The sequence below is a fragment of the Stutzerimonas kunmingensis genome (assembly GCF_900114065.1).
GTDB lineage: Bacteria > Pseudomonadota > Gammaproteobacteria > Pseudomonadales > Pseudomonadaceae > Stutzerimonas > Stutzerimonas kunmingensis.
In genome coordinates this window covers 222,839-453,524 of record NZ_FORS01000003.1, presented here as the reverse complement: position 1 = coordinate 453,524, position 230,686 = coordinate 222,839, and the positions used below count along the sequence as shown (strand labels likewise).

The window sequence follows — 230,686 nt, the reverse complement described above, 5'->3', positions numbered from 1 at the left end:
GGATGCAGGCGGTCAATCCGAAGTACATCCTGCGCAACTACCTGGCACAGCAGGCCATCGAGGCGGCGGAAAAAGGCGATTACGCGCCGGTGCGCGAACTGCACGCCGTGCTCAGTCGACCGTTCGACGAGCAGCCCGGCATGCAGCGTTACGCCGAGCGCCCACCGGAATGGGGCAAGCATCTGGAAATTAGTTGTTCGTCCTGAGTGTGGTCCGCTGACCGGGCCAGCCGACAAGCTTCGGCTATTCGCCCAGAGGCAGCAGGACGCGGAACTGCGAGCCCTGCCCTTCCTCGCTCTGCACCTGGATGCGGCCGTTGTGGGCGCGGACGATCTGGTCGGCGATGAACAGGCCCAGACCCAGGCCAGCGCTGCCCTCGCTGCCCTCGGCGCGCTCGAACTGGCAGAAGATCCGCTCCAGGCTCTTTGGGCTGATGCCGATGCCGTGGTCGCGCACCTCGATGCAGGCGCCTTCTGTGCATGAGGTGACGCTGACCTGCACCGGCTTGCCGGCGCCGTAGCGCATGGCGTTGGTCAGCAGGTTGGCCAGCACCTGTTCGATGCGGAAGGCATCCCAGACGCCGGCGATCGGCTCGTTGCGCTCCAGCCGCAGCTCGCAACCGCAGGCTTCCATCTGCGCCGAGAAGTTCTCCACCACATTGCCGACCAGCTGGCTGAGGTCGGTGCGGCTCGGGCGAATCGATAGCTTGCCGGTACGAATGCGCGAAACGTCGAGCATGTCGTCGATCAGGCGGATCAGGCTCTGGATCTGCCGCTCGTCTTTGTCGACCATGTTGCGCAGCCGCTCTTCGCTAAAAGCAGTGAAGTTGTTGCGGCTGAGCTGCAGCTTGCGCAGCTGCACCTCTAGAATCAGGGTGTTTAACGGTGTTTTCAGCTCGTGCGAGACGATCGACATGAAATCGTCACGCATGCGCACCGCATCTTCCAGCTCGGCCTGGGTGCTGCGCAGCTCATCGAGCAACACTTCCTGCTCGCGACGGCTGCGCTCCAGCGCTTCCAGTTGTCGCGCCAGGCGCTTGCGACCTCGGTACAAATCGACGAATACGCTGACCTTGCTGCGCACCGCATGAGCATCGAGCGGCTTTTGCATGAAATCCACCGCGCCGCTCTCGTAGCCCTTGAAGGCATAGTTGAGCTCGCGACCGGCCGCGCTGACGAAGACGATGGGGATCTGCTTGGTGCGCTCGGTGCCGCGCATCAGCTCGGCCAGCTGGAAGCCGTCCATGCCCGGCATCTGCACATCGAGAATGGCCAGTGCGAACTCGTGACGCAGCAGCAGCTCCAGTGCCTGCTCGGCCGATTCGGCCTGATGAACCCGTATACCGGGCGCCTGCAACAGCGCGTCCAGAGCCAGCAGGTTCTCCGGCAGGTCATCGACGATCAGTAGATTTACCTCGTCGGTACGGTCGGGCATGGTCACTCCAGTTCTCGCAACAATCGGTGAATGTCGCGTAGGGGCAAGATGTAATCCGGCGCGAAGCGCCGCAGGGCGGCGCGAGGCATGGTTGGTACGGCCGCTTCGACGGGGTCCTGAATCACGGTCAACCCGCCGCCGCGGTGGATCGCCTCAAGGCCGGCGGCGCCATCCTCGTTGGCGCCGGTCAGCAGAACACCAGCGACCTGCGCGCCCCATGTATCGGCTGCCGACTCGAATAGCACGTCGATCGATGGACGGGAAAAATGCACCGCATCGTCCTGGCTCAGCGACAGGCTGCCGTCATTCTCGACCAACAAGTGATAACCGGGTGCGGCAAAGTACAGCATTCCGGAGTGCAGCTGGTCCTTGTCGTCCGCTTCCTTGGCCCTCAGCCGGGTTCTGCGCCCGAATATCTCGGCCAGATGGGTGGGCCCGCTGGCCGGTATGTGCTGGACCACTAGAATCGGTGGACGGTAACCGCTCGGCAGGCCTTCGAGCACCGTGCCGAGGGCCTCCAGCCCACCGGCGGACGCACCGATCACCACCGCCTCGATGGGCGGCTGGCGTCTCGCCTGAAGAAGCGCCTGCTCGGAGCTGCTCATAGCTTGCGGAAGATCCTTTCCGATTTATCGAACGGCTCGTAGTAATTGGCGTAGCCGGAAAACTCGACGGTTTCCTTGCTGCCGAGGCCGAGAAAGCCCCGATGGCAAAGCGATTCATGAAACAACCCGAAGGCACGATCCTGCAGCGGCTTGTTGAAATAGATCAGCACGTTGCGGCAGGAGATCAAATGCGTTTCGGAAAATACGCTATCGGTTGCCAGGCTATGGTCGGCAAACGTAACCGTTTCTTTCAACGATTTGTCCATGATCGCCGAGTCGTACGCGGCAGTGTAATAGTCGGAAAAACTGCGCGTGCCGCCGGCCTGCTGGTAGTTCGCCGTGTACTGGCGCAGGTGGTCGATGGCGAAGATGCCCTGGCGCGCCTGCTCCAGCGAACGCGGGTTGATGTCGGTGGCGTAGATGATCGAGCGCTCGAGCAGCCCCTCTTCCTTGAGCAGGATGGCCATCGAGTAGACCTCTTCGCCGGTGCTGCAGCCGGCGATCCAGATCTTCAGCGACGGATAGGTGCGCAGCACCGGCACCACCTGTTCCCGCAGCGCGCGGAAATAGCCGGGATCGCGGAACATCTCGCTGACCGGGATGGTGAGGTACTGCAGCAGGTCCATGAAGGCCTGCGGGTCATAGAGGATCTTGCGCTGCAAGGCCGAGATGCTCTCGCACTGCAACTGCTTCAACGCCAGCAATACCCGGCGCTTGAGCGAAGCGCCGGAGTAGTCACGGAAGTCATAGCTGTACTTGAGGTAGATCGCCTCGATCAGCAGCTTGAGTTCGATCTCGACGTTACGGTCGCCCATTTCACAGCAGCTCCACTTTCGGCAGCCAGACGCGGATCAGCGAAAACAGCCGGTCGAGGTCGATGGGTTTGGCCAGGTAATCATTGGCGCCCGAACGCAGGCAGCGGTCCTGATCATCCTTCATCGCCTTGGCGGTCACCGCGATGATCGGCAGCTTGGCGAAGCGGGCATCCTTGCGGATTTCCTGCATGGCGGTGAAGCCATCCATCTCCGGCATCATGATGTCCATCAGCACCAGGTCGATGCCGGCATCGTGCTGCAGCTTGTCGATGGCCTCCAGGCCGTTGCGGGCGATCTCCACCAGCGCGCCCTTCTGCTCCAGCGCGCTGGTCAGGGCGAAGACGTTGCGCACGTCGTCGTCCACCACCAGGATCTTGCGGCCCTCGAAGGCCTTCTCGCGGCTGCGCGCGCTTTTCAGCATCTTCTGCCGCTCCGGCGGCATGTCCGACTCGACCTTGTGCAGGAACAGCGTTACCTCGTCGAGCAGACGCTCCGGCGAGCGCGCTCCCTTGATGATGATCGAACGCGAGTACTTGAGCAGCGCCGCCTCCTCGTCGCGGGTCAGGTTGCGCCCGGTGTAGACGATCACCGGCGGGAAGGAGCAGATGTCCTCCTTGGCCATGCGTTCGAGCAGTTCACTGCCGTCCATGTCCGGCAGCTTGAGGTCGATGATCATGCAGTCGAACACCGTGTCGCGCAGCAGCTCCAGGGCCTGAGCACCGAACTCAACGGCGGTGATCTCGATGTCCACGTCCTCGATCAGCCGCGACATGCTCTCGCGTTGCAGGGCGTCGTCCTCGACCAGCAGGATGCGTTTGACCTTCTGCGCCAGCTTGGCCTCCAGCCGGCTGAAGACGTCCTTGAGTTCTTCGCGGGTGGTCGGCTTCATCGCGTAGCCCACCGCGCCCATCTGCAGGGCCGCTTCCTTGCGATCCTCCACCGATACCACATGCACCGGGATATGCCGGGTCGCGGGGTTTTCCTTGAGCCGTTCGAGCACCGTCAGGCCGGAGTGATCCGGCAGGCGCATGTCGAGCAGGATCGCGTCCGGCTTGTACTGCAGCGCGGTATCGAAACCATCGTCGGCGTTCTGCGCCAGCAGGCAGCTGTACTGCAGCTCATGCGCGAGATCGTGGAGGATGCGCGCGAACTGCGGCTCGTCCTCGATCACCAGCACGCAGCGCTCCTTGAACGGGAATCTGTCGCGGTCATCGGCCAGGCGCGCCTGCGGTACCGCGGCGGCACGATTGAGCAGCTCACGCTCGTCGGGACGCGCCGGTGCTGTGCTCGGTGCTGGCGCGAGTTTGCTGCTCGGCTCCGGCTGGCGGCTCGGTTGCGCCACTTCCGGCTCGGTGACGAGCGCTTCGCTGTAGTTCTGCGGCACGACCAGGGTAAAGGTGCTGCCGGCGCCCGGCTGGCTCTGCACTTCGATTTCTCCGCCGAGCAGATTGGCCAGCTCGCGGGAGATCGACAGGCCCAGGCCGGTGCCACCGTAACGGCGGTTGGTGGTGCCGTCGGCCTGGCGGAATGCCTCGAAGATCGCCGCCTGCTGCTCCTGGGCGATGCCGATGCCGGTGTCGCGCACGGCGAAGGCCAGCAGGTCGTCGTCGCGCGGTTCGACGCGCAGCGTCACCGAGCCTTTCTCGGTGAACTTGAAGGCATTGGCCAGCAGGTTCTTGATGATCTGCTCCAGGCGCTGGCGATCGCTGAACAGGCTGGCCGGCAGGTCATCGGCAAGCTCCACGCTGAACTGCAGGGATTTCTCCATGGCCAGCGGCAGGAACAGATTCTTCATGCCGTCGACCAGGCGGGTGAGGATGGTCAACTCGGGATGCACCTCGAGCTTGCCGGCTTCCACCTTGGAGATGTCGAGGATGTCGTTGATCAGGGTGAGCAGATCGTTGCCAGCCGAATAGATGGAGCGGGCGAACTGCACCTGATCGTCGCTGAGGTTGCCCTCGGGGTTGTCGGCCAGCAGCTTGGCCAGGATCAGCGAGCTGTTCAGTGGCGTGCGCAGCTCGTGGGACATGTTGGCAAGGAATTCGGACTTGTAGCGACTGGCGCGCTGCAACTCGTCAGCGCGCTGTTCGAGCATCAGCTGTACCTCGTTCAGGCGCTGATTCTTCTCGTCCATCTGGTCGCGCTGGCGGGCCAGCTCTTCGGTCTGCTCGGCCAGCTGTTCATTGGTTTGTTCCAGTTCGGCCTGTTGTTCTTCCATGTGCGCCTGGGATTCACGCAGGGCGTTGGATTGTTCTTCCAGTTCCTCGTTGGCGGCACGTAGCTCTTCCTGCTGCACCTGCAGCTCCTCGTTGAGCTGCTGGGTTTCGGCGAGCACCTTCTGCAGGCGCTGACGATAGCGCGCTGCCTCGATGGCCGAACCGATGCTGGGAACGATGCGCCGCAGCAGCTCGCTGTCCTGCTCGCGCAGCGGCCGCAGGAAGCCCAGCTCGATCACGCCGTTGAGCATGCCGCTGTCTTCCACCGGCACGATAAGCACCGAGCGCGGCGCCGTGTTGCCCAGTCCGGAGGTCACCTTGAGGTAGTCCGCGGGCAGGTCTTCGAGCGCCATTACCCGCCGCTCCAGCGCGGCCTGGCCGACCAGACCGTTGCCGATGTCCAGCGTGCGCGCACTCTGCAGATGATCGGGGTCGTAGGCATATTCGGCGACGCGCTGCAGCTTGCCATCCTGCACCACGTAGAGCGCGCCGACCGCCGCATCGATGTAGCGCGAAAGAAAATTCAGCACACCCTGGCCGAGCGCCGGCAGGGCCAGCTCGCCGATGATGGAGTCGCTGAGCTGGGTCTGCCCGGTGCGGTACCAGGCCTGCTGCTCAAGCGCCTCGGCATGCGCCTGCTGGCGCTGCAGCGACTGCGAGTAGCTCTCCGACAGCGAGGTCAGGTCACGACGACCGAGATAAACGAGCATGCCGCTAAAGATCAGGCTGAACAGCAGGAAGCCGCCGATCAGCGCGGTGGTGATCACTTCCGAAACGTCGGTGCGCTCGCTGCGCAGCTGACGCTCGCGGGCAATGAAGTCGTTGAGCAGGCGGCGCTGATCCTCCTTCAGCTCGAGCCCACGCTTGCTCTGCACCTCCTCAATAATCGACAGCCCCTGGCCGCGCTGGCCGATCAGATCCTCGGCAAAGACCAGCCATTGGCTGTGCAGCATGGCGATACGCTCGATGCGTTCGAGCTGCTCGGCGTCCTCGGCAGAGTAGTCGCGCATCAGTTCCAGCTGCTCTTCGAACAGCGGCAACTCGCGCTTGTAGGGATCGAGAAAGCGCGTCTCGCCGGCGATCAGATAGCCGCGCATCGACGACTCGATGTCGTTGAGCATCTTCTGTGCCTCGTGGGCGTAGGCCACGCCCTGAACCGAACGCTCGACCCATTGGCTCACGCTCAGCAGGTAATACACGATGGCGCTGAAGAAGAAGGCGCTGAGAAAGCCGAACCCCAGTGGCACGGCCACGTTGCGGTTGAGTATTCGCCTGAAATTGCTCTGATCGATGAAGGACTCGCTCATTGGTTTCCTTTCCGTATACCTGGCGCGGGCGGCTGAGCGCTGGCGTCACCCACGGGCGATCGCGCTCGGTTAGCGGCGTTTTCTTGAGTGTTTCGCGCGTGATTGGTTCCGTAGCGCAGGAAGCGCGACTCTACACGGCCAGGGGAAGGAGTTCAAAAGCAGCCCGGTCGAGCCGGGCCGCTGACGATCAACGGCGAGCGATGATCCAGACCGCGTGGATGATGCCGGGGATATAGCCGAGCAAGGTGAGCAGGATGTTGAGCCAGAACGCGCCGGCGAAGCCTACCTGGAGGAACACGCCAAGCGGTGGCAGCAGTATCGCGATAATGATGCGGATGAGGTCCATCATGGTCTCCGTCAGGTAAGTGTGGCCATATGCGGCTTACCTGAATCGACCGGAACAGCGCAGAGGGGTTCCTTCCACGCTGCTGGCGGAGCGCCGCTGCCGAGGGGCAGCGGGCTGAAGTCCGAGGGCGACCGGATAAGCCGCCGAGGGCATCGGTTAGATGCACGGAGGGGGGAGACGCAGCCCGTCTTTCACGTGGGCATCGTTGCGTCATGCCGCTTCGCCTTTTGAGCCAAGGGGCGGCGCCGAGCGTATCGCTTAGCCTGCTAACAATCCCAGACGAAAGGCGTAGACGCCATTGGCCATTGGTCGATAGCCGCGTATTTCGCTCGGGCTCATCCGAACTCCCCCCTGCCCGCACGGGTCGTCTAAGCAGACCGCGGGCCGCCGAGCGCGACCGCCAACTGCAACGATCAGAGGACTTCTCATGCCAGAACCAATCGCGGTGATCTGCGGCGCAACTGCTGGCGTCGGCCGCGCGACCGCCGAGGCCTTTGCCACGGCCGGCTACCGGGTGGCGCTGATCGCCCGGGGGGAACAGGGCCTGCGCGACACCCGCGATCAACTCGAAGCACTGGGCGCGACGGTGATGGCGATTTCCGCCGATGTCGCCGATGCCAAGGCGCTGGATGCCGCGGCCAGCCGCATCGAGTCGGAACTGGGGCCGATCGATGTCTGGGTGAACGCGGCGATGGCGACAGTGTTCGGCCCCTTCGCGTCTCTGACCGCCGAGGAAATCCGCCGCGTCACCGAGGTGACCTACCTCGGCAGCGTGCACGGCACGCTGGCTGCGCTGCGCCACATGCGCCCACGCAACAGCGGTACCATCGTCCAGGTCGGCTCGGCACTGGCCTACCGCGCCATCCCCTTGCAGTCGGCTTATTGCGGCGCCAAGTTCGCCATTCGCGGCTTTATCGATTCGCTGCGTTGCGAGCTGATCCACGACAACAGCGCCATTCGCCTGAGCATGGTTCAGCTGCCGGCGCACAACACCCCGCAGTTCGATTGGGCACGCAACAAGATCGGCTGGCGCGCGCAGCCGGTGCCGCCGATCCACACACCGGAAGTCGCGGCGCGGGCCATCCTCCGTGCAGCGCGTGACGCACCCCGGGAGCTATGGGTCGGCACCGCAAGCCTGAAGGCGATCATCGGCACGCTGTTCATGCCCGGCCTGCTCGATCGCATGCTCGCGCGGCAAGCCTGGGACGGACAGCTGGTGCCCGAACGCGTGCCGGAAAATCGCCCGGACAACCTGTTCGAGCCAGTCGAGGGCCTGCATTCGACCAACGGTCGCTTCGGCGATCAGGCGCAGTCACACGCGCTGACCATCAGTGCGGCGAATGTCGGCAAGCTGGCCCTGGGCGCCGGCGCCCTGCTGGCGCTGGGTGCGGGCTGGGCATTGGGCCGACGCCGGCGCTAGCGTTCAGGCGGCCTCGGCGAACGCTTGCGACGGATGTTGATCCATGACAGCACAGCCAGCGCCAGCATCGCGCCGGTCATGTTGTAGTTGCCGATGGCCGCATAGCCGATGGCCGCCAGCGAGCAGGCGGCGAACCCCACCCATCGCACCGCGCCCATCATCTTCTCCACGGTCTTATTGCGCGGTGCGGGCATCAGCGCAGCCCATCCTTGCGGCTTCTCGATACGGGCGCGGAGCGCTTGTCGGGGCAAGGAATCATCGGCATATCTCCTCGTTCTGCAGGCGACGGACAACCATCCCTCTGCACCTGTGAGGTGTTAACACCGAGCAGAGTTCAGCGATTGCGCCGCACCGCGACACACTCGCGCAGCAATCGGCGCGCGGTCAGCCGTCGTCTACGCTGAAAAATGACAGGCAATACCTGCACTGCCCGAGGAGAGCGCCATGCTCCACTCCATGCGCCTGCTGCCCCGATCGCTGATCTTGCTGCTGTTGCTGGCCGGCCCCGTGCTGGCTGCGGCGCCGGTCACGCTGCTGCGGGTCGACGGCGTCATCGGTCCGGCCAGCGCTGACTATCTGCTGCGCGGCCTCGAACATGCGCGCGACGAGGGCGCGCAGCTGGTGATGCTGGAATTGGACACCCCCGGCGGGCTGGACACGTCCATGCGCGCGATCATCAAGGCGATCCTCGCCAGCCCGATTCCGGTCGCCACCTACGTCACCCCCAGCGGCGCCCGCGCCGCCAGTGCCGGCACCTACATGCTCTACGCCAGCCATGTCGCGGCGATGACACCGGGCACCAACCTTGGCGCAGCGACGCCAGTGCAGATCGGCGGCATGCCCGGCGCACCGCCCGAGCGGCCGCAAGGCGAGCGGGACGAGCGAACCAAGGCACCCGGCGATGCCATGAGCCGCAAGCAGGTCAACGACGCCGCCGCCTATATCCGCGGCCTCGCCCAGTTGCGCGAGCGCAATGCCGAGTGGGCCGAGCAGGCGGTGCGCGAGGCGGTCAGCCTGTCGGCAAGCGAAGCGCTGGAGCAGAAGGTGATCGACTACCTGGCGCGCGATGTCGCCAATCTGCTGCGCCAGCTCGACGGCAAGACCCTCGCAACGGCGGAGGGTGATGTCACGCTGAGCACCGCCAACGCCGCAATCATCGAACACGCGCCGGACTGGCGGGTGCGCCTGCTGGCGGTGATCACCAACCCCAGCGTGGCGCTGATCCTGATGATGATCGGCATCTACGGACTGATCCTCGAATTCTCCAACCCCGGCATCGGCGCCGGCGGCGTGCTCGGCGGCATCTGCCTGATCCTCGCGTTGTATTCGCTGCAGCTGCTGCCGGTGAACTACGCCGGCGTGGCGCTGATCCTGCTCGGCATCGCGTTCATGGTCGCCGAAGCCTTTTTGCCGAGCTTCGGCGTGCTCGGTATCGGCGGGGTCGCCGCGTTCGTCGCCGGCGCAGTGATCCTCATCGATACCGAGGTGCCGGGTTTCGGCATTCCGCTGACCCTGATCGTGCCGCTGGGCCTGGTCAGCGCGCTGCTGGTATTCGGCATCGTCGCCATGGCGCTGAAGGCGCGACGGCAGCGACTGATCGGTGGCGACAACGAGCTGATCGGCAGCCTGGCGCCGGTCACCTCGGTCTCGGCGCAGGACTCCCACAGCGGCTGGCTGCACCTGCAGGGCGAGAACTGGCAGGTGCACAGCACCTCACCGCTGCAGGTCGGCCAGCAGGTACGGGTGATCGCCCGGCACGGGCTGCAACTGGAGGTTACCGCACAGCCATCCACCCATCGAGAGGAGCTGAACCATGGGCTATGAAATGAGTTTTCTGGTGTTGCTGGTGCTGCTGTTCGGCCTGCTGGCTTCGACCTTTCGCATCCTGCGCGAATACGAACGCGGCGTGGTGTTCATGCTCGGCCGCTTCTGGAAGGTCAAGGGACCAGGGTTGATCCTGGTGATTCCTGGCATCCAGCAGATGGTACGGGTCGATCTGCGCACACTGGTACTCGACGTGCCGACCCAGGACGTGATCTCCCGCGACAACGTCTCGGTGAAGGTCAACGCGGTGGTGTATTACCGCGTGCTGGATGCGCAAAAGGCGATCATCGAGGTCGAGGACTACCACTCGGCCACCAGCCAGCTGGCGCAAACCACCCTGCGTGCGGTGCTCGGCAAGCACGAACTGGACGACATGCTGGCCGAGCGCGAGCGGCTCAACAGCGATATCCAGCAGGTACTGGATGCGCAGACCGACGCCTGGGGGATCAAAGTGGCCAACGTCGAGATCAAGCACGTCGACCTCGATGAATCGATGATCCGCGCCATCGCCCGGCAGGCCGAGGCGGAACGCGAGCGGCGGGCCAAGGTCATTCATGCAGAGGGCGAACTGCAGGCGTCGGAGAAACTGATGCAGGCCGCCGAGATGCTCGGCCGGCAATCGGGCGCCATGCAGCTGCGCTACATGCAGACACTGAGCAACATCGCCGGTGACAAGAGCTCTACCATCGTCTTTCCGCTGCCCATCGAGCTGCTGCAGGGCATCAAGAACCTCGACAGGAAACCCTGAGTGCACATCTTCCCCACGTTTCATCGACCGCTGCGCCTGCTGCTGATCACCTTGCTTGCCTCGGCGCTGGGCGCCTGCGCGGCATTTTCACCGCGCGACCCGCTCAATGTTCAGGTCGCCGGCATCCAGCCGCTGCAAGGCGAAGGGCTGGAGGTGCGCTTCCTGGTCAAGCTGCGCCTGCAGAACCCCAACGATGGCGCCATCGACTACAACGGCGTCGCGCTGGACCTTGAGGTCAATGGTCGCCGGCTGGCCAGCGGCGTCAGCGACCAGCGCGGCACGGTGCCGCGTTTTGGCGAGAGCGTACTCAGCGTGCCGGTAACCATTTCCGCCTTCTCGGCCGCGCGCCAGGCGCTGGGGCTGGCGGAGCACATCGGTCTCGATGAAGTGCCCTACGTGTTGCGTGGCAAGCTCGCCGGTGGCCTGTTCGGCACCCAGCGCTTCGTCGAGAAGGGCACATTCGACTTGTCGCCGGTAACAGGCTCTCCCTACCAGCGCCCCTGAGTCATACGATCACCATGAGGATTCCCTAGGCGCTGTGCGAGCGGCGCCTGTGCTTCCTCGACGCGCTAAAAATCTCCTCCTATCGCCTCGAATTCGGCTTATAGCCTGAAATAGCGGTGTGTGCATGCGGGACACCTTCGACTTTCAGCGACATTGACAACGACGTGCTCATGGTCATAATCCCTGCAGTCATATGACAACTGATGTCATTAGACTTGCCGATCAGGCATAGACCACCGCCCCCACGGTGGCCACACCGGGGCGGCCCATCAAGCAAGGGAGCACAACAATAATGACCCCACGCACACCCTCGTCCGTCGCACTGTTCGCGGGCGGCTGCATGACCCTCGCATCGCTCGGCTTCACTGCCGGCGCCCAAGCCGAAGGCTTTGTCGAAGATGCGAACTTTTCGCTGAACCTGCGCAACTTCTACATCAACCGCAATTTCGTCGACTCCGACTACCCACAGAGCAAGGGCGAAGAGTGGACGCAGAGCTTCATCCTCAATTTCCAATCCGGCTACACGCCCGGCCCGGTGGGCTTCGGCGTCGACGCGCTGGGCCTGCTGGCGGTCAAGCTGGATGGCGGTGGCGGTACCTATGGCACTGGCCTGCTGCCGGTGCATGGCGCACCCGGCGACCGGCATCCGCCGGATGACTTCGCGCGCCTGGCAGTCGCGGCGAAGGCCAAGTTCTCCGAAACCGAGGTGCGCGTCGGTGAATGGATGGTGGTACTGCCGATCCTGCGTTCGGACGACGGTCGCTCGCTGCCGCAGACCTTCCAGGGCGGCATGATCACCTCCAAGGAAATCAAGGGTCTGTCGCTCTACGGCGGGCAGATGCGGCAGAACAGCCCGCGCGACGACGGCAGCATGGACGACATGTTCTACGGCGGCGCGAGTTCCGACCGCTTCAACTTCGTCGGTGGCGAATACGAGTTGGGCGCGAAGACCAAGGTCGGCGCCTGGCATGCGCGTCTGGAAGATATCTACCAGCAGAACTACTTCCAGCTGCTGCACACCCAGCCGCTCGGCGAAGGCGTGGCGCTGACCGCCAACCTTGGCTACTTCACCGGCAAGGAAGAAGGCAGCGCGCTGGCCGGCGATCTGGACAACAAGACCTACTCCGGCCTGTTCGGCCTGCAGGTCGGTGGCAACACCTTCTACGTCGGTCTGCAGAAGGTCAGCGGCGACAACGGCTGGATGCGCGTCAACGGCACCAGCGGTGGCACCCTCGCCAACGACTCGTTCAACTCCGCGTACGACAACGCCAACGAGCGTTCCTGGCAGCTGCGCCACGACTACAACTTCGCCGGCATGGGCGTTCCGGGGCTGACCATCATGAACCGCTACATCAGCGGCGATCAGATCGAAGCCGGTGGCGTGGACGATGGCAAGGAATGGGGTCGCGAGTCCGAGCTGGCCTACACGGTGCAGAGCGGGCTGTTCAAGAGCCTCAACATCAAGTGGCGCAACTCCAGCATCCGTCGCGACTACAGCGCGACCGAGTTCGACGAGAACCGCCTGATCTTCAACTACCCGTTGTCTCTGCTGTAAGCGGTAGCGCAGTACGCAACCCTCCTCGCTCCGGTTGCGATAAATCTTTGGCCCGTCGAATGACGGGCCTTTTTTCGTCCGCCTTCAGCAACGCGTGACGCGCAGGCGGCAGCGGCGCTCCAGCCGCTCGCCCGGCTGCAGATACAAAACGCCATGCCTGGCCGGGTCCGGCGCATTCAACGCGTTGTTGCGATGGGACACCGGCTCCACGGCGAAGAAGCCCTGCGCGGCCGGCGGCGTATAGACCACCAGATGCGTCATCGACGGGTCCGCCTCAAGCTCAAGCCGGACGCCTGCCGTCGGCCACTGCAAGGTTGCCGTGGCATCCCAACCGGCGAAGCAGTGATCCAGCTCGGGCTCGCCCAGCTCCCGCGTCTGACGGAAGTCCCAGCGTGACGGTACATCCACCGCCTCGCTCGGCAACTGCTGATCGTCACTCAGCCAGACCTGCTCGGCAGCGAAACGCAGCGTCACGCCTGCATGGCGCGGGAAGTACGGGTGCCAGCCGAGCCCGGCCGGTATCACCCGCTCGCTGCGGTTAATCAGCGCCAGCCACAGCCAGGCGCCCTGCTCGTCGAGCCCGAGCTCATGCTCCAGCTCGAAGGAGAACGGCCAGTCCTGCCGGGCATCGCCTTCGGCCCGATGCAGCAGTGTCAGCAGCAGTCGGTCGACCTCCTGCGCAGCCAGTGTCCACGACCGCTTCCAGCCCACGCCGTGAATCGGCAAGGCATGCTCCGCGGAATTCAGCCGCAAGCGGTGGGACTCGCCGTCCGTCTGGAACATGCCGCCACCAACCCGGTTGGAGTACGGCGCCAGCACGAAACAACTGGTACGACGCACCTGCTCGCTGCCATCCCAGGGGCGTAGCAGGTCGAAATTATCCAGGGCGAAACGGGTAATTGCGCCGCCCAGCGCCGGGCAGACCGAGAGCCGGAAACCGGCGTGTGCGAGGTGCACTTCATCGAGGGAAGCCATGCGCGCTCCTGATGGTGGCCGCTCAGCGATGGAGCGACGTTGCTTGCGAATGAGGCTGCGATCTCTCGCGTAGACCAACTGCCGCCACCCAGCGGCGCAGTGCCGCGGTCAGACCGGCGTCAGCAGCCGTCCCTCGCGTAGAAAGCTGTCGAGGTTGTCCAGCAGCAGATCCTCCATGGCGCCGCGGGTTTCATGGGTGGCGCTGCCTATGTGCGGCAGCAGCACGACATTGGGCAGCTCGCAGAGAGCCGCCGGGACCCTCGGTTCGTCGGCGAAGACGTCCAGTCCGGCACCGCCGAGCCGGCCCTCCTGCAATGCCGCGACCAGCGCCGGCTCGTCCACCACCGAACCGCGCGCGACGTTGATCAGGATGCCTTTGCCACCCAGCGCGTCGAGCACGGCCCGGTCGATGAGGTTCTGCGTCTGCGGCCCGCCGGGACAGCTGAGCACGAGAAAGTCCGCCCAGCGCGCGAGTTCCAGCAGGTTTGCTTCGTACTCGTACGGGCTGCCGGCCACCGGCCGACGATTGTGATAACGCACCGCCATGTCGAAGCCCGTCGAGCGCTTGGCCACCGCCTCGCCGATGCGGCCCAGCCCGACGATGCCCAGGCGCTTGCCGCTGACCCGACGGCCGAGCGGGAGGTTAGCCTCGGCCCAGCGCCCCTCGCGGACGAAGCGGTCGCCCAGGGCGAGCTGTCGCGCGCTGTCGATGATCAGGCCGAAGGCCAGATCGGCCACGCATTCGTTGAGCACATCCGGCGTATTGCTCACCGGAATGCCCCGCGCCCTGGCGGTTTCTACGGCGATGGCGTCATGGCCGACGCCAAAACTGCAGATCGCCTTCAACCGGGGCAGCCGTTCGATCAACGCGGCCGGGCAGCCGAAGCGCGCAGAGGTAAGCATGATCTCGATGCGCCCGGCATGCTCGGCGAGCAGCGCTTCGGCGTCGCCCTGCCAATAGGCCAGCACCTGATGCCCGCTCAGGCGTTGCTGGACTCGCTCGGACAAGGGGCCCATCTGGAGAATGCAGCTCATCGATTTTCCTCTGCGTTGGCGGGCCGCGGCCCATGGGTTGTTTACAGCACGGTCTGCACCACCCCGCATGCCGCCAGCAGCGGTACCGCTGGCAGTACCCAGCGCGAACGCCAGGCCAGCAGCAGCACCAGCAGCAAGCCGGAGAGCATGACCAGGCACAGCCAGATGACCGTGCCAATCTCGCCGCCCTGGCTGTTGACGCCGAGCCACAGCGCGAAGCCAAAGCAGCCAACGGCCAGCGAACGGATGATGGCCGGGCCCGGCAGGCGCGTATCGGCGCGCAGCAGCGCACCACGGTGGCGGTTCATGGTCAGGCAGAGCAGCGTCATGCCCAGGTAGGCCAGTGCGAATGCCAATAGCAGCATGATCAGGCCTCCTGCACACGGGTTGAGCGACCGCGCACCGCAGCGGCAGCCGGCGTTGCGTTCAGGCGCCAGGCGCAGGCCGCACAGACCAGCCCCGCGACGATCATGAACAGATCGACCGATGCCAGGGCCCAGTCGCCACGTCCGAGGCTGGCGATCAGGTGGCCATCGGTGGTCAGCGCGTTGATGATCGGCAAGCCGAGCGCAAGCACGGCACCGAGCAGCAGCTGCTCGCGCAGCAGGCGGCGGCTCTGATGGCGGCGCAGGAAGGCCCAGAGCACAGCTAGCAACCAGACACCGACGAACACCCAGCCTTCGGCCACGGCGCGTTCGGCGAATGTTGCCGGAATCAGACGATTGCCCCACAGCAGCGCCAGGCTGGCCAGCGGCAGGCCGGCGAACACCGAGGCGTTCAGCGCGCGCACCCAGATCACGCTGCGGCCGCCGCGCTGTTCGCGCTTGGCCAGCCAGACCTGCAGCCCGCCGACCATCATGGCGCAACCGGCAAGGCCCATCAGCAAATAGAGCAGGCGCACCAGCGTGCCGCCGAACTGCGCCATGTGCAGCCCCGCCAGCCAGAGGTAGGCGCGGTAGCCGGTGGATGCGTCCTGGCGATTGAGCAGCTCGCCGGTGCCGGCGTCATAGCTGAGGGTGTCCTGCGGCGAGCCGATCCGCGAACGGTCCCGACGACGGACGTCGACCACCGCCGAGGCATCATCGGGATGATGCACGCTGACCCAGCCCGCCTCGCCACCGCCCCACTGCTGGCGCGATTCGGCGATCAGCGCATCGAGGGACACCGGAGCCGGCGGCGGCTGGCCCACCTCTTCGCGCTCGAAGCTGCCCATCACCTCGCCGAAGTACTGCATGACGTTGCCGGAATAGCTCACCTGCGCGGCGGCCGGCATGTAGGACGCGACGAAGATCGCCACGCCGGTGTAGGCCAGCACCAGATGGAACGGAAAACCGACCACGCCGAACAGGTTGTGCGCATCGAGCCAGGCACGCTGGCCGTTGGCCTTGGGCCGCAGGGTGAAGAAATCCTTGAAGATGCGCCGGTGGATGATCACCCCCGACACCAGCGCGACGAGCATGAACATGCCGGCCAGGCCGACGATGTACATGCCGATGTCACCCGCGTGCAGGTTGTAGTGCAACTTGAAGAAGAACTCGCCACCCAGCGTTTCCGGCATTGGCTCGGCCTGCGCGCTACGCGGGTCGAAGGCGATGTTGTGGATCGTCTTGGTGGCGTCTACTTCCCAACCGAGTCGCCAGTAAGGCTCGCGCTCGGTCGGGCCGTGCATCCAGAAGGCATGCAACTCGTCGCTGACGTTCTGCTGCAACCAGCCACGCACATCGTCCGCACCGAGGCTGGATACCACGCCGTCATGCAGCGCCGGACGCATCCAGCGGGTGAGTTCCTTGTCGAAGCAGGCGACAGTGCCGGCAAAGATGATCACGAACAGCAGCCAGCTCGGCAGCAGGCCGCCCCAGGTGTGCAAACCGGCCATGCTTTGGCGCAGTTTCATGGACGAACCCTCCAGTCGCCGGAAAAGAACGCGGCCAGACACAGCACCGCGGTCACACCGATGATCAACAGCCATACCCGCGTGGCACTGCGGGCGGCGAACACGTAGATCACCACGGCGGTCCACACGGCGAAGCTCGCCAGGCTGGAAAACACCACACGATCAGGCCGCGCCAGCGGCAGGTAGACCGCCAGAAAGGCGGTCACCGCGTAGGCGACCGCATAGCCGCCGACCAGCGCCGCAAGCACACGCGACGCGATGTTCCAGCGATTGATGGATGCGTTGCGACTCACCTCGAATCCTCCCTTGCAGGCCGGCAAGCGGCGCGTGGCTCAGCGACGTTCAAAAGCTGTAGCTCGCGGTTGCCACCACGGTGCGGCGGTTGCCGGTGAAGCAGTCGCCACGCGACAGGCAGGTGGTGTAGTAGGTCTCGTCTTCCAGGTTGGTGGCGTTGAGGGTGAACGCCCAGTCCTGGTAGGCGTAGCCGAGCATGGCGTCGAACAGCGTCGTCGACGGCGTCTTCAGGCTGTCGGTGCCATCCCAGCTGGCGCCGACGTAGCGCACACCGGCACCGGCGCTGAAGCCGGAAATGCCGGCGATGCTGAAGCGGTGCTGCGACCACAGCGAGGCCATGTGCTCGGGCACGCTGGCGATGCGCTTGCCCTGCTGGGCAGATGGGCCCTTGACCACTTCGCTGTCGAGGTAGGTGTAGGTGCTGATCAGATCCCAGTTGGAGTTCATCTCCACCAGCCCTTCAAGCTCCAGTCCCTTGACCCGCGCTTCGCCTGCCTGAATGGTGCTGAGCGGGTTCGCCGGGTTCGGCATCTGGCGATTCTTCTCGCGCAGATCGAACACCGCGGCCGTGAGCAGCGTGTTGCTGCCTGCCGGCTGGTACTTCACACCGAGCTCCCACTGCTCGCCCTCGAGCGGCTTGTAGGACTGCTGAGTGAAGTTGTCCAGCCCGATAATCGGCGTAAAGGACTCGCTGTAACTGATGTAAGGCGCAACGCCATTGTCGAACAGATAGGTCAGGCCCACCCGGCCGGTCACAGCATCGTCCTTCTGCCGGGTGCCCTGCTCGACGCGGGTGTCAGCCCAGTCCTTGCGTAGCCCCAGGGTTGCCAGCCACTTGTCGAGACGGATCTGGTCCTGAACGTAGAGGCCTTGCTGGGCAACGCGCTGCTGCGGAACATCGGAAAGCGTAATGCCGGATGGGTCGAAGGTGCCGTACACCGGATCGTAGAGATCCAGCGGGGTGGCGGTTCCGCGGGCGGTCTTGCTATCGGTGACGGCGTGCCGGTAGTCGATACCGACCAGCGCGGTGTGCTGCAGCGGGCCGGTATCGAAGCGCGATTCGGCCTGATGGTCGGCGCTCCAGATGGTCACCTCCGGCTTGGAAATGGACCAGACACGATTGACCGTGCGGTCGTCGGCACCGAGCACCGGCGGCCAGCCATACATGGTCTGGTAGCTGACCTTGCTCTTCTGCCAGCGCAGGTTCTGCCGCAGCGTCCAGGTGTCATCGACACGCCAGGCCATCTGCGAGGTCAGTGCTTTCTGCTCGGTGTCATATTCGTCGAAGCCGGGTTCGCTGACGAAGCGCTCGCTGCCAATCTCGCCGTAGGGTGCGCTGAGTACCGTGCCGCGGTGCGGCAGGAAGGAGCTGGTTGTGCCGCTATCGTCTTTCTGCACGTTGGCCATCAGCGTCCATTCGAACTGCTCGTTCGGGCGCCAGGTCAATGACGGCATGAACACCAGACGGTTGTCCTTGGTGTGATCAACCTGGGTCTGGCTGTCACGCTGGATCGCCACCACGCGATAGAGCAACGTGCCGTCTTCATCCAGCGGACCGGTGCTGTCGAAGGCGATCTGCTTGCGGTCGAAGCTGCCGTACTGCAGCTGCAGCTCGCTCTTCTGTTCCGCCTGCGGACGCTTGCTGACGAAGTTGAGCAAGCCGCCAACCGAACTCTGCCCATAGAGCATGGACGATGGCCCCTTGATCACTTCGACGCGCTCCAGGGTGAAGGGGTCGGTGCGCGTGTTGTTGTAGTAGCCAACGCTCTGCTGCAGGCCATCGAGGAAGATGGTCGGGGCAACACCGCGGATCAGCGCGAAGTCGCCGCGACTGTCCAAACCATAAGCCTCGCCACGCATACCGGCGACATAGCGCAGTGAGTCCTGGATGGTCAGCGAGCCCTGGTCGCGGATGCGGTCGGCGGTGATCACGCTGATCGACTGCGGCGTTTCGATGATCGGTGTGTCGGTCTTGGTGGCGCCGACGCTGCGCTTGGCGACGTACCCTTCGACCGGGCCATTGCCCTGCTCGACTGCACGTGGCGCGGTGATCTGTTGTGCCTCCAGCTCGACCGCTTCCTCAGCGTCGACAGCAAAGCAGGCGACCAGCACCGGCAGGCCCAACACCAGCGGGCGCAACGAAAACGGGGGCGAAGCGACAACGCGACTCATGAGTGCTACCTTGTTATTTGATGAGAACGCGCATGATATTGATAAATGTTCCCATTTAGAAGATAGCAGTTGCCAATCTCCTGCGATTGCAGGGCAATAGCACTCGCTACGAGATCGACGCAGCGGGAACGCTCCGGCTCAGGTGATGGGCGCCGGGTTGAACAGCACGATGTCATTGTGCAAGCGATAGCGCTCGGCCCAGGTCTGCTTGCGGCCGCTGGCGACGTCCAGGTAATAGTGGAACAGCTCCCAGCCGAGTTCCTCGATGCTCGCGCGACCACTGGCGATGCGCCCGGCGTCGATATCGATCAGGTCCGGCCAGCGCTCGGCCAGCTCAGTACGCGTCGCCACTTTGACCACCGGCGCTATCGCCAGGCCGTAGGGCGTGCCGCGACCGGTGGTGAACACGTGCAGGTTCATTCCGGCAGCCAGCTGCAACGTGCCGCAGACGAAATCGGATGCGGGGGTGGCGCAGAAGATCAGGCCCTTTCGCGCGACCCGCTCACCCGGCCCGACCACGCCGTTGATGGCGCCGCTGCCGGATTTGACGATGGAGCCGAGGGATTTCTCGACGATGTTCGACAGCCCGCCCTTCTTGTTGCCCGGCGTGGTGTTGGCGCTGCGGTCGGCGGCGCCGCGCTCCAGGTAGCGGTCATACCAGTCCATCTCGGCGATCAGCGCATCGGCGACTTCTGGCGTTTCGGCGCGGGCGGTGAGCATGTACACCGCATCGCGCACCTCGGTGTTCTCGCTGAACATAACCGTGGCACCGGCGCGCACCAGCAGGTCCGCCGCATAGCCCAGCGCCGGGTTGGCGGTGATGCCGGAGAAGGCGTCGCTGCCGCCGCACTGCATGCCGAGGATCAGCTCGCTGGCCGGCACCGTTTCGCGTCGGCGCTGATTTAGCTTTTTCAGCCGCGTTTCGGCCAGCGCCATGATCTGCTCGATCATCTCGCCGAAACCGCTGTTGGACTCCTGCAGGCGGTACAGCCAGGGATCGCGCAGATCCACCGAGGGATCGCCCTCGTGCATCACCTGCTCGGCCTGCAGCTTTTCGCAGCCGAGGCTGATGACCAGCGCTTCGCCGCCCAGGTTGGGGTTGCGCGCCAGGTTGCGCACGGTGCGGATCGGTATATAGGCGTCGCGGGCATTGATCGCCACGCCGCAGCCGTAGCTGTGGGTCAGCGCGACCACGTCGTCGACGTTCGGGTATTTCGGCAGCAGCTCGTCACGGATGCGCTTGACCGCGTGTTCCAGCACGCCGGTAACACACTGCACCGTGGTGCTGATGCCGAGGATGTTGCGCGTGCCGACGGTGCCGTCGGCGTTGCGGTAACCCTCGAAGATGTAGCCCTCGAGCGGGTCGAGCCCGGTCGGCACGGCGGTGGCACGCGGCAGGCTGTCCAGCGGCGGTGCGCTGGGCATCCGCAACTGGGTTTCCTTGACCCAGCTGCCACGCTGGATGGGCTCGAGTGCGTAACCGATGATCTGCCCGTAACGGCGCACCGGCTCGCCTTCGCCGATATCGACGAGCGCGACCTTGTGGCTCTGCGGCACGGCCTCGACCGTGACCAGCCCGCCCTCGAACTGCGCCCCGACCGGCACGCCGCCGTCATTGACCACCACGGCGACGTTGTCCGCCTCGTGCAGGCGGATGCAGCGCGGGGAATCCTGGTGGGGAATCAGTTGCACGGTTTCGCTCATGTCTGCTCCGGTTAGGGTCCGGTTGTTGTTCTGTTCGGCGATCGCCGGGGGTGCCATACACGTGGCTCGCCTCGTAGGGTGGACGGCCGGAGCCGCCCACCGGAGCCGGCCCGGCAAGCGTGCCTCAGCGCACCATGCAGGGCTTCTTGTTGTTGAAGGTCCAGTCGGGGATCAGGTACTGCATGGCGATGGCGTCGTCGCGGGCACCCAGGCCTTTTTCCTTGTACAGCGCATGCGCCTTGCGCAAGGCATCCCAGTCCAGCTCGACGCCCAGCCCCGGCTTCTGCGGCACCGCGACCTTGCCGCCGACGATCTTCAGCGGCTCGCGGGTCAGGTGCTGGCCGTCCTGCCAGATCCAGTGGGTGTCGATGGCGGTGACGCGGCCCGGCGCGGCGGCGGCGACGTGGGTGAACATCGCCAGGGAGATGTCGAAGTGGTTGTTCGAATGCGAGCCCCAGGTCAGGCCGAACTCGCTGCACATCTGCGCCACGCGCACGGAGCCGGCCATGGTCCAGAAGTGCGGGTCGGCCAGTGGAATGTCTACCGAGTTGAGCTGCACGGTGTGGCTCATCTGCCGCCAGTCGGTGGCGATCATGTTGGTCGCAGTGGGCAGGCCGGTGGCGCGGCGGAATTCGGCCATCACTTCGCGACCGGAATAGCCGTTCTCGGCACCACAGGGGTCTTCGGCGTACGCCAGCACGCCGTGCAGGTCGCGACACAGGCCGATGGCTTCGTCCAGCGACCAGGCGCCGTTGGGGTCCAGCGTCACGCGGGCGTCCGGGAAGCGCGCGGCCAGGGTGCGGATCGCCTCGACCTCCTCTTCGCCACGCAGCACACCGCCCTTGAGCTTGAAGTCCTTGAAGCCGTAGCGCTCGTACGCTGCCTCGGCCTGGCGGACGATGCTCTCCGGCGTCATCGCCTCCTCGTTGCGCACGCGGAACCAGGGGTCATCGGCGCTGGATTCGTCGCGATAGCCGAGGTCGGTCCTGTTGCGATCACCGATGAAGAACAGGTAGCCGAGCATTTCCACTTCATCGCGCTGCTGGCCGTCACCGAGCAGTGCGGCGACCGGCACGTCGAGGTGCTGGCCAAGCAGGTCGAGCAGCGCCGACTCCAGAGCCGTGACCGCATGGATGGCGATGCGCAGGTCGAAGGTCTGCAGGCCGCGCCCGCCAGAATCGCGGTCGGCGAAGGCGCGGCGCGCACGGTTGAGCAAGGCGTTGTACTGGCCGATCGGCTCGCCGACCAGCAGAGAGCGGGCGTCCTCCAGAGTCTGGCGGATGGCTTCGCCGCCCGGCACTTCGCCAACGCCGACGTGCCCGGCGCTGTCCTTGAGAACGAGAATGTTGCGGGTGAACCAGGGGCCGTGGGCGCCGCTGAGGTTCATCAGCATGCTGTCCTGCCCGGCGACGGGCACGACGGTGAGTTCGGTAATGCGGGGCGTGCCCGTTGCGGCAATGGTCATGGGTGTCCCTCTGTTGTTCTTGTCGGGGATGCGGCGCCCGCGCGGGGCGCCGTTACGCAGTTTCGCAGCGTGGCCTTTCGACCGGCTTTCACCTCAGCCGATGTAGGTGGTCTTCACCGTGGTGTAGAACTCCTGGGCGTAGCGGCCCTGTTCGCGCGGGCCGTAGGACGAACCTTTGCGGCCGCCAAACGGCACGTGGTAATCCACCCCGGCGGTGGGCAGGTTGATCATCACCATGCCGGCCTGGGCGTGACGCTTGAAGTGGTTGGCGTGCTTCAGCGAGGTGGTGCAGATGCCGGCGGACAAACCGAACTCGGTGTCGTTGGCCATCGCCAGCGCTTCGTCGTAGTCCTTGACCTTCACCACGTTGGCCACCGGCCCGAAGATTTCTTCACGGCTGATGCGCATGCTCGGGTCGCTGTCGACGAACAGCGTCGGCGCCAGGAAGTAGCCCTCGGTGCCGCACTTCACCCGCTCGCCGCCGCAGGCCAGGCGCGCGCCCTCCTGCTTGCCGATCTCGATGTAACGCAGGTCCTGCTCAAGCTGCGCCTCGGACACCACGGGGCCGACGTCGACGCCCTGCTCCAGCGCCGGTCCGACCTTGATCTTGCTGATGCGCTCGACCATCGCCTCGACGAAACCGTCGTAGATGCCTTCGGTGACGATGATGCGGCTCGAGGCCGTGCAGCGCTGGCCGGTCGAGTAGAAGGCGCTCTGGGTGCACAGCTCGACGGCGACCTTGAGGTCAGCGTCGTCCAGTACGATCTGCGGGTTCTTGCCGCCCATCTCCAGCTGCACCTTGGCGCCACGCGCCACGCAGGCCTGGGCGATGCCGCGACCGACGCCGACCGAACCGGTGAAACTCACGGCGTCGACATCCTTGGCATTGACGATGGCCTCGCCGACTTCACGGCCGCGGCCCATCACCAGGTTGAACACGCCGGCCGGGAAGCCCGCTCGGGAGATGATCTCGGCGATGGCCCAGGCGCAGCCCGGTACCAGATCCGCCGGCTTGATCACCACACAGTTGCCGAAGGCCAGCGCCGGGGCGATCTTCCAGGCGGGGATGGCGATGGGGAAGTTCCAGGGGGTGATCAGGCCGATCACGCCGAGCGGTTCGCGGGTGACCTCGACGCCGACTCCGGGGCGTACCGATTGCAGCGTCTCGCCAGCTTGGCGCAGGCATTCGCCGGCGAAGTACTTGAAGATATTGCCGGCGCGGGCGACTTCGCCGATGGCTTCGGGAAGAGTCTTGCCTTCTTCCCGCGCCAGCAGCGTGCCGAGCTCTTCACGGCGGGAGAGGATTTCCAGGCCGACCTTTTCCAGCGCATCGGCGCGCGCTTGGATGCCGAAGGTGGCCCAGGCCGGAAAGGCGCGGCGGGCGGCGGCGAAGGCCTGCTCGACCTGCCCGGCATCGGCCTGGGCGTATTCGCCGATCACGTCAGAGAGGTCGGACGGATTGGTGTTGGCCTGGTAGCGATCCGAGCCGACCCACTGGCCGTCGATGTAGTTGTCGTAGCGTTGTACGTCAGCCATGCAAAGTGTCCTCTGATGATGCCCGGCGCGGCCATTCGGCAGCGCGGCGCCGGGGCGATTCCGGAAAGGCTTACTGGGCGCCCTGCTTCTCGATCAGTACCGCCAGGCGCTCATATTCGTCGGGCTTCAGCTCGGTCAGCGGCGCGCGCACCGGGCCGGCGTCGTAGCCGGAAATGCGTGCGCCGGCCTTGACGATGCTGACCGCATAGCCCTTGCAGCGATTGCGAATGTCCAGGTACGGCAGGAAGAAATCGTCGATCAGCTTGCCGACAGTTTCGTGATCTTCGCGGGCGATGGCCTTGTAGAAGTCCATGGCGGTCTTCGGAATGAAGTTGAACACCGCCGAGGAATACACCGGCACGCCTAGCGCCTTGTAGGCCGCGGCATAGACTTCCGCGGTCGGCAGGCCACCGAGGTAGCTGAAACGCTCGCCGAGGCGGCGGCGGATCGACACCATCAGCTCGATATCGCCGAGGCCATCCTTGTAGCCGATGAGGTTCGGGCAGCGCTCAGCCAACTGCTCCAGATGCGTCGCGGTCAGGCGGCAGACGTTGCGGTTGTAGACCACCACGCCGATGTTCACTGACTTGCAGACCTGCTCGACATGCAGCGCGACGCCTTCCTGGCTGGCTTCGGTGAGGTAATGCGGCAGCAGCAACAGGCCCTTGGCACCCAGGCGCTCGGCCTCCTGCGCCATCTGGATGGCGAGGCGGGTCGGGCCACCGACGCCGGCGAGAATCGGCACCGTGCCGGCGCAGGTATCCACGGCAGTCTTGATGATCTCGCTGTACTCGCGCGGCTCCAGCGAGAAGAACTCGCCGGTACCGCCGGCAGCGAACAGCGCCGAGGCACCGTAGGGACCGAGCCATTCCAGGCGCTTGACGTAGCCGGCGCGATTGAAGTCGCCCTGCGCGTCGAAGTCGGTGACCGGGAATGACAGCAGGCCGGAAGAGAGGATGGCCTTCAATTCTTGTGGGTTCATTATTCGAGCATCCTGAATGCATGTGGAGTAGGTACAAGGGCATCAGCCTTGAGATACGTTATCGTACAACTAAAAATGCTCCAACCGTTTTTTCTGCGCATTTTCTTCAGCGCTGAAAGCTGACTGAAAGCTTTCTGCTTTTCACTCGCCCGGCCAGGGCAGCTTAAAAGGCATAAGCAGCTGCGGATGCCCCAGCCAAATGCACTGATGATTTCGTTTGACAGGTGACGTAGCGAACTGTAAAAAATCCCACATAGTCGTACGACGACCTATAACCACAATAACAATAGCGAGGCCCCGGACATGTTCCGCAATTGCCCGTCCCCTGCGCAGCCGCTGGCTGCCGATAACGCCATCCGCCGCGCTGCCTCAGCAGATGCGCGCACAGCGCCCGCCCCGGTCGCTCGCCTCGACTGCCGCGGAGGCCGCGCACAATGAGTCAGCCGTTCAGTGCAACGCCCCGCGTACAGAGCATGCAGGTCATACCCGTGGCCGGCTACGACAGCATGCTGCTCAATCTCTGCGGCGCCCACGCCCCCTACTTCACCCGCAACCTGGTCCTGCTCACCGACAATGCCGGCAACACCGGTATCGGCGAAGTGCCGGGTGGCGAAGGCATCCGCCAGGCACTGGAGCGCTGCCGGGCGCTGGTCATCGGCCAGCCGATCGGCCTCTACAACCGCACGCTCAACAGCCTGCGCAGCGCCATCGCCAGCAACGCCGCCGGTACGCCGCAGGCAACCCGCCACGAGGTGACCTCCGAAGCCGAGGCGGCGGTACTCAAGCAGCCTCACGAGATCAACCTGCGCCTGGACAACGTGATCACCGCGGTAGAGGCCGCCCTGCTCGACCTGCTCGGCCAGCACCTCGACGTGCCGGTAGCCGAGCTGCTCGGCAGCGGTCAGCAGCGCGACGCGGTGCCGATGCTCGCCTACCTCTTCTATATAGGTGATCGCCAGCGCACCGACCTGCCCTATCTGGCCAGCACTGGCGATGACTGGTACCACCTGCGCCATCAGCAGGCGCTGACCCCGGACGCCATCGCCCGCCTGGCCGAGGCCGCGCGTGCGCGCTACGGCTTCGCCGACTTCAAGCTCAAGGGCGGCGTGATGCGCGGGGAGGAGGAGATGCAGGCGATTGCCGCGATCAAGGCGCGCTTCCCCGATGCCCGCGTGACGCTGGACCCCAACGGCGCCTGGTCGCTGGACGAGGCCATCGCCCTGTGCAAGGGCCAGGGCCACCTGCTCGCCTACGCCGAAGACCCCTGCGGCCCGGAAAATGGCTACTCCGGCCGCGAGATCATGGCCGAGTTCAAGCGCGCCACCGGCATTCCCACTGCCACCAACATGGTTGCCACCGACTGGCGGCAGATGGGCCACTCGCTGCGCCTGGAGGCAGTTGACATCCCGCTGGCCGACCCGCATTTCTGGACGATGCAGGGCTCGGTGCGCCTGGCGCAGATGTGCGAGCAGTTCGGCCTGACCTGGGGTTCGCATTCGAACAACCACTTCGACGTCTCGCTGGCCATGTTCACCCATGCCGCGGCCGCAGCACCGGGGCGCATCACCGCCATCGACACCCACTGGATCTGGCAGGAAGGCCACGAACGCCTGACCCGTGAGCCGCTGCAGATCGTCGCCGGCCAGGTTCGCGTGCCCGAACGTCCGGGCCTGGGTATCGAGCCGGACATGGACCGGATCATGAACGCCCACGAGTTGTACAAGAAGGTCGCCAGCGGCGCGCGCGACGACGCCATGGCGATGCGTTACCTAGTGCCTGGCTGGACCTATGACCCGAAGAAACCCAGCCTCGGCCGCAATACCTGAATCCGCAGCCCAAACCCGGAGAACTCCAATGAAAACAATATTCCGCGCCTCCCTGCTTTCCGCCCTCGTCGCATCGCCGGTCTCGCTGCCGCCTCCACCACGATGGCCGCCGATGTGAAATGGCCGACCCGCCCCGTACAGGTGGTGGTGATCGCCAACCCCGGCGGCGACACCGATTTCAACGCCCGCACCATGGCCAAGTACTTCAACCAGATCACCGGCAAGAGCATGGTGGTGACCAACATCGCCGGCGGCGGCGGCACCCTGGCCGCCGAGCAGGTCAAGGGCGCGGCGGCGGATGGCAACACCATCCTCTTCACCCACCCGGGCCAGCTGATCGTCAACGAGGTCGCCGGCCTGACCGAGGACAGCTACGAGACCTTCGATGTGGCGTGCATCGCCGGGGTCGACAAGAGCACGGTGTTCGTCGCCTCCAAACAATCTGGCGTGACCAGCATGCAGGACCTGATCGCCAAGTCGAAGGCCGAGCCGGGCAGCATCACCTACGGCACCGAGATGGGCAGCTTCTCCCACGTGCAGGGGCTGATGCTGGAGAAGCTGACCGACACCAAGCTGAAGATGGTCGACGGCGGCACGGTTTCCGACCGCGTGGTGGGCATGCTCGGCGGCCGCCTGGACCTCGGCGCGATCACCTACGGCTCGGTGCAGGACTACGTCAGCGGTGGGCAGATGGTCGCGCTCGGCCAGCCCAACGAAGAACGCAACCCACTGCTCGGCGAGGTGCCGACGCTCAAGGAGCAGGGCCTCGACATCACCATGGACAAACCCTACGTGGTCGCCTTCCCGAAGGGCACCGACCCGGCGATCGTGAAGAAGATGGCCGACGTGATGAAGCAGATCACCGAGATCCCCGAGTACGCCGAGGAGCTGAAGAAGTTCAAGCAGCCGGTGGCCTACTACGGCACCGAAGAGGCCAAGGCGATCCTGGCCAAGACCCGCGAGGACTTCATGCAGTTCAAGGACGAGCTGCGTCAGGCCAAGAACTGATCCCTGACGTGTCGCCAGCCGGTCACACCGGCTGGCTGTCTCTCCTCACGCACGGAGGTTTGCCATGACCACTGCGAACAAGAAAGAACTGACCATCGGCATGGCCATGCTTGGCGTCAGCATCGCCTATCTGGTGATGGCCTACTGCGTACCCGGCCACGACGGCATCGATGCCGCCACCGTTCCCACCCTGCTGGCCATCCTGCTCTGCCTGCTCGGGGGGCTGCAGACGCTCAGCGCCCTCGGCAACCGCGCAAGACCTGCAGCCGAGGGCGAAACCGACGCCCCGGAGCAAACCAGCACCAGCGTCGTCGAGCCGCTGACCGTACTGAAGACCCTGGGGCTGATCCTGATCTACGTGGTGCTGCTCGGCCCGGTGGGCTTTCCGATCATGACCGCGCTTTACCTCTACCTGCAGTTCATCGTCCTGACACCAGTGGACCACAAGGTCCGTCACCTGCCCTACGCGGCCATCGCAGTGGTCACGTCGGCTGTCATCTACCTGCTGTTCCGCGAGGCCTTCGACCTGTTGCTGCCCGCTGGCCTGCTGAATTTCTGAGGAATCGACCATGCTCGAATTACTGCAGCAAGGCTTCGGTGCCGTCTTCTCGCTCAACATCATGCTGCTGATGCTCGGCGGCGTTGCGGTCGGCATCGTCTTCGGCGCCGTGCCCGGTCTGTCGGCCACCATGGCCGTGGCGCTGTGCCTGCCACTGACCTTTACGATGGGTCCGCAGGCCGGCCTGTCGCTACTCGTCGCGCTGTTCATCGGCGCTACGTCCGGCGGACTGATCTCGGCGATCCTGCTGAAGATCCCCGGCACGCCGTCATCCATCGCCACGGTATTCGACGGCGGCCCGCTGATGGAGCAGGGCCTGGGCGTGAAGGCGCTTGGCGTCGGCATCGTGTTCTCCTTTCTCGGCACCATCTTCAGCATCATCGCGCTGATGTTCATCGCCCCGCAGCTGGCCAAGGTGGCGCTGAGCTTCGGCCCGCATGAATATTTCGCCATCGCCGTGTTCTCACTGACGCTGATCGCCACCCTTTCCGCCGGCTCGATGGTCAAGGGGCTGTTTGCCGGCACCCTCGGCATCGCCGTGTCCACCGTCGGCATCGCGCCGGTGGAAGCCGTACGCCGCTTCACCTTCGGCGTCAGCGAACTGAACGGCGGCTTCTCCATGCTCACGGTGATGATCGGCATGTTCGCCGTGGCCGAGGTCATCAAGCTCGCCGAAACCGGACGGCATGCCGTACGCAACAAGGCCGGTTCGGTGAGCATGAAGCAAATCAAGGGCTTCGGCTTCTCGCTCAAAGAGTTCCGTCAGGAGCTGCCCAACGCCAGTCGTTCGGGCCTGATCGGCCTGGCGGTGGGCATCCTGCCGGGCATCGGTGCCGGCACCTCCAACCTGCTGTCCTACATCGTCGCGAAGAAGCGCGCCAAACAGCCGGAAACCTACGGCAAGGGTAACATCGGCGGCGTGGTCGCCAGCGAGACGGCGAACAACGCCGGCATCGGCGGCGCCATGATGCCGCTGATGACCCTGGGCATCCCCGGCGACACCACCACGGCGATCCTGCTCGGCGGCTTTCTGATTCACGGCATCCAGCCCGGACCGCTGCTGTTCGTCAGCCAGGGGCCACTGGTGTACACCATCTTCGCCGCGCTGCTGGTGGCCTCGGTGATGATGCTGTTCATGGAGTTCTACGGCCTGCGCCTGTTCATCAAGCTGCTCGACGTGCCCAAGCACATCCTGCTGCCGATCATCCTGGTGCTCTGTGTGGTCGGTGCGTTCGGCCTCTCCAGCCGGCTGTTCGATGTCTGGTCGATCCTGCTGTTCGGTGTGCTTGGCTATGCCTTCGTCAAGGCGGGTATGCCGGTCGCGCCCTTCATCATCGGCTTCATCCTCGGGCCAATGGCGGAGACCAATCTGCGCCGCGGCCTGATGCTCTCCGACGGCAACTTCGCCTCGTTCTTCACCAACCCCATCGCCGCGACCTTCCTCGGGCTGGCCCTGGCCTTCGTGCTCTGGCAGCTGTACAGCGCGGTGCGACCACGGGGCGGCGTGCTCGGTCAGGCGCTACGCACCTGAACCAACGCCCCTCTGCGCAACGCAGAGGGGCTGCCGTCACGGCTTGGTGCCGAACGTCTCGCTCGCCAGCGTCCAGCCCGCCACCTGCTCGCTGAGGCTCAGCCCCAGCCCGGGCCGGGTCGGCACCTGCATGCAGCCATCGCGGATCTCGAGTCGCTCCTGGAACAGCGGCTCGAGCCATTCGAAATGCTCGACCCAGGTGGCATGTTCGTAGGCCGCAGCGAGGTGGATATGCAGCTCCATGACGAAGTGCGGCGCCATGACGATTCCACGCCGCCGCGCCGCCTCGGCCACCAGCAGGAACGGCGTGAAACCACCGATGCGCGGCGCGTCATGCATGATCACATCCACCGCCCCGTGCTCGACAAAGGCACAGGCTTCGGCCGCGCTGCCGAGCATCTCGCCAGTGCCGACCGGGGTGATCAGCTGAGCGGCCAGGGCGGCGTGACCTTCCAGATCGTGGGCGTCCAGCGGCTCCTCGATCCAGGTCAGGTCGAACTCCTCCAGCGCCCTGCCCATGCGTGCCGCGGTGGTGCGATCCCATTGCTGGTTGACGTCGACCATCAGCGCCGCCTCGTCGCCGAAGTGCCTGCGCAGCGCCGCGACCCGGCGCAGGTCGGCGCGGTGGTCAGGCTGGCCGACCTTCAGCTTGATCCCGCCAATGCCTCGCGCCCTAGACGCCTCGGCCTTTTCGATGATCTCCTCGATGGGCGCCTGCAGGTAGCCGCCGGAGGTGTTGTAGCAAGGCACCGCGTCGCGGTGGGCGCCGAGCAGCTTGGCCAGTGGCAGCCCGGCGCGACGCGCCTTGAGGTCCCAAAGCGCCGTATCGAAGGCGGCAATGCTCTGCACTGCCAGGCCGCTGCGCCCGATCGAGGCGCTGGCCCAGCTCAGCCGGCTCCACAGGCGGGCGATGTCGTTGGGATCTTCGCCCAGCAGCAACGGCGCCAGTTCCCGCGCGTGGGCATATTGCGCGGGGCCGCCGGTGCGCAGGCTGTAGCTGAAACCGAGGCCGTGATGCCCCTGCTGCGACTGCAGCTCGACGAACAGCAGGCTGACCGACGCCAGGGGCAGCTGTCGCCCGGTGAGTACCTTGGCGTCGCTGACCGGCCGCTGCAGCGGCAACTCCACCGCGCGCAGGCCGATCCAGGTGATGCGGTCCGCTTCGTACAGGTCGCTCATTCGTGCCGCCGCCTCGCCAGTCAGGGGATGCGCTGGATAATCCGTCGACCGATTGATACGGTCCAATCCATTAACGCTCTCGATTGATACCAGGAACGGATCAATGTTCGAACTCGCCCAGCTGCGCAGCTTTACCACCTTGGCCAGCGAACTGAATTTCCGTCGCGCGGCCGAGCGCCTGAACATGACGCAGCCGCCGCTGAGCCGGCAGATCCAGTTGCTGGAACACCAGCTCGGCGTCGCGCTGTTCACTCGCAGCACGCGTTCTGTGGCGCTCACCGCCGCCGGTCGCGCCTTCTTCGTCGAGGCCCAGGCGTTGCTCGACCAGGCCCACCGCGCCGCACAGGGTGCCCGGCTGGCTGCACTGGGCGAGAGCGGCTCGCTGACCATCAGCTTCGTTGCCAGCGCGGTCTACGACTTCCTACCGCGCGCCATCACCCAGGTGCGCCGGGATCGGCCAGGCGTGGCCATCAACCTGCTGGAGACCACCACCTTCGAGCAGCTGCAGGCACTGCGCGGGCGCCGGGTCGACCTGGCGGTGGTGCGCGAGCCGTTGCAGCAGCCGGGACTGGTCAGTGAATGCCTGCTGCGCGAGCCCTTCGTGCTGGCCACGCCGGCCGACCATCCGCTGGCGCAGCATCCGGCGCCGACCCTGGAAATGCTCCACGGCGAGCCGTTCATCCTCTATGCCCATGGCGCCTGGCAGCCGTTCAACGAGCTGCACACCGGGCTGTTCCGTGCCAGCGGTATCCAGCCCGACTACGTGCAGTCACTGGGCTCGACGCTGACCATCCTCTCGCTGGTGAACGCTGGCCTCGGCCTGGCGCTGGTGCCACGCGGGGCCAGCGCGATCCGCTTCCAACAGGTACGCTTTCGCGAGCTGCCGCTGCCGGCGGGCATCTGCGCCGAGCTGCACCTGGCCTGGCGCGACGACAACGACAACCCGGCGCTGGAGGCGGCGCGCGATGCCGTGCGCCAGGCGGCCGGCGATATTGCCCGGGACCTGCTGCCAATCCAGCACCAACACCATGGGACGGGCTGCTGACGGCCACAAGTTGAGGTTCGAATGGATCGAGCAGAGCTGGGGCTATTCAGGCCTGTGACGAATGCGCTGCTCGACACTAAAGCAAGGACCAAGAGTGCAGGAGAAGCCTTCGCAGCCCGCTCTAGACCAGCAGTCTCTCGCTGCTTGTTGCGTCCACCGCCGCATCCAGCTCAGCCCCAGCCAAATGCTTTGCATAGTGCTCCATCAGCTCCGGCTTCCAAGAAGCGACCTCGTCCAATATGCCTGCCGCCTCATCTTCCGTCAGTGCAAAATGCTCATGCTGGCTAAGCAGGTTAGCTCGACTTAGAAGGGTACCGTTGATCCCAACCTCCATCGCCAGCCTCTGCGCAGGCCCCTCTCCCAGTACGGGGAGAACGTCATACATGGGCGAGAGGCGCCAAGCGCCTTCCTGCCAGATCACGGCGTGATTGCGAGGATGATCGTCACTGTTCCCTACGAGAGCGTTGTAGGCCATTCGCCTGTAGAGCGCCTGCCTATCAGAATCTGGCGCGCCTCTGCGGTACAGCTCATCGGCGAGCGCCGCGTAGATCCATCCGTTGCTGCGCTGCACCTGCCATTCAGCATCGAGAAGAGTTAAGCCACTCATCATCGGAATGCGGCGAAACCTTGCATCATTCTCTGACCATTCTCGGTCGAATCGCTCCACTAGCAACGTGTTGCCTTTTTCACTTTGATGGAGTGCCGTCCGGGCAACACTCATCCCCTTGGTAGCCGCAAAAGTCATGCAGGCATACTCGAATTTCGGCAGGTCGTAGTGATCAAATTTGTCGCGTGGCTTGGCAAGAATCAGCTTGTGATCAAAGCGGTACGTGCGCTTGGGCCTGGCACCACCAACAGCTGAGCGCTGATCCCGTATTCTTAATGCCTCCAGCTGCTCAGCGCTCAGCTGGCTGTCATAGATCGCAGCGCAAATATCTATGAAATGATCGAGCCCTTTAGCTTCAAGCATTTTCACAGGCCTTTCGCCTATACCCGGCCTCGGGGCGCGATCTTCGCCAGCCATGATGTTTCCGGCGCGATCTTCGTTAGGAGATAACAGCAGGAGCTGGATCGGAGTGAGCTCTCCCTTTCGGGTGCGGCGCAACAGGCGTTCTCCCCAGCCATCTGGCATCGCATCATCAATGAAGCCGGGAACGCCGCCATTCTTATGTACCTGAATGGGTCGAGTGGAGAGCGGATACCGTATCGGATCAGGCACCCAACGCTTGGCTTCCACGATCTCCGGCGCATAGACGAAGGTTCCCGTGCGACCAGCAAGGGTCAGCCTACCCAGCGTCACAGTCTCACCCGTTTCCGGACACTCCATGTAGATGTAAGCGCGCGACATCAGAAGTCCTCCGCGTTGCTGCGCGGCAGCCTGACGCGCTTGGTCGCATTGGTTTCCAAAGCTTCGAGATCAAGCGCTGGGTCATCGATCAGCGCCTGGAAAACCCGGTCAGAAATCCCAACGGTGAACAACGCGAGCATGAAGTCGCGCAGCGAAACACCTTCAGCCTTGCCCCCCTCAATGTGACGAACAGCTCGGAGAGAAATCCCAGCCCGCTCTGCAAGGTCAGCCTGGCGCAGCCCCATGCGCAGACGCGCCTCCTTCACCAGAAGGCCTATACGGTAAAGCAGAGACGTACTTTGAACAGGGAAAAAGCCTTTCATAAGGTTACACCAAGCGACATCCTATAAAAGATAAGATACTACTAATCGCACACTAAGCAACCTTGCAAGGGTATTAAGAATTCATTTCAAAGCACCTTAAGTACGATAAGCTGTCATGAATACATATCTTATTACGGCGAACAAACCCGGCACGGCAGATCACTCCAGGATTCCGGGCGGTAAATCTGTCCAGTTCGGCACCATTCCAGCCAGATAAGCCTTCCGCTGCGACCGGCAGCTTCTAGCCGTCGACAACCCATCACACTGCAAAATCAGAATCGGACATAGCCACCCATAGCATCGGTGATGACTGGCGAGGCACAGCGTCGATAGGCCGAAGCCTTCATTGCCGCGCGATCGACTGCTCGCGCGAATCTGTACCGCACGATCCGACGCCAACTGCGCTGTTCCGTCGCGGCAACACCCCCTAATCTGGCTGGCTGGACGTTGAATGACATCGATCCCGCGCTGCCACCTGGAGGATTCGTGCATGACTGACGCAGAAAGCGAGCTGCATCATTTCGACCGGCGCATGGTCTGGGCCGGTTTTCGCCAGCTCGCGCCGATTTCCATCTTCGTCACCCTGTTCGGCGCCGCCTTCGGCCTCGCCGCGGTGCAGACCGGGCTGGACGATTCGGTGATCCTGGCGATGAGCGCGCTGGTGTTCGCCGGCGCCTCGCAGTTCGCCGCGCTGGAACTTTGGGGCACGCAGGTGCCGCTGTTCACCCTGATGGTCACGGTGTTTGCCATCAACGCCCGCCACCTGCTGATGGGCGCCACGCTCTATCCCTGGTTGCGCCAGCTGCCGCCGGGCAGGCGCTACGGGGTGATGCTGATCGCGTCGGACGCCAACTGGGCGATGGCGATGCAGGCCTTCAACCGCAACCGCCCGGGCTTCGGCCTGCTGCTCGGTGGCGGCCTGGCGCTCTGGTCGTTCTGGGTGGTCGGCAGTTGGTTGGGCATCCATTTCGGCAGTGCAGTCAGCGACCCGAAGCGCCTGGGGCTGGACATGGTGATGGGCTGCTTTCTGCTGGCCATGGTGGTGGGCGGCGAAAAGAACCTGCGCATGCTGGTGATCTGGAGCGTTGCCGCCGGCGCCTCGCTGCTCGCCTTCCGTTACCTGCCGGAGAACAGCCACGTGGTGGTGGGTGCCCTCGCCGGTGGCGCGACCGGGCTGCTGTGGAAGGAGAAAGCGCGTGAATCTTGATGCGACGGGCGCAGGCGCGCTGACCGTGGTGCTGGTCATGGCACTGGTGACCCTGGCGACGCGCTGGGGTGGCGTGTTCGTCATGGCCTTCGTGCCCATCAGCGACCGCGTCCGCCAGTTCATCACCGCCATGTCCGGCTCGGTGCTGGTGGCGATCGTCGCGCCGATGGCCTTGCAGGGTGATGCTGGCGCGCGATTAGCGCTGCTAGCCACGGCAGTGACCATGCTGGTGCTGAAAAAGCCGCTGCCGGCGATTGCCGCCGGTATCCTCGCCGCGGCGTTGGTCAGGCAATTCTGAGCCGCAGCGGCCGATCGCGGCCGCTCAGGACACCGAGTTCGGCAGCCTCCATAGCAGTCATTACCGTGTGCACCAGCAGCGCGTCGGCATTGTGCTGGCCGCGCACGACCTCGTTACGCTCTGTTTTCGAACGGTCATCATACAACTATCGAAAATGTTGCTGGCAGCGCCCCGCTTTTATCAATCTTGGGCGCCGCAACTCTGGAGCCCTCTGTCGCGGCGCTTTAGCTTGGACAACACAACGGAAGTGACACTGAGAAGCAACATATGTCATCAAATACGACTTTAAGCGTGTTGACATTCATGTGACTAGATGCTGATATTTGGCACATGTCATATGACAACAGATGACTTCAAGAACAATAATGACAGGCACCCCGATGACTACCACCCCCAATCCCACGTTTGGCCGTCTTCTGCTCACCGGAGCGGCAGGCGGCCTTGGCAAGGTCTTACGCGAAAAGCTGCAGCCCTACGCCCGCATCATCCGACTGTCCGATATCGCGCCGATGGCTCCGGCAGCCGGTGAACACGAGGAAGTCGTGCCCTGCGACCTCGCCGACAAGGCGGCCGTGCATGCCCTGTGCGAAGGTGTCGACGCCATCGTCCACTTCGGTGGTGTCTCCGTCGAGCGGCCGTTCGAGGAAATCCTCGACGCCAATATCCGCGGCACCTTCCACATCTACGAAGCAGCCCGCCTGCACGGCATCAAGCGCGTGGTTTTCGCCAGTTCCAACCACGTGATCGGCTTCTACCCGCAGTCCGAGAGTCTGGACGCCCACGCCCCACGCCGTCCGGATGGCTACTACGGCCTGTCCAAGTCCTACGGCGAGGACATGGCAAATTTCTATTACGATCGCTACGGCATCGAGACCGTCAGCATCCGCATCGGCTCCTCGTTTCCCGAGCCGGCCAACCGCCGGATGATGAGCACCTGGCTCAGTTTCCGCGACCTCACCGAGCTGATGCGCTGCGCGCTGTTCACGCCAGCGGTCGGTCATACCGTGGTCTACGGCATGTCCGCCAACCGCGACGTCTGGTGGGACAACCATCTGGCGGCGCACCTGGGCTTCCATGCGCAGGACAGCTCCGAAGCGTTCCGCGACAAGGTCGAGCAACAACCGCCGTACAGCGCTGACGACCCGGCCGGCACCTACCAGGGTGGCGCCTTCGTCGCGGCCGGCCCCTTCGACTGATCGACCACCTTCGCCCGCCTACAACAACAAAGAGAAACGCAATGGCCAGTGAAGCTGAACTCATCGCCGACCTGCGCTGCGCCACCGGCGAAAGCCCGGTCTGGGTCGCCGCCGAGCAGGCGCTGTACTGGGTCGACATCCCCAACCGCGAGCTGCTGCGCTGGCGCGCTGCCGACGGCCAGGTTTCCCGCTGGCAGGGCGAGCAGATGCTGGCCTGCATCGCGCGCCACGGCGACGGCTGGGTGGCCGGCATGGAGAGCGGCTTCTTCGCCCTGCAGACGCGCCCGGACGGCCGAATCGACAGCCGCGCGCTGGCGACCATCGAGCACCAGCTGGTGGACATGCGCATGAACGATGGCCGCTGCGATCGCCAGGGCCGTTTCTGGGCCGGCAGCATGGCGCTGGACATGGCCGCCGGGCACCCGGTCGGCGCGCTCTACCGGCTGGATCGCGATAGCAACGATGCGCCGCTGCGGCCGCAGCTCGACGGTTTCATCGTGCCCAACGGCCTGGCCTTCAGCCCCGATGGACGCACCATGTACCTGTCCGATTCGCACCCCAGCGTGCAGAAGATCTGGGCCTTCGATTACGACACGGACAGCGGCACGCCGACCGGCCGACGCCTGTTCGTCGACATGCTCGACCACCCCGGCCGACCCGACGGTGCCGCGGTGGATGCCGATGGCTGCTACTGGATCTGCGGCAACGACGCCGGACTGATCCACCGTTTCACGCCCGATGGCCGCCTGGACCGCTCGCTCGCCGTGCCGGTGAAGAAACCGACCATGTGCGCCTTCGGCGGCTCGCGGCTGGAGACCCTGTTCGTCACCTCGATCCGTCCCGGCGGCGATCTGAGCGACCAGCCGCTGGCCGGCGGCGTCTTCGCGCTCCATCCCGGCGTGGCCGGCCTGGAGGAACCCGCTTTCAGCTGACTCACCAGGGAAGGGCCGCTGCGTGCCCGACCTCGCTACTCGCAACGCTGCACACCAACAAAAACAAGATGGAGAGTGTCATGAACCTCAAACACAAGCTGCTCGTTACCACCCTTCCCCTGGCCTTCTGCCTGTCCGGCATCGTCCATGCAGAGATGACGCTGAAGATCGCCGAGATCCACCCGGCCGGCTACCCGACGGTGGTCGCGCAGGAAAACATGGGCAAGAAGATCGAAGATGCCACCAAGGGCGAGCTCAAGTTCCGCATGTTCGCCGGCGGGGTGCTCGGCTCCGAGAAGGAAGTGGTCGAGCAGGTGCAGATCGGCGCAGTGCAGATGACCCGCGTCAGCCTCGGCACGCTGGGCCCGGTGGTCCCGGACGTGAACGCCTTCAACATGCCCTTCGTGTTTCGCGACAACGAACACATGCGCAAGGTCATCGACGGCGAGATCGGCCAGGAGATCCTCGACAAGATCACCAACTCCGAATTCAACATGGTCGGTCTGGCCTGGATGGATGGGGGCGTGCGCAACCTCTATACCAAGAAGCCGGTTCGCGAGCTGGAAGACCTCAAGGGCATGAAGATCCGCGTCATGGGCAACCCGCTGTTCATCGACACCCTCAATGCCATGGGCGCCCAGGGCGTGGCCATGGACACCGGCGAGATCTTCAGCGCCCTGCAGAGCGGTGTGGTCGATGGCGCCGAGAACAACCCGCCGACCATGCTCGAACACAACCACTTCCGTGCCGCCAAACACTACTCGCTGACCGGCCACCTGATCCTTCCCGAGCCGATCGTGATCTCCAAGACCACCTGGAACAAGCTCACCCCGGAACAGCAGGACATCGTCAAGAAGTACGCCAAGGAAGCGCAGATGGAAGAGCGCAAGCTGTGGGACGAGAAGACCGCCAGCAGCGAAGCCAAGCTCAAGGAAGAAGGTGTCGAGTTCATCGAGGTCGACAAGAAGCCCTTCTACGATGCGACTGCTCCGGTTCGCGAGAAGTACGGCGCGCCGTACGCCGAGCTGATCAAGCGTATCGAAGCCGTTCAGTAATCCTCGTGCAAGCGCATCGCGGCGGCCCGTGCCGTCGCGATGCAACCGGTGGAATCTCATGAAAAACCTGGTTCTGGGCGTCAATGACGCCATTTACCGCGCCTGCGTCATCGTCGCCGCCCTGGCCATCGTGATCATGGCGACGATCATTCCCTGGGGCGTTTTCAGCCGCTACGCACTGGGGCAAGGTCTCGGTTGGCCCGAGCCAATCGCCATTCTGCTGATGGTGCTGTTCACCTTCGTTGGCGCCGCCGCCAGCTACCGCGCCGGCGCGCACATGGCCGTGCAGGTGCTCAGTGATCGCCTGCCGCCGATGGCCCAGCCCTTCATCATCCTGTTCGTACGCCTGGCCATGGCGGCTATCAGCCTGTTCATGCTGATCTGGGGCTACAAGCTATGCCTGGCCACATGGAACCAGTACCTCAGCACCCTGACCTGGATGCGCGTCGGTATCAGCTACGCGCCGATTCCGCTGGGCGGCTTCATCACCCTGCTGTTCGTCATCGAGCAACTGCTGTACGGCGACCAGAGCAAGCGGCGGGTCGTCGATTACGAAGCCCGCGAAGAGTCCAAGGAGTCCGTGTAATGGATGCCGTCGTCCTGTTGGGCAGCTTCATCGTCCTCATTCTGCTACGTGTTCCGGTGGCCTACTCGCTCGGCCTGGCCACCCTGGCCGGCGCCTGGTGGATCGATATTCCCCTGCACGCCGTGATGATCCAGATCGCCGGCGGCGTGAACAAATTCTCCCTGCTCGCCATTCCGTTCTTCGTCCTGGCCGGCGCGATCATGGCCGAAGGCGGCATGGCCCGCCGCCTGGTCGCCTTCGCCGGGGTGCTGGTCGGCTTCGTCCGCGGCGGCCTGTCACTGGTCAATATCACCGCCTCGACCTTTTTCGGCGCCATCTCCGGCTCGTCCCTGGCGGACACGGCCTCGGTCGGCTCGGTGCTGATCCCGGAAATGGAAAAGAAGGGCTACCCGCGGGAGTTCTCCACCGCGGTGACCATCTCCGGTTCGGTGCAGGCACTCTTGACCCCACCCAGCCACAACTCGGTGATCTACTCGCTGGCCGCCGGCGGCACCGTGTCGATCTCCGCGCTGTTCGTCGCCGGCATCGGCCCGGGCCTGCTGCTCAGCACCGCCATGGCCGCGCTCTGCCTGCTGTTCGCCCGCAAGCGCAACTACCCAAAGGGCGAAGTGGTGCCGCTGCGCCAGGCGCTGAAGATCTGCGTCGAGGCGCTGTGGGGCCTGATGACCATGGTGATCATCCTCGGCGGCATTCTCTCCGGCGTGTTCACCGCGACCGAGTCCGCCGCGGTGGCGGTGGTCTGGGCCTTCTTCGTCACCATGTTCATCTACCGCGACTACAAGTGGCGCGAGCTTCCGAAGATGCTGCACCGCACGGTGCGCACGCTTTCCATCGTGATGATCTTGATCGCCTTCGCCGCCAGCTTCGGCTACATCATGACGTTGATGCAGATCCCGTCGAAGATCACCACCGCGTTCCTGACCCTGTCGGACAACCGCTACGTGATCCTCATGTGCGTCAACCTGATGCTGCTGGTGCTGGGCACGCTGATGGACATGGCGCCGCTGATCCTGATCCTCACGCCGATCCTGCTGCCGGTGGTGACGTCGTTCGGCGTCGACCCGGTGCACTTCGGCATGATCATGCTGGTCAATCTGGGGATCGGCCTGATTACCCCGCCGGTCGGTGCGGTACTCTTCGTCGGTGCCGCCATCGGCAAGGTCACCATCGAGAACACCGTGAAGGCGCTGCTGCCGTTCTATGCCGCGCTGTTCGCCGTGCTGATGGCGGTGACCTATATCCCGATGATTTCGCTGTGGCTGCCGAGCGTAGTGCTCTGATCCAGCTCACGATCTGCTGCGCGTCGGCCCTCCTGCGTTAAAAACAGGCTCGGAATGCTCATTTACAAAAGTAAACTCCGCTTCCTCGCCTGTTTTTGCCTTGTAGGGCTCTAGCTCGCAAGATCTCACACACTGCCTGCTTCGCTGCATCGTTTGCCGAGATACTCGCCCAAGCAAAGCCGCCTTGTGGGCAGCGCCTCGTTTAAGGACGTATCGCCCTGCCATGTTAGCCACGCCGTTTCCACGCCACATCGCTGTACTGGTCCTGGCCACGCTGGCCTGTTCGTTCGCGGCCAACCACATCGCCGCGCGGATCGCCTTCGATCACGGCACCGGCCTGCTGCTGGCCATGCTATGCCGCGCTGGGGTGACCCTGCTGGTGCTGGCCGCGCTGGTGTTCTGGCGTCGCGAATCGCTGCGCCTGAGCCCGGCCACCTGGCGCTGGCAGATCCTCCTGGGTCTGCTGATCGCGGTGCAGAGCTTCTGCATCTATTCGGCGGTGGCGCACATTCCGGTGGCGCTGGCGCTGCTAGTGGTGAACCTGTCACCGATCCTCCTGGCGTTGCTCACCTGGGCACTGGGCGGGCCGCGGCCGACCCGCGTGGCGCTTGCGATCATGGGCCTGATCCTGTTCGGCCTGGTGCTGGTGCTGGATGTACCCGCGCGCCTGATGAGTAACGAGGCGACGGATGAACAATGGACCGCCGGGATCCTGTTCAGCCTGACCGCCGCCGCGGTGTTTGCGGTGGCGCTGTGGGTCACCGAGCACAAGCTGTCGAGCATGGCCGGCTCGGTGCGCAGCATGCTGACGCTGATCGTGGTATTTACCGCCTCCGCGCTGCTCGGCGCCAGCGACCTGATTCCGGGTGGTCTGGGCCTGCCCAATGCAACTGCCGGCTGGATCGCCCTCGCCTGCCTGGTGCTGCTTTACGGCGCGGCGTTCTCGACGCTGTTCATCTGCATGCCGCGGCTGAACATCGCGCGCAATGCGCCGGTGATGAACATGGAGCCGGTGGCCGGCATGGTGCTCGGCTGGCTGATCCTCGGGCAGGTACTCGGGGCCATGCAAGTGCTCGGCGGCCTGATCGTGGTCGGCGGTATCGTGCTGCTGGCCTACCGCAAACATTGATGGTGCCGCCGCCCCCCAGTCATTCGGCAATGGTGGAACGTTAGCAGCAGATCACCGACGCCGCCGAGCGTGGCGTGGATGTCAGGCTCTACCTGCCGGGCTGCACGATCTCCGTCGCCGGCATCGTCAGTCGAACGGTGGAACGCTGCATTCGGATCTGATCCGCTGCCTTGGAAAGCGGCTACAGAATCGCGGAAGCGGCAAGCGCAAGCCCAATCAAGGTGAAAGCGAATGCCAGCAAGGCGAAAAGCCCATCCCTCGCTACGAGCGCTAAACCGAAAGTGATCAGGGCGAGGCCGGCGAGATTCGCGGAAAAAGGCACCAGCTCCATGGGCGGCATCATCGCCGCGACCAACAGACTGCACGCCGCGATGAAGTAGCTGGCATTACCTTCTACAAAGGCCGACAGCCGCGGCTTGATCATCCGGTCGATCCAGCTCACCGGGCGCTCCATACGTTGCAGCGCTCGGTCCAGCCGAGCTTTCTCAATGCTGCGCTTGAGCATCGTCTGCGGCAGCCAGAACTGCTTGCGTCCCATAAGAAGCTGAATCGACACCAAGGCAACGATCACTCCCACCAGGGCCGGCACTCCCGGGATATCGCCTATCAGTGGCATCACCACGATCAGGCCAGCCAGCACCAGGAAACTTCCAAACGACCGCGTACCCAGGCTTTCCATGATGTCGCCCAATGCAACCCGTCCATCCTCCTCCGGGGTTGCTCGAATCTTGTCGATCAGCTGTTCCAGGTTCATTTCGTCTCCCTCCTGCCGGGACCAGTGGCTGCCATGGCTAACCGGCATTCGCCGCCGATGCTTCGCAAGCTGCGCCGTTCATCGTTGCTCGCTGCCACCCTGCGTAGCGGGACGGCGCTTGGCCTTTTCACGATCGAGCCGGGTAGGCGGCCGTCGGTTGGTCAGCCATCTTCTGACCAGCAGGTAGAACAGCGGGATATAGAACAGCCCGAGCAGGGTGGACAGCAGCATGCCGCCCATCACTCCGGTGCCCACGGCGTTACGTGCGGCCGAACCCGGCCCGGTCGAGAGCACCAGCGGCAGCATGCCGAGAACAAAGGTGAGCGAGGTCATGAGGATCGGCCGGAAACGCATCCGTACCGCGTTGAGCACCGCCGTCATCAGCGGTTCGCCCTTGGCTTCTTCCTCGATGGCGAATTCGACGATCAGGATCGCGGTCTTCGCCGAAAGGCCGATGATCGCCACCAGCCCGACGTTGAAATAGACGTCTGCCGCCAGGCCACGCAGCATGGAAAACAGCACAGCCCCGAGGGCCCCGAATGGTGCGACCAGCAGGACGGCGATGGGTACCGACCAGCTTTCGTACAACCCGGCGAGCACCATCAGCACGGTCAGCAACGACAGGCCGAGGAGCCAGTAGAGCTGACCGGACGCTTGCTGCTCCTCATAGGAGGCGCCCGACCACTCGAAATCGAATCCTTCCGGCAGCTCCTCGGCCAGGCGCTCCATCTCCGCCATTGCCTCGCCGGTGGTGTAGCCCGAAGCGCTGCTACCGGAAACGCTCATGGTGGAATAGCCGTTGTAACGCTGCAGCTGGGACGGCCCGGCACCCCATTCGACCGTGGAAAATGCGCCGAAGGGCACAGCCTCGCCCTGCTGGTCCAACACCTTCAGCGCCAGCACATCCTGCGGTTGCATGCGGTACGGCGCGTCGGCCTGCAGCAGCACCTGCAGGACGCGCCCGCCACGGGTGAAGTCATTGGCATAGGCGCTGCCAAAGGCCATGGTCAGGGTAGCGTTGACCTCCTCGATCGACAGGCCAAGCGCTCGCGCCTTGATTCGATCGATGCGAACCCTGAGCCGCGGTGCCTCGTCATCGCCGGACGGCCGTACATCCTCCAGCGCATCGCTTTTACCGGCGGCCTTGATCAACGCCTCGCGCGCCTCATAGAGCGCCTCATAACCATGCCCACTGCGGTCCTGCAGCTTGAAGCTGAACCCGCCCGTTTCGCCCAGCGAGGGAATGGACGAACGGTTCACCGCGTAGACCTTTGCCTCCTTGATCTGCTTGAAGGCATCGGTTGCCTGGCGCACCAGTTCCGGTGCCGTTTCCTCATCGCCGGGACGCTCATCCCAGGGAACCATGCGCACATAAGCCGTGGCATGCCCCTGGCCCTGCCCCGCCGCACTGTGGCCATACACCAGCGTGGTATTCGCAACCAGCGGATGGTCATGAAAATAGGCCTGTACCTGCCTGACGGCCTCCTCCGTGCGCTTGGCCGTGGCCCCAGGTGGAGACTGGATGACCGTCATCAGCGAACCCTGGTCTTCCTCCGGCAGAAATGCACCAGGCAGCCTGACGAAGAGCGTTGCTGCCAGCGCGACCAGCCCTGCGAAAATCACCAGAAACCAGATCGGTCGCTGCAGCATTCCGCCGACGGCACGGTGATAACCCGTCGCGGTGCCATCCAGTCCCCGATTGAGCACCCGCAACGGCCTTGGCATCCTGCCGCGCTCGCCGGCACCGCTGCTCGGGCGAAGCAAGGTGGCGCAAAGCGCCGGTGTCAGCACCAACGCCATGACGGTGGAAATGGCGACCGCGATGGCCAGGGTCACCGCGAACTGCCGATAGATACCTCCGGTGGACCCACTGAAGAATGCCATGGGCACGAACACCGCGATCAGCACCAATGTCGTCCCGATGATCGCCGCGCTGACCTGCCCCATCGCCTTCTTCGTGGCCTCGAACGGCGTCAGTTGTTCTTCGTCGATGATCCGCTTGGCGTTCTCGACCACGACAATAGCGTCGTCCACCAGCGTGCCAATCGCCAGCACCATGGCAAACAGACTGAGCAGGTTGATGGAAAAACCCACCAGCCAAAGCCCCAGACAGGTTCCGGCCAGCGTGATCGGAATGACGATCGAGGGAATGACGGTGGCGCGCCAGCTCTGGAGAAATAACAGCATCACGAGGACCACCAGCACCATGGCCTGCCCAAGGGTAAGCAGCACTTCCTTGATCGACGCGGCGATGAATGGGGTGGAGTCGTACGGAATGGTCCAGACGATATCTTCCGGGAACGCTCGCGCCAGTTCGCTCATGCGCTGCTTGATCCCCTCGGCGGTCTCCAGCGCATTCGCCCCAGGCGCCAGCTTCACCGCCATGCTCGCAGCGGCATCACCGTTGAGTTCGGTGCTGGCGTTGTAGTTCTTCGCCCCCAGTTCGACCCGCGCGACATCGCCAAGCCGCACGGACGCACCATCCGGCTCCACTCGCAGGACAATGGCTTCGAATTCCTCGGGCGAGCTGTAGCGCGCCTGGGTTTCCAGCGCCGCAGTAATCTCGGTGTCGCCGGTCAGCGGCCTTTCGGCCAACGCTCCACCCGGCGCCTGGCTGTTCTGCTCACGCACGGCGGTGAGTACGTCGCTCGCCGACAACCCCAGATGTGCCATGCGGTCATGGTCAATCCACACCCGCATCGCATAAGGCGTGTAGTACTCGCCGATATCCCCGACACCCTTGACCCGCCGAAGCTCGTCGACGATCCGAGTCGCCGCGAAATTGCCCAGCGCCAGGGTATCCATCGTGCCGCTGCGGGAGCTGAGCGTGACCAGCAGGACGGTATCCGGTGACGCCTGATAGACGCGAATACCCTGCTGCCGGACCTCATCCGGCAAACGCTGCTCCACCCGCCCGAGGCGGTTCTGCACATCCATCTGGGCGGTGTCGATATCCGCGCCAGAGTCGAACGTCATCTTCACCGAGGCGCTGCCATTGGAGCGGCTGGTGGATTCCATGTACAGGACGCCATCCACCCCATTCATTTCCTGCTCGATGACCTGGGTGACATTCGTTTCCAGTACCGAAGCATCGGCACCTGGGTAATCGACGCTGATGGTGAGCGTTGGTGGCGCGATCGATGGGTACTGCTCGACTGGCAGACTCCGCACCGCGAGCAGGCCCGCGATGAGAAACGCCAGCGCGATCACCCATGCCAGAACCGGCCTGTCGACGAAGAAGGTCGCCTTCATCTGCCGTGGCGCCCTGAATCACGCTCGTTATCCGAAGAGGAGTCGCGCTCACTCGCCACAGGCGTGACCGGCTCGTCGGCACGCGCCTGCTGCCAGCCATCGATGATGATTCGGTCACCGACCTCCAGGCCGTCGAGAATGATCCAGTCGCCTCCTTTCATCTGGCCCAGCTCCACCTCCTGAACCCGGGCCACGTCATCCTCGTCCAGGCGCATAACCGTGGCGCCGCGATCATGCATTCTCACCGCGCGCTGGGGGATGGTGATGCCTTTCGGCCAGGTGCCGAGGTGCAGCCGCGCACGAACGAACTGGCCGGGCAACAGCTGGTGGTCAGGGTTGGGAAACTGCGCGCGCAACGCCACGGTGCCGGTGGATTCATCGATGGTCATCGAGGTGAAGTTCAGGTAGCCCTCCTGCTTGTGCTCACGGCCGTTTTCCAGCACGAGCTGCACCGGCACCAGCTCATCATCGGGCAGCTCCAACTCTCCAGACGCCACCTGATGACGCATCTCCAGCAGATCAGCGCTGGACTGCGAGAAATTCACGAACACCGGGTCGAATTGCTCGACCGTGGTCAGCAGGGTGCCATCGGCGGCACTGACCAGCGCGCCCTCGGTAACCCTCGCCCGACCGGCACGTCCAGAGATCGGCGTCTTCACATTGGTGTATTCGAGCTGCAGGCGGGCTGTCGCGACTGCAGCTCGTGCTTCTGCAACATCGGCCAAAGCGGTTCTGGTGCGCACTTGTGCCGTGTCATAGTCCTGCCGGCTGATCGCGCGATCGGCGACGAGCTGCTCGTAACGGTCCAGGTCCTGCTGGGCATTTGCGGCGGTGGCTTCGGCCCGCTGCAGAATCGCCTCGGCCGAATCGAGTCGGGCCTGCATCTCCCGCGGATCGATGCGAAACAGCGGATCGCCCGCTTCAACGTCGGAGCCTTCCTGATAGAGCGTCCGCTCCACGACGCCATCGACCCGCGCGCGGATCTCGGCGACCCGTACGGACTGCACACGACCTGGTAGCTCGGCGATGTTCTCGACCGGGCCTCGGGACACCTTGTGAACGCTCACCTCGGGGGGCGCGTCCTTCTGCGTGTCGTCGGTCTTGCTCGACGAATCGTCACCTTCGCTACAGGCGACCAGACCCATGGCCAGCAGGGCCAACACGACGGGGCGTCGCATGAAAACCATCATCACAACCTTGCACACACGAAGGCGCGGGCGGCGGAGGCACCTGCTCCACCACCCGCACCAGACTGGCAGGCGCGGCGCGAGCGCCGCCTTGGGAAAGGGCTGGCGGGCTAGAAAACCAGCATGAACAGGCCAATCACGACCAGCAATCCGATGAGGAAGATGATGCCGATGGTGCTGCCGAGAAATTTCAGCATGTGGTTTGCTCCTTACGTTGGGTTGTAAATCAGCTGACCCAAGCGTGGCGTCATCGTTCGTTTGAATCGGTTCCGCTTGACTGCCTATCCTTCGCTCACTGCAACGAAGATCTGCAGAGAATTGAGGGTATCGAGTGGCCGATGCACGCTTGACGTCTTCTATCGGCAGGGGTGATCTGGTCGCGAGCGCAGGCGAGTCTGGAAGTGCGAAGACACAGGTTGGCTGAGCCTCATAGCGCCATATGCCACGTGCGCTTCAGCGGGTCGGCCAGTGGACAGCGGGCGAGAGGGGCTGCTGCAAAGCCCTGACACAATCCTGCCCGATGCTGGCTACGGCCGAGGGACGGCCGCAGCGAGGGTTACTCAGTAGCAAAGCACAAAGCCAGGAGGCTTAACTGCCAACCTTGCTCGCCTCCGCCTCCTCATGGGCCTGGCGCAGCCGCTCGCGGCTGTTGGTCAGGTGCAGCCGCATGGCCGCCCGCGCGGATTCCGGGTCCTGGCGCTCGATGGCCTCGTAAATCTGCTCGTGCTCGCGGCCCAGGCGCGCCTGGTAATGCTGCTGGTCGTCATGGGCCAGTCGCGCGGAATTGACCCGGCTGCGCGGGATCAGCGTGGTACCCAGGTGGCTCATGATGTCGGTGAAGTAGCGGTTGCCGGTGGCTTCGGCGATCTGCAGATGGAACTGGAAATCCGATGACACCGCATCGCTGGAGTGCGCCGCGCTCTGGTTGAGCTGATCGAGAAAGGCGCGCATCGCGGCCAGTTGCTCAGGCGAGCGACGCTGCGCAGCCAGCCCGGCCGATTCCACTTCCAGGCTGATGCGCAATTCCAGAATCGCCAGCAGGTCGCGCAAGGTGCCGATGGTCGCCGGGTCGATGCGCAGCCCGGTGGTGCTCGGCGTATCCAGCACGAAGGTGCCGATGCCGTGCCGCGTTTCCACCAGGCCCGAGGCCTGCAGGCGCGAGATCGCCTCGCGCACCACCGTGCGACTCACACCCTGCGTCTGCATGATGGCGGACTCGGTCGGCAGCTTGTCGCCGCGCTTCAACATGCCGTCGCGGATCTGCTGCGACAGTTCGGCGACCAGCTCCTGAGCGAGGCTGCGGTGTTTGCGACGGGCGCGTGGCTGGGCGCTCTGGTTATCCATGGACGGCGATCTCTGAGAAGCGGAAGCAACCGTCATCATAGCCCAGCAGTTGTACGATAACTATTGATCCATTGCATTTGTAGGGAGATTACGCGCAACCATCGCGCCAGATGTCCTAGGGCGGCGGGCGACAGTGCCCGGCCCGGCAGCGGTTGGCCTGATGACTGGGGCCCTGCTGCATAAGCTTGCGCGTGACGCCGTTGGTCCAGCCGAAGCCGTCCTGCAGGGGATATTCGCCGCCACCGGCGTGCTCGGTACAGGGCCGCAGCACGTATTTCTCCACCAGCTTGTTCTCGCGCTCGAACAGGTGGCTGACGATGGTCAGCCAGCGCTCCTCGATGTCCAGCGCCAGCGCGTCATGGCCGTAGTGCTGCAGGCCGCGAATGGCGATCCACTGCAGCGGCGCCCAGCCGTTGGGGCGATCCCACTGCTCGCCGCTGCCGCTGATCTCGGTGGTGGCCAGCCCGCCCGGGGCCAGCAGGCGGGCGCGCACGGTTGCCGCGACCGCTGCCGCCTGCTCGGCACTGGCCATGCGCACGAACAGCGGTGCCAGGGTCGCGGCGGTGAGGTTGTCGCGTTGCCGGCCGCGCCGCCAGTCATAGTCGAAGTAGGCGCCGGCGCGCGGATTCCACAGGTAGTGGTCGATCGCTGCCAGGCGAATTTCGGCGCGCCGGGCAAAATTCTCGGCACAGGCCTGCTGGCCCTTCACCGCCGACAGCTCGGCGATCTGCCGCTCGAGCTTGTAGAGCAACGCATTGAGGTCGATGGGCAGGATGCTGGTGGTGCGGATGGTCGCCAGCCGGTGCGCATCGTCCAGCCAGCGCGAGCTGAAGTCCCAGCCCGATTCGGCACCGGCGCGCAGGTCACGATAAACCTCGTGCCGCGGCCGGCAACTGGCGCGGGCGGTCTCGACGTCTTCGCGATAGGACTCCTCGCGCGGCGTATCGCGCTCGTCCCAGTAACGGTTGAGCACCACGCCGTCGGCCAGGCAGACGCAGCGCCGGTGCCGCTCACCGGGGCGCAGCGCATCGGCACCCTCCATCCAGAAGGCATATTCCTTGTGCAGCTGCGGCAGGTAATCGCTGGCCCGGTGCACGCCGTTTTCCTCGAACAGCTCGGTCATCAGGGCGAACACCGGCGGCTGCGAACGGCCGAGGTAGTAGGTGCGGTTGCCATTGGGCACATGGCCGTAGGTGTCGATCAGGTAGGCGAAGTTGTCCGCCATCGAGCGCAGCAGATCGCAGTGCCCGCTCTCGTCCAGGCCGAGCATGGTGAAGTAGGAATCCCAGTAATACAGCTCGGTGAAGCGCCCGCCTGGCACCACGTACGGGTGCGGCAGCGGCAGCAGCGAGGAATGCTCGGGATGGTCCTGCGGCTGCCGGGTGAGCATCGGCCAGAGCCGGTCGATGTGTTCGGCCAGGCTGTCGTCGGGGTTGGCGACGAATTCCCTGACCGGCATCTCGTAAAGGCTGAAGTGCTCGTGGACGAAGGCGCCGAGATCGAAGCCGGGCTCATTGCAGCGGGCGCGGTAAGCCTCGAGGATGACTTCGGGATGGCGCCGCGGCGCGCAGTCGACGAAGGTCTTGCTGTCGGGAAAGATGCGCTGCATCTGCACCGCGACGAACAGCTCCTGATAGCGATCGGCGGGGCTTAGGGTATCGGCCAGCGAGATGGCGCTGACGTCATGGCTGAACGGCTGGTACGACTGGCTACTGGTCATTGTTCGCTGTAATTCCATAACAGACCGCCATCGACCACCAGGGTAGTCCCGGTGATGTAGTCGGCATCCGGAGAAGCCAGAAAGGCGACGACCCCGGCCACATCGCGTGGCCTGCCGAGGCGTCCGACGGGGATGTTCTGCAGCAGGCTGGCGAGCTTCTCCGGCTGGTTCATCAGCTCGCGATTGATCGGCGTTTCCACTGCGCCCGGCGCCACGTTGTTCACAGTGATGCCCAGCGGCGCGAGCTCGATGGCGATGTTGCGCATGAGCATCTTCAGTCCGCCCTTGCTCGCACAGTAGGCGGTGAAGTTGGGGTGCGGCAATTCCTCGTGCACCGAACTGTTGTTGATGATCCGCCCGCCACGGCCTTGCTCGCGCAGATAGCGGGCGAAGGCCTGCGCGAGGAAGAACGGGCCGCGCAGGTTGACGTCGAGTACCCGGTCGTAGTCGCCCTCCTCGGCGTCGAGAAATGCGGCGTGCGCCTGCACCCCGGCGTTGTTCACCAGGATATCCAGGCGGCCCATGCGCTCGACGCTCTCGCGCACCAGCCGCTGGCATTGCTCGACCTGGCTGACGTCCGCGGCGATGAAGCAAACCCGCCGCCCCACGGCGCGTACTTGCTCGAGGCTCGCACGGGCCTCGTCATCTTCCTCGCGACCGTTGATGACCACGTCGGCCCCCTCCTCGGCCAGGCGCACGGCGATGCCGAGGCCGATGCCGTGAGTACTGCCGGTGACCAGAGCCACCTGATTCTGCAAGCGCATTGCGACCTCCGTACGCACGTCGCCTGAACGCGACGCCGTTTCGATTGGCGATGCAGATGAGACGGAACGATCCTTCGCGCGTTCCCTCATCCGCCGGATCGGCGCAGCTGGTCGCGCCGTGGCTTTACGTTAGCCGCCTAATCTTTCTCTCCTCCGGACAAAGGCGCAAAATGGCCGGCTCTCCGCTGCTCGTCGAAGGACGTCATGGCTACCGCCAATCTGCGCAAGGGTTATCTGCTGGGGCTGGCCACGTTCAGCATCTGGGGCATGTTCCCGCTCTACTTCAAGGCACTCGAGCAGTACGGCGCGCTGGAGATCGTTACCCAGCGGGTGATCTGGTCGGCAGTGTTCGGCTCGCTGGTGCTGCTGGTCTGGCGTCACCCCGGCTGGTGGCGCGAACTGCTCGCGCACCCGCGACGGCTTGGCGTGCTCGGCATCTCCAGTGTGCTGATCGCCGCCAACTGGCTGATCTACGTCTGGGCGGTGAACCACGACCGGATGGTCGAAGCCAGCCTGGGCTACTACATCAATCCGCTGGTCAACGTGCTGCTCGGCATGATCGTGCTGCGCGAGCGGCTGCGCCCGCTGCAGTGGCTGGCGGTGGCGATGGCCACCGTCGGCGTCAGCCTGCAGCTGCTGATGCTCGGCGAATTCCCGTGGATTTCCATCGTGCTGGCGCTGAGCTTCGGCAGCTACGGTCTGCTACGCAAGCTGGCACCGGTGGCCGCGTTGCCCGGGCTGGTGGTGGAAACCTGGATATTGTTGCCGGTAGCGCTGGTCTGGCTGTTCTGGTTCAGCAGCGGCACCAGCACCGAACCTGCGTTCTGGACCAGCACCGACGCGCTCTGGCTGATGGCCGCAGGCCCGGTGACGCTGATCCCGCTGCTCGGCTTCAACGCCGCCGCGCGCCACCTGCCGTATTCGACGCTGGGCTTTTTGCAGTACCTGACGCCGACGCTGCTGCTGATCCTCGCCGTGCAGTTGTTCGACGAGCCGTTCCCGGTCGATCGTCAATTGGCCTTCTTCTGCATCTGGGCCGGGCTTGCGGTGTACAGCCTGGACGCCTGGCGCATCATGCGCAAAGGCACCGGCTGAAAATGCCGGCGAACGACTAGGATTTCTCTGTCGGCTGCAGCTTGAGTTCGACCATCAGGTCGTCGGCCAGGGTTTCCAGGCGCTGCTGCAGCACTTCCAGCGACAGTTCGCTCGGCACGGCCAGGCGCACCTCGGCACGGAACAGCAGCTCGCTGCTCATCGGCGCCGGCAGCACCTCGGTATCCAGGCTTTCCAGATTCACTCCATGCTCGGCGAGCAGACGGGTGATGTCGCGGACGATGCCTGGGCGGTCGTTGCCGACCAGCTCCAGCTGAATTTCCTGCCAGCTCGCCGCTGGCTCCGTGCCGCTGTGCGCCAGCAGGACGCGAATGCCCTGCGCCTCAAGCCCCTGCAATGCGGCGGTCAGCTCGGCATGCGCCTGCTGCGGCACGGCCACGCGCAGGATGCCGGCGAACTGTCCGGCCATGCGCGACATCCGGCTCTCCAGCCAGTTGCCGCCGTGATCGGCGATGCACTTGGCCAGTCGTTCGACCAGACCTGGCTGATCTTCGGCAATGACGGTAAGAACGAGGTGATCCATGGACGGCTCCTGTGCTGGGAATTCGCTCACGCGGTAGCGACGGCCCATTAGGTATAGCAGGCAGCCGCCCCGACGACAGTCTGCGGCGCCCTCGCCCGGCGTCGCAAGGCCGAAACTACCGGCTCCTTCGGCGGACTGATTTTCCCCGGCGCTTCATGTAGTATCCGGCGACTCGGACTACAAGAAACGAAACTGTCCGTCGAATTAGAAGAACCAAGTGAGGCGAGTAATGACTGAGCGCGTTCAAGTCGGTGGCCTGCAGGTCGCCAAAGTCCTGTACGACTTCGTGAACAACGAAGCGATTCCCGGTACCGGCGTCGATGCCGCCGCCTTCTGGGCTGGCGCCGACAGCGTCATCCACGACCTGGCGCCGAAGAACCGCGCGCTGCTGGCCAAGCGCGACGAGCTGCAGGCGCAGATCGACGCCTGGCACCAGGCTCGCGCCGGTCAGGCCCACGACGCCGTGGCATACAAGCGCTTCCTGCAGGAAATCGGCTACCTGCTGCCGGAAGCCGAAGACTTCCAGGCCACCACCGAGAACGTCGACGAAGAAATCGCCCGCATGGCCGGCCCGCAGCTGGTGGTGCCGATCATGAACGCGCGCTTCGCCCTGAACGCCGCCAACGCGCGCTGGGGCTCGCTATACGACGCGCTGTACGGCACCGACGCGATCTCCGAAGAAGACGGCGCCAGCAAGGGCCCGGGCTACAACGAGATCCGCGGCAACAAGGTCATCGCCTACGCGCGCAACTTCCTCAATGAAGCCGCACCGCTGGAAAGCGGCTCGCACGTCGACTCCACCGGCTACCGCATCGAAGGCGGCAAGCTGGTCGTTTCGCTGAAGGACGGCAGCACCACCGGCCTGAAGAACCCGGCCCAGCTGCAGGGCTTCCAGGGCGAAGCCAGCGCACCGATCGCTGTGCTGCTGAAGAACAACGGCATTCACTTCGAGATCCAGATCGACCCGGCCAGCCCGATCGGCCAGACCGACGCTGCCGGCGTGAAGGACATCCTGATGGAATCGGCGCTGACCACCATCATGGACTGCGAAGACTCCATCGCCGCCGTCGACGCCGACGACAAGACCATCGTCTATCGCAACTGGCTCGGCCTGATGAAGGGCGACCTGGTCGAGGAGCTGGAAAAGGGCGGCAAGCGCATCACCCGCGCGATGAACCCGGACCGCGTCTACACCAAGGCCGACGGCAACGGCGAGCTGACCCTGCATGGCCGCTCCCTGCTGTTCATCCGTAACGTCGGTCACCTGATGACCAACGATGCCATCCTCGACAAGGAAGGCAACGAGGTGCCGGAAGGCATCATGGACGGCCTGTTCACCAGCCTGATCGCGGTGCACAACCTCAACGGCAACACCAGCCGCAAGAACACTCGCACCGGCTCGATGTACATCGTCAAGCCGAAGATGCACGGCCCGGAAGAAGTGGCCTTCGCCACCGAGCTGTTCGGCCGCGTCGAGGACGTCCTCGGTCTGCCGCGCAACACCCTCAAGGTCGGCATCATGGACGAGGAGCGTCGTACCACGATCAACCTCAAGGCCTGCATCAAGGAAGCGCGCGAGCGCGTGGTGTTCATCAACACCGGCTTCCTCGACCGCACCGGTGACGAAATCCACACCTCCATGGAAGCCGGCCCGATGGTACGCAAGGCGGCCATGAAGGCCGAGAAGTGGATCGGCGCCTACGAGAACAACAACGTCGACGTGGGTCTGGCCTGCGGTCTGCAGGGCAAGGCGCAGATCGGCAAGGGCATGTGGGCCATGCCTGACCTGATGGCCGCGATGCTCGAGCAGAAGGTCGGCCACCCCATGGCCGGTGCCAACACCGCGTGGGTACCGTCGCCAACCGCAGCCACCCTGCACGCCATGCACTACCACAAGATCGACGTGCAGGCGCGTCAGGTCGAACTGGCCAAGCGCGAAAAAGCTTCCATCGACGACATCCTCACCATCCCGCTGGCGCAAGACACCAACTGGAGCGAGGAAGAGAAACAGAACGAGCTGGACAACAACTCGCAGGGCATCCTCGGCTACATGGTCCGCTGGGTCGAACAGGGCGTCGGTTGCTCCAAGGTGCCGGACATCAACGACATCGCACTGATGGAAGACCGCGCCACCCTGCGTATCTCCAGCCAGCACGTAGCCAACTGGATGCGTCATGGCGTCGTTACCAAGGATCAGGTGCTCGCAAGCCTCAAACGCATGGCGCCGGTGGTTGACCGTCAGAACCAGGGTGATCCGCTGTACCGCCCGATGGCGCCGGACTTCGACAACAGCGTGGCCTTCCAGGCTGCCCTGGAGCTGGTCCTCGAAGGCACCAAGCAGCCCAACGGCTACACCGAGCCGGTACTGCACCGCCGCCGCCGCGAGTTCAAGGCCAAAAACGGTCTGTAACCCGCGAAATAGGTGCAAAAGAAGCCGCCCTCCGGGGCGGTTTTTTTGTGCCTCGAAACCGCCGAACGGTGCTCAAGATAATTCTGTTACAACCGATAACGTGACCAGAAACGCCTTTTCGGTCAAAATCACAATATGATGCCATTTGGCCACTAAGTGCTCTCCTCGTATTCATAGCCTTCCTGGAGTCGATGCATGCTGAAAAACTTCTCGCTGACCGCCAAGCTTTCATTGGTACCAGCGGTGGCCCTGTTCGGGCTAGTTTTGTATGTGGCCTATACCTCGCTTCAGCTCTCGGCTACCGACTCGCGCCTGGTGTTTCTCGAGACGCGCGGCTATCCCACACTGGAGAAGGCAGATGCGGTGATCTTCCAGTTTTCCCGCGTGCCGGCTCTGCTGAACAACGCGGTCGCAGCGGGTGAAGCGGGCATCCTCGACGAAGCCCGCGAGGTGCTACAGCAGATCGATACGCAGCAGCAATCTCTGGCGAGCTTGCTGAGCGATCAGCGACAGCAGCATCAGGCGCTGGGCGACTGGCGTAAGGCCGTGCGCGACTACGCCGACAATGCGCTCGCCGCCTCGACCAAGCTGATCGACGGCAGTGCGTCGTTCGATGATCTGCGCCCTAGCCTGGATCGCATGGCCAGTGACCTGGCGCAGGCGCAGAAGCTTGGCAGCGACTTCCGTGCGCAGGCTTACGAGGATTTCCAGCAGACCCTGGTGCAGACCCGCGAAGCCAATGCTGCAACCACCCGTCTGGGCATCATTCTCAGTCTGGTGCTGGTCGTGCTGGTCAGCCTTGGCGCCTGGCTGGTGATTCGCAGTGTGATGGTCAACATCCGCGGCGTGATCACTTCATTGCAGTCGATCGCTCGCGGCGATGGTGATCTGACGCAACGCGTAAACGTCCAATCCAACGACGAAATCGGCGCGATGATCGAGCTGTTCAACAGCTTCCTCGACAAGCTGCAACGCACCATTCGCCAGATCATCGATGCCGCCACCCCGCTGAGCCAGGTTTCGAAGGAGCTGTACAAGCTCACCCAGGGCTCGGAAGAAAACGCCAAGTCGCAACAGCACCACACCGACTCGATCACCCGCGACATCCTCACCATGACCGGCAGCATTCAGGAAGTGGCGCAGCGCTCGCAGCAGGCTTCCGACGAGGCCAACTCCGCAGCACGCCAGGCCGCCACCGCACGTGAGCATGTCGGCAGCCTGTCGACCGGCATCAGTGACCTGGGTGACAGCGTGATGGGCGCGGTCAAGGCCATGGAACAGCTCGAGGAAGAAACCCAAGAAGTCGGTTCGGTACTGACCGTGATCCGCAGCATCGCCGAGCAGACCAATCTGTTGGCACTCAACGCCGCCATCGAAGCCGCCCGCGCTGGCGAGCAAGGCCGCGGCTTCGCGGTCGTCGCCGATGAGGTGCGCAACCTGGCGCAGAAGACCGCAGCATCCACCGCCGAGATCCAGCAGATCATCCAGCGCCTGCAGAACAGCGCCAACACCGTGCTCAACGTTATGACCAGCAACGGCGAGAAATCCCGCGCCAGCATCGAACGTTCCATCGAGGCTACGCAGCTGCTGGAAGCCATTGCACGCACGGTCAACCAGATCGACGAACTCAACGCCGGCATCGCTCAGTTCACACAGGAGCAGATCGGCCTGTCGAGTTCCATCCAACAAGAAACTCAAGTGTTGCAGCAGGACGCACAAGCAACCGCTAACGGCGCCGAAGCCACCGCCCGCCTTGGCGAGCAATTGGTGAGTACCGGAGACCACCTGCGCGCGGCTACGGGCCAATTCCGTGTTTAACGATTTTCTGGAGCATCCAATGACTGCACTTCGTGTCGCCGGTCTGGCAGCTGTCTGCCTGGCCGTCACCCCTGCCTTCGCCCTCGAACAGGGTGAACATCGCTTCAACGGTTTCGGTACCGTCGGTTTCACCCACCTCAGCGGCGAAGATGACGGTCGCAGCTACGGCATCCAGGGCCAAACCAACGATTCCTGGCGCGGCGATCAGCTGTCCAAGTTCGGCGCGCAGCTGAGCTACGGCATCACCGACACCCTGGGGGTGACTGTTCAGGCCACGGCCAAGGCGCAACAGGACGAGTGGAAAGCCAACCTGGAATGGGCCTACCTGTCGCTGCAGGCCAACGACCAGCTGATGCTCCGCGCCGGCCGCCTGCGCAGCCCGGTCTACATGTATTCCGAAAGCCTCGACGTCGGCTACAGCTACCCTTGGCTGCGCCTGCCCGACGAGGTCTACAGCCAGGTCCAGGTGACCAACTACGAAGGCGTCGATGCGGTCTACACCGTGCCGCTGTCGTACGGCTCGGTGACCTTCCAGGTCGCCGGCGGTCAGGCAAAGAACCGCGACTACTACGCCTACGACGAGCAGTTCGATATCGACTACGGCAACCTGTTCGGCGCCAGCGTCAGCCTGGCCACCAACGATTTCGGCATGCTGCGCATCGGTTATGTCGAGGCGGATATCACCACCGATATCAGCGGCACGGTGGATGTTGGCGGCGGCACGATGCGAACCCTCAGCCTGCTGGATCTGGACAAGGAAAAAGGCAAGTTCACTTCGATCGGCTACCAGTACGACAACGGCACCTGGGTCAGCAGCAACGAGTGGACCTCGCGCATGATCGAGAACGATGACATGGAAGCGATCGACTCCTTCTACCTGATGGGCGGCCGTCGTTTCGGCGACTTCCTGCCGCATGTCACCTACGCACAGCTGGACGACAACGGTGGCCGTCAGAGCTCCTGGACCCTGGGCTTGAACTACCAGGCCGCACCGACCGTGGTGGTGAAGGGCGAGTACAAGCGCGTCGATACCAAGAATGGCTATGACGGCGTGTTCACCCGTAGCGCTCAAGAGGTCTTCGACAACGCCGTCGGGATTGCCCCGGCCCGCAACTACGACGGCGACATCGTTTCCGTCGGCGTCGATTTCGTATTCTGAGGAGCGTCCCGATGAAAGCATCCATTCGCATCCTCGGCGCTGCCGCGCTGTTCGGCCTGGCTTCGCTGGCTCAGGCCGAGGTGGCCGTGATCGTCAATCCCGGCGCAGCCAAGGCACCGTCACAGTCCGAGGTCGCCAACATCTTCCTGGGCAAGGACAAGTCCTTGAAGGGCGTCGACCAGGCAGGCTGGAACCCGGCCAAGGAAGCCTTCTACGCCGGCGTGACCAGCAAGAACGAGTCGCAGCTCAAGTCCTATTGGTCGGGCCTGATCTTCACCGGCAAGGGCCAGCCGCTGCCGAGCGTCGCCGATGACGCCGCAGTAGTGGCCAGGGTCGCGGCCGAAGCCGATGCCATTGGCTACGTCGACAGCGCGGCCGTCAATGACTCGGTCAAGGTCCTGTTCACCCTGCCCTGAGCTCGATGACGAAGCAAAGGAGCCGGCCCCGGTGGCCGGCTTTTTCATGCCCGCGTTTCACCGCAACAGCGCGAAACATGAGGCTGACCCTGATCAGCTCCCCCGCCCCTTGAGCTGACTAGACTTACGTCCAATTGGGTCCGACTGACCTGCAGCCCACCATTAACAAAAAATGGAAGCCAACCATGAGCACACCCGACGCTGGGAAGACGGCTGTACTGCAGAACATCCACGGCACCATGGAGTTTCTGCGCAAGTACGCTCCGTTCAACCAGATGGAGCCGGCCCACCTGGCCTACCTGGTGGAGAACTGTGCGCTGCGCTTCTATGCCGAAGGCGATTGCATCATTTCCCCCGAAGACGGCGTGGTGCAGCAGTTTTATATCGTCAAGCAGGGCCGCGTGCATGGTCAACGCCCGCATACCGCCAAGCGCGGCACAGACACCACCTTCGAGGTCATCGTCGGCGAATGCTTCCCGATGGCCGCGCTCATGGGCGAACGAGCGACCCGCACCGCGCATCTGGCCGCCGAAGACACCTTCTGCTTCCTGCTCGGCAAGCCCGCCTTCGTCCAGCTGGTTTCCAAGTCTCCGGTGTTCCGTGATTTCGCCATGCGTGGCGTCAGCAGCCTGCTCGACCTGGTCAACCAGCAGGCGCAGATGCGCGCGGTGGAAAACCTCGGCGAGCAGTACTCGCTCGAAACAAGCATCGGCGAGCTGGCGCTTCACCACCCGGTGTCCTGCCTGCCGTCCAAGCCGATCAACGAGGCGGTCGCGATGATGCAGGAGAGCAATGTCGGCAGCATCGTCATCGTCGATGAAGCCTTGCACCCGCAAGGCATCTTCACACTGCGCGATCTGCGACGGGTAATCGGTACCGGCACCACCGACCTGAGCCAGCCGATCTCCCAGTTCATGACGCACGATCCGTTCTACCTGCCGCCGGACGCCACAGCCTTCGACGCGGCGATCGCCATGACCGAACGGCACATCGCCCATGTTTGCGTGGTGGAGAATGGCCTGCTGCGTGGCGTAATTTCCGAGCGCGACCTGTTTTCCCTGCAGCGCGTGGATCTGGTGCACCTGGCGCAGACCATCCGTCACGCCGATCGCGTCGATGCGCTGGTGGTCATCCGCGATCGCATCAAGCAACTGGTCGACAACATGCTCGCCCACGGCGCCTCGTCGACCCAGATCACCCATATCGTCACGCTGCTCAATGATCACACCGTATGCCGGGTGATCGAGCTGGCCATCCAGCACATTGGCGATCCGGGCGTGCCCTTCACCTGGCTGTGTTTCGGCAGCGAAGGCCGCCAGGAGCAGACCCTGTACACCGACCAGGACAACGGCATCCTCTTCGAGGCCGCCGACGCCGCGGAGGCCGCGCATATCCGCGGACGTCTGCTGCCGCTCGCCGAACGCATCAACCGTGACCTAGACACCTGCGGTTTCACGCTGTGCAAAGGCAACATCATGGCCAGCAACCCGCAGCTGTGCCTGTCGCGCCAGGAATGGAGCCGCCGCTTCAGCTCCTTCGTGCGCGAGGCAACGCCGGAAAATCTGCTCGGCAGCACCATCTATTTCGATCTGCGCAGCATCTGGGGCCCCGCCGAAGGCTGCGAACAGCTGCGCCGCGACCTGCTCGAGGAAATCAACGACAACCGCCTGTTCCAGCGCATGATGGCCGAAAACGCCTTGCGTCATCGCCCGCCGGTGGGCCGCTTCCGTGATTTCGTCGTGGCGCGCAAGGGCGAAGGCAAAGACACGCTCGACCTCAAGGTGCAGGGCCTGACACCCTTCGTCGATGGCGCCCGCCTGCTTGCACTGAGCAACGACATCGGCACCTGCAACACGCTGGAGCGGCTGCGCAAGCTGGTGGAGAAAGGCGTCATCGAAGCGAAGGATGGCGCGGCCTATGAAGAGGCCTACCATTTCATCCAGCAGACACGCATGCAGCACCATCAACAGCAGGCACGCGATGGACTGCCCTATTCCAACCGCCTGGATCCGGATACTCTCAACGTGCTGGACCGCCGAATCCTGCGCGAGTCCTTCCGCCAGGCCCAGCGGTTACAGGCCAGTCTCGCGGTGCGCTATCAACTATGAGTATGTTCTGGTTCAACCCCCGCGGTCCGAAGCTGCCTCCCGAGCAGCAGCAACGTGTTGCCGAGCTGGCGCGCCCGCTGCCGCCACAGGCGGTCCCGTTGCGGCAGCAGCGTCTGGTGGTGCTGGATCTGGAAACCACCGGGCTGCACCTCAAGCGCGACCTGGTCATCGCCATCGGCGCAGTGGTCATCGAAGACGGCGCCATCGACTATTCCCAGCAGTTCGAATGCACCCTCTGCCGTCAGGTCAAGGTCACTGAAAGCGTACTGATCCACGGGATCGCCCCGAGCGAGCTGGCCAACGGCTTGCCACCGTCCGAAGCGCTGCTCAGTTTCATGGAGTTCGCCGCGGGCAGCGTCATCCTCGCCTTTCACGCGCCCTTTGATCAGCGCATGCTAGGTCGCGCGTTGAAGAACGAACTGGGCTACTCGCTGGAACACACCTTCCTCGATGTGGCCGACCTGGCACCCATGCTGTTTCCCGAGGCGATGATCCATCGCGGCGGGCTGGATCACTGGCTCGACTACTTCAACATACATATCCCTCAGCGGCACAACGCATCCGCCGATGCCATGGCCACCGCGGAAATCGCTCTGATCCTGATGAATCGCGCACAACGCGTGGGTCTGACCAGCTTAGACGAGCTGGCTCAGCGGCTGCGCTGCTGGCAACGCGCGCGCAAGGCGGCCTTCAACTCGATCTGAACGGGCTGGGTGGCAGTTCACTGCGTGGGTGATATGCCGACGGCTGCTCGCGACAGAACGGAGCATCGTCTACCGGACGGGTTGTCAGACGCATATGCCGGCTACTCGGTCCCATTGCGGAACCGATCAATTCTTCTTCGCGGCGCGCATCAGATAATGCTGATGCGCGGAACCCGCAGCTCGTAGGCGTTCGGTTAACGCCCGGCCTCGCAAATAGCCTGATAAAGCGGTGAATCGGCTTCCAGCTCGGTAAGCGTTTCGATCTTCGCCTGGCCGGCTTCATTCAGTCTGAACATCGCCCGCTCGGTGCAGATCAGCTGATAGCTGGCGCTCTTCACGATCGACGTCAGGTGTTGCTTCTCGAAACGGTACAACACGAAGCGGCCAAGACGGCCCTGGTCGGTGTCCTGCACCTGAGCGTTCGCGCCGTCCAGCACCGTATAGGCCAGCGGCATCGGATAGATCATCGTCCACGGGCGCCAGAGCATTTCGCCCTCTTCGCTCATCACCACCAGCGATCCTTCCGGCAGACGTGCTTGCTTGGTTTCGAACCAGGTGTACTCGTAATGAATGGTGTAACTCAGCATTCCCAGACCGGCGAAGGCGGGAATGATCCATTTCGGCAGTCGCTTACGCGTCAGTGAGCGCAACAGCAGGCCGATACCGGCTCCCGCCACACCTGCGACGATTGCCGCGATTAAATGCCAGAACATATACAACTCCCCCTAAAAAAATCGGGCTTCCATATGGAAGCCCGACTTCTACCTCAACCTTGTGTCAGAGCAGGTCTGACGTCCGGCTGCATTATCAGTTAGTGATCAAGTGCAACGCCAGCACCCTTCGGGGTACGAACGCTCTCGACCAGATCCTGAATCTCCTGCGGCGGAGCCTCGGTAGCCATCGAAACGGCGTAGGCAACAGCGAAGTTCAGAATCGCACCCACGGCACCGAAGGCCTGCGGGGAGATGCCCATCCACCACTGATCAGGCGTGTTCGGGATGCTTGCGGTGCCCGGGATGAAGAACCAGCCCAGGTACAGGAAGATGTACACCGCGGTGGAGATCACACCAACCAGCATACCGGCGACAGCACCCTTGCTGTTCACGCGCTTGGAGAAGATACCCATCATCAGTGCCGGGAACAGGCTCGCTGCCGCCAGACCGAACGCCAGAGCCACCACCTGCGCGGCGAAGCCAGGTGGGTTCAGACCCAGCCAGGTTGCCAGCAGAATCGCCGCCGTCATGGACAGACGAGCGGCCAGCATTTCGTTCTTCTCGCTGATCTTCGGATTGATGAGTGTCTTGATCAGGTCATGACTGATGGCAGACGAAATCGCCAGCAGCAGACCCGCAGCAGTCGAGAGCGCAGCAGCGATAGCACCCGCAGCGATCAGACCGATGACCCAGCCCGGCAGGTTGGCGATCTCCGGGTTGGCCAGAACGATGATGTCATTGTTCACGGTCAGCTCGTTGCCGTTCCAGCCACGCTCTGTAGCGGTCGGAGTGAAGGCGGCGTTAGCGTCGTTGTACATCTGCACACGACCGTCGGCGTTCTTGTCTTCCCACTTGATCAGACCGGTACGTTCCCAGGTCTGCACCCACTCCGGACGATCTTCATAGCGAATCGCGTCGGCAGTCGGGCCTTCCGGATAGATGGTGTCTACCAGGTTCAGGCGCGCCATCGAGCCAACGGCCGGGGCGGTGAGGTACAGCAGGGCGATGAAGATCAGCGTCCAGCCAGCGGACCAGCGGGCGTCGGCCACCTTCGGTACGGTGAAGAAGCGAATGATTACGTGCGGCAGACCAGCAGTACCGATCATCAGCGACAGGGTGAACAGGAACATGTTCAGCTTGTTGTCGACGTCAGCGGTATAGGCAGCGAAGCCCAGGTCCTGAACGACGGCGTCCAGTTTTTCCAGCAGCGGCAGACCGGATTCGGTATGGGTGCTGAACATGCCGAACATCGGGATCGGGTTGCCAGTCAGCTGCATGGCGATGAACACGGCCGGAATGGTGTAGGCGATGATCAGAACCACGTACTGCGCCACCTGGGTGTAGGTGATGCCCTTCATGCCGCCGAATACCGCGTAGGCGAACACGATGGCAGCAGCAATCCAGATACCAGCGGAGTTGCTCACTTCCAGGAAGCGGGAGAACGCCACGCCAGCACCAGCCATCTGACCGATTACGTAGGTAACGGAGATGAGGATGAGGCAGACGACAGCTACCAGGCGAGCGCCACGGCTGTAGAAACGGTCACCGATGAAGTCCGGCACGGTGAACTTGCCGAATTTGCGCAGGTAGGGCGCCAGCAGCATCGCCAGCAGCACATAGCCACCAGTCCAGCCCATCAGGTAGACCGAAGTGGCGTAACCGCCAGAGGCGATCAGACCGGCCATGGAAATGAAGGAGGCTGCAGACATCCAGTCTGCCGCCGTTGCCATGCCGTTGGTTACAGGGTGAACGCCCCCACCAGCGACATAGAACTCTTTAGTTGACCCGGCGCGAGCCCAGACCGCGATCCCGATATAAAGCAGGAACGAGGCGCCCACGAACAGCATGTTGATCCAATATTGGCTCATTGTGGTTACTCCTCAACCCCGAATTCCTTGTCCAGTTTGTTCAGCCGCCACGCGTAGTGGAAGATGATCAAAATGAACGTGATGATGGAACCCTGTTGAGCGAACCAGAAGCCTAGATCCGAACCCCCGACTGGGATTCCGGAGAGCAGAGGACGCAAGAGGATTGCAAAACCATAAGAGACCAGAGCCCAAACCACCAAGCTCCATGTAATGAGGCGAACATTCGCCTTCCAGTACGCAGCAGCATTTTCTTTATCGTTGTCGGCCATTGACGTTCTCCGCCTTATTTTTATTGCGTGTGAAGGGAACCCACATCCTGAATTTAACAGGGGTGGGTTAATGAATGAAAGCCCCGACTTTAGTCTGACGAACAACAAGAGTAGACCAATTCAGCCGCTGGAAGCCCCCTGGAGAGAGGGTCTCGGGTGGCCAAGAGCCATCGTGCAGACCGCTCGCCGTAACCTTCGCGGCAGACGGTTTTGACGCCGACCGGTGCGGCGGGGTGACGCGGAGACTCGCACCGAGGTCGAACGACTCGCTGGCGCACTTGCGAGACCGGTCGGTCACGTGACTCATATGCACCAGATGACCAAATAACAACTGAATAAAAAGCACGGATTTAAATAAAGAAAGATGCAGCCTTACATATTGGCAACTCAACTTCTTAATTATCGTTAATCCCCAAAACGCAAATAGCAGCAATCAAACTACCGCTTATATATTTCCTGCGGATTGCAAGCGCTATTTTGCGAACCCATTCTGTCGGGCAGGATTCCGATCAGGCGGGCGCGTTCCAGACCGTCAGCGTTCGGGCAAAAGCCGAAGCGGAGCGGGAGGAAGATGGCGCATGGTGGCTCATGCCGCAGTGAGGAGGTGCGATCGCAGGAATATCCAGGACCGGGCCGGAGGCGATGCCGTCCGGCCCGGATGGTCGCTGGCTGGCGATGCCGCGCTAGCAGGTCGGGCGACCCGCCGTGTACTTCTCGGTTGGATAGATAGCCGCGTTGAGATCACGAATCGTCTCGGCGCCGATCAACAACGGATAACTGAAGTGCCTGCGGTCGGTGAGGTTGACCTCCACATCGCGCTGGCGATCGCCAATGCACAGCTGCATGCCAATCACCGGTCGCTCAGCCCGGGGCGGCTCGCTGTCGGGATCGACATTGCCGCCCTCTTCCGCGCGCGTCTTGATCCGACTGATGCCCAGCAGGCGCTGCTCATAAAGGGTGTCATCCGCGCCATCGACGGCCAGGCGGAAACGCACCCAGTCCTCGCCATCTCGCTTGAACTGCTCGATATCGCGCGCTGAAAGGGATGCGGTCATGGCACCGGTATCCATCTTGGCGGGAAGGGTCTTGCCGATCTCCGCGACCTGGATGTGTTCATAACGTCCATAAAGGGTGGGCTCGTCGGCAAAAGCGGGTAGCGCCAACAGCCCGGCGAGGAAAAGAACACGAGACAAAACAACCTCCTGGGAGCGGGTAATGGACAAATTTCGATCAGGTCGAAGACGTGGGGTTCCGTCTGCCGGTCTTGCAAAACGTTTCACCGTGCAGGCGTACAGCCATCTCGGTGCCCACCAACCGGCGCGTGCAGCGTCGGCCTGATAGACTGCAGGCCGTTCCCCGTCCGAAGATCCTTCCCGTGCCCAGTACCGCCTTTTCCTCCCTGCCCCTTTCTGCCGCCATGCTGGCGAACCTCGAAGCCCTCGGCTACGCGGCGATGACGCCGATCCAGGCGCAGAGCCTGCCGGTCATGCTCAAGGGCCACGACCTGATCGCTCAGGCCAAGACCGGCAGTGGAAAGACCGCCGCATTCGGCATCGCCCTGCTCGACCCGCTCAATCCGCGTTATTTCGGTTGCCAGGCGCTGGTGCTGTGTCCAACACGCGAGCTGGCCGACCAGGTGGCGAAGGAGCTGCGGCGGCTGGCACGGGCGGCGGACAACATCAAGATTCTCACGCTGTGCGGCGGCATCTCCATCGGTCCGCAGATCGCTTCGCTGGAGCATGGCGCGCACGTCATCGTCGGCACGCCGGGCCGGGTCCAGGAACATCTGAGGAAAGGCACGCTGAAACTCGACGGGCTGAACACCCTGGTGCTCGATGAAGCCGATCGCATGCTGGACATGGGCTTCTACGACGCCATCGCCGACATCATCGGCCAGACACCGACCAAGCGGCAGACCCTGCTGTTCTCGGCCACCTACCCCGCCGGCATCAAGCAGCTGTCCGCGAGCTTCATGCGCGACCCGCAGCAAGTGCGTGCCGAAGCCCTGCATGACGATGCACAGATCGAACAGCGCTTCTACGAAATCGACCCCGAGCAGCGCATGGACGCGGTCCTGCGCCTGCTCGCCAGCTTCCGACCGGAAAGCTGCGTGGCCTTCTGCTTCACCAAGCAGCAGTGCCAGGAGCTGGTCGATCACCTGATTGCCAACGGCATCTCGGCCATGGCGCTCAATGGCGATCTGGAGCAGCGTGACCGCGACCAGGTGCTGGCGATGTTCGCCAACCGCAGCCTCTCGGTGCTGGTGGCGACCGATGTCGCCGCGCGCGGCCTGGATATCGATGCGCTGGACATGGTGATCAACGTCGAGCTGGCCCGCGACCCGGAGATACATGTACACCGGGTCGGTCGGACCGGCCGCGCCGGCAATCAGGGCCTGGCCATGAGCCTGGTCGCCCCGGCCGAAGCCCATCGCGCGCAAGCCATCGAAAAGCTGCAGCAGGCGCCGCTCAACTGGCAGCCACTGGATGGGCTCAAGGCCAAGACCGGCGCGCCATTGCAACCACCAATGGCGACTCTGTGCATTGGCGCGGGCCGCAAGGACAAGCTGCGCCCGGGCGACATCCTCGGTGCACTGACGGGTGATGCCGGCATCCCCGGGACCCAGGTCGGCAAGATCGCCATCTTCGACTTCCAGGCGTTCGTCGCTGTCGAGCGCGGCGTCGCCAAGCAGGCACTCAAACGCCTGAACGAAGGTAAGATCAAGGGCCGCTCGCTAAAGGTCCGCGTCCTCTGAGAAGGTTCGCCTGCTGCTGAACGCGCGTATCCGGGCCGACCTTCTGCGGCCCGGATGGTTGAACGCACGAGCCGGCCGTGACAGTGTTCGTGGCAGCTTCGTCCAATCTGGCCTCCCCCAACGGAACGCTCCATGCCGCAACCCTCGCTCAGCCAGTTTTTACGTCGCCTGTGGGCGCTGGAGAAGTTCGGCTACAGCCTGCGTGTACTGATCGCCATGGCCGGCAGCATGGGTCTGAGCTGGTATCTCGGGCAGCCAACACTGATCATTCCGCTGTTCCTCGGCATCATCGCCAGCGCGCTGGCGGAAACCGACGACAGCTGGCTCGGACGTCTCAACGCGCTGCTGGTAACGTTGCTGTGCTTCAGCATTGCCGCCGTCGCGGTGGAGCTGCTGTTCCCATACCCCTGGCTGTTCGTCGCCGGCCTGGCGCTTTCCACCTTTGCGCTGGTCATGCTCGGCGCGCTCGGCGAGCGCTACGGGGCCATTGCCCAGGCCACCCTGATTCTCGCGATCTACAGCATGATCGCGGCCGATCAGCGCGATGGCGCACTGCAGCATCTGTGGCGCGACCCCATGCTGCTGGTGGCGGGTGCGGCCTGGTACGGCCTGCTGTCGGTGGGCTGGAACGCGCTGTTCGCCCATCAGCCGGTGCAGCAGAGTCTGGCGCGGCTGTACCGCGAGCTGGGCCTGTATTTTCGCTACAAGGCCGCGTTGTTCGAGCCGGTGCGTCAGCTGGACGTGGAACAGCGCCGCCTGGAACTTGCGCAGCAGAACGGCCGGGTCGTCAGCGCGCTCAACGCAGCCAAGGAAACGCTGCTGAATCGCCTGGGCAACGGCCGCGGCGGCGGCAAGATCAATCACTACCTCAAGCTGTATTTCCTCGCCCAGGATCTGCACGAGCGGGTCAGCTCGTCGCATTATCCCTACCAGGCGCTGGCCGAGGCCTTCTTCCACAGCGATGTGCTGTTTCGCTGCCAGCGCCTGTTGCGGCTGCAGGCCAGCGCCTGCGTCGACCTCGGCGAGGCTATCCAGATGCGCCAGGTGTTTCGCTACAGCGAGGCCAACGGGCAGGCGCTGGAGGACCTGCAGGCCTCGCTGGAGCACCTGCGTGAGCAGAACAATCCGGCCTGGCGCGGCCTGCTGCGCTCGTTGCGTGCGCTGTCAGGCAACCTTTCCACGCTGCAGCGCCAGCTCGCCAGCGCCAGCGACCCCGGCACCCTGGAGGGCGAGCAGGACAGCAGCCTGCTGGACCGCCAGCCGCAGTCCCTGCGCGAGGCATTCAATCGCATTCGCCTGCAGCTGACGCCGACTTCGCTGCTGTTCCGCCACGCCCTGCGCATGACCATCGCCCTGGTCTGCGGCTACGCGGTGCTGCATGCCATCCATCCCGAACAGGGTTACTGGGTGCTGCTGACCACGGTCTTCGTCTGCCAGCCGAACTACGGCGCCACGCGAATCAAGCTGGTGCAACGCATCAGCGGCACCTTGCTCGGCCTCATCGCCGGCTGGGCACTGTTCGATCTGTTCCCCAGCCAGCCGATCCAGGCCTTGTTCGCGGTGGTCGCTGGCGTGGTGTTCTTCGCCACCCGCAGCACGCGCTACACCCTGGCCACGGCGGCGATCACGCTGATGGTGCTTTTCTGCTTCAACCAGGTCGGCGATGGCTACGGGCTGATCTGGCCGCGGCTGTTCGATACCCTGCTCGGCAGCCTGATCGCCGCTGCCGCGGTGTTCCTCATCCTGCCGGACTGGCAGGGTCGACGCCTCAATCAGGTGGTCGCCAACACCCTCAGCTGCAACAGCGACTACCTGCGCCAGATCATGCGTCAGTACGACAGTGGCAAGCGCGACGACCTCGCCTATCGCCTGGCCCGGCGCAACGCGCACAACGCCGACGCAGCGCTGTCCACCACGCTGTCGAACATGCTGCTGGAGCCCGGACACTTCCGCAAGGATGCCGAAACCGGCTTCCGCTTCCTGATCCTCTCGCACACCTTGCTCAACTACCTCTCCGGCCTTGGCGCCCATCGCGAGAGCCTGCCGGACGACGCCAGCGATGCCCTGCTGGAGCGCGCCGCGCAGCAACTGGCGACCAGCCTCGACGACCTGGCCAGCGCGCTGGCGCAGAACAAGCCCGTCGCCATCTACAGCGAAGATGAAGAGGCGCTGGCGCAGCAGCTGGAGCAGACCCCGGACGAGATGGACGATGCCCATCGTCTGGTACAGACCCAGCTGGGGCTCATCTGCCGGCAGCTGGCACCGCTGCGCAGCATGGCCTCCCACCTGATCAAGCAACAACCGGCAGGCCAGGGACAGGATTCGCGCTAGTGGCCTGTGCGGTGAGTTGGTTGATGCACGTTCGGATGAAAATGGCTCCGAGACAAGGCGCTGCGACGAGTCATAGCGGGCTATGGCGAGGAGCAGCAACGCAGTATCGGGACCATGGGCGCCGAAATTGACCAACTGAACTTACCAAAAAGGCCACTAAGGCAACGCCGTGGGGACCGGCATTCCGTGGCGCGCGAAGATCACCGCGTAACTGCCATCCTCGACCATCGCAGCGATCTCCCGGTTGAAGGTGGCGATGATATCGCTGAGCCGAGGATGATCGCTGCGCACCACCAGCGACAGCCCCACCCGCCGGAACTCGCCCGGCACGAAGCGGAGCGCATCCTGCTCATGCCCCAGCTCGCGCTCGAGATGGAACAGCGCAGTACGCTCGTCCTCCAGCGTCAGGTCGACCCGCCCGGCAAGCACCATCTTTGCCGCCTGGACGAAGTTGGCGGCATAGCCCTTCTGCAGCCGCGTGTCCTCGTTCAGCTCGTCGCTGTACATGTAGCCCCGGCTCAGCGCGATGGGGTGGTCGATCAGGCTGTCGAGCCCGTCATAGCGGATGTCGCTCTCGCGGCGCTGGACCCAGCGCATCCGGTTGCTCAGAAACGGGCGTGAGCTGAGCGTGTAGTCGACGCGCTTGACCGTCGGCCAGCCGTTGATCATGTCGTAGCTGCCGTTGCGCAGGCCCAGCAGAGCGCGCTCCCAGGGCACTTCGATGTATTCCACCTGATAACCCCCACGGCCGAGCGCGGTGCGGATGAGCTCGACCGACAATCCTTCCCCGGGCAGGCTGCGATCGGTGTAAGGCGGCCAGACGTTGCCGGCCAGACGAAGCACTTCGGCCGGCAACGATGCGCTTGCCAGCAGCAATATCAACCCGATGACCCGCCGTATGCCCGTCAAATTCTCTCGCTCTTCTGGCGAAACGCTATCAGCTCCAATCAAAGCACAAAGCCCGCCAGTTGACGCCAGCGTCTCGTCGGATGTCGGGCTGCATCGGAAGCGCGGCAGGAGTACCATCGCGCGTTTTCCGACGAGGTTAGCGCTGGTGCAGACTGACGTGGTGGTAATCGGTGCCGGTGCGGCCGGTCTAATGTGCGCCTTCACCGCCGCTGCGCGGGGCCGCCAGGTCCTGTTGCTGGACCACGCCAACAAGGCCGGCAAGAAGATCCTCATGTCCGGTGGCGGCCGCTGCAACTTCACCAACCTGTACACCGAGCCGTCGAATTTCCTCTCGAGTAACGCGCACTTCTGCAAGTCGGCGCTGGCGCGCTACACCCAGTGGGACTTCATCGAGATGGTCAGCCGTCACGGCGTGCCCTATCACGAGAAGAAGCTCGGTCAGCTGTTCTGCGATAACAAGTCCAGCGACATCCTCGAGATGCTGCTGGACGAATGCGCGCAGACCGGCGTGGATCTGCGTCTGGACACCCCGGTCGAGTCGATCGAGAAGCATGCTGAGGGATATCTGCTGTACACCGGCATCGGCCCGGTGCGCTGCCAATCGCTGGTGATCGCCACCGGCGGCCTGTCGATTCCGACCCTCGGCGCCAGCGGCTTCGGCTATCAGATCGCGCGGCAGTTCGGCCACAACGTGCTGCCGACACGCGCTGGACTGGTGCCTTTCACCATCACCGAGCCGCAGCTCAAGACGATCTGCGCCGAGCTGTCCGGCACCTCAGTAGAAGATTGCCTGGTCAGCTGCAACGGCCAGAGCTTTCGCGAAAACATCCTGTTCACCCACCGCGGGCTCTCCGGCCCGGCGATTCTGCAGATCTCGTCCTACTGGCAACCGGGAGATGTGGTGCACATCAACCTGCTGCCACATCTCGACCTCGGCGAGTGGCTGGCGACGCAGAAGCAGGAGCGCCCCAATGCAGAGTTGAAGACGCTGCTCGGCGAGGTTTTCACACGCAAGATGGCCGGGCTGCTCTGCGAGCACTGGTTCGCATCCAGACCGCTGAAGCAATACGTACCCAGCGAACTGGAAGCGATTGCCGAGAAGCTCGCAGACTGGCAGCTGGTACCGGCCGGCACCGAAGGGTATCGCACGGCAGAGGTGACGCTGGGCGGGGTAGATACGCGGGAAGTGTCATCCAAGACCATGGAATCGCAGAAATCAGCAGGGCTGTATTTCATCGGCGAGGTGCTGGACGTTACCGGCCACCTGGGTGGTTTCAACTTCCAGTGGGCTTGGGCATCGGCCTACGCCGCAGGCCAGTTCGCCTAGCCTGCGCGACGCCGAATCGACGATCTACTCGTTGGCCTGGTTGGACGGCGGCGAAATTTCCCGCGGCCCGGCAGGATCGGTCGCGGTGTTCTGATATTCCTGCTGGTTGCGGCTGTTGTTATCCAGCGCGGACTCTTCGTCGTCCGGCGAGCACCCGGCCAGAGCCAGCGCGGTCAGCGCACCGGCGAATGCAAATTTCCACTTCATCGCTGTCTCCTGCTGAAGGCACCCCGCGGCAAGCGAGGGGTGCCCGGATCACGCGGTGCCGAACTTACTGCGAAGTACCGGTGCCAGTGCCAGTGCTGGGCGCGGTGCCAGAGCCGGATTCAGTGCCCAGGCCGCTACCGTTGTCGGCCGGCGGGGTCGCCATGTCTCCCGAGGCACCAGTGCCGGTACCCGTCCCGGTGCTCGGCGCCGTGCCGGTCCCGGTGCCACTGCCTGCAGGCGGGGTGGTGGTGTCAGTGGAAGGGGCGGCGGGCTGCTCGGTAGTCGCCGGCGGCGGGGTCGGCTCGCGCTCGCGATCTTCATCCGGGCCGCAACCGACCAACAGGAGCCCGAGTACGGGGGGCAGCAGATAGGTAAGACGCATGGTTAACCTCCTTCAGAGTGGTCCGGCAGTGGCCGGCGAATTCTTGAATCCAGCAGATTCACAGAAGGTTGACCCCCGTTTGCCGCAAGAGTGCCCTGACCGCCCCGTCAGAGCCCATCCCCGACCGATCGGCTCGACGGTCGTCGTGATCGTTACGCGACCGCCGGCTGCGCGGGACGCAGCCGCCAGAGCCCGTCGACACAGCGCTCGCCGTCGAACAATGCCTGAAGTTCCGTAGCCGGCCGCGGCCGGCTGAACCAATAGCCTTGCACCAGCTGGCAGCCCTCGGCCACGAGGAACGCCACCTGCTCGGGGTGCTCCACGCCTTCGGCGACGACTGCCAGGCCGAGGCTCTGGCCAAGGCCGATGACGGCGCGACTGATCGCCACCGAGTCGGCATCGTCCGGTGCGGCGGCAATGAAGCTGCGATCGACCTTTAGCACATGCAGCGGGTAACGTTTGAGGTAACCGAGCGAACAATAGCCAGTACCGAAGTCGTCCAGCGCCAGGCGAACACCCAGCGCGGCAATCTCGTGCAGCGCGCCCATCATCAGCTCGCTGTCCTGCATCAAAAGCGTCTCGGTGATCTCCAGCAGCAGGCTCGCGGGCGGCAGGCCGGTTTCACGCAGCACACGGGCCAGCAGCGCGGCGAAACCGGGCTGCTGCAGCTGACGAATCGACAGGTTGACCGCGCAGTACAGCTGGCTCTGACCCGCCAGCTGCCAGCGGCGCACCTGACAGCAGGCCTCGCGCAGCACCCACTCACCAACCCGGACGATCTCGCGCGACTCTTCCAGCACCGGAATGAACTCATTGGGCGCCACCGGCTGGTTGTTGAAGCGCCAGCGCAGCAGCGCTTCAACGCCGACCAGATAGGGTTGATCGCCTGCTACACGGCAGATCGGCTGATAGTGCAAGGTGAATTCACGGCGCGTCAGCGCCTGCGCCAGTGCGCTCTCGAGCTCCAGCTGGCGCGCTGCCTTGGAATGCAGGCCATCGCAGAACAGCGCGAATTGGTCCTTGCCGGCGCTCTTGGCCCGGTACAGCGCCAGATCAGCCGCCTGCAGCGCGTTCAGCGCCTGGCCGTCACGCTGCAAGGGCGCGATGCCGATGCTGGCGCTGACCGACAGCGTTCGCTCGCCGAGCTGCAGCGGCTGACGCAGCGCGACCAGCATCCGTTGCGCCACACGCTCGGCATCGGCCTCGCAGGCCAGATCGCCGAGCAGGGCGACGAACTCATCGCCGCCGAAGCGTGCTAGGTGATCGCCGGGGCGCAGGCAGCGCAGCAAGCGCTGCGCCACCTCGACCAGCACCTGGTCGCCGGCGCCATGCCCGAGACTGTCGTTGATCAGCTTGAAGCGGTCCAGGTCCACGAACAGCAGCGCGGCAGCGCGTCCATGGGGACGCTGCTGCACCTCCTTGAGCAGCTCCTCGAGGTGCAGGCGGTTGGCCAGGCCAGTCAGCGCATCGTGACGTGCCGCGTGACGCAAGCAGTCTTCGGCGGCCTTGCGCGCGCTGATGTCGGTCTGCGAACCGGCCATGCGCAAGGTCCCCAGCTCGCAGCGTTCGGCCACACCGCGCACCAGCACCCAGAGGTACTCACCGCGCTCGGTACGGACGCGATACTCGTGAACCAGCGAAGGGCTGCGCCCGTTCAGGTGGTCGGCGATGGCCTCGCGCAACCCGGGCAGATCGTCCGGGTGCACCCGTTCGAACCAGCTGCGGCTGCAGTAGCTGGGTTGTGCTGGCATTGCCAGCATGGCGGTCCAGCGCTCGGAAAGGTGCAGCCGGTCATGCTCGACGTCCCACTCCCAGATGCCGTCTTCGGAGCCGCGCAACGCGCGCGTCAGGCGCGCTTCACTGTCCTCCAGCGCATGTCGCTGCGCCGCACTGTAGGTGTCGATGGCGAGAATCATGTCGAAGAAAACGATCTTCAGCAGGCTGTCGTAAATCGCATGCTGCTCGTCGTCGCCTACGAGGGCGCGCAGCATTTCCGACAGATAGAGGCGGTAAGCCCCGAGATACCACTCCAGGTCGACGCCGACGCGCTGATGCACCAGCCCGACCAGCAGGCGATCACGCACATAGTCGCGCTCATATGGTCCGCTCCAGAGGCGGCGGTAGTACTCCTGCTGGCGCTGTTTGAGGCGTGTCAGACCGGCGCGATCGCTGCGCATCGCTGACGGCTGGCCGAAGTCGGCAAGGTGTTCATAGAGTTTTTCGATGAAGACCCGATGCGCCGGCTCGAGCTCAGCAGCCGCCCGGTTAAGGCGCAGCGCATCGCTGGCTTGCCATTGCAGGAAACGCTTGCGCGTAAGGATCTGGTCGAGGCCCAGCCCGACTCGTTGCAACAGCGCCTTCAGCTCGTCTTCCATGCCTTTCCCGATGCGATGGCCCGCCCGGCGCGCCCACCTTCGCTTGGCTTTCTGCCAGTCAGGGGCGACGATCAGGTGTGGTACCAGTTGATGCCATAAAGCCATCTAGGGTCGCAGCGGCGCTTCGTCGCATTATTGATGCAAGTCAGCGAAGCGATGGGTCCGGGGACAGACGATAGTCGGGCGCACCGAGGCAGGACGCCCCGGCAGCCCATCCGGTACTCAGGCCGCCAGCTTGGCGGTGAGCTCCTTCTTGAGGCGGGTGCGTAGTTCGTTCATCTGCTCACCCATTTCCTCGAGGCGCTTGGCATCGAAAAGCTCGCGTGCCTGCGGGAACATTTCCGATTCCTCTTCCTCGATATGGTGCTCGAGCAGCTCCTTGCACACCTTGGCGCGACCGGAGAATTCGAGGCTGCCGGGATCGGTTGCCTTCAGATCCGGCAGTACCAGAGCATCCACCGCACGGTGTTCTTCCTTGGCCTCGTGGTACATCTTTGCTTCTTCCTTGCCGCCAGCCTCCTTGTAGGCGGGATAGAGAATCTGCTCTTCAAGCTGGGTATGGATGGTGACTTCCATTTCCAGCTTGCTCAGCAGCTCGGTGCGTGTCTTCACGGCACGCTCGGTGGAATCGGTCAGGCGCGTCAGCAGGTCCTTCACGCGCTCATGATCCTCAATCAACAGGTCGATGGCGTTCATGTGGCTATCCTCTTCGGCTTCACGGCAAACGAACCGGGCTCTGCGGCCCGGTGTCGAAAAATATGGCTGCGGTCATCCCGCAGCCGAGCGGCTCAGGCGTACTCGTAGGTCGGCAGTGCGGTACGGCTCTGGCTCTGCAGATGTGCGATGGAAGGCGACATCCCCGCCTCCAACGCGAGGTCCCGGCGTACCGAGCTGACGACCCATTCCAGTTGCATCCGGGTCTGGGTCTGGCCCTTGGAAAGCGCTCGCTTGACCAGAACACGGTCGTCGTTGCGCAGGGTTAACAGCAGCCCGCCATCCGGGCGGGGCTCGGTGAGCACTTCGAACTCAGGGAATGCGGCAGTGAGGAATTGTTGTGCAGCGGTCATTGTTCTGTACTCCAATAAGTTCCAGCGAACCTAACGGAGCAGCGTTCGTGCCAACCTAACCAATGATTTTTTATCTACCAAAAACAATAACTTATGAAATTATGCCCAGGCATTAAGCCGTGCAAAACGCAATACGAAGCGTGATGCAGGTTGCATTCTGCGGTCTGCATTGGCCGTTCAACCTTTACGCCAGACACTCGCTAGCCAAGGTTGTTCCTCCCGTGGCAGCCCGGCGGGGCGGTAGTAGTGTTCCAGTTCGACGAAACCGGCGGCCAGCACGCGTTCGCGCCAGGTCGGCCAGGCATACCAGACGCCGTAGCGATCGCCACTCCAGCCCTCCTGATCCTGACCGCGCGGGTTGGAGCAGAACAACACCCCACCCGGCTTCAAGCTATCGCTCAGCTGCAAAAGAACCCTGGGCAACTCGGTGCTAGGCACGTGAAACAGCACCGCATTGGCAAAGATGCCATCGAACGATTCGGCCGGAAGCTCCAGTTGCAGCAGATCCTGATGCCAGACTTCACAGCCACTGTCGGCGCGCGCCATCTCGACGAACGCCTCTGTTCCATCGAGGCCTATCGCCACATGCCCGCGGGTTCTCAGGGTCTTCAGATCACGACCTGGACCACAGCCGAGGTCGAGGATGCGCAGCGGCGGTTCTGCCTGAATGTGACGCAGAAGGGCATCGATGTTCTGGCTGACGTCGTGGTCGAGCGTACCCTCGCGGAAAGCCTCTGCATTGAGGCGGTAGTAATCGAGCGTGCGCTGCGCGGCGGCCTCGGTATCGTTCATGGGCGACTCCAGCAAGAGAATGGCGCAACCCTAGCGCGGCCTCGAGCCTAGGGCCAGTGCTGCGACCGACCTGTACTGCTGGTCAGGCGCCCCCGGCTAGGCGCCCCCGGCTAGGCGCCCCCGGCTAAGGTAGGCATTGAGCGTTGCGCCTGGAACGGCGAGGATGCCACTCACAACGTGCGCCAGCGCACAGTAGCCGGCGGAAAGCGACGACCGTCCGGCTGCAGGACTGAAACTTGCAGCGCGTAACCTGTCGAAATCCTGTCCGGCTCTACAACGGCTGGAATGCAGCGAAACGCAACATCGAGACCACCATGAACCACGCACTGCCGAAAATCGTTCTGCTCGTCGAAGACGAGCCGCATATCCTCAGCCTGCTCTCGGACTATCTGGCCAGCGAGGGCTACCAGGTACTGGAAGCGGACAGCGCGCCCAAGGCATTCGAAATCCTGGCGACCAAACCGCAGCTGGATCTGTTGGTAACCGACTTCCGCCTGCCCGGCAATGTATCCGGAGTGATGATCGCCGAGCCGGCACTCAAGCTGCGGCCCGACCTCAAGGTGATCTTCATCAGCGGCTATCCGATTGAAATCTATGAATCGGGCAGCCCCATTGCGCGCTCGGCGCCGGTGCTGGCCAAGCCCTTCGCCCTGGACACGCTGCACAGCCAGATTCAGGCATTGCTCGCCAGCTGACCGACACTGCGCCGAAACGAAAAAGCCCGCATAGCGCGGGCTTTTTCACGTCTGGACGGATCAGTTGATCTTCGGGTCCAGTTCGCCGCTGGCGTAGCGCTGGAACATGCCTTCCAGGGAGATCGGCTTGATCTTGCTGGCGTTGCCGGCGGTACCGAAGGCCTCGTAGCGGGCGATACAGATGTCGCGCATGGCCGAGACGGTCTTGGCGAAGTACTTGCGCGGGTCGAACTCGCTGGGGTTCTTCGCCATGAACTCGCGAATCGCGCCGGTGGAGGCCAGACGCAGGTCGGTGTCGATGTTGACCTTGCGCACGCCGTACTTGATGCCCTCGACGATTTCTTCGACCGGCACGCCGTAGGTTTCGCCGATTTCACCACCGTACTGGTTGATGATCTGCAGCCACTCCTGCGGCACCGACGAGGAGCCATGCATCACCAGATGAGTGTCCGGAATGCGCGCATGGATTTCCTTGATGCGCTGGATCGAAAGGGTGTCGCCGGTCGGCGGCTTGGTGAACTTGTAGGCGCCGTGGCTGGTGCCGATGGCGATCGCCAGGGCATCGACCTTGGTCTTGGCGACGAAGTCGGCGGCTTCTTCCGGATCGGTCAGCAGCTGGCTGTGGTCCAGTACGCCCTCGGCACCGACGCCGTCTTCCTCGCCGGCCATACCGGTTTCCAGGCTGCCCAGGCAGCCCAGCTCACCTTCCACGGAAACACCGCAGGCGTGAGCGAAGGCCACGGTCTGCTGGGTCACGCGCACGTTGTAGTCGTAGTCGGCGGGGGTCTTGCCGTCTGCCTGCAGCGAACCGTCCATCATCACCGAGGAGAAGCCGAGCTGGATCGAACGCTGGCAGACATCCGGGCTGGTGCCGTGGTCCTGGTGCATGCACACCGGGATGTGCGGGAATTCTTCGATTGCCGCCAGGATCAGATGACGCAGGAACGGCGCACCGGCGTATTTGCGGGCACCGGCGGAAGCCTGGACGATCACCGGGGAGTCGGTCTTGTCAGCCGCTTCCATGATGGCGCGCATCTGCTCGAGGTTGTTGACGTTGAAGGCCGGCACGCCGTAGCCGAACTCGGCGGCGTGGTCGAGCATCTGGCGCATGCTGATGAGTGCCATGTTTTCCTTTCTCCCGGTCTGGGTCGTTTGATCGTGTAGAGCCTGCCGCAGTGGCCGACGCTGTTCAAGCGCCGCACGCTGGGCGCGGCATTGTAGTGGCGGGGGCGGCAAATGCCAGCGTCCCGCCAGCTTTCAGTCGAAAACCCCGCATCGGCGAGGCCTGTATGAATCATTAGCCGCTAAATGCTGATGAGCGACGCACTGCAGCCATGGGCCAGCACCTTGTCATCGGCGACGCGGTACACCAGCGCCTCGTTACCCTTGTCGTGGAAAGCGAGTACGCCATCGCTATAGAAACTGCCGCGGGTGGCTGGTTCCTTTCGCAGGGTATGAATACGTTCGTCATTGCCCAGTTTCAGGTCGATCGCCGTGTGCTGATCGTCAGCGTATCGCCAGGCGATGTTCTGTTGACTCTGGCATTTCCAGCGCACGAATGGCGCATCCGGGCCGGATTGCCAGTGGCCACAACCGCCGAGCAGCAACGCTGCGATCAGCATGGACAGGCCTTTGTTCATTCCTTCTCCTTGGCAAACGGTGATCACGGGCAATCCTGCAGGCCGTCTTGCGTGGTGATGGTCGGGTCGCCCGTGGCCTGCATTTCGACGCGCTGGTCATGCTCGGCAGTCGGGCTGAGGACAGGCGGTGGGTCGAGTACCTGGCAAGCGCTATCCGGTGAATTCCCGGCGCAACCGGCCAACCCCAGGCAGCAAACAGCAACTACGGCATATCGCATGGTGCATCCCCTTTCCTTGTTCCAGATAGAACAAAGACCACGGCAAGCCGCCGGGGTTGCCCCATGCGCTGCCGGCCCAGCATCTCCTGGGCCGGCAGCGCATGGGGCAAGGCGTTCGCCTCGCGCGCGAAGTTTCAGTCGGCGCGCTGTTCCAGCACTTCGACCGCCGGCAGCACCTTGCCCTCGACGAACTCGAGGAAGGCGCCACCACCGGTGGAGATGTAGGAGATCTGCTCGGCCACGCCGTACTTGTCGATGGCTGCCAGGGTGTCGCCGCCTCCGGCGATGGAGAACGCCGGGCTCTGGGCGATGGCCTGAGCCAGCACCTTAGTGCCGTTGCCGAACTGGTCGAATTCGAACACGCCGACCGGACCGTTCCAGAGGATGGTCTGCGAAGCCTTGAGCATTTCGCCGAACATGGCGGCGGTCTTCGGTCCGATATCGAGGATCATGTCGTCGTCGGCGACGTCGGCGACAGCCTTGACCGTGGCCTCGGCACTCTCGGCGAACTCCTTGGCGACCACCACGTCCACCGGCAGCGGCACGGCAACCTTGGCCGCGATGGCCTTGGCGGTGTCGAGCAGATCCGCTTCATGCAGCGACTTGCCAACGTTGTAACCCGCCGCGGCGAGGAAGGTGTTGGCTATGCCGCCACCGACGATCAGCTGGTCGCAGATGTCGGCCAGCGAGGTCAGCACGTCGAGCTTGGTCGACACCTTGGAACCGGCGACGATGGCGACCATTGGCTTGGCCGGGGTTTTCAACGCTTTACCCAGGGCATCCAGCTCTGCCGCCAGCAGCGGGCCGGCGCAGGCCACCTTGGCAAACTTGGCCACACCATGGGTCGAGCCCTGGGCGCGGTGCGCGGTGCCGAAGGCGTCCATGACGAAAACGTCGCACAGCGCGGCGTATTTCTGCGCCAGCTCGTCGGTGTTCTTCTTCTCGCCCTTGTTGAAGCGCACGTTCTCCAGCAGCACCAGCTCACCCGGCTGCACCTCGACGCCTTCGAGGTAGTCCTTGACCAGCGGCACTTCGCGGCCGAGGGCCTTGGACAGGTAGTCGGCGACCGGCTTGAGGCTGTCTTCCTCGCTGTAGACGCCCTCTTCCGGTCGCCCCAGGTGCGAGCAGACCAGCACTGCCGCGCCCTTCTCCAGCGCCAGCTTGATGGTCGGCAACGAGGCCAGGATGCGTGCATCGCTCTTCACCGCGCCATCCTTCACCGGCACGTTGAGGTCCTCGCGGATCAGCACGCGCTTACCCTGGAGGTCGAGATCGGTCATCTTCAAAACGGTCATGTTGGTCTTCCTTAAGGTCGAGAAGCAGCGATGTTCCAGGCGCGGGGGCTAGGTGCGATTGGCCACGCGCAGATAGTGGTCGGTGACGTCGAGCATGCGGTTGGCGAACCCCCATTCGTTGTCGAACCAGGCCAGCAGGTTCACCAGGCGCGGGCCGGACGCGCGCGTCAGGCTGCCGTCGACGATCGCCGAATGCGGATCGTGATTGAAATCGCAGCTGGCGTGGGGCAGCTCGGTATACGCCAGCAAGCCCTGCAAGGGCCCGCCTTCGGCGGCCTCGCGCAGCACCCGGTTGATCGTTCGCGCATCGGTATCGCAGGCGGTTTGCAGCGTGATGTCCAGACAGGAGACGTTCACCGTAGGCACCCGCACCGCTTTGGCCTGAATCCGCCCCGAGAGTTCCGGCAGCAGGCGTTCGATACCCCGCGCCAGGCCGGTGGACACCGGAATTACCGACTGGAAGGCCGAACGGGTGCGGCGCAAGTCCTCATGATGGTAGGCGTCGATCACCGGCTGATCGTTCATCGCCGAGTGAATCGTGGTGATCGAGGCGTACTCGATGCCCACCGCGTCGTTGAGCAGCTTGAGCAATGGCACGCCGCAGTTGGTGGTGCAGGAAGCGTTGGACACCAGCCGCTCGGAACCCGTCAGCTGTTGCTGGTTGATGCCCATGACCACCGTGGCATCGACATCCGCCGCGCTGGCCATCGGCTGCGAGAACAGCACCCGCGGCACACCCGCGGCGAGAAAGCGCTCGCCATCGGCGCGACTGGTGTAGGCGCCCGAGCACTCCAGCACCAGATCGACGTCCAGCGCCCGCCAGTCGATGGCCTCGGGCGTCGACTCGCGCAGCACCTTCACGCAGTGTCCGTTGAGGTGCAGGCAATCGCCGTCCACGCTCACTTCCCCGGGAAAGCGGCCGTGGGTGGAGTCGAAACGGGTGAGGTATTCCAGGCTGGCCATGTCGGCCAGATCGTTGAGGGCAACGAACTGAAAATCGAAGGCGGCGCCGCGCTCATAGAATGCACGCAGCACGCAACGGCCGATGCGGCCGTAGCCGTTGAGGGCGACGCGATAGGGACGGGCGTTGGCCATGGGTTCTTCGTCGGTCCTGCAGGTGGAAAACCGATGTTCTCCACCCTACGCGGATGGGGCTCGATGGGTGGATGGCCGCAGCCATCCACCCCATCTTTGCGGTCAGTCCTCCAGCAGCTCTTCGGCGACGGCGAGGATGTTGTCGACGGTGAAGCCGAATTCCTCGAACAGCTGGTTGGCCGGAGCCGATTCCCCGTAGGTGGTCATGCCGATGATGCGACCGTCAAGGCCGACGTATTTGTACCAGTAGTCCGCGTGCGCCGCCTCGACGGCGATGCGTGCACCGACTTCCACCGGCAGCACCTGCTGCTTGTAGGCGGCGTCCTGGGCATCGAACACGCTGGTGCAAGGCATCGAGACGACACGCACCTTCCGGCCCTGCTCGGTCAGCTTGTCGGCGGCCTGCACCGCCAGACTGACTTCCGAACCGGTGGCGATGAGGATCAGCTCCGGCTCGCCGACGCAGTTCTTCAGGATGTACCCGCCGCGGGCGATGGCCGCCTCGGTCTCGTTGTCGCGCACGTGGAACGGCAGGTTCTGGCGCGAGAAGATCAGCGCGCTCGGGCCGTCCTTGCGTTCGACCGCATGCTTCCAGGCCACCGCCGACTCGACGGTATCGGCCGGGCGCCAGGTGTCCAGATTCGGCGTGGTGCGCAGGCTGGTCAGCTGCTCGATCGGCTGGTGAGTCGGGCCATCTTCGCCAAGACCGATGGAGTCGTGGGTGAAGACGTAGAGCACGCGCTGCTTCATCAGGGCGGACATGCGCACGGCATTGCGGGCGTATTCCATGAACATCAGGAAGGTTGCGCCGTACGGAATCAGGCCGCCGTGCAGGGCGATGCCGTTCATGATCGCGGCCATGCCGAACTCGCGCACGCCGTAATACATGTAGTTGCCCGAGGCGTCCTCAGCGACTACCGGCTTGCAGCCCTTCCACAGAGTCAGGTTGGAGCCGGCGAGGTCCGCCGAGCCGCCGAGCAGCTCCGGCAGCAGCGGGCCGAAGGCATTCAGACAGTTCTGGCTGGCCTTGCGGCTGGCGATGGTTTCGCCCTTGGTGGCGACTTCACGGATGAACTCGCTGGCCTTGTCGGCGAAGTCAGCCGGCAGCTCGCCGGCCATGCGCCGCTTGAACTCGGACGCCAGCGCCGGGAATTCGGTTTCATAGGCGGCGAAGCGCTTGTTCCACTCGTTCTCCGCGTCGGCGCCCTTCTGCTTGGCGTCCCACTCGGCGTAGATCTCGGCCGGGATTTCGAACGGGCCGTGTTTCCAGCCCAGCGCCTCGCGGGTCAGCGCGATTTCGGCATCACCCAGCGCAGCGCCGTGGGATTCTTCCTTGCCCTGCTTGTTCGGCGAGCCGAAGCCGATGATGGTCTTGCAGCAGATCAGCGTCGGACGGTCGCTCTTGCGCGCGGTCTCGATGGCCATCTGGATCTCGTCGGCGTCATGGCCGTCGACGTTGCGGATCACCTGCCAGCCATAGGCTTCGAAGCGACGCGGGGTATCATCGGTGAACCAGCCGTGCACTTCGCCGTCGATGGAGATGCCGTTGTCGTCGTAGAAGGCGATCAGCTTGTTCAGGCCAAGGGTCCCGGCCAGCGAGCAGACTTCGTGGCTGATGCCTTCCATCATGCAGCCGTCGCCGAGGAACACATAGGTGTTGTGGTCGACGATGTTGTGGCCGGGGCGGTTGAACTGCGCCGCCATGACCTTCTCCGCCACGGCGAAACCGACAGCGTTGGCCAGGCCCTGACCGAGCGGACCGGTGGTGGTCTCGACGCCGGCGGTGTAGCCGAACTCCGGGTGGCCCGGGGTTTTGCTGTGCAGCTGGCGGAAGTTCTTCAGGTCATCGATGGTCAGGTCGTAACCGGTCAGGTGCAGCAGCGAGTAGATCAGCATCGAGCCATGGCCGTTGGACAGCACGAAGCGGTCGCGGTCGGCCCACTGCGGGTTGGTCGGGCTGTGCTTCAGATGATCGCGCCAGAGGACTTCGGCGATGTCCGCCATGCCCATGGGGGCACCCGGGTGGCCGCTGTTGGCTTTCTGCACAGCATCCATGCTGAGGGCGCGGATGGCATTGGCTCGCTCACGACGGCTGGGCATCGCTGAATCTCCTGCGGGTGTACGTAGAAAAAGGCGGCCATTTTCCCCTACCGAGGGTGGCCCCGGCAATGACTGAATGGCAGCCCCGCAAGCTCAATCCAACAGCTCGACGCCCTGACTGGTCACGTCCGGCAGGTGTTCGAGCAGGTAATCGCGCATGCGCATCAGGGTCGCCGACTCATCGCCGCCGCCAGGCCAGACCAGGTAATAGCTGTCACCGGACTTCACTGCCTGATGGAACGGCAGCGCTAGGCTGCCGCGCTGCAGCTCGGCGCCGACCAGCGCCAGATCGCCGATCGAGACACCATGCCCCTGCGACGCGGCGGAGATGCCCAGCTCGAGGGTGTCGAACAGCTTGCCCTGCTGCCAGGCGATCTGATCCGCGCGCCCGGTACGCTGCAGCCAGCGCCGCCAGTCACGGCAATCCCGCGAGGGATGGATCAGCTCCGCCTCGCCCAGCCGCTGCGTGGTCCAAGCCGTGGTGCCAAGCAGTTCGGGGGCACAGACCGGCACCAGCCACTCATCGAACAGCTTCACCCGTCGCCAATCAGCGGGAAAACCGCCGTTGCCGAGCAGAATTGCACAGTCGAACGGCTCGCTACTTAAATCCACTGCGTCCAGATCCATCCAGGCACTGGTCAACTGCACGCGGCTCTGCGGATTGGCCATATGAAAGCCCTCCAGCGTGCCCAGCAACCAACGCATGGTCAGCGTCGACGGCGCCTTCAGGCGCAACGCACCGCGCTGGCGGGTCACCGCAACGCAGGCGTTTTCGATGGTGCGAAAACCGATCTTCAACTCCTGCGCCAGCAGTCGCCCGGCATCGGTCAGCGTCAGACGCGAGCCGTGCCGCTCGAACAGCTGGCAGCCGAGATGCTCTTCCAGCGTCTTCACGTGCCGGCTGACCGCACTCTGGGTGATGAACAGGCTCTGCGCGGCCTGGGTGAACGAGCCGAAACGCGCCGCCACCTCGAAGGCGCGCAAGGCATAGAGCGGCGGCATGCGCGGCGCTGCGACAACCGAATCCGGCATGACTAAAACTCATCCTTAGGGGTCATTTTTTCCATTTTCCAATCTTTTCCAGCGTCCCAATACTGCGCCAGCAATGGGGTTCCGGGCCAGCTTCGGTATTCACTTAACGCGCACGCGCACCAATAAAAACTCAGGAAAGGATGCCATGCAGAACAAATACTACGAGACGCTCCTGGCCAATACGGTAGAGAAGAGCGCACTGCAGCATGAGCAGATCGGCCAGATCATCAATTTCAGGCTGTTCGGTAACAAGAAAGGCTTCATGACCCTCGAAAGTCTGCCCATCGGCGACACCCCGCCAACACCGCTGAGCCGCGACCTGCTTTGCAAACCCGACGACAGCAGCGAGCGCCTTCTGCTGCAGGCCACCGCCCTGCTCGGCGAACCGATCGGCTATCTGCAGGAATCCGAGGGCTGCATCGTCAACAACTTCTTCCCGCAGCAGGCACATTCCCGCGGTGCAACGTCGGACAGTTTCGATACCGAACTGGACCTGCACACGGAAAACGCCTTCCACGCCGTACTGCCCGACTATCTGGTGCTGCTCTGCCTGCGCCAGGACCCCGACGCGGAGGCGGTCACCTATATCGCCTCGATCGAGCGCATCCTCGAGCGACTGACCTTCGAAGAGCAGGCGTTCTTCCTCACCGAGCCGTACAACTTCCTGTCCGATTACGGTCCCACCGAAAAGAACCAGCGCATCGACATCAATCGCCACCAGACCATCCTCTACGGCGACCCGGATGCACCTTTCTTCCGTTTCGACCCGCACTTCATGCTGGCCTTCAGCAGCCGCGCCCAACAACTGATGGACAAGCTGCGCGCCATCGCCTGGGAGGTGGTCGAGCCGGTGCGGCTGAATCGTGGCGACATGCTGATCATCGACAATCGCCGCACCGCTCACGCGCGCAGCCCCTTCAGTGCACGCTTCGACGGAAGCGATCGCTGGATCCAGCGCGCCTTCGCCATCACCAATCCGAACTTCTATGCCGAGCGCCTGGGCAAACGCAGCCGGGTATTCGGCCTGGTGACCGAACTATGAACGCTACCTATCTCGCCTTCGCCGCGGCGGTCGCCCTGCTGATCGCCTCTCCCGGACCGGTGGTCGCACTGGTGGTATCCGACGCGCGCCGGCGCTGGCCACTGTGGACGATTCTCGGCGGTGCGCTGTCTGCGCAGATCCTGATGATCGCCGCACTGGTGATGATCTACCTGGCGCTGGACCTCGACCCGCTGGTGCTCGAAGCCGGGCAGATCCTCGGCGGCCTGTACCTGATCTGGCTGGGCTGCGACAGCCTGTGCGGCGGACGCAGCGAGGCCGCCATGCCCAAACGCAGCGAGGCGCACTATTTTTGGCGGGCCATGGCGGTGGGCCTGTCCAACCCCAAGGACATCCTGTTCTTTCTCGCCTTCCTCCCCGGCTTCATCCTGCCCGCGCAGCCGTTCGCGCCACAGGCGACGGTGCTCATCGTGATCTGGGCGGTGATCGATCTGAGCATCCTGCTCGCCTACAGCCTGCTCTCGCGCCGTCTGGCCGGCGAAGGACTGATTCAGCGCCTGCTGGATATCCTGCCGAACTACTTCCTCATCGGCCTTGGCCTGGTGTCGTGCACCCTGGGGTTGTCCCGCCTGCTGCAGTAACCCTGCGCCCCAGAAGGGCAATATCAAAACTTTTTGATATTGCCCTTGCTGTACGAAAAGTGACCGACTAGACTGCGCGGCTTATGAGCCTGCGCATGCCCCAGATCCGTTTCGACGCCAGTGATTCGCTCGCCGCCCTGTGCAAGGCCGGCGGCGATGCATTGCGTTTGAACGTACTGCGGGCGCTGGCCAGTGACTCGTTCGGCGTGCTCGAGCTGGCGCAGATCTTCGCCATCGGTCAGTCCGGCATGAGCCACCACCTCAAGGTACTTACCCAGGCTGGGTTGCTGGCAACCCGCCGCGAAGGCAACGCGGTGTTCTACCGGCGCAGTCTGCCGCTGGTCGACAGCCCCGGCGGCAAGCTGCACGCGGCGCTGCTCGAGGAAGCCGATCGGCTGGAGCTGCCGCGCGAGATCGAGGCCCGTATCGCCGCCGTGCATGCCCAGCGCAGCGCCGCCAGCGAGGATTTCTTCGCGCGCATGGCCGACAGCTTTCAGGCCCGTCAGGACCTTATCGCCGGCCTGCCACAGTACCGCGACAGCGTGGTGGCCCTGCTCGATGCGCTGAACTTCAATGCCAGCGCCACGGCGCTGGAAGTCGGTCCCGGGGATGGCAGTTTCCTGCCGGAGTTGGCGCGGCGCTTCGCACGCGTAGTGGCGCTGGACAACAGCCCCGCCATGCTCGACCTGGCGCGTGCGCGCTGTCAGGAAGCGGGGCTGACAAATGTCGAGCTGAAGCTCGCCGACGCACTGCACGACGACTGCCCGCCGGCAGACTGCGTGGTGCTGAACATGGTGCTGCATCACCTGGCGGCGCCCGGCGAGGCGATCAAACAACTGGCACGGCTGGTGAACGCGGGCGGCAGTCTGCTGGTCACGGAGCTGTGCAGCCACAACCAGAGTTGGGCCAGGGAGGCCTGCGGCGATCTCTGGCTGGGCTTCGAACAGGACGATCTGGCCCGTTGGGCCGATGCCGCGGGGCTCACGCCCGGCGAGAGCCTCTACATTGGCTTGAAGAACGGTTTTCAGATCCAGGCCCGGTACTTTTCCCGGTCCGCCCCTGACGACCGACTCACCCACCGGTAATAGGAAACCGATAGATGAGCGAATACTCGATTTTTACCTCCGAGTCCGTGTCCGAAGGGCATCCGGACAAGATCGCCGACCAGATCTCCGATGCGGTGCTCGACGCCATCATCGCCGAGGACAAGCATGCCCGCGTGGCCTGCGAAACCATGGTCAAGACCGGTGTGGCGATCGTTGCCGGTGAAGTCACCACTTCGGCCTGGGTCGATCTGGAGCAACTGGTGCGCGACGTCATCGTCGACATCGGCTACAACAGCTCGGAAGTCGGTTTCGACGGCGCCACCTGCGGCATCATCAACATCATCGGCAAGCAGTCGGTGGACATCGCCCAGGGCGTCGACCGCACCAAGCCGGAAGACCAGGGTGCCGGTGATCAGGGCCTGATGTTCGGCTACGCCAGCAACGAGACCGACGTGCTGATGCCGGCGCCGATCCGCTTCTCCCACGCCCTGGTCGAACGCCAGGCCGAAGCACGCAAGAACGGCCTGCTGCCATGGCTGCGCCCGGACGCCAAGAGCCAGGTCACCTGCCGCTACGAGAACGGCAAGGTCGCCGGCATCGACGCCATCGTGCTGTCCACCCAGCACAACCCCGAGGTCAAGCAGAGCGACCTGCGCGAAGCGGTGATGGAGCTGATCATCAAGCACAGCCTGCCCGCGGAGCTGCTGCACAAGGACACCCAGTACCACATCAATCCGACCGGCCAGTTCGTCATCGGCGGCCCGGTGGGCGACTGCGGCCTGACCGGCCGCAAGATCATCGTCGACACCTACGGCGGCATGGCCCGCCACGGCGGTGGCGCCTTCTCCGGCAAGGACCCGTCCAAGGTCGACCGCTCGGCCGCCTACGCCGGCCGCTACGTGGCGAAGAACATCGTCGCCGCCGGCCTCGCCGATCGTTGCGAGATTCAGGTGTCCTACGCCATCGGCGTAGCGCAGCCGACATCCATCTCGCTGAACACCTTCGGCACCGGCAAGCTCAGCGACGACAAGATCATCGCTTTGGTCCGTGAGCATTTCGATCTGCGCCCTTACGCGATCACCCGCATGCTCGACCTGCTGCACCCGATGTACCGCGCCACCGCGGCCTACGGCCACTTCGGCCGCAATCCCTACGAGATGACGGTGGGGGCCGACACCTTCACCGCCTTCACTTGGGAAAAGACCGACAAGGCCGACGCTTTGCGCGCCGCTGCCGGGTTGTAAGCGCGACCGCACCGACAAAAAGCCCCGCCGGCGCAAGCCGCGCGGGGCTTCTTGCTTTCAAGAGGGGGGTAGAGTCGCAACAGACACCATCCGCTGCCAGCGGTGCATCACGAAACCTCCATTCCAGAGCCTTTCCGTTATGCAGGCCAACAGCTATCATCAACGCCCTTTTCGAACGGACTCGATCGATCACCTGTTGTGATCGGCATTACAAGGAGCGTATCCATGCGTATTTCCCTCATTCTCGGCTGTGCCGCCGTCATCCTCGCCAGCACCTCGCTGCAGGCCGCCACCACTGACGCGCAAGCCAAATGCCAAGCGCAGCTGGCCGCCCAGCAGGGCAATCTGGAAACCGGCAAGCTGCTCGGCCAGATGCTAGGCAACGAAAAACTCAGCAATGTGCTGAATCAGGTCGAAGACGGCTGCGCTCAGTTGGACGCCGACGGCCTGGCAGCCAACGCAGCTGGCGACGACGCTGGAGCAGTGAATGAGAAGGTCCAGGCTGTCACCCAAGCCAAGGATGCGGTTCTCGGTCTGGGCAAGATGTTCGGCAAGTAAGCCCCCCGACGCGCTAATGAAAACGCCCGCAGATGCGGGCGTTTTCATTGCGGGCTAGTTCTTCAACCGATAGCCGGTCTTGAATATCCACCACACCGCCAGCAGACAGGCGCCGAGGAAACCAAGAATCATCGCCAGGCTGACACCGACGCTGATGTCCGAGACGCCGTAAAAGCTCCAGCGGAAGCCGCTGATCAGGTACACCACCGGGTTGAACAGGGTGACCTTCTGCCACAGCGGCGGCAGCATCTCGATGGAATAGAAACTGCCGCCGAGAAAGGCCAGCGGCGTGACGATCAGCGCCGGAACGATCTGCAGCTTCTCCCAGCCATCGGCCCAGATGCCGATGATAAAGCCGAACAGGCAGAAGGTGACGGCCGTCAGCACCAGGAACAGTGCCATCATCAGCGGATGCTGGATTTCGTAATCGACGAACAGCCGCGCGGTGACAAGGATGATCACGCCAAGCACCAGCGACTTGGTCGCCGCCGCACCGACATAGCCGATGACGATCTCGACATAGGACACCGGCGCCGACAGCACCTCGTAGATGGTTCCGGAATAGCGCGGCATGTAGATGCCGAATGAGGCGTTGGAGATGCTCTCGGTGAGCAGCGCCATCATGATCAGGCCGGGGATGATGAACGCGCCGTAAGGGATGCCGTGCATTGCCTCCATTCGCGCGCCGATGGCCGAGCCGAACACCACGAAGTACAGCGAGGTGGATATCACCGGGGTAGCGATGCTCTGCAGCAGGGTGCGCCAGGTGCGCGCCAGTTCGAACAGGTAGATCGCGCGGATCGCGTAGAAATTCATGCGGGCTTTTCCTCAGCGACCGTGAACCAGATTGACGAAGATTTCTTCCAGCGAGCTCTGGCTCGACTGCAGATCCTTGAAGTCGATGCCGTGGGCCGCCAGGCGCCGGAGCAGCTCGGCGATGCCAGTGTCCTCATGCTGGGCGTCGAAGGTGAACACCAGCTGGTTGCCGGCATCGGTGAGCTCCAGCGGATAGCTGGCCAGTTCCGCGGGAATCTCGGCCAGCGGTCGCTGCAGATGCAGGGTCAGCTGCTTCTTGCCAAGCTTGTGCATCAGCACGTCCTTGTCCTCGACCAGAATGATCTCGCCGCGGCTGATCACCCCGATGCGGTCGGCCATTTCCTCGGCTTCTTCGATGTAGTGGGTAGTGAGGATGATGGTCACGCCACGCTCGCGCAGGCCGCGGACCATTTCCCACATGTCACGACGCAGCTCGACGTCGACGCCGGCGGTGGGCTCGTCGAGGAACAGGATCGACGGCTCGTGGGACAGCGCCTTGGCGATCATCACGCGGCGCTTCATGCCGCCGGAAAGCTCGAGGATGCGGGCATTGCGCTTGTCCCACAGCGACAAATCGCGCAACAGTTTCTCCAGGAACGAATCGTCCGGCGCCTTGCCAAACAGGCCGCGCGAAAAACGCACCGTCGCCCAGACGCTTTCGAAGCCCTCGTTGAACAGCTCCTGCGGCACCAGGCCGATCTTCGAACGCGCGGCGCGGTAGTCCTGAACGATATCGTGGCCGTCGACCAGCACTCGCCCGCTGCCGGGGTTGACGATGCCGCAAATGATGCTGATTAGCGTGGTCTTGCCGGCGCCGTTGGGCCCGAGCAGAGCGAATATCTCGCCCTTGTGGATCTCGAGGTCGATGCGCTTGAGCGCCGGGTGGCCGGAAGCGTAGGTCTTGGTGAGCTGCTCAATGGCGATCACTGTTTGCACGGGCTCGTCTCTTCGAGGAATCAGGGGCGGAATTGTAGAGAAAAACGTAACGCAGGGCGCCCGCCGCCTCCCAGTCACGATTCGTAGTGACCGTGATCATGGCGGCGTCGCGGCACTGCATACATGCTTGGAAGCGCTGGCACACGGGTCGCCAGCAAGGAGGCTTTCCCGAAATGAGACAGATAAAACTCACCTACGTCGCGCTGTTCGTCGGACTGACGCTGCTCTGGTTGCTGGTGGACGACTTCATCATGGCTCGCTACCAGTTCTGGCCGCTGCGCAAGGTACTGGTGCACTACAGCGGCGTGCTCGGCATCGTTGCGATGAGCGTGGCGATGGTGCTGGCGGCACGGCCACGGCGCTTCGAACGCTTCTTCGACGGCCTGGACAAGACCTATCGACTGCACAAGTGGCTTGGTATCAGCGCCCTGGTGATCGCCATCTTCCACTGGGGCTGGGGGCAGATACCGAAATGGCTGGTCGGCTTCGGCTGGCTGGAAAAGCCGGCGCGACGTGCCGGTGAGGGCCAGATGCATGAGGGCATCTTTGCCCTGCTGCAGCGCTTTCGCGGCCTCGCCGAGACGATCGGCGAATGGGCCTTCTACGCGGCGGCGATTCTGATCGTACTGGCGCTGGTCAAAAGCTTCCCCTACCGTTGGTTCTTCAAGACGCACCGCTGGCTGGCGCTGGTCTATCTGGCTCTGGTGGCGCACTCGGTGGTGCTGACCCCGCCCGACTACTGGACCTCGCCGCTGGGCCTGGTCCTCGCCGTGCTGATGGCTTCGGGTTCCGTCGCGGCCTGCATTTCGCTGTTGCGCCGCATCGGCCGCAAGCATCAGGTCGTCGGCCGCATTGATGGACTTACCCATCATCGCGACAACCGCGTGCTGCGCGTCGATATCAAGCTCGACGGTCCCTGGCCGGGGCACAAGGCCGGGCAGTTCGCCTTCGTCACCTTCGACGAGAAGGAAGGACCGCACCCCTTCAGCCTGTCCTCAGCCTGGTGCAACGACGGCAAGCTGGCCTTCTCCATCAAGGGTCTCGGTGACTACACCCGCACCCTGCCGGACACCCTGAAGGTGGGCGACGCGGTGAAGGTCGAAGGGCCTTATGGCTGTTTCGATTTTCACAGTCGCAAGCCGCGCCAGATCTGGGTCGCCGGCGGCATCGGCATCGCGCCGTTCATTGGCCGCTTACAGGCGCTAGCCGAGAGCGGCAAAGGCAACAATGTCGATCTGTTCTACTGCACCAGCGCGCCGGACCAGGGCTTTATCGAGCGCATCCGCCAACTGGCCGAGCGCGCCCGGGTGCGCCTGCACGTACTGGTGGCCAGCGAAGGCGGACGCCTCACGCCAGAGCGCCTTCGCCAGCTGGCACCGCAGTGGCAGGACAGCGACGTCTGGTTCTGCGGCCCGGCCGGCTTCGGTCAGGATCTGAGTAGGGACCTGCAACGCCACGGCCTGCCACCGAGGGACTTCCACCAGGAATTGTTCAATATGCGCTGACGCACGGTCGCGCCGCATCGAGCTGGCGACAATGAGTCACTGGCCTTCAACGATCGGAGGCCAGCCCAACTCATCAGAGCAAGGATGCTCGCCATGCAACGTCTGATCGCGCTATCGCTGTACCTCTTCTCGTCCGTTTGCCTCGCCAGCTGTCCGACCTGGAACGCTGCGCGAGCGCAACAGGAAATCACCAGTCTCCAACAGCAGTTGCAACACTGGGACGAGGCCTATCACCGCCGCGGCCTGTCGCTGGTGGATGACGAAATCTACGACCAGAGCCGTGCTCGCCTGCACGACTGGCAGCGTTGTTTCCCGAGCACCCTCGCGGCTCCGGAGCCATTGGCCGGCGCCGGCGGTCCGGTACCGCATCCGGTGATGCAGACCGGACTGATCAAGCTCACCGACGAGCAGGCGGTCGCGGACTGGATCGCGCGTCGCGAAGATATTTGGATTCAACCGAAGGTGGACGGCGTGGCGGTCACCCTCGTCTATCGCGACGGACTGCTGCAGCAAGCCATCAGCCGCGGCGATGGTCACAGCGGACAGGACTGGACAGCCCACCTCCGACAGCTGCCGGCGGTTCCGTCCCGACTTGCAGCGCCTGGCGAGGTGATACTGCAGGGCGAACTTTACTGGCGTCTGGAGCAGCATGTGCAGGCGGAGTTTGGCAGCGCTGGCGCGCGCAGCCGTGTTGCCGGCGCCATGGCCAGCAACCGGCTGGACACCGATACCGCGGCGCAGATCGGCCTGTTCGTCTGGGACTGGCCGAACGGGCCGGAGCATATGACCCCTCGTCTGCAGCGGCTGGCCGCCATGGGGTTCAGCGACAGTCAGCGGTTCAGTCTGCCGCTACAGGGTCCCGCACAAGCGCAGCATTGGCGCGAACAGTGGTATCGGCAACCGCTGCCGTTCGCCACCGACGGCGTGGTGTTGCGGCAAGGCACGCGCCCGCCTGCCGAGCGCTGGCAGGCAGAGCCGCACTGGGCGGCGGCCTGGAAACATCCGCTGCGCAAGGGGGTGACCGAGGTCCGCGCCGTGGAGTTTCGCATCGGCCGCACCGGGCGCATCACGCCCATGCTGCAGCTGGCGCCGGTACATCTCGATGATCGCCGTATCCGTACGCTCAGCCTCGGCTCGCTGGAGCGCTGGCGCGAACTGGATGTGCGCCCCCGCGATCAGGTCGCAGTTGCGCTCGCCGGGCATAGCATCCCGCAACTGGACTCGGTGGTCTGGCGCAGCACCGAACGGGCAGAGGTCGCGGCACCGGACCCATCGCAGTATCACGCGCACAGCTGCTGGCAGCCGACGCCGGGCTGTGAGCAGCAGTTCATCGCCCGTATGGTCTGGCTGAGCGGCAAGCAGGGGCTTGGCCTTGCCGGGGTAGGCCAAGGCAGTTGGCAGGCCCTGCTGGACGCCGGACTGCTGCCCGATCTGCTCGCCTGGCTGGAGCTGGACGCGGCGACGTTGCAACAGGTCCCTGGCATCGGCAAGGCGCGCGCCAGCAAGCTGGTCGCGAGCTTCGCTCTCGCCCGGCAGAGGCCAGCGGGCCAATGGCTCAAAGCGCTCGGCATGCCGATCAATCTGCCGCTCACATTGCAGCCCGACTGGGACGTACTGGCGGCACGCAGCGTGGCGCAATGGCAGGCGGAACCGGGGGTTGGCAAGGCACGCGCAGAACAGCTGCATGCCTTCTTTCATGCGTCGGAGCTGCAGCTGCTGCGTCACAGGCTGCGCGCTGTCGGTGTTTCGGGGTTCTGAAGGGACTTTCCCCCGAATGTCGCGGTCGATAGGTGCTGGATAACAATTATGGAGGCGAGGCATGTCTTTGCGACATTGGCCGATTGCCCTGCTGATCGGCGCTACCGCCATCAGCCCGTTGGCTAGCGCGGCCCCCAACGCCGATAGCCAGTGCCACGACCAGCGCCAGGCCTTGCGCGAACAGCTGCAGCAGGCGCGCCTGCTGGGTGACAAGCTGCGCCAGACGCAACTCGACAGCGAACTGCAGGGCCTGACCGAGCAGTGCCAGGGCGTGGTTGCCCTGCACCCGCATCAAGTCGAATACGATCACACCAATCGCCAGGTTGAGCGGCGCGAGACGCTGCTACGCGAGGCTTTGGGCACCGGTGATGCCCAGCTGATCGAGCTGCGCCGCAATCAGCTGGCCAAGTCGCGGGAAAAGCTCGAATCGCTGCGCCGTTAGTAGGCGCGGAACTCCTTGTGGCAGGCTTCACAGGCATCCTCGACCCGCTGGAACGCCGGCGCCACGCTTTGTGCAGTAACCGGGGCGGAGGTCGTCACGCTCACCAGCGCTTCCGTGGTCGCTTCCAGTTCGCGGGCCATCTCGTTGAAACGCTCCTGACGCTGCCAGACGTCGTCACGCGCATCGCTCTGCTCTTCCTTCACATCAGGATAATGCTGCCAAGGCTGCCGCGAGAGCTCGTCCAGCTTGGCCGCGCCTGCACTGAAGCCTTCGCCGTCGAACGGGATGCGCCCGCGCAGCATGCCGCCAAGGTCTTCCTTGGTATCGAGCATCGCCTGGTAGATCGCTTTGCGCTTGCCCAACGGGGAATTGGGGTCGACCCGGTCGCAGCCCGTCAGCGCCAGGACAGCAATCAGGGGCAAGCTCAGCAGACTCAGCTTCATGGTTCAACCACTCGTCGATGCAAAGCGCGGGATTATCCCCGTCCATGCGCGGTTGAACAAATCAGTCGGGTTTCGACTCCGTCAGCCAAGATTGCTCAGCAGGCTATTGCGACCAGCTGCCGCCAGCGCTTTCGCAATCGATCTTGGCCTGGGCCCGATCAGTGGCGTGATAGTGATAGGTGACGATCGTCGCATCGCCGCCCACCTGGCTGGGCAAGGTACCGTTCTTCGCATGGGAGCCAGTGGCACGTTCGTTGGCCAGGGTCTCTGCCGTCATCGGCGCGGTGCAGGCACCGAAGTGGCCGTCGGGACAACTGTCGCGGAGCTCGCGGCGGGAGTTCTTCACCGCCTCGCTGTCCTGACAGACCCAGTCGATGGCGTCGTCCTTGTCCACGCCGTGGAATTCGAAACACTGCTCGGTCACCACTGGCGCAGGAACCGCGCCGGAGGTTTCGCTGTGCACGTAGCAGGATTTGGCGGCGGCAGGCAGGCTGAAGGCGCCGACAAGCAACACGGGCGCTAAGCGAAGCATGGGGTTCATGGCGGTCTCCTGAAACGGTTTCGCCCGGCAAGGGTCACCGAACCTGTAGTTTTCGACCCGCGCTCGCTCGCTGTAGTTCGCGCGGCGCGGGGTTGGGATTGCCGCGCGGCGCAGCTATAATCGCCGGGCTTTTTCCCGGTCGACTCCGCTTCGACCGTGCCCGCCACCCGTCCGAGGGGCGCTGCAGCAGGATGAAACCTGTCAGGCTCGGATGGGGCGTTTCCAGAACGCATCAACGGCGCCCATTCGCATCTATACGAATGGAGAACTCTTCGATGAGTGCTGTCATGACGCCTGCCGGTTTCACCGACTTCAAGGTCGCCGATATTTCCCTGGCTGCCTGGGGCCGCCGCGAAATCATCATCGCCGAATCCGAAATGCCCGCGCTGATGGGCCTGCGCAAGAAATACGCCGCCGAGCAGCCGCTCAAGGGCGCGAAGATCCTCGGCTGCATTCACATGACCATCCAGACCGCCGTGCTGATCGAGACGCTGATCGCGCTCGGCGCGGAAGTGCGTTGGTCGAGCTGCAACATCTTCTCCACCCAGGACCAGGCCGCTGCCGCCATCGCCGCTGCCGGCATCCCGGTGTTCGCCTGGAAGGGCGAGACCGAAGAAGAATACGAGTGGTGCATCGAGCAAACCATCCTCAAGGACGGCCAGCCGTGGGATGCCAACATGGTGCTGGACGACGGCGGTGACCTGACCCAGATCCTGCACGACAAGTATCCGCAGGTGCTCGAGCGCGTCCACGGCGTGACCGAGGAAACCACCACCGGCGTGCATCGCCTGCTCGACATGCTCAAGGGTGGCACCCTCAAGATCCCGGCGATCAACGTCAACGATTCTGTAACCAAGAGCAAGAACGACAACAAGTACGGCTGCCGTCACAGCCTGAACGATGCCATCAAGCGCGCTACCGACCACCTGCTCTCCGGCAAGCAGGCGCTGGTCGTCGGCTACGGCGACGTCGGCAAGGGTTCGGCACAGTCGCTGCGCCAGGAAGGCATGATCGTCAAGGTCTCGGAAGTCGATCCAATCTGCGCCATGCAGGCCTGCATGGACGGCTTCGAGCTGGTCTCCCCCTACAAGGACGGCATCAACGACGGCACCGAAGCCAGCGTCGATGCGGCCCTGCTGGGCAAGATCGACCTGATCGTCACCACCACCGGTAACGTCAACGTATGCGACGCCGGCATGCTCAAGGCGCTGAAGAAGCGCGCCGTGGTATGCAACATCGGCCACTTCGACAACGAGATCGACACCGCCTTCATGCGCGCCAACTGGGGCTGGGAAGAGGTCAAGCCGCAGGTGCACAAGATCCACCGCACCGGCAAGACCGTCGACCCGACCAACGACGACTACCTGATCCTCTTGGCCGAAGGCCGCCTGGTGAACCTGGGCAACGCCACCGGCCACCCGAGCCGGATCATGGACGGTTCCTTCGCCAACCAGGTGCTGGCGCAGATCCACCTCTACAACGAGAAGTTCGCCGACCTGCCAGTGGCCGAGAAGAGCCAGAACGTCACCGTCATGGTGCTGCCGAAGAAGCTCGACGAGGAAGTGGCGCTGGAAATGGTCAAGGGCTTCGGTGGCGTGGTCACCCAGCTGACCACCAAGCAGGCGGAATACATCGGCGTGACCGTCGAAGGTCCGTTCAAGCCGGACAGCTACCGCTACTAAGCAGGTCATGCTGCTGGCGACGACCTGCACCCTGCATTCGTCGCCAGCAGCCTGCAGCCCAAGGAATAACCGAATGACCGCTTCGAACCGCCCATCCATCAGCTTCGAGTTCTTCCCCACCAAGACCGAAGCCGGGCACGAAAAACTGCTGAACGTGGCCCGCCAGCTGGCCGGCTACCAACCCGATTTCTTCTCCTGCACCTACGGTGCCGGTGGCTCGACCCGCGATCGCACGCTCAACACCGTGCTGCAGCTCGACGGCGAGGTGAAGGTGCCGACCGCTCCGCACCTGTCCTGCGTCGGCGACACCAAGGCCGAATTGCGCGAACTGCTGAACCTCTACAAGGAGGCTGGCATCCAGCGCATCGTCGCCCTGCGCGGCGACCTGCCGTCCGGCATGGGCATGGCCAGCGGCGAGCTACGCTACGCCAACGAGCTGGTGGAATTCATCCGTAGCGAGACCGGCGATCACTTCCATATCGAGATTGCCGCCTACCCGGAAATGCATCCGCAGGCACGCAACTTCGAAGACGACCTGGCCAACTTCGTGCGCAAGGCCAAGGCCGGCGCCGACAGTGCCATCACCCAGTACTTCTTCAATGCCGACTGCTACTTCTACTTCGTCGAGCGCGTGCGCGAACTCGGCGTGGAAACCCCGGTGGTGCCTGGCATCATGCCGATCACCAACTACAGCAAGCTGGCACGCTTCTCCGATGCCTGCGGCGCCGAGATTCCGCGCTGGGTGCGCAAACAGCTCGAAAGCTACGGCGACGACATGCAGAGCATCCAGGCCTTCGGCGAGCAGGTCATCACCGAGATGTGTCAGAAGCTGCTGGCCGGCGGTGCGCCAGGCCTGCACTTCTACACGCTGAACCAGGCCGAGCCGAGCCTGGCGATCTGGAACAACCTCGGGCTGTCACGCTGAGCACCAGCCGGCTCCGTAGAAATACGGAGCTGGCTAATGAACCCGTGACCTGCGACACTGTCAGAGCAATGCGGCGTTAACAGGCTCTGTTATACTCCGCGCTTCCGCCAGGCTTACGCCCGGATGCCGCACATATGACCCGCGGCAGGACCGGACGGGATCGCACGCCAGTCGCGATTCGAGCCAGGCATGATCATCCCAGGGCCTCGCCCCTAACAAGACAGGATTACTCATGTCCTTTGCTTCCCTCGGTCTCTCCGAGGCTTTGGCCGGTGCCGTCGAGGCCGCCGGTTATACCCAGCCTACTCCCGTGCAACAGCGGGCCATTCCCGCCGTGTTGCAAGGCCGCGACCTGATGGTCGCCGCCCAGACCGGAACCGGTAAGACAGGCGGTTTCGCCCTGCCGGTACTCGAACTGCTGTTTCCGGGTGGTCACCCGGATCGTGAACACCGCTACGGCCCGAAACAGCCGCGCGTGCTGGTGCTGACACCGACCCGCGAGCTCGCCGCCCAGGTTCACGACAGTTTCAAGATCTACGCCCGCGATCTGCCCCTGAAGAGCACCTGCATCTTCGGTGGCGTCGGCATGAACCCGCAGATCCAGGCGGTTGCCAAGGGTCTTGACGTGCTGGTCGCCTGCCCAGGTCGCCTGCTCGACCTGGCCAACCAGAAAGCCATCGACCTGTCGCACGTGGAAATTCTCGTCCTCGACGAAGCCGACCGCATGCTCGACATGGGCTTCATCCATGACGTCAAGAAGGTCCTCGCCAAGCTGCCGGCCAAGCGCCAGAACCTGCTGTTCTCGGCGACCTTCTCCAAGGACATCACCGACCTCGCCGGCAAGCTGCTGCACAACCCCGAGCGCATCGAGGTCACGCCGCCGAACACTACCGTCGAGCGTATCGAGCAGCGAATGTTCCGCGTGGCTGCCAGCCACAAGCGCGCTCTGCTCGCGCACCTGATCACCCAGGGTGCCTGGGAGCAGGTGTTGGTCTTCACCCGCACCAAGCACGGCGCCAACCGTCTGGCCGAGTATCTGGAAAAGCACGGCCTGCCGGCTGCCGCGATTCATGGCAACAAGAGCCAGAACGCCCGCACCAAGGCTCTGGCTGACTTCAAGGCCAACCAGGTGCGCATCCTGGTCGCCACCGATATCGCCGCCCGCGGTCTGGATATCGACCAGCTGCCCCATGTGGTCAACTTCGAGCTGCCCAACGTCGAGGAAGACTACGTACACCGCATCGGCCGTACTGGCCGTGCCGGGCGCAGCGGTGAAGCCATTTCGCTGGTCGCGCCGGACGAGGAAAAGCTGCTCAAGGGCATCGAGCGCATGACCAAGCAGCGCATCCCTGAAGGCGATCTGATGGGCTTCGATGCCAGCGCCATCGAGACGGAGAAGCCGGAGGTGCGCGAACCGCGCCAGCCGCGTCCGCAGCGTGGCGAACGCAAGGCTCGCGCTGAGCGCGAAAAGCCGGCAGAGAAAGGCACCGAGCAGAAGGAACGCAACCGCCGCAGCCAGAGCAAGGCGCGCAAGCCTGCTCGCGATGGAGCCGCCAGTGAAGCGCAAACCGCTGCTCGACCTCCGCAGCTGCCGCCAAACCGTGCTCCGGACGAGTTTCTCGATGACGAAGTGGACAACTTCGGCAATCGTGTCGACTACGTCAGCCCGTATCAGAACAAGCAGAACCGCGGCCGGCGCCCTGGTGCTCCGGCTCCGGCTCCGGCTGGTGCCGCGCCACGTGCCGCCGGAGCCGCACGCCCTGGCGCTGCTGGTGCTCCCGCCGGCAAGGGCAAACGTCCGGGTACGGGCCAAGGCCAGGCGGCGCGCAGCGGCCAGCCGCGCAACGGCCAGCCACGGCGCAAGAACGACAGCCGACGGATCGAAGAGCCAGCCGTCGCGCGCCAGGAAGCTGCCAAGCCGCGTGAAAAGCAGCCAGTGATCATCCACAAGGAATCGAAGATCGATCGGCTGCCCAGTCTGGAGCAGCTCGAGCAGCTGCCGTCTCGCCCGCGTGGCGAAAAGCCGGCGCTGCTGACGCGCAACCGCGAGGCCTGAGCCGCGCCCGAAACAAAAACGCCGCCCATCGGGCGGCGTTTTTGTATCCACTCGACGACCGTCCCCAGAACCGGGGGCAGCCGTCGATGTCACTCAGCCCTCGGCAGGCGCCGCCTGTGGCATTCCCCGCCAACCGCCACCCAGGGCCTTGAACAGATTGACCTCGCTGGTCATCTGCGCGAGGCGATCGCTGATCAGCTGCTGCTGCACGCTGAACAACTGGCGCTGCGCATCGAGCACGGTCAGATAGCTGTCCACGCCGGTGCGATAACGGCGCTCGGCAAGGTTGTAGTAGTCCTCGCTGGTCGCCAGCAGATCCCGCTGCGCCTGCACCTGGCGGGTGTAGGTGGCCTGCGCCGCGAGACCATCGACCACTTCGCGGAATGCGGTCTGGATCGCCTTCTCGTATTGCGCGACCTGGATGTTCCTGCTGATCTCTGCGTAGTCCAGATTCGCGCGCAACTGGCCGGCATTGAAGATCGGCACGCTGATGCTCGGCGAGAAACTCCAGTAACCGGAACCGCCGTCGAACAAGCCGGACAGCTCACGGCTGGCGGTCCCTGCCGCGCCGGTCAGGCTGATGCGCGGGAAAAAGGCCGCACGCGCGGCGCCGATGCTGGCATTGACCGCACGCAGCTGGTACTCCGCCTGGAGAATATCCGGGCGTTGCTGCAGCAGGTCCGAGGGCAACCCGACCGGCAACGTCGCCAGCTGGGTGCGCTCGAGACCTTCGCCGCTCGGCAGACCGGCCGGTAGGCTCTGGCCCAGGAGCAGGGTCAGGGCATTGCGGTCCTGCGCCACCAGGCGGGTGTACTGCTCGATGCTCACCCGCGCGCTGTCCACCGCACTGCGTGCCTGACGCAGTTCCAGCGCCGAGGCGACGCCGACATCGAAGCTGCGCTGGGTCAGGCCCAGGCTTTCCTCGTAGGTCTTGAGCGTGTCACGGGTGACCTGCAGCAGCGCCTGATCGGCCTGCAGCGTCAGCCAGGCATTGGCGACACTGGCGATCAGGCTGATCTGCGTGCTGCGCTGCGCGGCCTCGCTGGCGAAGAACTCTTCCAGGGCCTGGTCGCGCAGGCTGCGCAGGCGGCCGAACAGATCCAGTTCCCAGGACACGCCGAAGGTGGCGCTGTACTGACTGCTGATGGCCGGCTCGCCGCTCATGTTCAGATCGCCCGGTGTACGGCTGCGGGTGCCAGCGCCATCGGCGCTCACCGCCGGCAGCACATCGGCGCGCTGCACGCGGTACAGCGCACGGTAGGCATCGACGTTCAGCGCGGCGACGCGCAGGTCGCGGTTGTTCTCCAGCGCGACCTCGATCAGCTGCTGCAGCGCCGGATCACGGAAGAACTCGCGCCAGCCGAGCGCCTGCGCCCGAGCCTCGGGGGATGGCTTCGAATAGACTTCGCCCTGCGGCCAGTCGGCCGGGACCGGCGCATCCGGACGCTGATACTCGGGGATCAGCGAGCAGCCACTCAGCGCCGCCACGAGCGCCAGACTCAACAGAGACTTGTTCACAGCGAGTCCTCCTTCACACCTTCGTTGGCGGGCTTCGTGCGGTCGAAGATTGTGCAGATCATCACGTAGAACAACGGAATCCAGAAAATCGCCAGCACCGCAGCGGAGATCATCCCGCCGATCACGCCAGTACCGATGGCGTGCTTACTGCCCGCGCCAGCCCCGGAAGCAAGCGCCAGCGGCACCACCCCGAGAATGAACGCCAGCGACGTCATGATGATCGGCCGCAGACGCATGCGACATGCCTGCAATGCCGCATCGACATGGCTCATGCCCTGCTCGTGCAGCGCCTTGGCGAACTCCACGATAAGGATCGCGTTACGCGCCGACAGACCAATGGTAGTGACCAGGCCCACCTGGAAGAACACCTCGTTGGAAAGGCCGCGCAGCAGCGTAAAGGCAAGCGCACCGACGATGCCAAGCGGCACCACCAGCATGACCGAGAACGGAATCGACCAGCTCTCGTACAAGGCCGCCAGGCAGAGGAACACCACCAGCAGCGACAGGGCGTAAAGCGCCAGCGTCTGCGAGCCGGCCAGCCGCTCCTCGTAGGATTGCCCGGTCCAGGAATAGCCCACCCCCGGCGGCAGCTGAGCGGCGATGCGCTCCACCTCGGCCATGGCATCACCCGAGCTGTAGCCGGGCGCCGGCTCGCCGAGCATCTCGATCGCGCTGACGCCGTTGTAGCGGGACAGCTTCGGCGAACCGTAAGTCCATTCGCCGCTGGCAAAGGCGCTGAACGGCACCATCTCGCCGGCATCGTTACGCACATACCACTTCTGCAAATCCTCAGGGCTCATGCGCGCGTCCGGAACGCCCTGCAAATACACCTTCTTCACCCGCCCTCGATCGATAAAGTCATTGACGTAGCGCCCACCCCAGGCGATCGACAGGGTGCTGTTGATCGCCGCCAGCGAAACGCCCAGTGCCCGCGCCTTTTCATCGTCGATAAGCACCTGATACTGCGGTTCGTCGCGCAGGGTATTGGGCCGCACCCGGGTCAGCACCGGACTCTGGCTGGCCAGCTGCATGAACTTGTCGCGGGCCTGCTGCAGCACTTCCTGGCCAACGCCGGCGCGGTCCTGCAGGAACAGGTTGAAACCGGTGGCGTTACCCAGCTCCATCACCGCCGGCGGCGCAAAGGCGAATACCTGAGCGTCACGGAAACTGGCGAAATGTTGCTGCGCACGCTGAGCCAGGGCGAATACGCCGTCCTCCTCGTTGGTCCGCTCGCTCCAAGGCTTCAGGCTGATGAAGGCGATACCCGAGCTCTGACCGCGGCCGGCGAAGCTGAAGCCGGTCACGGTAAAGACGGAACGAACGATGTCGCCCTCCTCTTCCAGCAGATAGCTGCGCATGGCGTCGATGCTCTGCTGGGTGCGCTCGGCAGTCGAGCCCGACGGGGTCATGACCTGAGCGAACAGGACGCCCTGGTCCTCTTCCGGCAGGAAGGCGCTGGGAATGCGGTTGAACAGCACCACCATGACGCCGACGATCAGCACATACAGCAGCAGGAACGGCGCCTTGCGCTTGAGCACGGCTTTCACACCGCGCTCATAGCCATTGACGCTGCGCTCGAAGGAGCGATTGAACCAGCCGAAGAAACCGCGTTTCTCGTGATGGTCGCCCTTGTCGATCGGCTTCAGCAATGTGGCACACAGCGCTGGCGTGAAGATCAGCGCCATCAGCACCGAGAGCACCATCGCCGATACGATGGTGATCGAGAACTGCCGGTAGATGACCCCGGTCGAGCCTCCGAAGAAGGCCATCGGCAGCAGTACCGCCGACAGCACCACACCAATGCCGATCAGCGCGCCCTGGATCTGGCCCATGGACTTGCGCGTCGCCTCCAGAGGCGAGAGCCCTTCTTCGCGCATCACCCGCTCGACGTTTTCCACCACCACGATGGCGTCGTCGACCAGCAGGCCGATGGCCAGGATCATGGCGAACATGGTCAGCGTGTTGATGCTGAAGCCGAACACCGCCAGCACGCCGAAGGTGCCCAGCAGCACCACCGGTACCGCGAGCGTCGGAACCAGCGTCGCGCGGAAGTTCTGCAGGAACAGGTACATCACCAGAAACACCAGCACGAACGCTTCGAGCAGCGTTTGCATGACACCGGTGATGGAGGCGGAGATGACCGGCGTAGTGTCGTACGGGTAGACCACATCGACGCCCGGCGGGAAGAACGGCTTGAGCTCGTCGATGGTCTTGCGCACGCCTTCGACAGTATCCAGCGCGTTGGCGCCAGTGGCCAGTTTCAACGCCAGGCCGGCAGCCGGCTTGCCGTTGAAATGCGCGCTGACCGAGTAGTTCTCACCGCCCAGCTCGACCTTGGCGACATCACCCAGACGCACCTGCGAGCCGTCGCTGTTGACCTTGAGCAGGATGTTGCGGAACTGCTCCGGAGTCTGCAGACGGGTCTTGCCGATCACCGTGGCGTTGAGCTGCTGCCCGGGCAGCGCCGGCAAGCCACCCAACTGGCCGGAAGACACCTGGACGTTCTGCGCCTGGATCGCCGAGCTGACATCCTCCGGCGTCAGGCTGAAGTTGTTCAGCTTGGCTGGATCGAGCCAGATGCGCATCGCGTACTGGGCACCGAACACCTGGAAGTCGCCCACACCCTTGGTCCGCGAGATCGGGTCCTGCATGTTGGCGACGATGTAGTTGGCCAGGTCGCGTTGATCCAGACTGCCGTCAGTCGATACCAGACCGATGATGATGAGGAAGTTGCGCACGGCCTTGGTGACGCGGATGCCCTGTTGCTGAACCTCTTGCGGCAGCAGCGGCGTTGCCAGCTGCAGCTTGTTCTGCACCTGGACCTGAGCGATATCGGGGTTGGTGCCCTGATCGAAGGTCACGGTGATTTCCATGCTCCCGTCGGAGTTACTCGACGAACTGATGTAGCGCAGCCCGTCGATACCGTTGAGCTGTTGTTCGATGACCTGCACCACGGTGTCCTGCACGGTCTGTGCAGAGGCGCCCGGGTAGGTCACCGAGATACCGACCGCGGGTGGGGCGATGCTCGGATACTGGTTGACCGGCAGGTTGAGGATGGACAGGCCGCCGGCGAGCATGATCACCAGAGCAATCACCCAGGCGAAGATCGGCCGGTCGATAAAGAAGTTGGACATGACTAGGAACCCCTCAGCCTTCTTGGCCTTGGGGTTGTGCAGACACCCCACCGCGATTATCGACATTGGTAGCCGGAGCCACCTCGACCTCGACCCCCGGCCGGATGAACTGCAGGCCTTCGGTGATCACGCGGTCGCCCGGCTGCAGGCCGTCACCGACCAGCCAGCGATTGCCCACGGCACGCTCGGTCTTGATCGGGCGCACTTCCACCTTGTTCTCGGCATTGACCACCATGGCGGTCGGGTCACCCTTGGTGTTGCGGGTGACGCCCTGCTGCGGAACCAGGATCGCCTCGCTCTTCATGCCGGCCACCAGCTGCGCATGGACGAACATGCCCGGCAGCAGATTCTTGTCCGGATTCGGGAATACGGCGCGCAGGGTCACCGAACCGGTACCAGGGTCGACCGTCACTTCGCTGAATTCGAGCTTGCCCTCATGGCCGTAATCGCTGCCATCTTCCAGTTTCAGGCTGACCCGCGCGGCGTTCTCGCCGGACTTCTGCAGCCGGCCTTCGGCCAGATCGCGGCGCAGCGCCAAGAGATCACGGGCAGGCTGGGTGACATCGACATAGATCGGATCGAGCTGCTGAATGGTCGCCAGCTCCTGCGCCTGGCCATTGCTGACCAGCGCACCTTCGGTGACGGCGGAACGGCCGATGCGGCCGGAGATGGGCGCCAGCACCTTGGTGTAGCGCAGGTCGATGCGCGCGCGCTCCAGCTCTGCTTCGGCCTGCAGGCTGGCTGCGCGGGCCTCGTCATAGGCCTGCTTGCTGACGGCCTGGTCCTTGACCAGCTCGGCATAACGGTCGGCCAGCGACTTGCTGGACGCCACGCTCGCCTGGGCGCTCTTCAACGTGGCTTCGTATACCGATGGATCAATCTGATACAGCTGCTGCCCGGCCTTTACGTCACTGCCTTCGGTAAACAGGCGCTTCTGGATGATGCCGTTGACCTGCGGTCGCACCTCGGCGATGCGGTAGGCGCGGGTACGCCCGGGCAGCTCGGTGGTTACCGCGAACGGCTCCGCCTGCAGGGTCACGATACCGACCTGGGGCTTCTGCTGGGCCGGAGGTGCTGCTTCTTCCTGACAGCCGGCCAGGAAAACAGCCATGGCGAGAATGGACATCAGGGCAGCATTGGCTGACTTGATTGGCATGGTTAGACCTCTTGAAAACCTGGCAGGCGGGAGTGGGCAACAGCACACCGCAGACGCGGAGAGCGGAAAGGGCCGAAATATACTTACATCCATGACTGTCTGTAAACCTGAAAAGACTCGTCGGACCTGCTGCAAATATTGCAAAAGGTGTGTTCATAGGCCCGTTCGCCACAGCTTTGTCCGCTGCGCAATCCGCGCCGATACATAATCCAGGCAAACGCAGAACGCCGGCAAGATGCCGGCGTTCGGGTTCCACGGGGAGCGTTTACTTGCGCACACCTTCGACCGAGATGATCAGATCGACCGTTTGCGACGCCGGCCCGAGGTCCATCTTGATGCCGAAGTCCTTCAGCGTCAGCGTGGTACTGCCTTCGAAACCGGCACGGTAGCCACCCCAGGGATCATCACCTTCGCCGATGAACTTGGCAGCGATCACCACCGGTTTGGTCACGCCGTTAAGCGTCAGGTTGCCGGTGATGTCAGCAGTGCCGTCGCCGGTGGACTTCACCGAAGTCGACTCGAAGGTCGCTGCCGGGTGCTTGTCGACGTTGAGGAAGTCATCGCTGCGCAGGTGCTTGTCGCGCTCGGCGTGGTTGGTATCGACGCTGGCGGTCTTCAACGTGACGTTGACCTTGCTCGCTTCCGGCTTGTCCGCATCGAAGCTGAAGCTGCCATCGAAATCCTTGAACGTGCCCCACAGCCAGCTGTAGCCGAGGTGGCTGATCTTGAAATTGACGAAGGCGTGCTGGCCCTGCTTGTCGATGGCGTAGTCGGCAGCGAATGCCTGGCCACCGACCAGTGCGGAACCGAGGACCAGTGCGGCGAGGGTTTTCTTGAGCATCGATGGATTCTCCTATCGGGGGTGATTAACCGGCACTACGACCGAGCATGCGCTTGAGTGTCGCGTCGCGGTCGATGAAATGGTGTTTGAGCGCAGCCAGGGCGTGTACCACGGCGAAGATCACCAGCGCCCAGGCAGCGTATTCGTGAACAATCCCGGCGCTGTCGGCCTGATCGGGGATGGAAGTGATCAGCGCCGGCACCTCGAACAGGCCGAACACGCTGATCGGCCGGCCATCGGCGGTGGAGATCAGGTAACCCGAGATCATCACCAGGAACAGGCCGAGGTACAGCAGGCTGTGACCAAGCCTGGCCGCGATCCGGGTCAGCCGCCCCTGACTCGCCAGCGGCGCCGGCGCAGGGCTGACGAAACGCCAGAGCACCCGCAGCAGCATGATCAGAAACAGCGCGATGCCAATGCTCTTGTGCAGGTCCGGCGCGGTGCGATACCAGCTGCTGTAGTAGTTCAGCCCAACCATCCAGAAGCCCAGGCCGAACAGACCGAATACGGCGATGGCCACCAACCAGTGCAAGGCAATGCTGGTCAGCCCATAGTTCGTTGAGGAGTTACGCCAGTGCATTGAATCTTCCTTCAAATTCAGGCCTAGAAGCGTAGCCGGTTACCTATCGGAATAGAGCGCATTTTTTCGCTTTGAAACATCGAGTAAATCGATGACTGATCGCATAAGTCATGCCCCAGCGCTTCTGCTAGGCTTCGCGACTCATTGCGGAGGAGTAACGATGAGCCTGAACGACAGCTGGATGCAACGCGACCTTGCCGTACTCTGGCATCCCTGCACCCAGATGAAAGATCACGAGCAGCTGCCGCTGATTCCGATCCGCCGCGGCGAAGGCGTCTGGCTGGAGGATTTCGACGGCAAGCGATACCTGGATGCGGTCAGTTCCTGGTGGGTCAACGTCTTCGGCCATGCCAATCCGCGCATCAATCAGCGCATCAAGGATCAGGTCGACCAACTCGAGCACGTGATGCTGGCCGGCTTCAGTCATCAGCCGGTGGTGGAGCTGTCGGAGCGCCTGGTCGCCCTGACACCGGCCGGACTGGACCGCGTCTTCTATACCGACAACGGTTCGACCGGTATCGAAGTGGCGCTGAAGATGAGCTTTCACTACTGGCGCAACAGCGGACGTGGCCAGAAGCAGCGCTTCGTCACCCTGACCAACAGCTATCACGGGGAAACCGTTGCCGCCATGTCGGTGGGCGATGTCGCCCTCTTCACCGACACCTACAAGCCGCTGCTGCTGGACACCTTCAAGGTGCCGAGCCCGGACTGCTACCTGCGACCCGAGGGTGTGAGCTGGGAAGAGCATTCGCGGCAGATGTTCGCGCACATGGAACAGACCCTTGCCGAGCACCACCAGGACATCGCCGCGGTCATCGTCGAACCGCTGATTCAGGGCGCCGGCGGCATGCGCATGTACCACCCGATATATCTGAAGCTGCTGCGCGAGGCCTGCGACCGCTACGAAGTGCACCTCATCCACGACGAGATCGCGGTCGGCTTCGGCCGCACCGGCAGCATGTTTGCCTGCGAGCAGGCCGGCATCACGCCAGACTTCCTCTGCCTGTCCAAAGCATTGACCGGCGGCTATCTGCCAATGGCCGCAGTGCTCACCACCGACCGGATGTACCGGGCGTTCTACGACGACTATTCGACGCTGCGCGCCTTCCTCCATTCGCACACCTACACCGGCAACCCGCTGGCCTGCGCCGCGGCACTGGCGACGCTGGATATCTTCGCCGAAGACAACGTGATCGAAGCGAACAAGGCGCTGGCCGCGCGCATGGCCAGCGCCACCGCGCACCTGGTCGAGCATCCGCACGTCGCCGAGGTCCGCCAGACCGGCATGGCACTTGCCATCGAGATGGTTCAGGACAAGGCCAGCCGCACGGCCTATCCCTGGCAGGAGCGTCGCGGCCTGAAGGTCTATCAGCACGCGATGGAGCGCGGCGCGCTGTTGCGCCCGCTCGGCAGTGTGGTGTATTTCCTGCCGCCCTATTGCATCACCGAGGAACAGATCGACTTTCTCGCGGCAGTCGCCACCGAGGGAATCGACATCGCCACCCGAGATGCCTCCGGGGGATCGGTCCCGGTCGGTCCATACCCAGGCTTCAGAGACCCGGGTTGATGTGGAGCATCGGCAGCCTGCGAGCCAGGCTGCCGATGCTTTAGACTTGCCGCTTCCAACTCGCCGCCTGCAGCTGCCTCCATGCGCCTATCCCGTTTTTTCATCGACGCCCCCCTTTCCCTTGGCCAGCACCCACTGCCTGACGCATCGGCCCACTACATCAGCAGGGTGCTGCGGCTTTCGGCCGGCAGCGCGGTTCAGCTGTTCGATGGCAGCGGCAGTGAATTTCGCGGCGAACTGCTGGAAGTCGGCAAGAAGTCCGTCACCGTCGAACTGCACGAACGCCTGACGGGGATGCCAGAGTCACCTCTACAGATCCACCTCGGGCAGGGTCTTTCCCGCGGCGAACGGATGGATTGGGCCATTCAGAAGGCCACCGAGCTAGGCGTAACGCAGATCACGCCCATCGTCAGCGAGCGTTGCGAAGTGCGCCTCAACGATGAGCGTGCCGACAAACGTCTGGCCCATTGGCGGCAGATCGCGATCAGCGCCTGCGAGCAATGCGGCCGGTCAGCGCTGCCGGTCATCCACCCGCCAATGAGCCTGCGTGACTGGTTGCCTGTCGAGGCAGACCTGAAGCTCGTGCTGCATCCAGTGGCCGCGCCGCTGACGAGCCATGCCAGACCGCAGACACTGGCTTTCCTGATCGGTCCGGAAGGAGGCTTGAGCGAGAGCGAAGTCGAACAGGCGGCCAATCAAGGGTTTCAGCCTGCTCGACTCGGCCCGCGAGTGCTGCGCACCGAGACCGCTCCGGTGGTGGCGCTGAGCGTGGCACAGCAGCTCTGGGGCGATTTCTGACGACGTACCGGGTGGCGGCCTCGATCAGATCAGGCCAGCATCGGCGAGCTTCTGCTCCAGACCGATCAGATCGGGGATCCGCGGCTGCACGTCGCCAAGGTTGACCGCATCCAGTTCGAGCGCGGCAAGCGTGACATCCGCGCGCGCGAGGCTGGCGTCGACCTTGATCGAGTGCGGGATGCCCTGCACCAGCAGCGCGATGAACTTGACGTGGTCGCGCCCACCAACCGCGTTGAGCACGGCAACCCGCGCCGAACTGCCAACCGGTTGTGCCTGGCCGCTGGACGCGGCCTCGAACGACAGCAGTGGTAGGCTCAGGTCACGCCACTGCACCTGCCCGAGAAACCATGCAGGCATGCCCTGCACCGCTTGCGCAGCGCGATAGGGAATCAGCTCGGCGACGGCCACGTTGGGCACCAGCAATACGCGATCGGCGAGCGGCATCAGCAGCCCGGTGAGGCTTTCCGCCTCCGGAGAAACGACCATTTGACTCATGAGTTATCCCGTTGAAAAGACGTGGCGGGCGTACCGACCTGGCTGACCAGATGATTGACCAAGGCTTGCGCCAGCTCGCGAGGGTCACCGCTGTAGGAGCTGTAGCCACCTTCGCGAAGATTGTCCGGCATACTTGAGCAGGCGCAGGAGTCGGCGCGCTGCGTCCAGACCCTGCCACCCTGACGCAGCACATATGCGGCCGCCGCACTGCCGTCGCTGCCCATGCCACTGAAGGCAATGACACCGCAACGCTGGCCGAACTGCTGGGCCAGATTCAGCATCATCTGGTCGATCGACGGGCTATACGGTTCAGGCCAGCAACGACCGTTCAGGCGGGTGCTGCCATCGGACTCGAACCCGAGTTCCTCTCCGATCGGCGCGATGATCACTTCTCCGCAGCGCACCGGCTGGCCAGGGCGCACCTGTTGAACCTGCCACTGACTATGTCGGCCCACGGCCTGGGACAACGCGGACTCGAAGCTGGCTTCGATGTGCTGGGCATAGATGAAACCGACTGGCAGGCCGCCAGGCAGCGCGTCCAGGAAGGCTTTCACGGCTTCCGGCCCACCGAGCGAAGCCGCCAGCAGCCATACCTGGGTCGCCGCTTCACCGGCATGCAGCGCGCTATCAGCCAGCAGCGGCGGTAGCGTCAGGCGCTCGGGGCGTTGTCCTTCACCCTGCAGTACGTCCAGACGCGGCCCCACTGCCCGTGATGGGTCACCGATCAGGCGCTTCAGCTTGCTGAACAGGCTGCGCTCCCAACGTGGGTAGAACTCCGAATGCCGCTCCGGTGCATGCCCCTCACCGAACAGCACCCGCGTGGTGTCGCGCTCAAGCAACGCATCCACAAGAGGCGAATCTTCGGTCTGCGCCAGATCGACCAGCCAGAGATCGGCCTCGGTGCTATCCAGGTCTGCCGGCTCGAGGCGCGCCGGGTCATTGTTCAATACCACCTGATAGCCACTGTCGGTCAAAGCCTGTTGCAGCACGTGACGCTGCAGCGAGGTGTCGGCGAGTACCGCAATGCGGGCGCAGAGAACGTCAGACATCGGCGTGAACCAAGCGCTGAATGGCCTCGAGCAACACCGATTCCTGATAGGGCTTGCCAAGGTATTCGTTGACGCCGATGGTCAGCGCGCGATCACGGTGCTTCTCGCCGGTACGCGAGGTGATCATGATGATCGGCAGATCCTTCAAACGCTCGTCGTGGCGAACCAGCGTGGCCACCTCGAAGCCGTCCATGCGCGGCATCTCGATATCCAGCAGCATGATGTCCGGCTTGCGCTCCTGCAGCTGAGTGATGGCATCCACCCCGTCCTTGGCGGTCAGAACGTTCATGCCATTGCGCTCCAGCAGACGACTGGTGACCTTGCGCACGGTGACCGAATCGTCAACCACCATGACCAGTGTCGGCCGTTCGGTTTCGACCTCGACCGGCTCCTGCACCTGATCGATAAGGCGCGGCTGTTGCAGCTGAATGAGCTGGTGCGCATGGAGCACACGGATGGTCGCCAGCAGGTCCAGAATCACCACGACCCGGCCATCGCCGAGGATGGTCGCGCCGGAAATGCCATGTACGCCGGCGAACTGCAGCCCGAGGCTCTTCACCACGATTTCACGAGAACCGGCGAGGCTGTCGACCTGTACCGCAACGCTGTGTTCTTTCGAGCGCACCAGGATCACCGGCAGCGGCAGGCTCTGTCCCACCAGCTTGGGCTTCTGGCCGTTGTTCAAGAGATCGCCAAGATAACGCAGCTCGTAAGCCTGACCGGCATATTCGAAGCGCGGCGCATCCGGCTGGTAATAAGCTTCCAGCTCGTATGGCGAGACACGCACGATACCTTCGATGGTATTCAGCGGGATCGCATACAGATCCTCACCGGAATAAACCATCAGCGCGCGGTTCACCGACACTGTGAACGGCAGGCGAATCAGGAAGCGCGTGCCCTGACCGAGCGTCGACTCGATGCTCATCGACCCGCCGAGCTGCTTCACTTCCGAGTGCACCACGTCCATGCCCACGCCGCGTCCGGAGATCTGCGTGACGCGCTCCGCGGTGGAGAACCCAGCTTCGAGGATGAACTGCAGGATTTCATGCTCGGACAGGTCGCTATCGGCGGACATCAGCCCGCGTTCGATAGCCTTGCGCCGCACCGCGTCCAGATTGATGCCACCACCGTCGTCGGCCAGCGTCAGCACGATATCGCCACCCTCACGGGCCAGATCCAGGCGTATCACGCCCTGCTCGGGCTTGCCGGCAGCACGACGACGCTCGACCGGCTCGATACCGTGATCGACGGCGTTGCGCAGCATGTGCTCCAGCGGCGCAACGATTCGCTCAAGCACGCTGCGGTCCATCTCACCGGTGGCGTTGCCGACCATGAACTCGACCTGTTTGCCGAGCTCGCCAGCGACCTGCCGCACGATTCTGCGCAGGCGCGGCACCAGGCGCTCGAAAGGAACCATGCGGGTACGCATGAGGCCTTCCTGTAGCTCGGTATTGACCCGAGCCTGCTGCAGCAGCAGCGTTTCAGCGTCGCGATTACGCGCAGCCAGGGTTTCCTTAAGATCGAGCAAGTCGGACGCTGACTCGAACAGTGCGCGCGAAAGCTGTTGCAGCTGCGAATGGCGGTCCATTTCCAGCGGGTCGAAATCGTCATAGCCGGCGCGCTCGGCTTCAGCCTGGTAACGGCTGAGAATCTGCGCCTGGGTTTCGGTATCCAATCGGCGCAGCTGGTCGCGCACCCGCTCGATGGTCGCTTCCATCTCGCCAAGGGTGAAGCCGACGTCGCTGACCTGCTGCTCGACTCGACCGCGGAAGATCGATGTTTCGCCCGCCAGGTTGACCAGACCCTCCAGCAGTTCTGCGGGAACCTTGACCAGCTCCTGCGGTGCCCGCCGCGCAGCGGCTTCCTGAGCGGCCAGCTGTGCGCGTCGAATGAATGGCAGCACCTTCGCCGGGCTGGTACTCGGCTTCGGCAAGGTACTGGCCGCGACGATCGGTTGTTCCAGAGTCACCGGCTCGCGCGGCAACTCTGGCTCGAGCTCCGGCGACTCAGGTTGCGAAGCGTCGCTTCCGTCGCTCGCCAGGCCCGCCCGAAGCAGCTCGACATCCCTCAGCAGCGCGTCGTAGCCGTGCTGCACATCGAGAAACAGGCTATCCGGCCACGGGGCGCCCTGCTGCTGCGCCTCGCTCAACCGCTGCTCCAGATCGTGGGCCATGTTGCCCAGTGCGGTCTGCCCAGCCAGCCGCGCACCGCCTTTCAGCGTGTGCAGCACACGGAGCATGTCAGCCAACGGAGCGGCATCCTCGCGGCCGGCATCCCAGCGACCGAGCGCTGATTCCATTTCCTCCAGCAGGTCGTCAGCCTCCTCGACAAAGATGTCGAGAATTTCGGCTTCGGCAGACTGCTGCGCATCTTCCTGAGCGGCCTTCAGCGACACGCTGCTGGGAATGCTCAGTTGCTCATCGGGGTTGTTGCGAAAGTGGCGAATCGTCTCGATCAGCGCACCACCCGATGGCACCGGTTGGTGGGCCCGCACCGCCTCGAGCATTTCCGCCAGGCGGTCCTGGCAGGCCTGCAGAAGGCCGAACAATTCCGGGCTGGCCCGGTAGCTACCGGCGCACAGGCCCTCGTAAAGAAACTCGAGCTCGTGGGAGAGATCACCGATTTCACGGATATCAGCCATCCGGGCCCCGCCCTTGAGGGTATGCAGATCGCGCTGCAATGCCTCGAGTTCGAAGCTGTTGTCGACATCCGCCATCCAGCGTTGCAAACCACCCGCAGCACTCTCGATGAGGTCGAAACCCTCCTCGAGGAAGATCTCCACTAATTCGGGATCGCGCTCGACTGCGTCGTGCTCCTCGGCGGCCGGCACAGCTTCGAACGCTTCCGGCACCTCATCCAGCTCGGGAAGGCTGAGGTCGATCTCATCCAACTCTTCGCTGAACGGGATATCCGAAGCGCGGCTATCGTCCGCTGCAGTTTCGTTGTCGCCTTCATCCGCCTCGGCAGAAGTCTCATCGACCTCGAGCAGCGGCAAATCAAACGCATCGGCGCTCAGCGGCTCATCCAGCGATTGAGCAGAATCGTTCTCCGGTCGGATCAGGTCAGGACCCGCAGCCGCCTCGAGTAGGGAAGCATCAGTCGAATCAACGCCGTCGAATGCCGGCAGAGCCCCCTGACGGAAGGCTTTCATCGACTCGATGAGTGCATCAGCACTGCTCATCGGCATCTCGCCCTGCAGCTGCTCGAGCTGCAGCGCCAGATGATCGTGGCTACGCTGCAACAGCGCTGCAAGCGGGGCGGAATGGACGTAGCGACCGTCGGAGAGCCCCTCGTAAAGCGACTCCAGCTCATGGGCGAGGTCGCCGATCGGACGGATTGCTGCCATCCGGGCGCCGCCCTTGAGGGTGTGAAGGTCGCGCAGCAGAGCCGAGAGCGCCATCTGGTTGGCCGGATCAGCGAGCCAGCGATCAAGCGCATGGCCGGCGCTTTCCATCAGGTCGACGGCTTCGTCGAGAAAGATCTCAACCATTTCGTGATCGAGATCGTCCTGCGCCTCGTCTTGCGGGGCGTCTTCTTCGGGCCAGGCTTCGGCTTCGGCTTCGGCTTCGGCTTCGGCTGGCAATTCTGTCAGCGAAATCTCGCCAGGAGCAGCAACCGAAACTGGGTCGCCCGGCTGCTCCAGAACCAATGGGTCAATGGCTTCGGCGAGCAATGCTTCGAGCCGCGCCACCAACTCCGACTGCTCACTCACCTGCAGCGCGGCAGCTACCTGATCCATCATGCCGACCAGCGCTTCATGGCCCTGCTCGACGTCGTCGAAGAAGCGCTCGCTGACAGCCAGTCGCCCCTCCTCAACCACCGCGTACAAACGCAGCAGCACCTGGCACAACGCTTCCATCTGCGGCAGGTCGGCCATTTTCGCGCCCTGTCCGAGCGTGGTCAGCTCCTGCAGCAGAGCGGAGAGTTCCTGACGCTCGGCAGGATGCTCGCGCCAGCTGCGCAGCAAATCTTCGGCATCCAGCAGGATGTCCATGCCTTCAGAGAGGAACAGCGCGATCACGCTCGGATCGCGGGCCTCACCAGCATCGTTATGCTGGCGGGCGCCGGCTTCGACCAATCTGGCCTGATGCAGGGCGTGCACCTTGGCCAGGAACTCCGGGGCACCTTCTATCGGCGCCAACGGTTCGTGATCGAGATTGGCCAGCCCCTGGCGTAACAACAGCTCGGCCTCATGCAGCAGCTCGGCTTCGGCCAGATCCATCTGGATCAGGTTGGTCTTGAATTCCTTGACCATCTTCTCCAGAGGCGTTGCGATTTCCGCCACCGGCAGGATGCCGGCCATGTGCGCACTACCCTTGAGCGTGTGCAAGGCACGTTGCAGTGCATCGGTCACCGGCTGCGGCAGGCGCTGGGCGCAATCGGCGAGAAAACTGACCAGCGTGGTCAGATGCGATTCGGCTTCGTTGCGAAAAATTTCCAGCAACTGGGGGTCCAGTGCGTCGTCATCGTCTTGCGGCGCCGCGGACGGGGCAGGCTCGTCCGCAATCGCAGCAGGCGTCTCGGCAGGCTGCGAAAGTACCACTGACTGCCCCTTAGCCAGGGCATGCGCTGCTGCCGCAAGGTGATCGACGTCATCACGCTGGCGCTGGGCCTTGGCCGCGAACTCATCGACGAGGGCTGGCATGAGTGCAACGACATCGTTAACGACCTGCCTCACCGCGTCGGTCGGCTGGATGCTGCGATCGAGAACACGATTGAGCAGATTCTCGATGGACCACGCCAACTCGCCGATGACCAGTGCACGCACCATCCGCCCACTGCCCTTGAGCGTGTGGAATGCACGTCGCACTTCGCCCAGGGCATCCTTGTTGTCACTGTCGGCAAGCCAGAGTGGCAACTGCTCGCCAATCGCCTCCAGAACTTCTGCCGCTTCCTCGATGAAGACTTCCAGCAGGTCCTCGTCGACCGGTTCTTCGTCGGCAGGAGGCGGCAGGAGGCTAGGCGGTACATCCTGAGCAGGCGGGTTGATGGCTGCGACCGGCGCCGCCATGACTTCCTCAAGGCTGAGTACAGGCTCGACTTCGACCTGCAGGCTTTCAGGTTCGGAATAATCTGGCAGGCTCACTTCCGGAAGATCGAGCTCGGCGACCTGCGCATCGCTCCATTCGCTCAGGTCCGACTCATCTTCAAGTGAGTCTGGAGGCGTTTCGGACGCCGGCATCTCTTCTGGCAGGTTGAAAATGATTTCTTCATCGCCGGACAGGTCTTCCAGCGTCCACTCGCTTTCCTCGGCCTCCGCCGCGATCTCCGCATCACGGCTCTCGAGTGGCGCTTGCGCCTCGCTCAAGAAATCAGGGCCCATCGGTGCCGGAGATTCTTCCTGGTCGACCGCAACGGAGTCGAATGCATCCAGACTTGCGTCTGGCTCCTCAGGCAGCACTTCGATCTCGTCCAGCGGATCGGCGAATTCGTTCTCGACCGCCGCGACCTTCATCGGAGCACTTGCAACTCCAAGCGAGTAGCCGAGGTTCTGCAGGCTTTCTTCGGCCACATCCAGAATCAGATCGCCCTGGGTGCCGCAATCCTCGGACAGTCGCTCGAGGTAATACTCGACGCTGGTGATCGCGTCAGCCAGGGTATCCAGGCTCTGCCAGTCCGGCACAGCCTGTCGCGCCAGAAGCTGATCCTGGATGTAGCCATTGCAGGCTTGCAGCAGGGCCGCAGCACGCTCCAGGGGAATCATCGCCAGACCGCCGCGAACCTGAGTGAGCAGATCCGGCACCCGGGCCAGATGCTCGTGGTTCCATTGCGATGCAATGAATTCGATGATTGCGTCCTTGGCCTGCTCCAGCCCGTTACGCGCTTCGCGAATGACCAACTGGTGAATCTGGGCAACATCGGTGGTCGGCAGGTGGCTTGCTTCGCTGCGCTCCTCCGCGGGACCGCCGACCATGCCGGCCAGAGTAGCCTCGACATAGAGCAACGCACCGGCGATATCCATCAGTATGGCGTCGTCGGGCGCTTGCTGCCCCTGCGCTACGGACTGGACGAGGACGATCTGATCGAGAATGATCTTGCGCGGTTGAGCGAAGCCGAGCACTGCCAAGGTATCGGCGATCTGCTTGAGCGGCACCTCGAGGCCGGACAGCTCGGCAATGACCTTGCGATCGCTGCGCACGAACAGGTCCAGGCTGTCCTTTACCCGCACCAGCTCTTCACAAAGGGCAGCGACCACCGAGCGCATCGCACCACGGTCGGGACCAGCCAGCTGAGCACGCTCCTGATCGACCACGGCGCTGTCCGGCAGCGCTTCGTCGAGGCGGTAAAGCTGCTTTAACGCCTGGATACGGGGCGTCTGCCCCGGCGCCTTGGCGACGTAGAAGAGCAGGTTCTTGATCAGCTCATCGGGCGCAGCCTGATTTAGGCCATCAGCGCCTTCCTCGACCAACCGCTTGAGCTGCTTGTCTACCTGTCGCAACAAGGTGCGGACGGAGGTGCCGTTGCTCACGCCGCCACTGGCCAGACCTTCGACCATGCCCGAGGCGATCTGCCATAGCGCCGCCAGTGGCGCATCCTTGCAGAGCATTTCCAGGCGGGCGAATACGCGCACCATGTAGCCGAGATTGGTCGGCAGGTCCTGGTTGCGAATCACCCCAACCAGCGCAACCTGCAACATCTGGCGCAGCTTGCGCAGCAGGGCCGGCAGCTCGTTCGTACGCAGACGCTCGACCGACTCCTGGGAAAGCGCCGGCGTGCGTCCGGACAGGTCGGGTGAAAATAGGCTGGTTTCAGAAAGCAGCTTTTCACCGCGAGCGGCGCGCAGGTCGTTAAGCAGCGGCAGCACCACCATCGGCAGGTCGCGGCGCGCACTCTGAATGCGGTCCAGATAGGCAGGCAGCTGCAGGATGGCCTGCATCATCACCTCGAGCGCCTCGCCCTGATTGGCCACCCGCTCGTCGAGCAGGGCCCGCGCCAGCTGCTCCATTTCCTCGGCGAGCAATGCTGCGCCGAAGAACTCCACCATCTGCAGAGTGCCGTGGACCTGATGCACATAGGTCAGGCAAAAGCGCATCCGGGTCGAGTCCTGTGGGTTCTCGACGAACGCCTCCAGAGCCTGACGCGCCTGCTTAAGCGTCTCGGCAATCTCGCCTTTCACCCACTCCAGGGCGACATAATCGTGCCGATCACCCATAGCGACTCCGCTCATAAACTTTTCCGGGTAAAAGCCAGAACCTGATCGTTGGCCACCGGAAGCAATCCCGGATGCTGCCAGCCGACCACTTCACCTACACCGATCACCAACAATCCCCCCGGAGCCAGGCAATCTGCCAGGCGATTGAGGATTTCTCGGCGACGCCAGCGGCGGAAATAGATCAGCAGGTTCTGACAGAAAATAACGTCCATGCTGGAAACGGGCGAGTTCGCCAGTTCCAGCACATTGAGCCTTGCAAAGCACACACGTGCGGCCAGGCCGGGAATCACTTGAAAACGATCATCGGATAGCGACAGGAAATAACGCTCACGCAACGCCGGTTCGACCTGCTCCAGCTTGCGCGCGCTGTAGACCGCTGTTCGGGACTTGGCCAGCGCGCTCAGACTGATATCCGTACCGGTGACCCCGAAGCTGCCGTCGAATTCGCGTCCCGCCAGCGCCTCGGCGGTGGCCATGGCTAGCGAGTACGTCTCTTCACCACTTGCGCAACCCACGCTCCACAGCGCCAGGGGTCGCTTGATCGACTCCTGCTCCAGACGCTGGCGCAAGTAGGTTTCGAGCAGATCAAAAGAAGCGGGATGACGGAAGAAACGTGTTTCCTGAACGGTCAGCCTGTCCATGAGGGTCGACCACTCGACAGCACCACGGGGGCCGGAGGTGACCTGCCGATAGTAGCTGGCATAGTCGGGAGCACCGACCTCGCGCATGCGAGCGCTCAGATTGGTCTGCAGGAAGCTGCGCCTGCGTTCGCTGACGACCATGCCGGAGCGCTCTTCGAGGAGCGTCTGCCAGTCATGGAATTCCGCCGGCGACATATCGGCCAAGGGCTCCAATGCCCAGTCAAACCTCGGCTGCATGCCCTGCCCCTCGCTCATGATCATCGGCGGCAGCCATCAGATGACTGCCGCACTGCTCAAGTCAGGCCTGATCCGGAGCATCCGGCAGGGTAAAGCCGGAAACGGAATGGCGCATCTCGTTGGCCATCTTGGCCAAATTACCGATGCTCTTGGCCGTAGCGGTGGTACCCGACGAGGTCTGCGAGGTGATCTCCTGGATCACGTTCATGGTGTTGGAGATGTGGCCGGCCGAAGAAGCCTGCTGACGTGCCGCGTTGGAGATGTTCTGGATCAGCGCCGCAAGCGTCTTCGATACCTTCTCGATCTCTTCCAGTGCCACACCGGCGTCCTGCGCCAGACGCGCACCGCGCACCACTTCGGAGGTGGTCTGTTCCATCGAGATGACCGCCTCGTTGGTGTCGGTCTGAATGGTCTTTACCAGTGCCTCGATCTGCTTGGTCGCCGCGGAAGAGCGTTCAGCCAGGCGCTGTACTTCGTCCGCTACAACGGCGAAGCCGCGGCCTGCGTCGCCCGCCATGGATGCCTGGATCGCCGCGTTGAGTGCAAGGATGTTGGTCTGGTCGGCAATGTCGTTAATCAGGCTGACGATGTCACCGATCTCCTGGGACGACTCACCGAGACGCTTGATCCGCTTGGACGTGTCCTGGATCTGCTCGCGAATGTTGTCCATGCCGGTGATGGTGTTGTGCACCACCTCGTTACCCTTGTTGGCAATGGCTACCGAACGTTCTGCTACCGCCGAGGATTCCGCGGCGTTGGCCGATACCTGGTCAATGGAAACCGCCATTTCGTTGATTGCAGCAGAAGCACCGGCAATTTCCTGGGCCTGGTGTTCGGAGGCCTCGGCGAGGTGCATTGCAGTCGCCTGGGTTTCCTGCGCAGCGCCCGATACCTGAACAGCGGTCTGGTTGATGGTGGCTACCAGTTCGCGCAGCTGGTCGATGGAGTAGTTGATTGAGTCGGCAATCGCACCGGTGAAGTCTTCGGTAACGGTCGCGGCCACCGTCAGGTCACCGTCTGCGAGGTCGCCGATTTCATCGAGCAGTCGCAGAATCGCAGCCTGGTTACGCTCGTTCTTCTCAGCGGTTTCGCTCAGGCGGCGGCGTGCTTCCTGAACCATTACCAGACCAATCAGGATGATCGAGGCCAGCGCAATGGCGCCCAGCACGTAACCGAGGATGGTGTTGAGATAACGGGCATCGGCGCGGCTCTGCAGGCCTTGCGACAGCGCGGAGGTCTTGTCGAGCAGGGTCTGCGAAACCTCGAAGATGCTGTTCGCCGACTCGCGCACCTGGAACAGTTCAGGCGACGTTTCGAGAATTTCGTCCACCGATCCGGATACGAACTGGAAGAGCTCAGCGATCTCCGAGAGACGATCCAGCGCCTCTTCGTCGGCCACCGCAGTGATGCCCATGGCGACGTTGCCTTCGATCATCGCATTCAGGACTCGACCGAAAAGACTGGCATCACGACCGAACATATCGGCCGCCTGTACCGAGTCCTGGTCACCGGACAGCACCTTGTTCACCGAACCGAGGATACGCTCGGCCAGCAGCGACTGGCGCTGGGCAACCGAAACCTGGGCTGCTGGCGCACCACTTTCCAACAGGATGTCGACGACCTCCTCATACTCGACTTGGAGCTGAGGAATGGTTTCGGCGAGGGTGCTGGCTACCTGGTGGAGCGACAGGACAGTCTGCTCACTGGCCAGGATGGCGTCGGTATCGCGACGCAGCGTGTTCCAGTCCTGCTCCACCGCGTTGACTTCATCGCGCAACGACTCGGGAACCGCCGGCAGACCGATGTTCTCGTTTCCTTGCGAGAGATAGGCCCAGCGCTGGTTGAAGTCGTTCCGGGCCTGCTTCAGAGACGCGAACGCCTCCTGCGTGCCGGTCGCCGCTTCCACGGCATCCTTGGCGATCTGCTGGGACAGTACGCGCAGCTCTCCTGCGTGAGCGATGTATTCGTTATCGTGATCGGCCTGAGTGTTGACGTACGCGAAGTTCGCGAACAGCAGCACGATCGATACGATCAGCACGATAAACAAACCGGTGGTCAGCGTATTGCTGCGCACCCCGCTCAACAAAGCATTAGCATTCATTTTGATCATTATCCGGCCCCCGCCTGGACCCCCGTCGTTTCCATCCAAGAACCAAAAGGCCGACCTTGGTCGACCCACCTACAACTAAAACGCGACGTCCAGAAACGCCTGATGCGTAGCCAACGCGTGCGGGCTGAAGACCAGCCAGGGCTGCTCGCGCTGGAACACACCATGAATGAATGGCTGAATTGATGCCTCGATCGGAGGCAACTCCTCCGAGAAGGTTTCCACCGCGAAATGCTGCATGCCGAAGACTTCATCGACAGTCAGTCCGGCGAACACTTCCTGGTGATCCACCACCAGCACCCTGCGCTGCTTACGCAGTGCCGAAAGCTCAAGCCCGAAATACCCACAAAGGTCCATCACAGGCAACAATCTGCCGCGCACGTTCGCCACGCCCTTTACCCAACTCTTGACGCCGGGAAGCAACGTATAGCGAGGCTCATGCAGGATTTCGCCAACCTCCCCCATTGGAGCGACGAACAAGCGCCCCCCCATCCGAAAGCCGATCCCTCCCCAGGTTTGCACGGCTTCCTGCTGAGAAGGCAGGCCTGCCGCGTACGTGCGGCAACGTTTATCTAGCTCCAGCAACTGCTGAAACGGCGTTTGCATGTCAGGCATGCTGGCCACGTCCCTTTGTCCGAGTGTTGGCTACCGCGGCGTCAGCCCGCCAGAACGGCATTCAGGGTCTTCAGCAATGTGGCTTCGTCCACCGGCTTGGTCAGGTAATCCTTGGCGCCTTGGCGTTTGCCCCAGACCTTATCGGTTTCCTGATCCTTGGTGGTGACGATGATCACCGGAATGTGACTGGTTTCAGAATCTTTGGTCAGTTGGCGCGTAGCCTGAAAACCATTCAGCCCGGGCATGACAATATCCATCAACACGGCATCCGGCTTTTCCTGACGAGCCAGCGCGACGCCGTCAGCGCCATTCTCTGCTTTAAGCACCACATGGCCATTCTTCTCAAGCATGGCGGTGAGCTTGTACATTTCGGTCGGCGAATCATCAACAATCAGAACGCGAGCCATGATTTCTCCATAGGAAGGCTTCAGCGGCAAACAATGCCGAACTTCAGGATGCTTGCTCCACCGGTGCGAAATCAGGGACATGCGCCTTGATCGCACCGAGCAGCTCTTCTTTGCTGAACGGCTTGGTAAGGTATTGATCGGATCCGACAATACGCCCTTTGGCCTTGTCGAACAGGCCATCTTTGGAAGACAGCATGATCACCGGCGTCGACTTGAAGGAACTGTTGTTCTTGATCAACGCACAGGTCTGATAACCGTCCAGCCTGGGCATCATAATATCGACAAAGATGATGCGGGGATGAGTATCCGCAATCTTGGCGAGCGCATCGAAACCGTTCACAGCGGTGATGACATCGCAACCTACTTTCTTCAGCAGGGTTTCAGCAGTGCGACGAATCGTTTTCGAATCGTCGATCACCATGACCTTCAAGCCCTCGGAGTGCTGTTCCATTTCGCCCTACCATCGCCTCGGTGAGTCGTAGTTTATCGTTATGTCAGTGCGCCGGAGGCCCTGCCACCGATGGGCTGCACCCAATCGCCGGACCTTTTTAGCACACTCCTCATGCACACGCTATCAACCGGAAAAGCATCCGGATTTTCCTTGACCCAGTGCACAACCACAGCCAATCTGCAGCGACATTTTGAGCCACTGGCGGCGCTTCGCCGCCCATTGCCGGAGAACACCCCATGACCGTTCGCGTCGGGATCATCATGGACCCTATCGCGCAGATCGCCTTCAAGAAGGACAGCTCGCTGGCCATGCTGCTGGCTGCCCAGGCGCGAGGCTGGACACTGTTCTACATGGAGCAGCACGACCTATATCAGCTCGGCAATCAGGCCCGGGCGCGCATGTGCCCGCTGCGGGTATTCAATGACCCGCAGCACTGGTTCGAGAAGGATGGGGAGATCGATGCCCCCCTGACTGATCTGGACGTGATCCTCATGCGCAAGGACCCGCCTTTCAACAGCGAGTATGTCTACGCAACCTATCTGCTGGAACTGGCGGAAAAGGCCGGAACGCTGGTGGTCAATCGACCGCAGAGCCTGCGCGACTGCAACGAGAAGTTCTTCGCCACCCAGTTTCCACAATGCACCCCACCGACACTGGTCAGTCGGCGCGCGGACATTCTCCGCGAGTTCGCCCGCGAGCACCGTGACATCATTCTCAAACCCCTCGACGAGATGGGCGGTGCATCGATCTTTCGTCATCGCGAGGGCGACCCGAATCTGTCGGTTATTCTCGAGGTTCTGACCGAGCATGGCAGCCGCCAAATCATGGCGCAGCGATACATTCCCGCGATCAAGGACGGCGACAAGCGCATCCTGATGATCGATGGCGAGCCGATCCCCTATTGCCTGGCGCGAATCCCCGCCGCTGGCGAGACGCGCGGCAATCTGGCCGCGGGTGGTCGCGGCGTGGCACAGCCGCTGTCGGATCGCGACCGCGAGATTGCAGCGATCGTCGGCCCGGAACTACGCAAGCGCGGCTTGCTGTTTGTCGGCCTGGATGTGATCGGCGACTACCTTACCGAAATCAACATCACCAGCCCGACCTGCATCCGCGAAATCGACAATGCCTTTGATACCCGCATCGGCGAACGGCTCATGGACGCGATCGCGGCGAAGCTGCAAGGTTGAACCAGCTAACAGCTTTTAGCTTGGAGCTTGCGACTCCAAGCTCAAAGCCGGCAGACTGCGCGGCACTTCGAGCCGACCCGACCTGCGATGAACGCCGCTATCCGCCATCCCGTGCCTGAAACCACCCGAGTCCGCCCGGCGGACAGGCTCGGCTTCACGCTTTTTCTGGCTACCGCATTGCATCTGGCCTTGATTCTCGGGCTTGGCTTTACCCTCTCCGAGCCGAAGCAGATCAGCAAGACGCTGGAAATCACCCTGTCGACCTTCAAAAGCGAAGAGAAGCCCAAGGAAGCGGACTTCCTCGCCCAAGACAATCAGCAGGGCAGCGGCACGCTGGAGCACAAGGCCACGCCGAAAACCACCGAGCAAGCGCAGTTCCAGGATACCGAGGTACGCAAGGTGACCCCACCGGCAGCACCGCCTCGCAGCACCCGGCCGGAACCGGCGAAGACCGTCGTCACCACTCGCAGCCCACAGCGCGAAAAGGCCGACGTCAAGCAACAGACGCCACCGCAGCCCGAGCCGCAAGCAGCGCCGGCATTCGACAGCTCACAACTGAGCGCGGAGATCGCCAGCCTCGAAGCCGAGCTGGCACAAGAGGTCGAGCGCTATGCCAAGCGCCCCAGGGTCAGCCGACAGAACAGTGCCGCCACCATGCGCGACATCAGTGCCTGGTATCGCGACGAATGGCGCAAGAAGGTCGAGCGCATCGGCAACCTCAACTATCCCGATGAGGCCCGCCGCCAGCAGATCTACGGCAGCCTGCGCATGCTGGTGACCATCAACCGCGACGGCACCATCCAGGAGCTGCGCGTGATCGAGTCCTCCGGCAAGCCGGTGCTGGACGATGCCGCGCTGCGCATCGTGCGACTGGCAGCGCCTTTTGCGCCCTTCACCGGCGAACTGGCACAGAAGTTCGACCAGGTGGAGATCATCCGCACCTGGCGTTTCGAGCGCGGCGACAAGCTTTCGAGTCGCTGAAATCGGCAGCCGGGCGAACCGTCGCACCTGTAGCCGGAACGCGGTGCAACGCTTAAGCTAACGCGCATGAAAAGCACCGCGCCCAGCTACCTCAAGCATCACTTCCTGATCGCCATGCCGCAGATGGCCGATCCGAACTTTGCCCAGACGCTGATCTACCTGATCGAACACGGCGCAGAAGGCGCCATGGGCCTGATCGTCAATCGCCCGAGCGGGCTGAGCCTGGCTGATGTGCTGGAGCAGCTGCGCCCGGACGAGCCGATCCCCCCACTCTGCCAGAGCCTGCCGATATTCTCCGGCGGCCCGGTGCAAACCGATCGCGGCTTCGTTCTGCATTCGCCCGACCAGCAATTCCAGGCCACCCTCTCCCTCGGCCCGCTGGGCATGACCACATCGCAGGACGTCCTGTTCGCCATTGCGGACGGCCAGGGGCCTGCCCGGCACTTCGTGGCCCTCGGTTACGCCGGCTGGGAAGCGGGACAGCTGGAAGCCGAACTGGCCGACAATGCCTGGCTCAGCTGCCCCGCGGATACCGAGATCCTGTTCGACCTACCTTATGACCAACGCCTGAACGCCGCGGCAGCATCACTCGGCGTCGACCTGCGCCTGCTCAGCACCCAGGTCGGCCACGCATGAGTGCGCCGCGACTGCTGCTCGGCTTCGACTACGGCACCAAGCAGATCGGCGTCGCTGTCGGCCAGGTCATTACTGGGCAAGCACGTGAACTCTGCGTACTCAAGGCGCAGAACGGCGTGCCGGACTGGCAACAGATCGAAGCGCTGATGCGCGAATGGCAGCCCGATGCGCTGGTCGTCGGCCTGCCGCTGAACATGGACGGCACGCCCAGCGACATGAGTGCCCGGGCGGAAAAGTTCGCCCGCCGACTCAACGGTCGCTTCAACCTGCCGGTGCACACTCACGACGAACGCCTGACCACGTTCGAAGCCAAAGGCGAGCGTCTGCGCCAGGGCCAGCACGGCGGCTATCGCGATCGCCCGGTGGATGCCCTGGCCGCAGCCCTATTACTGGAAGGCTGGCTGAGCGATCACCCTGCCGCCTGATCCAGACCTGTAAGGAGACCCTATGATTCTGCCCAATCCCGAACAGCTGCTGCCCGAGATGGTCGCCACACTGAAGCAACACCTGATTGATCGCGACATCCAGGAGCCGCGCTTCATCGGTATCCGTACCGGCGGCGTCTGGGTGGCCCAGGCGCTGCTCGCAGCCCGCGCGCAGAACGAACCGCTCGGCATCCTCGACGTGTCCTTCTATCGCGACGACTTCACCCAGAAGGGCCTGCACCCGCAGGTGCAGCCGTCGGAACTGCCTTTCGAGATCGAAGGCCAGCACCTGGTGCTGATCGATGACGTGCTGATGACCGGCCGCACCATCCGCGCCGCGCTCAATGAACTGTTCGACTACGGTCGTCCTGCCAGCGTAACGCTGGTCTGCCTGCTCGACCTGAACGCGCGTGAGCTGCCGATTCGCCCTGACGTGGTCGGCGCCACCCTGTCGCTGGCGCCAGAGCAGCGCATCAAGCTGATCGGACCGGAGCCATTGGCCCTCGAACAACAGATGGAAACCAGCGGCTCCTGAGCGAGCCGGCAAGTCCGCCCCACAGCCCCGCCAACCGAGATCCTGCGATGACGCCCACCGACGCCAAGCGCCCGCTACAGTTGAACGACCAAGGCCAGCTGCGCCATTTTCTCTCCCTCGACGGCCTGCCGCGCGAGTTGCTCACCGAGATCCTGGATACTGCCGATTCATTCCTCGAAGTCGGCGCCCGGGCGGTGAAGAAGGTTCCACTGCTGCGCGGCAAAACCGTCTGCAACGTGTTCTTCGAGAACTCCACACGCACCCGCACGACCTTCGAACTGGCGGCGCAGCGGTTGTCGGCAGACGTCATCACGCTGAACGTCTCGACCTCCTCTACGAGCAAGGGCGAGACCCTGACCGACACGCTGCGCAACCTGGAAGCCATGGCCGCGGACATGTTCGTGGTGCGCCACGCCGACTCCGGCGCCGCCCATTTCATCGCCGAGCACGTCAGCCCGGAGGTCGCAGTGATCAACGGCGGCGATGGGCGCCACGCGCATCCGACCCAGGGCATGCTCGACATGCTTACCATCCGCCGCCACAAAGGCAGCTTCGAGAACCTCTCGGTCGCCATCGTTGGTGACATTCTGCATTCGCGGGTAGCGCGCTCGAACATGCTGGCGCTGAAGACACTGGGCTGCCCGGACATCCGCGTGATCGCACCGAAAACCCTGCTGCCCGAGGGCATCGAGCAGTACGGTGTGCGCGTGTTCAACGACATGAACGAGGGGCTGCGCGATGTCGACGTGGTGATCATGCTGCGCCTGCAGCGCGAGCGCATGCAGGGCGGCCTGCTTCCCAGCGAAGGGGAGTTCTACAAACTCTACGGTCTGAACACCCAGCGTCTCGCACTGGCCAAGCCCGACGCCATCGTCATGCACCCGGGCCCGATCAACCGCGGCGTGGAGATCGAGTCGGCGGTGGCCGACGGCCCGCAATCGGTGATCCTCAATCAGGTCACCTATGGCATCGCCATTCGCATGGCTGTGCTGTCCATGGCGATGAGCGGCCAGGCGGCCCAGCGCCAGATCGATTCTGAATCCGTATCCGAGGAGCAGCAGTGATGGTGGCAACCCGAATCCTCGGCGCACACGTGATCGACCCCGTCAGCGGGCGCAACGAAATCGCCGATATCTACCTGCAGCACAACAAGATCGCCGCCATCGGCCAGGCGCCAGCCGGCTTCGAAGCACAACAGACAATTGACGCACAGGGTCTGTCCGCCGCACCCGGCCTGGTCGATCTTGCGGTAGCCCTGCGCGAGCCCGGCTACAGCCGCAAAGGCAGCATTGCCAGCGAGACCCTGGCCGCCGCCGCTGGCGGCATCACCAGCCTGTGCTGCCCACCGCAAACGCGACCGGTGCTGGATACCGCGGCAGTGACCGAACTGATCCTCGATCGCGCCCGTGAGTCGGGCCATGCCAAGGTGTTCCCCATCGGCGCGCTAACGCGCAACCTGGCCGGCGAGCAGCTTTCCGAGCTGGTCGCGTTGCGTGAAGCCGGGTGTGTCGCGTTCGGCAACGGCCTTACCGAATTTGCCAGCAATCGCAACCTGCGCCGTGCGCTGGAATACGCCGCCACCTTCGATCTGACGGTGATCTTTCACTCCCAGGACCGCGATCTGGCCGAAGGCGGGCTTGCTCACGAAGGAGCCGCCGCCAGCTTCCTCGGCCTGTCGGGGATTCCGGAGACCGCCGAAACCGTGGCACTGGCGCGCAATCTGCTGCTAGTCGAGCGCTCCGGCGTTCGCGCGCATTTCGCCCAACTGACCAGCGCCCGTGGCGCGGAAATGATTGCCCAGGCACAGGCTCGCGGCCTGCCGGTGACGGCCGACGTGGCCATGTATCAGCTGATCCTCACCGATGAAGCGCTGCACGGTTTCTCCAGCCTGTATCACGTGCAACCGCCACTGCGCAGCGCAGCGGATCGCGATGGCCTGCGTGAGGCGGTGAAGGCGGGCGTCATCTCGGCGATTTCCAGTCATCACCAACCACACGAGGCCGATGCCAAACTGGCCCCGTTCGGCGAAACCGAACCGGGTATCAGCAGTGCCGAAATTCTGCTGCCACTGGCGCTGACATTGGTGGATGACGGCTTGCTCGACCTGCCAACCCTGCTGGCGCGCCTGACCAGCGGGCCCGCTGCAGCACTACGCCTGCCGACCAGCACCCTGCAAGCCGGCCAACCTGCGGACCTGGTGCTGTTCGATCAACACAGTTCGACCCTGGTCGGCGAGCGCTGGTATTCCAAAGGTCGTAACTGCCCGTTCATGGGCCACTGCCTGCCGGGCGCGGTACGCTACACCATCGTCGACGGCCACATCAGCTTCGAAGGCTGATGCGAAAGATCTGCGCAGGCTGGACATCAACCCGTCCATGCCTGCCAGTTTTCTAAAGTATTTCCTGCCCTACTCGTTCAGCTCCGCGCCAGATTGCGCTCGGATATCTGCGAGTTCAGCGTCCAGAAGTCGTAAAGCACACCGATAAAGAACAAGCCACCGGTGAACAGGTAAAGGATTCCTGTGATCCACTTACCCTGATACATGCGGTGTACACCGAATACGCCGAGAAAGGTCAGCAGTATCCAGCCGACCGTGTAGTCGATGGGCCCCGGCTGGAAGCGCATGTCCGCTTCACGATCCATCGATGGGATCAGAAACAGGTCGATGATCCAGCCGACAAAGAACAGGCCGAGGGTAAAGAACCAGATGGTGCCGGTGATGGGCTTGCCGTAGTAGAAGCGGTGGGAGCCGAGAAAACCGAATATCCACAGGAGATAGCCGATCAGCGTGCTATGGGTGTTCTGCTGCATCCGAACCTCGATGTGCGATTGATGAGTGGCGTCCAGCTTATCCGATAATGCGCCTGAACCGCCCCGCCAGTCGGACCTTGCCGCCATGCGCAACCGTGATACTGTATATGCGAACAGTATCACGGCCACCACCATGCAATTGATCGACAAACTCAGCGTGCTCGCCGACGCGGCCAAGTACGATGTTTCCTGCGCCAGCAGCGGCGCGCCGAAGCGCAGTTCGAAGGGCAAGAGCGGACTCGGCGCCACCAATGGCATGGGCATCTGCCACAGCTTCACGCCGGATGGGCGCTGCGTGGCGCTGCTGAAGATCCTGCTGACCAACTTCTGCCTGTACGACTGCCAGTACTGCGTCAATCGCCGCTCCAGCGATGTGCCGCGGGCGCGCTTCACGCCGGAAGAAGTGGTCAGCCTGACGCTCGACTTCTACCGGCGCAACTGCATCAGCGGCCTGTTCCTCAGCTCCGGCATCATCCGCTCGGCGGACTACACCATGGAACAGCTGGTGCGGGTCGCCAGGCTGCTGCGTGAGGAGCACGAGTTTCGCGGCTACATCCACCTCAAGACCATTCCAGATGCCGACCCACTGCTGATCGCCGAAGCCGGCCGCTACGCCGACCGTCTCAGCGTGAACATCGAACTGCCGACCGAAACCAGCCTGATCCGCCTGGCGCCGGAAAAGCAGGTGGTAACCATCAAGCAGGCCATGCATACCATTCACCAGGGCGAAACCGAGGCCAGCGCGGAGCGGCGGGCACCGCGCTTCGCGCCTGCCGGGCAGAGCACGCAGATGATCGTTGGCGCCGACAACACCGATGACAGCACCATCCTGCATACCGCACAGTCGCTGTACGGCAGCTATCGACTGCGCCGGGTCTACTATTCGGCCTTCAGCCCTATTCCGCACAGCCCCAATACCGTGCCTTTCGCGGCACCACCGCTGATGCGCGAGCATCGCCTGTATCAGGCCGACTTCCTCATGCGAGGCTACGGCTTCAAGGCCGGGGAGCTGCTCAGCGGGCCAGGCAACCTCGCGCTGGATATCGATCCCAAGCTGGCCTGGGCGCTGGCGCACCGCGACCAGTTTCCGGTGGACCTCAACCGCGCCGAACCGACGATGATCGCCCGCATTCCCGGAATCGGCATGCTCAGCGCGAAACGCCTGGTGGATCTGCGCCGGCAGAAGCGCATCCGCTTCGAGGATCTGACCCGTCTGCGCTGCTCGCTCGAGAAAGCCAAACCCTTCGTCATCACTCAGGATTACCGGCCAAGCCTGGCAGGGCAGGAGTCGGCCATGCTGCGCCAGCATCTGCGCGACACCCCCGCACAACTGGCGCTCTGGTAATGGTCACGGTGCGTTTCGATGGAAGCTTCCAGGAGTGGCGAGTTCGGGCTCGCGCGCTGCTGCAGAGCTGCGTCGCGCCACATGAGCTGAACTGGGCCAGCGACGATGAATCGACAGGGCTATTCGACGATCCCTCGCCGGCACCTTCAACGGAAGGCGGACCGCGCATTCGCGTCCCCCGACAACTGCTGGACGAACTCGAAATGGCCGCGCGCTATCGCACCGAGCAGCGCTGGAGCCTGCTGTATCGCGTGCTCTGGCGGGTCAACCAGGGCGATTCGAGTGCGCGAATGGTCGGCGACATCGATGGCAGCGAACTGCATGGGCGCATCAAGGCAGTCCGTCGTGAGGCCCATCATCTGCATGCCTTTCTTCGCTTCAGCCCACTGCAGACCAGTGATGGACCGCGGCACGTCGCCTGGTTCGAGCCTGCGCACGACATACTGCCCTGGGCGGCGGGACACTTCGCCGAACGGATGGGCGGCAATAGCTGGCTGATCGCGACGCCGGAAGAAGGGGTTTGCTGGGATGGCCAAGACATGTACTACACCCGCCCCTGCCCGCCGCCGTGGCGGCAGCTGGCGCAGAACGCAGCGGACCCCGGCGGCGAGCTATGGAAGGCGTATTACGAAAGCACGTTCAACCCGGCCCGGCTGAACCGCGGCGTACTGGAGAGCAACCTGCCTGTGCGCTTCTGGAAGAATCTGCCCGAAGGCATGTTGATCCCGCAGTTGATGAGCCGCGCACGAGCCGGTGCGCAGCGTGACGGCCAGGCCGAGCGCGTCGCCGCGAGAAGCGGAAAGCGCATCGGCCTGGATGCAAAACAGGCCGACTAGCGGAAGCTGCGGCCTGGATCGTCGTCACTGACCTCAAGGCTCAGGCCCTGGGACACGCTGGTCAGATGCTCGCCATCGGTTTCCGATCCCAGCTTGATCAGCAGACGCAAATCGTTGGCCGAATCGGCGTGCAGCAACGCATCTTCGTAGGTGATTTCACCCTGCACATAGAGGTTGTACAGCGCCTGGTCGAAGGTCTGCATGCCCAGCTCGGTGGAGCGCTTCATCAGCGACTTGAGCTCATGCACCTCGCCCTTGCGGATCAGGTCGGCCGCCAGCGGCGTATTGATCAGCACCTCGATCACCGCACGACGCCCCTTGCCGTCAGGCGTCGGCACCAGCTGCTGCGCGACGATGGCCTTGAGGTTGAGCGACAGATCCATCCACACCTGGTTGTGACGGTCGGGCGGGAAGAAGTTGATGATGCGGTCCAGCGCCTGGTTGGCGTTGTTGGCGTGCAGGGTCGCCAGGCAGAGGTGGCCGGTTTCGGCGAATGCCACGGCGTAGTCCATGGTTTCACGGGTGCGGATCTCGCCGATGAGGATCACGTCCGGCGCCTGGCGCAGGGTGTTCTTCAGGGCCACTTCGAACGAGCTGGTATCGATACCGACCTCGCGCTGGGTGACGATGCAGCTCTGATGCTGGTGGATGAATTCGATCGGGTCTTCGATGGAGATGATGTGCCCGCTGGAATTCTTGTTGCGGTAGCCGATCATCGAAGCCAGCGAGGTCGACTTGCCGGTACCGGTGGCCCCGACGAACAGCACCAGCCCGCGCTTGGTCATCGACAGCTTCTTGAGGACGTCCGGCAGCTTGAGTTCTTCGATGGTCGGAATGTTGGTTTCGATACGCCGCAGCACCATGCCGGCGAGATTGCGCTGGTAGAATGCACTGACCCGGAAACGGCCGATACCGCGGGCGCTGATGGCGAAGTTGCACTCATGGTTCTCGGTGAACTCGCGGCGCTGCTGCTCGTTCATAACGCCGTGCACGGTCTCGCGGGTCATTTCCGGCGACATCGCCGTCTTGCTGACCGGCATGATCTTGCCGTTGACCTTCATCGAAGGCGGCACGCCTGCCGTGATGAACAGATCGGAGCCGCCCTTTTCCACCATCAGGCGCAGAAGTTTCTCGAATTCCATCGTCGTACTCGCAATCGTGGCAAGCGCCGCATGAGGCGGCGCCCGGTAGTTGTCAGGCGTTTAGAAGTTTTCTGGCTGCTTGGCCTTTTCCTTGGCGCTGTCTCGCGAGATCAGCCCTTTGGCGAGCAGCCCCTTGAGGCACGAGTCGAGGGTCTGCATGCCCAGCGAGCCGCCGGTCTGGATCGAGGAATACATCTGCGCCACCTTGTCCTCGCGAATCAGGTTACGGATCGCCGGCGTACCGATCATGATCTCGTGGGCCGCGACACGGCCGCCGCCAACCTTCTTCAGCAGGGTCTGCGAGATCACCGCCTGCAGCGATTCGGAGAGCATCGAGCGGACCATGGACTTCTCTTCGGCCGGGAACACGTCGACCACGCGGTCAATGGTCTTGGCCGCTGAGGTGGTGTGCAGCGTGCCGAACACCAGGTGACCGGTTTCCGCAGCGGTCAGCGCCAGGCGGATGGTTTCCAGGTCGCGCATTTCGCCGACGAGAATGATGTCCGGGTCTTCACGCAGTGCCGAACGCAGTGCCTCGGAGAAGCCCAGGGTGTCACGATGGACCTCGCGCTGGTTGACCAGGCACTTCTTCGATTCGTGAACGAATTCGATGGGGTCCTCGATGGTAAGGATGTGGTGGTACTTGGTGTTGTTCAGGTAATCAAGCATCGCCGCCAGGGTGGTCGACTTGCCCGAGCCGGTCGGTCCGGTGACCAGCACGAGCCCGCGCGGCACATCGGTAATCTTGCGGAAAACCTCGCCCATCCCCAGGTCTTCCATGGTCAGCACCTTGGAAGGAATGGTCCGGAACACCGCGCCGGAACCGCGATTCTGGTTGAATGCGTTGACGCGAAAACGCGCCACGCCCGGCACTTCGAACGAGAAGTCGGTTTCCAGGAATTCCTCGAAATCCTTGCGTTGCTTGTCGTTCATGATGTCGTAGATCAGCGCATGCACCTGCTTGTGGTCCATGGCCGGCAGGTTGATTCGCCGCACGTCGCCATCGACGCGGATCATCGGCGGCAGGCCGGCGGAAAGGTGCAAATCCGACGCACCCTGCTTGGCGCTGAAGGCCAGCAGTTCTGTGATATCCATGGGACTCCCCAATTACAAGCAAGCAGGTAGAATGCCGCGCAGACCCAAGGCGGCGGCGCAAGTAATGTCCACGATAGAGAAGAATATTGCAAAGGTCGCAGCGCGCATCCGTGAGGCGGCGCAAGCTGTGGGACGCGACCCTGCTTCGGTCGGCCTGCTGGCGGTGAGCAAGACCCAGCCGGCCGCCGCCATTCGCGAGGCCGCCGAAGCCGGCATGCGCGATTTCGGCGAGAACTATCTGCAGGAAGCGCTGGATAAGCAGGCCGAGCTGAGCGAGCTGCCGCTGACCTGGCACTTCATCGGACCGATCCAGTCGAACAAGACCAAATCCATCGCCGAACACTTCGACTGGGTGCACTCGGTGGATCGCCTGAAGATCGCCCAGCGCCTGTCCGATCAACGCTCAGCCGAGCTGCCGCCGCTGAATATATGCCTGCAGGTGAATGTCAGCGGTGAGGCGAGCAAATCCGGCTGCGCGCCAGAGGAACTGCCGCAGCTGGCACAGGCTGTCGCCGCGATGCCGCGTCTGCGCCTGCGTGGACTGATGTGCATTCCCGCACCGAGCGAAGACCCCGCCGAGCAGCGCGCCGCCTTTGCCCGCCTGCGCGCATTACGCGATGAACTGCCACTGACACTGGATACGCTGTCCATGGGCATGAGCCAGGACCTCGAAGCGGCAATTGCCGAAGGCGCGACCTGGGTCCGCATCGGCACCGCACTGTTCGGCGCCCGCGACTACGGACGCCCTCAATAAAGGAATCGCTATGACCTCACCCCGCATCGCCTTCATCGGCGCCGGCAACATGGCTGCCAGTCTGATCGGCGGGCTGCGCGCCAAGGGCGTCGCAGCGGACGCCATTCGCGCCAGCGATCCAGGCGCCGAGCAGCGCGCGAAAATCAGCGCCGAGCACGGCATCCAGACGTTCGCGCAGAACGCCGATGCACTGGCCGGCGCCGACGTGGTGGTGCTGTCGGTCAAGCCGCAGGTCATGCAGGCGGTCTGTCAGGATCTGACTCCTCATCTAGCCCACGGCCCCCTGATCGTCTCGATCGCCGCCGGCATCAGCTGCGACAGCCTGCAGCGCTGGCTAGGCCCGCGCCCTCAGGCGATCGTGCGTTGCATGCCCAACACGCCGGCCTTGCTGCGTCAGGGCGTCAGCGGCCTGTTCGCCAATGCCCAGGTCAGCGACACGCAGAAGCAGCAGGCCGAGCAACTGCTGTCGGCCGTCGGTATCGCGCTATGGCTCGAAGAAGAGCACCTGATCGATGCGGTAACCGCCGTTTCCGGTAGCGGTCCTGCCTATTTCTTCCTGCTGATCGAAGCGATGACGGCTGCCGGACAGCAGCTCGGCCTGCCCCGCGAGACCGCCGCGCAACTGACCATGCAGACCGCGCTGGGCGCAGCTCGCATGGCTTGCGAAAGCGACGTCGATGCCGCCGAACTGCGGCGTCGCGTCACCTCGCCGAACGGAACCACCGAAGCGGCGATCAAAGCCTTCCAGGCGGGCGGCTTCGAGCAACTGGTGCAGCAGGCGTTGAACGCGGCCGCACAACGCTCGGCCGAACTGGCCGAACAACTGGGTCAATAGGTCTGTTGACGCTTCGTTCGCGACGAAACAACAGCCTCTAAGGAGCATTCATGTCCCAACTCTCGCAAGCCCTGATCCTCGTCATCCAGACGCTGGGCAGCCTCTATCTGCTGATCGTGTTGCTGCGCTTCATCCTGCAGCTGGTACGCGCCGACTTCTACAACCCGCTCAGCCAATTCATCGTCAAGGCAACCCATCCACTTTTGCGGCCGATGCGCCGCATCATTCCAAGCATGGGCACGCTGGATATTTCTTCGCTGATCCTCGCGCTGATCGTGCAGATGGTGCTGATGGCGCTGATCCTGCTGATCGCCTACGGCACCATCGGCAATCCCTTGCTGTTGCTGGTCTGGGCGCTGATCGGCATCACTGGGCTGTTCCTCAACATTTTTTTCTGGGCGCTGATCATCAGCGTGATCCTGTCCTGGGTCGCGCCGGGCAGCCACAACCCGGGCGCACAGCTGGTCAGCCAACTCTGCGAGCCGGTCCTGGCGCCGTTCCGCCGCCTGCTGCCGAACCTCGGCGGGCTGGATATCTCGCCGATCTTCGCCTTCCTGGCGATCAAGCTGCTGGACATGCTGGTAATCAACAACCTGGCCACCATGACCCACATGCCGAACATCCTGCGCATGCTCATCTGAGACGCCGTTCATGCTTTGCTGCCAAAGCGGCACCGAGGAGCCAAAAGCGCCTCGGAATGCCGCATGGCTGCACGTAGACTTCAACTTCTCGGCTTTTTCCATCCTGCCTCGTACTTTGCTGCGGGGTGTGAACGAGGACATCGACTCGAACCCGAGCCGCCCATGACCGCCCATGCCGCCAGCAAGGCCGCTCGGTCACGTCAGGCTTCGATTGAATTGACCTTGTACCGGCGGGTCCGATAATTCGCCGAATCACACCTCCGGGAGCTGGATGAGCATGGAACGTCTCGATCGACAAGTGGACGCCTACGTCACCTGGAAGCGTGACCTCATTCGTGAGATCACCCGTTACCGCAGCTGGCTGGCGCATAACCGGCTTTCCAGCGAGGGCGTCGAGGCGCGCCTGGAGCGAGCGCTGCGGGTGTTGCGCACCGATCACATCACCCTGGCTTTCGTCGGCGAGTATTCGCGCGGCAAAACCGAGCTGATCAATAGCCTGTTCTTCTCCAACTACGGTCAGCGCATCCTGCCTTCACGGGCTGGCCGCACCACCATGTGCCCCACCGAACTGCTGTTCGATCCGCGTTCGGAACGCTCCTACATCCGCCTGCTGCCCATCGAGTCGCGCCTGGAAGACACCAGCATCGCGCAACTCAAGCGCACACCGCGACTCTGGCTCAATCTCCCGCTCGACCCGCATGACCCGGAAAGCATGGCCGAAGCCTTTGCCCAGGTCGCGTTGACCAAGGCCATGCCGGTGGAACAGGCAATTCAGCTGGGCTTTGACCCGGCCGGCCTGGAAAGCAGCAGCAGTGGCGATACCGTACTGGTCCCGGCCTGGCGCCACGCCGTGGTCAACTTCGACCACCCGCTGTTGCGTCAGGGCTTGCGCATTCTCGATACGCCCGGGCTGAACGCGCTGGGCAGCGAGCCGGAACTGACCCTGTCGATGCTGCCCAATGCCCAGGCAATCGTGTTCCTGCTTTCTGCCGACACCGGTGTCACCGCCAGTGACATGCAGATCTGGCAGCAGCACATCCGCCAGCTCGACGAAGATACGCAGAACAGCCTGTTCGCCGTACTGAACAAGATCGACGTGCTCTGGGACGATGTTGCCGGCGAGTCCTTCGTGCAGAAGGCCATCGAGGATATCCGTGACAACACCGCGCAACAGCTGGGCATTGATTGCGCCGACGTCCTGCCGCTATCGGCCAAACAGGCGCTGATGGCGAAGATTCGCGGTGACCAGGCGCTGCTCGAACGCAGCCAGCTGGCACGGCTGGAAGAGTTGCTCAGCCAGCGCATCCTCACGCAGAAGGAACGCCTGCTCGAAGACCAGGTGGTGCAGCAGGTGATGGCGCTGCTGCAGAACAGTCAGCATGCCCTCAAGCTGCGCCTGGAAAAGGTCATCGAGCAGCGCGATGTGCTGGCCAGTCATCAGGAAGGCAGCGGGCAGATGCTGCTCGAACTCACCGCGCGTACGCGGCACGATCACAACCGCCACCACAAGCGCCTGCTCGACCTGAAGACCAATCAGCGCCTGCTGCAACGCCAGGGTGAGCTGCTGCGCACGGCAATACGGGCCGAACGCCTCGAGGAGCACCTGACCCGGTTGCGACGCAGCCTGACCGGCAGCCTGACCACGCTGGGCATCAACCTGGCGATCCTGCACTTCTTCCGCTCGGTGGAACAGGACCTGGGCATCCTCGAGCAGGAGGCGGAAAGGGCCAACAAGATGGTTTCAGCGATCTACCGGCGGCACAGCGAAGAAAACCCCCTACAGGGTATCGACCCGCCGTTGTTCCAGTTGCTGCCTTATCAGCGCGAGCTGCGCAGCCTGCAAGGCAAGGCCGATCAGTTCCGCCTGCAGTTGAAGACCCTGCTCACCGAGCAGCGAACACTCACCAGACGCTTCTTCTCTACCCTGGTGCAGGAGGTCATCGGCATGCACCAGCGGCTGCGCCAGGAAGCCGAACAGTGGGCTGGCGATGCGCTGACGCCGCTGCTGCAGTTTTCCCTGGAACACAAGCAACAGCTGGAAACCCACATCCTGCAGTTGAAGAGCCTGGCCAGGGAGAGCCAGCAGAACAGCCAGCGCGGACAATTGCTGACGCGCTACAGCGGCGAACTGGAGCTGCAACTGGCACAGGCCGCAGAAATGCTCCGCGCGCTGCGCCGACCGGCGCCGTTGCGGCGGCAGGGCAAGGTGGTCAGCCTGACCAGCGCGCAGATCAGCTAAAGCTGTCGCCATTTCGTCGCAGCCCGCGAGGAAATGGCGAGAGCCCCGCTCGCCGTTGCATTTCAGGATGAATTGCAACGCGCATACCTTTAGACTTTGCCGCCTTCTTCAAGCAAGAGCCAGGGTCGATGCCCACTGCAATTCCCGCCGATTCCGTTGGCCTGGTGAGTCCGCAGGTCGCGCATTTTGCCGAACCACTGACACTCGCCTGCGGCCGTACGCTGGCCGATTACCAGCTGATCTATGAAACCTATGGCGAGCTGAATGCCGCGCGCAGCAATGCCGTGCTCATCTGCCATGCACTCTCTGGCCACCATCATGCCGCCGGCTACCACAGCATGGACGACCGCAAACCCGGCTGGTGGGATTCCTGCATAGGCCCGGGCAAGGCCATCGATACCGATCATTTCTTCGTCGTCAGCCTGAACAACCTGGGCGGCTGCAACGGTTCGACCGGCCCGAGCAGCACCAACCCGGCCAGCGGCAAGCCCTACGGTGCAGACTTCCCAGTGGTGACAGTGGAAGACTGGGTGCACAGTCAGGCACTTCTGGCCGACCGCCTTGGCATCGCCCAATGGGCAGCGGTGATAGGCGGCAGCCTGGGCGGCATGCAGGCCTTGCAATGGACCATCAGCTACCCTGAGCGAGTCCGCCACTGCCTGGCCATCGCCTCGGCGCCCAGGCTGTCGGCACAGAACATCGCCTTCAACGAAGTCGCGCGCCAGGCCATCCTGTCCGACCCGGAATTCCACGGCGGCCATTTCCAGGAGATGGGCGTGATTCCCAAGCGCGGCCTGATGCTGGCGCGCATGGTCGGCCACATCACCTACCTGTCCGATGACGCCATGGGCACCAAGTTCGGTCGCGGACTCAAGAGCGAGAAGCTCAATTACGACTTCAACAGCGTGGAATTCCAGGTCGAAAGCTACCTGCGCTATCAGGGCGAGGAGTTTTCCGGGCGTTTCGACGCCAATACCTACCTGCTGATGACCAAGGCGCTGGACTACTTCGACCCGGCGGCAGCCCACAACGACGATCTGGCCAAGACCTTCGAGGGCGCCCAGGCGCGCTTCTGCGTGATGTCCTTCACCACCGACTGGCGCTTTTCGCCGGAGCGCTCGCGGGAAATCGTCGACGCCCTGCTCGCTGCGCGCAAGGATGTCTGCTACCTGGAGATCGATGCGCCGCAGGGCCACGACGCCTTCCTGATCCCCAATCCCCGCTACCTGCAAGCCTTCCGCGGTTACATGAACCGCATAGCCGTATAAGGAACGAAGATGCGCGCCGATCTGGACATCATCCAAGAGTGGATTCCGGCCGGCAGCCGAGTTCTCGACCTCGGCTGCGGCAATGGCGAGCTGCTGGCCTGGCTTCGCGATCACAAGCAGGTCAGCGGCTACGGCCTGGAAATCGACCCGGACAACATCGCCGCCTGCATCGACAAGGGCGTCAACGTCATCGAGCAGAACCTCGACCTGGGCCTGGGCAACTTCGCCAGCGACAGCTTCGACATGGTGGTGATGACCCAGGCGCTGCAGGCCGTGCATTACCCCGACCAGCTGATGAAGGAAATGCTGCGCGTCGGCCGCCAGTGCATCATCACCTTCCCCAACTTCGGCCATTGGCGCTGCCGTTGGTACCTTGCGAGCAAAGGCCGCATGCCGGTGTCGGAGTTCCTCCCCTACACTTGGTACAACACGCCGAACATTCACTTCTGCACGTTCGAGGATTTCGAGCGGCTGTGCCAGGAAAGCGGTGCCAGGGTACTCGAACGCCTGGCAGTCGACCGCGATCATCGGCATGGCTGGGCCAGTCGCATATGGCCGAATCTGCTGGGTGAAATCGGCATCTACCGCGTCACCGGGCCATCCCGCTGAGCGGCTTCAACGCTGGAGGTAAGCACATGAAACGCATCCTGATCGGTCTGTTGGCCGCACTGCTCACATTGCCGGCGCTGGCCGAGCGCAAACACAGCGTCGGCGAATACGACGTCCACTACAGCGCCTTCAATTCGGGCTTCCTGCAGCCGGACATTGCCGCCGCCGCCGGACTCACGCGCAGCAAGACCCAGGGCGTAGTCAACGTCTCGGTGATCAAGGACGGCAAACCGGTCGCGGCGCAGGTCAGCGGCGTAGTGAAGAACCTGCTCGGGCAGGATCGCCCGCTGGGCTTCAAGCAGCTCAAGGAAGGTGACGAGGCGATCTATTACCTCGCGCAGTTCCCCTTCGACTCGCAGGAAACCCTGCGTTTCGCCCTCACCGTTCAGCCGACCGGCGCCGAGCCGTTCAGCTTCGAGTTCAACCAGGAATTCTTCCCCGACCGATGATGCCTTTTTCCGAACTGGTACTGGCCAGCCACAACGCCGGCAAACTCAAGGAGCTCCAGGCCATGCTCGGTGACGCGGTTCGCGTGCGCTCGGTGGCCGAGTTCAGCACCGTCGAGCCGGAGGAAACCGGTCTTTCCTTCGTCGAGAACGCCATTCTCAAGGCGCGCAACGCCGCGCGGATATCCGGTCTACCGGCGCTCGCCGACGACTCCGGCCTGGCCGTCGACGCCCTCGGCGGCGCACCGGGCATCTACTCGGCGCGCTACGCCGATGGCCAGGGCGATGCCGCCAACAATGCCAAGCTGCTGGACGTCCTGCGTGAGGTTCCGGATGCCGAACGCGGCGCGCAGTTCGTCTGTGCCCTGGCGCTGGTGCGCCACGCCGACGATCCACTGCCGATCATCTGCGAAGGCCTCTGGCACGGCCGCATCCTGCATGCAGCACGCGGCGAGCATGGCTTCGGCTACGACCCGCTGTTCTGGGTGCCGGAATGCGACTGCTCCAGCGCCGAGCTGCCTGCAGCGCAGAAGAACCAGCTCAGCCACCGTGCACGCGCCATGGCCCTGCTCAAGCAGCGGCTGGGGATATGAAAGCGGCAGACTCAGCCCCGCTAAGCGCCAGCGAAGGCAACCACGGCGCGCCGACAACGGCAGGCTTCGAATTGCCCCCGCTGGCGGCGTACGTACATATTCCCTGGTGCGTGCGCAAATGCCCGTACTGCGACTTCAATTCCCACGCGGCCGGACCCGAACTGCCCGAAGACGCCTATGTCGCCGCGCTGCTGGCCGATCTTCGCGCGGATCTTGAGCACGTCGGGGACCGCCGCCTGACTTCGATCTTCTTCGGCGGCGGTACGCCAAGCCTGTTTTCTGCCAAGGCACTGGCGGCGATCGTCGACGGGCTGGAACGGCTGGTCGGCTTTTCCGAGGACATCGAGATCACCCTGGAAGCCAATCCGGGGACGTTCGAACAGGCCAAGTTCCGCGACTACCGCCAGCTAGGCATCAACCGGCTGTCCATTGGCGTGCAGAGCTTCCAGGCCGACAAGCTCAAGGCGCTCGGGCGCATTCACGACGGCGACGAAGCGATTCGCGCCGCCGACATGGCTCGCGCCGCCGGCTTCGACAATTTCAACCTCGACCTCATGCACGGCCTGCCGGACCAGAGCCTGGAGGATGCGTTGAGCGACCTGCGCATCGCCATCGCGCAGCAACCGACGCACCTGTCCTGGTACCAGCTGACTTTGGAGCCGAACACGGTGTTCTGGAGCCAGCCGCCGCAGCTGCCCGAAGACGATATCCTCTGGGACATCCAGGAAGCCGGCCAGGCGCTGCTCGCCGAGCACGGCTATCGCCAGTACGAGACCTCCGCCTACGCCCAGCCCGGGCGGCAGGCGCGGCACAACCTGAACTACTGGACCTTCGGCGATTTCCTCGGCATCGGTGCCGGCGCCCATGCCAAACTCAGCCACGCCGACGGACGCATCCTGCGCAGCTGGAAGACCCGCCTGCCGAAGGACTACCTCGATCCGGCCAAGGCCTTCCGCGCAGGCGAAAAGCTGCTGGCAGCGGATGAATTGCCCTTCGAATTCCTGATGAATGTGCTGCGCCTCACCGACGGCGTACCGGCCATGCTGTTCACTCAGCGCACCGGACTGCCGCTGGATGTGCTCGCCAAGCCACGGCGCGACGCCGAAGCGCGCGGCCTGCTCTCGGCTGACCCGGCGCGCCTGGTGGCGACGCCGAAGGGCCAGCTGTTTCTCAACGACCTGCTACAGAGCTTCCTGCCTTAAGGACACCGCATGGATTTGCTACTCGACCTGATCGTCACGCTGTCGCGCTGGAGCCGCAGCCACCTGTCGGATATCTCCCTGGCGCTGATGGCCACGCTCTTCGTACTGTTCGGCCCGGCAATCAATACCTGGGTAAAGGGCGCCGTCAGCAGCCTGAACTTCTTTTTCCGCACGCTGATCTTCGTACTGGTCTGCGCGGTGGGCTATGGCCTGGCGATCGTCTTCCTCACCCCGTGGATGACCCAGGGGCTGGCCCACCTGAACAACTACAGCCTGGCGCCGGTGCTGCTGCTGATCTTCTTCCTCATCGGCGTGATCGCCGACCGTAACTAGTGGCCTGGTTGGTAAGGTCAGTTGGTCGACTCCGGCGCCCATGGCCCCGATACTGTGTTGCTGCTCCTTGCCATAGCCCCGCTATGACGCGTCGCAGCGCCTTCTCGGAGCCATGTCCATCCGAACTTGCCTTGACCAACTGACCGCGCAAGCCACTAACGCCGCTCAGCCTTCGCGAAGAAATCGATCGAGATCGACGGCCTCGCCCGGCCGATAGCACAGCTGCCGGCGCAGATCCTCGAACAGCGGGTCGTAGATGCCGTGCAGACCGAAGAGGATATCGGCGTCCACCGGCACACCGTGGCGACGCAGGCACTGACGGACGCGCTGCAGGAAGTTGCAGGCAACATCGCGGTGCATTCGAAACTGCTCGTCCACCAGAGTTGCTCCGGCCTCGAAGCGCAGGTGAAAACACGCCCACTGCGGCGCCTCCGGCGTGCCCTCGACACGGTAGTCGAGCTGCAGGTGATAACCCGGTTTCCCGGAAGCGGAAAGGCTGTGGTACTCCAGTTGTCCCGGTCTGAACACGCGGCTCCCTCCTTTGCGAATGGCGCGGCTGCTTGCCCGGCTGCCGGGCCGCCTTTGCAGCGCTACGCAGGCGATCATCCCACTGCCGCGCCAGCCCACTCTTGAGCGAAGTCACTACCCGTGCTCGGCCCCGCCGAACAGGAGCAACCTTGTAGCCTCACACCGCCGCAGCGACGCGCGACGGCAGTTCTGGTGGTACGAAAAAGGGCGCCAGCGGCGCCCTTTCGTGCATCTTCTGTTTCTGTCCTTCGTCAGTTGCCGCGACGCAGCGCCTGCGGCGAGAAATCACGCGGGCCGAGCTTGACGTTGAAGTCGTACATCGGCTCGTTGTTGTCCAGCCCATCGACGAAGTAGTTGCCGTCCTTGAGGTGGTAGAGCGTTTCCAGCGTGCTGTTGAACATCGGCACGTCGTAATAGCTGATCGGATGGCTTTCCTGCAGGCCGATCAGCTCGCCCTTCTCGTCGTACAGGTCGACGGCAAGGATCGCCCAGCTGTCCTCGTCGATATAGAACCGACGCTTGTCGTAGAGGTGACTGAAGCCCTTGCGCAAGGTCGCCTCGACCACCCACACGCGATGCAGCTCATAGCGCAGCAGTTCCGGGTTCAGGGTGCGTGCCTGGACGATACTGTCGTAGGGGAGGCCCTTCTGATGCACGGCATAGCTGTTGTAGGGCATCAGCATTTCACGCTTGCCGAGCAGCTCCCACTCGTAGCGATCCGGCGCGCCGTTGAACGAATCGACCACATCGGCCGTGGCCAAGCCGCTGGTGTCGGGCTGCAAGGAGTCATAGGCCAGTGACGGCAGACGGCGCACGCGGCGATCGTCCGGGCTGTAGCGCCACGCCTTGCGAGTGGTCAGCACCTGATCGAGCGGGTCCTGCACCACCAGTGCCGTACCGGACAGCTTGGCCGGCGCGGTGACACGGTACTTGTAGTACAGCACGGTGTTGTCCAGGTCCGCGTGAGTCATGCCTTCGCGGTTGTAGACGTAATAGATGTGCCGATCGCGCTTGATGTAATTGGCCCGGCCACCGATCACCACTGCCTGGTTATTGATCATGTGGCTCTGGTCACCCTTGTAATGCAGGATGTGATTCCAGATCACCTCGATGCCGCTCTGCGGGATAGGGAAGGGAATGCCGGCTGCCGCGCCCTGGATACCGTTGCCGTTGGCGATGAGCTCGGCGCTGACGGCGTTGTAGCGGGTGGCATCATAGATCCGCTGCGGCACCGAGGCGCTGCGGCGGGTCGGAAATACGCGCAGGTGGTAGTCGGGATAACGCTCCAGCAGCGCCTTCATACCGTCGGAAAGCTGGCCGCCGTACTCGTTGATATTGGTGTGATCGACGCGATAGAGCACTGAATCGGCCGCATACGGGTCGGGATGGTGCATCCCGGGCTCGTAGCCGGCGGGTGCTGCAACGCCCCCGGCCCAGGGCGGGATCGTCCCCGCGGGATTGCCGCCGCGCTCCGCTCCCAGCGGAGTCAGGTCCTGCCCCAGTCGCGCGGCCTGCGTGCTGTCTACCTTCGCCTGTGCCGGTAACGCGGTACAGGCTGCCAACAACAGAATTCCGATCTTTCCGTACATCGTCTACTCCCCCAATTGCGCACGATGCTGGGCACCGCGTGGCGAGCCCGGCTATCGGCGTTGCATTGTTATATGGTGTGGGCAGGCATGCCGTCCTGGCAGCACTCTTCCCTGGCCGCTGCTGCGGCTCTCGATCTGGGTGTGGCAAGCGACCTGGCTGCCTGGCGCCGCTGATAGGGCAGCCGGGACTAGGTCGCGGGCGTTTCGCTTTTACTGACCGGGCTCAGTCGATGCGCTGGAATTTCAGGTCCCAGACGCCATGACCGAGCCGTTCACCACGGCGCTCGAACTTGGTGATCGGTCGCTCCGCAGGCCGTGGCACGCAACGTCCATCCTCGGCCAGATTGCGATAGCCCGGGGCGACGTTCATCACCTCGAGCATGTATTCGGCATAGGGCTCCCAGTCGGTAGCCATATGCAGTACGCCGCCGATCTTCAGCTTGCTGCGCACCAGCTCGGCGAAAGCCGGCTGCACGATACGTCGCTTGTGATGACGGCTCTTGTGCCAGGGGTCCGGAAAGAACAGCAATACGCGGTCCAGGCTGGCATCGGCCACGCAATCGCGCAGTACCTCCAAGGCGTCGCAACTGTAGACCCTGACGTTGTTCAATTTCTGTGACACAAGTCCGCTCAGCAACGCGCCGACACCAGGTTTATGCACTTCCACGCCAATGAAGTCCTGATCCGGCGCCGCGGCGGCCATTTCCAGAGTGGAATGGCCCATGCCGAAGCCGATCTCGAAGGTGCGCGGTGCGCTACGGCCGAACACCTCGTCGAAATCGCGCAGCCCGTTCTCGATCTCCAGGCCGAACTTCGGCCAGCCCTGCTCCAGGCCACGCTGCTGGCCTTCGGTCATGCGCCCGGCACGCATCACGAAACTCTTGATGGTACGGCGGTGCTCGGTTTGCTGCGCTTCGGCCGCGGGGTTCTGCTCTGTCATGGTCTACCTGCGAGAAATAAAAAAGCCGGCCCCCGACACAAGATCGGGGCCGGCCACGAATCGTTTCAGCGAATCAGCCCGTCCAGCGGCGACGAGGCGCTGGCGTAGAGCTTCTTCGGCATGCGGCCGGCGAGATAGGCCAGGCGGCCGGCCTCAATGGCGTACTTCATGGCCTCGGCCATCAGCACGGGATTCTGCGCATGGGCGATGGCGCTGTTCATCAGCACCGCTTCGCAGCCCAGCTCCATGGCAATGGTAGCGTCCGAAGCGGTTCCGACACCGGCATCCACCAGCACGGGCACGGTGGCTTCCTCGAGGATGATGCGCAGGTTGTACGGATTGCAGATACCCAGACCGGTGCCGATCAGGCCGGCCAGCGGCATTACCGCGATGCAACCCATCTCGGCCAGCTGGCGAGCGATGATCGGGTCGTCGCTGGTATAGACCATGACGTCGAAGCCGTCCCGGATCAGTACTTCGGCGGCCTTGAGGGTCTCGATCACGTTGGGAAACAGCGTCTTCTGATCGGCCAGCACTTCCAGCTTGACCAGCTTGTGGCCGTCGAGGAGCTCACGGGCCAGGCGACAGGTACGCACTGCGTCCTCGGCAGTGAAACAGCCGGCGGTGTTCGGCAGGATGGTGTAGCGCTCGGGGCTGATCACATCGAGCAGATTCGGCTCGCCCGGATTCTGGCCAATATTGGTGCGGCGCACCGCGACGGTGACGATCTCGGCACCCGAGGCCTCAATGGCCGCACGCGTCTCCTCAAGGTCCTTGTACTTGCCGGTGCCGACCAGCAGGCGCGATTGATAGGTGCGACCGGCCAGGGTGAAGGGCTTGTCGTGCGGAACTGGGCGCATGGGAATTCCTCGTTCGGACGTGTTGCTGCGGACTGGGCGCCGCAGGGCGGCGCTATTCGGATGAGCGCGACCGGCTAGCCGCCACCGATGGCGTGCACCACCTCGACGTGATCGCCTTCGCTGAGTTCGGTAGTCGCGTGCGCGCTGCGCGGCACGATGTCCCGATTGAGCTCGACGGCCAGACGGCGTCCGGTCAGGTCCAGACGCACCAGCAGGTCGGCCACCGACTCGCCGGCTGGCAGCTCATAGGGTTCGCCATTCAACTGGATCTGCATGCTGTTCGCCGCCATTGCGAAAAGGGGACGGCATTCTAGCCCGAATCACCCCCGCCACCAACGCGAAGCCCGCGGCCGTTCGTCCCGCTCAGCTGCGTATGCGCCAGCCGGCCAGCGCCAGGCAGAGCCAGCCTGCGAGAAAGGACGTACCCCCTAACGGCGTGATCATGCCCAGCTTACCGATTCCGCTGAGGGTGAGCAGGTAGAGACTGCCGGAGAACAACAGGATACCGGCGACGAACAGGGCACCTGCCGCAGTCAGCAGGCGGCCGGGCCGATGCAACGAAAGCAGCGCGACGCCAAGCAGTGCCAGCGCATGAAGCATCTGGTACTGCACGCCCGTCTGAAACACCGCAAGATAGGCAGCGCTCAGCTGGCTCTTGAGGGCATGGGAAGCGAAAGCGCCAAGCGCAACGCCGGTCAAGCCGAACAGCGCGGCAAGGACGATATAAGCACGAATCATTGCCATTTCCGGTCGATGGCCTTAGCGGCCGCTATAATGCCCGCTCTTTTCGCCCACGACCAAGTGCCATGTTGCGAAACCTGCTGCTGCGCCTCTCCAAACTGCTGCTCTGGCTGATCGGCCTCTCGGCGCTGCTGGTACTGCTGTTTCGCTGGGTGCCACCGCCGTTCACCGCTTTGATGATCGAGCGCAAGATCGAGTCATGGCGCACAGGCGAAACTATCGACCTGACCCGCGACTGGCGGCCCTGGAAAGTGCTGCCGGACGATCTGAAGATGGCGGTGATCGCTGCCGAGGATCAGAAGTTCGCCGACCACTGGGGCTTCGATGTCGCAGCAATCCGTGCGGCGCTCAGCCACAATGAGCGCGGTGGCTCACTGCGCGGTGCCAGCACGCTGAGTCAGCAGGTGGCGAAGAATCTGTTTCTCTGGTCCGGCCGCAGCTGGCCGCGCAAAGGACTGGAGGCCTGGTTCACTGCGCTGATCGAGCTTTTATGGCCCAAGCAGCGCATCCTTGAGGTCTATCTCAATAGCGTCGAGTGGGGCGATGGCGTCTTCGGTGCGCAGGCGGCGGCACAGCATCACTTCGGCACTGGTGCACCGTACCTGTCGACCCGACAAGCCAGCCTCCTCGCCGCGGTGCTACCCAATCCGCGACAGTGGAGCGCTGGCAAACCGAACGGCCATGTGAACAATCGCGCCGCCTGGATTCGGCAACAGATGCGCCAGCTGGGTGGCAGCCACTACCTGCAGCGGATCAAACCGGACCACCCGGACTGGTGGCCGGGCTGGCTCTGAACCAGCATGCAGAACAGCCGGCGCAGCAGGATGCAGCACCCCCGGTGCGAGATCACGTGCCTCCCGCTCGGTCAGTGCGATGGGGTTTGACTATGCAGTATCTGGATCGGACCCGAGAGCAACCATGAACACCTACCTCGTCCGGCTGAGTCTGGGCTACTTCTGCCTGGCCATGCTGTGGATTCTCCTCGGCGACACACTAGTCGGCTACCTCGCTGCAGGCGATAGCCAGACCTGGCAGACGGGCAAGGGAGCCCTGTTCGTAGCGCTTACCACCGCGCTGATATTCGTGCTCGGCAGACAGCACTTTCGACGCTTCGACGAACAACAGCGCGCACACCACCTGCAGGAGACCAGCCTGAAGCAGGCCGCCGCAGTCTTCGACAGCACTCAGGAAGGCGTGCTGGTCACTGATCCAAGCCAACACATCGTGCACGTCAATCCGGCGTTCAGCCGCATCACCGGATACAGCACCGAGGAAGTCCTTGGACAGACCCCTAGACTCTTCGCGTCTGGCAAGCACGACGCAGCCTTCTACAACCAGATGTGGCTGGCGCTGAAAGAGCATGGCGAGTGGAGCGGCGAGATCTGGAACCGACGCAAGAATGGCGAGGTGTACCCGCAATGGCAGAACCTGCGCTGCATCCATGACAACCAGGGCCAGCTCAGCCATTACGTGGCGGTGTTCTCCGATCTCTCGGCGCTCAAGCGCTCGCGCGAAGAGCTCGACCAGCTCGCTCATTACGACCCGTTGCTCAAGCTGCCGAATCGGCTGCTGTTCACCGAACGCGCCAAGCAGGATCTCGAGCGCGCCAGGGCCAACAGACGCAGCGGTGCATTACTTCTGATCGACCTCGATCACTTCAAGGACATCAATGAAAGCCTTGGCCACAGCCTGGGCGACGCGCTGTTGCAGGCTGTCAGCACGCGACTGGGCGAGTACCTGGAAGAAGGCATGACGCTTGGTCGACTCGGCGGTGACGAGTTCGCCCTGCTCTGTGAAGGCTACGGCGCGGAGAAGGCCACCTCGCTGGCGTTGCGCATTCTCGACCGACTGAACGAACCCTTCCATATCGCCGGCCAGGAGCTGTTCAGCAGCGCCAGCATCGGCATCGTGCTGTACCCCTATCCGACCGACGTGCAGAACGTCGAACAGCTGATGCGCAACGCCGACTCGGCGCTGTTCAAGGCCAAGAACAGCGGCCGCTCAACCTATGCGTTCTATTCCGAGGAACTGACCAGCCAGGCCCGCCAGCGCGTCGAACTGGTCACCGCATTGCGCCAGGCCCTCGAGCAAGGACAGCTGCGCCTGCACTTTCAGCCGATCTACGACCTGCGCGAGGGCACGATCACCGGTTTCGAGGCACTGGTACGCTGGCTACACCCGGAGAAAGGCCTGATCGCACCGGGCATCTTCATTCCCGTCGCCGAGGAAACCGGGCTGATCAGCGCGATCGATCACTGGGTGCTGGAGCAGGCCTGCAATCAGGCTCGAGAGTGGCTTGGCCAGGGTCGCCCGCTTGGCTTCATCGCGGTGAACATCTCCAGCCGCCTGTTCGGCAACGGCGAGCTCGACCTGCAGGTCGCCACCATTCTGGCCCGCTGCGGGCTAGAGGCGCACCATCTGGAACTGGAGATCACCGAAAGCGCGGTGATGCAGGACCCGGACGCCGCCCTGGAGCTACTGCAGCGCCTGCGCGCACTCGGCGTTCAGCTGGCGATCGACGATTTCGGCACCGGCTACTCGTCGCTCCAGCGACTCAAGCGCATGAACGTGCACAAACTGAAGATCGACCAGGGCTTCGTCCGCGGCCTGCCCGACGACCGCGAGGACGCCGCCATCACCCGCTCGGTCATCGGTCTGGCACACAATCTGGGCCTCAAAGTCGTGGCGGAAGGCATCGAGACTGCAGACCAGGCGGCGTTTCTGCTGGCGCAGAATTGCGACTATGGCCAAGGCTACGGCTTTGCACGACCGCAGCCTGCCAGCGACATCGATTGGCGCGCGGCCGAACTCCGCTACGGGCAGAGTTGCCGCTCGTCCGGAGCCTGATCAGGTGCATATATCAATAGGCCATTACGGCAGGTAAGCTGACAGAACGGTCAACCTCGCCGTCATGGAAGGCCGGGCAACCGGCTTTGCGGCATACTGGCTCGACTGCCGCAGACTGGCACCGATTCCAGGCCTCCGGCGTCCAATCGGTCAACCACCGCGTACCGCAGCGAAGACGATGAGCGATCCAGCGATACACCACAATCAGCCTCACGGCCTGCGACAGCTGTTCAGCTGGAGAAACGGCGTTGCCTGGGGAATGCTGGCGTTCACCCTGCTGGTCCAACTGGTGGTCTGGCAGAGTCTGCGCACCAACGAGGATCGCGCTGCCCGGCAGCAGTTCCAGATGCTCGGCGAGAAGGTCACTGAAGCCATCCGCAAGCGGCTGCGGGACCATGAGCAAATCCTGCTCGGCGGCGCCGGTCTGTTCGATGCCGTGGAGAATGTCAGCCGCGAGCAGTGGCGCACGTACGTCGAGCGCTTGCTGCTACCAGACCGTTATCCCGGCATCCAGGGCGTCGGTTTCAGCCAGGCAATTCCGCAGGCCGAGCGCGATGCGCACGTCGCACGCATTCGTGCACAGGGCTACCCGGATTACGACATCCATCCACCTGGCCAGCGCGACCTCTACACCTCGATCGTTTTTCTCGAGCCGTTCCTCAGGCGCAACCTGGCCGCTTTCGGCTACGACATGTATTCCGAGCCGACTCGCCGGCGCGCCATGCAACGCGCTGCCCGGTTGGGCGAAACGAGTATTACCGGCAAGGTAACGCTTCTGCAGGAAACCCACGGCAAGGTGCAGGCCGGAGTGCTGCTCTATGTCCCGGTGTATCGACCGAACGCGTCACTGACGACACCGGAGCAACGCATGCAGGCGCTGATCGGCTTCGTCTACAGCCCTTATCGCGTCGAAGATCTGATGCGCGGCATCCTGCGTGCGGCCGATCTGCCGCTGGCGCTGCATATCTACGCCAGCCCCGGTGAAGAGCCGGAACACCTGCTCTACGCATCGCGCGAAGCCCCCGAGCCCGGCAGTGCGGGCTTCAGCCAGTTGCAGCAGCTGGATCTGTACGGCCAGACCTGGACGCTGCGCATGGATAGCCGGCCCGAGTTCGACGAGCGTTTCCACTCCAACGAGGCGCTGGTGTTCGGCTTGGGGCTCGGTCTGAGCCTGCTGGTTTTTTTCCTGACCTCGTCGTTGGCGCTGCGCCATAGCCGAGCCCAGGCGCTGGCGAACGAGATGACCCGGCACATTCGCCAGAGCAGGCACGACCTGCGGCTGAGCGAAGAGCGCCTGTCGCTGGCGCTGAAAGGCAGCAACGACGGCCTGTGGGATCTCGATCTGGAAGCCGGCAGCATGTTCGCCTCGCCCCGCGCCTGGGAAATGCTCGGTTATCGTCCCAACGAGCTGACCTGCGACCTCAAACTGTGGGAGCGGTTGACGGTTGCCGAAGACCTAGCGCAGCAGAAGGCGCGCCTGGCCCAAACCATGCTTTCCAATGTCGACCACTTCACCACCGAATTACGCCTGCAACACAAGCATGGTCATGTCGTCCCGGTACTGCTGCGCGGCCATATCCAGCGTGATCCGCAAGGCATGGCCCAGCGCATCAGCGGCACGCTGATGGACCTCACCGAACGCAAGCGCGTCGAGCAGATGAAGAACGACTTCGTTTCCACCGTCAGCCACGAGCTGCGCACGCCACTGACCTCCATCAGCGGTGCGCTCGGACTGATCGTCGGCGGCGCGCTCGGGGCAGCGCCTCCAGCCATGCAGCAGATGCTTGAGATCGCCTACCGCAATAGCCTGCGCCTGGGTCATCTGATCAACGACCTGCTGGACATGGAAAAGATTGCCGCCGGCAAGATGTCGTTCGAACTGCGCGAACATTCGCTTGGCGACCTGCTCGAGGAATCGCTGGCGAGCAACCAGGCCCTCTGCGAGCAGCATGGCGTGCGCTGTACGCTCGAGCATCCGGCCGATGTGCTGGTCTGGGTGGATGGCCTGCGCCTGCAGCAGGTGCTTGGCAACTTCCTCTCAAACGCCGTCAAGTTCACCCCCGAGGGCGGAGAGATTCGCCTGCACAGCTCCCTGCGTGGGACCAAGGTTCGTATCAGCGTTACCGACCAGGGCCCCGGCATTCCCGAGGCGTTCCGCTCCCGCGTGTTCGAGAAGTTCGCCCAGGCCGATGCCTCCGACAGCCGGCAGAAGTCCGGTACCGGACTCGGACTTGCGATCACCAAGGAGCTGATCGAACGCATGGGCGGTACGGTCGGCTTCGACTGCGTACCCGGCCAGGGCACCACCTTCTGGTGCGAGCTGCCGATCCAGATACCGCCAGCCGAATCGGACTGCCGCGACGGCCAGCCGCGAATCCTGGTCGTCGAAGACGAGCCTGACACCGGCCGTCTGCTGCATATGATGCTGCGCGAGGGCGGCTACGGCGTGGAGCGCGTGCAAAGCCTGCATCAGGCCCGTGAAAAGCTCGCTGCCAACCATTACGAGGCCATGACACTGGACCTGCACCTGCCCGACGGCAGCGGCATGCAGCTTATCGACGAATTGCGCGATCAACCGGCGATGCAGGATCTGCCCATCGTCGTCATCTCCGCCGCGCACCAGTTCGAGCAGGCACAATTCCCCGCAGGGATCGTCTGGCTGCACAAGCCGATCACCAACGCCCAGCTGCTGGTTGCGGTTGAACAGGCGCGAGACAACATCCGCCAGGCCAGAAGCAAGCCTCGATAGCCGGGCGGCATCCCGAGCGAACGGCAGGCAAAAAAAATCGCGGGAGCCAATGGCATCCCGCGATTCGTTTTCAGCTGACGAGCATCAGGCCTGAATCGAGCCCTTCAACTTGTTCATCGCATTCTTCTCCAGCTGACGAATGCGCTCGGCCGATACGTTGTACTTGGCCGCCAGGTCGTGCAGGGTCGCCTTGTCCTCGTTCAGCCAGCGTTGCTGGAGAATGTCCCGGCTGCGCTCGTCGAGCCCCTCGAGCGCCGTATGCAGGCTGGAAGTGGAACTGTCGCTCCAGTCGGCATCTTCCAGCTGGCGGGCCGGATCGTAGCGATGATCTTCCAGATAGTGCGCAGGCGACTGGTAGGCGCTGTCGTCGTCGGCATCGGCGGCCGGATCGAAGGCCATGTCATGGCCGGTCAGGCGGCTTTCCATTTCGCGCACTTCGTGCGGCTCGACGCCCAGGCTATTGGCCACGGCGGTGACTTCATCGTTGTTCAGCCAGGCCAAACGCTTCTTCTGGCTGCGCAGATTGAAGAACAGTTTGCGCTGCGCCTTGGTGGTCGCGACCTTGACGATGCGCCAGTTGCGCAGGATGAATTCATGAATTTCGGCGCGAATCCAGTGCACGGCGAAGGACACCAGCCGCACACCCATTTCCGGATTGAAACGCTTGACCGCCTTCATCAGACCGACGTTGCCTTCCTGGATCAGGTCGGCCTGGGCCAGACCGTAGCCGGAATAGCTGCGGGCGATGTGAACGACGAAACGCAGGTGCGCCAGCACCATCTGCCGAGCCGCTTCGAGATCCTGATGATAGAAGAGGCGCCCGGCCAGCTCGCGCTCCTGCTCGACAGTGAGCAGCGGGAGGCTGTTCACGGTCTGCACGTAGGCCTCGAGATTCGCTCCCGGGACTAGCGCTTGAACAGGTTGCAGAGTAGTTGTCATGCAGTACCTCCAATGACGAAGCTGCAGCAGTTTAGCATTGCCGCATGAGACTGCAAGCCTGTGGAAAAGTTCCCTGACACAACTGTCAAGTGATTGTTTTCAAATGAAATTTTATCGAGGAGCCAGCTCGCTCAGATGCCTTGCGACAGCCAGCCAGGCACCGATGTAGCCGAGCAGCACCGCACCGATCACCAGCGATAACGCATCGCCGGCCGGAACGCCTCCCAGGCCGAAATCGCTGCCGTAGAGGCCCGCCAGATTCACCACGGCCTCGTTCAGCCAGCCCAGTCCATAGACCAGCAGCAGCCAGGCGATCAGGCCGGCGCCCAGACCGTAGATGGCACCCATGTAGAGGAACGGACGGCGGACGTAACCATCGGTGCCGCCCACCAGCTTGACCACTTCGATCTCGGTGCGGCGGTTCTCGATGTGCAGGCGGATGGTGTTGCCAATCACCAGCAGCAACGTCGCCACCAGCAACAATGTAAGGCCAAAGACGAAGCGGTCGCCAAGCTTGAGAATAGCGGTCAGCCGCTCGACCCAGAGCAGATCCAGCTGAGCCAACTGCACGCCGGGCAGTTCGGCCAGCCGCTGACGCAGCGCTTCGAGCTTGTCCTTGTCCACCTCTTCGGGTGTCACGATGACCACGCCGGGCAGCGGATTGTCCGGCAACTCCTTGAGCGCTTCGCCAAGCCCGGACAGCTGCTGGAACTCGTCCAGGGCCTGCTCGCGGCTGACCCAGTCCGCCGCTGCCACGTCGGGCATGGCGGCAACCTCGTCACGCAGGCGCTCGCCAGCGTCGCCATCCACCTCAAGCTGCATGAACAGCGATATCTGCGCGGCACGCTGCCACGAGCCACCGAGCCGTTCGACGTTGTCCAGCAGCAGCGCCAGGCCCATGGGCAGGCTCAACGCCACGGCCATCACCAGGCAGGTGAAGAAGCTGCCGATCGGCTGCTTGATCAGACGCCCGACGCTGTCGACCAAACTGGCGCGATGACTTTCCAGCCAGGCGTGGAACAGCGTCTTGAAGTCCGGCTCGTCGCCGCGCGGCTGCTCCGGCTTCTTCACCGAACCGCCGACGCGCTCGGCCGTGCTCGGGTTGGTCTTGGGATTGCGTTCGCTGCTCATCGGCTGGCCTCCCCGTCGCCGATCAGGCGACCACGTTGCAGGGTCAGCATGCGATGACGCATCCGCGCGATCAGCGCCAGATCGTGGCTGGCGATCAGCACGGTGGTACCCAGGCGATTGATGTCTTCGAACACGCCCATGATCTCCGCAGCGAGTCGCGGGTCGAGGTTGCCGGTCGGTTCATCGGCGAGCAGCAGGGCCGGCCGGTGCACCACGGCGCGAGCGATGCCGACACGCTGCTGCTGACCGGTGGACAGGTCCGCCGGATACTGCAGCGCCTTGTCCTTGAGGCTGACGCGCTCCAGCGCGGTCATCACCCGCTGGCCAATCTCGCGCTTGTTGAGCCCGAGAATCTGCAACGGCAGGGCGACGTTGTCGAACACCGTGCGATCGAACAGCAACTGGTGATTCTGGAACACCACGCCGATCTGCCGGCGCAGGAAAGGAATCTGCGCATTGGTGATGCGCGACAGGTCCTGCCCGGCCAGCAGCAGCTTGCCGCTGGTGGGACGCTCCATTGCCAGCAACAGGCGCAGCAGCGTGCTCTTGCCAGCGCCGGAATGGCCGGTGACGAAGAGGAATTCGCCACGGCGCACCTGGAAGGAAAGCTCATGCAACCCGATGTGGCCGTTGGGGTAGCGTTTGCCGACCTGTTCGAAACGAATCATGCGCCGTCCCGCTGGGCGAAAAGCGCCTTGACGAAGGCATCGGCCTCGAACGTGCGGAGATCGTCGATCCCTTCGCCGACGCCGATGTAGCGGATCGGCGTGCCGAACTGCTTGGCCAGGGCGAAGATCACACCGCCCTTGGCGGTGCCGTCGAGTTTGGTCAGCACCAGACCGGTCAGCTCGACCGCCTGATTGAACTGTTTGGTCTGGTTGATGGCGTTCTGGCCGGTGCCGGCGTCGAGCACGAGCAGGACCTCGTGGGGAGCCGACTCGTCGAGCTTGCCCATCACCCGGCGGACCTTCTTCAGCTCCTCCATCAGGTTGTCCTTGGTGTGCAGCCGGCCAGCGGTGTCGGCGATCAGCACATCGATGCCCCGCGCCTTGGCCGCCTGCACCGCATCGAAGATCACCGAGGCGGAGTCGGCACCGGTGTGCTGTGCGATCACCGGAATGCTGTTGCGCTCGCCCCACACCTGCAATTGCTCCACCGCCGCGGCGCGGAAGGTGTCGCCAGCGGCGAGCATGACCTTCTTGCCTTCGAGCTGCAGCTTCTTGGCCAGCTTGCCGATGGTGGTGGTCTTGCCGACACCATTCACCCCGACCACGAGGATCACATACGGGCGCTTGCCACTGTCGACCACGAGCGGCTGCTCGACCGGCTTGAGCAACCCAGAGAGTTCTTCCTGCAGCGCGGTATAGAGCGCGCCACTGTCGGCCAGCTCCTTGCGCGAAACGCGGCGCGTGAGGTTCTGCATGATCGCGGTCGTCGCCTCGACACCGACGTCGGCGGTGAGCAGACGGGTTTCCAGTTCGTCGAGCAGGTCATCGTCGATGGCCTTCTTGCCGAGGAACAGGCTGGCCATGCCTTCGCCGATGCTCAAGCTGGTCTTGGACAGCCCTTGCTTGAGGCGGGCGAAGAAGCCGAGCTTCGCCGGTGCTTCGGCGGGCGCTGCCGCGGCGACCGGCACCGGCGCTATTTCTGGCTCTGGCTCTGGCTCTGGCTCTGGCTCTGGCTCTGGCTCTGGCTCTGGGAGTATTTCGGCTTCGACGGGCGGTTCGGGCAATAGCCCGGAGGTGGTGATTGCCGGTTGCTCGCTCTCGGCCTCAGGCTGCTCGGCGTGCGACAGGCTGTCTTCCTGCGGTTCGGCGGCAGGCTGCTCGGCCACCGGCTGCTGCGGTTTCTTGCGCAGCCAGCCGAACAGGCCTTTCTTTTCGCCGGGCTCGGCCGGTGTCTTCTTGTCGTCGTTGGAACCAAACATGGAGAAGGTATTCTCAAGGATGCGATACGCCGGCAGCCACGCTGCCGGCCAAACGGGCTCTATCCTAGCACCTCGCAAAGCGGGTGCGCTAAGCACGGGTTCCGGCATCAGGGCCGGTTCGGCTGCGGATATCCCGGCTTTGCCTGATTCGCACGCGCCAGTACCATGGCTGCCGTGTTGCCGCCCTGCCAGTCTGCCGTGGCGGACACCAACTGGACGAGTCCCGACTATGCCTCTGATGTTACGCCGCGCCGCCGCCCTGCTGCTCGGAGCGTTCTATCTGCCCCTGCTGGCAGCAGCAGACAGCCAGCCCACCCACGAGTTCTTCCTCGACAATGGCCTGAAAGTGATCGTGCGCGAGGATCATCGTGCGCCGGTAGTGGTATCCCAGCTCTGGTACAAGGTTGGCTCCAGCTACGAGACGGCTGGCCAGACCGGCCTCTCCCACGCGCTGGAACACATGATGTTCAAGGGCAGCCGCAAGCTCGATGCCGGCGAAGCCTCGCGCATCCTGCGTGAGCTGGGCGCCGAGGAAAACGCCTTCACCAGCGACGACTACACCGCCTATTACCAGGTCCTGGCACGTGACCGCCTGGCCGTTGCGTTCGAGCTCGAAGCCGATCGCCTGGCCAGCCTCAAGCTGCCGCCAGACGAGTTCACCCGCGAGATCGAAGTGATCAAGGAAGAGCGCCGCCTGCGCACCGATGACAAGCCGAGCTCGCTGGCCTACGAGCGCTTCAAGACCATCGCCTACCCCGCCAGCGGCTATCGCAACCCGACCATCGGCTGGATGGCCGACCTCAACCGCATGCAGGCCGACGAGCTGCGCGCCTGGTACGAGCAGTGGTACGCGCCGAACAACGCTACCCTGGTGGTGGTCGGCGACGTGTCCGCCGATGAGGTCCGCGGACTGGCCGAGCGCTTCTTCGGCGACATCGAGAAACGCGAAGTGCCAGCAGCCAAGCGGCCACTGGAACTGGCCGAACCGGGCGAGCGGCGCCTCAAGCTGCACGTGAAGACCCAGCTGCCGACGCTGCTCATGGCCTTCAACGCACCGAGCCTGGCGACCGAGGAGAACGCCCGCCAGGTGCACGCGCTGCGGTTGATTTCCGCCCTGCTCGACGGCGGCTACAGCGCGCGCCTGCCGGAGCGGCTGGAGCGCGGTGAAGAACTGGTGACCAGCGCTTCGGCCTGGTACGACGCCTATGCCCGCGGCGACAGCCTGTTCGTCCTCAGCGCCGCGCCAAACATGCAGAAGGGCCGCACGCTGGAAGAAGTCGAAGCCGGCCTCTGGCAGGAACTCGATGCGCTTAAGCAGACACCGCCCTCGGCGGACGAACTCGAGCGCGTGCGTGCGCAGGTCATCGCCGGCCTGGTCTACGAGCGCGACTCCATCACCCAGCAGGCCACCACCATCGGCAAGCTGGAAACCGTCGGCCTGTCCTGGCGCCTGATGGACGAGGAGCTGAGCGCGCTGGAAGCGGTCACGCCCGAGGACATCCAGCAGGCCGCCAGCACCTATTTCACCCGCTCCCGCCTGAGCGTCGCCCATGTTCTGCCCGAGGAAGCCCGTGATGAGTGATTGCAAAGTGCTGCGCAACGGCCTGTTCGGCCTGCTGCTGGCAGCCGGTTTCGGCCTGGCGGGCTGCGATGAAGGCTCCACCGCCCTGCCACAACCCGGCGAGCCGGCGAAGCAGGATGTCGCCCGCGAGGCGACCCAGCCTGCCGTGCCGACCGCAACGCCGGAAAAACCTCGTCTGGAGTCGCTCGCCGAGCTGGGCGATCAACCCCTGGCCCGGCGCAAGCTGGACATCCAGAGCTGGCAGACCGCCGAAGGCGCCAAGGTACTGTTCGTCGAAGCCCGCGAGCTGCCGATGTTCGACCTGCGCCTGACCTTCTCCGCCGGCAGCAGCCAGGACGGCGACGTACCCGGCCTGGCACTGCTGACCAACGCCATGCTCAACGAGGGTGTCGAGGGCAAGGACGTCGGCGCCATCGCCCGCGGCTTCGAAGGCCTCGGCGCGGATTTCGGCAACGGTTCCTACCGCGACATGGCAGTGGTCAGCCTGCGCAGCCTCAGTGCGCCGGACAAGCGCGAGCCGGCCCTGGCGCTGTTTAATCAGGTCATCGGCCAACCGAGCTTCCCCGAGGACTCGCTGCAACGGATCAAGAATCAGCTGCTGGCCGGCTTCGAATTCCAGAAGCAGAACCCCGGCAAGCTCGCCAGCCTCGAGCTGTTCGAGCAGCTCTATGGCGATCACCCCTACGCCCACCCCAGCGAAGGCACCCCCGAGTCGGTGCCGGCAATCAGCGTCGAGCAGCTGCGCGACTTCCACGCCCGCACCTATGCGGCAGGCAATGCGGTGATCGCGCTGGTCGGCGACCTCTCCCGCGAAGAGGCCGAAGCCCTGGCCGCCGGCGTCTCGGCCGCCCTGCCGGAAGGCCCGGCGCTGCCAACGACGCCGACACCCGAGGCTCCGGTTGCCGGCAAGCACCACATCGACTTCCCCTCCAACCAGAGCCATCTGATGCTGGCCCAGCTCGGCATCCCTCGTGGCCATCCGGACTATGCGGCGCTCTATCTGGGCAACCAGATCCTCGGCGGCGGCGGTTTCGGCACGCGGCTGATGGAAGAAGTGCGCGAAAAGCGCGGCCTGACCTACGGCATCTATTCCGGCTTCAGCCCGATGCGTGCTGAAGGGCCGTTCATGATCAGCATGCAGACCCGCGCCGAACTCACCGATGGCGCATTGGATCTGGTGCAGCAGCTGGTCCGCGACTATCTCGCCGAAGGGCCGACCGAGGCCGAGCTGGAGCGCAGCAAGCGCGAGATCGCCGGCAGTTTCCCGCTGTCTACCGCAAGCAATGCCGACATCGTCGGTCAGCTGGGCAGCATCGGCTTCTACGACCTGCCGCTGACCTACCTGGAGGATTTCATGGGCGAGGTGCAGGCGCTGACAGTCGAACAGGTCAAGACGGCGATGAACAAGCATCTGCAGCAAGACGCCTTCGTCATCGTCACTGCCGGCCCCAGCGTCGAGCAGCAACCGCTGCCGCCGCCTACCGATAAACCAGCCGAACAGCCCAGCGGCGTTCCGGAGCACTGATGGCCAATCCACCCATTCGCCCCAGCGCCCACGGCGGCCAGGGCCAGTTGCGCATCATCGGCGGCGAGTGGCGCTCGCGCCGCTTCAGCTTCCCCGATGCCGAAGGCCTGCGGCCGACACCGGACCGGGTGCGCGAAACCCTGTTCAACTGGCTGGCACCCTACCTATCCGGCGCGCGGGTGCTCGATCCGTTCACCGGCAGCGGCGCGATCTATCTGGAAGCCCTGTCGCGCGGCGCCAGCATGGCCCTGGCGCTGGACGTCAACGCCAACGCCATCGCCAGCCTGCGCAAGCATCTGGACACGCTGAACTGCGGCCACGGCCAGCTACTGCAGAGCGATGCCCTGCGCTACCTGGAAACCCAGACGCCGACCGCCTTCGACCTGGTATTCCTCGACCCGCCGTTCAACAAGAATCTGTTGCAACCGGCCTGCGAGCTGCTGGAGACAAAGGGTTGGCTGGCCGAGCACGCCTGGGTCTACACCGAAAGCGAGGCACTGCCGTCCAGCCTCGGCCTGCCGGGGAACTGGCGACTGCATCGGGAGAAGCAGGCCGGCAAGGTGCACTACGCGCTCTGGGAGCGCCACGCACCCGCCGCTTGAAGTCGGCGACTTCAGTAGAAGTCGACGGTCTGACCGTTGCGATCGAAGGCCAGGAAGCGGCCGACGTTGCCGGTCTCGATGGCGCTGACCATCATCTTCAGTGGCTGCTCGGCCTCGTCGGCGTTCGGCGTGATGCCGGCCTGGCCGGGCAGCGCCGCGGCGAACAGCAGATCCCAGGCCACGCCCGTGCGCTCGGACTCTTCACGCAGCGCGGCGAAGTCGCTCAGCTCCTCGGGCAGCTTGTCGACGCAGAGCACCGGTTTCAGCGAGCCGCCGGCGTTTTCCTCGAAGCGCTGGCGCTCGGCCTCGGTGGCATCCTCGGGCAGTTCGGCGCTGACGAAGACGAACAGCAGGCGCTGGGGTTCGCGCTCCTGGCGCGCGGCAGCCAGCAGTTGATCGAAGGGGGTAAGCGTCATGGGCAGGGTTCCGGATAAGACTATCGCGTCACTCTCCACCCCTTAGGCGGCGCTGACCATATCCCCAAAGACATAAGTCGCCAGGCGGCCAGCATCATTCAACGCCTGCATCGTGCTTTTCTTCCCGCCGCCGAGGCTCTAACGTCGGAGCAAACGAGGAACCCGAGCAACCGTGTCCGAATCCTTCCAACCCGCCTGGTGGCTTCCCGGGCCGCATCTGCAGACCCTGTGGAACGCATTCTTTCGCAAGGCGCCGCGCCTCGAACGCCGGCGTGAGCGACTGTGGCTGGCCGATGGCGATTTCATCGACCTGGACTGGCACGGCCCGCATGAAGCAACAGCGCCGCTGGTCCTTGTGCTACACGGGCTGACCGGCTCGTCGAATTCGCTTTACGTGCTCGGTCTGCAGCAACAACTGAGCGCGCAGGGCTGGGCGAGCGTCGCGATCAACTGGCGCGGCTGCTCGGGCGAACCGAACCTGTTGCCGCGCGCCTATCATTCCGGCGCCAGCGATGATCTCGCCGAAGTGATCGGGCATCTGCAGGCCTGCCGGCCCATGGCGCCGCTGCATGCGGTCGGCTACTCGCTGGGCGGCAACGTACTGCTCAAGTACATGGGCGAAATGGCAGCCAGTTGCCCGCTGCGCAAGGCCGTGGCGGTGTCCGTGCCGTTCCGCCTGGACCAATGTGCCGATCGCATCGGCCTCGGCTTCTCCCGCGTCTACCAGGCGCATTTCATGAAGGCGATGGTCGCCTACGTGAGGGACAAACAGCAGCGCTTCCAGCGCGAGGGGCTGCTCGACCACCTTGGTGCCCTGCAGAGCCTCGGACCACTGCACGGCATGCGTACCTTCTGGGATTTCGACGGCCGCTTCACCGCGCCGCTGCACGGCTACAGCGACGCCCAGGACTATTACCGCCGTGCCTCCAGCCGCTACTACCTGCCGACGATCACGACGCCAACCCTGCTGATCCAGGCCGAGGATGATCCCTTCGTGTTCCGCCACAGCGTGCCGGAACCGGCCGAGCTGTCCGCCACCACCGCCCTCGAGCTGCACGCCAACGGTGGCCACGTCGGCTTTGTCGAAGGCACGCCGCGTAGGCCGCGCTACTACCTGGAGCGGCGTATTCCGCAATGGTTGGGCGCCTAGTTTCAGCGGCCCAGCATGAAGGTTTCGTATTCCAGATCCTCGAGACTGCTGGACAGGCGAACCAGCCCCAGCAGAACACACGCCAGCACCGACAGCGTAAAACCATAGCCGAAGAAGCTCGGGCCCATGTGCTGGCTGATCACCGTCAACATCGCATTGAGCAGCACGAAGATCAGGCACAGCTCCAGCACGATCCGGCGCTTGTCCAAGTAGAAAAAGACGTTGAGCAGCGCCATGAACACGACCTGAATGCTCACGCCGATCAGGTCGACGTAGAACAGCGGCAGGTAATAGGCCGAAATCCCCAACCAGGCGAGCAGGTCGGGTGCAACGAGAAACAGCAGCACGACGGTCAGGCCCTGAACCTTGCAGATTTCCAGCAACCCCTGACGCACCGCCAGGATCATCTGCTGCTTGAGCTGGCCGATGTGCTGCAGCGTCTCGCCCCCGCGAATGGCCGAGAAGAGCCGCTCATACCACTCCGCGAAGTCCGTCTCGATGCGCACGAGGAACACCGCCATGCCTGGGATGATCGCTAGGTAGGCCAGAAATATCGGCAGGTCGTAGAGCATCGAAGCACGCAACGGCCCGATCACCTGACTCGACGTGCTGGGGTTGAACCAGAACAGGATCTTGTCGATCCAGATTCCCAGGTTGTAGCACAGCCCTGTGACCAGCAGGCTCAGGAAAACCTGCCGGCGCTCGAGGAAATCGAACGCCACCAGCCGCCGGGCCGGGTACTCCCGAAGGATGTCGAACAGGAACATGAAGAACAGGCTCGCATGCCCGATCAGCAGGCCGAGGAGCAGCCCTTCGAGCTTCATGAACCGCAGCAGATAGGCGCACAGCACCATCAGCGAATAGCCGATGACCATGATCAGCAGGATGCGGTTGTAGGCCTTCATGCCCGACAGGAAGATGATGGTCAGCCAAAGGTTGCACAGCACGACGAAGTTGGCCAGCATCAGCAGCCGGTATCCGAACGGTTGATCGAACACCAGGCTCAGCAAGGCGAATCCCAGCACACCCGAAGCCACCGTGACCATCAGCAGGATGCCCACCAGATTCGGCAGGATGCAGTCCTGTCGCTTCTCGAACAGCCGATCCGAAATGAACCGGGTGAAGAACAGCTGAGCGCCACCGGTAAGGATCAGCGAAGCGGCCATCAGGTAGGTCACGCTGACCAGGAACTGGCGCACCAGCAGCTCCGGCACGACCACTCCAAGACTCATCACCCCGATCAGCATCACGCTGATGATCGACAGCACCCACGGGCCCGAACTGATCAAGCCGGCATAGACATAGGCGCGGAGCGTAGCCGTATAGGAATCGCGCGACAGGATTTTGCGCAGCTCGAAACCGATACCGGCCATGTCAGCGCCTCCCCGTGGCGTTGCGATAGAGATTGCGATAACGATCGAGCATCAGGGCCTCGGTGTAATAGCGATTCACCCGTTCGAGTCCCACCGCCTGGGCCGCCCGCCAGCGCTCGGGGTTGCCGAGCAGGCCGATGATCGCCCTGGCCGTCGCCTGGGGGTCGGCAATGGCGACCACCTCCCCGGCGCAACCCAGCGGTGGCGACTCGTCCGCCGCCCCGTCGATCAACTCTCGGCAGGAACCGACATCGCTGCTGACCACAGGCGTTCCCGCTGCCCAAGCTTCGAGAATCACCAAGGGCTGGGCCTCGCTGATCGAGGTCAGCACCATGAGGCCTAGGTTGGGCAACAGGTCGTGGATCTGCCGGAACCCGAGGAACTTCACCTTGCCTTCCAATCCGAGGCTGGCGACCAGACTTCGGCATTCGGCCGCATAGGCGCGATCCTCTTCCTCGGGCCCGACCACCCAACCCTCGGCCTCCGGTATGGCACTGACCACGCCACGCATCGCCCGGATGAAGGTCTTCACGTCCTTGATCGGGACCACGCGGCCGACGAGCCCGACCACTGGCGCAATCCCCGCTGGGCGGCGCTGCAGCGCATCGGCCCAGACCGACATGGCGATGCCGTTCGGGATCACGCGGGTACGCGAGGGTTGCGCGCCATCAGCGATCTGGCGCTGCCGGTTGCCTGCGTACAGCGAGATGATCGGGTCTGCCGCGCGGTAGGTCAGCAGGCCGATGCGCTCGAAAAAGCGGATCCACAGGTTGCGGATATAGCTGAACTCGGTGTCCAAGCCGGTACGCAAGGCCTCGTCCGGGCCTTCGGATATCCAACTGGCCTGGGCCAGGTCGATCTTGCGTTCCTTGGTGTAGATGCCGTGTTCGCTAAGCATGTACGCACACTGCCAGCGACGCTGCAGCACGGCCCCCAGCAACCCCGCGTATCCGGTCGAGATCGAGTGCAGGGCCCGCGCCCTGGGTAGCCGGGCCGCAACCTGCGAAAGCATGACGATCGGCGCATGCATGGTGCGCAGTGTCCAGAAGTAATTGACGAACGAGGGGTCGCTGCAATGCCGGGTGTAACCCTCGGTGATCGCCTCCCAGCTCGATCGGCTGCGCAGCACGTCCTCAAGACACAGCCGACCAGAAGCCAGCGTGTCGAGCAGGCCTTCGCCGAGCGCTTCGTCCTGGATGCCCGGGTCGTGGAGATAGCGATGCATCTGCCGCATGGTCTCTCCCGCGCCTTCGTGCCCGACCCGGCCGAGCGCCTCGACCGGACGCCAGGCGCTTTCCAGGAAGTGCTCTTCAATGTGCACGACGTTGGCCGGAATCCTGTACTGCCGCTCCCCGTAAGCCTCTCGCTGCCCGCCGATGAATACCACCGAGAAGGTGAAGTCCGGCAGCCCCAGGATCAGTTGGTTCACCCAACTGGACACGCCACCCCGCACATAGGGCCAGGTGCCCTCGAGCAGCAGGCAGATATCGGCGATAGGCGTTTCGGATCGCATGAGGGTCACAACCAGTACTTCGCAAGGGCAGCGAAAGGCGGACGCTGCAGGGTTTCGGACGGGAGCGCGGCCAACTGCTGGCGAACCTCGGCATAACGTCTCTGAAGAAAGGCGATTTCCGCACGGAAAGGAGCCAGTGTCGGCACTCCGACGCCGGCCGCTTCTGCGTGAGAGAAGTGGTCCGCCGCGGTTTCGAGCCGCCCCTGCTCCAGGGCGATCCGCCCCGCCAGGACATGCGCATAGGGATTGCCCGGGATGTCCAGCGTGCGCTGCGCATGCTCGCGCGCCTGCTCCAGGACATGGTCCAGGACGCTTCCCTGGGCCAGCCCAAGATAGGCCAGCTCCCAATACCAGCGCGCCAGGGCATCGTGCAATGCCGTACGGTGGGCGCCCTCCGCCACCGCAAGCTGTCGCAGAGCCGTCTCGATCCGCAGGTTGATCTCACTTTCCTGTTTGTCGAGCATCGAATAGGCCAGAAGCCGGACATCATCAGCCGAATCACGCAACGCCAGCTTGAGGATGGGGATGGCTTCGCGGGACGGCATGCGACGCGTAGCGAACAGCGCGGCCATCCGTTTGTCCGTATCTGGAGCATGACGCAGCACGTCCTGCAGGCCGCCGTCGTTGAACATTAGTTCCTTGCCGCGCTCCTGCGGTCGGAAAGGCAACTCCGGAAGCCCCATCGAGTCCCAGCTCTTCTCCTGCCGACGCCGGGGCAGGTACAGCGCCGGAAAGAGCGCAGCCGCCACCCCAACCGCGCCCAACACCGGAACGAAGAACGCCAGACAGAAGATGAATAACGGGCTCCACGGCAGCGGCAGTTTGTAGCGACGAGGCAGGAGCAGCCAGATTCCGGCCGCCAGCAAGGCGCTGCTCGCGGCATGCGCCCCCAGATACAGCGATGTCGCCTGCGCAACGCTCAAACGCTCGTGGAACGCCGCCCAGCTGCTCAGCTCGAACAGCAGCGCGCCACTAAACAGCCACTTGCTGATCATTCAAGCCACACTCGCTGTAGAGGAAATGACGCAAGGCTTCCTGCCCGTATTCCGCGCCGATGTCGTGCGCCAGCACCCGAACCTGCAGGCTGTCCAGCGTCTGCCCCTGGCCAAACCGCTCGCCCAGCAGCGTATTGAGGCGTAACAGATAGCCCTGAGCGCCTTCGGCGGAGGTCAAGGGCAGCAGCACCAGCACGCAGGTGTCGCCGTCCTGGTCGGTCAGCCTGAGCTGCAGATCCAACCCGCGACGGCTGTCCTCGATCAGGCGCAACAGCCTGTCGCTGTTGGCCGACGCCTTCACCTGCAGTGCGAACAGGCTGGCATCGAGCCCGTGAAGCCGTGCATCGCTGGCCGAGCGCTTGAGGTTCTGGCTGAAGTGCTGGCTGTCCATGTCCTGCAGATGGAGCAGCTCCGGATCGCTCAGGATCAGGTCCGCGATGTGCCCGGCCAGGATGGCGAGCAGGCCGAACACCCGGTCGTTGAACGAGAAGAAGGGCATCTGCTCGATGGCAAGCACTGCCAGGAAGCGTCCTTCGGTGTCGCTCAGCGGGACGCACAGCTGGTAACGCGAATGTTGCCGATGCTCGCCTCGCTCGATCAGGTGCTCGCGGATGCTGACAAGCTCGCCGCGCTGCAGGCACATACGCATGAGCAAGTCGTCGTGGTCGAGCGGGGCGACATCGCCCATGGCACTCAGCGCGCCGGGCAGCGCAACACCGTCGCGCACCCGATAGAGCGCCGCGGCGCGGAAGGTGCCGTACTGGGCCAGCAGACCCAGGACCGGTTCCGCCAGGGCCCGCAGCGCATCGTCGCCACGAGGCAGGTCGCGCAGCTGGTTGCGCAAGCCAAGCAGCGAGCTGCGCAGGCTCTGATCGTTGCCCGCGACCCGCTGCTCCAGACGGTCATGAGAGATGCGAAGGATGTAATGAGCCCGGGTGAACTCGTCGAGCCGCAACTGGCGGTAGTCGTTGGCCAGGTCGAGCCGTTCCAGGCGCCGCTCCCAGATGTCGCGAAACTCCCCTACCAGCATGCCGCTGACGAGCACACCAACGATGAAGGACGCCGGCATCTGCGGGTACAGCCCGTCGCCGTAGCGGTGATAGGCGATAAGCGCGAGGATCAGCAGCACCGCGCTGACCATGCCCCGCATGAAGCCGTAGCGCATGCCGAGCAACAGGGGCGCCATCAGCGGCCAGGGAAACGAAGCCTGCACCATGAGCGGGTCTTCGGGGGACAACCAGTAACCCAGGCCGATCGCCAGGCCGGTGATCACCCAGGTTTCCAGCCACGACACAGCCGCGCCGGCGCGCGGCGCCAGCGTGAAGTCCTTGTGTGCCGATCCGACGGACATCATTCGAGCCGCAACGCGCCGGCCAGCTCGCGCAACACCTTCTGCCCAGTACCGGCGAGGCTCTCGCGTGACCAGCCGGCACGTGCACCGCTCTTGCTCCAGACGACCCGCCCCGTCGCCGACTCGATCACCTGCAGGCTGATACCGACCGCAGGCTCGCCGTCCAGACCGCTTTTGTACTGCCACTCCTCGACGCTGCCGCTGATGACATAGTCGAGCCGCTCCGATGCTGCCCAGGCCAGCGCATCGGCCAGTCGACTGCGGTCGTCGAGCATGGGCAGGTCCGACCGAGGTGCGACCGGGTAATGCCGCGGCTGCAGGCCCTGCTCGGCCAGCACGCTAAGCAGGATCTGCTCGACCCGCTCGCCCGCCTGCGGGGCTTGCGAAAAATTGACGACCGGAACCAGCCCCCACGCGGCCTCACGCGGCAGGGTCGCCGTATCGTGATCGGTGAAGGTGCTGCAGCCGGTCGCCAACATGGCCACGGCGAGCACGGCCAGATAACGGATGAATGACATGGATGGATCTCCCTGTGAGAAATCAGCGCCCGAACCGGGTGCTGTAGGTCAGGCTCAGCGTGCCTCCTGGCTCGCCGTCGCCGTTGCGCGGCGCCGACTGATACCCCAGGGTGAACGCCAGTTCGTCGTCACCGAGCAGCCGCGTCCCGACACCCGCGTTGATCGCGTAGCCGACCTGCTGCTCAGTCCACTGCCAGCCGGCCAACACATCGACCAGCCAGCTGTATTGGGCGGTTTCGCGGTTCAACGCACCGGGAAAGCCACGGCGCCAGGTGCTGGCGACATAGACCTGACCGAAGCGTTCCTGCAGGTAATCGGCCGGTTCTTGCGGGACTGAATGCAAGGGCCCGTCCGCCAGCCGATAGGCGGCATGGCTCAGGCCGCTGCGAAGTGTCCAGCTAGGCCCCTCGAAGAACAGTGCATGACTGAATTCCAGATTCAGCTGGCGCCCGTGGCCAAGCGCTTCGCCGTCCAATGTGCTGAACCGCTGCTGCGCGAGCGACCAGCTGAACTGGTCACGGGGTGTAAGGCCATGCGTCGCACTGACGCCCACCGAGTCGCGACGGGCGAGTGCACGAGCCAGGCCGCTCTCCTCAGCCTGGCGATGCCAGTCGGCGTGAAATTCAAGCGAATCGGTATCGGTGAGTTGAAGGCCGCCAAAAACACCAGCGCCCTGGCGATCGCCTTCGTCATGGTCGCTGATCTCGAGCGCCGCGCCGAGCCAGGCCGGCCCGAGCTCGCGGGTCAGCTGGAGCTCAGCGGACCGCTCGACACCGGGGCTGGCGTCAGAAAGGCCCGGCCCCGAATACCGCTGTCTGCTGAACAGGGCGCTGGCATGCCAGTCGCGCCCGAACTGGCGGGCGATCTCCGCCGTCTGACCACGCAGCTCCAGGGTGCCGAAATCCTGCCGGCGCAGGCCGATCTGCAGGCCTTGCGGGTGGCGCGCCTGGAGGGCCAGCGCCTGGCCCCGCAACTGGTGTTGCAACGCGTCCGGTTGGTCCGGCGAAAGCGCCGCCAGACTTTCGCTCAGCGCCCGATGGGACGCACCGAGCTGTTGCAAGGCTTCGACTCGTTGCGCCGGATCGAGCCCGCCGCCGGCGAGCAGGCGCTCCAACGCGCTGGCATTGTGGGCGCGCAATGCGTGTTGCAGCTCGGCATACCGATCGATGCGCAGGCCATTGCGACGCGCCCAGCCAAGCCATTCGTCCTTCAATGCCGGCTGGTTGAGCCGCTCGAGCTGCTCGCTGAACTGGTCGAACCAGATCTGCAGCATGGGGCGGGCATCGGGCCGCTCCAGGCGCAACACCATCTCGATGCCGGCCCCACCCGCACTGAGCAGGCGCAGGTAGGTCCGATAGGTGTCCGGCTCCGCCGTCGCAGGCCGGCCATCGAAGAGCCCAGCCAGATGGCGTCGCAACCGCAGCGCTCGGTCGAAATAGCCGGCGTTGTCCAATGCATCGGCGTAAGCGGCCTGCACCAGCAGGTCCTCGGGGTTGCGTCGCAGGAAGCGGTCGAACCACTGCAGCGCAAGTTCGTTGCGATTGAGCAGCAGGTAACCACTCGCATAGGGCAGCCACAGGCTGCTGCGCTTGTGCGCGAGCGGCTCCCAGCGCTGCAGCAGCGGGGTCAGGGCCGCCTTGTTGCCCGTGTCGATGTAATGCCAGAGCAACTGCTCCTTGACCGCGTCGGCGTGCGGGAAGCGCGCAACGGCCTCGACCAGCAATCGCTCGGCCTCGGCCTGTTCACCCGCCTGCACCGCGAGCCTGGCGCGGGCGCTCCATAGCGCGCCGACTCGTTCGCCTTCAGGTAGCTGCAGGCCTTGCTCGACCAGCAGGCGCAACCGTGGCAGGTCATCCAGCTGCATCGCCCATTGCAAGGCGCGGGTCAGATTCGCCGGGGTCCGCTTGCGCTCCCAGCTGGCCATCATGACGTCCAGCGCCCGCGCCGGAGCGTGACGCTCGTAAAGGGTGATGAGCCGCTCGTCGGCAGTATCGCTGTTGGCGACCCCAAGTTCCTGGAGCCGCTGATAGCCCTCCATTGCATCCTCATCACGCTCCAAGTCCCACGCCAGTTCGGCGCGCAAGAGCCAGTAGGCGGGTTCGCTGACCTGCTGCCGGTCGGCTGCATCGAGCACGGCCCAGGCGGCCTGGAAATCGAACAGCTCCCAATGCACGTGCGCCCAGGCCAATCGTTGCTCGAGGCTCACGCCGAACCTGCGGTCGCGCTCAGCCCAGAGCGCGACCTGCGCCTCGAGTTGCTGCGTCTGTTCCAGCAACTGCTGGAGGCGCTCCCAGGCCAGGCTGTGATCCGGATGGGCGCTGAGATACTGACGCAGCCAGCGCTCGGCCTGCTCTGGCGTGCCGCGCTGGCCATGGCTGTAGACCAGGGCGTCGAGCTCGGCATCGGACAGTTGCCGGCTTTCGCCCGCACCGGCCAGCAACCGGATGGTGTTATCGAAATCGAACAGCTGGGCCGCCAGACGCCAGGCGTGCTCCCGCACCTGCAGACCATCCTGCTGCTGCAGCAACTTCAGCCAGTACTCCAGGGCCTCGCTGGGCCGCCCTGTCCATTCGCCGAGCTTGGCCATGGTTTCGAGCGTCTCGGCGGGCTGCGGTGCGACATTCGCCAGCTGCTGGCCGACCTCCCAGGCCTGCTCGAGCTGACCCGACGCGAGGCGCAGCTGCATTTCGCTGCGCAGCGCGGTCACGCCTTCGGGATCGAGCAGCCGCCAGCGTGCCAGGATTTCAGCGGCCAGGTCGTACCGCTGGCTGCCGATACCCGCCTTTACCGCCGCTTCAAGCAGCGCACCATCGGCTGCGTCCAAGATGTCCAGATTGGCATGCACCACGGTCGCTGCCTGTTCACCCTGGTCCGCGGCGAGGTATGCCGAAAACGCCTCGCTGACATAGCGCTGCCGGTCATCGGCACTGTCAACACGGGCGATCATTCCGCTCAGCAAGCGTGCGGCCGTTCCGGTTTCGCCAGCGGCGAGGTGGGCCGTTACCGCTTCGCCAAACCACTGCTGTCGTCTGGCCTCGTCTCGCTCAGCCAGGTCCAGGTAGACCTGCGCGGCCAGGCTCGGGTCGTTCACCGCCAAGGCATGGCGGGCAAGCCGGGCCAGTTGTTCGAGGCTAAGCCCTTCGCGCACCACGCCGCGTAGTTGGGCACTCAGCGCCGCGAGGGTCTGGGCGGAAACCGCTTTTTCAGTCGCCTGAGCCTCGAGTACGGCCAGCTCCGTTAGGAAAAAGCGGACATCGCCGGACGCCTCATTCAGCCTGAAGACGTGTGAGCGGGCGCGGACATGGTCGCCGAGGGCAATGAGCTGTTCGATGAGTTTGAGCCGCAAGCTGGTGTCATCAGGATGGGCTTCCAGCAGCAGTTCGGCGTAGCTGATCGAGACGGCATCAGGTTGCCGCTCGCTCGGCATGAAGACCTCGTCGCCATGGTAGGTGACGACCAGCAGGGTAACGACTAGCCCGCCGACGAGCAGCAGGGCCCAGGGACTGAGAAGCCGAACGGGTTCAGTGGCAGAGGAGTTGCGCATCGCTCACCCGCGTCTCTGCCAGCTCGAACTGCCACAAGCCCTGAACCTTCGCGCCCGCATGACGCTTGCCCGCAACTTCCAGCGAGCAGCGGCCGCTGGCGCGAACGGAAAACCGCAGCGGCATTTCTCCCGCGAAGGAAAGTTTCACTCGGTCGTCATCCAGATAGTCCCAGGCCAGCAGCGGCAGGTTCGCCTGCTCCAGGGCGGGCCTGGGGTCACGCTCGGGACGCAGCGCGAGCACGGCGTGCGCATCGCTCAGGTGCACGTAGCGACCCTGCGGCAGTTCGCGAACCCCGGCGACGCCCTGCGAGCGGCGCAGGTCCGGCCAACCGAGCGCTGGATCCAGTCGCAAGGTGCGGAGCCCATCCAGGCCACGAATCTGCCAGCGGCCATCGCCGAGCCGGGCCAGGCTCGACTGGTGCAAACCATTCATCCGTCGGATGTACTGGCTCATCCAGAGCGATATCGGCTGTTCGGCCTGCATCGATCGGTAGATGTCCTGCATGACCCGTATCGATGCCTGCTTGGTCGCAGAGTAAAAGTGGTAATACAGATGCAGGCCGCGCAGACGGCGGGGGGCATCGGTCAGCGCGAAGGTCTCGAGTACACCCCGGAAACCGTAATAGGGCCCCTGCCAGAGATTGGTATAGAGGTTCTCGTTGATGATCGGCGCGTAGTACTGGATGCCGCCGGCCGTCGGCCGGATTAGCGGCGATAGCCCGGTCAATGAAGGATGCGCGCGGGTCAGGATGGTCGTTCCGCCGTTGACGTTCTCCAGGCCGGCGTCATAAGCGAGCTTGATCGTAGCCGCATCCGGCAGTGCGTCGCCGGTCCAGAAGATCATCTTCACGGGCTTGTCGGCGGTGGTCAGCCGCTCGTTTATGTAGGCCGTCGAACCCACCACCTCCCGTGTGAAATCCAGCTTGTCATAGCCGGGAATGGCCATCGTCATGCCGTACTCGGCGGTAAAGCCTTCCCGGAGCTGGGCGCGCTCCGGCTGCCAGTAAAACGGATGGCTGAAACTGTGACTGGCCACCTCGACCTTACGATTGGCGAATATTTCACGCGCGATCGGCTCCAGCTCGCGGGCGAGATGGGGATAGCGGCCTTTGGGCCCGATTTCCCCTTCGATCACCGATACCGACGTCAGCAACCCATGCGGTTCGATGAACGCCTCGAGCACCTCGCGACCGGCATATGGGGAGCCGGCCACCTCGGCACGAGACAGAAAACCATCGCCATCGATATGCACCGTCGCGATACGCCGCCCGTTTTCGGTGGTCGCATCCGGGCGGGGCAACGGCGGCAACCGAAGGGCACGCTGCAAGAAGACGAACGGGTCGAGAATCCAGCGCTGGTAGTCAGGCCCCTCTTCAATGATGTAGGGCGTCAGCGCAACACCGCCGGCAGGCCCGGTCGCCACCGGCGTGTAACGGCGTTGCTCGCTATCGACCAGGCTCAGGCCTGCCTGTGCCTCGCCATCGATCGTGTCGAGCGCTACCAGCTCGCGAACTCGCACCGTAACCGGCGCTTCGAAACCGCCCACCAGGGTTTTGTCCTGCGCGAGGATAGTGACACCGGGCTTCGCCGGCTTGCCAACGTGGCGCATCCCCAACCGCCTGAGTACTGCCCGGCCGACCACGGGAACCCCTCCCATGATGGCCAGCGGAACGCCTTCGTCGAGCCGGGCCACGAGCCAGTCGTCGAAAGCGGCAGAATCGTCCGGCGGGCCATTGGTCATCCAGGTCACGATACCGGCATAGAGCCCGCCCATCGGGTTTGTCGGCAGCTGGTCAGCTGGTAGGTAGTCGACCCGATAGCCAAGGTATTCGATCAGCCCGCCCAGAAACATATGACCGCGGTTGCTCGAAAGCGGACCTTCCCGTGGGTCGTAGATCACCGCAACGCGTCGAGGCTGGACCTCCAGCGTGCTGATCCCGAGATAATCCAGCTCAGGCATGGTGACGAAGGGTATGAAACGCTCGCCACGTAGACGCTCGGCTAGCGCGCGCGCCTCCTCGCGCTGTGTGGATGGCAGGTAATCGATCGCGATCAACGGCACGCCTTGGGCACGCAATGGATCGAGGTGGATGTCGAGCCAGTCCCGGTCAGCTTGCGGCACTGCACGGTAACGTCCGCGACCGGCATCCCAGCCGGCGTGAATCGATTCGACCGCCACCGCGCTCGCCACGCCCGGCAATTCGGGAAGTACTTCGAACCCGCGATTGAAGATCAGCTTGAGCTCCGGCAGCTCCCGGTGCAGTTGCCGAAGAAAATCGCGCAGCGCGACGCGCTCGGCTTCGCGCCTGTCCTCGGGCAAAAGCAGGAAGCTGTCCAGCGTATCCAGGAAAAGACCGACGTAGCCCTGCTGCTCGAGGGCTCGGGCTTGAGCCAGCAGATGTTCGCGCCACGCCGGGGCACTCAACTGCATGACCTGACTGTTCCAGGCCTGGTTACGGACCTCGCTTGCGCTCCGGGCGATCTCGTCGCCACCCTCGGAGAGGTCGCCGTCGTACTCGCCAACGGAAAGATAGGCAAAGGGCGAACTGCCCTGAGCGCGAAGAAACGCCACGTCTCGTCGTGAGAGATGGCCAGATTCAAGAACCGCCCACTCGAACTGTGCCAGTTCTTCCAGCGGCGGAGAGGAGGCGTACCAGAAAGCGACACTGCCCGGACGGGCCGTCGAGCTAGCATCAGCGTGAACAGGCAGGGCTAACAGCAGACCATGGAGCAAAATGGCGTACGCCGAACGGTGCGGCCCTAATAATGCAAAAAATCGGATTGCCGTTGCCGTCAACCTACGGGCAAATACTTGAACGATCCACATGGATTCACCGTAATAAACGACCTACCGCCCACCGGTATTAATCCATAGCGTCTGGCTCTATACAAGCATAATGCCATCATCACCGATGAAAGGTTGACCCTGTCGGCAGATGGCGCCAATTAAATGTCAATCCAGCTCGAAATCCAGGTGCCATACTTCCCTTACAGTTACGTCTAACGGCACCCGAAACCGCCGACACAGCTCGCCATAATTCACCCGCGCAGCGTCGGCGACAACGCCCTCCTCCAATACCAGCACCTGATAAACACCCCGACACAGCAAGGCCTCGCTCAACCGGTCCGAACGAATGCCACTAGTGGAAAGGAAGCGCACCCAAGACGTGATTATGATCCAGGCGTTAAGCGCGATGTCCTCAACCTGGGCGGGATCCATCAGCAGAATGCCGGCATCGACGAACCCCTGATAGATCGCCCGGGCATGCCGCAGGCAACGGCCGGCGAACGCCTGGTAGCGCTGGGCGAGCTGCGGATTGGCATCCAGCAGGCCTTCCAGATCACGATGGAGAAATCGGTAATCCCACATCGCGCCCAGCAGCGCTTCGAGGTAAAGCGCCTTGTCCTGGACTTGCATTTCCCGCTCCGGCGGCAGGCGCAGGAACTGGTCGACACGCGATTCGTACTGCCCGAACAGCTCTGCGACGATCGCCTGCTTGTTGGGGAAGTGGTAGTACAGATTGCCCGGCGAGATGCCGAGATGGGCGGCGATGTGGTTGGTCGTAACGTTCCGCTCGCCCTGGGCGTTGAACAGCCCCAGGCTGGCTTCGATGATGCGGTCACGGGTCTTGGTGCGGGATGCCATGAGGCGGCGAGTTCTCGGCGGCGAAGCGAAGGAAGCAACGGTACACGCCAGCAGGCGGGTAAGCACGTCTCGTTGACAGTTTAGAGTAATTACTCTAGAAATCCTCCAGCACATCGCATCAGGAGCCCGCATGTCAGCCGAAATCCCGCAAGCGCTGGTCGCCATGGAGGCCCTGTTCGCCCGCCAGCGTTCGGCCTTCACCGCCGCACCGATGCCCTCGGAAGAGGATCGCCTGCGTTGGCTGGACGCCCTGCGCGATGTGCTGGCCGGCCATCAACCGGCGCTGATCGAGGCAATCGCTGCGGATTTCGGTCATCGTTCGGCCGACGAAACCCTGCTGGCGGAAATCATGCCCAGCCTGCACGGCATCCGTTACGCCAGCCGTCACCTGCGGCGCTGGATGAAACCCTCACGCCGGCATGTCGGCCTCGCCTTCCAGCCAGCCAGCGCACGGGTGGTCTACCAGCCGCTGGGCGTGGTCGGCATCATCGTGCCGTGGAACTACCCGCTCTATCTGGCCATCGGGCCGCTGATCGGCGCGCTCGCCGCCGGCAATCGCGTGATGCTGAAAATGAGCGAGTCGACGCCTGCCACCGGGCAGCTGCTCAAGGAGCTGCTGGCGCAGATCTTCCCTGAAGATCAGGTAGCGGTGGTGCTCGGCGACGTAGAGGTCGGGCAGGCCTTCGCCCGGCTGCCGTTCGATCACCTGCTGTTCACCGGTTCGACGCACATCGGCCGCGAGGTGATGCGCGCGGCAGCGGAGAACCTGACACCGGTGACGCTGGAGCTCGGTGGCAAGTCGCCAGCGATCGTCTCGGCCAGCGTCCCGTTGGCCGATGCCGCCGAGCGCATCGCCTTCGGCAAGTGCATGAACGCCGGGCAGACCTGCGTCGCGCCGGACTATGTGCTGGTGCCGCGCGAGCGTGTCGAGGGCTTCGTCGGTGCCTACCGTGAGGCGGTACAGCGTCTGTATCCGAGCCTTGCGGACAATCCCGACTACACCGCGATCATCAATGCGCGTCAGCTGACGCGACTGCAGGACTACCTCGACGATGCGCAGGCCAAGGGCGCGCATGTCGTGCCGCTGTTTGCCGAGGCGCAGCAACGGCGCATGCCGCACTGCCTGCTGCTGAACACCACCGACGACATGCGCGTGATGCAGGAGGAAATCTTCGGCCCGCTGTTGCCGATCGTGCCCTACGACGATCTCGAACAGGCGCTGGCCTACGTCAACACGCGCCCACGACCGCTGGCGCTGTACTACTTCGGCTACGACCGCAGCGAGCAGCAGCGCATGCTGCAAACCACCCACTCCGGCGGCGTGTGCCTGAATGACACCCTGCTGCACGTCGCCCAGGACGATCTGCCGTTTGGTGGCGTCGGCCCGTCCGGCATGGGGCACTACCACGGCCATGAGGGATTTCTCACCTTCAGCAAGGCCAAGGGTGTGTTCATCAAACAGCGCTTCAACGCCGCCCGACTGATCTATCCGCCCTATGGCAGGTGGTGGCAGAAGCTGATCTATGCGCTGTTCATCCGCTGAAGCGAGCTGGAGCAATGCACGAGATTTCCCTCAATCGCCGCGGCCTGCTCAAGGTCGGACTGCTCGGCGGCGCCATCCTGGCTGGCGGCGGCCTGCTCAGCCGAACCCTCAGCGCCTCGGCAGACAGCCCGGCGAGCGGCTTCTTCGCGCTGCGTGACAGCGATCTGCCCATGCTGCGCCGACTAACGCCGTTGCTGCTGGAAGGCTCGACGGCGCCCAGTGACATGCCGCAGGCCGTGCAGACCACCCTCGTCAGCCTTGACCTGGGCCTGCACCACTTGTCGCCCGCGCTGCTAAGCCAGGTACGCCAGCTGTTCGACGTACTCAGCCTGCCACTGACCCGCGGGCCGCTGACCGGAATCTGGAGCGGCTGGGAGGTCGCCTCCGATGATCAAATACGCGCGTTCCTGCAGCGCTGGCAAAACAGCTCGCTCGCCCTGCTGCGCCAGGGTCATGCCTCGCTGCTGCAGATGATCCTCATGGCCTGGTACGCCAGCCCCGCCGCCTGGGCGCACTGCGGTTATCCCGGACCGCCGAAGGTCTGACTGACAGGAGGCATCCGTGCCCGTTCCCGACTTGTTTGCTGCAGGCCTTGCCCGTGGCTGGACCACATACGACGGCTCGCGACTGGAGGACGATCTGACCCTGGAGGCCGACGTCGCCATCGTCGGCAGTGGCGCAGGCGGCGCCACCAGCGCAGAAGTGCTGAGCGCAGCCGGCTACAAGGTGCTGCTGATCGAAGAAGGCCCGCTGCGCACCAGCAGCGACTTCGACATGCAGGAGGCCCGCGCCTATCGCTCGCTCTATCAGGAAGCCATCGGCCGCACGAGCAAGGACGGCGCCATCACCATCCTGCAGGGCCGCGCGGTCGGCGGCACCACGCTGGTGAACTGGACCTCGAGCTTTCGCACACCGCCGCAAACATTGCAGCACTGGGCCAGCGAGCATGGCGTCAGCGGGCTGTCGGTCGAGGCGCTGCGACCCTGGTTCGAACGCATCGAACAGCGCCTCGGCATCGCACCCTGGGCCGTGCCGCCGAATGCCAACAACGCGGTGTTGCAGCGCGGCTGCGAAAGCCTCGGCCAGCACTGGGCGGTGATCCCGCGCAACGTGCGTGGCTGCTGGAACCTAGGCTATTGCGGCATGGGCTGCCCGACCAACGCCAAGCAGTCGATGCTGGTCACCAGCATTCCGGCGCTGCTGGATAAGGGCGGCGCACTGCTCTACCTCGCGCGCGCCGAACGCCTGTTGATGCAGGGCGAGCGGGTCGTCGGCCTGGACTGTCTGGGCATGGACGACCGCTGCGTGGAACCGAACGGGCGGCGCATCCGCGTCGTCGCCAGGCACTACATACTCGCCGGCGGCGGCATCAACACGCCGGCGCTGCTGCTGCGCTCGCAGGCGCCCGACCCGCATCAGCGCGTCGGCAAGCGCACCTTCCTGCATCTGACCAACTTCTCCGCGGCGCAATTCGACGAGCGCATCGACGCCTTCAGCGGCGCGCCACAGTCGATCTATTCCGACCACTTCCAGTGGCGCGACGGGATTGCCGGGCCGGCGGGCTACAAGCTCGAAGTACCGCCCATCCATCCCGCGCTCGCGGCCACCCTGCTCGGCGACTTCGGCCCGGAGAATGCGCAGCGCATGGCCGAGCTGCCGCATACCCACGCGATGATCGCCCTGCAGCGCGACGGCTTTCATCCGGACAGCGCCGAGGGCACGGTCGAGCTGCGCAGCGACGGCAGCCCGGTGCTCGAATACCGCATGACCGACTATGCCTGGAACGGAATCCGCCGTGCCTTTCTGAGCATGGCCGAGATCCAGTTCGCCGCCGGTGCGCGCGCCGTGCTGCCCCTGCATGCCGACGCCCATTACGTGCGCACGCCCCGCGCCGCCCGGGAGCTGATCGAGGGTCTGGACCTTGCGCTGTACCGCACCCGTCTTGGCAGCGCCCACGTCATGGGCGGTTGTGCCATGGGTGATGACCCACGCCGGGCCGTGACAGACAGCCTCGGTCGGCACCATCAGCTGGCCAACCTGTCGATACACGACGGCTCACTGTTCCCCACCAGCATCGGCGCCAATCCCCAGCTATCGATCTATGCGCTGTGCGCCAAACTCGCCACGGAACTGGGTGATCGCCTGCAGAAGTCCTGAGATTGACTGTCATTCACGACAGATCGCGGCATGGCATTCAGGCTTTACGCTGTCGACACCGAGCCGCTACCATCCACACCCCCACGCATGCGTCAGGACGCCGCGATGAATCGAGTGTTGTATCCGGGAACCTTCGATCCCATCACCATGGGCCACGCCGATCTGGTGGAACGCGCTTCGCGCCTGTTCGACGAGGTCATCATCGCCGTGGCGGCCAACCCCAAGAAGAACCCGCTGTTCCCGCTCGAGCAACGTGTGGCGCTGGCTCAAGAAGTCACCAAACACCTGCCGAACGTGAAGGTCATGGGTTTCTCCACGCTGCTGGCGCACTTCGTCAAGGAGCAGCAGGCCAATATCCTGCTGCGCGGGCTGCGTGCGGTTTCGGACTTCGAGTACGAGTTCCAGCTGGCCAACATGAACCGCCAGCTGGCGCCCGATGTGGAAAGCCTGTTCCTCACGCCGTCGGAAAAGTACTCCTATATTTCCTCGACGCTGGTTAGGGAGATTGCCTCGCTCAAGGGTGACGTATCCAAATTCGTCCACCCGGCGGTGATGAGCGCGTTGCACGAGCGCTTCGGCCAGAACTGACGATGCCCGCCGGGCCGCGTCGAGTGCACGCTGGCTGGCGATGCGGCACAATTGCCCGGTCGTAATATTGCTGTGCCGTGGTTCGAGCCACGGCAGGAGTTCGCTGGATGTCCCTGAAAATCACCGATGACTGCATCAACTGCGATGTGTGCGAGCCAGAGTGCCCGAACAGCGCCATTTCCCAGGGCGAGGAAATCTACGTCATCGACCCCAACCTCTGCACCGAATGCGTCGGCCACTACGACGAGCCACAGTGCCAGCAGGTCTGCCCGGTGGACTGCATCCCGCTCGACGAGAACAACGTCGAGAGCAAGGACGAACTGATGCAGAAGTACATGATCATCACCGGCAAGGCGTGATGCTTTCGCGGCGCCCGACCCGAAGGACCAGCCTGCTCAAGGGCCTCCAGGGTTGTCTCGCCGCCCTCCTGCTGCTGGCCTGCGCGGCCCAGGGCAACCCTCTTGCAAACGGCGCCGTCGCCACGGCCCATCCGCTGGCCAGTGAAGTTGGCCGGCGCATTCTCGAAGCCGGCGGCAACGCCTTCGATGCCACCGTTGCAGTCAGCGCCGCCCTGGCCGTGGTCGAGCCATACGGCTCCGGACTTGGCGGCGGCGGCTTCTTTCTGCTGCGCGAAGCCGGCGAATCCCCCCAGCACAGTTTCCTCGACGCCCGCGAGCGCGCACCCGCCGCTGCCACGCCGGACCTGTACCTGCGCGACGGCAAGATCCGGCGCGAACTTTCGCTGAATGGCCCGCTGGCCGCGGCGATACCTGGCACGCCGGCCGCACTGGTCGAGCTCGCGGAGAAGCGCGGTCGCCTGCCACTGCAAGCCACTTTGGCACCGGCTATCGCCCTGGCCCGCGACGGATTTGTGGTGGACTCCGTCTATCGCCAGCGCGCCGGCTGGCGCCTCGCGGCGTTGCGTGACGATCCGGAGAGCGCGCGGCTGTTTCTCCACGACGGGGACCTGCCAGCCGAAGGCCATCTGCTGCGTCAGCCGGAGCTGGCGCAAACCCTGGAGCGCCTGGCCAGGCACGGTCACGACGGCTTCTACCGCGGCGAGTTCGCGAAGAAATTGGTGCAAGGCGTTCGCGCCGCCGGCGGCATCTGGTCGCTGGAGGATCTGGCCGACTACCACACCGTCGAGCGCGAGCCACTACGCTTCACCCTCGCCGATGGCCGTGAGCTGATCGGCGCGCCGCCACCCTCGGCCGGCGGCATGATCCTCGCGCAGAGCCTGGGTATTCTCGAACGCCTGTCCTGGCGCGACGCCGAACCGCTGCAACGCAGTCACCTGGTGGTCGAGGCGCTGCGCCGGGCCTATCGCGACCGCGGGCAACTGGGCGATCCGGATTTCGTCGCGTCACCACTGCGACGTCTACTGTCAGACCAGTATCTGGACCAGCTCGCCAGCTCCATCGACCCTGATCGGGCCACGCCGAGCAGCGCATTGCCGCCAGCGCCACGCTGGCGCGAGGGCGAGCACACCACCCACTTCGCGGTGATCGATGCCGAAGGCAATGCGGTGGCGGCGACGCTGTCGCTGAACATGATGTTCGGCGCCGCCTTCACCGTGCCCGGCACCGGTGTGCTGCTCAATGACGAGATGGACGACTTCGCCGCCGACATCGACGGCAGCAATGCCTATGGCCTGAAGGGCAGCAGCGCCAACGCCATATCCGGCGGCAAGCGTCCACTGTCGAGCATGAGCCCGACTTTCATCGAAAGTGCCGAGGAGTTCGCCGCCTTCGGCACGCCCGGCGGCAGCCGCATCCCGAGCATGGTGCTGCTTTCGGCACTGTCTTACCTGGATGGCGAACCGGTGCAGGCCTGGCCGGCAGTGCCGCGCTATCACCACCAGTACCTGCCCGACGTACTGCAGTACGAAGCCGACGCCTTCACCCCGGCGCAGCTGGACGCCCTGCGCGCGCACGGTCACCAGCCCAGGCTGATCGAACGCGATTACGGCAACCAGCAGGTGCTCTATTGGCACAAGCCGAGCGGCACGGTCGACGCGGCCAGCGACCCGCGCGGCATCGGCCAGGCACTGATGGTGCCGGCACGCCGCGAGCCGGTTACAGCTGCAGAATGACCGGGCCTTCGTCCTCAGCGAGCTGACGCAGCTGCCGCGTCAGCTCATGACCCTCGCCGAGCAGCAAGGCGTTGCGCAGACTCTGGATGATGCGGCTGGCGTAGCCCAGGTCGTTCATCAGCGAACTGCTCTGCAAACCGTCCAGCTTCTGGTTGCGGATCGACTCGAACAGGCGCCGGCGAAACTCCGCATCGAACTTCGCAGCGTGCTCGTCCAGCCAGTTCAAGCGCTCGCGCCATAGCTCATCGGGCAGCTCCGAGTGGTTGAGCGCGCGGATCTCGCGCAACGACTCCAGCAAATGCCGACGCAGCTCGACATACGCCTGGCGCGCCGCGGAGTCATCGGTGCGCAGGTAGTGTCCGAGGTTTTTCTGCAGGTGCTTGGCATCCTTGACCGCATCCACCAGCTGCAGCGCCGCAACCTGGCAGCTCAGCCAGAACGCCTGGTGGCTCTCGTCCAGCGGCAGCTCCAGACGCCCCATGAAGGTCAGCAGATCGGAATACACGCCCTTGATGTGCCGCTGATACAGCCGCTCGGCATCCAGGGCCTGGGCGTCGGGCTTCGCGTTGATCAGCGCCTCGTCAATCCGTCCCTGCTGGCGCAGCTGGTCCACCGGCAGATAGGTGGCATGGCAGATCACCTCGAGACTCAGGCGCGCCAGATGCTGCAGCTCCTGCGCCACGGCGCTGGCGGCAGCATCCGCGGAGTCCAGCGCACGGTCATTTAGGTAGCGCGCGCGGGTCGGCTCCTCCGGTCTAGCAGGCGCAAGTTCGGTGATCAGCACCGTCGGTTCGACTCGCTCGGGCAACACGCGCAACAGCAGGTTTGCCAGCTGCGCCTGCCACGGCCAGAACAGCAGCACACCCATGGCATTGAACAGCGTATGGAACAGCGCCAGCTGAATCAGGCGGTTTTCAGCCAGGCCCAGCGGCGCGACCAGCCATTCGACCAGCCAGGTCAACGGCAGCAGCAGCGCGATGGCCAGCACGGCGGTAGTCACGTTGAACAGTACATGGGCCAGCGCCAGGCGCTGACCACTGCGGTTGCCGCCGAGCGAGCCGACGAACGCAGTGGTGACGCTCGTCCCGACATTCGCACCGATCGCAGTCGCCAGCGCCTGGCCGAGATCCAGCTGGCCGGTAGCCAAAGCGGTCAGCGTCAGCATCAATGTGGCATGGCTGGACTGCAGCACCACCGTGGCAAACAGGCCGATCGCGACGAACATCAGTTGCCCGGCCAGACCGCCAGCGTGGTACTGCGACAGGTCCATGCCACCGAAGGTGGAGAAGCCGGTCTTGATCTGATCGATGCCGAGAAAGATGAAGGCGATGCCGAGCACGATGCGCCCGGCCGCCTTGCCCTTGTCGCCGGTGAAGCTGGCCAGCACCCCGAAAACCAGCAGCGGCAAGGCCAGCGGACTCAGGCTGACGTTCTGCCCGGCCAGTGCCAGCAGCCAGATACCCGTGGTAGAGCCGAGATTGGCGCCGAACAGTATGGCGATGCCGCCGGCAAGCTTGATCAGCCCGGTGCTGATGAAAGCGATGGTGAGCAACGAGACCAGCGTGCTGGACTGCAGCAGCATGGTGCCGCTCATGCCGAACATCAGGCCCTTGAGCGGCGTCGCCGTACTGCGCGTCAGCAGCTGTTCGAGCTTGCTACCGGCCAGTTGGCGCAGCCCCTCTTCGAGGCATTGCATGCCGAACAGGAACAGGGCGAGTCCCGCGCACAGCTCGAGCCATCCGTCACTGGCCCAGAACGACCAGGACAACATCAGCAGGCCCACGATGGGCAGAAATGTCTTGAAGAAGCGGCTGTTCAAGGAGGGGGCTTCGCGGCGCGGGATGGGAGGCGAAGCCTACTGCAGCAACACCGCGACCGGAAGGCTCAGGCCCTTGCCAGTCGCGATGCGGATGACGTCGATCAACGCTGGGCGTTGTAACCGCTGGTGGTGCAGCCCAGGCAGCGTACGAACGCCGCTTTGCCCGGCTCGACCACCAGAGCCTTGCCAGCCTCGCCGACGTTGCCGCCCAAGGCGGTGAACGGCAGGCTGACAACGAAAACACCGGCGCCGATGGCAGTCGCGGCGATCAGCAGCGGGCGGGCGATGATCAGGTCACCGACCATGGAGTAGGCCTTGGGCGCTTCTACGGAGTACATCGGATCACCACTGGCGTTCTGCGGGACCGACTCCGCATGTGCCGGCAGCGCCAGCAGGCCAGTGGTCAGTGCCAAGACAGCAGCGGTAGAGCGGAACAGATTCATGGTGTGGTCCTTCAGATGTGCGAAACGCGGCAATTTTTAGTTGTGGCGGCCACTATAGCAGTGGCCGGGGCAGGCTGAGCGTGAACGCCGTCAACGCATGCACAGTTCCGCCAGCCGCTCAACGCTGGCAGCGAGCGCAATACACGCTGGCGCGCTGACCGAGGCGAATCTCACGCAGCGTGCCGCCACAGTTCTTGCAGAATTCGCCGGCCCGCCCGTAGACGAACAGCTCCTGTTGAAAATAGCCGGGCTTGCCATCGCCGCCGACGAAATCGCGCAAGGTCGTGCCGCCACGCTCGATGGCCATCGCCAGTATCCGCCGGATTTCCTCGCCGAGCTTCAGATAACGCGCTCGCGAGATGCTCCCGGCCGGCCGCCGCGGATCGATCCCGGCGGCGAACAGTGCCTCGCTCGCATAGATGTTGCCGACGCCCACCACTACCGCGTTGTCCATGATGAACGGCTTGACCGCCATGCTGCGCCCACGCGACAGCCTATACAGGCGGTCACCGTCGAAATCCTCGCCGAGCGGCTCGGGCCCGAGACTGGCGAGCAACACATGGGCGAGCGGCTCGTGGCTCCAGAGCATCGCGCCGAAGCGCCGCGGATCGGTGTAGCGCAGCGCCTGGCCGGACTCCAGCAGGATATCGACGTGCTCGTGCTTGGCCGCCGGCAATGCCGCGTCAACCAGACGCAGGCTTCCGGACATGCCCAGATGAACGATCAGCGTGCCGCTCTCGGCCTTGATCAGCAGGTATTTGGCACGACGCTCGACGGCTTGGATGCGTTGGCCGGACAGACGCACATCGAGGTCTTCCGGGATCGGCCAGCGCAACCGCCGGTCACGCACCAGCACGCGGCTGACACGCTGACCAACAAGGTATGGCTCGATACCACGGCGGGTAGTTTCGACTTCGGGAAGTTCGGGCATGGCGGGACGTTGGATACAGCGAAGGGATGCCGACCTTAGCAGGCCGACGCCGGGCCGTCAGCCCACGCCCAGCTCGCGGATGCTTTCCTTGAGGCAGACGAAATCGTATTCCGACAGCCCGACGTACTCGAGCACCAGCTGCGACACGCTGTCCCACTCGTGATCGTCCGGCTGCGCGCCGAGCACCCGATGACAGGCGCAGATGTGCTCGGCCATCTTGAGGATCGCCAGCAGCGTCTTGATCGGCGCGTCGCGCCCCGAGTCGTCGGCGAACAGCGACAGCGCGTTATGGTGATTGGCGATGGCATCGCACAGGTGCAGCGGCAGGTTCCACGATTTGGCGGTGAAGTAGCCGACCACCGCATGGTTGGTGCTGAGCACGCGATTCTCGATATCGACGATGCGCTGGCCGTCTCCGGTGCTGGCGTAGGCCTCTTCCAGCACACTCATGTAGCCGGGGAAGCGCTTGAGCATCAGCGGGATGCCGCAATTGTGGAACAGCCCGAGGGTGTAGGCCTCGTCCGGCGACTGGTAGCCGATGCGCTTGGCCAGGGTCAGGCAGGCCATGGCCACGTCCTGCGCGCTGTCCCAGAAGCGGCTGAGCGTGACGATGGTCTCGTCGCTCATCTCGCCCTTGATCGACTGCGCATTGATCAGGTTGATCACCGAATTGCAGCCCAGCAGGTTCACCGCCTGCTGGATGGAAGCGATGCGGTTGGCCAGACCGAAATGCGGCGAGTTGACCAGCTTGAGCAGCGCCCCCGAAAGCCCCGGGTCCTGACTGATCAGCCGGGCGATGGCTTTCAGATCGGGCACCGGCATGACCTGCTCCATCTGCAGGTCGACCATGATCTGCGGCTGCGGCGGCACGCTGATGCCTTGCAGCACCCGGCGGATCTGTTCGGCGGAGAGTTCAACGGCCATGAGGGGGACGCTCGACTAGAAGGCAAAGTGCCATCGGCACGAAAGGGCGAACTTTGGCTGAGATGCGGGTCCCATTTCAAGTGACTCGCATTCGGCGAGCGTTACCGACAGACAGACGGAGGCATGCTCATGACCCAATCCCTCAACGGCAAGCGCGTGGCAATCCTGGTGACCGACGGCTTCGAGCAGGTCGAGCTGACCGGCCCGCAGGAAGCGCTGGAGAAGGCCGGTGCGACAGCCCAGATCGTCTCCGCCAAGAATGGCGAAGTGACCGGCTGGAACCACACCACCCCGGCCAGCAAGTTTCATGTGGACAAGACCTTCGACGACCTCGATATGAATGACTATGACGCCGTGCTGCTGCCCGGCGGGGTGGTCAACTCCGACACCATTCGCACCGACGAAAGCGCACAAAAGCTGGTACGCGACGCCGCCGCGGCGAACAAGCCGATCGCGGTGATCTGTCACGGCGGCTGGCTGCTGATCTCGGCCGGACTGGTCAAGGGCAAGCGCATGACCAGCTGGCCGTCGCTTACCGACGACCTGAAGAACGCCGGCGCCGATTGGGTGGATCAGGAGGTGGTGGTGGACGGTCAACTGATCAGCAGCCGCAAGCCGGATGACATCCCAGCGTTCAGCCAGGCGCTGATTCAAGCCCTGTCCGCCTGACCGGTGATGCGTGACGGGCGCTGCGAGGAATTTCCGGCAGCGCCGGCGCGCGTGGCCTGCCGCTCGTTTAGAATGCCCGTCTTTTTCCCGGAGCCCCGCCGATGACCCTGCCCAGCCTGCGCCTCAAAGCCAACGCCGATCGCCGCCTGCGCGCCGGCCATCTGTGGGTCTACAGCAACGAGGTGGACACCGCGGCCACGCCGCTGGCGGGCTTCGTTGCCGGGGATCAGGCCGTACTCGAAGCCGCCGGCGGCAAGCCGCTGGGCATCGTCGGGGTATCGCCGAACAACCTGATCTGTGCGCGCCTGCTGTCACGCGATCTCAAGCACAGCCTGGATAAGTCATTGCTGGTGCACCGCATTCAGGTCGCCCTATCGCTGCGTGATCGCCTGTTCGATCAGCCGTGCTACCGCCTGATCTATGGCGATTCCGATCTTCTGCCGGGCCTGGTGGTGGATCGCTTCCACGACCATCTGGTGGTGCAGCTGGCGTCGGCGACCATGGAGCGCAACAAGGATGCCGTGCTGGAGGCGTTGGTCCAGGTGCTCAAGCCGCGCGGCGTGCTGTGGAAAAACGACTCCAGCGCCCGCGATGCCGAAGGCCTGGAGCGTTACGTCGATACGGCGTTCGGCGTGGTGCCGGAGTGGGTCGCGCTGGAAGAGAACGGCGTGAAGTTCGAGGCGCCGGTGCTGCAGGGCCAGAAGACCGGCTGGTTCTACGACCACCGCATGAATCGCGCGCGCCTGGCGCCCTACGTGAAGGGCAAGCGCGTACTCGATCTGTTCAGCTACATCGGCGGCTGGGGCGTGCAGGCGGCGGCCTTCGGTGCCAGCGAGGTGTTCTGCGTCGACGCCTCGGCTTTCGCCCTGGATGGCGTGGAGCGCAACGCCGCACTCAACGGCGTGGCGGAGAAGATGACCTGCGTCGAGGGTGATGCCTTCGAGGCGATGAAGGAACTGAAGAACGCCGAGGAACGCTTCGACGTGGTCATCACCGACCCGCCGGCCTTCATCAAGCGCAAGAAGGACATCAAGAACGGCGAGGCCGCCTACCGCCGCCTCAACGAAGCCGCGATGCGCCTGCTGAACAAGGACGGCATCCTGGTCAGCGCCAGCTGTTCCATGCACCTGGAAGAAGATCACCTGCAGAACATCCTGCTCGGCAGCGCACGCCATCTGGACCGCAATATCCAGCTGCTCGAACGCGGCGCCCAGGGCCCGGATCATCCGGTGCATCCGGCGATCGCGGAAACCCGCTACATCAAGAGCCTGACCTGCCGCATCCTGCCCAACAGCTGAGGGGCGGCACACGCGCCTACCGTATCGCCATGAAACCTCCGCCCGGCAGTGCGGGCGAAGGTTTCAACGTGCGGTGCTACTCGATGCCCTTGCGCTGATCGCTCCACAGCAGGCTGGTGCACAACCCGCAGAAACGTCCGTAGAAGGTGCCACGCGCACTCTCGTCGTCCATCAGGTGATAACGGAACCAGGCCGTCGTCGGTCCGCGATAAGCCCCGCCATCACCCACCGGCTCGAAGTGACTGACATAGCGCCTTTCCCCCCAGAAGATCGGCACATTGGCGCGGGTATAGACCGGCTGCGCATTCAGATAGGGGATGGCGATCGTGTCGGCACCCCCGGACATCAGGAACATCGGCCCGCGCTGGTTGCGCTGCGACGACGAGTCATGGCCAAGACCGATGGTGTACGGCTGGATCGGCGCGGTGACCTTCACGCGATCATCCTGCCCGGCCATGATCGAGCCTCCACCGCCCTGGGAGTGGCCCGATGTGGCGACGCGCCCGGTGTTCAACACGCCGACGTAGGTGCCGTAGGTGCGATTGCTTTCCTGTACCAGGTAATCGAGGCAGGCCAGCATGTCGCGCCCGGTGCCGGCATTCGAGGTTTCCGCCGCGGCCACCACGAAGCCATGGCTGGCCCAGTGGGTCAGCAGCCCTGAATAAGTCGTCGGCCCGGTGCCGGTACCATTACCCCAGAGGATGACCGGATGCCTGACGCCATCCTGGCCCAGCGTGCGTGGCCGGTAGATGCGGCAGCTCGGCCCTTCGCTCTGACTGGTGACGGCGTAGGGGCCGGAATTGTCGAAGCTCGAAACCGAGGGAAATGGTGCTCCGGGTGTGTCCGGCAGGGGGGCGGCGGCGGCGGTTGCGGATAGGGCCACCAGAGCAGCGGCGCTCAGGTATAGACGTGTGAATTTGTGCATCTGCATTCCTCGTTCTTATCGTTGGTATAAGGACGCCTCGCCCATCATCGACTGCCCGCTACTCCGCAGAACGCGCACCCATGGCGAGGCGACCGCTCGCTGGCCAGCGGCAAGACAAGATGCAGTCACCAGCGAAACGGTCGGGTCTGGACTCTAGCGAGCGATCCTCGACCTGCCAGTCAAGTGGACCGGCGGTCATACACCGAAAAAGGCCGCCGATGCGCAGGCCTCACGCCCGATCCAGCCGCTCCGAGCCGCTGGCATGCGGGATAGCGCAGGACCGGCAATCGTCCCGCCTGGCCCGGCTGCCGGAACGTGCGTAGAATCGGTGATATCTCGCCATTCACCACACGGCGGACTCTGAGCCCAGGCCCTACGAGCGTCTACCCGCCTCGACCCGGCCCCTTCCGAACGCACGGTCATCCTCCGTTGCATCCGGCACAGGCGTTGCTCACCATACGCATACCTCCGATTACCTGATCAGCCGCAGGAACCGTCATGCCTGATTACCGCTCGAAAACCTCCACGCACGGCCGCAACATGGCCGGCGCCCGCGCGCTGTGGCGTGCCACCGGCATGAAGGATGAAGACTTCAAGAAGCCGATCATCGCCATCGCCAACTCCTTCACCCAGTTCGTGCCTGGCCACGTGCACCTCAAAGACCTGGGCCAGCTGGTCGCCCGCGAGATCGAAAAAGCCGGCGGCGTCGCCAAGGAATTCAACACCATCGCAGTCGATGACGGCATCGCCATGGGCCACGACGGCATGCTCTATTCGCTGCCTTCGCGCGAGATCATCGCCGATTCGGTGGAGTACATGGTCAATGCGCATTGCGCCGACGCCATTGTCTGCATCTCCAACTGCGACAAGATCACCCCCGGCATGCTGATGGCCGCCCTGCGCCTGAACATCCCGGTGGTGTTCGTTTCAGGCGGTCCGATGGAAGCCGGCAAGACCAAGCTGGCCAGCCACGGCCTGGACCTGGTCGACGCCATGGTCATCGCTGCCGATGAAAGCGCCTCGGACGAAAAGGTCGCCGAATACGAGCGCAGCGCCTGCCCGACCTGTGGCAGCTGCTCCGGCATGTTCACTGCCAACTCGATGAACTGCCTGGCCGAAGCCTTAGGGCTTGCCCTGCCCGGCAACGGCTCGACCCTCGCTACGCACAGCGACCGCGAGCAGCTGTTCCTGCGCGCCGGCCGCACCATCGTAGAGCTGTGCCAGCGCTATTACGGCGAGGGCGACGAATCCGTCCTGCCGCGCAACATCGCCAGCCGCCGCGCGTTCGAAAACGCCATGACGCTCGATATCGCCATGGGTGGCTCGACCAACACCATCCTGCACCTGCTGGCCGCCGCTCAGGAAGCCGAGGTCGACTTCGACCTGCGCGCCATCGATGCCCTGTCACGCAAGGTGCCGCAGCTGTGCAAGGTTGCGCCGAACATCCAGAAGTACCACATGGAAGACGTGCACCGCGCCGGCGGCATTTTCTCCATCCTTGGCGAACTGGCTCGCGGCGGCCTGCTGCACACCGACGTGCCCACCGTGCATAGCCGGACGCTTGCCGAAGGCATCGCCCAATGGGACATCACCCAGACCCAGGACGAAGCGGTGCACACCTTCTTCAAGGCCGGCCCGGCGGGCATCCCGACGCAGACGGCGTTCAGCCAGTCGACCCGTTGGGACACCCTGGACCTGGACCGCGCCGAAGGCTGCATTCGCAGCGTCGAGCATGCCTATTCCCAGGAAGGCGGCCTGGCCGTGCTCTACGGCAACATCGCCCTCGATGGCTGCGTGGTGAAAACCGCTGGAGTGGATGAATCCATCCACGTCTTCGAAGGCACCGCCAAGATCTTCGAAAGCCAGGACAGCGCCGTCAAAGGCATCCTCAATGACGAAGTGAAGGCTGGCGACATCGTCATCATTCGCTACGAAGGCCCGAAGGGCGGCCCGGGCATGCAGGAAATGCTCTACCCGACCTCGTACCTGAAGTCCAAGGGACTGGGCAAGGAGTGCGCCCTGCTCACCGATGGCCGCTTCTCCGGCGGCACCTCAGGCCTGTCCATCGGCCACGCCTCGCCGGAAGCGGCTGCGGGCGGCGCCATCGGGCTGGTGCAGGACGGCGACAAGGTGCTGATCGACATCCCCAACCGCAGCATCCAGCTGCAGGTCAGCGATGAAGAACTGTCCCACCGCCGCATCGAGCAGGACAAGAAAGGCTGGAAACCCGCCCAGCCGCGCACCCGCAAGGTGACCACGGCACTCAAGGCCTACGCCCTGCTCGCCACCAGCGCTGACAAGGGCGCAGTGCGCAACAAGGCGATGCTGGACGGCTGATCGCCAGGCTTGCTCGCTGTAAATGAAAAGCCCGACCTTCGCGTCGGGCTTTTTCATGCTGAGCAGACTATTCGGTGATTGCCGGCTCCAGCCGAATGCCGTCGATCTCCAGCGCCTTGAAGCGCGGCGCTACCACCTGCAAAGCGCCACGCTCGATCTGCTGCTTGAGGGTCTCGCCGTCGAGGGTTTGCTGATCGGTCGTGCGAAGGTGCCCGATCCATCGCCAGCCACCGGTCGCGTCATGCCCCAGCACCGTCACGATCCGCGGCCGCGCACCGCGTAGCAGCAGCACCTCGGGCTGGCTGTCGTCATCCAGATCGACGGCAAACAGGGTGCAGTCCCCGTCACAGCCCTGGGTCGCGATGGCCTGTGCCAACGCGCCACCGGCATCCTCGAGAGGCTCGCCGATCCACGGCACCGGCGCGGTATTGGCCATGTCGTGCGCGTGTCGCCAGTTCCAGTAGCTGTCGGCCTTGTCCAATCGCTGCAGGTCTGCCTGCAGTTGCTCCCGATGCGCGTCAGCGAGGCCAGGCTCGGCCAGGCGCTGGCGCAGTTTCTCCAGATGGTCGCGGCCGGGTTGTCCCAGCTGAAAGCGCAGTGCGCCGAGATCAGTGCGATCTGTCGGCACCCGCTCGTCGAGCAGGCGCTGGTACTGGTTGGCCGCGCTGAGCTGCAACGGGCTCAACGGTGGCAGATGCATGAGCAGCAACAGCGCCATCGAAATCAGCGCCAGCAGCGGATTGCTCTGGCGCAGGCCGGCCAGCCAGCCATCCCGCCGTTGCAGCACCGCTGCCATCAGCGCCAGCGCATGCAGCAGGGCAACCAGCGTCGCACCGACCGCCACCACCCGATCAGGCGTGAGCCCGTACTGGCCGATCCGCAGCCAGAGCGCGTAAATCGCAAGCCCTGCCAGAAGCGGCAGGCACAGGGAGCTGGCGTCGACCAGCACGCGCAGCGCTCGCGGGTAATGCACCGCTTGCCGACCATCCTGAATGACGCCGTTGAGCAGCGCGACATGGGCGAACACCATGGCCAGCAGGATCGGCGTCGCGTGGCGGGTCTCCCACAATGGCTGCAGGCCGGTAAAAGGCAGGCAGACCACGAACAGCAGCAGGATCAGCACCGTCAGCGGCAGCAGGAAGCGACACATGGCCTGCAGCACATTGCGCAGCGCATCGACCACCTGGCCGCGCTCCAGCCCGATCCACAGCCCGATGGCGACAACCGTCGCGCTGGCGATCCAGATAAAGCCGGAGGACTCGAACAGCGATGCGAAAATCCTGATACCGACCAGCTTGAACAGGCCGGCCCAGAGCCAGATCAGCAGCCAGAACGCTGCCAGCATCAGCAGCGCCATGAACAGCAGCAGGCCGTTATTGATGGCATGCCGGTATAGCGCGGCGTAGTCGACACGCCAGCGATGACCGATATCCCGCGCCTGGATGAAGGGCGTCAGCACATAGGCCAGGATCAGGTTGCTCCAGAGCAGCAGGGTGCCGACCGATTCGCCCAGGTAATACCAGCGCGGTTGCTCGAACTGCAGCGCGAGGCCGCCAGCCAGCACGGCCGGCAACAGGGCTACGGCAAGGACCAGGCGCCAGCGCCCGGCCGCGCGCAGATCGCCCCAGAGCAGCTGCAACTGCCAGCCGCCAATCACCGTGAACGCCAGCAGTGCCGAGCACAGGACCCGCCAGCCCGTGGAGTGTGGCCACGCCTCACTAACTGCCCAAAGGACCAAACCCTGTAGCACCCCAACAGCCAGGTAGATCTTCAGTGGCCGGGCTTCGCCTGTCTGTTCCATGCATGTTCCTTTTGCCGGTGATTGCGCCGTCCGATCGCGGCGGGTTGCAGTGTGCTACCCGCCCGGATGGGCCGCAATGCGAGCGTGACAGCCCGTGATCAGGTCGCCAGTGCCTTGTGTTCGAGCAGCCCGCAGACGTGTTCGGCAATCGCCAGGCAGGCGGTCAGGCCCGGCGATTCGATGCCGAACAGGTTCACCAGGCCGGCGATACCGTGCTGCGCCGGGCCATCGATGCGAAAGTCCGCGGCCGCCTCGCCAGGCCCGCTGATCTTCGGCCGGATGCCGGTGTAGGCCGGTTGCAAGGCATCGTCCGGCAGCCCTGGCCAGTAGCGACGGATCGCGGCGTAGAAACCATTGGCCCGTTCCAGCTCGATGCAGTAGTCCAGGTCCTCGACCCACTGCACATCCGGGCCGAAACGCGCCTGACCCGCCAGGTCCAGGGTCAGGTGCACGCCGAGGCCGCCGGGCTCGGGCAGCGGATAGACCAGATGGCGAAATGGCGTGCACCCGCTCAGGCTGAAGTAGCTGCCCTTGGCGAAGAACTGCCGCGGCCGCGCGGCATCGCTCAGGCCCTGAGTGCGCGCGGCAAGTACCGGGGCGCCATGCCCAGCGCAATTCACCACGGTGCGTGCCAGCAGCTGCAGTGGATCGGCGCCGCCTACCTCGACCCGCAAACCATCGCTGGCGGCCACGATATCCGCCACCGGCGCGTTCAGCGCCAGCACCGCGCCGTGGCGCTCGGCATCGCCCAGCAGTGCCAGCATCAGCGCGTGGCTGTCGATGATGCCGGTGCTTGGCGAAAGCAGTCCAGCCACCGCCTGCAGCTGCGGTTCCAACGCCAGCACCTCGTGGCCATCCAGACGCTGCAGATCGTCGACCCCATTGGCCTGCGCGTGCCGCTGCAATTGCTCCAGCGCAGCGATCTGGGCCTCGTCGGTGGCGACGATCAGCTTGCCGCTGCGTCGGTGGGCGACACCGTAGCTGTCACAGAATTCGTAGAGCTGGCGGCGCCCGGCGACACACAGCCGGCCTTTGAGCGAGCCCTGCGGGTAGTAGATGCCGGCGTGGATGACTTCGCTGTTGCGCGCGCTGGTGGCGGTGCCGAAAGCCGCCTCGGCTTCCAGTATCAGCACCTCGCGCCCAGCCAGGGCTAGCTCGCGTGCCACCGCCAGCCCGACCACTCCCGCACCCACCACCACGCAATCCACTCGATCCATGCCAGACTCCTCGACCCGAGGGTCCCAAGCCTGCCGCAACCACAGCGGCCGGCCAAGGGTCGGATGACCTAACGAAGACCATTTAAGGGGAAAACCGGCATGCGCATCGGCCTGATCTCCGACACCCACGGCCTGCTCCGCCCCGAGGCGTTGGCGGCGCTGCAGGGTTGCGCGCAGATCATTCACGCCGGCGATATCGGCAAACCGCAGGTACTCGACGGGCTGCGCGCCATCGCGCCGCTGGAGGCGATTCGCGGCAATATCGATACGGCCGAATGGGCACGGGAGCTACCCGAGCGACTGGACCTGCGCATCGGCGGTCTCACGCTGCACGTGCTGCATGACCTCAAGCAGCTGGATATCGACCCGATCGCCGCCGGCATCGACGTGGTGATCGCCGGCCACTCGCACAAACCGAAGGTCGAGCGGCGCGACGGCGTGCTCTACATCAACCCGGGCAGCGCCGGTCCGCGACGCTTCAGCCTGCCGATCAGCCTGGCGCTGCTGGAGTTGAACGACGGTGATGCACAGGTCGAGCTGATCAGCCTCAGCTAACGCCCATGTAGCGATCGGCGCGGTGATTGATCGCCAGCACCAGATTCAGCGCCACGGCGCCGAGTACCGACAGCAGCACCTTGTCCGCCGGCACGACGAACACCGCGGCCATGACGATCAGCGCGTCGATACCCATCTGGAAGGTGCCGGCGCGCAGGCCGAAACGCTCCTGCAGGAACAGCGCGAGGATGTTCACCCCACCAAGACTGGCGCGGTGGCGGAACAGGATCAGCAGGCCGATGCCGATGGCGAACCCGCCGAACACAGCGGCGTAGACCACATTCAGCTCGGCGAAGCGCACCCACTGCGGGGTCAGTTCGGCGAACAGCGAGACCAGCCCCACCGCGCAGACGGTGCGCAGGGTGAACTGCCACCCCATGCGCCAGATCGCCAGCGCGTAGAACGGCAGGTTGAGCAGGAAGAACACTGGGCCGAACGACCAGCCGGCCAGGTACTTCAGCAGGAACGCCAGCCCAACGGTGCCGCCGGTCAGCAGCCCGGCATGGCTGTAGAAGGCAATGCCAAGGGCGACCAGCGCGGTGCCGGTGAGCAGGGCCAAGCCGTCCTCCCACAGCGGGTGGCGGACGAAGATCGCGGCAACGCGCTCGGCTTCCGGGGCGTCGGATTTGTCAGGTTGCATGAGATTTCTCGTTACGACAGCGACGGGCCAGCATAGAAGCTGCGGCCCGCGAAAGATTTGGCGCCGATCAAGCGAAGAGGGTGCCGGTCAGCTCTGTTTTTGCCAGGTTTCGAAACGGTAGGCTGGTGCCTCGCCCTCAGCCGGATGTGGCTGGCTTTCGACGCACTGCCACTCAGCCTCGTCGAAGACCGGAAAGAACGCATCGCCTTCAGGAGCCGCATCGATACGCGTGAGGTAGAGCCGCTGCGCCTGCCCCAGCGCCTGGGCGTACAGCTGCGCACCGCCGATCAACATCAGCTCGTCGACGCCCTGCTCACGCGCCCACTGCTCGGCACGCACCAGCGCGGCATCCAGGTCGGTGAAGGTTTCCGCGCCGTCGAGCTGCAGATCCGCCTGGCGACTGACCACCAGGTTGAGCCGCCCCGGCAGCGGACGGCCGAGCGAATCCCAGGTCTTGCGGCCCATGATGATCGGTTTGCCGAGGGTCATGGCCTTGAAATGCTTGAGATCGGCGGGCAGGTGCCAGGGCATGCGGTTGTCGAGGCCGATCACGCGGTTCTGCGCGAGGGCGGCAATCATGGCGAGGGGAAGGCGGGTCTGATTCATGGCGGCGAGAATAGCAGAGCGATGCAGCTTGCCGAAGCTGCCAGCCGTTCGTCGGCTTCATCGCTTTGCAATACAAGCGGCGCCGCAGCGTCAAAGTCCGGTCATGCAAGTGCCTCAGGCTGTGACATCCAAACCGAGGAGATGCCGAAATGGCCCGCAAGACCACCGCTCCCCTTCGCCGCTGGCTCACCGCCTGCACCCTGCTGCTTCCACTGGCCGGCTTCGCTGCGGCGGATGAACACACCGCGAAACACCAGGCCGCGCGCGGCGAGCCGACCCCGCTGGTGATCGCCCACCGCGGCGCCAGCGGCTACCTGCCGGAGCACACCCTGGCCGCCTATGCGCTGGCCGTTTTCCAGGGCGCCGACTATATCGAGCCGGACCTGGTGATGACCCGCGACGGCCAGATCGTCGCCCGTCACGACAACGAGTTGGGCCTGACCACCGACGTCGCGCAGCGCCCCGAGTTTGCCGATCGCAAGCGCACCCAGCAGGTCGACGGCGTCACTCTCACCGGCTGGTTCAGCGAAGACTTCACCCTCGCCGAACTGAAGACGCTGCGCGCTATCGAGCGCATCCCGGATATCCGCCCGGGTAACGCGCGCCTCGACGGCAGCCTGGAAATCCCGACCCTGCAGGAGATCATCGATCTGGTGAAAACCCTGCAGCTGAGCCAGGGCCGGCGCATCGGCCTGTACCCGGAAACCAAGCACCCGACACACTTCCAGCAGCTCGGCCTGGCCATGGAAAAGCCGCTGGTGCGCATCCTCACCCGCAACGGCTATGTCGGGCGGCAAGCGCCGGTGTATATCCAGTCGTTCGAGGTGGACAACCTCAAGGCCCTCAGCCGCCTGACCCAGCTGCGCCTGGTGCAGCTGTTCAGCTCCGGCCAGCCGTATGACCAGCAGGTACGCGGCAGCAAGCTGACCTATGCGCAGATGGCCACGCCGGCCGGGCTCAAGGACATCTCCCGCTACGCCGCCGGCGTCGGTCCGGAGAAGAGCTACATCATCCCGCGTGATGCCAACGGCAACCACGGCACGCCGACCGGCTTCGTCGCCGCCGCCCACGCCGAGGGCCTCAAGGTCCACCCCTACACCTTCCGCGCGGAAAACGCCTTCCTGCCGGCCAACCTGCGCAGCAGCGACCAGCGCCATGAGCGCGGCGACAGTGAAACGGAGATTCGCGCCTTCCTCGACGCCGGTATCGATGGCCTATTCATCGACCAGCCGAACATCGCCGTGCGCCTGCGCAACGCCGACTGAGGGCCCCAGCGGGGAGCCGCAACGGCTCCCCGTTTTCCCGTTCCCCACGGCAGCGGTTATCCTCAAGGCACGACCCGCCAGCGAGATGCCGTGTGATAGCCCGCCCCGCCCCTGATCTCGATACGCTCGACCGCCTCTGGCTGACCGAAGCCGTGCGCCTGCGCGAAGAGCATGCCGGGCCGCTGGACGACGACGAAGCCAACCGCCAGGCCCGTGCCCAAGGCGGTGATCTCCCCGTGCTGATCGAGCAGCGTGCACTCTGGCTGGCGCGCCGTGACGGGCTGGTCGAAGCGCTCCTGCACTGGCGCCAGGGCGCACGGCTGGGTGGGTTCGCGCTGGCGCTGCTCGCGGTCTTCACCGGCGCCGGCCTGGCCTTCGCTGCACTGGGCGACGGGCAGCGACCGGTCAATGTGTTCTGGGCGCTCGGTAGCCTGCTCGGGCTGAACCTGCTGACCCTGCTCGGCTGGCTGCTCGGCCTGCTCTTCGCTGGCGACAGCGGCGGTGCGCTGGGGCGGCTGTGGCTCTGGCTGAGCGAAAAGCTCGCCCGCAACGCCCGCGCCGCGCAACTGGCACCAGCGCTGCTGAGCGTATTGCACCAGCACCGGCTCGGTCGCTGGCTGCTGGGTGTCGGCGTGCATGGCCTGTGGCTGCTGGCGATGGGCAGCGCGCTGCTGACATTACTGGCGCTACTGGCTACGCGGCGCTATGGCTTCGTCTGGGAGACCACCATTCTCGGTGAAAGCGCCTTCGTCGGCCTGACCCAGGCCCTGGGCGCGCTGCCGGCACTGCTCGGTTTCAGCGTGCCGGATGCCGGGCAGATCCGCGCCAGCGGCGCACTCGGCGGTGATCTGGAAGGTGCCCGCCAGCTCTGGGCCGGCTGGTTGGTTGGCGTGCTGCTGATCTACGGGCTGCTGCCGCGGCTACTGCTGGCGGGGTTCAGCCTGTGGCGCTGGCGCCGCGGCCGTGCCGCGTTGAAGCTCGACCTGAACCTGCCGGCCTATCGTCTGCTCCGCGAACGCCTGCAGCCGCCGAGTGAGCGGCTAGGCATCAGTGATGCAGCACCCGCCCAACTGCACGCTCCCAGCGCCGGCGCTCAGCTCGAGGGCAGCGCCGGCGCCGTACTGGTGGCCATCGAGCTGGACGGCAGTCGCCCCTGGCCACCGGCTCTGTCCAAGGGCATCGCCGATGCCGGCATCCTCGACGATCGCGAGGGGCGCCGACGCCTGCTCGATCAGCTCACCCGTTTTCCGCCGGCGCGCCTGGCCATCGCCTGCGATCCCCGGCGCTCGCCGGATCGCGGCACCCTGGCGCTGATCGGCGAGCTGTCGCGCTGCGCCGCTGCGACCCGCGTCTGGCTGCTGCAGGCGCCGCCGGGCGAGGCGCTGGACAGCGCGCGCCTGGATGACTGGCACCAGGCGCTGGACAGCTTGGGCCTGCCCCATTCCACCACGACGCCGCTGGGCTGGCTGGAGAGCGGACATGACTGAAGCCCTGAAGCTCGCCGTGGTCGGCCATACCAATGTCGGCAAGACCTCGCTGCTGCGCACCCTGACCCGTGATGCAGGCTTCGGCGAGGTTTCGCACCGTCCCAGCACCACCCGCCATGTCGAAGGCGCACGGCTGTCGGTGGACGGCGAGGCGCTGCTGGAGTTGTACGACACCCCCGGCCTGGAAGATGCCATCGCCCTGCTCGATTACCTGGAACGCGTGGAGCGCCCCGGCGAACGCCTCGACGGCCCGGCGCGAACCGCGCGCTTTCTCGACGGCAGCGAGGCGCGCCAGCGCTTCGAGCAGGAAGCCAAGGTGCTGCGCCAGCTGCTCGCCAGCGATGCCGGGCTCTACGTGATCGATGCCCGCGAGCCGGTACTGGCCAAGTACAAGGACGAGCTGGCGGTACTCGCCGGCTGCGGCAAGCCGCTGCTGCCGGTGCTCAACTTCGTTGCCCAGCCCGGCCATCGCGAGGAGGAATGGCGTCAGGCGCTGGCCCGCCTCGGCCTGCATGCGCTGGTGCGCTTCGACAGCGTGGCGCCGCCCGTGGACGGCGAGCGCCGGCTGTACGAAAGCCTGGCGCTGCTGCTGGAACAGGCGCGGCCCAAGCTGCAGCGGCTGATCGAGGACCATGAAGCACAGGCCGCGGCGCGCCTGGTCAGCGGCCAGCGGCTGATCGCCGAGCTGCTGGTGGACGTCGCCGCCTGCCGACGCAGCGTGGCCGCACAGCCGGAACTGGAGCGCGGCGCCATACGTGAACTGCATGACGCCGTGCGTGGCCGCGAACAGCGCTGCGTCGAATCCCTGCTGCGCCTGTATGCCTTCCGCAAGGAGCAGGCGGCAGCCAGCGACCTGCCACTGCTCGACGGCCGCTGGGGCGACGACCTGTTCAATCCGGAAACACTCAAGCAGCTGGGCGTGAAGATCGGCAGTGGTATGGCCGCAGGCGCGGCCGCCGGTGCCGGAGTCGACCTGATGGTCGGCGGCATCACCCTCGGCGCGGCGGCACTGCTCGGCGCCCTTGCCGGCGGCGGCGCGCAGACCGCGCGGCACTATGGCAATCGCCTGCTGGGCAAATTAAAGGGCCAGCGTGAACTGAGCGTCGATGACGCCGTGCTGCGCCTGCTCGCCCTGCGACAGCGCCAGCTGCTCGCCGTGCTCGCCACCCGAGGGCACGCTGCCACGGAAGCGATCCGCCTGGCCACTCCGCAGGATCAGGGCTGGCGCGAGGGCAAGCTGCCCGATGCGCTGCAGCGCTGCCGCGCGCATCCGGAGTGGTCTTCACTCAACCCCGGCGCCCGCCTGCAGGACGGGGAGCGGCAGGCCGCGCTGGATGAGCTGCAGGCCGAACTGCGGCAGAGCTGACCGGTCTGCAAGCCCGGCCGTGCGTACGCGCTAGGCACGGATCGGCGCACCATCGCCAGCCGCGCTCGGCGCGGGCTGGCGGCCGATGCCCAGGGTGCACAGCGTTGCCAGCATGATCAGCGACCCACCCGCCCAACCCATCGGCCCCAACCGCTCACCCAGCCAGAGACCGGCGATGATCGCGCCGAACAGCGGTTCGGAGCCCATCAGCAGCGACACCCGCGTTGCACTGCTGCGCCCGAGCGCGCGGTTCTGCGCGAACATGGCGAACAGCGTGGCGAACAGCACCAGATACAGCATGGCGAACCAGAAGCCCGGCTCCACTGGCAGCGCCGGCAGTCCGCCCGGCAGCGACACGCCGAGCAGGATGCAGCCCGCCGCGACGACTCCGCTCTGCACCGCGGTCAGCGCCAGTGCCGGGATTTCCCGGCCGGCAGTCAGGCGCCGGGTCAGGCAGACCAGCACCGCGCGCAGCAACGCGGCGGCCAGCATCAGCGCATCGCCGAGATTGAGCGACAGCTGCGGGCCGCCGGTCAGCAGCCAGACGCCCGCCAGCGACATCGCGCAGGCTAGGAACAGCGTGTTGTGCGGCCGCTGGCGCAGCAGCAGCCATTCCATGAACGGCGTGATCACCACGCATAGGCTGATCAGAAACGCCGCATTGCTGGCGCTGGTCAGCATCACGCCCCAGGTCTCGCAGAGAAAGATCGCCAGCATCACCAGCCCCAGCGGCAGACCGGGGCGCAGCGCCCGGCGACCGGCGCCGCGCAGTTGCGGCAGCAGCAGGACAAAGGTCAGGCCGAAGCGGACCGCCAGGAACCCCAGCACCGGATAGAACAGCAGCGCCTGCTTGGCCACCGCATAGCTGCTGCCCCAGATCAGCGCCACCATCAGCAGCATGCCATCGGCCAGCCACAGCCCCTGCCTCAATGAACCTTTCATGCTCGACTCCCTGCACCAATCAGGCGCTGATTGTCGGGCCTGTCGGCACGGTCGATAATCCAGCGAAACAGCACAGGACCTGTTCCACATGGGAACGAATGACAGCGCAACCCTGCTGCCCTACATGGCCGTGTTCGTGCGGGTGGTCGAGGCCGGCAGCTTCTCCGGCGCCGCGCGGCTGCTGGGCAGCACACCGTCGGCGGTAAGCCGCCAGGTAGCCCGGCTGGAGCAGGCCCTGGCGCTGCGCCTGCTGGAGCGCACGACGCGCCAGCTGCGGCTCAACGAGGCCGGGGCGGAGTTCTACCAGCATTGCCGGGATATGCTCGATGCGGCCGACGCGGCCGTCGCCATCGGCGAACGGCTGATGCGCAGCCCACGCGGGCTGGTGCGCCTGAGCGTACCCAAGGCCTATGGCAAGTTCGTCGTCGGGCCGTTGATGCCGGCCTTTCTGCAGCGCTACCCCGAGGTCGATGTGCAGCTGCGGATCAGCGACCAGAGTCCGGACCTGATCGAGGACGGCTTCGACCTGCTGGTACTGGTCACCGACAACCCACCCGAAGGCCTGGCCGGCAAGCCACTCGGACCGGTACGCCAGCTGCTCTGCGCCAGCCCCGAATACCTGCAGCGTCACGGCGAGCCGCAACATCCGCAGGACCTGCTGCGCCATAGCTGTCTGTATCTGGGAGAAACGGCGGGAGACAATCGCTGGCACCTGCGCCGCGGGGAGCAGCAGGAGACGGTGACGGTGCGCGGTCGCTACATCAGCAACCACAGCGAGGCGCGGCTGCTGGTGGCGCTGGAACACCTGGGCATCACCTGCCTGCCACACTTCACCGCGGCCCAGGCGCTGGCTGAGGGTCGTTTGCGCGAAGTGCTGCCGCAGTGGCGCTACACCGGTTCATACCAGGGCGCGGCCTGGCTGCTGTGGCGGCAGAATCATCATCTGCCACCGAAGACGCGGGCACTGATCGACTATCTGAGCGAGGCGCTGATCCGCACCTGAGCGGCATCCGTGCGGGCGAACCGATGCAGGTGGATGGGTCGAGCCTCAACGCCAGCGGCGGCTCTGTCCGCAGATTTTGGCGCCGGGCGGACATCGCTGCCCGCCCCGCGACCGCGAATCAGCGCTCCTTCGAGCCTTCCACTTCCTCGGCCATGCGCGCCAGGCCCAGGTGGCGCACGTCGGTGCCGCGCACCAGGTAGATCACCAGTTCGGCGATGTTGCGTGCGTGGTCGCCGATGCGTTCCAGCGAGCGCAGCGCCCAGATCACGCTGAGCACGCGGGAGATCGAGCGCGGGTCTTCCATCATGTAGGTGACCAGTTCGCGCAGCGCGGTCTTGTATTCGCGGTCGACGGTCTTGTCGTACTGCGCCACCGACAGCGCGAGGTCGGCATCGAAGCGGGCAAAGGCGTCGAGCGCTTCCTGCACCATCTTGCGTACCTGGTCGCCGATGTGGCGCACCTCGACATAGCCCTTGGGCGACTCGCCTTCCTCGCACAGCTGGATGGCGCGGCGGGCGATCTTGGTCGCCTCGTCACCGATGCGCTCAAGGTCGATCACCGACTTGGAAATGCTGATGATCAGGCGCAGATCGGAGGCTGCCGGCTGACGGCGGGCGAGGATGCGCACGCACTCCTCGTCGATGTTGCGCTCCATCTGGTTGATCTGGTCATCGACGTCGCGCACCTGCTGAGCGAGGCCCGAATCGGCCTGGATCAGGGCGGTCACCGCGTCATTGACCTGCTTCTCCACCAGCCCGCCCATGGCCAGCAGGTGGCTGCGCACCTCCTCGAGCTCGGCGTTGAACTGCTGGGAGATGTGTTGGGTGTGGCTGTCTTTGCTGATCATTGTTCTCGCTCCGAGGAGACTGCCGCTAGGCGGATCTGGTGCGCAGCGCACCTAGGTAGATTGAATACCACGCAAACCCGTCCGGGCTTTGGCAGAGCGTGTCAGGCAAGGAGGCGGAACGCAGACAGTACGATTTGTACGGCAAGTTCCGCCGACGCCGCCTGGCGCCCTCTGACATGGCCAGACTAGCCGTAGCGGCCCGTGATGTAGTCTTCCGTCTGCTTCTTGGCCGGGTTGGTGAACAGCGTATCGGTATCGCCGTACTCGATCAGTTTGCCCATGTACATGAACGCCGTGTAGTCGGAAACCCGCGCGGCCTGCTGCATGTTGTGGGTGACGATGACGATGGTGTACTTGGCCTTCAGTTCGTAGATCAGTTCTTCGACCTTCAGCGAGGAGATCGGGTCGAGGGCCGAACTCGGCTCGTCGAGCAGCAGTACTTCCGGCTGCACGGCGATGGTGCGGGCGATGACCAGACGCTGCTGCTGACCGCCGGAGAGGCCGAGAGCCGATTCGTGCAGACGGTCCTTCACCTCATCCCACAGCGCAGCGCCCTTGAGCGCCCATTCGACAGTCTCGTCGAGCACGCGCTTCTGCTTGATGCCCTGGATGCGCAGGCCGTAGACCACGTTCTCGTAGATGCTCTTGGGGAACGGGTTGGGCTTCTGGAACACCATGCCGACGCGGCGACGCAGGTCGGCCACGTCCTCGCCCTTGCGGTAGATGTTATGGCCGTCGAGGTTGATGGCGCCTTCGATGCGGCAGCCGTCGACCAGGTCGTTCATGCGGTTGAAGCAGCGCAGCAGGGTCGACTTGCCGCAGCCGGACGGGCCGATGAAGGCAGTCACGCGCTGCTTGGGAATGTTCATGCTGACGTTGAACAGTGCCTGCTTCTGCCCGTAATAGAGGCTCAGATCGGGCACTTCGATGGCCACGGCTTCGTTGTTCAGGCTCAGCGCTCGCTTTTCACGACCCAGCGCCGAAATGTCGATGGAATGCGTCTTTGCTTGTGACATGAGATGTCTCCGTATCGCTGGAGGCTAGAAGCGGGCCGCGATCGCGGCACCGGCCTCCCGCGTGTTATCGGCTGTTAGTGGTCGAGCGCTTTGTATTTTTCGCGCAAATGGTTACGAATGACGACCGCAGTCAGGTTCAAGATGGCGATCACCAGCACCAGCAGCAGCGCTGTGGCATAGACCAGCGGCCGCGCGGCCTCGACGTTGGGGCTCTGGAAGCCGACGTCATAGATATGGAAGCCCAGGTGCATGATCTTCTGATCCAGATGCAGATACGGGTAGTTGCCATTGAGCGGCAGGCTCGGCGCCAGCTTGACCACCCCGACCAGCATCAGCGGTGCCACTTCGCCGGCGGCACGCGCAACGGCAAGGATCAGGCCGGTCATCATGGCCGGGCTGGCCATTGGCAGCACCACCTTCCACAGGGTCTCGGACTTGGTCGCCCCGAGTGCCAGCGAGCCTTCACGCAGAATCCGCGGAATGCGCGCCAGGCCTTCCTCGGTGGCGACGATGACCACCGGCAGGGTGAGGATCGCCAGGGTCAGCGAGGCCCACATCAGGCCCGGCGTGCCGAACACCGGTGCCGGCGCCGCTTCGGGGTAGAAGATGCGGTCCAGCGACCCGCCCAGGACGTAGACGAAGAAGCCCAGGCCGAACACGCCGTAAACGATCGAGGGCACGCCGGCGAGGTTGTTCACCGCAATGCGGATGATGCGGGTCAGCACGCCCTGCTTGGCGTATTCGCGCAGGTAGACCGCGGCGATCACGCCGAATGGCGTCACGATCACCGCCATGATCAGGGTCATCAGCACGGTACCGAAGATCGCGGGGAAGATGCCGCCCTCAGTGTTGGCCTCACGCGGCTCGTCGCTGACGAACTCCCAGAGCTTGGCAAAGTAGAAACCCATCTTTTCAGGCAACGACATCGCGTTCGGACGGTACGCTCGGACAACCTTGCCCAGGCTGATTTCCTTTTCCTGGCCGTCCATGGTGCGCATGGTGACGCTGTCGCGGTTGAACTCCCCGTACAGCGCGACCAGCTGGCTTTCCAGCTGTTTGTATTCGGCGTCCCACTCAGCACGCTCGGCATCCAGAGCGGCTTGTGCAGCCGCATCGAGCTGCCCATCCAGCTCAAGTTTGCGGGTCTTCAGACGCAGACGCTCCAGACCGTGGTTGATCCGGCCGATGTCCACCGCCTCCAGCCGAGCGATCCGGGCATGCAGCTCGTCGATGCGGTCGATGCGCTGTTGAAGCTCACCCCAGGCGGCCGCGCCCTCTGCAACCAGATTGCCCTCTTCCTTCACAGCGAGCAGCTCGCCATAGAAGTTTCCCCATTCGCGGCGCTCCAGTGCGACCAGATCGGCGGGCTTGCGCTGATTGCTCAACCACTCCCCGACGACCCAGGAGAAGTCCGCACCGTAAACTTCGCGGTTGCCGACCTTGAGCAGCTCGCGAGTCATGAACTCGCCGCCCTCGACGTCGACCGGAAGCCCGCTGGCTGCCAGACGCGCGCGTGGCACTTCTTCTACCTGCACCACCTCACCAGCCATCACGCGCGGCTCTGCACCGGGAATCTGGTAATCAGCCACAACAACGTCGGACGGCCAGAAATGCTCCAGACCACGCACCGCTATCACCGCCAGCAACCCGAGCGTCATGATCACGGCGATGGAAACGGCGCCAGCGTTCATCCAGATCCAGGGGGTGCCGCTCTTGATCCAGGTGTTCAGCGAATCCTTTTTCACGGATCGATACCTTTGTCGAAATCTCTCGTAGCCAAATTCGGCTGCGTCTACGCCCGAAGGCGTGGCTCTTTTCTTTGCTACAGGCTGGCGTACTTGCGGCGCAGGCGCTGACGGATAACTTCAGCCAGGGTGTTCATCACAAAGGTGAACATCAGCAGCACCATCGCGGCGAGGAACAGCACGCGGTAATGCGTTCCACCTACTTCCGACTCCGGCATCTCCACTGCCACGTTGGCCGCCAGGGTGCGCATGCCTTCGAAGATGTTGGCCTCCATGATCGGCGTGTTGCCGGTGGCCATCAGCACGATCATGGTTTCGCCCACGGCCCGGCCCATGCCGATCATCAGCGCGGAGAAGATGCCAGGGCTGGCGGTCAGCAGCACCACGCGGGTGAGCGTCTGCCAGGGCGTGGCACCGAGCGCCAGGGAGCCCAGGGTGAGGCTCTTGGGCACGCTGAACACGGCGTCTTCGGCGATCGAATAGATGGTCGGGATCACCGCAAAGCCCATTGCCAGTCCGATCACCAGAGCGTTGCGCTGATCGAACGGAATACCCAGATCGTTGGACAGCCAATGACGCATGTCGCCATCGAACAGCCAGTTCTCCAAGTGACCGCTGGCGGCAATCGAGCCCCATCCAACCAGCAGGATCACAGGAATCAGCAGCACGGCTTCCCAGCCATCCGGAACGCTAAGCCGCAGACGCTCAGGCAGCCGACTCCAGGCCCAGCTGGCGAGTAGAACGCCGATCGGCGTCAACAGCAGCAGGCTGAAGGTGCCCGGCAAGTGGTTCTCCAGGAAGGGAGCCAGGAACAGGCCGGCGAAGAACCCGAGAATCACCGTCGGCAGCGCTTCCATCAGTTCGATGACCGGCTTGACCTTGCGACGCAACGTAGGCGCCATGAAGTAGGCGGTGTAGAAAGCCGCGCAGATCGCCAGCGGTGCGGCCAGGAGCATCGCGTAGAAGGCAGCCTTGAGCGTGCCGAAGGCGAGCGGCGAGAGACTCAGCTTGGGTTCGAAATCACCGTTTGCCGAAGTGGACTGCCAGACGTAATCCGGTTCCGGATAGCTCTCGTACCAGACTTTGCCCCACAGCGCGCTCCAGGAGATCTCCGGGTGCGGGTTGTCGATGACGAAGCGCTGCAGCTGGTCACCCGATTCCACCAGCAAGCGGGTGGCACGCGGTGACATCGCGGCAACAGCGGCGCCGTCAGCCACCTGTTCAGTCAATAGGGTGCGATGGGCCGTGCTATGGAAGATGCCCAAAGTGCCATCGCTGTCGAGGGCGAGGAAACCTTTACGTCGCTCCTCCGGAAGGATCTGCCTGACCGGCTGATCGGCCAGCTTGAAGTTGCGTACGTTCTTCAGCTCCGCCTGGCCATCGTCCCCGCGCACCATGAACCACTGGCCGATGCCACCGGAAGAGTCGCCGACCATCAGCGATATGCCACCGAGCAGCGAGGCTACCGTGGTGATTTCACCCGTGCCACCGAGCAGCTTGTAGCGGCCATTGAGTTGCTTGCGGCGCAGGTCGAAGACATCGACACTGGCCCGCCCGCTTACGGCGAACATCCACATGTGACGCGGGTCGATGCGCAACGCCTTGATCGGCTCCGATAGCTGGGGGAGCTCCATGCGCTCCTCTTCCAGCGTGACTTCGCCAGTCATCAGGTTTTCGCTTGAGGCGATCTTCAACGCGTGCAGCGCCACGTCGCTTGCCCCGGCGACCATAAGCGTGTCGCCGTTCAGGCTGATGGCGGCGTGCTCGATTGGCCGACCTAGCGGGTCCAGGTTCAGCGGTTCTTCACCAAAGGGGTAGTCCAACTGAGGCGTGATGGTTTTCTTACCGTCCGGATAGCTGACCTTGTAGTTGTGTTCGATAACCAGGACCTGGCCGTTGCTCAGGCCCAGCACCATGCGGCGGTTGCCTGGCGTGTCCTGGCCGACCGAAACAATCCGGCTGTCCGCTGGCAATGGCAGCTCGACGCTGCGTATAGCCTCGCCGGTTTTCACGCTGAAGAAGCGCACAGTGGCATCGCTGCCCAGGCGCATCGCAACCTGATTCTGCTCTTCCATGGCCAGGAGCAGCGGTTCGCCAGCACCGGCCAGCCAGGCAGGCTGTTGCGCGTCGCGCGCGTCCAGCTCGGCGCCCTGAAACATGGGCGTCACGACCTGAGCAAGATAAAAGAAGATCAGGCAGATCGCGCCGAGCACGGCGAGACCACCAATGGAGACATACCAGCGCGCCAAGTTATCTTTCAGCGCACGGATGCGACGTTTGCGCTGCAGAGCCGGGGTGTTGAAGTCCAGCCGTTGCACATCGGAATTCGCGCTCATGGTCTCTATATCGTTCATGCGAAGGTCCTGGCCGCTCGGGCCGCTTAACTGCGCTGCTTGGCGCGAGTCGTTTCCAGGCTTGATGGCCGGTCGGTCGCTAATTTAATGCAGCCGTGTGACAGAAAAATTACAGCCGGGTGACACGACGACGCCCGCCAGCGCATTAGCGTGGCGGGCGTCGGCTCAGCTCGTAGCTTGCGCCACGAGCCAGGCCTGGTCTCAGTTGAGGCCCAGGTCCTTCAGCGTCTTGTCGACGACTTTCTTCGGCAGCGGGATGTAGCCATCCTTGACCACGACTTCCTGGCCCTGCTTGGAAAGCACCAGCTTGAGGAACTCGGCATCGATCGGGCTCAGCGGCTTGTTCGGCGCCTTGTTGACGTAGACGTAGAAGAAGCGCGCCAGCGGGAACTTGCCAGCCAAAGCGTTCTCTTCGTTGGCCTCGAAAGCCTCGCCACCCTTGGACAGCGGCACGGCACGGACGCTGGAGGTCTTGTAGCCGATGCCCGAGTAACCGATGGCGTTCAGGGTGCTGGAGATCGACTGCACCACCGAGGCGGAACCCGGCTGCTCGTTGACGTTGGACTTGAAGTCACCCTTGCACAGGGCTTCTTCCTTGAAGTAACCGTAGGTGCCGGATACCGAGTTACGGCCGAACAGCTGAATCGGCTTGCCGCCCCACTCGCCCGTCAGACCAACGTCTCCCCAGGTTTTGATGTCCTTCTCGCCACCGCACAGGCGGGTGCTGGAGAAGATCGCGTCGACCTGCTCGATGTCCAGCGACTTGATCGGGTTGTCCTTGTGCACGAACACCGCCAGGGCGTCGATGGCCACCGGCACTTCGGTCGGCTTGTAGCCATACTTCTCTTCGAAGGCCTGGATCTCGTTGTCCTTCATCGGGCGGCTCATCGGGCCCATGTTGGAGGTGCCTTCGGTCAGAGCGGGCGGCGCGGTGGAGGAGCCGGCAGCCTGAATCTGGATGTTGACGTTCGGATAGCTGCGCTTGAATTCCTCAGCCCACAGGGTCATCAGGTTGGCCAGGGAGTCCGAACCGACACTGGACAGGTTGCCGGAAACACCGGAAGTCTTCTGGTAGCTCGGCAGCGCCGGGTCCACAGCAGCGACCGCGCTCGCGGCGCCAACGCCAGCGGCTACAAAGGTCAGGGCCGCCATCAAACGATTCAGTTTCATACCTTGCTCCTAGCAGGTGTGTGCTCGAGTGTGTTGGAACGGGGGCCAGTATCTGCAGGCCGTGTGAACACTCTATGAAGCAAGTGTGACAATCTGATTACCAAGCGCACCGTTGACCTGGTTCGGTCGCTGTAGCGCAACACAGCCGCTATACTCGCGCCGTCGCCCGTGCCAGAGCGGGCATTTCGCGCCAGAACAACAACGCGCCGCGAGTCCGACCGAATGAAAGAATACGAACAGGAAGATCCGATCCCGCAGGGCGACCTGGCCCTGCAGCTCACCGCATTGCCGCGGGAAACCAATGGTTTTGGCGATATCTATGGCGGTTGGCTGGTGTCGCAGATGGATCTGGCCGGCACCGCGATGGCAAGCCGCGTGGCCGCCGGCCGTGTCGCCACGGTCTCCATCGATCGCATGGCGTTCATGGTTCCGGTAGCGGTTGGCGCGCAGCTGTCCTTCTATACCCAGACGCTGGAGGTCGGGCGCAGCTCGATCCGCATGCTGGTGGAAGTCTGGAGCGACGATCCGCTGTCCAGCGAGTGGCGCAAGGTCACCGAAGCCGTCTTCGTATTCGTCGCCATCGACGGCAGCGGCCGCACCCGCTCGGTGCCGCCGCGCCGCTAAGCCATCCGCTAGTGAGGCTGTGGCTCGGGTCGCAGTAGCCCGGCCGCGACGGCAAAGCGATTCTTGCCACCACTCTTGGCCTGATACAGCGCGGTATCGGCGCAGTGATAGAGCTGCTCGGCCTGCTGGCCGTCCTGCAACGTGGCGATCCCGATACTGACACCCACCCGCGCCGCCGGATCATGCGGATGCCTGATATCCAGCGCGGTCAGCGCGTTGATCACCTGACGGGCAATGCGCTGTGCAGCGGCGTTGTCGCAGTTGTACAGCAGCAGTGCGAACTCCTCACCGCCAACCCGTGCCGCCTCGTCCAGCGGGCGCCGCGCGAAGCCGGCGAGCAGCTCGCCGAAGGCGCGGATCAGTGCATCGCCGGCCGGATGGCCGAAGGTGTCGTTATAGGCCTTGAAATCATCCAGATCGAGCAGCAGAAGGCTCAGCGGGCGCCGGTCTCGGCGGGCCTGGGCGATCCGCTGGGGCAGCGCGCGATCATGACTGCGCCGGTTGGCCAGACCGCTGAGCGCGTCGTGCTCGGCGACCCAGCCCAGCAGTTGGCGGGTGAGGAACTGGTCGCGCTGCGAGTACTCATGAACATAGCGACTGATCGCGCCGATGATCAGCAACAGCAGGTAGTAGCTGACGGCGATCCAGTGTTCCGGCATCTGCTCGGCCGACAGGATCAGGCTAGCCATGCACACATCGGCCAGCACGATCAGCACCGCGCACAGCAGCGCCCACCAGAACGTCACGCCGAGAAAGAAGAACGACGCGACGATCAGCAGCCCGGCGCCATAACGGAAATTCAGCTCCGCATCGAGCGTTTCGAAGCGGATGTCGATCAGCGCGGCCAGCATGCCGACCATCACCAGCAGCACCGGAAATATGCGGTTGGCCTGCGCGCGAAACCTGCGGCTGTAGAAGGTCAGCACCAGCACGACGACGCCCGGCAGAATCTGCAGGAGGCGCAACAGCGTCAGCGTTGTCAGCCAGCCGGTATCGGCAAGATCGAACAACCGGTGTTCGCAATACAGATATCCACCGACCGCGAAGATCAACAGCAGGGCGGCGAGGCGTTGCGATAGTCGCGCATGACGATCCAGATAGCGCCGAAACTCCCTCTCCAGCTCCGGCGCGAAGCGCAGCAGACGGAACCCGCCATGCAACTGCCGGCCATAAGGCGTATCGCGGAAGTCCTCGGTAGAGGCCTGGGGGGGTATGTGGCGCATCGGAAGCTCGCAGGTTCGATGCGCGATGATATCACCAAGCCACCACGCAACAGACAACCGTCCGACCGACGTAGCACCGCTGCCGCCACGCCAGCTCGAAGATGAGGGTTGCACTGGAGGATGGCAGCATCGAAGATCGCGCTACATGCACTGTTGGATGTATCCGTGACCGCCCTGCTACTCGCCCTCTGGCCCCTGTTCGCCCTTATCGTCGCCGGCTATTTCCTGCGCCTGCGCGCCTTTCCCAGTGCCGAATTCTGGCCCGGCGCCGAGCGCATCAACTACTTCATCCTATTTCCCGCCCTGCTGTTCAGCAGCCTGGCCACAGCGCCGCTGGATAACCCAGCACTGCCGCGCCTGGCCGGTGCCGTGATGCTCGGCCTGGGCCTGGCCTGGATAGGGCTGCTGATCGCCAAGCGGTTGCGCGGCTGGTCTGCCGGCCGCTTCGGCGCCATCACCCAGGGCGTGCTGCGCTTCAACACCTACCTCGGCCTGGCCGCGGTGGGCAGCCTGTTCGGCAAGGAAGGTCTGGCGTTGGCTGCGCTGATGCTGGCGCTGATGGTGCCGACGGTGAACGTGATGTCGGTGTGGGCGCTGACCGCCGAGCGCGGCGTCAGCGTGCGCGGTCTGCTGCTGCCCATCGCAAAGAACCCGCTAATTCTCGCCTGTGTCGCTGGCGCGCTGGTCAATCTGTCGGGCCTGGGTCTGCCCGGCGGCACCGACCGCCTACTGAGTCTGCTCGCCGCCGCCAGCCTGCCGTTGGGCCTGCTCTGCGTCGGCGCGGCGCTCAAACCCCAGGAGCTGGGCGGGGAAATCCCGGCGCTGGGCTGGAACAGCGCGGTGCGCCTGCTGGCCGTGCCGCTACTGGCCTACGGCGTGGCGGTGGTGCTCGGCCTGCCCGATATGGAAACCACGATCCTGGTGCTGTTCTTCGCCCTGCCCACCGCCCCCACTGCCTACGTGCTCACCCGCCAGCTCGGCGGCGACAGCCATCTGATGGCGGGCATCATCACCTTGCAGACCCTGCTCGCGGCGGCCAGCCTGCCGCTGGTGCTGACGCTGCTCAACGGCTGATCAGCGCGCGACCTGCCCGCGTAGCAGACGCAGCAGCATCAGCGCCATGCCGACACCCAGCGCGCCGAGCACCAGCAGCGGGCCGAGATAACCGAGGGCGTCCTGCAGCCAACCGAGCAGCAGGTGCAGCCATTCGGTGTGCAACGAGGCTTCGACTGCAACGTAACCGCCCTGCTCCCAGATCTGGTAGGCGGCGTACAGCGGAATTAGCGTCAGCGGCAGCAGGATCAGGCACAGCCAGTAGCCGCTGCGCCGGTACGCACCCAGCAGCCCCCATGGCAGGTAAGCAGCACGAATCAGCTGGAAGAAGCAGACGATGTAATAGACCACCAGCAGCAGGGCGAAACCGCTGGCCACGGACGGCGCGAGCCAGAGTTCACGCAGCGCCGCGGTGCTGATGAACAGGCTGAGCGCGCCCCATAGCAGAAGAAAGAAGGTTCTCATCGCAAGTCCCGATGTCGGCTTTTGGCGAAAGCGCATCGGAACAGAATTCCGAGCGCCATACGCACAACCGCTTCACGAAACAGGCGGCGATGAGCAGCGATCATGCCGGCTTCGAGCAGGCGCGCACGGTTTAGAACAGGCTGAGCTGATCGCTTTTTGGCTCATCTGGCTTGGCCGCCGGCACTTCCTCTGTGGCTCTGGTCTGAGCGCTGGGGAGGGCCAACCGTTCGGCCAATCCTGCGGCGCGCTCGGCGCGTGTATTGACCGCTTCGGCCAGCCGCGCCGGCAGCGCCCAGATCTCCACCTTGCGCTTGGCGCGGGTGATGCCCGTGTAGAACAGCGAGCGCGTCAGCAGCGGGCTGGGCTGTTCCGGCAACGCCAGCAGCACCTCGGTGAACTCTGAGCCCTGGCTCTTGTGCACGGTCATGGCGAAGGCGCTGTCATGACTCGGCAACCGTGCCGGGGCAAAGCCGCGATAGCCCTCGTCGCCCTCGAAGAACACCCGCAGGCCCTGCTCGGTTTTCAGACACAAGCCGATATCGCCGTTGAACAGGCCCAGGGCGTAGTCGTTCTGCCGGACCATCACCGCGCGGCCGGGGTACCAGCGTTCGCGGGCGGGCACACCGAGGCGACGCTTGAAGCGCGCTTCCAGCGCCTCGTTGATGCCAGTGACGCCAAAGGCGCCTTCGCGCTGGGCAGTCAGCGCCCGGAAACCGTTGAAGGCCTCGAACGCCGCGCCTGGATCGCCCTGCCGCGCGGCCTGCAGGTAGCCGCCGTAACCCTGCTCCAGCCGCTCGATCAAGGCGGTCGGGCTGGGCGCCGCGTTCCAGGCGAGATCCGCACGACCTTCCTGCAGCAGCGCGACGGTGCCTTTCGCATCGCCAGCGTTGATCCGCCGCGCCAGCTCGCCGATGCCGCTGTCGCCGGCGAAGCGGTGGCTGTGGGTGAGCAGCACCACCGCATCGCCGAGGCGCGAGCGCGGCGTCTCGACCGGTACGGCCTGCCCGGTAATGCGTTGCAGATCGGTCGCGGCCTGACTATCGAAACCGCGACCCTCACAAAGCTCGGCGAACACCGCACCGGCTTCCACGGCGGCCAGCTGATCCTTGTCGCCGAGCAGGATCAAGCGCGCCTTGGGCGGTAGCGCTGCAACCAGCTTGGCCATCAGTGCCAGATCGACCATCGACGCTTCGTCCACGACCAGTACGTCCAGTGCCAGCGGATTGGCCGCGTCATGGCGCACCTTCGGGCTATCGCCGCGGCTGCCGAGCAGGCGGTGCAGTGTGCGCGCCTCGTCCGGCAGAGCGTCCTTGACGGCATCACTGACCGGCAGATCGGCCTTGGCGTTGCGGATCGCTTCGGCCATGCGCGCAGCAGCCTTGCCGGTAGGTGCCGCGAGGCCGATGGCCAGGCGTTCGCCGCCAGGCTGCTCGAGCAACGCCGCCAGCAGGCGTACCACGGTGGTGGTCTTGCCGGTGCCGGGGCCGCCGGAGATTACTGCCAAGCGACGGCGTACCGCCTGAGCCGCGGCGAGGCGCTGCCAATCGGGGCTTTGCTGATTGAAGGCGAACAACCGCGCCAGGCTTTCGCTCAGCTGCGCTTCATCGACATCCGGTGCGTCCGCTGCGCGAGTCAGCAGCTGTTCGGCCAGTTGCTCCTCGTAGGCCTGGTACCGGGCCAGATAGAGCCTGTCGCCAACGAGGATCAGCGGCGCGTAATCATCAGATGTGCCGATCAGAGGCGAGGCCTCCAGTTGTGCGCGCCAGGTTGCGAGCGGCGGCAGGCTGAGGTCGACCTCTGGCCAGGGGCGCTTGCCAGCGAAGCGTTGGAGCGGAAGGCAGACGTCTCCGGACGCCAGGGCTTCACAGCAGAGCGCCGCAGCGAGCAGCACCGTTTCGGGGGTATCCGGCTCGAGGCGCTGCAGACTGGCGATGAAGGCGCGCTCCAGTGGGCCTAACGGAAGCTCGAATAGATTCGTCATCGTGGCGACCTCGATCCAGCAGAAACCCGCTTGCTGGCAGTACTCGTTCCGGCACCGCGGATCGCCAGCAAGCTGGCTCCTACACAAGCGGGCGATTGCCCTTCGCGAGATAGGACTCCTGCGAATATGAGGCGCATCATTTGCCCTCCTCGAACAACCGATCCAACGCATCGAGCAAGACATCATCCGGCCTCGCGAAATACACCCCGGCATCCGGCATGCCGCGCAGGAACAGGTAGAAGGCGCCGCCGAGCTGCTCGTCTTGAAAATCCGCCAGCCGCTGGCGCAGGAAGCGGCGCAGCGCCACCAGATAGATCAGGTATTGCAGGTAGTAATGCTCGCCTGCCAGCGCCTGCAGCAGCCGTTCGCCGCCGTAGTAGCTGGCATCCGGCCCAAGCCAGTTGGATTTGTAGTCGGCGATATACCAGCGGCCGTGGTGCTCGAAGGTCAGGTCGATAAAGCCCTTGAGAAAGCCCTTGAGGCTGTCGAACTCCAACCGTGCCGCCGCTTCGCGCAGCGGTTCAGCAAGGCCGTTGGCCGGATCGACCAGCAGGCTGCGCAGCCGCGCCACATCCAGGTTCTGCACCGGAAAGGTAAAGCCCAGCTCCGGCAGCCGTCTGCCAGACTGCAACGCCGCAAGCGTCAGGCCGGCGCCATCCATATCGGTGTCGAGCACCTTTTGCAGATGGCTGATGGCGATTTCCTTCCACTCCAGCGGCAGACCGTAGGCCTGCAAAGCGGGTTCGACCAGCGCCTCCAGCTCGCCTTTGCCTCGCGCCCAGTCTTCGAGAATCGCGTGCAGGCAGGTTCCGGCGCGCGCGCCACGGGGAAAGGCAAAAAAGCCGCTGCCCGGCTCCCCGGCATCGGGCATGGCCAGGGCGTCGCGGTCGGGCGCTTCCATGTGCATGCCGGCCGCAAGACCGGAGAAGCTGCCGATGCGCCAGGCGCTGTGCAGGCTGCGATTGAGCTGCGACAGCTGCTGAGGCGGCACGGCGCGGCCGGGACCCTGGGCACTGGCTTCGCGCGACTCCAGCGGCAGGCAGGCCATATGGCCGTCGCTCCCCTGCACCAGTCGTTCGATGGCCAGGCGAAGGCTGCGGCCGTTGAGATCGGCCAGATGATTGCCCAGTTCACTCAACGGTTGCTCGCCAGGCAGTTCGCGGCCGTGTAGCAGCCAAGCCAGGGCGCTGCTGTGCAGACCTTCGTCCGCTAGGCTGCCATCCTTTTTGGGTTTGCAGAGATTGACAGGCCCCCAGTGCAACCAGAGCCGGTCGCGCGCGCGAGTCAGGGCGACATAGGCCAGGCGCAGCTGCTCGGCGAATACTTCTTCCCGGGCACGTTCGAGGTTGTCCTCCAGCTCGCCGCTGCCCAGGTCCAGCAGCGGCTGGCCATCGGCGTCGTGGCAACGGGCGCTATCGCGGTTCTTGCCGAGCAGTTTGCCGTCCCACAGGAAGGGGCAGAATACCAGCGGATATTCCAGGCCCTTGCTGGTGTGAATGGTGACGATCTGCACCCGTTCGGCATCGCTTTCCAGGCGCAGCAGGGCTTCTTCGCCGGCGCCTTCGCTGCCGCGCTGCAGGTTGAACCAAGCGAGCAGCGGCTCAAGACCCGGGCGCAGCAGGCTTTCGGCTTGCAACAGTTCACCCAGGTGCAGGAGGTTGGTCAGCCGACGTTCGCCATCGACACGCGCCAGCAGCCGTTCGGCCACCGCCTGCTCGTCGAGCCAGGCACGGAACACGCGCATGAAACCCTGCTGCTGCCAGAGCTGGTGATAGCGCTCGGCGGCCTCGCGCTCGGCGTCCCACTGCTGCTGATCGTCCTGGCAGCGGGCGAGATCGGCGGCGCTGCGGCCCAGCAGCCGCGTGGCCAGCGCATAGCGCAGCAGGCCTTCACGACCGGGCTCGGCATAAGCGGCAAGCACCGCGGCCAGCTCACCGGCCTCCTCGCTGCGCCAGACGCTGTCGCGCCCTCGGCGCACGCTGGGCACACCACGTGCGGCCAGTTCATCGGCGATCATCCCGGCCTGCCGGTGGTTGGCGACCAGCACGGCAATGTCGCCACCTTTCAGAGGGGTGAACACGCCGTCCTTTTCGAAACCAGCATGGCCCTCCGCAGCGCCTGCCAGTTGCAGGGCGATACGCCGTGCGGTGTCGCTCGCCGCCAGCTGTGCAGCTTCGCCCTTGCCAAGCGGATCGTCGCCAAGCCAGACCAGCGACAGCGGCGCCGCCTCGCCCTCCTCCACCAGCCGCAAGCTCGCACGCGGCTTGTCGGCCGCGCCTACTGCTGGATAGCGCAGATCAGGTTGGGCGAACGGCTGTGGATGATCGAACAGCTGGTTCAAGACGGCGATCAGCTCGGGCGTCGAGCGGTAATTGGTCGGCAGGTTGAAGGGCTCGCGATCGGCCTGCTGCTTGGCCGTCATATAGGTTGCAAGGTCCGCGCCGCGGAAGGCGTAGATCGCCTGTTTGGGATCGCCCACAAAACACAGCGACGCCTCGCCCCCCCTGGCGTAGATGCGGTTGAAGATGGCGTACTGGATCGGGTCGGTGTCCTGGAACTCGTCGATCAACGCCAGCGGATAGGTGGCACGCAGCGAGGCCGCCAGGTCTTCGCCGACCGGCCCTTGCAGCGCTTGATCCAGACGATTGAGCAAGTCATCGAAGGCCAACAGCCGCTGCGCCGCCTTGCGCTCGGGCAGCTCACGGTTGAGCCGCTCCAGCAGCGCCACCTGCAGGGCGATCAGCCGCTGCTTGCCGGCGGGCAATGCGTCTGCCACTTGATCGGCCAGCTCGTCCAGTGCATGGGCCAGCTCGCAGACCGGCGCGTCGTGGCCCTTCTTGCACGCTTTGGTCAGCGCGCGGACACCGAACTTGGCCGCGCCCTCGGGCAGGTCGAACATCACGGCCGGATCGGCGAAATAGGCATCCAAATCCATCTGCCAGGGCGCAAATTTGATGCTTTTGTGGGTGCTCTGGCTGAGTCCACCATGGGCCAGCAGCTCGGCGACCCAGGCGCTGCCCGCTCTTTTCCATAAATCAGCGGCTCGCTGCCAGGCGGCTTCTACCGGGCGCAGATCAGCGGCGACCGGCGCGCCCTGCGGCTCCACCCGCAGATAGGGCTTGCCCAGGTGACTGCGCAAGCGCTGACGTAACCACAGCGGCGTGATCCGGCTCTTCGCCAGAAAGCGCGCCCAAGCCGGATCAGCATCAGCCAATTCGCTGCGCCAGGCGTCGGCCAGCAGCGCGTCGATGATCTCGCGGTCATCGGCGGTCAGCTCGCTGTCGAAATCGCCACCGGCCTCGAAAGCCGCGTCCTGCAGGGCGCGCTGGCAGAAGCCGTGGATGGTGAAGATCGCCGCCTCGTCGAAGCCGTGCACGGCCAACAGCAGGCGGCGTCGCGAGGCTTCGTCCGGGTAGCGCGCATGCAGGCGGTTGAGGAAGTCATCGGCGCTCGGCGTGCCGTCGTATACGGCCAGCAAGTCGGCCAGCCTTGCACGGATGCGCTCGCGTAGCTCAGCCGTCGCCGCGGTGGTGTAGGTGACCACCAGAATCTGCCCCACCGACAGCTGCCGCTCCACCAGCAGACGGGCGTAGAGCGCGGTGAGCGTCCAGGTCTTGCCGGTGCCGGCGCTAGCCTCGATCAGCGAGCGGCCGTCGAAGGGCGAGTCGAGCAGGTCGAGTTTCATGCTTCCTCCTCGTCTTCAGCCAGGGCGTCGAGTGCCGGGCCGATCAGTTCCTGAGCCAGGCTTTCGAAACGCTCGTTCAGCGGATCGCGGTCGCGAAAGGCCAATCTGTTCCAGGGGTCTTCGGACTCGGCGGCGATGGGGCTGAACTCCGCACCCAGCCAGGCTTCGCGGGCGCGCTTGCGGCCACAGTCGAGCGGCTCGCTGCCGCGGGCCGGCTTGCGATAGCCCCTGGCGAAGGCATGGCTGCTGCGTGGCAGCAACGGCAGCGGCTCGCGGATCGCACAGCGATAGGCGGCGAGCCAGGGTTCCAGCAGTTTCGCAGCATTGGTCAGCGGCCCCAGCTGCCAGTCACCAGCGGGCGATAGCATCAGGCTGTTGCGCTCGATGCCGGGCGTGGCGGAGAGGTTGAGCAGCAGATGGCGCAGCCAGAACGGCGGCAGATCCCACTCGCCGAGGCGGCCGAGCTTCCAGCCGAACAGCCCGGCCGGGGTCACGCCGTCGAGCCAGCCATGCACGCGCACGCCGGCCAGGGTGATGTCCACCGGTAGCGGCTCGGGCACGTCGTCCGGGCGCAGTTCGAACAGGCGCGGCGCAAAGGCACGCACCGGGCCGCGCAACTTGCCCCACAGCGCCTGGCCCAGTTCGCCGGTGGGCAGCCAGCCGGCGGCACAGGCCATGCGGCGTTCGTCTTCATCACTCCAGCCGTGCTCCATGGCCTGCAGCGATAGACGCCGCAGGCCATTCCAGGCCGGCATCTCCAGATCGAAGGGCTCGTCACTGGCGAGCGATTCCTGGTCGTCGGCCAGACGCAAACCAAGGCGCTGTTCGAGCAGGAAGCGCGCCGGATGGCGAAAGCACTGCAACAGCTGCGACGGCTCGATGGTCAGCCAGGCCTCGTCAGGCTCGGCGAGAAGGCTGGCGAACGGCTGCGGCTGGGTCTGCGGTGGCTCGGCCAGACGCCCGGCGGCGCGAAACCAGGGCGAGGAGAAACCGGCGCAGAGCCCGTCGCCGAAATTGCGCGGCGAGAACGGCTGCAGCGGGTGGGCGACGAGAATTTTCTGGCTGGCGGTCTTGGGTGCGGACTCGCCTGTATGCTCGGAAGCCTGCGCAACGGGCAGCATGGCGGTCATGTCCACTGCCTCCAGCACTTCGCTGAGCAGCACCGACGGCGGCAGCACAGCGTTGTCGCGCGGGTCGCGGCCGACATAGGACAGGTACAACGCCTCGCGCGCCGAAAGCAGGGTTTCCAGCAGCAGGTAGCGATCATCCAGCCGCCGGGCACGGTCGCCGCGGCGCGGATGCCGGCCGATCAGATCGAAGCCCGACGGCGGTGTGCGCCGCGGGAAGGCCCCGTCGTCCAGCCCGAGCAGGCAGACCACGCGGAACGGCAAGCTGCGCATCGGCACCATGGTGCAGAAGGTCACCGCACCGGTAAGAAAGCCCGAGGCGCCGCCGCCCTGCTGCAAGGCGGCGCTGAGCTGCTGGTGCACCAGTTCCAGCTCGATGGGTCGCGCCAGGTCGGCGGCCTGGGCCTGATCGCGCAACGCCGCGCAGGCCTGGGACAGCAAGAGCAGCGTGTCGCCGGCTTCGCGCTCGTCGAACAGGGTGTCGATCAGCACCTGCAGGTCGTCCGCCCATTCGCCCAACAGACGCGGCCGCGCCAGCTGGTCGGCCAGCGTGCCGAGCCGCTCGACGAACTCCACCAGCCGCCCCAGCAACTGCCCGCGTGCCCCTTCCAGGGCATCCAATGGCCAGTGCTCGCCGAGCAGTGGCGCGTGGTTGCCAGCCAGTTGTGGCGGCGCAGCAAAACCCAGCAGCAGTCGGTCCAGCCCCTGGCGCCAGGTAAAGGCCGATTCGTCCGGCAGCCCCAGGCGAACGCGCTGGCTACCGTCGCGGCCCCAGCGCACACCGGCCTCCCGCAACCAGTCGCGCAGCAGCGGTAGGTCTTCGCTTTCGATCCCGGCACGCCGGGCGATGGCCGGCTGTTCCAGCCAGGCGAGGATTTCCTCGGCGGCGAAACGACTCTGCGCCAGCATCAGCAATTCAAGGAAGGCCTCGATCAGCGGCATCTCGGCGCGCAGGCTGCGGTCAGCGAGGCTGTAGGGTATCCGCGGGCTGCCCTCGCGCGGCGCGAACACGGCTTCGATAAAGGGCGCGTAGCGCTCGATATCAGGGGTCAGCACCACCACCTGATCGGGCGTCAGCGCCGGGTTGGCAGCGAAGCGCGCCAGCAACTGGTCATGCAGGATTTCCACCTCGCGCAACGGCGAATGGGCGATATGCACTTCCAGCGAGCGGTCGTCCTCGGCCAGGGTGATGCGCTCATCGGGCTGTCGGGTACGCAGGCGCAGGATGTCGTTCTGCAGGGCGTGCAGCAGGCTGTCGTCGCGCAGGTCTTCGTCTTCGGAATACAGGCCGAACTCCTGGCTGCCCTCGCTGGCGGTCAGGCTGAACAGGGAATCGAAGAAGTCCCGTCCCTGCTTGCCGAGACTCGCCAGCAGCGGATGGCCAACGTCGAGATACCAGTCATCAGCGCCGCTCTCGGGCTGGCGCGCCAATTCACGAATATCGCGAATCTCGCCCCAGACTTCGCGGCTCGGGTTAAGCGCGCAGACCACCACGTCGATATGCCGCGCCAGCCCATCGAGCACGCGCAGGTGGTGCGGTGGCAGGCTGCTGATGCCGAACACCAGCAGGCGCTCGGGCAGGCCGGGCAAGGGTTCGTCGCTGTAGAGCCGCTGCAGCAGATCGTCGAGCAGCCGGGCGCGGTGCGGATGGCCGTCCTTGGTCAGCTCGCGCCAGAGCAGCGCCTGCCAGGCTTCGTCCGGACCGAGATCGAAGGTTTCGCCACGCTCCCAGGCTGCCAGCCAGTCGTCGCGATAGAGCAGGTATTGGTCGAACACGTCGGCGATCTTCGCCGCCAGCGACAGCCGCCGGCGCTCATCGCCGCCGTCGAGATACTGCGCCAGACGCTGCGCCAGCTCGAGATTGGTTGGCTCGCAAAGCCAGCCATAGAGCCGCCAGGTCAGGGTAGTCGGGGAAAACGCCGACTGCTCGGGCAGGCTGCCAAGCACCGTGCGGCTCAGGTCCCAGACGAACTTGGCCGGCAGCTGAATCTCCAGCTGCATGGCGATGCCCTGCTTGCGTGCCAGCTCAAGCGTCAGCCAGCGCCCCATGCCCTGGCTTGGCACCACCACCAGCGCCGGGGCGAAGGGGTCGGCGAGCGGCTGGGCAAGCAGGCGCGTGGCCAGTTCGCCGAGGGTTTCCAGATCAGGGGCATGGTAGAGGCTGAGCATGAGTGCACCGCGTGAACAGAAGTCGCTAGGTTACAGGCCGCTCTGCAGCGGAGCGAGCCGTGCACTTGAGTCTGTATCCCGGTTGCGACAACTCGTGTCGCGGCGAATCTCCTCCTTTCGCCCTGTCCTTTTGCTCCTCTCGACCAATATCAATTCCGCTGCTGCTGCCTAGCATGGGGATACGGGGCGGCCGCTTAGTCGCCCGCCATCAGGTCAGGAGTCGTTCATGAACCGGAACCGCAAGAAGCTGCTCGCCCTTTCCCTATCCGCCACGCTGGGCGCCGTGCCGCTGCTTCTGCACGCACAGGAGCCAGCCCAGCAGCGAACGCTCGGCTCGGTGGAGCGCAGCCACGCCAGCCAGGCCCGCGGCCTGCTCGACCAGGCCGTGCTGACCTTCCAGGCCAAGGGCCCGGAGCAGGCACTGGCCGCCTTCAACGACCGCAACGGTGAATTCGTCCACGGCCAGTACTACATCTTCGTGCTCGGCGCGGACGGCACCATGCAGGCCAGCAGCGGCCCTTCCGCCAGCCTGGTCGGACTGAACGTCGCTGAACTCAAGGATGCCGCCGGCAAATCCTTTATGCGTGAAATCCTCGACAAGTCGGCCAAGCAGGACAGCGGCGAAGTCGAGTACCAGTGGCTCAACCCGGCCGACAACAAGGTCGAGAACAAGATCAGCCAGTTCCGCAAGATCGGCGACCACGTGCTCTGCGTTGGTTACTACATCCCGCGTGCCACCGCCGAGCACGCCAAGGCGCTGCTCGACCGCGCCGTGCAGCAGGTCAAGGACAAGGGTGCCGAGGCCGCCTTCCGCAACTTCAACGACCCGCGTGGAGGCTTCGTCTTCAACGACGAGTACGTCTTCGCCATCGGCCTGGATGACGGTCGCTACCGCGCCAGCGGCAGCTCGCCGAACCTGGTGGGTGTCGATGTGCGCAACGTCAACGATGCCGCCGGCAAGCCGCTGTTCAAGGAGATGATCGAACTGGCCCGCAAGCAGGGCTCCGGCAGCGTCGACTACGTCTGGCGCAACCCCGCGACCAACGCGGTCGAGCAGAAGCACACGCTGATCCAGCGCGTCGACGACGTACTGCTCGGTGTCGGCTACTACACCCGCCCCTGAGGATCGGGCGAAACGGGCTTTATGACGTTTCGGTGAACGGGGCCGGCGGGCCAGGGTCAATCGAGTATCCCCGGTAAAGCGCTGCGTCCTTGCGACGCAGGCTTTCGTCGTTGTTGCTCGCCGGGGCAGGAGCCCGACCGATGCTGACCCTGTTGCACCTGCTGTCGTCCATTGCCCTGCTGGTCTGGGGTACGCATATCGTGCGTACCGGGATCATGCGGGTGTATGGCTCGCACCTGCGACGGGCGCTCGGCCAGAGCATGGGCAACGCGCCGCTGGCTTTCGGTGCCGGCATCAGCGTCACCGCGCTGGTGCAGAGCAGCAATGCCACCGCGCTGCTGGCCATCTCCTTTGTCGCCCAGGGTCTGATGGCGCTGCCCACGGCGCTGGCAATCATGCTCGGCGCGGATGTCGGCACTGCGCTGATGGCCCGCGTGCTGACCCTCGATCTTTCCTGGCTGTCGCCGCTGCTGACGCTGCTCGGCGTCTGCCTGTTCCTCTCGCGCAAACAGACCCGCGTCGGCCAGATCGGCCGCGTGCTGATCGGCCTCGGCCTGATCATTCTCGCCCTGCAGTTGATCGTGCACGCCGCCGAGCCGATCACCGAGGCGCGCGGCATGCAGGTGCTGTTCTCCTCGCTGGCCGGCGACACCCTGCTCGCGGTGCTGGTGGGTGCGCTATTCGCCGTGCTGTCGTATTCCAGCCTCGCCGCCGTACTGCTGACCTCGACGCTGGCCGGTGCGGGCCTGATCAGCCTGCCGGTGGCGCTGGGCCTGGTGATCGGCGCCAACATCGGCAGCGGCCTGCTCGCCTGGTTCAACGCCAGCCTGCAGCCGGCTTCGGCACGCCGCGTGGCGCTGGGCAACCTGCTGTACAAGCTGGCCGGGCTCATCGTGCTGCCGTTTCTCAGCATGCTGGTGGCCTGGATGGACACCCTGGGTGTCAGCGCACAGACCCAGGTGATCGGCTTTCACCTGATCTACAACAGCCTGCGCTGCGTGATCCTGCTTCCCACCGTGAAGCCGATGGCGCAGTTGTGTGAATACCTGCTGCCGGAGCGTGCGCTGGACAACGGCGTGGCGCATCCTCGGCATCTCGACCCCGCCGCGCTGGATACGCCGAGCCTGGCGCTGGCCAATGCGGTCCGCGAAACCCTGCGCATCGGCGACATGGTGGAGCTGATGCTGGCGCGGCTGCTGGAGGTGCTGCGCGAAGACCGACCGGAGCCCGGCGACGAGATTCGCCGCCTGGACGATGACGTCGACGCGCTCTACAGCGGCGTGAAGCTCTACCTGGCGCAGATGCCGCGCGAAGACCTCGCCGAGCAGGAGGGCCAGCGCTGGGCGGAGATCATCGAGCTGGCGATCAACCTGGAACAGGCCGGCGACATCATCGAGCACATGGTGAGCAAGGTGCAGAACCTGAAGACGTCCAAGCGTCGCTCCTTCTCCGACAGCGGCCTGGAGGAGCTCGGCCAGCTGCATGCCCAGCTGAGCACCAACCTGCGGCTGGGGTTGTCGGTTTTCATCTCCGGCGACTCCCATAGCGCCCGCCAGCTGCTGCAACAGAAGCGCCAGTTCCGCAAGCTGGAGCGCGAACTGGCGCACTCCCACGTGCAGCGCCTGCACCAGCAGGTGGTGGAAAGCATCGAGACCAGCGCAGCGCACCTGGAGCTGATCGCCGACATGAAGCGCCTCAATTCACTGTTCTGCAGCGCCGCCTATCCGGCGCTGGAAGGCCCCGGCGGCAACAAGGCGCGCACAGCCGGCGAAGCGCCACGGGAGGTGATATCCGGAGAGCCTCACCTGCCGGGACGGCCGGCCTGATCCAGGGCCACTTCGGTCAGCAAGCGTGGCGTTGCCAGAGGCGAAACAACGGCTCGGCGAGAAACATCACCAGAAACAGCCTGAGCACCTGCACAGCGGTGACCAGCGCCACCGACAGCTGCAGCGCTTCCGCGGTAAGGCACAGCTCGGTAATGCCGCCGGGCATCATGCCGAGCATCAGCGACACCTCGTCCAGCGCGGTCATCCACCCCAGCGCGCCGCCCAGTGCGGCAGCGAACAGCATCGCCAGCAGGGTGAACAGCAGAATGCGCAGCAGGAACGCCGGCGCGCTGCGAAAGAACGGCCGGTCGAAATGACAGGCCAGTGAGCAGCCGATCAACCACTGGCCGAGCGCGCCGGCCCAGCCCGGCAGGCCGATGTGCAGATCGAACGCCACACTGGCCAGCGCGCAGGCGGTCAGCGGGCCGAGCATCCAGGGGTTGGGCTGGCCGAGACGCTTCCAGAGCAGCGCCAGCAGACCGCCGGCCGGCAGCAGCACGGCTAGCCAGGGCCAGCCCACCGGGGCCGCAGGCGGTGCCGCGACCGTCGGCAGGCCCCAGGTGAACAGCGCCGGCACGATCAGCACCACCAGCAGCAGGCGCAGGCTGTGCGCCGCCGCCACGCGCGCAGGTTCAGCCTGGTGCCGGTTGGCCAGCACCACCATTTCGCTGGCGCCACCCGGCATGCTGGCGAAGAACGCAGTGGCGCGGTCGGTGCCGCTGCGCAGCAGGATGAAGAGGCCGATCAGGCCCAGCAGCAGCGTGCCGACCGCACCGGCGAGGATCACGCCGAGATGCGCCAGCACCTGCTGCATGACCTCACTGGTGAAGTGCAGGCCGATGGCGCTGGCGACGATCCATTGCCCGACCTGACGGCCGCGCGGCACCTCGCTCACCAGCCAGCCGCTGCAGCGCACGGCGATCACCGCCAGCAGCGAGCCGATCATCCACGGCAGCGGCCAGTTGGCCAGAGTTGCCAGCCAGCCGCCGAGCGCGCCGATCAGTGGTGTCGCCCACCAGCCCGGCAGCCGCCGATACATGTCAGGCCTGCGCCTCGACCACGTTGCCGCGACGGCGCTTGAGGTACCAGCGCAGCGCCGGCATGCCGAGCATCGCCACGGTCAGCGCCCACAGCGCCAGGGTGATCGGGCTGCCCCAGAGGATGCCCAGCTCACCGTTGGAGATCGACAGCGCACGGCGCAGGTTGTCTTCCATCATCTCGCCGAGCACAAAGCCGAGAATCAGCGCCGACAGCGGGAAGTCCAGCTTGCGCAGCAGGTAGCCGAACACGCCGAGGCCGACCATCAGCACCAGGTCGAAGGTGGTGCTGTGCACCGAATACACGCCGACCATGCTGATCACGGTGATCGCCGGCACCAGCACCCAGTTCGGCACGGCGAGCATGCGCGAGAACAGGCCGACCAGCGGGATGTTCATCACCAGCAGGATCACGTTGCCGATGAACAGCGAAGCGATCAGGCCCCAGACCACGTCCGGCTGCTGTTCGAACAGCAGCGGGCCGGGGGTGATGTTGTACAGCGTCAGCGCGCCGATCATCACCGCGGTGGTGCCCGAACCCGGCACGCCGAGGGTCAGCATGGGGATCAGCGAGCCGCAGGCCGAGGCGTTGTTCGCCGCTTCCGGCGCCGCCAGGCCGCGCAGGTCGCCATCACCGAAGCGACCCTTGTCGCCGGCCATTCGCTTCTCGCTCATGTAGGTCATGGCGCTGGCGATAGTCGCCCCGGCGCCCGGCAGCGTGCCGATGACGAAGCCGGCCACGGCGCTGCGCACCATGGTCCAGAAGGTCAGGCAGAACTCCTTGAAGTTGAACAGCAACCGGCCGCTGGCCTTCACCGCCTTCTGCCCGCTGTGGGTTTTCTCCAGCATCAGCAGGATCTCGCTGACGCTGAAGAAGCCGATCACCACGATGACGAACTGGATGCCGTCGGACAGGCTGACGCTGCCGAAGGTGAAGCGGTAGACGCCGGTAGTGGAATCGACACCGACGGTGGCCAGGGCCAGGCCCATCAGCGCGGCCATCAGCGTCTTCACCGGCTTGTCGCCGACCATGCCGCCAAGGCAGGCGATGGCGAAGATCATCAGCACGAAGTACTCCGCCGGGCCGAAGGCCACCGCCCACTTGGCCAGCAGCGGGGCGAACAGCACCACCCCGCAGGTGGCGATGGTGCTGCCGATAAAGGAGCTGACCGCGGACAGCGACAGCGCGATGCCCGCCTTGCCCTGGCGCGCCAGCGGGTAGCCGTCGAGGGTGGTCATCACCGCGGCGGCATCACCCGGCACGTTGAGCAGGATCGCCGAGATGCGCCCGCCGTATTCGCAGCCCAGGTACACCGCGGCGAGCAGGATCAGTGCGGTCTCCGGCGGCAGGCCGAGGGCGAAGGCCAGCGGCAGCAGCAGCGCCACGCCGTTGATCGGGCCGAGGCCCGGCAGCAGGCCGACCACGGTGCCGACGAAGGCGCCGAACAGCGCCACCAGCAGGTTGGTCGGTCGCGTGGCGACATCGAAGCCCTGCATCAAGAAATTCAGTGTTTCCATTTCAGCTCTCCAGCAGACGCAGCAGGCCAAGCGGCAGCGGCACGTCCAGCAGGTAATCGAACAGCCCGTAGAGCAGCACGCCAAGCAGCGCACCGCTGATCACGCTGGGCCACAGGCGACCGTTGAACAGCAGACCGAGGGCGAAACCGGCCAGGGCGGTGCTGATGACGAAACCCAGGGTTTCGAACAGCAGCGCGTAGGCCAGCAGGGCCAGCACGCACAGCACGGCGCGCTGCGCCTTGGGCCGATCGAACGCCGGCGTCGGCTCACCGTGCGGCTTGAACAGCAGCCACGCCGCACCACACGCCATCAGCAACAGCAGCAGCAGCGGGTAGGCGCGCGGCCCGACCGGGTCGTAGGCAAAGGGCGCCTCGAAGCCCCAGGCGAGCAGGGCGAGGCCGGCGCAGGCGAGCAGCCACGCCGCGGCGAAGACACGTACGTACATGACGGGATACCTCAGGGATTCGGCGACCCGGCAGCTGCCGGGTCGACCGTGCGGCCCGCGAACGCGGGCCGGTTCGCGTTACTTGACCAGGCCGAACTCGCCGGCCAGCGCCTTGTAGTCCTGCACCTGCTTCTTGACGAAGGCTTCCAGCTCATCGCCGGTCATCGACAGCGGGAACAGGTCGCGCTGTTCGCGCAGCTTGGCGAAGTCTTCGTCGGCGAGCAGGGTGTCGAACTGGGTCTTCCACCAGTTGAAGTCCTCGTCAGGCACTTCCGGCCCCATGTAGAAGCCGCGGATCACCGGCCAGCTGATGTCGTAGCCCTGTTCCCTGGCAGTAGGGATGTCGGCCAGCTTGCCCGGCAGACGCTCGTCGGAGAGCACGGCGAGGATGCGGATCTTGCCGGCGTCGAGCTGCGGGGTGACTTCGCCGAGGCCGCTGGAAGTGACCTGCACATGGCCGCCGAGCATGGCGGTGAGCGTTTCGCCGCCGCCCTCGAAGGCGACGTAGCGCAGCTTCTTCGGATCGACACCGGCAGCGCGGGCGATCAGCGCGGTCTGCATCCAGTCCTGGCCGCCGATGGTGGCGCCGGCGCCGAATACCACGCTGCCCGGGTCTTTCTTCACCGCAGCAATCAGCTCGTCGAGGTTCTTGTACGGCGCGTCGGCACGTACCGAAATGGCGCCGTAATCAGTGCCGACCGCGGCGAGCCAGCGCACGGCGCTCTCGTCGTAGCGGCCGAACTTGCCCTGGGCGAGGTTGAGCAGCGAGCCACTGGAGAAGGCGGTGATGGTGCCGGCTTCCGCCGCACGCTGGGCGACCACCGCGTTGTAGGCCACCGCGCCGACGCCGCCGGGCATGTAGGTGACACGCATCGGTGCTTCGAGCAGGCCGCTGTCCTTCAGGCCGCTCTGGGCCAGCTTGCAGGTCAGGTCGAAACCGCCGCCGGGCTTGGCCGGGGCGATGCACTCGGGGCGCTTGGGTTCGGCCAGCAGCTGGCTCGAGAGCAGCAGGCAGGACGACAGCAGGGCGAAACGGCTGAGTCTGGTTTTCATCGGGTAGTCCTCGCGTTCTTGTTCTGTTTACCAGATCGGCAGGCTGTAGCTGACGATCAGACGGTTCTCGTCGGCGTCGCGGGCGAAGTCGGAGCGGTACATCGCGTTGCGCCAGCGCAGCGCGACGTTCTTCAGCGGGCCGCTCTGCACCACGTACTTGAACTCGAAATCGCGTTCCCACTCGCTGCCGTTGTTGCCGCCGCTGTACTCGGCGTTGTCGCCGGAGATGTAGCGGGTCAGGAAGGTCAGCCCGGGGATGCCCATGGCGGCGAAGTTGTAGTCGTAACGCGCCTGCCAGGAGCGCTCGTCGGCATTGGCGAAGTCGTTGATCTGCACGAAGTTGACCAGGAACGGATCACCGCCGTCGATGTAGGCGTAGCCGGTATCGCCGCGCATCTGCTGGTAGCCGACACTGACCTTGTGCCCGCCCAGGCTGTAGCCGAGCATGCCGTTCCAGGCCTGGTTATCGATCTTGCCGGCATTCGCCGCGCCGGTGTCGTCGCTGAGCATCACGCGCAGGTCCGCACTCAGCGCGGAGTTGTCGCTCAGCGGCTTGTTCGCCAGCAGGCCGAAGAAGTGCTGGCGGTACACGTCATCCAGCTCGCCGTAGTAGTAGCGCCCGGTGAGGTTCTCGTTGAAGGCGTATTCGGCACCGGCGAAGGTCAGGTGGTCGGCCTCGGCGGCGCTGGCGAAGCGGCCGTTCTTGTTGTTCAGCTGCAGGTCCTGGGAGTTGGTCGAGGAGCGGTCGATCACCTTGTCCAGGCGGCCGCCGGTCAGGGTCAGGCCGTCGATATCGGTGGAGGTGACGGTAGCGCCCTCGAACACCTGCGGCAGCGTGCGGCTGTCGCTGGCCTTGACTACCGGCGTCTCCGGAATGTGCGAGCCATAGCGCAGTTCGGTCTCGCCGATCTTGGCCTTGGCGGTCAGACCCAGGCGGCTGAACTCGTCCGGCGTGCTGCCATCGTCGTGCACCGGCAGCAGGTCGGTGCCAGCGCGGCCGCCACCGGAATCCAGCTTGACGCCGAGCATGCCCAGGGCATCGAGGCCGACGCCGACGGTGCCTTCGGTGAAGCCCGACTGGACGTCGAGGATGAAGCCCTGGGTCCATTCTTCACGCTTGGACTGGCCGCTGCCTTCGCGGAAATCGCGGTTCAGGTAGATGTTGTGGGTTTGCAGGGTTGCGCTGCTGTCTTCGATGAATGCGGCCTGGGCCATGGGTGCCAGCGAGGCGACGGCAACGGCCAAAGCGAGACGGGCAGGAGCGGGTGAGCGTCTGACGGCAGTCAGCATCGGGGTATCTCCACTATTGTTTTTGTTGTGACGGCGCATGCGCCGCGCGTGGTGGTTCGAGCCACCTGCGAGCGATCCTAGGCGGTCAAGCTTTCGCCAGCCTTTCAGCGCTGAAAGCCAGCAGCGGCGTGAAAGTTCTGCCGCTACACTGGCGCTCCGTCGCCATCGCAGAGGACAGGCAATGCGAATTCTTCTGGTCGAGGACCACCCCCAGCTGGCCGAAAGCGTGGCGCAGGCAATGCGCGCCGCCGGCTGGACCGTGGACCTGCTGCACGATGGCGTCGCCGCCGACCTGGCGCTGGCCAGCGAGGACTACGCGCTGGCGATCCTCGACGTCGGCCTGCCAAGGCTCGACGGCTTTCAGGTGCTGGCGCGCCTGCGCGAGCGCGGCAAGACGCTGCCGGTGCTGATGCTCACCGCGCGCGGCGAGGTCAGTGATCGCGTGCATGGGCTCAACCTCGGCGCCGACGACTACCTGGCCAAGCCGTTCGAACTGTCCGAGCTGGAAGCACGGGTCAAGGCGCTGCTGCGGCGCAGCGTCGGCGGCGGCGAACGCCAGCAGCGTTGCGGCGCGCTGGTCTACGATCTGGATGCGCGGCGCTTCAGCCTGGCCGACGAGCCACTGACGCTGACCTCCCGCGAGCAGGGCGTGCTGGAAGCGCTGATCGCCCGCCCCGGTCGGGTGATGAGCAAGGATCAGCTGGCAGCCCAGGTATTCGGCCTGGACGAGGACGCCAGCGCCGACGCCATCGAGATCTACATCCACCGTCTGCGCAAGAAGCTCGAGGGCCAGCCGGTGCGCATCGTCACCTTCCGCGGCCTCGGCTACCTGCTCGAGGCGCTCGATGGCTGAGGAAGCGCTCGCCGGCAGCCTGCGCGCGCGGCTGCTGCGGCGGCTGGCGATCCTGCTCGCACTGCTGTTGCTGTTCGGCGGCCTGAGCGCCTACTGGAACGGCCGCGCCGCCGCCGATACCGCCTACGACCGCACCCTGCTCGCCTCGGCCCGGGCCATCGCCGATGGCCTGGTCACCCATGAAGGCGTGCTGCGCGCCAACGTGCCCTACGTGGCGCTGGACACCTTTGCCTACGACAGCGCCGGGCGCATCTACTACGGGGTGCTGGACATCCAGGGGCGCCTGGTCAGCGGCTACGAGAACCTGCCGGCGCCCGCTGCCGACGTCCCGCGCACCGACGACTACCCGGCGCTGGCGCGCTTCTACGACGGCGAGTTCCAGGGCCAGGGCGTGCGCCTGGTCAGCCTGCTGCAGCCGGTCAGCGAGCCGGAGGTCAACGGCATCGCCGAGATCCGCGTGGCCGAGACCCTCGGCGCCCGCGAGCGCATGGCGCGCGGTCTGCTGACCGACACCCTGTGGCGCGTCGGCCTGCTGGCGATCGCCGCGCTGGTGCTGGTGTGGCTGGCGGTCAGTGCCGCGCTGCGACCGCTGGGGCAGCTCAGCGAAGCGGTGCAGGAGCGCGCACCGGATGACCTGCGGCCGCTGCCGCTGATCAGCGTGCAACGCGAGCTGAGGCCGCTGGTGGCGGCGCTCAACGGATTCACCGAGCGCCTGCGCGGGCAGTTCGAACGCCAGGCGCGCTTCATCGCCGATGCCTCCCACGAACTGCGCACGCCGCTGGCAGCGCTCAAGGCGCGGATCGAGCTGGGCCTGCGCGAAGCCGAACCGGCGGTCTGGCGCAGCACCCTGGAAGACGCCGGACAGAGCACCGACAAGGTCATCCACCTGGCCAACCAGTTGCTCTCGCTGGCGCGCATCGAAAGCGGCGCGCAATCCATCGCCGAAGGCGGCGCGCAGCGCCTGGACCTGTCGCAGCTGGCCCGCGAGCTGGGCCTGGCGATGGCCGCGCTGGCGCACAAGCGCGGCGTCGCCCTGGCGCTGGAGGCCGAGGCACCGGTATGGATCGACGGCGAGCCG

The 230,686-nt window shown here is 64.3% G+C and carries 197 protein-coding genes, 1 pseudogene and 1 riboswitch (2 of these 199 cut by a window edge); of the genes and pseudogenes, 89 read left to right on the top strand and 109 right to left on the bottom strand.

What is annotated here, in order from left to right; translation table 11 throughout:
- Positions 1-206, top strand: the end of a protein-coding gene (gene selO, locus BM275_RS10150; protein WP_090520945.1) for a protein adenylyltransferase SelO. The gene continues 1,255 nt to the left of window position 1, outside the view; 206 of the gene's 1,461 nt are visible here — the last part of the coding sequence; its start codon lies beyond the left edge, outside the window; its stop codon occupies positions 204-206.
- 37 nt (positions 207-243) lie between these two features.
- Here the strand turns inward: selO and BM275_RS10145 are convergent, their stop codons facing one another.
- The 5 genes from BM275_RS10145 to BM275_RS10125 all read right to left on the bottom strand — a co-directional run bounded on the left by BM275_RS10145 (position 244) and on the right by BM275_RS10125 (position 6,723).
- On the bottom strand, positions 244-1,434 hold the full coding sequence (locus BM275_RS10145; protein WP_090520943.1) for a hybrid sensor histidine kinase/response regulator: 1,191 nt from the start codon (positions 1,432-1,434) through the stop codon (positions 244-246).
- A 2-nt stretch (positions 1,435-1,436) separates the two neighbouring features.
- Positions 1,437-2,039 carry a chemotaxis protein CheB gene (locus BM275_RS10140; RefSeq protein WP_090520942.1) on the bottom strand — a complete coding sequence of 201 codons (603 nt, stop codon included), beginning with the start codon at positions 2,037-2,039 and terminating at the stop codon, positions 1,437-1,439.
- Complete coding sequence (locus BM275_RS10135; RefSeq protein ID WP_046617589.1) at positions 2,036-2,854, bottom strand: CheR family methyltransferase; 819 nt, start codon at positions 2,852-2,854, stop codon at positions 2,036-2,038. The genes BM275_RS10140 and BM275_RS10135 overlap by 4 nt, the downstream gene beginning before the upstream one ends.
- 1 nt (position 2,855) lies before the next feature.
- On the bottom strand, positions 2,856-6,377 hold the full coding sequence (locus tag BM275_RS10130) for a response regulator (RefSeq protein ID WP_090520939.1): 3,522 nt from the start codon (positions 6,375-6,377) through the stop codon (positions 2,856-2,858).
- Positions 6,378-6,564: 187 nt separating this feature from the next.
- Entirely contained in the window at positions 6,565-6,723 is a 159-nt protein-coding gene (locus BM275_RS10125) for a YqaE/Pmp3 family membrane protein (protein ID WP_003282625.1), read from the bottom strand.
- 427 nt (positions 6,724-7,150) lie between these two features.
- Between BM275_RS10125 and BM275_RS10120 the strand changes: the two genes are divergently transcribed.
- Entirely contained in the window at positions 7,151-8,143 is a 993-nt protein-coding gene (locus BM275_RS10120; RefSeq protein ID WP_090520937.1) for an SDR family oxidoreductase, read from the top strand.
- Here BM275_RS10120 and BM275_RS10115 read toward each other — a convergent pair.
- Positions 8,140-8,337 (bottom strand): hypothetical protein, encoded by a 198-nt coding sequence (locus BM275_RS10115; RefSeq protein WP_090520935.1) that lies wholly within the window; start codon positions 8,335-8,337, stop codon positions 8,140-8,142. The two genes, BM275_RS10120 and BM275_RS10115, sit on opposite strands and share 4 nt — an antisense overlap.
- Positions 8,338-8,587: 250 nt before the next feature.
- Between BM275_RS10115 and BM275_RS10110 the strand changes: the two genes are divergently transcribed.
- The 4 genes from BM275_RS10110 (at position 8,588) to BM275_RS10095 (ending at position 12,774) form a co-directional block, all read left to right on the top strand.
- Positions 8,588-9,967, top strand: a complete 1,380-nt coding sequence (locus tag BM275_RS10110) for an NfeD family protein (RefSeq protein ID WP_090520932.1) — start codon at positions 8,588-8,590, stop codon at positions 9,965-9,967.
- Complete coding sequence (locus BM275_RS10105; protein ID WP_041015830.1) at positions 9,957-10,715, top strand: slipin family protein; 759 nt, start codon at positions 9,957-9,959, stop codon at positions 10,713-10,715. Before BM275_RS10110 ends, BM275_RS10105 begins: the two co-directional genes overlap by 11 nt.
- Entirely contained in the window at positions 10,716-11,219 is a 504-nt protein-coding gene (locus BM275_RS10100; protein WP_014818839.1) for an LEA/WHy family protein, read from the top strand.
- Between the two features lie 292 nt (positions 11,220-11,511).
- Entirely contained in the window at positions 11,512-12,774 is a 1,263-nt protein-coding gene (locus BM275_RS10095) for an OprD family porin (RefSeq protein WP_090520928.1), read from the top strand.
- A gap of 84 nt (positions 12,775-12,858) precedes the next feature.
- Here the strand turns inward: BM275_RS10095 and BM275_RS10090 are convergent, their stop codons facing one another.
- The 10 genes from BM275_RS10090 to kdgD all read right to left on the bottom strand — a co-directional run bounded on the left by BM275_RS10090 (position 12,859) and on the right by kdgD (position 24,831).
- The gene (locus BM275_RS10090; protein WP_090520926.1) at positions 12,859-13,749 is read right to left on the bottom strand and encodes an aldose 1-epimerase; all 891 of its coding nucleotides are present in this window, start codon (positions 13,747-13,749) and stop codon (positions 12,859-12,861) included.
- Positions 13,750-13,857: 108 nt separating this feature from the next.
- Positions 13,858-14,784, bottom strand: coding sequence for a 2-hydroxyacid dehydrogenase (locus tag BM275_RS10085; protein ID WP_090520925.1), 927 nt, complete (start codon positions 14,782-14,784; stop codon positions 13,858-13,860).
- Positions 14,785-14,825: 41 nt separating this feature from the next.
- Complete coding sequence (locus BM275_RS10080) at positions 14,826-15,149, bottom strand: DUF3325 family protein (protein WP_014818835.1); 324 nt, start codon at positions 15,147-15,149, stop codon at positions 14,826-14,828.
- Between the two features lie 2 nt (positions 15,150-15,151).
- A complete protein-coding gene (locus tag BM275_RS10075; protein WP_090520923.1) occupies positions 15,152-16,678 on the bottom strand; it encodes a PepSY-associated TM helix domain-containing protein in 1,527 nt (508 codons plus the stop codon).
- Positions 16,675-16,971, bottom strand: coding sequence for a DUF3649 domain-containing protein (locus BM275_RS10070; protein ID WP_014818833.1), 297 nt, complete (start codon positions 16,969-16,971; stop codon positions 16,675-16,677). The genes BM275_RS10075 and BM275_RS10070 overlap by 4 nt, the downstream gene beginning before the upstream one ends.
- A gap of 49 nt (positions 16,972-17,020) precedes the next feature.
- The gene (locus tag BM275_RS10065) at positions 17,021-19,144 is read right to left on the bottom strand and encodes a TonB-dependent siderophore receptor (RefSeq protein WP_090520922.1); all 2,124 of its coding nucleotides are present in this window, start codon (positions 19,142-19,144) and stop codon (positions 17,021-17,023) included.
- A 138-nt stretch (positions 19,145-19,282) separates the two neighbouring features.
- Positions 19,283-20,836 carry a galactarate dehydratase gene (gene garD, locus BM275_RS10060; RefSeq protein ID WP_090521186.1) on the bottom strand — a complete coding sequence of 518 codons (1,554 nt, stop codon included), beginning with the start codon at positions 20,834-20,836 and terminating at the stop codon, positions 19,283-19,285.
- 136 nt (positions 20,837-20,972) lie between these two features.
- Positions 20,973-22,313, bottom strand: a complete 1,341-nt coding sequence (gene gudD, locus BM275_RS10055; protein ID WP_090520920.1) for a glucarate dehydratase — start codon at positions 22,311-22,313, stop codon at positions 20,973-20,975.
- A 93-nt stretch (positions 22,314-22,406) separates the two neighbouring features.
- Positions 22,407-23,849 (bottom strand): aldehyde dehydrogenase family protein, encoded by a 1,443-nt coding sequence (locus BM275_RS10050; protein ID WP_090520917.1) that lies wholly within the window; start codon positions 23,847-23,849, stop codon positions 22,407-22,409.
- A 70-nt stretch (positions 23,850-23,919) separates the two neighbouring features.
- On the bottom strand, positions 23,920-24,831 hold the full coding sequence (gene kdgD, locus BM275_RS10045) for a 5-dehydro-4-deoxyglucarate dehydratase (RefSeq protein ID WP_042921940.1): 912 nt from the start codon (positions 24,829-24,831) through the stop codon (positions 23,920-23,922).
- A 434-nt stretch (positions 24,832-25,265) separates the two neighbouring features.
- On the opposite strand from kdgD, the gene BM275_RS10040 reads away from it, so the two are divergent.
- The 4 genes and pseudogenes from BM275_RS10040 (at position 25,266) to BM275_RS10025 (ending at position 29,755) form a co-directional block, all read left to right on the top strand.
- On the top strand, positions 25,266-26,657 hold the full coding sequence (locus BM275_RS10040; protein ID WP_090520914.1) for an enolase C-terminal domain-like protein: 1,392 nt from the start codon (positions 25,266-25,268) through the stop codon (positions 26,655-26,657).
- 28 nt (positions 26,658-26,685) lie between these two features.
- Positions 26,686-27,665, top strand: a pseudogene (locus tag BM275_RS10035) (tripartite tricarboxylate transporter substrate binding protein).
- Between the two features lie 64 nt (positions 27,666-27,729).
- Entirely contained in the window at positions 27,730-28,224 is a 495-nt protein-coding gene (locus BM275_RS10030; RefSeq protein ID WP_090520910.1) for a tripartite tricarboxylate transporter TctB family protein, read from the top strand.
- A gap of 10 nt (positions 28,225-28,234) precedes the next feature.
- Entirely contained in the window at positions 28,235-29,755 is a 1,521-nt protein-coding gene (locus BM275_RS10025; protein ID WP_090520908.1) for a tripartite tricarboxylate transporter permease, read from the top strand.
- A gap of 36 nt (positions 29,756-29,791) precedes the next feature.
- Here BM275_RS10025 and BM275_RS10020 read toward each other — a convergent pair whose 3' ends face one another.
- A complete protein-coding gene (locus tag BM275_RS10020; protein ID WP_090520906.1) occupies positions 29,792-30,934 on the bottom strand; it encodes an L-talarate/galactarate dehydratase in 1,143 nt (380 codons plus the stop codon).
- Between the two features lie 103 nt (positions 30,935-31,037).
- Here BM275_RS10020 and BM275_RS10015 point away from each other — a divergent pair, with 103 nt between their 5' ends.
- Complete coding sequence (locus BM275_RS10015) at positions 31,038-31,979, top strand: LysR family transcriptional regulator (RefSeq protein ID WP_090520904.1); 942 nt, start codon at positions 31,038-31,040, stop codon at positions 31,977-31,979.
- Positions 31,980-32,100: 121 nt separating this feature from the next.
- Here the strand turns inward: BM275_RS10015 and BM275_RS10010 are convergent, their stop codons facing one another.
- Together BM275_RS10010 and BM275_RS10005 are read right to left on the bottom strand one after the other, a co-directional pair.
- On the bottom strand, positions 32,101-33,327 hold the full coding sequence (locus BM275_RS10010; protein ID WP_090520902.1) for a type II toxin-antitoxin system HipA family toxin: 1,227 nt from the start codon (positions 33,325-33,327) through the stop codon (positions 32,101-32,103).
- Complete coding sequence (locus BM275_RS10005) at positions 33,327-33,650, bottom strand: helix-turn-helix domain-containing protein (protein ID WP_041015655.1); 324 nt, start codon at positions 33,648-33,650, stop codon at positions 33,327-33,329. Before BM275_RS10005 ends, BM275_RS10010 begins: the two co-directional genes overlap by 1 nt.
- Positions 33,651-34,140: 490 nt before the next feature.
- Between BM275_RS10005 and BM275_RS10000 the strand changes: the two genes are divergently transcribed.
- The 8 genes from BM275_RS10000 (at position 34,141) to BM275_RS09965 (ending at position 41,333) form a co-directional block, all read left to right on the top strand.
- Positions 34,141-34,857: an AzlC family ABC transporter permease gene (locus BM275_RS10000; RefSeq protein ID WP_090520900.1), complete on the top strand. Its 717-nt coding sequence runs from the start codon at positions 34,141-34,143 to the stop codon at positions 34,855-34,857.
- Positions 34,847-35,155, top strand: coding sequence for an AzlD family protein (locus tag BM275_RS09995; RefSeq protein ID WP_014818816.1), 309 nt, complete (start codon positions 34,847-34,849; stop codon positions 35,153-35,155). Before BM275_RS10000 ends, BM275_RS09995 begins: the two co-directional genes overlap by 11 nt.
- Before the next feature lie 380 nt (positions 35,156-35,535).
- Positions 35,536-36,351 carry an NAD-dependent epimerase/dehydratase family protein gene (locus BM275_RS09990; protein WP_090521185.1) on the top strand — a complete coding sequence of 272 codons (816 nt, stop codon included), beginning with the start codon at positions 35,536-35,538 and terminating at the stop codon, positions 36,349-36,351.
- 41 nt (positions 36,352-36,392) lie between these two features.
- Positions 36,393-37,283 (top strand): SMP-30/gluconolactonase/LRE family protein, encoded by an 891-nt coding sequence (locus tag BM275_RS09985; protein WP_090520899.1) that lies wholly within the window; start codon positions 36,393-36,395, stop codon positions 37,281-37,283.
- 80 nt (positions 37,284-37,363) lie between these two features.
- On the top strand, positions 37,364-38,338 hold the full coding sequence (locus BM275_RS09980) for a TRAP transporter substrate-binding protein (RefSeq protein ID WP_090520897.1): 975 nt from the start codon (positions 37,364-37,366) through the stop codon (positions 38,336-38,338).
- A gap of 58 nt (positions 38,339-38,396) precedes the next feature.
- Positions 38,397-38,924 carry a TRAP transporter small permease gene (locus BM275_RS09975; RefSeq protein ID WP_042921955.1) on the top strand — a complete coding sequence of 176 codons (528 nt, stop codon included), beginning with the start codon at positions 38,397-38,399 and terminating at the stop codon, positions 38,922-38,924.
- Positions 38,924-40,204, top strand: a complete 1,281-nt coding sequence (locus BM275_RS09970; protein ID WP_023445255.1) for a TRAP transporter large permease — start codon at positions 38,924-38,926, stop codon at positions 40,202-40,204. The genes BM275_RS09975 and BM275_RS09970 overlap by 1 nt, the downstream gene beginning before the upstream one ends.
- 223 nt (positions 40,205-40,427) lie before the next feature.
- Positions 40,428-41,333, top strand: a complete 906-nt coding sequence (locus tag BM275_RS09965) for an EamA family transporter (protein WP_090520894.1) — start codon at positions 40,428-40,430, stop codon at positions 41,331-41,333.
- Positions 41,334-41,514: 181 nt separating this feature from the next.
- Here BM275_RS09965 and BM275_RS09960 read toward each other — a convergent pair whose 3' ends face one another.
- From BM275_RS09960 to BM275_RS09935, 7 genes are all read right to left on the bottom strand, one after another.
- Positions 41,515-42,087 (bottom strand): exopolysaccharide biosynthesis protein, encoded by a 573-nt coding sequence (locus BM275_RS09960; RefSeq protein ID WP_208607452.1) that lies wholly within the window; start codon positions 42,085-42,087, stop codon positions 41,515-41,517.
- Positions 42,088-42,165: 78 nt separating this feature from the next.
- Complete coding sequence (locus tag BM275_RS09955) at positions 42,166-45,339, bottom strand: multidrug efflux RND transporter permease subunit (RefSeq protein WP_090520890.1); 3,174 nt, start codon at positions 45,337-45,339, stop codon at positions 42,166-42,168.
- A complete protein-coding gene (locus BM275_RS09950; RefSeq protein ID WP_167362159.1) occupies positions 45,336-46,517 on the bottom strand; it encodes an efflux RND transporter periplasmic adaptor subunit in 1,182 nt (393 codons plus the stop codon). Before BM275_RS09950 ends, BM275_RS09955 begins: the two co-directional genes overlap by 4 nt.
- A 119-nt stretch (positions 46,518-46,636) precedes the next feature.
- Positions 46,637-46,723 (bottom strand): small membrane protein YohP, encoded by an 87-nt coding sequence (locus BM275_RS22640; RefSeq protein ID WP_442963444.1) that lies wholly within the window; start codon positions 46,721-46,723, stop codon positions 46,637-46,639.
- Between the two features lie 391 nt (positions 46,724-47,114).
- A complete protein-coding gene (locus BM275_RS09945) occupies positions 47,115-47,870 on the bottom strand; it encodes a FadR/GntR family transcriptional regulator (protein ID WP_023445263.1) in 756 nt (251 codons plus the stop codon).
- A 115-nt stretch (positions 47,871-47,985) separates the two neighbouring features.
- On the bottom strand, positions 47,986-49,590 hold the full coding sequence (gene treF, locus BM275_RS09940) for an alpha,alpha-trehalase TreF (protein WP_090520885.1): 1,605 nt from the start codon (positions 49,588-49,590) through the stop codon (positions 47,986-47,988).
- The gene (locus BM275_RS09935) at positions 49,587-50,354 is read right to left on the bottom strand and encodes an SDR family NAD(P)-dependent oxidoreductase (protein WP_041015643.1); all 768 of its coding nucleotides are present in this window, start codon (positions 50,352-50,354) and stop codon (positions 49,587-49,589) included. The genes treF and BM275_RS09935 overlap by 4 nt, the downstream gene beginning before the upstream one ends.
- Positions 50,355-50,558: 204 nt before the next feature.
- Between BM275_RS09935 and rarD the strand changes: the two genes are divergently transcribed.
- Entirely contained in the window at positions 50,559-51,449 is an 891-nt protein-coding gene (gene rarD / locus BM275_RS09930; RefSeq protein ID WP_041015642.1) for an EamA family transporter RarD, read from the top strand.
- A gap of 16 nt (positions 51,450-51,465) precedes the next feature.
- Here rarD and BM275_RS09925 read toward each other — a convergent pair whose 3' ends face one another.
- Complete coding sequence (locus tag BM275_RS09925) at positions 51,466-51,990, bottom strand: glycine cleavage system transcriptional repressor (protein WP_041015641.1); 525 nt, start codon at positions 51,988-51,990, stop codon at positions 51,466-51,468.
- 229 nt (positions 51,991-52,219) lie between these two features.
- Between BM275_RS09925 and BM275_RS09920 the strand changes: the two genes are divergently transcribed.
- The 6 genes from BM275_RS09920 (at position 52,220) to BM275_RS09895 (ending at position 60,605) form a co-directional block, all read left to right on the top strand.
- Positions 52,220-54,400 carry a malate synthase G gene (locus BM275_RS09920; RefSeq protein ID WP_041015640.1) on the top strand — a complete coding sequence of 727 codons (2,181 nt, stop codon included), beginning with the start codon at positions 52,220-52,222 and terminating at the stop codon, positions 54,398-54,400.
- A gap of 195 nt (positions 54,401-54,595) precedes the next feature.
- Positions 54,596-56,218, top strand: coding sequence for a methyl-accepting chemotaxis protein (locus BM275_RS09915; RefSeq protein ID WP_041015639.1), 1,623 nt, complete (start codon positions 54,596-54,598; stop codon positions 56,216-56,218).
- 19 nt (positions 56,219-56,237) lie between these two features.
- The gene (locus tag BM275_RS09910; RefSeq protein ID WP_014818802.1) at positions 56,238-57,377 is read left to right on the top strand and encodes a porin family protein; all 1,140 of its coding nucleotides are present in this window, start codon (positions 56,238-56,240) and stop codon (positions 57,375-57,377) included.
- 11 nt (positions 57,378-57,388) lie between these two features.
- Positions 57,389-57,793, top strand: coding sequence for a hypothetical protein (locus BM275_RS09905; RefSeq protein WP_014818801.1), 405 nt, complete (start codon positions 57,389-57,391; stop codon positions 57,791-57,793).
- A 185-nt stretch (positions 57,794-57,978) separates the two neighbouring features.
- A complete protein-coding gene (locus BM275_RS09900) occupies positions 57,979-59,901 on the top strand; it encodes a putative nucleotidyltransferase substrate binding domain-containing protein (RefSeq protein ID WP_041015638.1) in 1,923 nt (640 codons plus the stop codon).
- Positions 59,898-60,605: a 3'-5' exonuclease gene (locus BM275_RS09895; RefSeq protein ID WP_041015637.1), complete on the top strand. Its 708-nt coding sequence runs from the start codon at positions 59,898-59,900 to the stop codon at positions 60,603-60,605. The genes BM275_RS09900 and BM275_RS09895 overlap by 4 nt, the downstream gene beginning before the upstream one ends.
- Positions 60,606-60,799: 194 nt before the next feature.
- Here BM275_RS09895 and BM275_RS09890 read toward each other — a convergent pair whose 3' ends face one another.
- The 4 genes from BM275_RS09890 to rloA2 all read right to left on the bottom strand — a co-directional run bounded on the left by BM275_RS09890 (position 60,800) and on the right by rloA2 (position 64,648).
- Entirely contained in the window at positions 60,800-61,318 is a 519-nt protein-coding gene (locus tag BM275_RS09890) for a hypothetical protein (RefSeq protein ID WP_041015636.1), read from the bottom strand.
- Positions 61,319-61,416: 98 nt separating this feature from the next.
- On the bottom strand, positions 61,417-63,186 hold the full coding sequence (locus BM275_RS09885) for a sodium:solute symporter family protein (RefSeq protein WP_023446028.1): 1,770 nt from the start codon (positions 63,184-63,186) through the stop codon (positions 61,417-61,419).
- A 5-nt stretch (positions 63,187-63,191) separates the two neighbouring features.
- Entirely contained in the window at positions 63,192-63,455 is a 264-nt protein-coding gene (locus BM275_RS09880; protein WP_041015635.1) for a DUF4212 domain-containing protein, read from the bottom strand.
- Positions 63,456-64,138: 683 nt separating this feature from the next.
- Entirely contained in the window at positions 64,139-64,648 is a 510-nt protein-coding gene (gene rloA2, locus BM275_RS09875; RefSeq protein ID WP_041015634.1) for a retropepsin-like aspartic peptidase RloA2, read from the bottom strand.
- Between the two features lie 182 nt (positions 64,649-64,830).
- On the opposite strand from rloA2, the gene dbpA reads away from it, so the two are divergent.
- Both dbpA and yccS read left to right on the top strand, forming a co-directional pair.
- The gene (dbpA, locus tag BM275_RS09870; RefSeq protein WP_090520882.1) at positions 64,831-66,210 is read left to right on the top strand and encodes an ATP-dependent RNA helicase DbpA; all 1,380 of its coding nucleotides are present in this window, start codon (positions 64,831-64,833) and stop codon (positions 66,208-66,210) included.
- Positions 66,211-66,342: 132 nt separating this feature from the next.
- Complete coding sequence (gene yccS, locus BM275_RS09865; protein ID WP_090520880.1) at positions 66,343-68,541, top strand: YccS family putative transporter; 2,199 nt, start codon at positions 66,343-66,345, stop codon at positions 68,539-68,541.
- 156 nt (positions 68,542-68,697) lie between these two features.
- Here the strand turns inward: yccS and BM275_RS09860 are convergent, their stop codons facing one another.
- Positions 68,698-69,567: a substrate-binding periplasmic protein gene (locus BM275_RS09860; RefSeq protein ID WP_244153870.1), complete on the bottom strand. Its 870-nt coding sequence runs from the start codon at positions 69,565-69,567 to the stop codon at positions 68,698-68,700.
- A 25-nt stretch (positions 69,568-69,592) separates the two neighbouring features.
- Between BM275_RS09860 and BM275_RS09855 the strand changes: the two genes are divergently transcribed.
- On the top strand, positions 69,593-70,777 hold the full coding sequence (locus tag BM275_RS09855; protein WP_090521181.1) for a BaiN/RdsA family NAD(P)/FAD-dependent oxidoreductase: 1,185 nt from the start codon (positions 69,593-69,595) through the stop codon (positions 70,775-70,777).
- Between the two features lie 24 nt (positions 70,778-70,801).
- Here the strand turns inward: BM275_RS09855 and BM275_RS09850 are convergent, their stop codons facing one another.
- The 6 genes from BM275_RS09850 to BM275_RS09825 all read right to left on the bottom strand — a co-directional run bounded on the left by BM275_RS09850 (position 70,802) and on the right by BM275_RS09825 (position 75,600).
- Positions 70,802-70,984, bottom strand: a complete 183-nt coding sequence (locus BM275_RS09850) for a hypothetical protein (protein WP_023446034.1) — start codon at positions 70,982-70,984, stop codon at positions 70,802-70,804.
- Between the two features lie 64 nt (positions 70,985-71,048).
- Positions 71,049-71,366: a hypothetical protein gene (locus BM275_RS09845; protein ID WP_023446035.1), complete on the bottom strand. Its 318-nt coding sequence runs from the start codon at positions 71,364-71,366 to the stop codon at positions 71,049-71,051.
- 152 nt (positions 71,367-71,518) lie between these two features.
- Complete coding sequence (locus BM275_RS09840; RefSeq protein ID WP_090520876.1) at positions 71,519-73,741, bottom strand: putative bifunctional diguanylate cyclase/phosphodiesterase; 2,223 nt, start codon at positions 73,739-73,741, stop codon at positions 71,519-71,521.
- Between the two features lie 222 nt (positions 73,742-73,963).
- On the bottom strand, positions 73,964-74,437 hold the full coding sequence (locus tag BM275_RS09835) for a hemerythrin domain-containing protein (RefSeq protein ID WP_046617546.1): 474 nt from the start codon (positions 74,435-74,437) through the stop codon (positions 73,964-73,966).
- 92 nt (positions 74,438-74,529) lie between these two features.
- Entirely contained in the window at positions 74,530-74,808 is a 279-nt protein-coding gene (locus BM275_RS09830; RefSeq protein ID WP_003301474.1) for a DUF3509 domain-containing protein, read from the bottom strand.
- A gap of 177 nt (positions 74,809-74,985) precedes the next feature.
- The gene (locus BM275_RS09825; protein ID WP_014818787.1) at positions 74,986-75,600 is read right to left on the bottom strand and encodes a class I SAM-dependent methyltransferase; all 615 of its coding nucleotides are present in this window, start codon (positions 75,598-75,600) and stop codon (positions 74,986-74,988) included.
- Positions 75,601-75,914: 314 nt separating this feature from the next.
- On the opposite strand from BM275_RS09825, the gene BM275_RS09820 reads away from it, so the two are divergent.
- Positions 75,915-76,295 carry a response regulator gene (locus BM275_RS09820; RefSeq protein WP_014818786.1) on the top strand — a complete coding sequence of 127 codons (381 nt, stop codon included), beginning with the start codon at positions 75,915-75,917 and terminating at the stop codon, positions 76,293-76,295.
- A gap of 60 nt (positions 76,296-76,355) precedes the next feature.
- On the opposite strand, the gene fba is transcribed toward BM275_RS09820, so the two are convergent.
- The 7 genes from fba to BM275_RS09785 all read right to left on the bottom strand — a co-directional run bounded on the left by fba (position 76,356) and on the right by BM275_RS09785 (position 83,675).
- Positions 76,356-77,420 carry a class II fructose-bisphosphate aldolase gene (gene fba / locus BM275_RS09815; protein WP_014818785.1) on the bottom strand — a complete coding sequence of 355 codons (1,065 nt, stop codon included), beginning with the start codon at positions 77,418-77,420 and terminating at the stop codon, positions 76,356-76,358.
- Between the two features lie 179 nt (positions 77,421-77,599).
- Complete coding sequence (locus BM275_RS09810) at positions 77,600-77,935, bottom strand: MliC family protein (RefSeq protein WP_090520874.1); 336 nt, start codon at positions 77,933-77,935, stop codon at positions 77,600-77,602.
- A 23-nt stretch (positions 77,936-77,958) separates the two neighbouring features.
- Complete coding sequence (locus tag BM275_RS09805; protein ID WP_014818783.1) at positions 77,959-78,153, bottom strand: hypothetical protein; 195 nt, start codon at positions 78,151-78,153, stop codon at positions 77,959-77,961.
- A 134-nt stretch (positions 78,154-78,287) separates the two neighbouring features.
- Complete coding sequence (locus BM275_RS09800; protein ID WP_042927228.1) at positions 78,288-79,448, bottom strand: phosphoglycerate kinase; 1,161 nt, start codon at positions 79,446-79,448, stop codon at positions 78,288-78,290.
- Between the two features lie 48 nt (positions 79,449-79,496).
- Positions 79,497-80,543 (bottom strand): erythrose-4-phosphate dehydrogenase, encoded by a 1,047-nt coding sequence (gene epd / locus BM275_RS09795; protein ID WP_045666226.1) that lies wholly within the window; start codon positions 80,541-80,543, stop codon positions 79,497-79,499.
- Positions 80,544-80,645: 102 nt separating this feature from the next.
- Positions 80,646-82,643: a transketolase gene (gene tkt, locus BM275_RS09790; RefSeq protein WP_046617543.1), complete on the bottom strand. Its 1,998-nt coding sequence runs from the start codon at positions 82,641-82,643 to the stop codon at positions 80,646-80,648.
- A gap of 93 nt (positions 82,644-82,736) precedes the next feature.
- On the bottom strand, positions 82,737-83,675 hold the full coding sequence (locus BM275_RS09785; RefSeq protein ID WP_090520868.1) for a LysR substrate-binding domain-containing protein: 939 nt from the start codon (positions 83,673-83,675) through the stop codon (positions 82,737-82,739).
- Positions 83,676-83,820: 145 nt separating this feature from the next.
- Between BM275_RS09785 and BM275_RS09780 the strand changes: the two genes are divergently transcribed.
- From BM275_RS09780 to BM275_RS09760, 5 genes are all read left to right on the top strand, one after another.
- Positions 83,821-84,717 (top strand): TauD/TfdA family dioxygenase, encoded by an 897-nt coding sequence (locus BM275_RS09780; protein ID WP_044314612.1) that lies wholly within the window; start codon positions 83,821-83,823, stop codon positions 84,715-84,717.
- Entirely contained in the window at positions 84,714-85,316 is a 603-nt protein-coding gene (locus BM275_RS09775) for a LysE family translocator (protein ID WP_014818777.1), read from the top strand. The genes BM275_RS09780 and BM275_RS09775 overlap by 4 nt, the downstream gene beginning before the upstream one ends.
- Positions 85,317-85,399: 83 nt before the next feature.
- Entirely contained in the window at positions 85,400-86,401 is a 1,002-nt protein-coding gene (locus BM275_RS09770) for an ArsR/SmtB family transcription factor (protein WP_090520865.1), read from the top strand.
- Between the two features lie 14 nt (positions 86,402-86,415).
- Positions 86,416-87,606 (top strand): methionine adenosyltransferase, encoded by a 1,191-nt coding sequence (metK, locus tag BM275_RS09765; protein ID WP_014818775.1) that lies wholly within the window; start codon positions 86,416-86,418, stop codon positions 87,604-87,606.
- A 225-nt stretch (positions 87,607-87,831) separates the two neighbouring features.
- A complete protein-coding gene (locus BM275_RS09760; RefSeq protein ID WP_014818774.1) occupies positions 87,832-88,164 on the top strand; it encodes a hypothetical protein in 333 nt (110 codons plus the stop codon).
- 54 nt (positions 88,165-88,218) lie between these two features.
- On the opposite strand, the gene BM275_RS09755 is transcribed toward BM275_RS09760, so the two are convergent.
- Positions 88,219-88,980, bottom strand: a complete 762-nt coding sequence (locus tag BM275_RS09755) for an ABC transporter permease (RefSeq protein ID WP_014818773.1) — start codon at positions 88,978-88,980, stop codon at positions 88,219-88,221.
- Positions 88,981-88,992: 12 nt separating this feature from the next.
- Positions 88,993-89,916, bottom strand: coding sequence for an ABC transporter ATP-binding protein (locus BM275_RS09750; RefSeq protein ID WP_090520863.1), 924 nt, complete (start codon positions 89,914-89,916; stop codon positions 88,993-88,995).
- 173 nt (positions 89,917-90,089) lie between these two features.
- Between BM275_RS09750 and BM275_RS09745 the strand changes: the two genes are divergently transcribed.
- From BM275_RS09745 to BM275_RS09735, 3 genes are all read left to right on the top strand, one after another.
- Positions 90,090-91,421 (top strand): ferredoxin reductase family protein, encoded by a 1,332-nt coding sequence (locus BM275_RS09745; protein WP_090520861.1) that lies wholly within the window; start codon positions 90,090-90,092, stop codon positions 91,419-91,421.
- Between the two features lie 93 nt (positions 91,422-91,514).
- Positions 91,515-93,179 carry an NAD-dependent DNA ligase LigB gene (ligB, locus tag BM275_RS09740; RefSeq protein ID WP_090520860.1) on the top strand — a complete coding sequence of 555 codons (1,665 nt, stop codon included), beginning with the start codon at positions 91,515-91,517 and terminating at the stop codon, positions 93,177-93,179.
- A 61-nt stretch (positions 93,180-93,240) separates the two neighbouring features.
- Positions 93,241-93,621 carry a DUF1090 domain-containing protein gene (locus tag BM275_RS09735; RefSeq protein WP_014818769.1) on the top strand — a complete coding sequence of 127 codons (381 nt, stop codon included), beginning with the start codon at positions 93,241-93,243 and terminating at the stop codon, positions 93,619-93,621.
- Here the strand turns inward: BM275_RS09735 and BM275_RS09730 are convergent.
- Together BM275_RS09730 and BM275_RS09725 are read right to left on the bottom strand one after the other, a co-directional pair.
- Positions 93,618-94,064 (bottom strand): c-type cytochrome, encoded by a 447-nt coding sequence (locus BM275_RS09730; protein ID WP_090520858.1) that lies wholly within the window; start codon positions 94,062-94,064, stop codon positions 93,618-93,620. The genes BM275_RS09735 and BM275_RS09730 overlap by 4 nt on opposite strands.
- Positions 94,065-94,167: 103 nt before the next feature.
- Positions 94,168-94,605 (bottom strand): hypothetical protein, encoded by a 438-nt coding sequence (locus BM275_RS09725; RefSeq protein ID WP_090520855.1) that lies wholly within the window; start codon positions 94,603-94,605, stop codon positions 94,168-94,170.
- Positions 94,606-94,772: 167 nt separating this feature from the next.
- Positions 94,773-94,856, top strand: a riboswitch (S-adenosyl-L-homocysteine riboswitch).
- 24 nt (positions 94,857-94,880) lie between these two features.
- Here BM275_RS09725 and ahcY point away from each other — a divergent pair.
- The 3 genes from ahcY (at position 94,881) to BM275_RS09710 (ending at position 99,268) form a co-directional block, all read left to right on the top strand.
- Positions 94,881-96,287 carry an adenosylhomocysteinase gene (gene ahcY / locus BM275_RS09720; RefSeq protein WP_090520853.1) on the top strand — a complete coding sequence of 469 codons (1,407 nt, stop codon included), beginning with the start codon at positions 94,881-94,883 and terminating at the stop codon, positions 96,285-96,287.
- Positions 96,288-96,360: 73 nt separating this feature from the next.
- On the top strand, positions 96,361-97,212 hold the full coding sequence (gene metF, locus BM275_RS09715) for a methylenetetrahydrofolate reductase [NAD(P)H] (RefSeq protein WP_090520851.1): 852 nt from the start codon (positions 96,361-96,363) through the stop codon (positions 97,210-97,212).
- 232 nt (positions 97,213-97,444) lie between these two features.
- Positions 97,445-99,268, top strand: coding sequence for an RNA helicase RhlE2 (locus BM275_RS09710; RefSeq protein ID WP_090520849.1), 1,824 nt, complete (start codon positions 97,445-97,447; stop codon positions 99,266-99,268).
- Positions 99,269-99,361: 93 nt separating this feature from the next.
- On the opposite strand, the gene BM275_RS09705 is transcribed toward BM275_RS09710, so the two are convergent.
- The 5 genes from BM275_RS09705 to BM275_RS09685 form a co-directional block, all read right to left on the bottom strand.
- On the bottom strand, positions 99,362-100,786 hold the full coding sequence (locus tag BM275_RS09705) for an AdeC/AdeK/OprM family multidrug efflux complex outer membrane factor (protein WP_044315566.1): 1,425 nt from the start codon (positions 100,784-100,786) through the stop codon (positions 99,362-99,364).
- Complete coding sequence (locus BM275_RS09700) at positions 100,783-103,920, bottom strand: efflux RND transporter permease subunit (protein ID WP_044315565.1); 3,138 nt, start codon at positions 103,918-103,920, stop codon at positions 100,783-100,785. Before BM275_RS09700 ends, BM275_RS09705 begins: the two co-directional genes overlap by 4 nt.
- 13 nt (positions 103,921-103,933) lie before the next feature.
- Entirely contained in the window at positions 103,934-105,076 is a 1,143-nt protein-coding gene (locus tag BM275_RS09695; RefSeq protein ID WP_090520847.1) for an efflux RND transporter periplasmic adaptor subunit, read from the bottom strand.
- Between the two features lie 265 nt (positions 105,077-105,341).
- The gene (locus tag BM275_RS09690; RefSeq protein WP_090520846.1) at positions 105,342-105,917 is read right to left on the bottom strand and encodes a YceI family protein; all 576 of its coding nucleotides are present in this window, start codon (positions 105,915-105,917) and stop codon (positions 105,342-105,344) included.
- 25 nt (positions 105,918-105,942) lie between these two features.
- Positions 105,943-106,497, bottom strand: a complete 555-nt coding sequence (locus tag BM275_RS09685) for a cytochrome b (RefSeq protein WP_023446062.1) — start codon at positions 106,495-106,497, stop codon at positions 105,943-105,945.
- Positions 106,498-106,657: 160 nt separating this feature from the next.
- On the opposite strand from BM275_RS09685, the gene BM275_RS09680 reads away from it, so the two are divergent.
- Both BM275_RS09680 and BM275_RS09675 read left to right on the top strand, forming a co-directional pair.
- Complete coding sequence (locus BM275_RS09680) at positions 106,658-108,064, top strand: adenosylmethionine--8-amino-7-oxononanoate transaminase (RefSeq protein ID WP_041015615.1); 1,407 nt, start codon at positions 106,658-106,660, stop codon at positions 108,062-108,064.
- Between the two features lie 81 nt (positions 108,065-108,145).
- Positions 108,146-108,862 (top strand): 16S rRNA (uracil(1498)-N(3))-methyltransferase, encoded by a 717-nt coding sequence (locus tag BM275_RS09675; RefSeq protein WP_045665856.1) that lies wholly within the window; start codon positions 108,146-108,148, stop codon positions 108,860-108,862.
- Positions 108,863-108,886: 24 nt separating this feature from the next.
- Here BM275_RS09675 and BM275_RS09670 read toward each other — a convergent pair whose 3' ends face one another.
- The 8 genes from BM275_RS09670 to pilG all read right to left on the bottom strand — a co-directional run bounded on the left by BM275_RS09670 (position 108,887) and on the right by pilG (position 122,017).
- The gene (locus BM275_RS09670; protein WP_090520844.1) at positions 108,887-109,357 is read right to left on the bottom strand and encodes a chemotaxis protein CheW; all 471 of its coding nucleotides are present in this window, start codon (positions 109,355-109,357) and stop codon (positions 108,887-108,889) included.
- Positions 109,354-110,406 (bottom strand): chemotaxis protein CheB, encoded by a 1,053-nt coding sequence (locus BM275_RS09665; protein ID WP_090520842.1) that lies wholly within the window; start codon positions 110,404-110,406, stop codon positions 109,354-109,356. The genes BM275_RS09670 and BM275_RS09665 overlap by 4 nt, the downstream gene beginning before the upstream one ends.
- Entirely contained in the window at positions 110,399-117,559 is a 7,161-nt protein-coding gene (locus tag BM275_RS09660) for an Hpt domain-containing protein (RefSeq protein WP_090520838.1), read from the bottom strand. The genes BM275_RS09665 and BM275_RS09660 overlap by 8 nt, the downstream gene beginning before the upstream one ends.
- Before the next feature lie 11 nt (positions 117,560-117,570).
- The gene (locus tag BM275_RS09655) at positions 117,571-118,437 is read right to left on the bottom strand and encodes a CheR family methyltransferase (protein WP_031298039.1); all 867 of its coding nucleotides are present in this window, start codon (positions 118,435-118,437) and stop codon (positions 117,571-117,573) included.
- Between the two features lie 61 nt (positions 118,438-118,498).
- On the bottom strand, positions 118,499-120,547 hold the full coding sequence (locus tag BM275_RS09650) for a methyl-accepting chemotaxis protein (RefSeq protein WP_090520835.1): 2,049 nt from the start codon (positions 120,545-120,547) through the stop codon (positions 118,499-118,501).
- Between the two features lie 75 nt (positions 120,548-120,622).
- Positions 120,623-121,159, bottom strand: coding sequence for a chemotaxis protein CheW (locus BM275_RS09645; RefSeq protein WP_023446068.1), 537 nt, complete (start codon positions 121,157-121,159; stop codon positions 120,623-120,625).
- Between the two features lie 41 nt (positions 121,160-121,200).
- Positions 121,201-121,566 (bottom strand): twitching motility response regulator PilH, encoded by a 366-nt coding sequence (pilH, locus tag BM275_RS09640; RefSeq protein ID WP_003303135.1) that lies wholly within the window; start codon positions 121,564-121,566, stop codon positions 121,201-121,203.
- 43 nt (positions 121,567-121,609) lie between these two features.
- A complete protein-coding gene (gene pilG / locus BM275_RS09635; RefSeq protein WP_090520833.1) occupies positions 121,610-122,017 on the bottom strand; it encodes a twitching motility response regulator PilG in 408 nt (135 codons plus the stop codon).
- A 236-nt stretch (positions 122,018-122,253) separates the two neighbouring features.
- Here pilG and gshB point away from each other — a divergent pair, with 236 nt between their 5' ends.
- The 7 genes from gshB (at position 122,254) to BM275_RS09600 (ending at position 128,119) form a co-directional block, all read left to right on the top strand.
- Positions 122,254-123,204 carry a glutathione synthase gene (gene gshB, locus BM275_RS09630; protein WP_090520831.1) on the top strand — a complete coding sequence of 317 codons (951 nt, stop codon included), beginning with the start codon at positions 122,254-122,256 and terminating at the stop codon, positions 123,202-123,204.
- A gap of 87 nt (positions 123,205-123,291) precedes the next feature.
- The gene (locus tag BM275_RS09625; RefSeq protein WP_090520830.1) at positions 123,292-124,185 is read left to right on the top strand and encodes an energy transducer TonB; all 894 of its coding nucleotides are present in this window, start codon (positions 123,292-123,294) and stop codon (positions 124,183-124,185) included.
- A gap of 66 nt (positions 124,186-124,251) precedes the next feature.
- The gene (locus BM275_RS09620; protein WP_090520828.1) at positions 124,252-124,821 is read left to right on the top strand and encodes a YqgE/AlgH family protein; all 570 of its coding nucleotides are present in this window, start codon (positions 124,252-124,254) and stop codon (positions 124,819-124,821) included.
- A complete protein-coding gene (ruvX, locus tag BM275_RS09615) occupies positions 124,818-125,246 on the top strand; it encodes a Holliday junction resolvase RuvX (protein WP_003297208.1) in 429 nt (142 codons plus the stop codon). The genes BM275_RS09620 and ruvX overlap by 4 nt, the downstream gene beginning before the upstream one ends.
- A gap of 22 nt (positions 125,247-125,268) precedes the next feature.
- Complete coding sequence (gene pyrR, locus BM275_RS09610) at positions 125,269-125,781, top strand: bifunctional pyr operon transcriptional regulator/uracil phosphoribosyltransferase PyrR (protein WP_023446072.1); 513 nt, start codon at positions 125,269-125,271, stop codon at positions 125,779-125,781.
- Between the two features lie 47 nt (positions 125,782-125,828).
- Positions 125,829-126,845 carry an aspartate carbamoyltransferase catalytic subunit gene (locus BM275_RS09605; RefSeq protein ID WP_042927198.1) on the top strand — a complete coding sequence of 339 codons (1,017 nt, stop codon included), beginning with the start codon at positions 125,829-125,831 and terminating at the stop codon, positions 126,843-126,845.
- Positions 126,845-128,119, top strand: coding sequence for a dihydroorotase (locus BM275_RS09600; RefSeq protein ID WP_090520827.1), 1,275 nt, complete (start codon positions 126,845-126,847; stop codon positions 128,117-128,119). Before BM275_RS09605 ends, BM275_RS09600 begins: the two co-directional genes overlap by 1 nt.
- A gap of 77 nt (positions 128,120-128,196) precedes the next feature.
- Here BM275_RS09600 and BM275_RS09595 read toward each other — a convergent pair whose 3' ends face one another.
- Positions 128,197-128,592 (bottom strand): NINE protein, encoded by a 396-nt coding sequence (locus BM275_RS09595; protein ID WP_003282737.1) that lies wholly within the window; start codon positions 128,590-128,592, stop codon positions 128,197-128,199.
- Between the two features lie 133 nt (positions 128,593-128,725).
- Here BM275_RS09595 and BM275_RS09590 point away from each other — a divergent pair, with 133 nt between their 5' ends.
- Complete coding sequence (locus BM275_RS09590) at positions 128,726-129,937, top strand: putative DNA modification/repair radical SAM protein (RefSeq protein ID WP_046617744.1); 1,212 nt, start codon at positions 128,726-128,728, stop codon at positions 129,935-129,937.
- Positions 129,937-130,773 (top strand): TIGR03915 family putative DNA repair protein, encoded by an 837-nt coding sequence (locus BM275_RS09585; protein WP_041015115.1) that lies wholly within the window; start codon positions 129,937-129,939, stop codon positions 130,771-130,773. The genes BM275_RS09590 and BM275_RS09585 overlap by 1 nt, the downstream gene beginning before the upstream one ends.
- On the opposite strand, the gene BM275_RS09580 is transcribed toward BM275_RS09585, so the two are convergent.
- Together BM275_RS09580 and pilT are read right to left on the bottom strand one after the other, a co-directional pair.
- On the bottom strand, positions 130,770-131,915 hold the full coding sequence (locus BM275_RS09580) for a PilT/PilU family type 4a pilus ATPase (RefSeq protein ID WP_015275295.1): 1,146 nt from the start codon (positions 131,913-131,915) through the stop codon (positions 130,770-130,772). The genes BM275_RS09585 and BM275_RS09580 overlap by 4 nt on opposite strands.
- A 60-nt stretch (positions 131,916-131,975) precedes the next feature.
- On the bottom strand, positions 131,976-133,010 hold the full coding sequence (pilT, locus tag BM275_RS09575) for a type IV pilus twitching motility protein PilT (RefSeq protein ID WP_003303153.1): 1,035 nt from the start codon (positions 133,008-133,010) through the stop codon (positions 131,976-131,978).
- 64 nt (positions 133,011-133,074) lie between these two features.
- Here pilT and BM275_RS09570 point away from each other — a divergent pair, with 64 nt between their 5' ends.
- From BM275_RS09570 to BM275_RS09525, 10 genes are all read left to right on the top strand, one after another.
- Positions 133,075-133,764 carry a YggS family pyridoxal phosphate-dependent enzyme gene (locus BM275_RS09570; RefSeq protein ID WP_090520825.1) on the top strand — a complete coding sequence of 230 codons (690 nt, stop codon included), beginning with the start codon at positions 133,075-133,077 and terminating at the stop codon, positions 133,762-133,764.
- A gap of 10 nt (positions 133,765-133,774) precedes the next feature.
- Positions 133,775-134,599 (top strand): pyrroline-5-carboxylate reductase, encoded by an 825-nt coding sequence (proC, locus tag BM275_RS09565; protein WP_014818745.1) that lies wholly within the window; start codon positions 133,775-133,777, stop codon positions 134,597-134,599.
- Between the two features lie 50 nt (positions 134,600-134,649).
- Positions 134,650-135,240, top strand: a complete 591-nt coding sequence (locus tag BM275_RS09560) for a YggT family protein (RefSeq protein ID WP_041015113.1) — start codon at positions 134,650-134,652, stop codon at positions 135,238-135,240.
- Between the two features lie 271 nt (positions 135,241-135,511).
- On the top strand, positions 135,512-137,479 hold the full coding sequence (locus BM275_RS09555) for a dynamin-like GTPase family protein (RefSeq protein WP_090520823.1): 1,968 nt from the start codon (positions 135,512-135,514) through the stop codon (positions 137,477-137,479).
- Between the two features lie 128 nt (positions 137,480-137,607).
- The gene (gene metX, locus BM275_RS09550) at positions 137,608-138,747 is read left to right on the top strand and encodes a homoserine O-succinyltransferase MetX (RefSeq protein ID WP_014818742.1); all 1,140 of its coding nucleotides are present in this window, start codon (positions 137,608-137,610) and stop codon (positions 138,745-138,747) included.
- Positions 138,748-138,756: 9 nt separating this feature from the next.
- Positions 138,757-139,356, top strand: a complete 600-nt coding sequence (metW, locus tag BM275_RS09545) for a methionine biosynthesis protein MetW (protein WP_023446081.1) — start codon at positions 138,757-138,759, stop codon at positions 139,354-139,356.
- Between the two features lie 26 nt (positions 139,357-139,382).
- Positions 139,383-139,805 carry a DUF4426 domain-containing protein gene (locus BM275_RS09540; protein ID WP_023446082.1) on the top strand — a complete coding sequence of 141 codons (423 nt, stop codon included), beginning with the start codon at positions 139,383-139,385 and terminating at the stop codon, positions 139,803-139,805.
- A complete protein-coding gene (rdgB, locus tag BM275_RS09535; protein WP_023446083.1) occupies positions 139,802-140,395 on the top strand; it encodes an RdgB/HAM1 family non-canonical purine NTP pyrophosphatase in 594 nt (197 codons plus the stop codon). The genes BM275_RS09540 and rdgB overlap by 4 nt, the downstream gene beginning before the upstream one ends.
- Entirely contained in the window at positions 140,392-141,597 is a 1,206-nt protein-coding gene (gene hemW, locus BM275_RS09530; RefSeq protein ID WP_090520821.1) for a radical SAM family heme chaperone HemW, read from the top strand. Before rdgB ends, hemW begins: the two co-directional genes overlap by 4 nt.
- 9 nt (positions 141,598-141,606) lie before the next feature.
- Positions 141,607-141,930 (top strand): DUF3392 domain-containing protein, encoded by a 324-nt coding sequence (locus BM275_RS09525; protein WP_003303164.1) that lies wholly within the window; start codon positions 141,607-141,609, stop codon positions 141,928-141,930.
- Between the two features lie 165 nt (positions 141,931-142,095).
- On the opposite strand, the gene BM275_RS09520 is transcribed toward BM275_RS09525, so the two are convergent.
- The 6 genes from BM275_RS09520 to BM275_RS09495 all read right to left on the bottom strand — a co-directional run bounded on the left by BM275_RS09520 (position 142,096) and on the right by BM275_RS09495 (position 146,585).
- On the bottom strand, positions 142,096-142,458 hold the full coding sequence (locus BM275_RS09520) for a DUF5064 family protein (RefSeq protein WP_023446085.1): 363 nt from the start codon (positions 142,456-142,458) through the stop codon (positions 142,096-142,098).
- A gap of 251 nt (positions 142,459-142,709) precedes the next feature.
- Entirely contained in the window at positions 142,710-144,047 is a 1,338-nt protein-coding gene (locus BM275_RS09515; protein WP_041015111.1) for a DUF1329 domain-containing protein, read from the bottom strand.
- 223 nt (positions 144,048-144,270) lie between these two features.
- Positions 144,271-144,987, bottom strand: a complete 717-nt coding sequence (gene trmB, locus BM275_RS09510; protein WP_044314788.1) for a tRNA (guanosine(46)-N7)-methyltransferase TrmB — start codon at positions 144,985-144,987, stop codon at positions 144,271-144,273.
- Positions 144,988-145,052: 65 nt separating this feature from the next.
- Positions 145,053-145,847, bottom strand: a complete 795-nt coding sequence (locus BM275_RS09505; protein WP_014818734.1) for a thiazole synthase — start codon at positions 145,845-145,847, stop codon at positions 145,053-145,055.
- A 74-nt stretch (positions 145,848-145,921) separates the two neighbouring features.
- Positions 145,922-146,137, bottom strand: coding sequence for a sulfur carrier protein ThiS (gene thiS / locus BM275_RS09500; protein WP_256364880.1), 216 nt, complete (start codon positions 146,135-146,137; stop codon positions 145,922-145,924).
- A gap of 73 nt (positions 146,138-146,210) precedes the next feature.
- A complete protein-coding gene (locus tag BM275_RS09495; RefSeq protein WP_014818732.1) occupies positions 146,211-146,585 on the bottom strand; it encodes a DUF423 domain-containing protein in 375 nt (124 codons plus the stop codon).
- 68 nt (positions 146,586-146,653) lie between these two features.
- On the opposite strand from BM275_RS09495, the gene mtgA reads away from it, so the two are divergent.
- The 3 genes from mtgA (at position 146,654) to BM275_RS09480 (ending at position 152,184) form a co-directional block, all read left to right on the top strand.
- The gene (gene mtgA / locus BM275_RS09490; protein WP_042927075.1) at positions 146,654-147,382 is read left to right on the top strand and encodes a monofunctional biosynthetic peptidoglycan transglycosylase; all 729 of its coding nucleotides are present in this window, start codon (positions 146,654-146,656) and stop codon (positions 147,380-147,382) included.
- A 124-nt stretch (positions 147,383-147,506) separates the two neighbouring features.
- Entirely contained in the window at positions 147,507-149,435 is a 1,929-nt protein-coding gene (gene dibA / locus BM275_RS09485) for a phosphodiesterase DibA (protein ID WP_090520819.1), read from the top strand.
- 178 nt (positions 149,436-149,613) lie between these two features.
- A complete protein-coding gene (locus tag BM275_RS09480) occupies positions 149,614-152,184 on the top strand; it encodes a hybrid sensor histidine kinase/response regulator (protein ID WP_090520816.1) in 2,571 nt (856 codons plus the stop codon).
- 84 nt (positions 152,185-152,268) lie between these two features.
- On the opposite strand, the gene rpoH is transcribed toward BM275_RS09480, so the two are convergent.
- From rpoH to ftsY, 4 genes are all read right to left on the bottom strand, one after another.
- Positions 152,269-153,123 carry an RNA polymerase sigma factor RpoH gene (gene rpoH / locus BM275_RS09475; RefSeq protein WP_031298050.1) on the bottom strand — a complete coding sequence of 285 codons (855 nt, stop codon included), beginning with the start codon at positions 153,121-153,123 and terminating at the stop codon, positions 152,269-152,271.
- 111 nt (positions 153,124-153,234) lie between these two features.
- On the bottom strand, positions 153,235-154,254 hold the full coding sequence (ftsX, locus tag BM275_RS09470) for a permease-like cell division protein FtsX (protein WP_090520814.1): 1,020 nt from the start codon (positions 154,252-154,254) through the stop codon (positions 153,235-153,237).
- Positions 154,251-154,922, bottom strand: a complete 672-nt coding sequence (gene ftsE / locus BM275_RS09465; RefSeq protein ID WP_003297174.1) for a cell division ATP-binding protein FtsE — start codon at positions 154,920-154,922, stop codon at positions 154,251-154,253. The genes ftsX and ftsE overlap by 4 nt, the downstream gene beginning before the upstream one ends.
- Positions 154,919-156,181 (bottom strand): signal recognition particle-docking protein FtsY, encoded by a 1,263-nt coding sequence (gene ftsY / locus BM275_RS09460; protein WP_090520811.1) that lies wholly within the window; start codon positions 156,179-156,181, stop codon positions 154,919-154,921. The genes ftsE and ftsY overlap by 4 nt, the downstream gene beginning before the upstream one ends.
- 229 nt (positions 156,182-156,410) lie before the next feature.
- Here ftsY and BM275_RS09455 point away from each other — a divergent pair, with 229 nt between their 5' ends.
- The 3 genes from BM275_RS09455 to rsmD are packed head-to-tail and all read left to right on the top strand — an operon-like array spanning position 156,411 to position 159,890.
- A complete protein-coding gene (locus BM275_RS09455) occupies positions 156,411-157,763 on the top strand; it encodes a M16 family metallopeptidase (protein WP_090520809.1) in 1,353 nt (450 codons plus the stop codon).
- Positions 157,756-159,288 (top strand): M16 family metallopeptidase, encoded by a 1,533-nt coding sequence (locus BM275_RS09450; protein ID WP_090520805.1) that lies wholly within the window; start codon positions 157,756-157,758, stop codon positions 159,286-159,288. The genes BM275_RS09455 and BM275_RS09450 overlap by 8 nt, the downstream gene beginning before the upstream one ends.
- Positions 159,288-159,890: a 16S rRNA (guanine(966)-N(2))-methyltransferase RsmD gene (rsmD, locus tag BM275_RS09445; RefSeq protein WP_042927083.1), complete on the top strand. Its 603-nt coding sequence runs from the start codon at positions 159,288-159,290 to the stop codon at positions 159,888-159,890. Before BM275_RS09450 ends, rsmD begins: the two co-directional genes overlap by 1 nt.
- An 11-nt stretch (positions 159,891-159,901) precedes the next feature.
- Here the strand turns inward: rsmD and BM275_RS09440 are convergent, their stop codons facing one another.
- Positions 159,902-160,306: a hypothetical protein gene (locus tag BM275_RS09440; protein ID WP_042927084.1), complete on the bottom strand. Its 405-nt coding sequence runs from the start codon at positions 160,304-160,306 to the stop codon at positions 159,902-159,904.
- Positions 160,307-160,478: 172 nt separating this feature from the next.
- On the opposite strand from BM275_RS09440, the gene BM275_RS09435 reads away from it, so the two are divergent.
- A complete protein-coding gene (locus BM275_RS09435) occupies positions 160,479-161,456 on the top strand; it encodes a hydrolase (RefSeq protein ID WP_090520803.1) in 978 nt (325 codons plus the stop codon).
- Positions 161,457-161,458: 2 nt separating this feature from the next.
- Here the strand turns inward: BM275_RS09435 and pelG are convergent, their stop codons facing one another.
- The 8 genes from pelG to BM275_RS09395 all read right to left on the bottom strand — a co-directional run bounded on the left by pelG (position 161,459) and on the right by BM275_RS09395 (position 174,396).
- Positions 161,459-162,829: an exopolysaccharide Pel transporter PelG gene (gene pelG, locus BM275_RS09430; protein WP_090520800.1), complete on the bottom strand. Its 1,371-nt coding sequence runs from the start codon at positions 162,827-162,829 to the stop codon at positions 161,459-161,461.
- A gap of 1 nt (position 162,830) precedes the next feature.
- Entirely contained in the window at positions 162,831-164,342 is a 1,512-nt protein-coding gene (pelF, locus tag BM275_RS09425) for a GT4 family glycosyltransferase PelF (RefSeq protein ID WP_090521179.1), read from the bottom strand.
- Positions 164,343-164,347: 5 nt separating this feature from the next.
- Entirely contained in the window at positions 164,348-165,337 is a 990-nt protein-coding gene (locus BM275_RS09420) for a tetratricopeptide repeat protein (RefSeq protein ID WP_090520796.1), read from the bottom strand.
- Entirely contained in the window at positions 165,315-166,688 is a 1,374-nt protein-coding gene (locus BM275_RS09415; RefSeq protein WP_090520794.1) for a PelD GGDEF domain-containing protein, read from the bottom strand. Before BM275_RS09415 ends, BM275_RS09420 begins: the two co-directional genes overlap by 23 nt.
- Positions 166,688-167,206: a penicillin-binding protein activator LpoB gene (locus BM275_RS09410; RefSeq protein WP_090520792.1), complete on the bottom strand. Its 519-nt coding sequence runs from the start codon at positions 167,204-167,206 to the stop codon at positions 166,688-166,690. The genes BM275_RS09415 and BM275_RS09410 overlap by 1 nt, the downstream gene beginning before the upstream one ends.
- 22 nt (positions 167,207-167,228) lie before the next feature.
- On the bottom strand, positions 167,229-170,750 hold the full coding sequence (locus tag BM275_RS09405; RefSeq protein ID WP_090520790.1) for a tetratricopeptide repeat protein: 3,522 nt from the start codon (positions 170,748-170,750) through the stop codon (positions 167,229-167,231).
- A complete protein-coding gene (locus tag BM275_RS09400) occupies positions 170,728-173,577 on the bottom strand; it encodes a bifunctional glycoside hydrolase/polysaccharide deacetylase family protein (RefSeq protein WP_041207390.1) in 2,850 nt (949 codons plus the stop codon). The genes BM275_RS09405 and BM275_RS09400 overlap by 23 nt, the downstream gene beginning before the upstream one ends.
- 126 nt (positions 173,578-173,703) lie before the next feature.
- On the bottom strand, positions 173,704-174,396 hold the full coding sequence (locus BM275_RS09395) for a TetR/AcrR family transcriptional regulator (protein ID WP_023446905.1): 693 nt from the start codon (positions 174,394-174,396) through the stop codon (positions 173,704-173,706).
- Positions 174,397-174,526: 130 nt separating this feature from the next.
- On the opposite strand from BM275_RS09395, the gene BM275_RS09390 reads away from it, so the two are divergent.
- The 6 genes from BM275_RS09390 (at position 174,527) to ggt (ending at position 180,776) form a co-directional block, all read left to right on the top strand.
- On the top strand, positions 174,527-175,939 hold the full coding sequence (locus BM275_RS09390; RefSeq protein ID WP_090520788.1) for a coniferyl aldehyde dehydrogenase: 1,413 nt from the start codon (positions 174,527-174,529) through the stop codon (positions 175,937-175,939).
- 14 nt (positions 175,940-175,953) lie between these two features.
- Complete coding sequence (locus tag BM275_RS09385) at positions 175,954-176,484, top strand: twin-arginine translocation pathway signal protein (protein ID WP_090520786.1); 531 nt, start codon at positions 175,954-175,956, stop codon at positions 176,482-176,484.
- Positions 176,485-176,500: 16 nt separating this feature from the next.
- Positions 176,501-178,096 carry a GMC family oxidoreductase gene (locus BM275_RS09380; protein WP_090520784.1) on the top strand — a complete coding sequence of 532 codons (1,596 nt, stop codon included), beginning with the start codon at positions 176,501-176,503 and terminating at the stop codon, positions 178,094-178,096.
- A gap of 105 nt (positions 178,097-178,201) precedes the next feature.
- A complete protein-coding gene (gene coaD / locus BM275_RS09375; protein ID WP_014818712.1) occupies positions 178,202-178,684 on the top strand; it encodes a pantetheine-phosphate adenylyltransferase in 483 nt (160 codons plus the stop codon).
- A gap of 107 nt (positions 178,685-178,791) precedes the next feature.
- Complete coding sequence (locus tag BM275_RS09370; protein WP_090520782.1) at positions 178,792-179,043, top strand: YfhL family 4Fe-4S dicluster ferredoxin; 252 nt, start codon at positions 178,792-178,794, stop codon at positions 179,041-179,043.
- Positions 179,043-180,776 carry a gamma-glutamyltransferase gene (ggt, locus tag BM275_RS09365; protein WP_090520780.1) on the top strand — a complete coding sequence of 578 codons (1,734 nt, stop codon included), beginning with the start codon at positions 179,043-179,045 and terminating at the stop codon, positions 180,774-180,776. Before BM275_RS09370 ends, ggt begins: the two co-directional genes overlap by 1 nt.
- On the opposite strand, the gene BM275_RS09360 is transcribed toward ggt, so the two are convergent.
- From BM275_RS09360 to BM275_RS09345, 4 genes are all read right to left on the bottom strand, one after another.
- Entirely contained in the window at positions 180,760-182,547 is a 1,788-nt protein-coding gene (locus BM275_RS09360) for a Na/Pi cotransporter family protein (protein ID WP_419723455.1), read from the bottom strand. The genes ggt and BM275_RS09360 overlap by 17 nt on opposite strands.
- 149 nt (positions 182,548-182,696) lie before the next feature.
- Entirely contained in the window at positions 182,697-183,038 is a 342-nt protein-coding gene (locus tag BM275_RS09355) for a hypothetical protein (protein ID WP_014818709.1), read from the bottom strand.
- Positions 183,039-183,156: 118 nt separating this feature from the next.
- Entirely contained in the window at positions 183,157-183,969 is an 813-nt protein-coding gene (gene mutM / locus BM275_RS09350) for a bifunctional DNA-formamidopyrimidine glycosylase/DNA-(apurinic or apyrimidinic site) lyase (RefSeq protein ID WP_042927941.1), read from the bottom strand.
- A 57-nt stretch (positions 183,970-184,026) separates the two neighbouring features.
- Positions 184,027-184,893, bottom strand: coding sequence for an HDOD domain-containing protein (locus BM275_RS09345; RefSeq protein ID WP_014818707.1), 867 nt, complete (start codon positions 184,891-184,893; stop codon positions 184,027-184,029).
- Positions 184,894-185,022: 129 nt separating this feature from the next.
- On the opposite strand from BM275_RS09345, the gene BM275_RS09340 reads away from it, so the two are divergent.
- Both BM275_RS09340 and BM275_RS09335 read left to right on the top strand, forming a co-directional pair.
- Positions 185,023-185,562: a type 1 glutamine amidotransferase domain-containing protein gene (locus BM275_RS09340; protein ID WP_041015092.1), complete on the top strand. Its 540-nt coding sequence runs from the start codon at positions 185,023-185,025 to the stop codon at positions 185,560-185,562.
- 101 nt (positions 185,563-185,663) lie between these two features.
- On the top strand, positions 185,664-186,860 hold the full coding sequence (locus BM275_RS09335; RefSeq protein WP_090520777.1) for a class I SAM-dependent rRNA methyltransferase: 1,197 nt from the start codon (positions 185,664-185,666) through the stop codon (positions 186,858-186,860).
- A gap of 76 nt (positions 186,861-186,936) precedes the next feature.
- On the opposite strand, the gene BM275_RS09330 is transcribed toward BM275_RS09335, so the two are convergent.
- The gene (locus tag BM275_RS09330) at positions 186,937-187,785 is read right to left on the bottom strand and encodes a poly(ethylene terephthalate) hydrolase family protein (RefSeq protein WP_014818704.1); all 849 of its coding nucleotides are present in this window, start codon (positions 187,783-187,785) and stop codon (positions 186,937-186,939) included.
- A gap of 498 nt (positions 187,786-188,283) precedes the next feature.
- Here BM275_RS09330 and ilvD point away from each other — a divergent pair, with 498 nt between their 5' ends.
- A complete protein-coding gene (gene ilvD / locus BM275_RS09325) occupies positions 188,284-190,122 on the top strand; it encodes a dihydroxy-acid dehydratase (protein WP_014818703.1) in 1,839 nt (612 codons plus the stop codon).
- Positions 190,123-190,189: 67 nt separating this feature from the next.
- On the opposite strand, the gene BM275_RS09320 is transcribed toward ilvD, so the two are convergent.
- Both BM275_RS09320 and BM275_RS09315 read right to left on the bottom strand, forming a co-directional pair.
- Complete coding sequence (locus tag BM275_RS09320; protein ID WP_090520774.1) at positions 190,190-191,923, bottom strand: DUF4153 domain-containing protein; 1,734 nt, start codon at positions 191,921-191,923, stop codon at positions 190,190-190,192.
- Between the two features lie 98 nt (positions 191,924-192,021).
- A complete protein-coding gene (locus BM275_RS09315) occupies positions 192,022-193,140 on the bottom strand; it encodes an NAD(P)/FAD-dependent oxidoreductase (protein ID WP_090520772.1) in 1,119 nt (372 codons plus the stop codon).
- A gap of 99 nt (positions 193,141-193,239) precedes the next feature.
- Here BM275_RS09315 and BM275_RS09310 point away from each other — a divergent pair, with 99 nt between their 5' ends.
- Positions 193,240-193,695 (top strand): metallophosphoesterase family protein, encoded by a 456-nt coding sequence (locus BM275_RS09310; protein ID WP_090520770.1) that lies wholly within the window; start codon positions 193,240-193,242, stop codon positions 193,693-193,695.
- On the opposite strand, the gene BM275_RS09305 is transcribed toward BM275_RS09310, so the two are convergent.
- Both BM275_RS09305 and BM275_RS09300 read right to left on the bottom strand, forming a co-directional pair.
- On the bottom strand, positions 193,688-194,335 hold the full coding sequence (locus tag BM275_RS09305) for a YitT family protein (protein ID WP_014818699.1): 648 nt from the start codon (positions 194,333-194,335) through the stop codon (positions 193,688-193,690). The genes BM275_RS09310 and BM275_RS09305 overlap by 8 nt on opposite strands.
- Before the next feature lie 87 nt (positions 194,336-194,422).
- Positions 194,423-194,941 (bottom strand): dihydrofolate reductase, encoded by a 519-nt coding sequence (locus tag BM275_RS09300; protein WP_041015088.1) that lies wholly within the window; start codon positions 194,939-194,941, stop codon positions 194,423-194,425.
- A 149-nt stretch (positions 194,942-195,090) separates the two neighbouring features.
- Between BM275_RS09300 and BM275_RS09295 the strand changes: the two genes are divergently transcribed.
- From BM275_RS09295 to BM275_RS09285, 3 genes are all read left to right on the top strand, one after another.
- Positions 195,091-196,206: a glycerophosphodiester phosphodiesterase gene (locus BM275_RS09295; protein WP_042928230.1), complete on the top strand. Its 1,116-nt coding sequence runs from the start codon at positions 195,091-195,093 to the stop codon at positions 196,204-196,206.
- A gap of 92 nt (positions 196,207-196,298) precedes the next feature.
- Positions 196,299-197,693: a DUF2868 domain-containing protein gene (locus tag BM275_RS09290; RefSeq protein ID WP_090520767.1), complete on the top strand. Its 1,395-nt coding sequence runs from the start codon at positions 196,299-196,301 to the stop codon at positions 197,691-197,693.
- Positions 197,686-199,059: a DUF3482 domain-containing protein gene (locus tag BM275_RS09285; protein WP_046617482.1), complete on the top strand. Its 1,374-nt coding sequence runs from the start codon at positions 197,686-197,688 to the stop codon at positions 199,057-199,059. Before BM275_RS09290 ends, BM275_RS09285 begins: the two co-directional genes overlap by 8 nt.
- 30 nt (positions 199,060-199,089) lie before the next feature.
- Here BM275_RS09285 and BM275_RS09280 read toward each other — a convergent pair whose 3' ends face one another.
- Positions 199,090-200,001 (bottom strand): DMT family transporter, encoded by a 912-nt coding sequence (locus BM275_RS09280; protein ID WP_090520765.1) that lies wholly within the window; start codon positions 199,999-200,001, stop codon positions 199,090-199,092.
- An 88-nt stretch (positions 200,002-200,089) separates the two neighbouring features.
- Between BM275_RS09280 and BM275_RS09275 the strand changes: the two genes are divergently transcribed.
- Entirely contained in the window at positions 200,090-201,004 is a 915-nt protein-coding gene (locus tag BM275_RS09275; RefSeq protein ID WP_090520763.1) for a LysR family transcriptional regulator, read from the top strand.
- 118 nt (positions 201,005-201,122) lie between these two features.
- Here BM275_RS09275 and phoU read toward each other — a convergent pair whose 3' ends face one another.
- From phoU to BM275_RS09250, 5 genes are all read right to left on the bottom strand, one after another.
- On the bottom strand, positions 201,123-201,851 hold the full coding sequence (gene phoU / locus BM275_RS09270) for a phosphate signaling complex protein PhoU (RefSeq protein WP_003303228.1): 729 nt from the start codon (positions 201,849-201,851) through the stop codon (positions 201,123-201,125).
- A gap of 185 nt (positions 201,852-202,036) precedes the next feature.
- The gene (gene pstB / locus BM275_RS09265; RefSeq protein WP_041015083.1) at positions 202,037-202,867 is read right to left on the bottom strand and encodes a phosphate ABC transporter ATP-binding protein PstB; all 831 of its coding nucleotides are present in this window, start codon (positions 202,865-202,867) and stop codon (positions 202,037-202,039) included.
- Between the two features lie 74 nt (positions 202,868-202,941).
- A complete protein-coding gene (gene pstA / locus BM275_RS09260) occupies positions 202,942-204,612 on the bottom strand; it encodes a phosphate ABC transporter permease PstA (RefSeq protein ID WP_023443978.1) in 1,671 nt (556 codons plus the stop codon).
- 77 nt (positions 204,613-204,689) lie between these two features.
- Entirely contained in the window at positions 204,690-206,966 is a 2,277-nt protein-coding gene (locus BM275_RS09255) for an ABC transporter permease subunit (protein ID WP_090520761.1), read from the bottom strand.
- A 201-nt stretch (positions 206,967-207,167) separates the two neighbouring features.
- Positions 207,168-208,136 (bottom strand): PstS family phosphate ABC transporter substrate-binding protein, encoded by a 969-nt coding sequence (locus BM275_RS09250; protein WP_090520760.1) that lies wholly within the window; start codon positions 208,134-208,136, stop codon positions 207,168-207,170.
- Between the two features lie 222 nt (positions 208,137-208,358).
- Between BM275_RS09250 and BM275_RS09245 the strand changes: the two genes are divergently transcribed.
- Entirely contained in the window at positions 208,359-208,760 is a 402-nt protein-coding gene (locus tag BM275_RS09245; protein WP_003303235.1) for an acyl-CoA thioesterase, read from the top strand.
- Between the two features lie 8 nt (positions 208,761-208,768).
- On the opposite strand, the gene BM275_RS09240 is transcribed toward BM275_RS09245, so the two are convergent.
- Positions 208,769-209,983: a GGDEF domain-containing protein gene (locus BM275_RS09240; RefSeq protein ID WP_090520758.1), complete on the bottom strand. Its 1,215-nt coding sequence runs from the start codon at positions 209,981-209,983 to the stop codon at positions 208,769-208,771.
- 165 nt (positions 209,984-210,148) lie between these two features.
- On the opposite strand from BM275_RS09240, the gene BM275_RS09235 reads away from it, so the two are divergent.
- Positions 210,149-211,057, top strand: coding sequence for an AEC family transporter (locus BM275_RS09235; protein ID WP_090521175.1), 909 nt, complete (start codon positions 210,149-210,151; stop codon positions 211,055-211,057).
- Here the strand turns inward: BM275_RS09235 and BM275_RS09230 are convergent, their stop codons facing one another.
- From BM275_RS09230 to recC, 4 genes are all read right to left on the bottom strand, one after another.
- Complete coding sequence (locus tag BM275_RS09230; protein WP_023443983.1) at positions 211,058-211,501, bottom strand: hypothetical protein; 444 nt, start codon at positions 211,499-211,501, stop codon at positions 211,058-211,060.
- Positions 211,502-211,631: 130 nt separating this feature from the next.
- Positions 211,632-213,482 (bottom strand): exodeoxyribonuclease V subunit alpha, encoded by a 1,851-nt coding sequence (recD, locus tag BM275_RS09225; RefSeq protein WP_090520756.1) that lies wholly within the window; start codon positions 213,480-213,482, stop codon positions 211,632-211,634.
- Between the two features lie 136 nt (positions 213,483-213,618).
- A complete protein-coding gene (gene recB / locus BM275_RS09220) occupies positions 213,619-217,167 on the bottom strand; it encodes an exodeoxyribonuclease V subunit beta (RefSeq protein WP_090520754.1) in 3,549 nt (1,182 codons plus the stop codon).
- Positions 217,164-220,463: an exodeoxyribonuclease V subunit gamma gene (gene recC / locus BM275_RS09215; RefSeq protein WP_090520751.1), complete on the bottom strand. Its 3,300-nt coding sequence runs from the start codon at positions 220,461-220,463 to the stop codon at positions 217,164-217,166. Before recC ends, recB begins: the two co-directional genes overlap by 4 nt.
- A gap of 226 nt (positions 220,464-220,689) precedes the next feature.
- On the opposite strand from recC, the gene BM275_RS09210 reads away from it, so the two are divergent.
- Together BM275_RS09210 and BM275_RS09205 are read left to right on the top strand one after the other, a co-directional pair.
- Positions 220,690-221,586, top strand: a complete 897-nt coding sequence (locus BM275_RS09210) for a cache domain-containing protein (RefSeq protein WP_090520749.1) — start codon at positions 220,690-220,692, stop codon at positions 221,584-221,586.
- 140 nt (positions 221,587-221,726) lie between these two features.
- Positions 221,727-223,412 (top strand): Na/Pi cotransporter family protein, encoded by a 1,686-nt coding sequence (locus BM275_RS09205; RefSeq protein ID WP_090520747.1) that lies wholly within the window; start codon positions 221,727-221,729, stop codon positions 223,410-223,412.
- Positions 223,413-223,428: 16 nt separating this feature from the next.
- Here the strand turns inward: BM275_RS09205 and BM275_RS09200 are convergent, their stop codons facing one another.
- The 5 genes from BM275_RS09200 to BM275_RS09180 all read right to left on the bottom strand — a co-directional run bounded on the left by BM275_RS09200 (position 223,429) and on the right by BM275_RS09180 (position 228,755).
- Entirely contained in the window at positions 223,429-224,451 is a 1,023-nt protein-coding gene (locus tag BM275_RS09200; RefSeq protein ID WP_090520745.1) for an AbrB family transcriptional regulator, read from the bottom strand.
- 1 nt (position 224,452) lies between these two features.
- On the bottom strand, positions 224,453-225,967 hold the full coding sequence (locus tag BM275_RS09195) for a tripartite tricarboxylate transporter permease (RefSeq protein WP_041015074.1): 1,515 nt from the start codon (positions 225,965-225,967) through the stop codon (positions 224,453-224,455).
- 1 nt (position 225,968) lies between these two features.
- Entirely contained in the window at positions 225,969-226,412 is a 444-nt protein-coding gene (locus BM275_RS09190; protein WP_023443992.1) for a tripartite tricarboxylate transporter TctB family protein, read from the bottom strand.
- Between the two features lie 78 nt (positions 226,413-226,490).
- The gene (locus tag BM275_RS09185) at positions 226,491-227,465 is read right to left on the bottom strand and encodes a Bug family tripartite tricarboxylate transporter substrate binding protein (protein ID WP_090520743.1); all 975 of its coding nucleotides are present in this window, start codon (positions 227,463-227,465) and stop codon (positions 226,491-226,493) included.
- Between the two features lie 27 nt (positions 227,466-227,492).
- Entirely contained in the window at positions 227,493-228,755 is a 1,263-nt protein-coding gene (locus tag BM275_RS09180; RefSeq protein WP_090520741.1) for an OprD family porin, read from the bottom strand.
- Between the two features lie 181 nt (positions 228,756-228,936).
- Between BM275_RS09180 and BM275_RS09175 the strand changes: the two genes are divergently transcribed.
- Complete coding sequence (locus BM275_RS09175) at positions 228,937-229,608, top strand: response regulator (protein ID WP_014818677.1); 672 nt, start codon at positions 228,937-228,939, stop codon at positions 229,606-229,608.
- A protein-coding gene (locus BM275_RS09170; protein WP_090520740.1) for a sensor histidine kinase crosses the window boundary here: on the top strand, positions 229,601-230,686 show its 5' portion. The gene runs 315 nt beyond the window's last position; only the first 1,086 of its 1,401 coding nucleotides appear in the window; it begins with the start codon at positions 229,601-229,603; its stop codon lies beyond the right edge, outside the window. Before BM275_RS09175 ends, BM275_RS09170 begins: the two co-directional genes overlap by 8 nt.

What these genes read in the sequence shown, in the direction of transcription:
- BM275_RS10145 (WP_090520943.1), bottom strand. Translation starts at nt 1,434, where the DNA reads ATGCCCGACCGTACCGACGAGGTAAATCTACTGATCGTCGATGACCTG.
- BM275_RS10140 (WP_090520942.1), bottom strand. Translation starts at nt 2,039, where the DNA reads ATGAGCAGCTCCGAGCAGGCGCTTCTTCAGGCGAGACGCCAGCCGCCC.
- BM275_RS10135 (WP_046617589.1), bottom strand. Translation starts at nt 2,854, where the DNA reads ATGGGCGACCGTAACGTCGAGATCGAACTCAAGCTGCTGATCGAGGCG.
- BM275_RS10130 (WP_090520939.1), bottom strand. Translation starts at nt 6,377, where the DNA reads ATGAGCGAGTCCTTCATCGATCAGAGCAATTTCAGGCGAATACTCAAC.
- BM275_RS10125 (WP_003282625.1), bottom strand. Translation starts at nt 6,723, where the DNA reads ATGGACCTCATCCGCATCATTATCGCGATACTGCTGCCACCGCTTGGC.
- BM275_RS10120 (WP_090520937.1), top strand. Translation starts at nt 7,151, where the DNA reads ATGCCAGAACCAATCGCGGTGATCTGCGGCGCAACTGCTGGCGTCGGC.
- BM275_RS10115 (WP_090520935.1), bottom strand. Translation starts at nt 8,337, where the DNA reads ATGCCCGCACCGCGCAATAAGACCGTGGAGAAGATGATGGGCGCGGTG.
- BM275_RS10110 (WP_090520932.1), top strand. Translation starts at nt 8,588, where the DNA reads ATGCTCCACTCCATGCGCCTGCTGCCCCGATCGCTGATCTTGCTGCTG.
- BM275_RS10105 (WP_041015830.1), top strand. Translation starts at nt 9,957, where the DNA reads ATGGGCTATGAAATGAGTTTTCTGGTGTTGCTGGTGCTGCTGTTCGGC.
- BM275_RS10095 (WP_090520928.1), top strand. Translation starts at nt 11,512, where the DNA reads ATGACCCCACGCACACCCTCGTCCGTCGCACTGTTCGCGGGCGGCTGC.
- BM275_RS10090 (WP_090520926.1), bottom strand. Translation starts at nt 13,749, where the DNA reads ATGGCTTCCCTCGATGAAGTGCACCTCGCACACGCCGGTTTCCGGCTC.
- BM275_RS10085 (WP_090520925.1), bottom strand. Translation starts at nt 14,784, where the DNA reads ATGAGCTGCATTCTCCAGATGGGCCCCTTGTCCGAGCGAGTCCAGCAA.
- BM275_RS10080 (WP_014818835.1), bottom strand. Translation starts at nt 15,149, where the DNA reads ATGCTGCTATTGGCATTCGCACTGGCCTACCTGGGCATGACGCTGCTC.
- BM275_RS10075 (WP_090520923.1), bottom strand. Translation starts at nt 16,678, where the DNA reads ATGAAACTGCGCCAAAGCATGGCCGGTTTGCACACCTGGGGCGGCCTG.
- BM275_RS10065 (WP_090520922.1), bottom strand. Translation starts at nt 19,144, where the DNA reads ATGAGTCGCGTTGTCGCTTCGCCCCCGTTTTCGTTGCGCCCGCTGGTG.
- gudD (WP_090520920.1), bottom strand. Translation starts at nt 22,313, where the DNA reads ATGACCATTGCCGCAACGGGCACGCCCCGCATTACCGAACTCACCGTC.
- BM275_RS10050 (WP_090520917.1), bottom strand. Translation starts at nt 23,849, where the DNA reads ATGGCTGACGTACAACGCTACGACAACTACATCGACGGCCAGTGGGTC.
- kdgD (WP_042921940.1), bottom strand. Translation starts at nt 24,831, where the DNA reads ATGAACCCACAAGAATTGAAGGCCATCCTCTCTTCCGGCCTGCTGTCA.
- BM275_RS10040 (WP_090520914.1), top strand. Translation starts at nt 25,266, where the DNA reads ATGAGTCAGCCGTTCAGTGCAACGCCCCGCGTACAGAGCATGCAGGTC.
- BM275_RS10030 (WP_090520910.1), top strand. Translation starts at nt 27,730, where the DNA reads ATGACCACTGCGAACAAGAAAGAACTGACCATCGGCATGGCCATGCTT.
- BM275_RS10025 (WP_090520908.1), top strand. Translation starts at nt 28,235, where the DNA reads ATGCTCGAATTACTGCAGCAAGGCTTCGGTGCCGTCTTCTCGCTCAAC.
- BM275_RS10020 (WP_090520906.1), bottom strand. Translation starts at nt 30,934, where the DNA reads ATGAGCGACCTGTACGAAGCGGACCGCATCACCTGGATCGGCCTGCGC.
- BM275_RS10015 (WP_090520904.1), top strand. Translation starts at nt 31,038, where the DNA reads ATGTTCGAACTCGCCCAGCTGCGCAGCTTTACCACCTTGGCCAGCGAA.
- BM275_RS10010 (WP_090520902.1), bottom strand. Translation starts at nt 33,327, where the DNA reads ATGTCGCGCGCTTACATCTACATGGAGTGTCCGGAAACGGGTGAGACT.
- BM275_RS10005 (WP_041015655.1), bottom strand. Translation starts at nt 33,650, where the DNA reads ATGAAAGGCTTTTTCCCTGTTCAAAGTACGTCTCTGCTTTACCGTATA.
- BM275_RS10000 (WP_090520900.1), top strand. Translation starts at nt 34,141, where the DNA reads ATGACTGACGCAGAAAGCGAGCTGCATCATTTCGACCGGCGCATGGTC.
- BM275_RS09990 (WP_090521185.1), top strand. Translation starts at nt 35,536, where the DNA reads ATGACTACCACCCCCAATCCCACGTTTGGCCGTCTTCTGCTCACCGGA.
- BM275_RS09985 (WP_090520899.1), top strand. Translation starts at nt 36,393, where the DNA reads ATGGCCAGTGAAGCTGAACTCATCGCCGACCTGCGCTGCGCCACCGGC.
- BM275_RS09980 (WP_090520897.1), top strand. Translation starts at nt 37,364, where the DNA reads ATGAACCTCAAACACAAGCTGCTCGTTACCACCCTTCCCCTGGCCTTC.
- BM275_RS09975 (WP_042921955.1), top strand. Translation starts at nt 38,397, where the DNA reads ATGAAAAACCTGGTTCTGGGCGTCAATGACGCCATTTACCGCGCCTGC.
- BM275_RS09970 (WP_023445255.1), top strand. Translation starts at nt 38,924, where the DNA reads ATGGATGCCGTCGTCCTGTTGGGCAGCTTCATCGTCCTCATTCTGCTA.
- BM275_RS09965 (WP_090520894.1), top strand. Translation starts at nt 40,428, where the DNA reads ATGTTAGCCACGCCGTTTCCACGCCACATCGCTGTACTGGTCCTGGCC.
- BM275_RS09960 (WP_208607452.1), bottom strand. Translation starts at nt 42,087, where the DNA reads ATGAACCTGGAACAGCTGATCGACAAGATTCGAGCAACCCCGGAGGAG.
- BM275_RS09955 (WP_090520890.1), bottom strand. Translation starts at nt 45,339, where the DNA reads ATGAAGGCGACCTTCTTCGTCGACAGGCCGGTTCTGGCATGGGTGATC.
- BM275_RS09950 (WP_167362159.1), bottom strand. Translation starts at nt 46,517, where the DNA reads ATGCGACGCCCCGTCGTGTTGGCCCTGCTGGCCATGGGTCTGGTCGCC.
- BM275_RS22640 (WP_442963444.1), bottom strand. Translation starts at nt 46,723, where the DNA reads ATGCTGAAATTTCTCGGCAGCACCATCGGCATCATCTTCCTCATCGGA.
- BM275_RS09945 (WP_023445263.1), bottom strand. Translation starts at nt 47,870, where the DNA reads ATGGATAACCAGAGCGCCCAGCCACGCGCCCGTCGCAAACACCGCAGC.
- treF (WP_090520885.1), bottom strand. Translation starts at nt 49,590, where the DNA reads ATGACCAGTAGCCAGTCGTACCAGCCGTTCAGCCATGACGTCAGCGCC.
- BM275_RS09935 (WP_041015643.1), bottom strand. Translation starts at nt 50,354, where the DNA reads ATGCGCTTGCAGAATCAGGTGGCTCTGGTCACCGGCAGTACTCACGGC.
- rarD (WP_041015642.1), top strand. Translation starts at nt 50,559, where the DNA reads ATGGCTACCGCCAATCTGCGCAAGGGTTATCTGCTGGGGCTGGCCACG.
- BM275_RS09925 (WP_041015641.1), bottom strand. Translation starts at nt 51,990, where the DNA reads ATGGATCACCTCGTTCTTACCGTCATTGCCGAAGATCAGCCAGGTCTG.
- BM275_RS09920 (WP_041015640.1), top strand. Translation starts at nt 52,220, where the DNA reads ATGACTGAGCGCGTTCAAGTCGGTGGCCTGCAGGTCGCCAAAGTCCTG.
- BM275_RS09915 (WP_041015639.1), top strand. Translation starts at nt 54,596, where the DNA reads ATGCTGAAAAACTTCTCGCTGACCGCCAAGCTTTCATTGGTACCAGCG.
- BM275_RS09910 (WP_014818802.1), top strand. Translation starts at nt 56,238, where the DNA reads ATGACTGCACTTCGTGTCGCCGGTCTGGCAGCTGTCTGCCTGGCCGTC.
- BM275_RS09905 (WP_014818801.1), top strand. Translation starts at nt 57,389, where the DNA reads ATGAAAGCATCCATTCGCATCCTCGGCGCTGCCGCGCTGTTCGGCCTG.
- BM275_RS09900 (WP_041015638.1), top strand. Translation starts at nt 57,979, where the DNA reads ATGAGCACACCCGACGCTGGGAAGACGGCTGTACTGCAGAACATCCAC.
- BM275_RS09895 (WP_041015637.1), top strand. Translation starts at nt 59,898, where the DNA reads ATGAGTATGTTCTGGTTCAACCCCCGCGGTCCGAAGCTGCCTCCCGAG.
- BM275_RS09890 (WP_041015636.1), bottom strand. Translation starts at nt 61,318, where the DNA reads ATGTTCTGGCATTTAATCGCGGCAATCGTCGCAGGTGTGGCGGGAGCC.
- BM275_RS09885 (WP_023446028.1), bottom strand. Translation starts at nt 63,186, where the DNA reads ATGAGCCAATATTGGATCAACATGCTGTTCGTGGGCGCCTCGTTCCTG.
- BM275_RS09880 (WP_041015635.1), bottom strand. Translation starts at nt 63,455, where the DNA reads ATGGCCGACAACGATAAAGAAAATGCTGCTGCGTACTGGAAGGCGAAT.
- yccS (WP_090520880.1), top strand. Translation starts at nt 66,343, where the DNA reads ATGCCGCAACCCTCGCTCAGCCAGTTTTTACGTCGCCTGTGGGCGCTG.
- BM275_RS09860 (WP_244153870.1), bottom strand. Translation starts at nt 69,567, where the DNA reads ATGGTACTCCTGCCGCGCTTCCGATGCAGCCCGACATCCGACGAGACG.
- BM275_RS09850 (WP_023446034.1), bottom strand. Translation starts at nt 70,984, where the DNA reads ATGAAGTGGAAATTTGCATTCGCCGGTGCGCTGACCGCGCTGGCTCTG.
- BM275_RS09845 (WP_023446035.1), bottom strand. Translation starts at nt 71,366, where the DNA reads ATGCGTCTTACCTATCTGCTGCCCCCCGTACTCGGGCTCCTGTTGGTC.
- BM275_RS09840 (WP_090520876.1), bottom strand. Translation starts at nt 73,741, where the DNA reads ATGGAAGACGAGCTGAAGGCGCTGTTGCAACGAGTCGGGCTGGGCCTC.
- BM275_RS09835 (WP_046617546.1), bottom strand. Translation starts at nt 74,437, where the DNA reads ATGAACGCCATCGACCTGTTGATTGAGGATCATGAGCGCGTGAAGGAC.
- BM275_RS09830 (WP_003301474.1), bottom strand. Translation starts at nt 74,808, where the DNA reads ATGACCGCTGCACAACAATTCCTCACTGCCGCATTCCCTGAGTTCGAA.
- BM275_RS09825 (WP_014818787.1), bottom strand. Translation starts at nt 75,600, where the DNA reads ATGAACGATACCGAGGCCGCCGCGCAGCGCACGCTCGATTACTACCGC.
- BM275_RS09820 (WP_014818786.1), top strand. Translation starts at nt 75,915, where the DNA reads ATGAACCACGCACTGCCGAAAATCGTTCTGCTCGTCGAAGACGAGCCG.
- fba (WP_014818785.1), bottom strand. Translation starts at nt 77,420, where the DNA reads ATGGCACTCATCAGCATGCGCCAGATGCTCGACCACGCCGCCGAGTTC.
- BM275_RS09810 (WP_090520874.1), bottom strand. Translation starts at nt 77,935, where the DNA reads ATGAACAAAGGCCTGTCCATGCTGATCGCAGCGTTGCTGCTCGGCGGT.
- BM275_RS09805 (WP_014818783.1), bottom strand. Translation starts at nt 78,153, where the DNA reads ATGCGATATGCCGTAGTTGCTGTTTGCTGCCTGGGGTTGGCCGGTTGC.
- BM275_RS09800 (WP_042927228.1), bottom strand. Translation starts at nt 79,448, where the DNA reads ATGACCGTTTTGAAGATGACCGATCTCGACCTCCAGGGTAAGCGCGTG.
- epd (WP_045666226.1), bottom strand. Translation starts at nt 80,543, where the DNA reads ATGGCCAACGCCCGTCCCTATCGCGTCGCCCTCAACGGCTACGGCCGC.
- tkt (WP_046617543.1), bottom strand. Translation starts at nt 82,643, where the DNA reads ATGCCCAGCCGTCGTGAGCGAGCCAATGCCATCCGCGCCCTCAGCATG.
- BM275_RS09785 (WP_090520868.1), bottom strand. Translation starts at nt 83,675, where the DNA reads ATGCCGGATTCGGTTGTCGCAGCGCCGCGCATGCCGCCGCTCTATGCC.
- BM275_RS09780 (WP_044314612.1), top strand. Translation starts at nt 83,821, where the DNA reads ATGCAGAACAAATACTACGAGACGCTCCTGGCCAATACGGTAGAGAAG.
- BM275_RS09775 (WP_014818777.1), top strand. Translation starts at nt 84,714, where the DNA reads ATGAACGCTACCTATCTCGCCTTCGCCGCGGCGGTCGCCCTGCTGATC.
- BM275_RS09770 (WP_090520865.1), top strand. Translation starts at nt 85,400, where the DNA reads ATGAGCCTGCGCATGCCCCAGATCCGTTTCGACGCCAGTGATTCGCTC.
- metK (WP_014818775.1), top strand. Translation starts at nt 86,416, where the DNA reads ATGAGCGAATACTCGATTTTTACCTCCGAGTCCGTGTCCGAAGGGCAT.
- BM275_RS09760 (WP_014818774.1), top strand. Translation starts at nt 87,832, where the DNA reads ATGCGTATTTCCCTCATTCTCGGCTGTGCCGCCGTCATCCTCGCCAGC.
- BM275_RS09755 (WP_014818773.1), bottom strand. Translation starts at nt 88,980, where the DNA reads ATGAATTTCTACGCGATCCGCGCGATCTACCTGTTCGAACTGGCGCGC.
- BM275_RS09745 (WP_090520861.1), top strand. Translation starts at nt 90,090, where the DNA reads ATGAGACAGATAAAACTCACCTACGTCGCGCTGTTCGTCGGACTGACG.
- ligB (WP_090520860.1), top strand. Translation starts at nt 91,515, where the DNA reads ATGCAACGTCTGATCGCGCTATCGCTGTACCTCTTCTCGTCCGTTTGC.
- BM275_RS09735 (WP_014818769.1), top strand. Translation starts at nt 93,241, where the DNA reads ATGTCTTTGCGACATTGGCCGATTGCCCTGCTGATCGGCGCTACCGCC.
- BM275_RS09730 (WP_090520858.1), bottom strand. Translation starts at nt 94,064, where the DNA reads ATGAAGCTGAGTCTGCTGAGCTTGCCCCTGATTGCTGTCCTGGCGCTG.
- BM275_RS09725 (WP_090520855.1), bottom strand. Translation starts at nt 94,605, where the DNA reads ATGAACCCCATGCTTCGCTTAGCGCCCGTGTTGCTTGTCGGCGCCTTC.
- ahcY (WP_090520853.1), top strand. Translation starts at nt 94,881, where the DNA reads ATGAGTGCTGTCATGACGCCTGCCGGTTTCACCGACTTCAAGGTCGCC.
- metF (WP_090520851.1), top strand. Translation starts at nt 96,361, where the DNA reads ATGACCGCTTCGAACCGCCCATCCATCAGCTTCGAGTTCTTCCCCACC.
- BM275_RS09710 (WP_090520849.1), top strand. Translation starts at nt 97,445, where the DNA reads ATGTCCTTTGCTTCCCTCGGTCTCTCCGAGGCTTTGGCCGGTGCCGTC.
- BM275_RS09700 (WP_044315565.1), bottom strand. Translation starts at nt 103,920, where the DNA reads ATGTCCAACTTCTTTATCGACCGGCCGATCTTCGCCTGGGTGATTGCT.
- BM275_RS09695 (WP_090520847.1), bottom strand. Translation starts at nt 105,076, where the DNA reads ATGCCAATCAAGTCAGCCAATGCTGCCCTGATGTCCATTCTCGCCATG.
- BM275_RS09690 (WP_090520846.1), bottom strand. Translation starts at nt 105,917, where the DNA reads ATGCTCAAGAAAACCCTCGCCGCACTGGTCCTCGGTTCCGCACTGGTC.
- BM275_RS09685 (WP_023446062.1), bottom strand. Translation starts at nt 106,497, where the DNA reads ATGCACTGGCGTAACTCCTCAACGAACTATGGGCTGACCAGCATTGCC.
- BM275_RS09680 (WP_041015615.1), top strand. Translation starts at nt 106,658, where the DNA reads ATGAGCCTGAACGACAGCTGGATGCAACGCGACCTTGCCGTACTCTGG.
- BM275_RS09675 (WP_045665856.1), top strand. Translation starts at nt 108,146, where the DNA reads ATGCGCCTATCCCGTTTTTTCATCGACGCCCCCCTTTCCCTTGGCCAG.
- BM275_RS09670 (WP_090520844.1), bottom strand. Translation starts at nt 109,357, where the DNA reads ATGAGTCAAATGGTCGTTTCTCCGGAGGCGGAAAGCCTCACCGGGCTG.
- BM275_RS09665 (WP_090520842.1), bottom strand. Translation starts at nt 110,406, where the DNA reads ATGTCTGACGTTCTCTGCGCCCGCATTGCGGTACTCGCCGACACCTCG.
- BM275_RS09660 (WP_090520838.1), bottom strand. Translation starts at nt 117,559, where the DNA reads ATGGGTGATCGGCACGATTATGTCGCCCTGGAGTGGGTGAAAGGCGAG.
- BM275_RS09655 (WP_031298039.1), bottom strand. Translation starts at nt 118,437, where the DNA reads ATGCAGCCGAGGTTTGACTGGGCATTGGAGCCCTTGGCCGATATGTCG.
- BM275_RS09650 (WP_090520835.1), bottom strand. Translation starts at nt 120,547, where the DNA reads ATGATCAAAATGAATGCTAATGCTTTGTTGAGCGGGGTGCGCAGCAAT.
- BM275_RS09645 (WP_023446068.1), bottom strand. Translation starts at nt 121,159, where the DNA reads ATGCCTGACATGCAAACGCCGTTTCAGCAGTTGCTGGAGCTAGATAAA.
- pilH (WP_003303135.1), bottom strand. Translation starts at nt 121,566, where the DNA reads ATGGCTCGCGTTCTGATTGTTGATGATTCGCCGACCGAAATGTACAAG.
- pilG (WP_090520833.1), bottom strand. Translation starts at nt 122,017, where the DNA reads ATGGAACAGCACTCCGAGGGCTTGAAGGTCATGGTGATCGACGATTCG.
- gshB (WP_090520831.1), top strand. Translation starts at nt 122,254, where the DNA reads ATGACCGTTCGCGTCGGGATCATCATGGACCCTATCGCGCAGATCGCC.
- BM275_RS09625 (WP_090520830.1), top strand. Translation starts at nt 123,292, where the DNA reads ATGAACGCCGCTATCCGCCATCCCGTGCCTGAAACCACCCGAGTCCGC.
- BM275_RS09620 (WP_090520828.1), top strand. Translation starts at nt 124,252, where the DNA reads ATGAAAAGCACCGCGCCCAGCTACCTCAAGCATCACTTCCTGATCGCC.
- ruvX (WP_003297208.1), top strand. Translation starts at nt 124,818, where the DNA reads ATGAGTGCGCCGCGACTGCTGCTCGGCTTCGACTACGGCACCAAGCAG.
- pyrR (WP_023446072.1), top strand. Translation starts at nt 125,269, where the DNA reads ATGATTCTGCCCAATCCCGAACAGCTGCTGCCCGAGATGGTCGCCACA.
- BM275_RS09605 (WP_042927198.1), top strand. Translation starts at nt 125,829, where the DNA reads ATGACGCCCACCGACGCCAAGCGCCCGCTACAGTTGAACGACCAAGGC.
- BM275_RS09600 (WP_090520827.1), top strand. Translation starts at nt 126,845, where the DNA reads ATGGTGGCAACCCGAATCCTCGGCGCACACGTGATCGACCCCGTCAGC.
- BM275_RS09595 (WP_003282737.1), bottom strand. Translation starts at nt 128,592, where the DNA reads ATGCAGCAGAACACCCATAGCACGCTGATCGGCTATCTCCTGTGGATA.
- BM275_RS09590 (WP_046617744.1), top strand. Translation starts at nt 128,726, where the DNA reads ATGCAATTGATCGACAAACTCAGCGTGCTCGCCGACGCGGCCAAGTAC.
- BM275_RS09585 (WP_041015115.1), top strand. Translation starts at nt 129,937, where the DNA reads ATGGTCACGGTGCGTTTCGATGGAAGCTTCCAGGAGTGGCGAGTTCGG.
- BM275_RS09580 (WP_015275295.1), bottom strand. Translation starts at nt 131,915, where the DNA reads ATGGAATTCGAGAAACTTCTGCGCCTGATGGTGGAAAAGGGCGGCTCC.
- pilT (WP_003303153.1), bottom strand. Translation starts at nt 133,010, where the DNA reads ATGGATATCACAGAACTGCTGGCCTTCAGCGCCAAGCAGGGTGCGTCG.
- BM275_RS09570 (WP_090520825.1), top strand. Translation starts at nt 133,075, where the DNA reads ATGTCCACGATAGAGAAGAATATTGCAAAGGTCGCAGCGCGCATCCGT.
- proC (WP_014818745.1), top strand. Translation starts at nt 133,775, where the DNA reads ATGACCTCACCCCGCATCGCCTTCATCGGCGCCGGCAACATGGCTGCC.
- BM275_RS09560 (WP_041015113.1), top strand. Translation starts at nt 134,650, where the DNA reads ATGTCCCAACTCTCGCAAGCCCTGATCCTCGTCATCCAGACGCTGGGC.
- BM275_RS09555 (WP_090520823.1), top strand. Translation starts at nt 135,512, where the DNA reads ATGAGCATGGAACGTCTCGATCGACAAGTGGACGCCTACGTCACCTGG.
- metX (WP_014818742.1), top strand. Translation starts at nt 137,608, where the DNA reads ATGCCCACTGCAATTCCCGCCGATTCCGTTGGCCTGGTGAGTCCGCAG.
- metW (WP_023446081.1), top strand. Translation starts at nt 138,757, where the DNA reads ATGCGCGCCGATCTGGACATCATCCAAGAGTGGATTCCGGCCGGCAGC.
- BM275_RS09540 (WP_023446082.1), top strand. Translation starts at nt 139,383, where the DNA reads ATGAAACGCATCCTGATCGGTCTGTTGGCCGCACTGCTCACATTGCCG.
- rdgB (WP_023446083.1), top strand. Translation starts at nt 139,802, where the DNA reads ATGATGCCTTTTTCCGAACTGGTACTGGCCAGCCACAACGCCGGCAAA.
- hemW (WP_090520821.1), top strand. Translation starts at nt 140,392, where the DNA reads ATGAAAGCGGCAGACTCAGCCCCGCTAAGCGCCAGCGAAGGCAACCAC.
- BM275_RS09525 (WP_003303164.1), top strand. Translation starts at nt 141,607, where the DNA reads ATGGATTTGCTACTCGACCTGATCGTCACGCTGTCGCGCTGGAGCCGC.
- BM275_RS09515 (WP_041015111.1), bottom strand. Translation starts at nt 144,047, where the DNA reads ATGTACGGAAAGATCGGAATTCTGTTGTTGGCAGCCTGTACCGCGTTA.
- trmB (WP_044314788.1), bottom strand. Translation starts at nt 144,987, where the DNA reads ATGACAGAGCAGAACCCCGCGGCCGAAGCGCAGCAAACCGAGCACCGC.
- BM275_RS09505 (WP_014818734.1), bottom strand. Translation starts at nt 145,847, where the DNA reads ATGCGCCCAGTTCCGCACGACAAGCCCTTCACCCTGGCCGGTCGCACC.
- thiS (WP_256364880.1), bottom strand. Translation starts at nt 146,137, where the DNA reads ATGGCGGCGAACAGCATGCAGATCCAGTTGAATGGCGAACCCTATGAG.
- BM275_RS09495 (WP_014818732.1), bottom strand. Translation starts at nt 146,585, where the DNA reads ATGATTCGTGCTTATATCGTCCTTGCCGCGCTGTTCGGCTTGACCGGC.
- mtgA (WP_042927075.1), top strand. Translation starts at nt 146,654, where the DNA reads ATGTTGCGAAACCTGCTGCTGCGCCTCTCCAAACTGCTGCTCTGGCTG.
- dibA (WP_090520819.1), top strand. Translation starts at nt 147,507, where the DNA reads ATGAACACCTACCTCGTCCGGCTGAGTCTGGGCTACTTCTGCCTGGCC.
- BM275_RS09480 (WP_090520816.1), top strand. Translation starts at nt 149,614, where the DNA reads ATGAGCGATCCAGCGATACACCACAATCAGCCTCACGGCCTGCGACAG.
- rpoH (WP_031298050.1), bottom strand. Translation starts at nt 153,123, where the DNA reads ATGACAACTACTCTGCAACCTGTTCAAGCGCTAGTCCCGGGAGCGAAT.
- ftsX (WP_090520814.1), bottom strand. Translation starts at nt 154,254, where the DNA reads ATGAGCAGCGAACGCAATCCCAAGACCAACCCGAGCACGGCCGAGCGC.
- ftsE (WP_003297174.1), bottom strand. Translation starts at nt 154,922, where the DNA reads ATGATTCGTTTCGAACAGGTCGGCAAACGCTACCCCAACGGCCACATC.
- ftsY (WP_090520811.1), bottom strand. Translation starts at nt 156,181, where the DNA reads ATGTTTGGTTCCAACGACGACAAGAAGACACCGGCCGAGCCCGGCGAA.
- BM275_RS09455 (WP_090520809.1), top strand. Translation starts at nt 156,411, where the DNA reads ATGCCTCTGATGTTACGCCGCGCCGCCGCCCTGCTGCTCGGAGCGTTC.
- BM275_RS09450 (WP_090520805.1), top strand. Translation starts at nt 157,756, where the DNA reads ATGAGTGATTGCAAAGTGCTGCGCAACGGCCTGTTCGGCCTGCTGCTG.
- rsmD (WP_042927083.1), top strand. Translation starts at nt 159,288, where the DNA reads ATGGCCAATCCACCCATTCGCCCCAGCGCCCACGGCGGCCAGGGCCAG.
- BM275_RS09440 (WP_042927084.1), bottom strand. Translation starts at nt 160,306, where the DNA reads ATGACGCTTACCCCCTTCGATCAACTGCTGGCTGCCGCGCGCCAGGAG.
- pelG (WP_090520800.1), bottom strand. Translation starts at nt 162,829, where the DNA reads ATGGCCGGTATCGGTTTCGAGCTGCGCAAAATCCTGTCGCGCGATTCC.
- pelF (WP_090521179.1), bottom strand. Translation starts at nt 164,342, where the DNA reads ATGCGATCCGAAACGCCTATCGCCGATATCTGCCTGCTGCTCGAGGGC.
- BM275_RS09420 (WP_090520796.1), bottom strand. Translation starts at nt 165,337, where the DNA reads ATGATCAGCAAGTGGCTGTTTAGTGGCGCGCTGCTGTTCGAGCTGAGC.
- BM275_RS09415 (WP_090520794.1), bottom strand. Translation starts at nt 166,688, where the DNA reads ATGTCCGTCGGATCGGCACACAAGGACTTCACGCTGGCGCCGCGCGCC.
- BM275_RS09410 (WP_090520792.1), bottom strand. Translation starts at nt 167,206, where the DNA reads ATGTCATTCATCCGTTATCTGGCCGTGCTCGCCGTGGCCATGTTGGCG.
- BM275_RS09405 (WP_090520790.1), bottom strand. Translation starts at nt 170,750, where the DNA reads ATGCGCAACTCCTCTGCCACTGAACCCGTTCGGCTTCTCAGTCCCTGG.
- BM275_RS09400 (WP_041207390.1), bottom strand. Translation starts at nt 173,577, where the DNA reads ATGTGGATCGTTCAAGTATTTGCCCGTAGGTTGACGGCAACGGCAATC.
- BM275_RS09395 (WP_023446905.1), bottom strand. Translation starts at nt 174,396, where the DNA reads ATGGCATCCCGCACCAAGACCCGTGACCGCATCATCGAAGCCAGCCTG.
- BM275_RS09390 (WP_090520788.1), top strand. Translation starts at nt 174,527, where the DNA reads ATGTCAGCCGAAATCCCGCAAGCGCTGGTCGCCATGGAGGCCCTGTTC.
- BM275_RS09385 (WP_090520786.1), top strand. Translation starts at nt 175,954, where the DNA reads ATGCACGAGATTTCCCTCAATCGCCGCGGCCTGCTCAAGGTCGGACTG.
- coaD (WP_014818712.1), top strand. Translation starts at nt 178,202, where the DNA reads ATGAATCGAGTGTTGTATCCGGGAACCTTCGATCCCATCACCATGGGC.
- BM275_RS09370 (WP_090520782.1), top strand. Translation starts at nt 178,792, where the DNA reads ATGTCCCTGAAAATCACCGATGACTGCATCAACTGCGATGTGTGCGAG.
- ggt (WP_090520780.1), top strand. Translation starts at nt 179,043, where the DNA reads ATGCTTTCGCGGCGCCCGACCCGAAGGACCAGCCTGCTCAAGGGCCTC.
- BM275_RS09360 (WP_419723455.1), bottom strand. Translation starts at nt 182,547, where the DNA reads ATGTTGTCCTGGTCGTTCTGGGCCAGTGACGGATGGCTCGAGCTGTGC.
- BM275_RS09355 (WP_014818709.1), bottom strand. Translation starts at nt 183,038, where the DNA reads ATGAATCTGTTCCGCTCTACCGCTGCTGTCTTGGCACTGACCACTGGC.
- mutM (WP_042927941.1), bottom strand. Translation starts at nt 183,969, where the DNA reads ATGCCCGAACTTCCCGAAGTCGAAACTACCCGCCGTGGTATCGAGCCA.
- BM275_RS09345 (WP_014818707.1), bottom strand. Translation starts at nt 184,893, where the DNA reads ATGGCCGTTGAACTCTCCGCCGAACAGATCCGCCGGGTGCTGCAAGGC.
- BM275_RS09340 (WP_041015092.1), top strand. Translation starts at nt 185,023, where the DNA reads ATGACCCAATCCCTCAACGGCAAGCGCGTGGCAATCCTGGTGACCGAC.
- BM275_RS09335 (WP_090520777.1), top strand. Translation starts at nt 185,664, where the DNA reads ATGACCCTGCCCAGCCTGCGCCTCAAAGCCAACGCCGATCGCCGCCTG.
- BM275_RS09330 (WP_014818704.1), bottom strand. Translation starts at nt 187,785, where the DNA reads ATGCACAAATTCACACGTCTATACCTGAGCGCCGCTGCTCTGGTGGCC.
- ilvD (WP_014818703.1), top strand. Translation starts at nt 188,284, where the DNA reads ATGCCTGATTACCGCTCGAAAACCTCCACGCACGGCCGCAACATGGCC.
- BM275_RS09320 (WP_090520774.1), bottom strand. Translation starts at nt 191,923, where the DNA reads ATGGAACAGACAGGCGAAGCCCGGCCACTGAAGATCTACCTGGCTGTT.
- BM275_RS09315 (WP_090520772.1), bottom strand. Translation starts at nt 193,140, where the DNA reads ATGGATCGAGTGGATTGCGTGGTGGTGGGTGCGGGAGTGGTCGGGCTG.
- BM275_RS09310 (WP_090520770.1), top strand. Translation starts at nt 193,240, where the DNA reads ATGCGCATCGGCCTGATCTCCGACACCCACGGCCTGCTCCGCCCCGAG.
- BM275_RS09305 (WP_014818699.1), bottom strand. Translation starts at nt 194,335, where the DNA reads ATGCAACCTGACAAATCCGACGCCCCGGAAGCCGAGCGCGTTGCCGCG.
- BM275_RS09300 (WP_041015088.1), bottom strand. Translation starts at nt 194,941, where the DNA reads ATGAATCAGACCCGCCTTCCCCTCGCCATGATTGCCGCCCTCGCGCAG.
- BM275_RS09295 (WP_042928230.1), top strand. Translation starts at nt 195,091, where the DNA reads ATGGCCCGCAAGACCACCGCTCCCCTTCGCCGCTGGCTCACCGCCTGC.
- BM275_RS09285 (WP_046617482.1), top strand. Translation starts at nt 197,686, where the DNA reads ATGACTGAAGCCCTGAAGCTCGCCGTGGTCGGCCATACCAATGTCGGC.
- BM275_RS09280 (WP_090520765.1), bottom strand. Translation starts at nt 200,001, where the DNA reads ATGAAAGGTTCATTGAGGCAGGGGCTGTGGCTGGCCGATGGCATGCTG.
- BM275_RS09275 (WP_090520763.1), top strand. Translation starts at nt 200,090, where the DNA reads ATGGGAACGAATGACAGCGCAACCCTGCTGCCCTACATGGCCGTGTTC.
- phoU (WP_003303228.1), bottom strand. Translation starts at nt 201,851, where the DNA reads ATGATCAGCAAAGACAGCCACACCCAACACATCTCCCAGCAGTTCAAC.
- pstB (WP_041015083.1), bottom strand. Translation starts at nt 202,867, where the DNA reads ATGTCACAAGCAAAGACGCATTCCATCGACATTTCGGCGCTGGGTCGT.
- BM275_RS09255 (WP_090520761.1), bottom strand. Translation starts at nt 206,966, where the DNA reads ATGAACGATATAGAGACCATGAGCGCGAATTCCGATGTGCAACGGCTG.
- BM275_RS09250 (WP_090520760.1), bottom strand. Translation starts at nt 208,136, where the DNA reads ATGAAACTGAATCGTTTGATGGCGGCCCTGACCTTTGTAGCCGCTGGC.
- BM275_RS09245 (WP_003303235.1), top strand. Translation starts at nt 208,359, where the DNA reads ATGAAAGAATACGAACAGGAAGATCCGATCCCGCAGGGCGACCTGGCC.
- BM275_RS09240 (WP_090520758.1), bottom strand. Translation starts at nt 209,983, where the DNA reads ATGCGCCACATACCCCCCCAGGCCTCTACCGAGGACTTCCGCGATACG.
- BM275_RS09230 (WP_023443983.1), bottom strand. Translation starts at nt 211,501, where the DNA reads ATGAGAACCTTCTTTCTTCTGCTATGGGGCGCGCTCAGCCTGTTCATC.
- recD (WP_090520756.1), bottom strand. Translation starts at nt 213,482, where the DNA reads ATGACGAATCTATTCGAGCTTCCGTTAGGCCCACTGGAGCGCGCCTTC.
- recB (WP_090520754.1), bottom strand. Translation starts at nt 217,167, where the DNA reads ATGAAACTCGACCTGCTCGACTCGCCCTTCGACGGCCGCTCGCTGATC.
- recC (WP_090520751.1), bottom strand. Translation starts at nt 220,463, where the DNA reads ATGCTCAGCCTCTACCATGCCCCTGATCTGGAAACCCTCGGCGAACTG.
- BM275_RS09210 (WP_090520749.1), top strand. Translation starts at nt 220,690, where the DNA reads ATGAACCGGAACCGCAAGAAGCTGCTCGCCCTTTCCCTATCCGCCACG.
- BM275_RS09205 (WP_090520747.1), top strand. Translation starts at nt 221,727, where the DNA reads ATGCTGACCCTGTTGCACCTGCTGTCGTCCATTGCCCTGCTGGTCTGG.
- BM275_RS09200 (WP_090520745.1), bottom strand. Translation starts at nt 224,451, where the DNA reads ATGTATCGGCGGCTGCCGGGCTGGTGGGCGACACCACTGATCGGCGCG.
- BM275_RS09195 (WP_041015074.1), bottom strand. Translation starts at nt 225,967, where the DNA reads ATGGAAACACTGAATTTCTTGATGCAGGGCTTCGATGTCGCCACGCGA.
- BM275_RS09190 (WP_023443992.1), bottom strand. Translation starts at nt 226,412, where the DNA reads ATGTACGTACGTGTCTTCGCCGCGGCGTGGCTGCTCGCCTGCGCCGGC.
- BM275_RS09185 (WP_090520743.1), bottom strand. Translation starts at nt 227,465, where the DNA reads ATGAAAACCAGACTCAGCCGTTTCGCCCTGCTGTCGTCCTGCCTGCTG.
- BM275_RS09180 (WP_090520741.1), bottom strand. Translation starts at nt 228,755, where the DNA reads ATGCTGACTGCCGTCAGACGCTCACCCGCTCCTGCCCGTCTCGCTTTG.
- BM275_RS09175 (WP_014818677.1), top strand. Translation starts at nt 228,937, where the DNA reads ATGCGAATTCTTCTGGTCGAGGACCACCCCCAGCTGGCCGAAAGCGTG.